Raw genomic sequence first — 230,686 nt, 5'->3', positions numbered from 1 at the left:
CGCGGCCGACGGCTTCAAGGCGCTCGGCAAGCTCGAGGAGTTCGCGCCCGACGTGGTCCTGACCGATCTGAAGATGCCTGGGCTCGACGGCATCCGGATGATGGAGAAGGCGCAGCTCGCGCTGCCGGACGCGACCTTCGTGGTGATGACGGCGTTCGGCACCATCTCGAGCGCGGTCGAGGCCGTGAAGAAGGGCGCGTACAACTACCTGACGAAGCCGCTCGATTTCTCGGTGCTCGCGGTCGTGGTCGAGCGCGCGGTGGAGCGGGCGCGGCTCCTCCAGGAGAACTCGCGGCTGCGCGAGCGGCTGCGCGAGCGCAACGCGTTCGGGCACGTGATCGCGAGCCACCCGAGCATGGCGAAGGTTCTCCGGCTGGTCGAGCAGGTGGCGCCGAGCCGCGCGAGCGTGCTGATCGTGGGCGAGACGGGCACGGGCAAGGAGCTCATCGCCGAGATGATCCACCGCGCCAGCCCGCGGGCGAAGGCGCCGCTCGTCCGGCTGAACTGCGCCGCGCTGAGCGAGTCGCTCCTCGAGAGCGAGCTGTTCGGCCACGAGCGCGGCGCCTTCACCGGCGCCGTCGGCCGCCGCGAGGGCCGCTTCGAGCAGGCGAGCGGCGGCACCCTGTTCCTGGACGAGGTGAGCGAGATCCCGCTGGCCACGCAGGTGAAGCTCCTGCGCTTCCTGCAGGAGCGGACGTTCGAGCGGGTGGGCGGCAACGAGACGCTCAAGGTCGACGTGCGGATCCTCGCCGCGTCGAACCGCGATCTGCGCCAGCGCATCGCCGAGGGGGTGTTCCGCGAGGACCTCTATTACCGGCTCAACGTCGTCACCCTGGAGATCCCGCCGCTCCGCGAGCGCCGGAGCGACATCCCCGAGCTCGCGACGTTCTTCCTCGGCCGCTATGCGCAGGAGAACGGCAAGCGCATCGAGGGCTTCACCGACGAGGCGCTGTCGGCGCTGACGTCCTACTCGTTCCCCGGCAACGTGCGCGAGCTGGAGAACGCGATCGAGCGGGCCGCGGTGCTCTGCGACGGCGCGCGCATCGAGCTCCGGCACCTGCCGGCGCAGATGTCGTCCGAGCCGGCCGAGTCCGTCGACGCGATGCCGCGCGTCCCGGGGAGCACCATCTACGACCTGGAGCGCTACGCGATCCTGCGCACGCTCGAGGCGTGCAAGGGCTCGACCTCGAAGGCCGCGACGATCCTCGGGATCAGCCCGCGCAAGATCCAGTACAAGCTGCACGAGTACAGCGCGGCCAACGCGCGCGGCCGGGCGCGGCCGGCAGACGGCGCGCCGGGCGAGAGCCCCGAGGGGGAGGAGGGCGCATGAGCAACGCAGCCGAGCGCATCGTCGAGCCGCGCGACCGGGGTGCCGCGCCGGCCAGCTCCGTCGAGGAAGGGGCGCCGGAGGGCGAGCTGCTGATCGACGTCCGCGGCCTCCTGAAGACGTTCCGGGTGGGTTTCTTGCGCCGGAGGGCGGTCGAGGCGGTCAAGGGGGTGAGCTTCGGCGTACGGCGCGGCGAGATCTTCGGCTTCCTCGGGCCGAACGGGGCCGGCAAGACGACGACGATCAAGATGCTGACGGGCCTCATCGCCCCGACCGGCGGCGAGGCGTACCTGTTCGGCGCGCGCGTGCCGTCGCCCGAGGCGCGCCGGAAGATCGGCTTTCTGCCGGAGAACCCGTACGTCTACCCCTACCTCACCCCGCGCGAGTTCGTGGAGCTCTGCGGCCGCCTCTCCGGGATGCGCGGCGCGGCGCTGCGTAGGCGGGCGATGGAGGTGCTCGATCAGGTGAAGATCGCGTACGCGGCGGATCGGCAGGTGCGCCGGCTGTCGAAGGGGATGCTGCAGCGCACGGGGCTGGCGGCCGCGCTGGTGGCCGATCCGGAGATGCTGATCCTCGACGAGCCGATGAGCGGCCTCGATCCGGTCGGCCGCAAGGAGGTGCGCGATCTCATCTTCGCGGAGCGCGATCAGGGCCGGACGATCTTCTTCTCGACGCACATCCTGAGCGACGTCGAGGCGATGTGCGATCGCGTGGCGATCCTGCGCGAGGGCCAGGTGGTGGTGAGCGGCGCGATCCGCCAGCTGCTGCGGGGCGACGTGCTGCGCACCGAGGTCACGCTGGCGGGCGCGAGCGAAGGCCTCCTTGCGGATCTCGGCGCGAAGGGCTTCGCGACCACGCGCCGGGGCGACGTCGTCGTGGTCGATGTGGAGGGCGAGGCGCGCGTGCGCGAGGTGCTGCGGGCGTCGCTCGCGGCGGGCGCGCAGGTCGTCGAGGTGGCGCCGCGCCGCGAGACGCTGGAAGACCTCTTCATGCGCCGCGCGCTGTAGCCAGCGTCGGCGTCCCTCAGACAGCGGTAGGCCCCCGCAGAGGACACCCTCTCCGGGGGCCGGGCAGCCCTGGCTACGCCGATGCCCCAGCGACGTCCTGCTTGGCCGCTTCGATGATCTCGAGCGCGTACGCGCCGATGGTCGACGCGTCCTCGCCCTCGACCATGACGCGGAGCTTCGGCTCCGTCCCGCTCCAGCGCACGAGGATGCGCCCCTTGTCGCCCAGCGTCTTCTCGATGCGATCCACGGTGACCCGCGTACGCTGCATGCTGTCGAGCGGCAGCCGCGTCGCGAACGTCGCGTTCTCGAGGACCTGCGGCACCCGCTGCATCGCCTTCGAGGCGAGCTCGCTCAGCGGCTTGTCCTCCTCCATCATGATGGCGAGCACCTGCAGCGCCGCCACGATGCCGTCGCCCGTCGTCGCGTGGTCCAGGAAGATGAGGTGCCCCGACTGCTCGCCGCCGAACGAGTAGCCGCCGTTCCGCATCGCCTCGACGACGTAGCGATCCCCGACCGCCGTGCGGACGACGTGCCCGCTATGGGCCTTGAGCGCCCGCTCGAGCCCGAGGTTCGACATCACCGTCGTCACGATCGTGTTCCGCGGCAGCTTGCCGGTGCGCAGCATCCGGAGCGCGCAGAGCGCCATGATCGCGTCGCCGTCCACGACCTCGCCGCGCTCGTCGACCATGATCACCCGGTCCGCGTCGCCGTCGAGCGCGATGCCGATGGCCGCGCCGCGCTTGAGCACCTCGGCCTTCACGTGCTCCGGGTGCAGGGCGCCGGTCTCGCGGTTGATGTTGCGGCCGTTCGGCTTCACGCCGAGCGCCGTCACGTTCGCGCCGAGCTCGGTGAACACCGAGGGGGCCACGCGGTACGCCGCCCCGTGCGCCGCGTCGACGACGATCTTCACACCGTCCAGCGAGAGCGCCGTGGGGAACGTGTTCTTGCAGAACACGACGTACCTGCCGCGCGCGTCGTCGAGCTTCACCGCGCTGCCGATCGCCGCCCCGACCACCCGCGCCTCGTCGAGCTCGTGGCTCTCCATCAGCCGCTCGATCTCCTCCTCCGCGGTGTCGGGCAGCTTGTAGCCGTCGGGCCCGAAGATCTTGATGCCGTTGTCCTGATACGGGTTATGGCTCGCGCTGATCACGACCCCGGCGTCGGCCCGCATGCTCTGCGTGAGCTGCGCGACCGCCGGCGTGGGGATCGGCCCGCTCAGCATCACGCGCCCGCCCATGGCGCACACGCCGGACGCGATCGCGGTCTCGAGCATGTAGCCGGACAGGCGCGTGTCCTTCCCGATCACCACCCGCACCTGCCGCGACTTCCCGTGGCTCGCGACGAACGCGATCGCGCGCCCGAGCCGCAGCGCCATCTCGGGGGTCATCGGCGGCTGGTTCGCCACGCCGCGCACCCCGTCGGTGCCGAAGAGCTTGCGGCCTGCGGCCTGCTTCTGCGGTTCGCCCGTCGCCGACGGAGCGCCCTCCCTAGGATCCTTCTTGGTGTGCTTCGGCACGGTCCCTCTCTGTGGTGTGGGGCTGAGGAGACCACCCTTAGCAACCTTTGCCAAGACGGCCTACGGCCAATCGCCGCCGCGGCGACATTGGCGCGGCCTACATCGCGCGGCTTTGTGGCGTGGCCGCTATCGTGCCGCGTCTGCGCCGTTTTGCAGCTCGGTAGCGACGCGCCGTGTTTACAGCGCGGTCGCTACGGCGCCGTGTTTACAGCGAGGTCGCTACGGGGCCGCTTTTGCAGCGCGGTCGCTACTGCGCTGCTTTTGCAGCGCGGTCGTTATCGCGCCGCTGCCGGCGGCGCCTCGTTGTTGCGCCGAGCTGCCTCGTTGCTCAGGCGCAGCAAGACGGACCCCTGCGCCGGCGTGCGCAGGTCCCGGCCCTTCGTCGTGCCCTCGCCGCCGCCGGGTGCTGGCAGGAGCGCGTTGATGAGGCCCATCAGCCTCACCGTCGCCTGGGGCGCGATGCCGTGCGCCCAGCTCAGCAGGTACGACGACAGCCCGAGCTTCACCTCCGCGCGCCCCTCGCGCGCCGCCGCCACCACCCGCCGCGCCGCGCGCCGCGCGTCGATCGTCGCGATCGGGAGCGACGAGGCCAGGCCGAACCAGCCGAACTCGTGCTGCGGGCTGCCGCCGAACGCGGCGTTGTAGATCGACCCCGTGCGCATCGGCCCCGGGATCACGGTCGTGACGCGCGGGCCCCTCGCGCCGCCGTGCGTGAGCTCCGCCTGCACGCTCTCCGAGAAGCCCATCATCGCGAACTTCGACGCGTTGTACCCGAGCAGGTGCGGCACGGCGACGCGCCCGCCGATGGACACCACGTTCACGATGCGCGCCGCGCGCCCATGCCGCCTCAGGTGCGGCAGCGCGCGCAGCGTCGCGTGGACCGCGCTCCAGAAGTTCGAGCGCATCGCCTCGTCGAGCTCCTCCACCCGGAGGTCCTGCATCGGCGCGACCTGGATCACGCCGGCGTTGTTGACGAGCACGTCGATCCGGCCGAACGCCCTCGCCACGCCGTCGATGAACGCCTCGGCCGCGGCGCGGTCGCCGAGATCGCACGCCGCCGCGTGCACCTCGACGCCGAGCGCCTGCAGCCGCTGCTCCGCCCGGTAGAGCGCCTCCGCGTCGCGGCCGGCGATCGCCACCCGGGCGCCGTGCCGGCCGAACTCCTCGGCCAGCAGCAACCCCAGGCCGCGAGAGCCGCCCGTGATGACCACGACCCGGCCGCGAAGATCGAGCTGCCGCAGGGCGCGGAACGCCGTCCGCGCGAGCGCGGCCGCCACGAGGGCCGCCGCAGAGAAGAGCACCGGAGAACGCCGCTTTCTGAACGCCATGCCGCGGAGGACGGCATCGCCCGTGCCACCCGCCGCGCGCGGGCGGGCAGCGACGCGCCTGCACAGCGCGCTGCTCGCGCCCGCTTCAGAGCGTGACGACCGGATCCGCCACGATGCCGAGCAGCGCCGAGCGCACCTCGCCGACCAGGTAGATCGAGCCGGCCACGACCACGAGCCCGCCCGGCGCGGTGGCCTCGATCGCGCGCGCCACCGCGGCGCGCGGATCGCCGATCGCCTCGCCCGGCGCGACCCCGCGCAGCGCGTCGAGCGGCGCGGCCGCGCGGCCCTTCGGCGTCACATAGAGCCGACGGTGCGCTCGTGGCGCGAGCACCTGTAGCATTTCGCCCCACCCCTTGTCGGCCATCGCCCCGAACACGAGCGTGGTGAGCGCCGCCCCCGGACCCCCCTCGTCGAGCCACGCCGCGAGCGCCTGCGCGCCGTGCGGGTTGTGCGCACAGTCGAGCAGGACATGGGCGCCGCCCGCGTCGATCCGCTCCAGGCGACCGGGCCAGCGGGCCGCGGCGAGCCCACCCGCGAGCGCCCGCTCGACCTCGGGCCACCGCCCGGCGAGCTGCCACGCGACGCCGCACGCCACGCCCGCGTTCTCGGCCTGGTGCGCGCCGCGGAGGCCGAGCTCCACCTCGATCTCGCGGCGCCCCGGCCCGGCGACGCGCGCCGCGCCCGCCCCGCGCCCGCCGCGCCCCACCGCGATCTCGCCCGCGCTCCCGCCGCGCTCCGCCGGCGCGACGCGGAGGCGAGGCCCGGCGCCGATCGCCTGCGCGGCGGCCTCGATCGCGGCGTCGGCCTCCGGATCGAGGGGGCCGAGCACCGCGGGCGCGCCCGCCTTGAGGATGCCCGCCTTCTCCCGGGCGATGTCCGTCAGCGTCGGGCCGAGCACGGCCTGGTGGTCGAGCGCGATCGACGTGATCGCCGTGCAGAGCGGCGCCGAGATCACGTTCGTGGCGTCGAGCCGCCCGCCGAGGCCCACCTCGAGGATCGCGAGGTCGACGTCCGCCTCGCGGAAGGCCACGAACGCGGCGACCGTCAGCGCCTCGAAGAACGTGAGCGGCGAGGGGACACGCTCGAGCGCGGCGGCGAGCGCGCGCTCGAGCGCCGCGTCGCCGATCATCTCTCCCCCGACGCGGATGCGCTCGGCGAAGCGAGACAGGTGCGGCGACGTGTACAGGCCGGTCCGGAGCCCGGCCTCGCGCGCGATCGACTCGACCATCGCGCACACGCTGCCCTTGCCGTTCGTGCCGGCGACGTGCACCGCCGGGAGGCCTTCGTGGGGATCGCCGAGCGCGGAGAGCGCCTCGCGGACCCGGCCGAGGCCGAGCTCCATCCCCCGCGGCGCCCGCTGCCCGAGCGCCTCGAGCAGCGCGGGCAGCCGCGGCGCCGCCGAGGTCATCGCCGCGCCCGGCGGCTGGCCGTGAGGTGCTGGAGCAGCGTCCCGATGTACGCCTTCATCTCGGGGCGCGGGACGATGGCGTCGACCATCCCGTGGTCGAGCAGGAACTCGGACCGCTGGAAGCCCGCCGGCAGCGTCTGCCGGATCGTGTTCTCGATGACCCGCGGGCCGGCGAAGCCGATGAGCGCCTTGGGCTCGGCGATGTTCGCGTCGCCCAGGAAGGCGAAGCTCGCCGCGACGCCGCCCGTCGTCGGGTGGAGCAGCACCGACAGGAACGGCAGCCGCGCCTTGCGGTACCGCTCGAGCGCGGACACGCTCTTCGCCATCTGCATCAGCGAGAGGATGCCCTCCTGCATCCGCGCGCCGCCCGACGCCTGGAGGAGCACCACGGGGAGCTCCTCGCGCGTCGCGCGCTCGAACAGGCGGGTGATCTTCTCGCCGACGACCGAGCCCATGCTCCCGCCCATGAAGGCGAAGACGAACGCGCCGTAAGCGATGTCGCGGCCGCCCAGCCTGCCGCGGCCGATCTCGATCGCCTCCTTCGCGCGGCCCTTCTTGTGGAGCGCCGCGACGCGGTCCCGGTAGCTCTTGCCGTCGCTGAACCGGAGCGGGTCGTTCGGGACGAGGTGCTCGTCCCACGCGGCGAGCTCGCCGTCGTCGAGCAGGAGCCTCCGCCACCCGTCGGCGTCGAGCTTGTGGTGGTGGCCGCACTGCGAGCACACCTCGAAGGTACGCGCGAGCTCGGCGGCGTCGTGCGTGTGCGAGCAGCCGTCGCAGCGACGGAACACGCCCGCTCCCAGCGAGCGCTTCTCGCTCGCGTCGGTCGTCGGCAGGGTCTTTTCAGGCCAGGTCATCGGCGAGCCCTCAGGCGCTCCGCAGGTCCATCTCGTTCACGTCGGAGGGGACCCGGAGCGTTGGTTGTGTCTTCTCCTGCACCTCTCGGGCGCTCACGCCGGGCGCGAGCTCGCGCAGCACGAGCCCCTCGGGCGTCACATCGAGCACGGCGAGATCGGTGATGATCCGGTGGACGACGCCCCGCCCGGTGAGGGGCAGCGCGCACTCGTTCAGGATCTTCGGCGCGCCGTTCTTCGCCGCGTGATCCATGATCACGACGACGCGCTTCGCGCTCACCACGAGATCCATCGCCCCGCCCATCCCCTTCACCATCTTGCCGGGGATCATCCAGTTGGCGAGATCGCCCTTCTCGGAGACCTCCATGGCCCCGAGGATCGCGAGATCGATGTGGCCGCCCCGGATCTGCGCGAACGACTCGGCGCTCGAGAAGATCGCGGAGCCGGCGAGCATCGTCACGGTCTCCTTGCCGGCGTTGATGAGATCCGGGTCCTCCGCGCCCTCGATCGGGTAGGGGCCGATGCCGAGCAGCCCGTTCTCGCTCTGGAGCACCACCTCGATCCCCGCGGGGATGTAGTTGGCGACGAGCGTCGGCATCCCGATGCCGAGGTTGACGTAGTAGCCGTCCTTGAGCTCCAGCGCGGCGCGCTGCGCGATCTGTTCCCGCGTAAGTCCCATCGTGTCCCCTGTCCCCGCGCCGCCTAGGCGGCCGACGCCTTGCGCACCGTCCGCCGCTCGATCCGCTTCTCGAAGCGCTCGCCCTGGAAGATCCGGTGCACGAAGATCCCGGGCGTGTGGATGTGGTCCGGGTCGAGCGAGCCGACGTCGACGAGCTCCTCCACCTCGGCGATCGTCACCTTCGCGGCCATCGCCATCATCGGGTTGAAGTTCATGGCGGTGTGGCGGTAGACGAGGTTGCCGAACCGGTCGCCCTTCCAGGCCTTCACGAGCGCGTAGTCGCCGCGGATGGCGGGCTCGAGCACGTAGTCGCGGCCGTCGAACTGGCGCACCTCCTTCTTCTCGGAGTACCTCTTCACCGCGCCGTCCGGGCCATAGAGCACGGGCAGCCCGCCCTCGCTGATGGCCGTGCCCGCCCCGGTCGGGGTGTAGAACGCAGGGATCCCGGCGCCTCCGGCGCGGATGCGCTCGGCCAGCGTGCCCTGCGGCGTGAGCTCGACCTCGAGCTCGCCGCTCAGGTACTGGCGCTCGAACTCCTTGTTCTCGCCGACGTACGACGAGATCATCTTCCGGATCTGCCGGTTCTGAAGGAGGATCCCGAGGCCGAAGGCGTCGACTCCGCAGTTGTTGGACACGACCACGAGATCCTTCGTGCCGAGCTCCCGGAGCGCCGCGATGCAGTTCTCCGGGATGCCGCAGAGGCCGAAGCCGCCCGAGAGGATCGTGGCGCCGCCCGGGATGTCCCTCACGGCATCCAGCGCGCTCTTGTAGACCTTGTCCATGGCCGACCGAGAGGTAGCCCAACTGGCCGCGAGGCAAAAGCCTCCGCTGCCGCTGCGACATGCCGTGGCGCCGGCGCCGCAGCGCGGCACAGGGGCCGGGCGGCGCCGGCCGCGGCGCGGCGCCGCGAGGTGATCCGCGCTTCTCGGCCACGCTTCCGGCGGGCGACGGGAACCTCGCGTGTGTCCGGGGTGCATGAGGCGCTCGTCGCGTCCGCCTGCGCTCGTTCACCGCACCTGCCAGCGCACATTCGGCGCACGCTCTCGGCGCAGGTCTCGGGAGCGGCCCTCGGAGGGCGCGGCCAGGCGGCGCCGGCTTCTTGGCCCGGCCCGCGGAAACCCCGTAACGCACCGGTGTGCCTCGACCGCTCTCCGTGCTGTTCACGATCCTGGCGCTCTCCCTGTCCGGCTCCCGGGCGGCCGCCGCGGCGCCGGATGCGCCGGCGCGCTCGCACGCGCGCTCCACCGCGGAAGCAAAGCCGCGGGACGCCGCCGCTGCCGCCAGGGCGCGCGGGACGACGAAGCGCGCGCCGCGCGCGCGGCTCGCGAAGGACGACAGCAAGGGCCACCGCCCCCGCGCCGGCGACGCGGGCCCGCGATCGTCCGAGCCGGCCAGAGAGAAGGCCGCGCCCCAGGCGCCCGCCTCGTCGGTCGGCCATCCCAACGAAGGGCGCCTCGATGGCGGCGTGCGGCTCGACACCTCGCGCAAGGACGTGCGCGTCGTGCCCGCCTATGCCGGCGCCGACGTCCGCTGGGGGCTACCGGCGCTCGTGGGCATGATCGAGCGCGCGGCGCGCGGCGTGGCCAAGCGCTTCCCGGGCGCCGTGCTCGACGTCGGCGACCTGTCGCGCCAGCGCGGCGGCGAGGTCCACCGCCACAACTCCCACGAGAGCGGCCGCGACGTCGACCTCGGCTTCTACGCGCTCGACGCGCGCGGCAAGCAGGTCCACGCGCCGATCTTCCTCCGGTTCGACGCCCGGCTCGCCTCGACCAACGTGCCCGGGGCGCGCTTCGACCTGCCGCGCAACTGGCTGCTCGTCCAGCACCTGCTCACCGATCCTCGCGCCCGCGTGAGCCACATCTTCATCGCCGATCCGCTCCGGTCCGCGCTGATCGCGCACGCCAAGCGGATCGGCGTCTCCCGCGCGCTGCTCGTCCGCGCGCAGCTCGCGATGATGCAGCCCACGGGCGCCGAGGCGCACGACGACCACATGCACGTGCGCATCTCCTGCCCGGCGGCCATGCGCGGCAGCTGCATCGAGCTCGCGAAGAACGCCCCCTCCCGCGCCCGCGCGCGCATGGCGAGGAAGACGGACAGGGCGCTCCGGACACCGCCGCCGTCCGCGCGCGCGGAGGCCGCGCGCCCGCCGAAGGCCGCCGCGGCGCCAGCGCCGGAGCGGCCCCGCGAGCCCGGCGCCGGCCGGCGCGACCCAGCGCAGCCCTCGCGCCGCGACGACAAGCGACCTGAGCGGGAAGCGCGCCGCGCCGCCCCGCACGCCGCTGCTGACGCCGAGGCGCTGCCGCTCGCTGCCACGCGCGCGGCGGCGCAGCAGCCCATGGGCGGCCTCGATCTGTCGTTCCTGCGTCCCGCTGCGTCCGAGGCGGAGATCGAGGCAGATTCGGACGGCGCCGACGCGAGCGGCGCGCTCGACGACAGCGGAGTGCTCAAGATCACGGACTGAGATCCGTTGCGCGCCGTTCACTACAAAAGCGGCAAAGAGCCGGTAACGCGACGCATTGCAGGAAGTTCCGCAATCTCCGACCGGGGCGCCATCACGCCTGGACCCCGAGAGAAGACCTCGGGCAGACTGGGGCAGAGCAAAGGGGTGTTCATGCCGCAAGAGGACTCCCACACCTCGATTCCCACGCTGCCGTCCGCGGTATCGCTCGTCGCCAGCGATCACGAGCGCCGCGCGCTGCTCGCGGCGCTCACGTTCGTCGGCAGGCCTCCCCGGAGCGCGGCGGCGCTCGGGATCTGGTTCGAGAAGCACCTCGTGGCCGCCGGGAGGATGCAGCGACCGGGCTACGTGACCGAGGGCTTCTCCAAGCAGGTGGCGCTCGGCCATCAGGCCCCGGCGGCCCCGGATGCGTCCGAGATCGAGCAGCTCGTCGACGCGGCGCGGCTCCGGGTGCTCGCCTCGCTTCGCGCCTTCATGCCGCCCGCCGCGGACGATCGCTTCCTCGCAGCGGCCATCGACAGCGGGCGCGTGCGCCGCGCCGGAGGCCTCGGGCCGTGGGAGCCGTGCCCGCGCGAGGAAGACCTGCTCAGCGACATCGTCCTCAGCCTCTTCGCCGCGGACATCCTCAACTTCCGCGAGTTCCACGACGCCTATCTCTGCGTCTGCAAGACCTGCTTTCGCATCGACTTCGACCCGAGCCAGGCCGGTCGCACCGGCTGCCCCGAGCACGAGCCGACCGTCACGGTCAACGTGATGCGCCGCAGCCGGCCGTCGCCCTGACGCGTCGCCCTGAGGCTCAGAGGCAGCCGAGGCGGCACTTGGACGCCTGCTCCAGACAATCCGACAGGCAGCCCTGGTAACGCTGGTACTGCGTGCTCTGCGTGGGCTCTTTACCGCACTGCGTCGCCCTGCACGCCTGGTGTCGCCGCTCGCACGCCCCGACGCACCCGGCATTGCCGCCGGCGGGCGCAAGGCCGGTCGCGGCCGCCGCACGCGGCCCCGCCCCTGGAGACGCCGGCAGCGCGCCCGGCGCCTGTGTGGCAGGCGGATCGCTCCGCTGCGCCGGCGTCGTCCGGTGCCCCGCCGAGGCGGGCGGCGGCCCGCAGCGCTCGAAGGCGCGGCGCATCACGTCCTCCGCCGAGCCAGGCGGGATCTCGCACGCCCGCGCCAGGCTCTCGAGCCTGCGGTCGATCGCGGCGGCAGCGCGTGACGCGACCCCGTCCGGCCGCGCCGCTGGCGGTGGGGCGCCCTTCTGCGCGGCGCTCGCGGACGCGGCGCTCCCGCGCGCCGCGTCGTCGCCCGGCGCGCTCGACGCCCTGCCGATGAGGAAGGCCACGATGAGGCTTACCGCCACGAGCCCCAGGGCGGCGAGCGCGAGCCGCGAGTCGATGCGGCGCGGCCGGCGCGCCGGCGCGCCGGCGCGCGGGGAGCCGGCCGGGAGCTGCGCCGGCCCCGCGGCGCCGGGCGGCCGCGCATTCGCGGGCTGCGGCCCGGTGACGTTCGGTGTCCGCGGGGTAGGCGAGATCGCCGGCGGCGCCAGCGTCGCGATCTCCAGGGGAGGTGATGGGGCCACCATCGGCGAGAGGTTCGGCAGCGGCGCCGGCCTGGGGATGTCGGTGTGCGCCGGTTCGCTCGACGCGGCGGACGGCACCGTCGGCGTGTCGGGCCACTCCACGAGCGGCCTCGCCGCGCGGAGGCGCTCGACGAGCGGCCCGAGCTCGCGCCGCTGCTCGAAGCGGCGGACGAGCTCGTACGCCGCTCCCTGGATCCCCCGCTCCCAGGGGATGTCCGGCACGCCGAGCTCCTCCGCGAAGCGGCGCAGCTCGGCCATGCTGAAGCAAGCCGTGATGCGCCCGCGGATCTCCGCGGCGCTGCGCGCCGTGCTCCCCGACGTCCCCGTGCCCTCGCCGTCCACGCCCGGCAGCTTACCGCACACGCCACCGAAGCCGAACCTGGTATAGGCTCCGGACATCGTGTCCGGCGCTGCGGCACCCGGGGACGTGGAGGCCAGGAGATGAGCCGAGAGGACAGTGCAATTGGCGCGGCGCCGCCCGCGCTCGCGCCGCTGATCGGGCGCGAGGCGGAGCTGTCGGCCCTGGCCCGCGCGCTCGACGCGGTGGAGCGGGAGCGCTCCACGCGGACCGTGACGCTCGTCGGCCCGCCGGGCATCGGCAAGAGCAGGCTCGTGCGCGAGTTCCTCGAGCGGCGGCGCCAGGGCTCCGCCGCGCTGCGCGTCACCTCGGGCAGCACCGGCGACATGGCGTCCGCGTACGGCGTCTTCACGCGGCTCCTGCGCGCCCGCTTCGGCCTCTCCGACGGCATGGACAAGGACGCGGCCCGCGCCGAGGTCCGCTCGCAGGTCGCGCACGTGATGGGCGACCGCAAGGTCGGCGACGTCATCTACTTCCTCGGCCAGTTCATCGGGCTCGCGTTCGGCGACAGCCCGCTCACCCGCGCGGTGCAGGACGACCCCGCGCAGGCCGACCTCATCCGCCGCGCTGTCCTGAAGGCGTTCCTCGAGGCGGACGCCGTCCACGGCCCCCTGTGCCTCATCTTCGAGGACCTCCACGCGGCCCACGACGATTCCCTCGCGCTCCTGCGCTACCTCATCGAGTACCTCACGGGCCCGGTCCTGATCGTCTGCGCCGCCCGCCCGGAGCTGCTCACCCGCCAGGACGACTGGGGCAAGGTCGGCGACCGGCGCCACGTGCTCCTGGAGCTCACGCCGCTCGGCGAGGCCGCCGCGGCCGAGATGGCGAGGGCGCTGCTCGCGCCCTGCGCGCCGCGCGGGAGCGACGATGTCGTCATCATCGACGTCGTCGACGTCGTCGATGGCGTCGATGGCGTCGACGTTAAGCGCCCCGAGTCGCAGTCCCAGCCGGGCGTGCCGGCGGAGCTCGTCGAGGCGGCCTGCTCCTTCGCGAACGGCAACCCGGCGCTGCTCGAGCAGATGGTCCGCATCTGCCACGAGCAGGGCGTGATCGAGGAGCTCTCGCCCGACTCCGCGGGCGGGCCGCGCTGGCGCGTGCACCTCGGGAAGCTGTCGACGGCGCGCCTGCCGATGACGGTCGAGGACGCCGTGAACGTCCGCCTCGCCGCGCTCGATCACGACGGCCGGCAGCTGCTCGAGCAGGCCGCGACGATCGGCCCGGTGTTCTGGAGCGGCGCGCTGTTCGTCCTCGGCAGGGCCGGCAGCCAGGCCCCCGACCTGTGGGGGGAGGAGCAGAGCGACAAGGATCTCGACCGGATCAACGCCGCGCTGCGCTCGCTGTGCGACCGCGGCTACCTGCGCAAGCAGAGCGAGTCGAGCTTCGCGGGCTCGGACGAGTACGTGTTCGTGCACGCCAAGGAGCGCGAGGCGCTCCAGAAGCGGATGAGCGCCGCGGCCCAGCGGCGGTACCACCACGCGATCGCCGAGTGGCTGGAGCAGCAGGTGGCGGTGCGCGCGAGCGAGGAGCTCCTCGCCGAGCTCGCGACGCACCGCGAGCGCATCGGCGACGCGGTGCGGGCGGGGCTCTCGCTGCTCGACGCCGGGGACGTGGCGCGCGGGCGCTACTCGAACGCGAAGGCGGCGGAGTACTACGCGCGCGGGCTCTCGCTGCTCGGCGACGCGCACGTCGCGCGGCGCATCGACGCGCTCCACGACTACGGCGACGTCCTCCAGCTCGCCGGGCGCATCGACGACGCGCTCGCCGCGTTCCGCGAGATGCTGACGCTCGCCTACCGGCTCGACAACCGGCGCAAGGGCGGGGCCGCGCACAACCGCATCGGGCGGCTCTACCGCGACAGCGGCTCGCTCGACGAGGCCGGCAAGCACCTCACGACCGCGCTCCGCCTCTTCGAGGGCGCGCGGGACGAGCGGGGGATCGCCTCGACGATCGACGACATCGGCAAGCTGCACTGGCTCCGGGGCGAGTACCAGGAGGCGCTGAAATGGCTGCGCGACGCGCTCGCCCGCCGCGAGCGGATGGGGGATCGCCGCTCGATCGCGCTGTCGCTGAACAACCTCGGCCTCGCCCTGCAGGACTCGGGCGAGTTCAAGCAGGCGCTCAACACGTTCGAGCGGTCGCTCGCGATCCGGCGCGAGATCTCGGACCTGCTCGGCGTCGTGATGAGCCTGAACAACCTCGGCATGATCGCGCAGGACCAGCGCGATCACCGCCACGCCCTCGAGCTCTTCGAGGAGGCGCTGGAGGTGGCGCGGCAGGTCGGCGATCGCAACCGGACGGCGCTGATCCTGACGAACATCGGCGGGACGCTCTACCGGAGCGGCGATCCCGACGAGGCGGTGCGCGTGCTGCAGCAGGCCGAGGAGCTCTGCGACGAGCTCGGCGACCGGCTCGGCCTGGCCGAGGCGCGGCGCGCCCTCGGGAAGGCCTACATGCTCCGGGGCGATCTGGAGAAGGCGCGCGACTCGATCAGCCGGGCGGTGGACCTGTTCGCCTCGGTCCGGAGCAAGGTGCACCTCGGCATCGCGCTACGGACGCTCGGCGAGATCACGGCGGCGGGCGGCTGGGGCAGCGCGCACACGAAGAGCGCGCGCGCATATTTCGCGCGCTCGGTGAGCATCTTCGAGGAGACGGGGAACGAGCTCGAGCTCGCGCGCACGTTCCAGGCCTACGCGCGGTTCCTGACGACCGATCGCAGCTTCGTGGCGAACATGGCGGCGCGGCGCGAGGCGGTGGCGATGAACGAGAAGGCCGAGGCGATCTTCGCGCGGCTGAAGGTCACGTCGGTGCGCCTGGAGGACGAGCCCACGCTCCCGACGGGCCCGCCGGGCCAGTCGGTCCCCACGAAGTCGTCGGTCAGCGCGAGCCCTGGCCGCTCGCCGGCCCCCGAAGAGCCGTCGTTCCCGAACCCGGGCAGGGCCTCGACCTCCAGCTGACGCCGGGCGACCCGGCGTGCTCTGGCGCGGGGGGGCGCCCGTGATACGCATGCCGGGTGAAGGCCCCGCACGAGAAGCGCGTCTCCGAGTCGGTCACGACGATGACCGAGTACGTCCTGCCGACGCACGCGAACGCGCTCGGCTCGATCTTCGGCGGGCAGGTGCTCGCGTGGATCGACCTGTGCGCTGCCATCTGCGCGCAGCGGCACACCGGCAGCGCGGTCGTCACCGCGGGCATCGACGACCTCTCGTTCGATCATGGGATCAAGGTCGGTCAGGTCGTCCGTCTGGCCGCGCGGGTGACGGCGACCTTCCGCACGTCGCTCGAGATCCTGGTGTCGGTCGAGGGGGAGGACGCGATGACGGGCGCCATCTGGCCCATGGTCACGGCCTTCGTGACGTTCGTGGCCGTCGACGCGTCGCTCAGGCCGACCTCGGTGCCGCCGATCCTCCTCGAGACGGACGACGATCGCCGCCTCGCCGAGGCCGCGGCGGAGCGGCGCGCGCGGCGGCTCTCGCGGCGCGGGGGCGGCCGCGGCGCGTGATCGTGATCGCCGCGCGCTACTTCTTCTTGATCCGGTCGGGATCCCCGAGGAATTCGAAGTGCATCGTGTCCTCGAGGTCGTCGTGGCCGAGCCAGTCGAAGCCGTAGCGCTCGAACGCCTTGATCCAGCAGCGGGACAGGGCCGTGCGCTCGTAGGCAGAGCGCTTCTTCTCCTGGCACAGCGGGCTCGTGGGCCACGGGTCGACGCAGCCGCAGCACGGGTTCCGGTCGGGATCGATGTCGATGGCGATGCCGAAGAGGTGGTTCGAGATCTCGGCGCCGCGGTAGCTGTTCGCCGTGCGGAACCCGCCGACCGCGCGCGGCGTGTAGCGGCGGGACTTGCGGGTGCACGTCGAGCGGATCCGCTTCTCGACGCAGTGGAGCGCGGGCGCGATCTTCTCGTGGACGGAGAGCGGGAGGCCCATGAACTGCACGGCCGTCGCCTGGGAGTGGGCGCTCTCGGAGTTGTGGCGCCGCGTCTCCTCGGTCTCGACGTGGCCGTAGTGCTCGGCCAGGTAGCGGACCGCTTTGGCGTGCTTCTTCGGGTTGAGCATCCCCTTCTGGACGAAGGTGCGCCGCTTCAGGAACTTCTGCGGGCTCTGGACGCGGCACTCGTAGCTCTTCGCCTTCTTTCCCCGGGCCGGCTCCTTGGCCTCCGCGACGGGCCCGCCGCCGAGCCCCGAGGGGCCGGCCGCGAGCAGGGCGATCGCTGCTGCCACGAGCAGGTGCACCCGTGTCCGTCCGTTCGCGTTCACGGCCGGAGGTTAAGCAGGCCGCGTCAGGCGCGGCAAGGACTTGCCGTAAAAGCCTGTCAGGAGAAGCACCGTCAGGGGCACGAGCGCATTCTCGCGGCGGGCGGCGCGCCGCATCGCGCGCGATCGCACGGTCGGTGTCAGCTCATGGGGTGAGCTGCGGCGAGCTCATGAGGTGAGCTGCGGTGAGCTCATGGAGAGGTCCACGGCGAGCAGATCTCCACGAGGACGCCGTTCAGGTCGCGCACGTAGGAGACGCGCTGGCCCCACGGCTTGTCGTGGGGTTCCGACACGGGGGCTGCGCCGGCCTTCACGGCGCGCGCGAACGCCGCGTCGACGTCCTCGCTGGTGACGATGATCTCGAACCCGGCGGGGCGCTCGCCTGGCCTGTTCTTCGCGAGCTCCGGGAGGCCCTTCTGGGCGAAGTCCTCCTGCACGAACCCGAGCGGCACCCTGCCCTTCAGCTCGCAGTATTCGTTGTCGCTGGAGACGAAGCTGCGCTCGAAGCCGAACGCGCTCTCGTAGAACGCCGCGGCTTCCACCGCGTCGGGCACATAGACGATCACGCCACCCAGTCCTGTGTTCATGAGGTCCTCCTCGGGGGTCCTGCCCCACGCGCCGGCATCCTAGGGCGGCGCTGCTGACAGCGTCCGGTCAGCAGCCTCGCTCGATGGACGGCGCGAGCGAGGCGCGGAGCTCTCGCGCATGAACCCCCATCACCACGTTTCGATCGATGGCAGAGCGCGACGCCTGGTCGAACCAGAGGCTGCCCACGCTCGACGCCGAAGTGCGGCTTCTGCGCGGCGAAGTGCGGCTTCTGCGCGGCGAAGTGCGGCTTCTGCACGCGTCCCACGTCCAGGTCGAGCGCGTGGGGAACGCGCAGGTCCACCTCGTCGCCCACCCGATTCATCGTGGGCAGGCGCACGCGATGCTCGCCGCCGCTCGACGGTTCTTCTGGGCCGAGGAGCGTCCGTGGTGAGAACGGAGCTCTCCGCGAGCTCGGCACTCCCGGTGCGTCAAGGCGAGCCTCACGGCCCGTCGAGGCGAGTCTCGGGGCGTATCGATGCGAACCTCAAGGCACATCGAGGCGAGCCGCGAGGCATATTGACGCGGGCCTCACGGCGCGTTGACGCGGTGTTCCTTCGGCTCGGGACGCTGGCGGGTGTGTGCCGCCGCAGACGCGTGGACCGGCCTGAGCGGAGATGAACACCGTCCCGGTCGTCTCCGCGCGGTTGCACCGCTGAACCAGCGTTTCATCCATGCAAGGGAAATCTGGCATGAACCCCGTGTTCACGCGGTGACTCGTTCAGTGAGCGGTCGGCATGGCCGTTGCTAGGTGGGTCGTGTGCCCTTCGCTGCGGTGGTTGCCGCAAGCGGCCTTTGTGTTGAGTCTTTTTTTGCGGCGAGCTCCCTATGAAAGAGGTCCGTAGCGACCAGCGCCGGCAAGCGAACGAGACGCCCATCCCCAAGAGCGGTGTCATGCGCGCCGTGCCCCGAAGCGTCGCGCCGCCGAGCGCACCGTCCACAGAGGGGCTGCTTGTCGGGCCGAACGGAGCTTCGTTCGAGGTGCGTCCTTCCGATCCGCTCCTCGGCAACATCGACATCGACGCCGTTGTGGCGGGGGTCCCCGAGTCCTACGCGATGAAGGGGATGTTCTTCAACGCGCTGGCGGCGACGCTCGGGGAGCGTTTCGCGCAGGTGGTGTCGACGTTGTCGAGCCCGCCGAGGGGTGGGCTCTACCTGCCGTTCTCGGACTATCCGACGCGCGACTTCTTGCGCCTCTACGACGCGGCTGCGCGGCTCTCACACCCGAACCGGAGCTCGCGGGAAGGCTACCGTCGCCTCGCGCGGCAGCAGGTCGGGGCCTTCAGGGAAAGCGCGCTCGGCCGGATCACGATGCACCTGGCGACCGACCCGGGCGCCGCGCTGATGCGCTACACGGGCAGCCTGGGCGCGCTCGTGAAGGGGCCGTTGGCCAGGGCGCGGCAGCTGGGGCCGTCGGAGGTGCAGATCGACATCAGCAGCCACCGCGGTACCCTGGAGTACCCGCTGGGGAACTTCGAGGCGCTCGTCATGGGGTACGGCGCCAAGCCGACCATCTCGGTCGAGGTGCGAGGGGCGGAGACGCTTCAGTTCCTGGTGAGCTGGTAGCCCGCGAGAGGCCCGCGCCGGCGGGAGGGTCCACGCGGCGGGGGCGGGTGGGCGCTCGGCCATCCGCCAAGACGGGGACCGAGGCGCTTGCGCTGAGAACACCACCCGGCATGTCTCCCTTCGGGCCATGCCTGCTGGGACGTTATGTTGCGCGCCACACAAGGCGCGCCTGAGACGTAGAGCCCCCTGCGACCTTATGGCACCTCGGTCGGTGCTCGCCGCGCCCACCCGCCCCCGCCGCGTGGACCCTCCCGCCGGCGCTACGGTGGTGGGGGAGGGGGGGAGCGAGGGGGGCCGACGTCGATGCGCGTTTTCCGTGCGCGGTTGCGGTAAGGCGAGTGCAGGATCAAGGCGGGCAATTCGAGACCCATGGAAGTGCGGTGATTTGAGTCGGCTTGCGGCCTTCTGAGCGAACCTGGCGACCATAGAGATCATCGTTTCAACACGAGTTGATCGAGAATCGCTGTTGATGGATCGAGGTCGCCTTCCGAGAAGGTGAATGCTCGGTTGGATGAAAGCCGCACTCGCGCCGGGCAGGAGAACATCGGCCTGCTGCGCAAAATTGCGCTCGAACTTTTATCGAGCGCGGGCGTCAAGCGAGCATGAGGCACTGTGGGCACTGGTGGACGTGCCTTGGAGTTGGCGAGCCCTCCGCAAGAACGGCGGCTTACCATGGGCGCGCAGGTGCAATATTCCTCTGGGGCTACAGCTCTCCACGGCTTCGCTGACGTCGCTCCGACCAGCCTTGCGCTCGCGCCCTCCCTTTGCGAGCGTCTGAGCCGGGCCGCAGAGGCCGTCCCGAGGACCACGCCAATGACTACCCACGAGATCGTCCTCTTCGTCTACGACAACCTCATGAAGGGCGAGGACCAACACGAATGGCTCGCGTCAGCCCGCTCGCTCGGTGTGGCGACCACGACACCGCAGTACGCGCTCGTCGACCTCGGCACCAGCGGCGCCCTCGTCCAGGGAGGGCTCATCGCCGTGACCGGCGAGCTCTATGCCATCGCTCCGGCTGCGCTGGCCGCGCTCGACGTGCACCGCGGACACCCGGTCTTGCACCGGAGAGCAGCCATCCGCCTCGCCGACGGCCGCGAAGCCCAGGCCTATCTCCTCTCCATGGAGCAGGCCGCTGGCTGCCGGCGCGTCCGCGAGGGCGACTGGCGGAAACGCCGCGGCGCGCCCGGCGCCGTGCGGACCCGGGACAACAGCCCGCTCGTGAGCTGGGCGAAGCGCCGCTTCGACACCTCCCGCTGACCAGTCTGCGCGCTCCTCTCTACCCCGATGGCGCTCAGCGCGCGCCGCGCCGTGCGAGCCGTCGCTGCGCAGGCGCACAAGCCTTCCCTCGGCACACAGCGCATACTGTACCCTTGGAGCAGGCATGCGCGTCGCTCGTGGAACGGCGCGTGCCAGCGCAGGTGCTATGGGCATGGCTGCAGGGGAAAGCGTGGCGGAAATCTCGGCGCACGACCAACTCGGCCACGACGACGGCGAGCCTGAATCCGCCACTGCCCAGCTCGCCGAGGTCGTCGTCGAGGCGGCCGCCGCGCTTTCTGGGAAATTTCAACCGCAAGCGCTCCGCGAGGTTGTCGCCGAGCAAGCCGCCCGGTTGCTCAGCGCAGACCTCTCGCTCCTGTACGGCGCCGCAGTGGAAGAGCACGCGCGCCCGATCCGGCTGGTCGCCTCCTCCAACCTGCCGAGCGCGTTCGCCGCGCAGCTCACGGACCTCACGGGCACGTCGTCCCTTGTGCTGCGCGCCGCGGAGAGCCGCCGCATCGAGCATGCCTTGGTCGACCAGGCCGCCTGCGAGCGTTTCTCCGACCTCGGCGCGCTCGCGGCCAGCATGAGGCCCCACTGGGCTCTGTCTGCGCCCCTGCTCAGCGCAGACCGGCTCTTCGGCGTCCTCTTTTGCGCGTTCGGGAGCCGCAGCGCATCTTTCCAGGAGATCCTCCCGCGCGTGCGGGCCCTCTGCGCGCTGTTCGCGCTCGCGCTCGCGAGCGCTGAGCCCACCGCGAGCGCGCGAACGCGCCCCGGGGGCGCCGACTACGTACGGGGCCGGGGCGCGGACGCGCTGGAGCCCACCGAAGCTGCGTTCCGTGAGGTTGAGTGGGGCCTCGCGGAGGAGCGGCGATGGCTGCGGAGCGTGATCGAAGACTTCCCCGTCGCCATCGCCGTCTTGGACGAGCGCGGCGGCCCCTCGCTCCTCGCGAGCCGCCGCTGCCAGGAGCTCTGCGGCGGGCCGCACCCGCTCGAGGCGCTGGATGTGGGGCGAGGCGCGCTTCTGTGCGAGCCAGGGGGACGGCCGCTCCTGCTGCCTGAAATGCCCCTCGTTCGCGCGGCGCGTGGCGAGGGGACGGCGTGTAAAGAGCTGTGGTTTCGAAGGACGGACGGGAGCTACGTCCCCGTTGTGGTGAGCGCTGGCCCCATCCGGGGCGAGGACGGCGCGATCCACGGGGCCATCGCGAGCTACGAGGACGTCACCAATTTCAGGGAGATCCAGCGGCTCCGCGAGGAGTGGACCTCCCTCGTGGCGCACGACCTCAAGCAACCGCTCTCCGCCATCTCCGCCTACGCGGGCATGCTGTCGCGGCTGCCCGAGTCCGCCGGTGCGGCGGCGTGGGGCCAGAAGATCCTGTCGAACGTCCAGCGCCTCGATCGGATGGCCGAAGAGCTGCTCGACGCCTCCAAGATCGAGGCGAGGCATCTCTCCCTCGAGCCGCAGCCGACGGACATGCGCGCCCTGCTCCACGCGATCGTCGAGCTCGCTGCCGCTGAGAGGCCGGATCACGCGATCGTGCTGACGGCGGACGAGGACGTGCCGCCCGTCCTCGTGGACGCGGCGCGCATGGACCAGGTGCTCGGGAACCTCCTTCTCAACGCCGCCAAGTACGGCGATCCCGACGCGCCGACCCGCGTGACGCTCTCTCTCCGCGACGCCGAGGTCGAGGTCGCGATCGAGAACCGCGGGCCGGGCATCCCCCCGGACGAGCTGCCGAGGCTGTTCCAGCGCTTCCAGCGGCTCTCGTCAAACCCGTCCCGGGGCCGACCGCCCGGCACTGGCCTCGGGCTCTACATCTGCAAGGGCATCATCGAGGCGCACGGCGGCCGGATCTGGGCGCAGAGCGAGCTAGGCAAGACGACGTCCTTCCACTTCGCGCTCCCGCTCTCGCGCGGCGGCTGACCCCGCGGACCCCCGTGGCCGCGCCCCGGCGAAAGCGCGGGATCCGCCGCACCGACGGCGCCCCGCTCAGCCGTTCTTGATGCGCGCCACGATGGCGTCGGTGAGCGTCTTCGTGTCCGCCTTGCCGCCGAGATCGCGGGTGCGGACCCCGTCCAGGTTCAGCGCCCCGTCGATGCCGGCGCGCAGGCGGACGGCGAGCTCCCGGTGGCCCACGTGGTCGAGCATCATCGCGGCGGCGAGCATGAGCGCGATCGGGTTCGCCACGCCCTTGCCGGCGATGTCCGGCGCCGAGCCGTGCACCGCCTCGAAGATCGCGGCGTGCTGGCCGATGTTCGCCCCCGGCGCCATGCCGAGGCCGCCGATGAGGCCCGCGATCTCGTCCGAGAGGATGTCCCCGAAGAGGTTCGTCGTGACGATGACGTCGAACTGCCACGGGTTCAGCACGAGCTGCATCGCGCACGCGTCCACGATCCGCTCGTCGGTCGCCACGCGGCCCTCGTAGCCCTTGCTCACCTCGCGCGACGTCTCCAGGAAGATGCCCGTGAGCGCCTTCATGATGTTCGCCTTGTGGACGATGGTGACCTTCTTGCGGCCGTTCTTCTCGGCGTAGTCGTAGGCGAACTCGGCGATGCGGCGCGAGCCGACCCGGGTGTTCACGCCGGAGCCGATCGCCACCGCGTGCTCGTCGCTGCCGATCGGGATGTAGTGCTCGAAGCCCACGTAGAGGCCCTCGAGGTTCTCCCGCACGAGCACGATGTCGATGTTCTCGAAGCGGCCGCCCGGGATGAGCGTCTTCGCGGGGCGCACGTTGGCGAAGAGCTTGAACTCCTGCCGTAGGCGCACGTTCGACGAGCGGTACCCGCCGCCGATCGGCGTCTCGAGCGGCCCCTTGAGCGCGAGCTGCGTGCGGTGGATGCTGTCGAGCGTGGCCCGCGGCAGCGGGTCGCCCGCGTCCTTGACGCCGGCCATGCCGGCCACGCACGTCTCCCATTCAAAAGGCGCGCCGAGCGCGTCGAGGGCGCGCAGCGTCGCGTCCACGATCTCGGGGCCGATGCCGTCGCCGGGGATGAGGGTCGCAGGGTGCTTCTGTGAGGTCACGGGCTGTCTCTCGATCTCGGGGTGAATCGTCGCGTCGACGAGGAAAGGCGCACGCATAGCCGAGGTGCGCGCCGCGATCCACCTCGCCGGGAGCGGCGCCGCGCGCCGCCCGCCCGCAAGTCCCTTGAGGATCCCCGCCCCCGCCGCCATCATGACCCGGGTCCCATGATTTGCCCGCGCTGCCACCGCGCGTACACCGATCGCTCGTACGGCTTCTGCCCCGACGACGGCGCGCGCCTCGTCCAGTCGCTGTCGGCCGCGCCGCCGCCGGCGCAGCCGACGCGGCAGTTCGGCGCCATCCTCGAGGATCGCTATGTGATCCAGGGCTTCATCGGCGCCGGCGGCATGTCGCGCGTGTACCTCGCGGCGGACAGCCGCACGAAGGAGCAGGTCGCGATCAAGATCCTGAACCGCAGCTTCGCAGCCGATCGGGCCCAGCGCGAGCGGTTCCTCCGCGAGCTCGAGGCGGCGGCCGAGCTCGGGCACCCCAACATCATCCGGGTCCTCGACGCGGGCGAGCGCAAGGACGGGTCCCCGTTCATCGTGCTCGAGCTGCTCACCGGCGAGTCGCTCGGCGTCCTGCTCCGCCGCGAGGTGGCCATGAGCGAGGCCGTCGCGCTTCCGCTGATACGGCAGGCGGCGTCGGCGCTCGCTTCGGCGCACGCGGCCGGCGTCATCCACCGCGACGTGAAGCCGGACAACCTGTTCCTCGTCCGCTCCCAAGGCGGCCCGCGCGTGCTCAAGATGATGGATTTCGGCTTCGCGAAGCTGAAGACGGGCCCCACCACCGCCGCCGGTCTCGTGCTGGGCACGGTCCCCTACATGGCCCCGGAGCAGGCCCTCGCCGATCCCATCGACGGCCGCACCGACATTTATGCCCTCGGTGTCACCATGTTCCGCATGCTCGCAGGCCAGCTGCCGTTCTCCTCGCCAGACGACGTGGTGGTCGTCGCCCAGCACGCCTGCACCCCGGCCCCCCGGCTCAGCTCGATCCGGCCCGGCATCGATCGGCGGATCGAGGCGCTGGTCGCCACCGCGCTCCGCAAGGCCCCCGGGAACCGCTACGACTCGATGCAATCGCTCCTGGAGGACGTCGAGCGCATCCTCGGCGTCCGCCCGGGCGAGCCGATCGGCGCGCCGCTCAGGACGACCCCGGACGTCTACGAGCCGGTGAACCGCGCTGCCCGGGAGGCGCTCAAGTTCCTGCGGCGCCAGCTGCCTTGAGCCGGCAGGCAGCCTTGAGCCGGCAGGCAGCCTTGAGCCGGCGGGCAGCCTTGAGCCGGAAGGCAGCCTTGAGCCGGAAGGCAGCCGCTCGCCCGGCGCGGCGGCTGGGCTCGCCGGCCCGTGGAGCTGCGCCGGTCACCGCGCGCCGAGATCCTCGATACGGTAGCCGTCCGGGTACGTGCGGTTCCTCAGCTGAGTGAGCAGGCGCGGCGAGCGCCGGCGCGGCATGGCCCGCAAGACCGGGCCGCGCGCGCGGAGCGCCGCCTGCACGAGGCCGCGCAGCCCGGGCGGAGGCCGCGGCAGCCCGACGGCGTCGAGCATGCGATCATCGATCATCGCGTGGAGGACCGGCGCCCCGAGCGGCCATAGCGCTCTCGGCAGCGCCCAGCCCAGCACGAGGTCCCGCGTCGCCACGGCGAGCTTCCGGTTGTCCTCCGAGAACCGCAGGTGCTCCGCCTCGTAATCGAGGTTGAAACGCTCGAACGCCTCGTAGCTCGGCGGGATATCCTTGATGTTCATCAGCGTCCCGACCTGCTTCCAGTAGTGGTAAGCCGCGAGCTTCTCCTTTTCGAGCAGCGCGCGCCAGGCGAAGCGCTCGTTCCAGCGGATGGGCTCGAAGATGAACGTCGACAGCGTGTACAGGTACTCGTCGTTCGGGATGGCGTAACGCCCGTGCTGCCGGTTCATGCGCCGCAGCGCCGCCCGGCCGCGCTCGCTGTCGTATCCGTTCTCCAGCATCTCGGAGAGGATGAGGACGGTGTCGTCGTAGCGCTTCTGGGTGCGCTGGAGGAACTCCCCTGTCTGCACCAGGAGAGGTGTGCCCTTGGCGATCCCGAAGACACGGAACAGCGCGAGCTCGAGGGCGTGCTGCGTGTCCCACGGGAAATCATAGCACGTCGAGAGAAATGCGATCTCCTGATGATCCTTGACCGGATCCAGGTTTGCTTCGATATGGTCGCGGATCGCATAGCGCGATCGCGATTCGGGAGGGGCCCAGCGCATGGAAGATCTCCTGATGTGTATCCGCCCGATGACGCGTCCATTTCTATCATGCCTCGCGCAGCCTGGCGGAAACATCGCTGAACAGATGAAGACGTCGATCGTGGCCATCGTGGCGAGGCGAGGTGAGGTGCGGTTCACCGTGGCGCGCCGTGAATGAGGAGCTGTGATGCGGCGGCGGGCTCGCGCCGGGCGAGCCGGCTGGCCAGGCTCCGCGCGGCGAGGCCGCGGGGAGGGCCGGGGAGCGCGGCGCCGAGACGCTCGATCAGCTCGGTCTCGCGCTCGGCTTTCGGGCCCGCTTTCGCCCGCGCAAGCGCGTGCGCGGCCTGCGCGAAGGTGGCACGCTAGCGCCGTGCCGCCTGTCATCGACGACATGATCCAGGAGCTCCTTACACGCCATCGGTCGACCGGTCGGGTGGACCTCAACGACATCGCCGAAGTCGTCGACCGCCGGGCGGTCTCGTACGAGGAGGTCGAGTACATCATCGACCGGCTCGAGTCCGAGGGCCTCCGCGTCGCCGAGCCGCTCGATCGGGGCGATGTCGAGGTGCTCCGCGCCGTCGTCGCGAGCGCGAGGCGGCTCGCGGCCGAGCTCGGACGCACACCCACGATCGGCGAGATCGCGCTGGCATCGGGCCATGCCCCGCACACGGTGCGCCGGGCGCTGGAACAAGCGGGGCGTGCCAAGGCTTGTTGAAGAGGAGGTGCGCTGGCCGCGCAGGACGCAGCGCGGCAAGCCACGGTGACGCGCGGGCACGACGAGGTGCGCGAGAGGTGGCAAGCTGCGGCAGGCTGGCGCAAGACGCGGCAACCCGCGGCAAGAAACGCAGAAGCGGAACGACGCCAAACAAAACGAAAGCGCTGCGCCGTTGAGTGCAGACCAGAGCTCTACATCAGTGTTACGATGGAGATGGAGGGGTGCTCTGTAGCCGTAGTCGATTGTTTCATCTACGCATCAGGGAAGGAAGGCTGGACCCGATGAACATCACGATCACGTTCCGCCATATGGTGGGTACCGACGCCGTGAAGAATTACGCCCATGAGAAGGTGGCCAAGCTTCAGAAGTTCCTTAGGCAGGCGATGTCGGCGCAGGTCACCCTCTCCGTCGAGGGTCTGACGCACGTTGCCGACGTTCGCCTCTCCTCCGGCAGTCTAGCCTTCCATGCGACCGAGCGGGGTGAGGACATGTACGCGTCGATCGACATGGTCCACGACAAGCTCGAGCGGCAGATCCGGGATGGGAAGGGTCACACCATAGCGCGGAAGCGCGGCGGCACGAGCGCCGGCGAGTACGCCGTCGAGGTGGAGCGCGAAGCGGTGGCCGCGACGGGACGCTCCCGATCGTGAGCCGCCGCGCGCGTCGCCGAGGCGCGACGCGCGAGCCGGAGCGAGGGCAGCCGCGCCCGCCGGCGCGGCGCGCTCCCATCCTGTGAGCCGCCGCTCGCGGGCGAGGCGGCGCGCTCCCTCCGCGTGAGCCGCCGCGCGCGTCGCCGCGGCGAGCGCGGCGGCGAAGAGCGCTCGTCTCCATCAGCTCACCCCTGCGCATGGCCAACCTGCCGGGGGGCCTGCCTGGAGCGGCGCGGCGGTCGCCCAGCGATCGCGACGCGAAGAACGCGAAGAACGCTCCCTCCGGGGCCGCTCGCCGCGATAGCGTCCTTGAGTCGCGCACCCGAAGTCCCCAGGGTACGATGGCCACATCGGCTCGCTTGGCCCTGGCCGAGCGCCGCGCCGACCGTGCCACGTGCGCCGTTCCAGAGCCCTCTCACCTCGCCCGAGCGCCGAAATCAGCATGCAAGTCCGCGACATCTTGACCGCGCACCAGGTATCCGTCGCCAGCGAGCAGGAGGGGGTCGTCCGCTCCAAGACGGACGCGCTCCGCCGGCTCGCCGCCCTGCTCGCGGCAGGACAGCCGGGGGTCAAGGCGGATGACATCGAGCGGGTGCTCGGCGAGCGCGAGCGCCTGCAGTCCACCGGCGTCGGGAGCGGCGTGGCCATCCCCCACGGCGCGATGGAGGGCGTCGATCGGCTGATCGGCGCGGTCCTGATCTGCCCGAAGCCGATCGACTTCGACGCGATCGACGGGGCGCCGGTGGCCATCCTCGTCGCCGTGATCGGGCCGAAGCGCGCCACGGGCGAGCACCTCAAGACGCTGGCGCGCATCTCCCGCCTGCTGCGGGACGAGACGTTCAGGCGGCGGCTGCTCGGCGCCTCGACCGGGCGCGCGGCGTTCGAGCTCATCGCGGCCGAGGAAGGGAGGTCGGTGTCATGAGCGGCCCGCGCAGCGGCGGACACGAAGGGGAAGGAGGCGGCCGGATGCCCCCCTCGACCCGCGGTGGGCGGGCGGACCGCCCCGCCATCGCGGTGCGGAGCCTGATGGCCGACGAGGGGCTCGGCATCGACCTCACGCTCATCGCCGGCGCCGCGGGCCTCGACCGGCCCATCATGAACACCCGCATCCAGAAGTCCGGGCTCGCGCTCGTCGGCCACTTCCACGGCATCGTCCCGACGCGGGTGCAGATCCTCGGGCAGACCGAGCTCTCGTTCCTCCACAAGCTCTCCCGCGAGGACCGGCTCCTGTCGCTGCGCGGCTTCTTCGAGCTCGGCCTGTGCTGCGTCATCCTCACGCAGGGCGACCAGCCGTTCGAGGCGAACGGCTCCGGCATCGGGTTCGTCCCTGTGCCGGAGCTCGCGCAGTGCGCCGAGGAGAGCGGGACGCCGCTCCTCGTCTCGGCGGTGCGGTCGAGCGCCACGATCACCGCGCTGCACGCGCTGCTCGACGATCGCCTGGCGCCGCGCCTGCGGCTGCACGGCGTGCTCGTCGACGTCTTCGGCGTGGGCCTCCTTCTCATGGGGTCGAGCGCGATCGGCAAGAGCGAGTGCGCGCTCGATCTCGTGATGCGCGGCCACCGGCTCGTGGCCGACGACGCCGTGGAGTGCGATTACCGCCCTCCCGGCATGGTCTTCGGGGCCCCGGCGGAGCTCCTCCGGTACCACCTCGAGGTGCGTGGCCTCGGCATCCTCAACGTGAAGGACCTCTTCGGCGTCACGTCGATCCGCGAGCGCAAGCGGATCGACGTCGTGGTGAAGCTTGTCGAGTGGTCGAAGGACACCGAGTACGATCGGCTCGGGCTGGACGAGCGGTACCACACCATCCTCGGCGTGAAGATCCGGGAGCTCGTCATCCCGGTGCGCCCGGGCCGCGACATGGCGTCGATCCTCGAGGTCGCCGCCCGCAACGAGCTCCTGAAGAACGCCGGGTTCCACGCGGCCCGCGAGTTCTTCGGCAATGTCGAGGGCGAGCTGCTCCGCGAGCGCTCGCCGGAGGAGTCGTCGATCCCGCCGCCGGCGAGGCTCGCCGAGGAAGGCGCCTCGCGGATCGCCGCGCCGCCCGGCCCGCCCCGGCCGCCGCCGCCGCCGCCCGGCCGCGGCGTGGACGCGCCGAACCCCCCGAGCAGCGCCTTCCGGCCGCCCGTGGATCGGGGCAGGCCGCCCCCTGATCGCCCGAGCTCCGGGTTCAGCCCCACGGAGTCGTCCGTGAGCCTGCCGCGGCCGAGGAGGCGAGGGTGAGCAACGGGGGCGATCAGCAGCAGCACGGCCTGCACGGGCCCGACGGCGCGCCGGGGCGCGTCGTCGTCGTCACGGGCCTCTCCGGCGCGGGCAAGTCGACGGCGCTCCACGCCCTGGAGGACCTCGGCTTCTTCTGCGTGGACAACCTGCCCACGTCGCTCGTGCAGCCGGCGGTCGAGGCGTGCGAGTCGGGCGGGATCACCCGGATCGGGCTCGGCATCGACGTCCGGGTGGGCTCCTTCCTGGCGGGCGCCACGGCGGCGCTCGACTCGATACGGACCGGACGGGACGTGGTGATCCTCTTCCTCGACGCCTCGGACGAGACGCTGCTCCGGCGCTTCAGCGAGACGCGGCGCCCGCACCCGCTGACGACCGGCGGCAGCGGCGCCATCGCGATGCTCGACGGCGTCCTCCTGGAGCGCGAGCGGCTCGCGTCGCTGCGGGCCAGGGCGACGATCGAGCTCGACACGACCCGGCTGTCGACGCACGACCTGCGCCGCGTCGTCATCGAGCGGCTGCGCCCCGCGAAGGTCGAGGTGCCCCGGATGTCCACCCGGTTCATCTCGTTCGGTTACAAGTACGGCATCCCGCTCGACGCCGATCTGCTCTTCGACGTCCGCTTCCTCGACAACCCGTATTTCGTCCACGGCCTCCGCGAGCTCACGGGGAACGACGAGCCCGTGCGGGAGTACATCCTGAAGAACCCGGATGCCCTCGAGTTCATCTGCAGGACAGAGCAGCTCCTCTCGTTCTGCATGCCGCGCTACGCCAGCGAAGGAAAGAGCTACCTCACCGTCGGCATCGGGTGCACCGGCGGCCGGCACCGCTCCGTCGTGCTCACCAACGCGCTCAGCGACAGCCTGCGGCGGAAGACGGGGCTCCCGATCACGGTCGTGCACCGGGACGTCGCCCGGGCGAGCACGAGTGGTGTACCCTCGGGGGTGGGAGAGGGCATGGCCGGGGCGCCCGGCGTGGATCTCCGGCTGGCGCAGCCGGGAGCGCCCCCGTCGGAGCCTCGCCCGGCGTCGGACACGAGCGTGACGGGGGGCGAGCGGTGACGACCGAGGCGGTAACGAGGCGATTCACCATCATCAATGTGCGCGGGCTCCACGCGCGCGCCGCGACGAAGCTCGTGCAGCTCGCGGGGCGTTACGACTGCGAGATCTCGCTGACCGGGCCGGACGGGCAGTCGGCCAACGCGAAGAGCGTGATGGGCGTGCTCCTGCTCTGCGGGTCGATGGGCACCCAGATCGAGGTGAGCGCGACGGGCGATCAGGCCGCCGACGCCGTCTCCGCCATCGGCGAGCTGATCGCCGCGCGCTTCGGAGAGCACGAGTGACGCGCGGCCCGAGCGCGCTCTCGTCGGACGCCCCGGACGAGCATCCCGCCCCGGCGGACGCCGTCCGGAGCGGCTCGGCGGCGCCCGGCGCCCGGGTCGACTCGATGCCGCCCGGCGCCCGGACGGAGACGCTGCGGGGCATCGCTGGGTCCCCCGGGGTCGCCATCGGCGCGGCCGTCGTGATGGGCGGGCACCGGACGAACCACCCGCGCCGCCGCGTCGGCTCCAGCGAGATCGCGGCGGAGCTCGAGCGCTTCGAGGCCGCGGTCGAGCGCGCGCAGGACGAGCTGCGCGACATGGCGAAGCGCATCGGCGACCACCGCGCCGAGGCGTCGATCCTCGAAGCCTACCTGCTGATGCTCGGCGACGAGGCCCTCGCCGACGCCGTGAAGCGCCAGGTCACCGAGGAGCGCCGCTGCGCCGAGTGGGCGGTGGTGATCGCGTGCGAGGCGATCGCCGGCCGCTTCGCCGCGCTGGACGACCCGTACCTGCGCGAGCGCAGCCACGACGTCCTGTTCGTCGGCGAGCGCCTCCTGCGCGCGTTCAGCCTCCCGCCCCAGGAGCCGCCGTCCTCGCGCGACACCTCGCCCCTCTCCACGCGCAGCCTGATCGAGCTGCAGAACTCGATCGCCATGCCGGCGACGTTCGGCGCGGCGCTCCCGCGCTTCTCCGGGCCGACGATCCTCATCGCGCACGACCTGTCGCCGGCCGACACCGCGGCGATGGTCGACGAGCCGGTCGTCGGCTTCGTCACCGAGGTCGGCACCCGCACGAGCCACACCTCCATCATGGCGCGCGCGCTGGAGATCCCGGCCGTGGTCGGCGTCAGCGACGTGCTGCAGCGCGTGATCACGGGCGACGTCGTGGTGATCGACGGGCTGCGCGGCACGGTCGTCGTTCGCCCCGGCCCGGCCGAGCTCGCGGATGCGCGCGCCCGCGCCGAGCGCTACGTCGCGCTCGGCAAGGAGCTCTCGGAGTCCAGGCACCGTGCCGCCCAGTCGAAGGACGGCGTCAAGGTGTCGCTCCGGGCGAACGTCGAGCTCCCGGCCGAGGCGATCCTCGCGCGCGACCAGGGCGCCGACGGCATCGGCCTCTACCGGACCGAGTTCCTCTACATCGACCGCACGTCCCCGCCCTCGGAGGACCAGCAGTTCGAGATCTTCCGCGCCGTCGTCGAGGCGCTCCGCCCGAAGCCGGTCACGCTGCGCACGTTCGACATCGGCGGCGACAAGTTCGTCTCCACGTTCCAGGTGCCGCCCGAGATGAACCCGATGCTCGGCCTCCGCGCGGTCCGGCTCGCGCTCTCGCGCCCCGACGTCTTCCTCGAGCACCTCCGCGCCATGGTGCGCGCCTCCGCCTACGGCGACGTGCGGATCATGATCCCCATGGTCGCGGGCCTCGGCGAGCTCCGGCAGGTGCGCGCGCTGCTGCACCGCGCGCAGGAGCAGGTGCGCGCCCGCGGCCAGGCGTGCGCCGACGAGATCCCGCTCGGCGTGATGATCGAGGTGCCCTCGGCGGCGATCATGGTCGACCATTTCGCGCGCGAGGCCGCGTTCCTGAGCCTCGGGACGAACGATCTGATCCAGTACGCGCTCGCGGTCGACCGGACCAGCCGCTCGCTCGCCTACCTGGCCTCGCCGTTCGACCCGTCGATCCTGCGGCTGATCACGAAGGTGATCCAGGCAGGCCAGGATTTCGGCAGGCCGGTCTCCCTCTGCGGCGCGATGGCGAGCGATCCGCTCGCCGCCCTGCTGCTGCTCGGCCTCGGCCTCCGCGACTTCTCGATGGAGGCGGCGGCGATCCCGGAGATCAAGGAGACGCTCCGGCGCGTGACGGTCGCCGAGGCCGAGGCGGTCGCGGCGGAGGCGCTCGCCTGCGCGACGGCGGAGGAGGTCGAGTGCTGCGTCGCCGCCTCGTTCGCGCCGGACCTCTACGACCTGCTCACGGGAGAGCGCGCCACGCGGTGAGCGGCGCGCTGGGTGCGGTGGGGCCGACGCCTGCGGTGCCGGTCGCGTCCGGGGTGGCGCGCGCGCTGGCCGCCTGCGCGGTGGCGCTCGGCCTGTGCGCGGCGGGCTGCGAGGAGGAGGCGCCGCCGACGCGGCTCGTCGGGCAGGTGCACCTGACGCTGCTCCACACGTCGGACATCCACTCGCGGCTCTTCCCGTACAACCTGCAGCTCGGCCAGGTGGACGCGGGGCTCGGCCTCGGCGCGGCGGCCTCGATCGCGAACGTCGGCGGCGCCGCGCGCATGTCCCATCTCCTCGGGCGCGAGCGCGCCCGGTCGTCGCGCGCGCTTCACCTCGACGGCGGCGACTGCTTCCAGGGGGCGCCGATCTTCAATTTCTACTCGGGAGAGGCGGAGATCCGCGCCCTCGGCGCCATGGGCGTCGACGCCATGATCGTCGCCAACCACGAGTTCGACCGCGGCGCGCTGAACCTCGGTATCCAGCTCCAGCAGCACGCCGGCTTCCCCGTCCTCGCGGCGAACTACCAGCTCGAGGACCCCGCGCAGCCCGGCGCCTCTCCGCTCGGCGCCATCCTGCAGCCGTTCACGGTCTTCGACCTCGAGGGCCTCAAGGTCGGCGTCGTCGGGATGGGCAACCTCTCCAGCCTGACGTCGATCTTCGAGGCGCCGAACCGGCTCGGCGTCACCCCGCTGAACACGACCGAGGTCGCCCAGTTTTACGTCGACCTGCTCCGCCCCACGGTGGACGTCATCGTCTTCGTGACGCACCTCGGCCTCGACGGCGACGAGCGGATGATCGAGACCACGACGGGCATCGACGTCGTGCTCGGCGGGCACAACCACATCGTCCTCCAGCCGCCGAAGCGCGTCCGCGACTGCTCGCGGTACTACGACGAGGAGGAGCAGCGGCACTACATCCTCCTGAACGACGAGCGCTCGCCCGGGGAAGGCGCGAAGCGCCGGCGTTACTGCACGCCGCGCGACGTGCTGCTCGCGCACTCCGGCGCGTTCGCGAAGTTCGTCGGGCGGCTCGACCTCGTGCTGTCCAGGGACGCCTCCGAGCTCGGGGGCGGCTACGACCCGCTGAACGGCTTCGAGGTGCTCTCGGACCGGTACGAGCTCTTCCCGGTGACCGAGGGCGTGCCCGCCGATCCGATCGTCGCCTCGGCGCTCGAGCCGTACGCGCAGGGGCTCGACGCGCTCGCGAACCTCGATCTCCTGGTCGGCTACGCGCCGGGCGGCTCCCGCCGCGCCTCGGCGAGCGGCGGCGACTCGCCGCTAGGCAACCTCATCGCCGGGGCGATGTGGCTGCGCCTCGGCGTCCAGACCGATTTCGCGCTCACGAACACGACGGGCATCCGCGCCGACCTCGTGCCCGGCCCGGTGACGGTCGAGCAGATGTTCAACGTCTTCCCCTTCGACAACTCGATCTCGAAGATGCAGCTCTCCGGCCTCGAGGTGCAGGAGCTCTTCGACTTCGTGGCGCGCCGATCGAGCGGCCGCGGGTGCGTCTCGCAGGCGCAGATCGCGGGCGCGCGGGTCGTCATCGACTGCGCCGCGCGCTCGGCCGACGGCGCCGCGTCCGGCGTCGCGACCCACGTGTACATCGGCGCGCGCCAGCCGGCGATCGCGTGCCCGAACGGCGACGCCGACTGTCCGGGCGGCGAGGTGGGCAGCTGCGACGTCGAGGCGAGCCGCTGCTGGCAGCCGCTCGATCCGATCGCGACCTACGAGCTGGCGACGTCGAGCTACCTCGCCCAGGGCGGCAGCGGGTTCCGCGTGCTCCAGCGCAACACGACGCAGCTCGACACCCAGGTGCAGCAGCGCGACGCGCTGATCGACGCCATCCGCGCGGGCAGCCCGTGCGGCGCGGACGAGCGCGGCGAGCTCGCGTCGTGCCGGCGGGACGCCGATTGCGCGGGCGTGGGCGAGGGCTTCGTCTGCGCGTGCCCCGAGTCGGTGGTCGAGGGGCGGGCGTGCAAGACCGGCGAGGCGCCGTGCTCCCGGGGCGCGTGTGTGCTCGCGCGCTGCCGCGATGACGTCGCCGCCTACCAGCGCGACGTCTGCGCCGAGGCGCCGACCGACTGGGTGCGGGAGCAGTGCGAGAGCGCGCTCGCCCCGTGCAGCGCCGCGGGCGAGCAGTGCAAGCACCTGGCGTGCGTCGACCGGCGGCTCGGCAACTTCTCCGACGGCCGCTTGCGGATGGTGGGCCAGTGACGCCGCGGGCGAGGCGCCGAGCGGCGCTCGCGGCCGCCGCGCTCGCCGGGTGCGGCAGCGACGGCGGGCCGCCCCGGGGCGTCTCGAGCTTCTGGGTCCAGGTCGTGCAGGTGAACGGGGAAGCGCCCCCCTCCGCCGAGGCGCCGCTGCCGGCCAACCGCGGCGACACGGTGGACACCTGGTCGTTCAGGATCGAGGCGCGCGACGCTGCCGGCCGCCGGACGCCCTTCGACGGCATGGTCAGGCTGAGCGTCGATCCCGGGGCGGTGCTCGACGTCGAGGCGGACGACGAGGGCATCGCGGTCGGCCGCAACATCCGCCTGCGGGACGGCGTCGCCGAGGGGATCGCCCACGTGACGGCCGTCTACGGGCCCATCCGGCTGTGGGTCGAGGACCTCGGCTACCGGCCCGCGTCCCGGGGCGACCGCCCCGCGTGCGCCAACGGCGTCAACGACGACGCGCCGGGCGACATGCTCGTCGATTTCCCCGCCGATCCCGGGTGCGCCTTCGCGGACGACGACACCGAGGAGGGCGGCTCCTTCAGCGCCGGCGTCTCCAAGCCGGTCGCCTACGCCTCGCCGCGCATCGCCGACGTGCAGGGCGGCGGCTCGGCGACGCCCTACCCGTCCGAAGCGATGCGGATCGACACCGCGGCTCCCCAGCAGGTCGTTGTCACGCGTGTCTCGAGCGACGGCTTCTACGTCACCGATCTGGCCGGCCAGGGCAGCGGCTTCAACCACCTCTTCGCGTACAATTTCAACACACCTGCCAACCTGCGTGTCTGCGATCGGCTCGAGTACCTCGCGGGCACCGTCGACGAGTTCTTCGGCTTCACCCAGCTCTCGTTCCCTTCGTACGAGATCGCGCGCGCGCAGGAAGGAGCGGAGTGCCTGGTCCCGGAGCCGACGGTGCTCGACGGGCCGACGATCGCTGGCGCCTTGGCCATGGAGCGCCTCGAGAGCGGGCTCGTGCGCGTCGAGGGGTTCCACATCGGCGAGCGCTTCGGTCCGAGGCCCGCGAGGGACAACGTCTTCGCCGCGGAGCAGTCGAACTGCGATCTGAACGGCGACGGGCAGGTCGATTTCGACAGCCAGGCCGAGCGGAGCTGCGCGAACGCGTGCTCGGACGACCCCGAGTGCAGCGAGTGGACGAGCTACTCCGCGCGCGGCAACTACAAGATCACGGACGGGTCGAGCAGGATCCAGATCCAGACGGGCACGGTGAGCGCCTTCGATCCGACGTCCCACCGGGGCGAGGTGATCGACGCGGTGACTGGCACGCTCCGGAGCTTCTCGGGCGGCTCGCTGAACTGGACGATCGAAGCCCGCTGTCCGGACGACCTCGTCTGCCGGGCGCCCGGCTGCGCGCCCGCCACGAAGCCCTCGAAGGAGGCCTGCGTCCGGACGCGCAGCCTCGACGACGACGACGACGCGGAGAGCAACTAGCCGCCTCCTCGCCTTCGCCGCGGCCGCGCCGCGCCCGCCGGTTCACCCAGGCCCAGGAAAGCCACCGCCCGCCATGCACCGAAGCGCGCTCCTCGCCCCTGCTGCCTCCGCGGCCTTGCTGTTCACGCTCGCGCCGCCGGCGCTAGGCCAGCCGCAGCCGCCGCCAGCGCCTGACGCGCCAGCCTCGGACCAGGCCGCGCCGGCCCCGGCGGCCGCCGCGCCGCCTCCGATCTCGCAGCCCGCCCCCGCCCCCGTTGTCCCGACCCTCCCGCGGATCGAACCCTACCTCCCGCCAGCGGCCACCGAGCCTCTCGTCCGCGTGGGGGACGCGATGGACACGCGCCTCACGTGGACGCTCGGCGACGACGACCTGCTCCACGACACGGGTCAGGCGCAGCCGCTCTCGCCCAACCTCAGCGTCGGCGATCGAAAGCAATACCGGCTCTTCTTCGACAACCTCAACTCCCGCTTCAGCGGGCGCGAGAACCTGACGCACCTCGCGCTCTACAAGAGGATGCCGGGGTTCATCGAGCGGCTGGACACCGAGGCTTCGCTCGTCCTGCGCATCGATCTCGCCGCGCTGTCCAGGAACAACAACAACGTCAATCAGGCGTTTTACGACGCCGGATCGTTCATTCGCGCCTTCTATCACATAGGCGGCAGGGCAGAGGGGAAGACCGGCGTCGGTGTCACGCTCTGGCCCATCGACACGGACCGGTTTCGTCTCGGCTATCTCTACGAGATCTCGTGGGGCGGGACGAACGCCTCCGCCAACCAGTCCATCTTCCCGCGCATCATCGGACCCGCGCCTGGTGCGAAGGTCCAGCTCGATGCCGACCGGTTCAGCGTGTACGCGGGGTTCAAGATCGCGAGCCTCACCCAGGTCCAGAAGGTGCTCACCCCCGGCACGAGCGAGACCGAGGAGATCCGAATCGCTCAGACCAACTACGGCTTTCTCCTTGGCGGGGAAGCCGATCTCCACCCCCACGTTCACGTCGACCTCGGCGCCGGCTACTTCCAGCAGGGCCGCTTCGACTTGCCCGACGTCGCCGGCGACCCGGTCTACACCTACGGCGCCTCGGCCCGGATCGTCGCGCACGCCAGGAACGAGCCCATCCCGCAGTCGGTCGACTTCCTCCTCTATCGCAACGATCCCAGCAAGCCGCAGATCCTCTTCAAGCCCGAGACGTACGCGCCGGGCAAGACGACATGGGCGGTGATCCTCGAGGCGACGAACCTCTTCCAGAACCTCAAGGACTTCGAATCTGCGGGCGCCACCACCCACCAGCCGGCACGCGCCGGCGCCCTCCAGGCGGTCGTCAAGTCCGGGTATGCGCGCGCGAGCGTCACGGGCGTCTACCGCGACCTGCCGTTCGTGCTGCGCAACCAGCCGAGCTTCATCCCCTTCCAGACGATCCCGAAGACCGCCCAGACCTCGACGGCCGACGAGCTGTTCTTCGCGCTCGCGGCCGATTACCACCTCGCGTCCGCGCGGCTCACGCCCGGCCTCGGCGTGGGCCTGCAGTTCCCCGCCGCGTTCAGGACGATGTCCATCGACGCCATGAGCGCGGTGATCGCGCGCACGTCCGTCGTCCGAGAGCAGGGCAATGTGTCGATCCTCCCCTTCAACGCCTCCGCCGTCCCGATCTTCCAGCTCCGCGCGAGCCTCAAGTGGGATATCAGCAAGATCCTCTCCGCGGTGGCGTGGGCTCAATATGTGCGTGACAACAACGGCACCTTCATGGAGCGAGATCCCTCCGAGGGCACCGTGGCCCTCCGCACCTTCGTGAACCCCGACTTCTTCGGCCTCGGCACGAGCTTCCAGGCCCGCTTCTGATCCGGCGACCGCGCCGCGCGCTCACCGCGCGCCCGCGTCGCGCGCTCGTCGCGCTCCGCTTCCCGCGCTCGCCGCGCCTGCCCGCGCTCATCGCGGCTGGAAGTCCTTGAACGCCGCCACAGCCCGCGGCGACGTGCTCACGGTCTCCACGATGCGGAAGCCGCCGCGCAGGTAGAAGCCCTCGAAGTGCAGCACGCTCTCGCCCTCGGCGGGCTCGATCTCCCAGTAGCGCGAGCGGTCCTTCGACGTGCCGAGCACCGCGATCCGCCGCCACCCCGCCGGGATCATCCCCGTCCACTCGGGGCCGCGCTTCTCCGACAGCTCGAAGTCGTCGCGGCTGTGCTTCACGCGGAAGCTCGCGTCTGGCCCCGAGCCGATGCGCGCGTCGAGCGTGGCCCCGGGCGGCCCCTTCGCCATCTGGTCCTGGCGCCGCGGCCCCCGCTTGCTCACGCGGTAGCCCGCTACCGACTGCGGATCGAGGTAGTAGGTGCCCCCTTCCTTGCTCGCGCGCAGCCGCCCCGCGTAGATCGCCTGGCGCACCGCGCTCTCCGAGATGCCGAGCTGGTGCGCGGCGTCCGGCACCGTCATCGTGAACCGCGTCCGCGGCGTGACGACCGCCGAATCGGGCGGCAGCCGCTTCCGCGCCACGCAGTCGAGCATCACGTGGAAGGCCGGGTCGCGGTACACGTCGGCGGTCGCGACGCTCCGGCCCGCGACGGCGGTCCTGTCCAGCAACGGGTTCTCCGGGCCGAGCACGAGATCGAGCAGCTCTACCTCGGACACCGACGGATCCCTGGCCGCCGCCAGGACCCGGGACAGAAAGGCGCCCAGCTCGCCCGCCGGCGTCGGGAACTCGACCGTCTCGCCGGACAGCAGCGTGTATTGCGTCTTCATCTCGCCTCTTCGCAGCTCGCAGCTCGTCGTGTGCGCTCGCCCACACCGCGCGCCGCGCGCGTGCCCGGGCCCACGCGAGCCCGATCCGTCCAGGAGGCGGACGAAGTCCCACGCACGCGCCGGAGGCGCGCGCAGGCGGATCTCACCCCACCGGGGACGCCGCGCCGGCGGAGCCCGCCTCGATGGACGGGCCCGCCCGCACGTCGCCCACGTCGGGCACGCGTTCAGCGCCGCAGCTACGCATTACTGTAAGCCCGTTCAGGTTGTCCCGTCTAGTGCCTTCGCACGACGCTAGGACAAATGCCGTCCGCTTCCAGGACGGCCGTGCGTTCGCAAACGTCCGAAATCAAACGTTAATTCTGTATGATCAGAACGTGGCGCGACCACGGAAAAATCGTCGAAGGTCGCGGACGAGGCGCGGATCGCGGCGCCACGCCCGCCTCGCGCTGTCGCCGCGCCCGGGTTGCTGGGATTTGTTCAGTGGGTAGACCCCACCTTTTGTTCAGGTATCGGGCCGCTGTCGCGTCTCGGCGAGGGCCTCGATCGTGTCGCGATCGTGGTCCCGGATGCAGTCGACGCCGTTGCGCTCGAACTGGATGGCGGCGGCCAGCGCGGTCCGGCTTCGCTCGCGGTCCATGGCCCACGCGGCGTGTCGCACGAGCAGGGCGAGCTGCAGCGCCCGGCCCAGGGTGATCGCGACCCGGCGGGCGCCTGCCTCGAGGCCGGGGCGGTCGGCGGCGGCCATCTCCTTGATCCACGCGCGGGCGTGGGACACCGCGCGCGACGCGGACGTCTCGGCCTCGGCGAGCTTGGGCTCGACGACGCCGGTCAGGAGGCGCGCCACCTCGGCCGCGAGGATGTCGAGCGAGCCGTCCTTCAGGATCACCCGCAGCGCATCGAGGGCGAGCACGTTCGTCGTGCCCTCCCAGATCGTGAGGACCTGCGCGTCCCGGAGCAGGCGCGGCAGCCCCGTGTCCTCGACGTAGCCGGCCCCGCCGAACGCCTCGAGCACCTCGCTCAGCACCGACACCGCCTGCTTGGCGGTCGTGAGCTTCGCGAGCGGGATGATCAGCCGCAGCAGCTTCGCCTCCGAATCGGTGAGCGAGCCCGTCTCCTCGCGCCCGAGCAGCTCGATCGCGCGGAAGGTCAGGTGGAAGGCGCCCTCGAACTCGGCCTGGAGCTCGGCGAGCGTGTCCATGTGCAGCGGCTTCTCCGCCAGCGTCGTGCCGAACTGGACTCGGCTCTGGGCGTACGAGCGCGCGAGCGCGAGCCCCCGGCGCATCCCGGCGATGGCGCCGATCGCGTTCCAGGTGCGCGTCACGTTGAGCATCGGCGCGATCGCCCGGACGCCGTTCGACAGGCCCGCCACCGGCGTGGCGAGGACGCCGTCGAGCGTGAGCTCGGCGGTCGGCACCTTGCGGGTGCCGAGCTTGTCCTTCAGCCGGTTGATCAGCACGCCCTCGCGGCGCCCCGCCTCGCCGGCGAGCTCCACGTAGAAGAGCGCCAGCCCGCGGCTGCCCTCCGGGTTGCCCTCGGGGCGCGCGAGCGTGAGCGCCATCTCCGACGTGGTCGACGAGGCGAACCACTTCGTCCCGTGGAGCCGGTAGGCCCCGTCGGGGCCGAGGCGCGCCGCCGTCTCGCTCCGCCCCACGTCCGAGCCGCCGGTGCGCTCGGTCATCCACTGGCCCGAGGTCCACGCGGCGGCGGGGTCGCGGCTTGTGAGCCGGGGCACCGCGCGGTCGATGAGCGCGCGGTTGTCGCTCGCGAGGAGCGTCCGCGCGGCGCCGTCGGTCATCGCGAGCGGGCACGTGTACACGTCGCTCGACGCGTCGAAGAGGTACGCCAGCGCGAACTGATGGACGCGCGAGAACGCGCCGTGCGCCCGCTCGTAGGCCGTCGCGACGACCCCCCGCTCGCACGCAATGCGGGCCGCCTCCTTCCAGAGCTGGGTCACCTCGACGTGGTCGATGCGCCTTCCCCAGGCGTCCCATGACGTGAGCTTCGGCTCGTTCGCGCGATCGGCGAGCTGCAGCTCGTACAGGCGGCCGCCGGCGAGCTCGCCCATCTCCCGCAGCGAAGGCGTTATCGACGCGGCCACCTCGCGCGGCAGGGCCCGCGCGAGATAGGACCGCAGCACGCGGTCGTCGTCGTACTGGTTCCCGAGTGTGGGGGGGTCTTGATAGAAAGCCACCGGCCGACTCCTAGGTTGGTGCGCCGCAACCCGAACCGTGCGACGCCCGCGCGCCGATCACGTTCCGCGCGCCCCTCCGTGCACGCGCGGCGACTCGCAGCCTCGATAGAGCTCGAAGCTACTGAACCCGTCCCACCCGGTTCAACAGGAAGCCGGAGGCTGCGTCGCGCCGACGCGGCGAACGGTGAACCTCTGCTGGTAATTTCCCCGCGACGCCCGGTTTTTGTGGGCTGTTCGGGTGCTGTGTCGCACGGAAAGAAGCGGAAGTCGCTGAATGTGCAGTTCTTGACTTCTCCGATGCACCAATGCATATGGCTGGCGGTGAAGCTCTCGAACAAGGGTCGCTACGGTGTGCGCGCATTGTTCGATATCGCATTCCACAACGACGGGCGGCCGACCCAGATCCGCGAGATCTCCGAGCGGGAGCTCATCCCCGCGCGTTTCCTGGAGCAGATCTTCCAGGACCTGAAGAAGGCCGGGCTCATCAGCTCGAAGCGGGGGCCGCGCGGCGGCTACCACCTCGCGCGGCCCGCGAGCGAGATCAGCCTGGGCGATGTGGTCCGCGCCCTGGAGGGGCCGGTCGCCGTGATCGCTCCGGATGACGACGGCAGGCCGGAGGGCTCGCCGCTCGACCCGCCCACGGCCGTGTTCCAGGATCTGGCGCTCGCCATCGAGCGCTGCTTCGACTCGGTGTCGATCGCCGACGTCTGCGAGCGCGGCGTCGAGCTCGGCGTGCACCGCAAGGGGCGGCCGGAGCGCTCGACCTACGTGATCTGAGCCGACACCATGAGCAGCCCCGAACGATCCGCACAGTCCACCGGCGCCCCCCGCACACCCGCGGAACCCGCGAAGGGCGCAGCGCAGCTCCCGCCGCTCCCGTCGCACCCGCGCGTCGTCGACAGCCTCCTCGATCTCGTGGGCGACACGCCGCTCTTCGAGATCCGCCGCGTCGACGCGGCGACGCCCCGGGGGCGCGTCTTCGGGAAGGCCGAGCAGCAGAACCCGGGCGGCTCGCTGAAGGACCGGATCTGCCTGGCGATGATCGAGGGCGCCGAGGCGCGCGGGCTGCTCGGCGCGGGCGGCGTCGTCATCGAGCCCACGTCGGGGAACACCGGGATCGGGCTCGCGATCGTGTGCGCGGCGAAGGGCTACCGCTGCATCCTGACGATGCCGGCGAGCATGAGCCTGGAGCGGCGCCAGCTGCTCGAGGCCTACGGCGCGGAGGTCGTCCTGACCGAGCCCGAGCTGCAGATGGAGGGGGCCATCGCGCGGGCGCGCGAGCTCGCGGCGGACATCCCGGGGGCGCTCATCCTCAGCCAGTTCGACAACCCCGACAACCCGCGCGTCCACGCGGAGACGACCGCGCGGGAGATCCTGCACGCGATGGCCGGCCTCGACGCGCCGGGGCGGCCCGGTCCCCGGCAGTCGCTGACGATCGACGCGTTCGTCGCCGGCGTGGGGACGGGCGGGTCGGTGAGCGGCGTCGGGCGGGTGCTCAAGCGGATGCGCGCGGCGACGCGCGTCATCGCGGTCGAGCCCGAGTCGTGCGCGACGATCTCGCGCGGCGAGCGCGGGCCCACCAAGATCCAGGGGCTCGCCGCCGGGTTCGTCCCCGCGAACTACGATCCGGGCGTGGTGGACGAGGTGCGGACGGTCAGCGATCGCGCCGCGTACGACACGAAGGTGGCGCTGGCCCGGCAGGAGGGGCTGCTCGTCGGCATCAGCGCTGGCGCGGCGGTGCGCGTCGCGCTCGACGTCGCCCGCGAGCTCGGCCCCGACGCCAACGTGGTGACCGTCCTCTGCGACACCGGCGAGCGCTACTTCAGCCTGGACGAGTATTTCCGATGAGCGGCGGCGAGGCGATCCGGGGGTGCGTCCTCGTCGTCGGGGCGGGGGGGATCGCCGCGCCCGCCGCGCTCGCGCTCGCCGCTGGCGGGGTGCGGGAGCTCCGGGTCGCGGACGACGACGAGGTCGAGCTGACGAACCTGCATCGTCAGATCCTGTTCGACGACGACGACGTCGGGCGGCCGAAGCTCGATGCGTTCGCGGAGGCGCTGCGCCGCCGCTTCCCCGGGCTCCGCGTCGATCGCCGTTACGGCCGCTTCACGCCGAGCGCGGCGGCGGGGCTGATGCCGGGCGTCTCCGTGGTGGTCGACGCGACCGACAACTTCGCGTCGCGGTTCCTGATCGCCGACGTGTGCCGCCTCACGAGGACGCCGGTGGTCCATGCCGCCGCGATCCGCTGGCGCGCGACGGTGATGGCGGTCGCGGGGGAGGGGGCGCCCTGCTACCGCTGCCTGTTCGAGGACCTGCCGACCGGGGACGCGCCGGATTGCGCCACGGCCGGGGTGGCTGGCCCGGTGTGCGGCGTGGCCGGCGCGATCGCGGCGGATCGCGCGCTGGCGATCCTCGCGGGCGACGCGTCGATCTTCGGCCGGATCGCGACGTACGACGGCCGCACGGACACGCTGCGCAGCGTCCCTGTCTCCGCGCGGCCCACCTGCGACCTGTGCGGAGCGCGCGCCGCGATCGCGACGATCGACGCGTCCCGCTACGTCGTCGCGTGCGCGGCCGAGAGCGGATCCCCGACCCACGTTGAAGGGGACCGCGAGAGCGGATCCCCGACCCACGTTGAAGGGGACCGCGAGAGCGGATCCCCGACCCACGTTGAAGGGGACCGCGAGAGCGGATCCCCGACCCACGTTGAAGGGGACCGCGAGAGCGGATCCCCGACCCACGTTGAAATTGAAAACGACCGCGAGAGCGGATCCTCGACCCACCTCAAGACTGGAGAGCAAGACCATGGCTGACACCGCGACCGTCCGCATCCCGACCCCGCTCCGCACGCTCACCGGCGGGCAGGACGAGGTCAAAGCCGCCGGCGGCACCGTCGGCGAGCTGATCGAGAACCTCGAGAAGAGCTACCCCGGCATCCGCGACCGACTCCTCGACGAGAAGGGCGTGCGGCGCTTCGTGAACATCTTCGTGGGCGACGAGGACATCCGCTTCCTCGACGGGCTGAAGACGCCCGTGAAGGGCGGTGACCAGGTGGCGATCGTGCCCGCGATCGCCGGGGGCTGAGGTGGACGACCCGCGCTATCTCCGCCAGGTGTTGCTCGCGGAGATCGGTCCAGAGGGACAGGCGAGGCTCGGGGCGGCGACGGCGCGCGTGCTCGGCGGCGGCAGCGACGCGCCGCCGCTCGCGCACGAGGTGGCGGAGCGCTACGCGCGCGGCGCCGGCTTCGGCGCGCTCGCGGACGGCGCGATCGACCTCGCCGCGCTCGCGCCCGCGGACCTCGTCACCTCGCCCGCCGCGCGCGCCGTGCTCGCCGGCGCGCGCGCGGCGCTCGCCGAGATGCGCGCCGCGCTGGCTCTGAGCAGCGCCGCGGGGAGCGCGGGGCAGGGGAGCGCGGGGGAGGTCGACCCGTCATGAGGCACTCGCTCGCCCGCTCCCGCCGCCTGGGATCGGTCGTCGACGCGGTGGGCGACACGCCGCTCTTGCGCCTCTCGCGCGTCGGCCGCGACACGCCGTCGGTCGAGGTCTACGCCAAGCTCGAGTTCGCGAACCCCGGCGGCTCGGTGAAGGATCGCGCCGCGCTGCGGATGATGACCCGCGCCGCCGCGGACGGCCGCCTCACCAGCCAGAAGACGCTCATCGACTCGACGAGCGGCAACACCGGGGTCGCCTACTCGCTCTTCGGCGCGGCGATGGGCTTCAAGGTGGCGCTCGTCATGCCGTCGAACGTGTCGAAGGCGCGCAAGGACATCGCGCGCGCGTTCGGCACGGAGCTCATCTTCAGCGACCCGATGGAGGGCTCCGACGGCGCGATCCGCCTCGTGCGCTCGCTGGTCGAGAAGGATCCGGAGCGGTACTTCTACCCGGATCAGTACTCGAACGAGGACAACCCGCTCGCCCACTACCACGGCACGGCGCGCGAGATCCTGGAGGCGGTCGGCGACAGGATCACGCACTTCGTGGCCGGCATCGGCACGAGCGGCACCATCGTCGGGACGAGCCGGCGGCTGCGCGAGCACCACCGCCCGATCCGCTGCATCGCCGTCGAGCCCACGGAGGCGCTCCACGGGCTGGAGGGGCTCAAGCACCTGCCGAGCTCGCTCGTGCCCGCCATCCACGACGAGGGCGCGTACCACGAGACGATGCGCATCGCGACGGAGGACGGCTGGGACATGTCCGATCGCCTCGCGCGCGAGGAGGCGCTGCACGTGGGGCACTCGGGCGGCGCGGCCGTCTTCGCGGCCTTCGAGGTGGCGAAGCGCCTGCACCGCGAACAGCAAGGAGGGTGCGTCGTGGCGATTGTCCCGGACCGGGGCGACCGCTATTTTGCGCCCATGAAATGGGAGAAGCGTTACTTATGGTGATGTCTCCACAGCCGTGGACCGCCGGTGGGGTCGTCCTCAAGGCGAGCGTGCTCAAGGCGGTCGAGGACGAGGCGCTCGCGGGCTACGCGCGCGACGAGGAGGCCTGCGGGTACCTGAAGGGGCCCGCGGCCGAGCCGCTGCTCTGCGACGAGCACGTCCGGATGGACAACATCGCGAACAAGCTTCACGCCATCGATCCGGAGCGGTACTTCCGGACGGCGCGGACGTTCTTCGATTTCAACGGCAAGCGCTTCTCCGACGCTGTCGAGAAGGGCGCCTCGGCGGGGCGCCCGGTGAAGGTGCTCTATCACTCGCACCTCGACGCCGGCGCTTACTTCAGCCCGACGGACGCCGCCATGATGAGCGGCGGCGAGCCGCCGGCCGAGGAAGGGGGCCAGATCGTGCTGGGGCCCGGGCCGGCGTTCCCGCTCGCGTTCCTCGTCACCAGCGTGCGCGGCGGCTCCGGCGAAGGGCGCCCGGAGGAGGCGCCCCGCATCGCCGAGCACCGCCTCTTCGTGTGGGACGGCGCCGCGTTCGTCGCGTCGACGTTCTCCGTCGTCGATTGAGCTCATCGCGCCGGGGCGCGCGTCGACGCGCTCTCGCGCAGCCCTCATCCGCTCGTTGAGGGATCTGAATCCGAGGCCCGGAGAGGCCGAGTCCGTAGTCGTCACTTCATCATCGAAGGAGTTGCCTAAATGTCAGGTTTTGTTGTCTGGTTCACCGGTTTGAGCGGCGCCGGCAAGAGCACGCTCGCGGCGATGCTCTCGGCCGAGCTCCGCGCCCGCTCCGTCCATGTGGAGGTGCTCGACGGCGACGAGGTGCGCACCAACCTCTCGAAGGGCCTCGGGTTCTCGAAGGAGGACCGCGATACGAACATCCGGCGGATCGGATACGTGGCGAAGCTCATCGCCCGGTCGGGCGCGTGCGCGATGACGGCCGCCATCAGCCCTTACAAGGCGATCCGTGACGAGCAGCGGGCCCAGATCCCCCACTTCGTCGAGGTGTTCTGCTCCTGCGAGATCCCCGTGCTCGCCGAGCGCGACGCGAAGGGGCTCTACAAGAAGGCGCTCGCGGGCGAGATCAAGAACTTCACGGGCATCGACGATCCGTACGAGGCGCCCGAGAGCCCCGAGGTGGTCGTCGACACCGGCAAGGAGACGAAGGAGGAGAGCCTCGCCAAGATCCTCGCCAAGCTCGAGGAGCTCGGCTACGTCCCGCGCCGCGGCGCCGCGGTCGCCGTGTCCGGCGCGGCCGCCGCGGGGGCGGCCGCGGGCGGCGCGCGCGGGCTGATCGCGCCGCACGGCGGCGAGCTCGTGAACCGGTGGGTCGAGGGCGCGGCGAAGGCGTCGCTCGCGGAGCGGGCGAAGGGGCTGCCGGTCATCGAGCTCGACGAGCGGACCGAGAGCGACGTCGAGATGATCGCGATCGGGGCGTTCTCGCCGCTGCGCGGCTTCATGAACTCGAAGGACTACCTGCGCGTCGTGCGCGAGATGCGGCTCGAGAGCGGCCTTCCGTGGTCGATGCCGATCACGCTCGCCGTCTCCGAGCAGGCGGCCGAGGGGCTCCGCGTGGGCTCCGAGGCGGCGCTCCGCGCGCGCGACGGCCGCATCGTCGCGGTCATCGAGCTGAGCGACAAGTGGCGGCCGAACAAGGAGATCGAGGCGCAGGAGGTGTTCCGGACGACCGAGACGAAGCACCCGGGCGTCGCGTACCTGATGAGCACGGGCCCCGTGTACGTCGGCGGCGAGATCCGCGTGCTGGAGCGGCCCGTCGACTCGGCGTTCCCGGCGTACGACCGGAGCCCGGCGACGACGCGGGCGTACTTCGCCGAGAAGGGCTGGCGCCGCATCGTCGGGTTCCAGACGCGGAACCCGATCCACAGGGCGCACGAGTTCATCACCAAGACGGCGCTGGAGATCTGCGACGGCCTGATGATCCACCCGCTCGTCGGCGCGACCAAGTCGGACGACATCCCGGCGGACGTGCGGATGCGTTGCTACGAGGAGCTCATCGCGAAGTACTATGTGAAGGACCGCGTGCTCCTCTCGATCTACCCGGCGGCGATGCGCTACGCGGGGCCGCGCGAGGCGATCTTCCACGCGCTGGCGCGCAAGAACTACGGCTGCTCCCACTTCATCGTGGGGCGCGATCACGCCGGCGTCGGCAGCTACTACGGCACGTACGACGCGCAGGAGATCTTCAATGCCTTCAGCCCCGGAGAGCTCGGCATCACCACGCTCAACTTCGAGAACGCGTTCTACTCGACGGTGGTCGGCGCGATGGCCACGGCGAAGACGGCGCCTGGCGATGCGTCGACGCAGGTCAACCTGTCCGGGACGAAGGTGCGCGAGCTGCTCCAGCGCGGCGAGCTGCCGCCGCCGGAGTTCTCCCGTCCGGAGGTCGCGCGCATCCTCATCGAGTCGATGCGCAGCTCGTCGTAGCCCCGGTCGCCTGAGGGCCGCGGCGGGCGGCGCCGCCGAGCGGGGCCGCGCGGCATCAGACGGGGCGCGCGTGGCGCGCGTGGCGCGCGCCGCGCGCGCCGCGGCCCTCTCCCTCCTCGCCGCGCTCGCCGGCGTCTCCGCGGGGACGACGGCGCGCGCGGATCTCAGCGACGACGCCGCGCGCGTCGCGCGGATGTGGTCGCTCTCGGGCGCGCGCGTCGCGCGCCTCCCCCCCATCTTCCTCGAGCACGGCCGCGCCCGGGTCGTGGCGATCGATCCGCCCGCCGGCCCGGCCCGCGTGGCTGGCGCTGCCGGCGCGGCGGCGGACGAGTGCCTCACCGCCGCGTTCCTCGCGCCGCGCACGGCGGAGTTCACGCTCTCTCCCGAGGGGCCATCGGGCGGCGTCCCCGCCCTCGAGGGCCTCATCCAACAGCTGCGCGGCGCGGAGCCCGAGGACGACCGCCGCGTCCTGAGCGTCGCCGGGGTCGCGGCCGTCACGCGGTGCGGGGCCGAGCGCGAGGGGCTGCGCCGCGTGGCGATCGAGGTGCTGTCGACGCGCAGCGCGTTCGATGTCGTCGTCGCCGCGTCGAGCGGGCCGCTGGAGCGCGTCGAGGCCATCCTGCCGGAGCGCGCGTCCGGGCCCGTCGCGCCCCGCGGCGACCCTGGGCGGCCCTCCGAGCCGGGGCCGCTCGACGCCCGGGTCGCGCGGGCCGCGCGGCGCGCGCTCGCGGAAGGGGCGCCGCGCGTCGCTCCGACCGACATGCGCGCCTCGTCGATCGGGACGGGGCAGTTCTCGGTCAAGCTCCCCGAGGGCTGCCACCGCCTCGACCTGATGGCCGAGGTGCCGAGCGCCACGTTGCGCCGCGCGACCGACCTCGACGCCGAGGCGCGCGAGGGGACCACGGGCAGGCTGCTCGATCGCGACAGGTCCGACGCGCCCGACGCGCGGCTCGATTTCTGTCTGGGCGAGCAGGGGGTCGTCGAGGTGCCTTTCCTCGGGGCCGCGGGGCCGGTGAAGGTCGTGCTGTCCGACGCGCAGTGGCCGATGTCCGCGTTCGTGCCGGGGCACTTCGGCGCGCGCGCCCGGGGCAACCTGGCCGCCGCGCTGCGCCGCCGCCACGCGCCCGCGCCGCGCGCGCAGGCGATCGCCGAGGCGATCGGCGCGCAGGGCGACACGCTCGTCCCGGTCCAGGTCGAGCCGGGCCGCTGCTACTTCGCGGCGGCGGCGCTGGCCCGGGGCGAGCTGCGCGCGCTCCGGATCTCCGTCGAGCTCGGCGACCGCGCCGGGCGCGACGACGCCGGCGAGAACGGCGAGAGCGCCGGCGTGGCGTTCTGCTCCGAGATCGAGGAGAGCGCCGCCCTCCGCGTGTCCGCGCGCGGCGGCTCGCCGGTCTGGGTCGTCGCGGTCTGGCCGATGGACTGACCCCGCTCACTCCGCGGCGTGGGGGCGCCTCGGGCGGCGGCGCGGGGCCTGCTCCGGGCCTGGGCTGGCCGCGGCGCCGGGCTGGGCCCGCTCCGGCAGCAGCTGGCGGAGCTGCCAGGCCTGCAGGAACGCGCGTCGCTCCGCGGCGCGCAGCGCGTGCTGGTGCTGGCCCATCATGAACGCCGGCACGACAAGCATGAACAGGGTCGTCAGCGTCAGCGCCGTCATCGTCGCGATCTTCGAGTGCTCGACGGCCTGGGGCAGGATGACCATCGCGCCGCCCGCGAACTCGTACGAGCGGGGCAGGACGCCCGAGTACTCGATCCACGCGGCGGCCAGCACCGCGATGCAGCTGGTCACGACGACGGCGACGCGGTAGGCCGTCCGGTACGTGAACGAGTTGCCGTACGTGAGGATGACGAGCAGCATCGGCATGAAGAGCAGCGGGCCGAAGCCGCGCCCGATGCACAGGAAGCTGAGCACGTTGAAGACGAAGCCGGCGTAGGCGTACCACTCCGCGGACGGGCGGTGGACGACGCGCGCGGCGAGGAACTTCATCAGCGCCGCCAGGGCGGTGAAGCCCAGGATGAAGGCGAAGACCTGCCACTCCCGGATGCCGAGCCACACCGCGGCGACCAGCGTCGCGATCGCCGTCGCGAGCAGCTCGGCGCGCATGCCCGCGCGCAGCTGCAGCCGGTGCCGCGCCGCCGCGGCCGCGTCCAGCTCGGCGAGCACCTCCCCCGGCATCTCGCGCGGCGGCTCGGTCAGGACGCGCCGGAGCGTCTCCAGTGCGCGCTCGTTGGACGGATCGAAGGCGAGCGCCTGGCCGACCTCGCTGAGCAGCGCCTTCCGCGCGCCCTCGGCTTCCTTGCCGCCGGCGAGCGCCTCCGTCACGCGCTCCTCGGCCAGCCCCGCGTGCCGCGCCGCGAGGTCGCGGCGGAGCTCCACGTCCTTGTCGCCGTCGAGGAACCGCTCGACCGCCTCGTAGAGCGCGCGGGCGGACGGGTAGCGCTCGGAGGGCTCGCGCCGCGTCGCCGTCACGCAGATCGCGTCGAGCTCAGGCGGCACCTCGCGCTCCGGCGCGCGCACCGACGCCCGCGCGTCGGCGCCGTGGATGAGCGAGTCGAGCATCTCGGTGCGGTCCTTCTTCGGGTGCAGCGGCTTGAGCGTGAGGAGCTCGAAGAGGATCGCGCCGAGCGAGTAGATGTCGCTGCGCACGTCGAGCGTGTCGACGCACCCCTGCGCCTGCTCCGGCGACATGTACCCGAGGGTCCCGAGCACGTCGCCCGGGATGGTCCGCGTGCTCATGGGATCTTCGCCCATGTCGATCGTCTGGAGCGGCGTGTCGATGAGCTTCGCGACGCCCCAGTCGAGCAGGTACACCTCGCCGAAGTCGCCGAGCATGATGTTGGCGGGCTTGAGGTCGCGGTGGAGCACGCCGCGCGAGTGCGCGAAGTCGACGGCGATGCAGACCGACGAGAAGGCGGTGAGCAGCCTGCGGCGCGAGAAGCTCTGGAGCGCCGTCGGGTCGCCCTCGCGGAGCTCGTTCAGGATCCTCGCCAGCGTGAGGCCCCGGAGGCGCTTCATCGTGAAGTACGCCGAGCCCTTGTTGTCCACGCCGAGGTCGTAGACGGGCACGATCGACGGGTGCTCGAGCTGGCCCTGCACCCGGGCCTCGCGGAGGAACCGGTGGCGCAGCGTCGTGTCGCCCTGGTGCTCGGCGCGGATGACCTTCATGGCCACGTCGCGGCCGATGCGGCGGTCCCTGCAGAAGTGGACCTCGCCCATCCCCCCGACGCCGAGGAGCGACCGCATCTCGTAGCGGGGGCCGTCGCTGGACAGATCCGTGAGCTCCGCGCGGGCGCGGCCGAGGCTCACGGGGGTGGGGCTCTGGCCGTGCGAATCTCCGCCCTTCCCGCGAGATTTTCGCATCTCGGGGAGCTGCTCGAGCGTCTCGAAGTCGTCGTCGAACAGGGCCATGGCGTCCGGGAAGCCAGGCTCGGTCGCGCCGTGCCAGAAATACCCACACCGGCAGGGCTCCGCGTGGCGACCCTCGACCGCCTCGACGGACGGCAGCGAGCGGCGTTGCGGAGTGCTGGGCTTCCTCGGACGAGAAAATCTCGTATCGGGTGGTCATGTCAACGGGATGCTGCGTCCGTAGAAGACGGCCGACGCGCAATGCGACGGCCGCGCGCCGCGCACATCCCGTGCGGTCGGGGTGAAGGCGGGAGCCGCTCGCGAAATGAAGGTCGATGTCGGGTGTCCAGCGGTCCTGGCGCGCGCTGTGGTGGCGTCTCCGTCGCGCAGGGGGCGCGATGTGGGGCACGTCACGGCGCGGACGATCGCCGGCGGAGGCTCGATGTGCTCGAGGTTCTCGGCGCGCTCAACGTCCGAGGAGCGCGAGCAGCGTCTTCTTGTTCGTGAGGCCGACGTGCCGCCCGACGGGCTCGCCCTTCTGGAAGGCGACCACCGTCGGCAGGCCGCGGATGCCGAAGCGCTGCGCGGCCTCGGGCGACGCGTCGACGTCGAGCTTGACCACCTTGACCTGGCCCGCCGTCTCGGCGGCGATCTCATCGACGATCGGCGCGAGCCGCTTGCAGGGGGCGCACCAGGATGCCGAGAAGTCCACGAGCACCGGCGTGTCCGTCTGCAGGACCTCCTGCGCGAAATTCAGGTCGTTGACTTCGATGACATTGCTGCTGCCCATGGCGCTGTCCTTTCGGTCTTCGCTGGAGTGAGCGGGCCCTGGCTGCGACGCGCCGGCCCGATGCCGGCCCGATCCTCGACAGCCACGCTCGCTCCAACTGTTATATGCACGGTTTCAGTTTCTGCCAGGGGAGCGGCTCGGCCGCCCGCAGGGATGGCGGCTCGCGTGTGTCCGGGGCAGGAGGCCGGCGGCGTCGCCGCGCGGCCAGGCGCCTCCGCGATCAGCCTGCCTTGATCGGCGCAGGCGCAGGGCGGCCGAGGTGCTGCGCCCGGAGCGCGATGTCCGCGACGGTCTTCTGCGCGAGGCCGCGCAGCAGCCCTGCGTTGGCCGCCTCGGCGACCTCATCGAACGCCCGCTGGATCCCCGACCCGATCGGGCACCTCGCGTTCGGCTCGCACGGGCTCGGCGCGATGGCGCCTTCCGGCTCGACGGCGGCGTACACCTCGCTCAGCCGGATCTTCTTGGCCGGCCTCGCCAGGCGATAGCCGCCCGAGCGGCCCTCCCGCGCCTCGATGAGCCCGGCCTGCGACAGCCGCGCGAGGATGCGCCGCAGGAAGGCCGGGTTCGTGTTGATGCTCGCCGACAGCGCGTCGCTCGCGCAGCTCTCGTCGGACTGGGCGAGCAGCGCGAGGGCGTGCGTGGCGATGGCGAAGCGACCCGAGGACATCGAACGGCCCCTCGGCCGTCATCTGAGGGCTCGGGGGGTTCCGCTGTCAAGGCGCGGCGGGCGGTCGAGCGTTCTCGCCTCGGCGCCTGCTCGCTCAGCGCGACCTGGGCGAGGTGCGGATCAGCACGAGGGCGTCTCCCTTGCCGTGCGCGAGGCGCAGCTCGATCGACGCGGGGACGGCCGCCGGGCCGGCGCAGCGGCTGTCGGACACGACGTGCCGCGCCCTGGCGAGCGCGCTCTCGCCCGTCGAGGTGTCGACGAGCCGCAGATCGACGCCCGCGCCGTCGGCGTCGAGCGCCACGATCACCTCGGCGCACGTGTTGGCCGGGATCGGGAGCGGGAGGATCTTGAGGCGCGCGGCGTCGAGCCCCACCGCCTGCGCGCCGGCCGCCCCCGCGGCGTCGGCGGGGCCGGCGGCGCTCATGCGCCCGAGCAGCCTCGCGGCGGCGAGCGGATGGGCGACGAGCGCCGGCGGGGCCTCGGGCTCCTTGCGGACCTCCACGGCGAACGGGCCAGGCTGCGCCATCGACTCGACGTCGACGCGGGCGGGGCCGCCGCGCCCGCAGGTGAAGAGCGTCGCCCGGGCGCCGCCCCGGGCGCGGCCGAGGAGGGCGTGGCCCTCGCTCCAGAGCTCCGCGAGCACGTCGGCGAGCGGCTTGCCGGCCAGCACGTCGATCCGCGCGCAGCCGGCCGGCAGCTCGATCGGCAGCGTCGTCCGGCTGCCGAGCCGCGCGGCCCCGGTCGACACGCGCGGCGCGCCGTAGCCCCGGCCGGCGAGCGCGCGGGCGTGGTCCGCCCGCGCCTCGGCGAGGTCGCGGCCCTCGGTCACGCGCTCGATCGGCGTGGCGCCGGAGATCTCCGCCTCGGCGCCCGGCTGCGAGCGGCCCACGACCACGGCCACGAGGCCCTGCGTGCCGCGCGAGCGGATCGCGATCGAGAGCTCGACGGAGACCGCCGAGCAGAGGAGCAGCGAGCGATCCTGGCCCCGCTCGCGCGCGCGCGCGACGACCCTGCCGGTCTCGTCCTCCGCGACCACCTCGAGCGAGGCGACCTCGTCGCTCGGGGAGACGAGCACGTCGAGGCAGCGGCCGCCGTCGAGGGTGGCGCCGATCCGGCTCGCGGTCCTCGATCCGACGGGCAGCGCGACGCGCCGGACGTCGTCCCAGCGCGCGCCGACCGCGGCGCGGCGCGCCCTGATCTTCGCCTCCAGGCCGGGCCACGACTCGAGGCGCCCGCTCTCGTCGCCGGACCTGCCGCGCGCGCCGACGGCGCGGGCGACCGCGTCGGCCGCCTTGACCGGGACGCTCTGCACGCCGACGCTCACCGCCCCGGCGCCCGACATCACGCGCGCCATGACATAGAGCCTCCGCGGGTGCGGCGGGCAGACGAGGATGGACGCGCGCGCGTCGGCGGCCTCGTCCGTCGAGAAGGCGCTGCCGTCGTCCTCGAAGGCGAACAGGTCGACGTCGCTGATCGTCGGCGAGACCCGCGCCATCGCGAGCATGCACTCGCCGGCGGGCACCTCGACGAAGGCGCCGAGCCGATCGCCGTCGGACGCCATGTCCGCGCCGATCACCCGGAGCGCGCTCGCGCCCGCCTGCGCTGCGCGCTGCGCGTCCCCGCCGAGGAGGGTGCTGCCGTCGATGCGATCCGGCAGCGCGCGCAGCGTCTCCGGCGCTCGCGTGCCCGGCGAGGCGATCGTCCCGGCGCCGCAAGCGGGCAGGACGGCGAGCGAGGCCGCGAGCGCCCAGGCGGGGCGGGCGGGCGATGGAGCCGCAGCGCGGGCGGGCTCGGGCGGGCGGTGCGCAGGCAGGATCGGGAGCGCAGGCCGCAGCGCGGGCGTCGGCGGGGGCGCGGGCGAAGGAAGGGACGCGGGATGTCGGGGGCGCAAGGGCGTGGGCTCGTCGGGGCGGGCGCTCGATCGAGAGGGAAGGTTCTACTTCAGCGCGGGTACGGCATCCAGGGCGCGCCGGCCGCCGCCGGGGCCACGGCGGTCCACCGCGTCATCCCTCGGCGGTCTCGGCGCAGATCCGTCCGAGCGTCCGGACCGCGTGCTCGCTGAGCTCCGTGAACGGGTAGCCGCAGTTCACCCGGATGTAGTTCGAGAAGCGGTGCTTGGCCGAGAAGATCGGCCCCGGCGCGACGCTGATGCCGTGCTCGAGCGCGCGCTCGTGCACGTCGAGCGCGCTCGTGCCGGGCGGCAGCTCGACCCAGAGCACGAAGCCGCCGGCGGGGCGCGAGACGCGGGTGCCGGGCGGGAAGTGCTCGGCGATCGCCTCGCTCATGCGCGCGACCTGGGCGGCGAGCCGTCGCCGGAGCGTCCGCAGGTGGTGGTCGTACCCGCCGATCTCGAGGAACTCGGCGATCGCCATCTGCGGCAGCGTCGCGGTCGCCACGCTCTGCGCGAACTTGAGCTGCTCGACCTCGTCGAGGAAGCGGCCGGGGGCCGTCCAGCCGACCCGGTAGCCCGGCGCCACCGTCTTCGTGAACGACGAGCAGAGCATCACGAGGCCCTTCTTGTCGAACGCCTTGGCGGGGCGGGGGCGGACGTCGCCGAAGTGCAGGTCGCCGTAGATGTCGTCCTCGATGAGCGGCACCTCGCGGCGCGCGAGCATCGCGACGAGGCGCTCCTTCGCCTCGTCGGGCATGGCGCTGCCGAGGGGGTTGTTGAAGTTCGGGATCGCGAGGCACGCCTTGATGCGGTGGCGGCCCAGCATCTCCTCGAGGACGTCGAGGTCCATGCCGGTGCGGGGGTGCGACGGGACCTCGATCGCCTTGATGCCGAGGCTCTCGATGAGCTGGAGGAGCCCGTAGTACGCCGGCGACTCCAGCGCGACCGTGTCGCCCCGGCGGGCGACCGCGCGCAGGCAGAGGTGGAGCGCCTCCATGGCGCCGACCGTCGTCACGATGTCGTCGGGGGAGAGCGCGACGCCCCACTCGACCGAGCGCCGGGCGATCTGCCGCCGCAACGCCGGCAGGCCGGGCGGCGGATCGTACGAGACGCCGGCGCCGCCCGCGCTCCGCGCGATCGCGCTGAGGATCCGGTTCAGCTTGTCGGTCGGCAGGAGCTCCGGGCTCGGGCACGCCGCGCCGAACGGGACGATGTGCGGGTCCCGGCACGCCCGGTAGACCTTGGAGACGAGGCTCTTCACGCTGACCCGCGTGGCGGTGGTGCAGGGGCGCGCGGCCCGGGGCTCGGGCAGCGCCGTGCCCCGGCGGGCGCGGACGTAGTGCCCCGACTGCGGGCGCGCCTCGATGAGCCCGCGGTTCTCGAGCTGCATGTACGCCTGCAGCACCGTCGCGACGCTGACCCCCTGCTGCCGGCTGAGCCGCCGCACCGACGGGATCCGGTCGCCCGGCCGCAGCGCGCCGCGCGCGATCAGATCCGCGACGTGCGCGGCGACGCGGTCGTAGAGGTGGGCCTCGTCCTCCGCTTCGATGGGCGCCTGCACCTGCACAAGACGAAGTGTACAGCCGGGCGGGCCCTGCGGTACCGGTACAGCTGCCGGGCGTGAGGACCAGCACAGTCGCCCGTTCCGGAAACTGTACCGGCCTCAATTACCGACCGACTGCCTCTGTACCGGTCGCTCGCTTGGCCCCACCCTTCAGGGCATGAAGTTGACCTCACTTGTTTCGGAGCCGCCATCGCGCCTCCGGGAGGCGTCGCGGATCGAGCTCGGGAAGGGTCGCCTGTGGACGCACCGCCTGCGGGGCGGCCCGCTGCTCCTGAGCTGTACCGCCGGCGCGGTCTGGATCACCCGCGAGGGGGCGCCGGAGGACGTGGTGCTGGAGGCCGGCTCCAGCTATGGAGGCGAGGGGCGCGGGCTCCTCGTGGTGGAGGCGCTCGAGCCGGCGCAGATCGCGGTGGCGAGAGGCGAGGCAGGGAAGACGGCGCGCGCGGCGCTGGCGAGGGCGCGGGGGAGCTGGCTGGTGCTGCTCTCGCTCCTCGCGCTGTACGTGATCTGGGGCTCGACGTACCTGGCGGTCTCGGTCGCGCTCGAGACGATGCCGCCCTTCTTGCTGGCCGGGACGCGCTTCATGACGGCGGGCGCGCTGCTCTACGGCGTGCTCCGGCTGCGCGGCGCCCCGCGGCCGACGCTGCGGCAGTGGGGCGCGGCGGCGCGGGTCGGGGTGCTGCTGCTCGTCTTCGGCAACGGGTTCGTCGTCGTCTCGCAGCAGTGGGTGAGCTCGGGCGTCGCCGCGGTCGTGGTGTCCACGATGCCGCTCTGGCTTGCGCTCTTCGCCACCGCGCGAGGCCGGGGCGCCGCCGGCGGCGCGCCCGCCGGCGCCCCGGCGGTCTCCCGGCGCGAGTGGATCGGGCTCCTCGTCGGGTTCGCAGGCGCGGCGCTGCTCCACCTCGGCGGCGATCTCCACGCGGCGCACGCCGGGGCCTTGCTCATCTTGCTGGCCCCCGTGTCGTGGGCGCTCGGCTCGCTGTACAGCCGCTCGCTGCCGCTCCCGGAAGGGCCGATGGCGGTCGCGGCGGAGATGCTCGCGGGCGGCGCGGTGATGCTCGGGGTGAGCGCGCTCTCGGGCGAGCACCTCGCGGCGGCGCCCTCATCGCGGTCGCTCCTCGCGCTCGCCTATCTGGCGGTGTTCGGATCGATCGTGGCCCTCAGCGCGTACACGTACCTGCTCCGGAGCACGCGCCCGGCGATCGCGACGAGCTACGCGTACGTGAACCCGATCGTCGCCATCGCGCTCGGCGTCCTGCTCGGCGGCGAGCGGGCCTCCGCGACGACCTGGGCCGCGGCGGCCATCGTCGGCGCCGGCGTCGTCATCGTCTCGCGGCGCTAGGCGCGCCGCGCTCGCGGGCCACCCCGCCCCGCTCCGACGGCGCGTCGCGCCGGCCGCCTTCGCGCCCCGGGCGCGCGCCGTCGACCGTAGGCAATGCGGGAGGCGGCGTGTAGTGTGCGCGGCGAGGAGGCGAGCTAGATGAAGAGAGGGTACCGGCTGCTCGGCTGGGCGCTGCTCCTGTTCGGGGCGCCGTCGGCGTGCAGCGGCGGCCACGTCGGCGCTGCGTCGAGCAGCGGTGCGAGCGCGAGCGCCGGAGAAGGCGGCGGCGCGGCCACGGGCACCGGAGAGGGCGGCGGCGCGGCCACGGGCACCGGAGAGGGCGGCGGCGCGGCTGTGGGCGCCGGAGAAGGCGGCGGGGTGGCAGTCGGCGCGGGCGCGGGGCCGAGCGGCGAGTGTGCGGCGCTCGCGCCCGGGCCCTTCGAGCCGGCGCTGGTCACGGACGGGTTCATCGGCAGCGAGGACTTCGCGTTCGATGGCCGGGGCTACCTCGTCGCCAAGCAGGGGCCGAACCTCGTTCGCTTCGACGCCACGGGTCGGACCTCGAACTTCGCGTCTCTGCCGGGCGCCGTGCTCGGGCTCCGGTACCGGCCCGACGGGACCCTCGTGGCGGCGCGGCCGGAGCTGGGCGCCGTCGTCCAGATCTCGGCGACCGGAATGGTCGACGACTACGTGACAGGCCTCACGGACCCGAACGGCCTCGCTCCGGACGCGCTGGGCAACGTCTGGGCGACCGACCTCGCGGGCGATCGGGTGATCCGCCTCAACCCCGATGCCACGATCGATGAGATCGCGAGCGGCGCCCCCGAGGTGAGCGAGCCGAACGGAATCGTCTTCGACCCGGCGCGATGGGCGGTTTTCTACACCAACTCCTCTGCCGGCGAGATCCGCAAGATCGACCTGAACAACCCTGGCGAACCCCCCTCGCTCGTGGTCACGGTCGCCTCGTCCGTGCTCGACGGACTCGTTCTCGATACGTGTGGTCACCTCTACACGGTCGATGACGAGAATCGGACGCTCTATCGTGTGAGGCTCGACGCGGGCGGCGCCGCCCTGGGGGAGGCCGAGCTGCTGGCGCGCTTCCCCACCGGGGTGGCCAATGCGCAGTTCGGAGCGGGCCCGGGGTTCGATGCGAGGACCCTTTACGTCGGAGGTGCAGCCGGCTCGATCTATGCGGTTGCCGTCGGCATCGCCGGCGCGCCGGTCCCGGCGCCGCAAGAAGCGCCGTGATGGACGCTCCTCGGCGGCGCGCTGGAGGGGGGGCTCAGCGGGCGCCTTCCGCTGCGGCCACTTCGCCCTTCTTGAGCTTCCCTTGAAGCTCGCCGAGCTTGCCCGCCGACCGCTCGAGGGCGCGCGCGGCGCCCTCGAGCGCGATCCGCCCGTAACCGATGGCCACCCCTGCCCAGGAGGTGCCCAGCTCGCGCAGCGTCTCGACGAACGGCGGCTTGACCGCCGCCCCGGCGCTGGTGTCCGCCGCCTGCGCGGGCCCGGCGCTCCCGTTCACGCTGTTCTCGGCCTTCGGCTCCGTGATGCTCTGGGTCTCACTCATGGTCTGCCTCCCACTTCGATATGTCCCCCCGCGACGACCGCGGGCGCACAGAAATGATGAATCCAGCGTTGACCCCCGTGCCCCGCGCGTCGCCCGCTCTCGCGGGCTCGCAAAACGCGATGTGCACTGGAGCGAGGGGAGCCCCGCCGCACGGCCGTGCCCGCGAACAGAGCCACCTTGTGGCTTCGTCGGAGGCACAATCGCGACGCCTCGACACTGCGACGCGACGCGTTAACTGTCAAGGCCTCATGTCGATTTTGTTGCCGTCGTTTTTCCCTAGGTTGTTTGATGAGGACGCTGCGGCGGCCATCGCGTTCGCTCGGCAGGTCAAGGAAGGGAGTTACCCTATGTCGCTCGCGCGCTGGAACAAGGCCACGCCACCAACGCTGTTGTGGCTTCTCGTGGTGCTGTCGCTGCTCGTCGTTCCGTCGCTCTCGATGGGGCAGGCGCCCGACGCGCCGACGGCGGCGCCTGCCGCGGGCGCGGCGCCAGCGACGCCCGCGGCGAAGGGCGCCGCGGCGCAGGCGCAGGCGCACGGGCCTCCGCCGGAATCGTGGGCTGGACAGCTGGAGATGCTCTCTCGCTGGGTCGACCAGCACGGCGGCTCGGGGGGCTGCGAGGAGCGCTGTTACGCGCTCGATCGGCTGCGCATCACGGGCGCGGTGGGCGAGGGGCCGCTCCAGTTCGAGCTCTCGGGCGGCGTGCTCACGGACCGCCCCGTGGCCGTGCCGCTCTTCGGGCCGCCGGCGCACCTCCGCATCGAGGCCACGCTCGACGATGGACGGCCCGCGTCGCGCCGCGAGGCCGCGCCGATCAGCTTCGAGGACGACCACTACTACCTCTGGACGGCCGCGCGCCGCTTCGTGCTCCGGGGCACCCTGTGGCTCGAGGGCGACCTCACGCTCCTGGTCGCCGGTCCGCTCAACACGTTCGAGGCCGACATCACCGGCGGCTCCGTCGCCGAGGGCGCGCGGCTCTCGGGGCTCCACGGGGCGACGCTCCACTTCACCCCCGACGGGGGCGCGGGGTCGCAGAGCGCGGGCCCCACGGTCTTCCAGCTGTCGCGCGCGGTGCGGGTCGGCCGGGAGATCGGCTTCGAGTACCGGCTCGTCATGCGGTCGGGCAGCGACCTCGGCGTCGTGCGCCTGCCGCTCGCGTTCGGGGAGAAGGTGCTCGACGTCGCGGGCGCGAGCGGCTTCCGGGTCGAGGGTGGCGAGCTCGTGCTGCCCACCTCGGGCCGCGCCGCGGAGATGAAGATCTCGGGCACGCTCCCGAAGGTCGGGGCCTTCTCGCCCGATCCGCGCTCCGCCTACGAGTGGTGGCTGTTCGAGTCCGACGCGGAGCACCGCCTCACGGTGAAGGGCGACGCGCGCCAGGTCGACGCCGCCGAGTCGCCGATCCCGCGGACCCAGGCGACGTCGCGGCTCCTGCTCGTGCAGCGAGGGCAGCGCGTCGAGGTCGCCGTCGAGCCGCTCTCGGGGGTCGAGGTCCTCGCCGCGGTGGTGCGCGACCACCGCCGCACCCTGGTCCTGACCGAGCGCGGAGACCTCGTCGCCGACGACGCGCTCACCTACGAGAACAACGGCATCGATTACCTGACCTACGCGCCGGGCGGGCGGCCGATCTACCTCGCCACCGACGGGAAGGCGCAGCGGATCATGCACCAGGGCAAGGCCGCGGAGGAGGTCCTCGTGCCTCTGCAGACGGGGAGCCACACGATCCAGGTGCAGTCGCTGGCGCAGGCGGCGGTGCACTCGCTCGGAGGAACCCTGGAGCTGCCGATGCCGAGCTACCCGCTCACCGCGAGCGAGGTGGCGCTGACGGTCGGGCTGCCCGATCGCGTGGTGCCGCTCGCGCTGCTCGGCGGCGACCGGCCGGTGTGGTTCGCGGACGCGGGCGACGCCTTCGCGGTGGCGATCGGCTTCGTGGCCGCGTGGATCGCCGTCCGCCCCGGCGGGGCGGCGAGCCGCGGGCGCGTGCGCGCGCTGCGCGCGCTGGGCGGGCTGCTCATGGCGGGCCTGTGGTTCCTGGCGCCCGCGACGTTCGTGGCGCTTCTGGTCGGCATCGCGACGGCCGTGGCGGCGTGGCTCGCGGGGCGGCTCCTCGGAGGCCGTGGCCGCGCCGCCGCGATGGTGGTGCTGCTCGGCCTGGGCGGCCTGGCGCTCCTGGTCGGGCTCTTCGCCGTCTCGGCGAGGAGCTACAGGGCGGAGCGCTGGAACTCGACGTACAGCGAGTCGGCGGCGCCGGCGCCCGCCGCCGTGCGCAGGGCCAAGGACGACGATATGGCCAAGGGCGGCGGCGCGCTCGCCCCTGGAGGCGCGGTGCTGGAGGGGGTGACGCCGGTCGCGCTGTCGCTCCCGGACTACGAGAGGGCCGTCCAGGCGCGCCGCGAGCTCGTCACGCGCGAGCGCGCCTTCCGCCCCGTGCTCGTCTACACGACCTCCTCGGCGCTCGTGCCGCTCGTGCTCCTGTGGCTGGCCGGGGTGACGGTGCTCCTCGCCGCGCACCGCGCGCCGCTCACGGAGCTCTACCGTCGCGCGGCCGCGCGCCTCGCGCGCAGGCCCGAGGACGACGTCGCCCAGGGGGAGCCTCCGGCGCCGCTGCGCTGAGGCCGACCGACCGCCATGGCGTGGTCTCCTCGCCTCGCCGCGGCCCTCGCGCTCCTCGCGCTGGTCGCGCTCCGCATCGCACAGCTGAGCCCCCCCGACGTCGTCCCGGCGAGCGCGCCGCCCGAGGTGTTCTCGGCCGAGCGGGCCAGGGCGCACCTCGCGCAGATCGCGGCCGAGCCGCGCCCCACCGGCTCGGCGGGCCACCGGCGGGCGCGCGACTACCTGCTCGCGGAGCTCTCGAAGCTCGGCGTGCAGCCCGAGGTGCAGCGCGCCTCGGTCCTCAGCCGGCAGTGGGGCCTGCCGTACGACGCGGCGCACGTCGAGAACATCGTGGCGCGGCTGCCGGGCGCGGACAGCACCCGGGCGGTCGCGCTCGTCGCGCACTACGACTCGGTGCCCGGCAGCCCGGGCGCCGCCGACGACGGCAGCGGGGTGGCGGCGCTCCTGGAGGCGCTGCGCGCCCTGAAGAGCGGCCCTCCGCTACGTAACGACGTGCTGTTCCTGTTCACCGACGCGGAGGAGGGGGGCGTCCTCGGTGGCAAGGCGTTCATGGACGAGCACCCGCTGCGCGGCGAGGTGGGGATCGCGCTCAACTTCGACGCCCGCGGGGCCGGCGGCGTGGTCGCGATGTTCGACACCGGGCCCGGCGACGCCTTCCCCGTCCGCGAGCTCGCCAGCGCCGCGGCCTACCCGGTGGCGTCGTCGCTCTTCCCCGAGGTCGCGCGGCGCATGGGTCACAGCACCGATCTCAGCGTCTTCAAGCGGGCCGGGATCCCCGGGCTGAACTTCGCCTTCACCGACGACGCCGCGCACTACCACGCCCCGTCCGACACCGTGGGCAACCTCGACCTCCGGAGCGTGCAGCACGCCGGCGACTACGCGCTCTCGCTCGCGCGGCGCTTCGGCGCGCTCGACCTGCGCGATCCCGGGCGCGGAGATGCGGTGTACTTCAACACGTGGGGCGCCCACCTCGTCTCGCACCCGATCGGCTGGACGCTCCCGATCGCCGCGCTGGTCACCTGCCTGTTCGCGGGCGTGGTGCTCCACGCGGGGCGGCGGCGGGCCGCTTCGCCGGGCAGGATCGCCGCGGGGCTCCTCGCCTTCCTGGCGCTGCTCGCCGGCGTCGCCGCGGCCGTGGGCGGGCTCGCGTGGATCCTCCGCAGCGTGCACCCGGCCCTCCGGGTGATGCCGTTCGAGCCGTACAACGCGCCCGCGTACCGGCTCGCGCTCGCGCTCGCCGCGCTCGCGGCCTCCGCGGCGGGCTACCGGTTCTTCCGGCGGCGGCTCGGCGCGTGCGAGCTCGCCCTCGGCGCGCTGCTCCTGTGGCTGTTGCTCCTCGTCGCGGCGAGCCTGCTCATGCCGGGCGCGAGCTTCTACTTCGCCTGGCCGCTCGCGTTCGCCCTGCTCGGGCTCGCGGCGGTGACGATCCGGCGCGGCGACGCCCCGCCCACGCTCGCGGACGCCGCGGTCCTCGTCGCGACCGCGGTGCCGGCGGTCGCGCTGGCCGTGCCCGGCCCGTACCTGTTCTTCGTCGCGCTGGGCCTGCCGAAGGCGGCGGTGCCGGCCCTGGCCGTCGCGCTCGTCTTCGGGCTCTTCCTGCCGCACGCCGAGCTGCTCGGCGGCGGCCGCTCGCCGCGGCTCTCGCTCGCGTTCGGCGTCTCCGGCCTCACGGCGCTCCTCGTCGCCTGCGCCACCACGGGCTTCACCGAGGCGCGGCCCCGACCGGCGAGCCTCGCCTACGCGGTCGACACCGCCGCCGGGGAGGCCCACTGGCTCTCGGCCGACCGCGACCTCGACCCGTGGACCGCCGCGTACTTCCCGGACGATCGCGGGCAGGCGCCCTCGTTCGCCGTGCCGTTCGTTCGCGTGACGCGCCAGGGCGAGGCGCCGGCCCTCGCCCTGCCGGCGCCGTCGCTCACGGTGCTCGGCGATGTCCGGCGCGACGGAGTGCGGGCGCTCCGGCTCCGCGTCGCCTCATCCCGGGGAGCCCCCTGGCTGTTCGCCGAGGTGACGTCCCCGAACCGGGTGATCCGCGCCGAGGTGGACGGAAAGGGCGTGGAGGAGCGCGGTCGCGTGGCCGACGCGAAGCGCGATGTCCGCTGGGGGTTCACCTACATGGGTTTGCCGCCGGGAGGTATCGAGTGGTCGCTGGAGGTCGAGGACTCCGGGCCGATCGAGATCCGGCTGATGGACCAGACCTACGAGCTCCCGCGCGAGCTCGTGCGCGGGCCGCGGCCCAGGGAGATCATGGGCGCGCCGTACCGCCTCGCCGATTCGACGTTCGTCAGCGGGTCGTTCCAGCCTTAGCCCCGGCGGGCTCGCGGAAGCGGGCCCGCCGCCCTCGCTGGGCAGGAGAGGTGGAGCGGGATCAGTCGAGCGGATCAGTCGAGCGGATCAATCGAGCGGATCAATCGACAAAGATGGGTTCGCAGTTCGTGAACGCGAGCGTCGACTGGATGGTGAAGTTCGATTCGGTCGTGTGCCGCTCGGCGTGGAAGAAGTCGAGCGCGTACTCCTGCCCGGGCGTGATCCCCAGCTCGTTCGCCATCGCGTCGAGGTCGAGCCTATCGTCCTGCGGGCCGTGGAGGCCGCCCAGATCGATGGCGAGCCGGTTGTTGATGAACACCCAGAGATCGTCGTCGCCGGAGAACCTGAACTCCTCGCCGCCGTTGTACACGAACGTCATGTGGAGCTCGAACGTGAAGTGGAAGTTGTGCTGTCTCCCCTCGTTCCCGAAGCCCCGCTCGTCGATGGGGAAGAAGGCCCGGTTCTCGTAGGTGGCAATGCCGTCCGCGCCGACGACGGGCGTGATCGTGAACTGGATCGGCATGTTCACGCCGTCGACGTCGCGGTACCACTGGTTGAACTCCTCGGGCCCCGTCGTGTGCGCGGTACCGCCGTCATGCGCATAGATGGGCTTCTGATCCGGGCCCAGCTCGCGCTCGACGATGCCTTTCAGGCCCTGGCCCGTGAACGTCTCGAAGTCAGGGTGCCCCTCGCCGTCTTCGTAGGCGCGGAAGTCGCGCACGATGCCCGTGAGGCTCGCGTTGCACCCGTCGCCGCTGCCGCTGCTGCCGTTCCCGTTGCCTGCGCCCGCCGACACACCGGACCCGAAGTCGCTGCCGCCCGTGCCCGAGCCGTATCCGGCGCCGGCGCTGTTGCTGGAGTCGCTCGATCCATCGGTGCCGCCCCCACACGCGACCCCGGCCAACACCAGCATGGTTGCGAGCGGAGCACACCAGTTCGACTGTAGCGGCCTAAGCATGTGAAGACTCCTTCTGTGGGGAATATCGCGCGTGGTCTGCGCGTCCGTTGTGCGTGGTTTGCGCATGTTTTGCGCGTTGTGTGCGCGCGGGCCGCGGCGTTACGAGCGCCGGGATGGGCGGTCGCCGAGGGCGCAAGCGAGACAGCAATTCTATCGCGTCGCAATGGCGGTGCGATCCAGAAAATTGCCGCCGTGCGCTGGCAGCACGAGGCCGGCGTGGAGAAAAGTGCAGCCGAGCGACAGCGCGCGAGCGCCGGGGAGGCGCCGAGATGTAGGTCGTTTATCGAGATCCGCCGCCGCAGTGGGCGCCGAGGCGCCGCGACAGCGCGGCCGGGAGCCGCTCGCAAAAACCGTCGTGCCGGGGCAGGGGCTCGCGCCGCGCGGTTTGCCAGAACAGCACCGGGCCGAGCCGGCGCTCCCGCGCGTGCGCCATGAGCGCGGCCATGGCCTTGCCGGTGTAGACCGGCTCCAGCGAGATCCCCTCGGCGGCGAGGGCATCGCAGGCGGCGAGCGACGCGGGCGTGGGCGATCCATACCCGCGGCCCAGGTAGCCGTGCACGACGTCGATCGGCGCCGCGGGGGGCACGGGCGCGACGCCCCGCCGCGCGAGCGCGGCGCGGAGCTCGGCGGTGAGGGCGCGGAGGCGGAAGCGCGAGGCGAGGAGGCGCTCGACCACGGCGACGGCCACGACCCGCGAGCGCAGGCCGCCCAGCGCGAGCCCGACGGCGAGCCCGGCGGCGGTGCCGCCGGAGCCGAGCGGCACGTAGACGCGCGCGGGCTCGGGGAGCTCGCCGGCCCGGATCTGCGCGCCGAGCTCGAGCGCCGCGCGCGCGGCGCCCAGCATGCCGAGCGCCGACGTGGCGCCGAGCGGCACGATCGCCGCGCCGTCGTCGTCCCGGGCGCGGAGCGGCAGGAAGAGCGACGGGCGCGCGAGCGCGAGCTCGACGCGCGACGGGTAGAAGCGGATCGAGGCCGGGCCCGAGGCGGTGAACGCGAGGTTGTCGAGCACGCCCCTGGAGAGGTCGGTCCAGAAGAGGTGCGCGTGCACCCTCCGGCCGAGCCGCTGCGCCGCGGCGACGAGCGCCGCCACGTTGCCCGAGCCGATGCCGCCCGCCGCGGACCACGCCGCCGCGGTCGAGAAGGGCGGCGCGGCGAGCACGTAGTCGAGCTTCCGCATCTTCATCCCGCCGTGGAGTGGCTCGCAGAGGTCGTCTCGCTTGACGCCGAGGAACTCGACGCCGAGCGCGGAGGCGAGCCGCGGCAGCGCCGTGACCGGCGAGGGCGCGCCGACCCAGCCGAGCCGGGGAATGGGGTCGATCATCCGAAGGGCGGCTGCGTCGCGCAACGGGGGCACCTCGCGAAGGGTGTAAGGCGCTCGGGCGATCGGGCAATCGGGCGAGCGGGCAATCCGGGGGTCAGGCGAGCCAGCGATCGGGCAATCAGGGGTCGGGGGGAGCTTTCGGTCAGGCGCTCGCGCGGTCGGCGATCACCCGGGCGTGCCGGCGCGCTGCCCTGCGAGCGTCGCGTCCGGCTCCAGGACGAGGAGGCGCACGCGCCCCGAGGCGCAGAGCCGGCCCTCCTCGTCGTAGACCGAGCCCTCCCAGACCTGGGTGCGCCGCCCGCGGTCGAGCGGGCGCGCGGTGGCGCGAAGCCGCCCCGACCGGACCGCGCGCAGGAAGCTCGTGTGGTTCTCGAGCCCGACGACCGAGCGGCCGTCCGGCAGGGCATGGAGCGCGGCGCCGATCGACGCCAGCGTCTCCACGATGCCCGCGTGGACGCCGCCGTGGACGATGCCATAGGCCTGCCGGTGCTGCGGCCCGATGTCGAGCTCGGCCTCCACCTCGTCGCGCGTGGCGCGGATCAGCCGGAGACCCATGGCGCTGATCCAGCCGTCGATGGCCGCGTCGTTCAGCGCGGCGGCGAAATCCTCGGGTTCCCCTTCGGCCATGGCGGCAGCGTAGTACACGCTTTGCCGGGAGCTTCCGGCGATTTCTCCCAGGGCGCGCGGGCGCGTCAGCGCGTCATCCGGATGCCTTCTTCTCCAGGAGATCGGCGAACTCCTCGCGCAGCCTCGACTTGAGGAACTTGCCGGTCGAGGTGCGCGGGATCCGCTCGAGGAAGAGGTACTCGTCCGGGAGCCAGAACTTCGCGAAGCGCGGCTCGAGGAGGGCGTGGAGCTGCTCCTTCGAGGCGCTCTGGCCCTGCCGCAGGACGATCGCGGCGAGCGGGCGCTCGCCCCAGAGGGGGTGGCGCGCCGCGAACACCGCGGCCTCCAGGACGGCCGGGTGGCTCATGAGCGCGTTCTCCAGCGCGACCGAGCTGATCCACTCGCCGCCCGACTTGATCACGTCCTTCGTTCGATCCGTGATGCGCATGTAGCCCTCGCCGTCGATCGTCACGACGTCGCCGGTCTTGAACCAGCCGTCCTTCGTGAAGCGGTCCTCGCCCTCGCCGCCGAAGTACGATGAGGCGACCCAGGGGCCCCGCACCTCGAGCTCGCCCATCGTCCTGCCGTCCCAGGGCAGCGGCCGATCGTTCGCGTCGACGTGGCGCTGATCGATGAACGGGACCGGGTAGCCCTGCGACGCGCGCGTCTGCAGCGAGGCGGCCGGGTCCTCGTGGAGGCGGCCAAGGCTGCTCCGGACGTGGGCGACGGTGCCGAGCGGGTTGGTCTCGGTCATGCCCCAGGCGTGGAGGACCACGAGCCCGTGGCGCGCGCGGAAGCCGTCGATGAGCGCGGGGGGCGCCGCCGAGCCGCCGATCACCATGGCGCGCATCGACGAGAGATCCCAGCGCTTCGGGTGCTCGTCGAGGAGCGCGAGGATCCCGAGCCAGATCGTGGGGACGCCCGCGGCGAACGTGACGCGCTCCCTGGCCATGAGATCGAGCAGCGACGCGGCGTCGAGGTGCGGGCCGGGGAGCACGAGGCTCGCGCCGGTCGCGATCGCCGCGTACGGCAGCCCCCAGGCCATCGCGTGGAACATGGGCACGACCGGAAGGACGATGTCGCGGTCGCGGAAGCCGAGCGCGTCGTGCATGCAGGAGACCAGCGTGTGGAGCACGATCGAGCGGTGGCTGTAGGCCACGCCCTTGGGGTTGCCGGTCGTCCCCGACGTGTAACAGAGCATGGCCGCGGCGCGCTCATCCAGGCTCGGGAAGTCGAAGTGATCCGGCTCGGGCGCGAGCAGCGCCTCGTAGTCGAGCCCGTCGCCCGCCGCCGGATCCACGGGCCCGTCGTCGTCGAGGACCAGGACGCGCTGGATGCTGCGGATCTCCGGCGCGAACTTGCGGAAGAGCGGGAGGAGCGAGCGGTCGACGACGACGACCTTGTCCTCGGCGTGCGAGGCGATGTACCCGAGCTCGCTCGGGTGGAGGCGCAGGTTCAGGGTGTGGAGGACCGCGCCCATGGCCGGGACGCCGAGGTAGAACTCCAGGTGCCGGGCGTGGTTCCAGCAGAGCGTCGCGACGCGGTCGCCCGCGCGGACGCCGAGCCGCGTGAGCGCGTGCGCGAGCTTCGACGCGCGGCGGTGGAGATCGGCATACGTGGAGCGGGAGACGGTCCTGTCCGGGTTCTGGGTCACGATCTCGCAGCGCGCGTGGTACGTCCGCGCCCGGTCGAGGAAGTGGGTCAACGTGAGCGGGTAATCCATCATGCGGCCGGCGAGCATGGGCGGTGCCTCCTCGTCCCGCGCGAGGCGCGGGGATCCGTCGAGTCAGGAGGGCTCTTCAAGGGCGCCGCGAGACCGCGGCGCCGCCCCCCGAAGCGGAGGCTAGCGGCTCGCGGGCGGCGCCGCGCAGGGAATGCGGCGCACGCGGGAGATGCGGGGCGCGCGGCGCCCGGGCGAGCGGCGCCTGGCGCCGCGCCGGCGGCCTGATCCGGCGCCCCGGAGCTCCCGAGAGGGGGCGGGGGATCGCAAGATCTCCCAAGAACGGCGCGGGCCGCCCTCATTAGATTCGACAGCGAACGCCGACCCGAAGAGGTCGCCAGCGCACGAGGTCGTCCATGGCCGAGCTCATCCTGCACCACTATCCGTTATCGCTCTTCGCGGAGAAGATCCGCCGGATCCTCGCGTACAAGAAGATCTCGTGGAGATCGGTCGAGCAACCGATGATGGCGCCGAAGCCGGAGCTGACGCCGCTCACGGGGGGATATCGGCGGATCCCGGTCTTGCAGATCGGCGCGGACATCTATTGTGACACGGCCTGCATCGCGCGGCGCCTGGAGCAGATACGACCGGAGCCTTCCTGCGTCCCGCCGGGCCAGGCCGGGCTGGTCGAGCTGATCGAGGACTGGGCGGATCATCGGTTGATGTCCCAGGCCGTGCCGCCGGTGGTCGTGGAGATGTTCGCTGTCCTGCCGCCCGGCATCCTGGCCGATCGCGCGGCGATGTCGCCGGCGCTCAGCAAGGACGCGATCTTCCAGGCGGCGCCGCACGCCCTGAGCCAGGCGCTGCTGTCGCTCGATCGGCTGGAGGTCCAGCTCCGTGGCCGGCCTTTCCTGCTGGGCGACGCGTTCTCGATCGCGGACGCGGCGTGCTTCCACCCGGTCTGGTTCCTGAATCGGAGCGCCAGGCTGTCCGCCGCGATCGAGGCGCGGCCCGCGCTCGCGGCGTGGTTCGCGCGCATCGAGGCGTTCGGCCCCGGCGACGTCCGAGCGATGACCGCCGCCGAGGCGCTCGCGGCGGCCCGCGCGTCCGAGCCGGCCGACGTCGCCGGCGGGGAGAGCGCGACCGGAGAGGGCCTGTCGCCGGGAGACGCCGTGACGATCACGGCTGACGATTACGGTCCAGAGGAGACCCGGGGCGTGGTCGTGCGGCTCTCGGCCGCCGAGATCACGATACGACGCAGCGATCCGGAGGTGGGGGAGATCGCGGTGCACTTCCCGCGCGCCGGATATCGCATCAGGAAGGAGTGAGCCGCGCCGTGCGCCGGGGCCAGCGCGATCTGCGTGCCGCCGCGGTTCTCGCTAGTTCCCCGTGTCAGAAATCCCGCCAGGATTTCTGCGACGACGAGACGGACGCGGACGAAATATCAATAATTTCAATCTGTTCTGTCTGATTCGCGGCCGGGTCGCTCGCCGGCGTGGCCCAACGCGGGCCCAACGGGCCGCCTGCAGCCACCGGGGCGCCCGCTGCGGGCTGGCCGGCGTCGTCATCGACCGCGCCCGGCACTCGGTGGTGCAGCGCGCGGGCGAGGGACGCGACGTCGCTCGGCGACGGCGAGCCCGCCTCCGGTCCCGCAGACATGGGATCACTTCCTCCTAAACGGCCGCCCCTGCCGTTCAGCTCGGGGATCGCTTCGTCCAGAGGAGCGAAGTCCCCCAAGCCGAGCTCAGCGACCTTGCGCGCCGCGCGTTTGTAGTGGTGGATCTGACGACTCGACTTATGTCCGGTCCGATCGGAGATCCACGTCTCCGTGCGGCCGTGCAAGCGTAGATTCAGCCTCGACTGCGTGGTCTCAAACAGCTCGGGCCGAACGATGCCTCCGCGCTGCTCGTCCGCGCCTCGGGTCGGCGGCCCCCCCGTGTGAGGGGCCAATGCCGGCGCGAGGAGGCTCAGGAGGACAAGGACCCGCAAGACTCAATCGTCATCGTGAAATTTCCACCCGCGCGCGCGGCAGTGAGCCGGAGGCAGGTCGGCCTCAGTAGAAATCGTACCTGGCGCCCAGGACAGGCATGAACAGGGGGAAGAGGGGGGCCGTGAGGGGCCCGCCCGGAAACCAGGCGGAGGCGGCTTCGTCGAGCCCTGTCGTGGTGTCGACGAACACCTGCTGGCTCGACGCCGGCCTCGGCACGGCGATGAGCACAGGCACCTCGATACCCAGCGTGAGCTCGACCTGTCCGGCCAGCCTGACGCCGGCGCGCACCTCGGGCGCGACGTAAACGAAGTGCGCCGCCGCGCTCTGCTCGAACCGGCTGAACGACAGCACGCGGCTCGCCGACGCCTGCGCGCTCGTGCGCGCGTCCGCCACCGCGCCAAACAGCCCGCCGGCGCCCAGCCGCACGTCGAGCAGGAAGCCCTCGCCCGACGAGTATCCGACCCAGGCGCCGACGAGCACGCCGCGGAGGGCCTTCGCATCGTCGACGCTCACCGAGTACGAAGCCCCGCCGACGGCCTCGACCTTCGCGCTGCGCCCGCGGACAGCTTGCTGCACGCTCAGGTAACCCGCCGAGACGCCAAACGATAGATCGTCGATGCCGTACCCTCCGCGGACGATCAAGCTGGAGCCAACCCCGAGGGGCTTGCTGCAAGGCGCCACGCACCCCGTCGACCCGTCTCCGCCGATCGACACCACGAGCGGCACCGCGGCGCTCACCTCGGCGAGCAGGCGGGGCGGGCGGCGCGGCCCGCGTGCATCGATGGACTCGGCGTCGCGCTCCGGCCGGGTCCCGCGTGCGCTCGGCTCCTCCCTCGTCGTCCCGGCGATCTCGAGCGCGGCCGTCTCCTGAAGCGGGATCAGCCGTACCGTCACCTGGACCGCCGCCCCGCCGGCCACGTCAAGGCGCTGCTCGAACGGCTGGTACCCCGCCTTGACAACGCGGAGGGCGTGGGGGCCGCGAGGCACGCGAAGGGGCGCTTCGAGCGGGAGCTCGCCGCGCGGTACGCCGTCGAGCTGGACCGTCGCGCCCGGCTCGCCGCCCACGATCCCGATCGTCCCGACGGCGTTGTGAAGGAGCCTGACGACCAGCAGGATGTCGCGTTTCTCCTCGCCCTTGAGCCGCTCGGAGAAGTCGCGCAGCGCGCTCTCGTACAGCTCGAGAGCGTCCACGTAGCGCTCGAGCCGGATGAGGCACGCGGCGGCATTGGTCGTCCCGTTCAGCGTCATGAACAGCGAGCGCGACGCCTGGAACTCGGCGAGCGCCTCGGTCCAGCGCTCCTGATCGCGCAGCACGATCCCGCGCTCGAAGTGCGCGCGCGCGTCCTCGCGGCGCAGGGCGGCACCGGGCCCGCCGGGCTGCGCGGCGGCGAGCGAGCCGAAGGAAAGCGGCGCCAGGAGCACCGCGGCAAGGAGGAGGCCAAAAACCGCGGAACGTCGGCGCTTCGTGCCCGGCATTGCGCGCGCCCTCATTCGAAGGAGTCTCCGGCCAGCACGCCGCTGCGCTGCTTCCTGTGCTCCGCCGCCGCGGCTGCGCCGGGCGGGCACCTGGAGATGACCTGCGTCGGCGGCGGACAAACACACGCCGGGCCCTCGTTCGCCGGCGCGGCGCCTCGCACCGCGCCTGGCGCGGATCCGGGCGCCGACTCCATCGCCGCGCGTTCCGCCGGCGCGTCGTACTCGGCGGCGACACCGGGCAACATGGGCTCGGGCGCCAGCTCCGGCGTCTCGGCGAGCTCCAGCGCGGCGGAGGCGTCGGCTTCGTCGGCCCCAGGCTCGGTGGTCGCCGCGGTCGGGAGGCGGCCGCGCCCGAAGGGACGCGCGGCCCGCGCCAGCGCGGCGAGGTCCAGCGAGGGCGGCGAGACGCCGGCGTCCATGAGGGTCACGATCGTCTCGGCGTGCTGCGTGGCCCTGGAGAGGCGCACCCGATGCGTCTGCCCGACCCTCCCCGAGAGCTCGATGACGCCGTCCCGCCGCCGCGCCGGGACGCCGTCGACCTCGACAGCGGCGTCGGCGGGCAGGACGAGCAGCCTCACCCGGCGCTCGCCGGCGCCGAGCCGACGCACGCCGGGCCGCGCCATGGCGGGGGAGGGGACCTCGGCGGCGTCGCCGGCCACCGTCGCCGGCTCAGGTCTGTCGTCCTCGACGCCGGGCCGCTCGCACGCGCCCAGGGTCGACAGGAACACGAGCGCCGCCGTCGCGGCCATGTCGCGAGCCGTCATTGTCGGAAGCCCTCCAGGGGGAGCGGCGCGCGCTCGTACGAGCGCTCGCACGCGGTGTACTGATCCCGGGCGGCGGACGCGGCCTCGCCCAGGTAGGTGACGCGCACGTCCGGCGGCAGGCAGTCGGTGTGCGCGGCGAGCAGGCGCTGCTTCAGCGCGTCCACGTCGATCATCCAGGTGTGGACGCTGTTGTCCGTGGCGACGGTCATGAGCCGTTGCCCTCCGTCGAGGAAGGCCAGGGCGATGACCGGCGCCGGCGCCCCGAGCACGATGGGCGCGCCCTTGCCGTCGGCGCTCCACAGGCGGACGGTGCCGTCGGTCGACGAGGTGACCACGCGCTCGCCGCCAGGGCTGAAGAGGGCGCAGAGGACCGCGCCCTCGTGCCCGCGCAGCACGATGGGATCGCCCCTGCCGCCGGCGCTCCACACCCGCGCGGTGCCGTCGTCCGAGGCGGTGACGACACGCGTGCCGTCGGGGCTCCACGCGCCGGCGTAGACGTCGCCGCCGTGGCCCTCGAGCACGACGGGAGCGCCCTCGCCGCCGGCGCTCCACACCCGGGCCGTGTGGTCGAGGGACGTGGTCAGGACGCGCGCGCCGTCGGGGCTCCACGCCGCGGCCGTGAGCCAGTCCTCGTGCCCGCGCAGCACGACGGGCTCGCCCTTGCCGTCGGCGCTCCACACGCGCGCCGTGCCGTCGTCCGACGCCGTGACGACGCGCGCGCCGTCGGGGCTCATGACGGCGGCGCGCACCTCGGCCTCGTGGCCCCTGAGCACGACGGGCTCGCCCTCGCCGTCGACCCGGAAGACGCGCGCCGTCCGGTCGAACGAGGCCGTGACGACGCGCGCGCCGTCGGGGCTCGGCGACGCGCTCGCCACCCACCCCTCGTGGCCCCTGAGCACGACGGGCTCGCCAGCGCCGTCGACCCGGAAGACGCGCGCCGTCCGGTCCTCGTAGGCCGCGACGACGCGCGCGCCCCCCGCGGCGATGGACGCCGCATGGAAGAAGCCGAGGTGAGGGCGCCGGTGCGGCATCGATCGGAGCGGCTCGGCGCTCCACACCTTCGCCGTGCGGTCGGACGAGCGCCCCCTCGGATCGGACGCGGCGGTGACGACGCGCGCGCCGTCGGGGCTCCACGCCGCGGAGCGGAGGGGCGCGCGGTGCCCGGCCAGGACGAGCGGCGGGCCGCTCCCGTCCGCCGGCCAGAGGCGCGCCGTCCTGTCCGCGGAGGCGCTGGCGACGTACTCGCCGTCGGGGCTCCACGAGACGAAGCTCACCGAGAGCGTGTGGCCGGTCAGGACGACCGGCTCGCCCCCGCCGTCGACGCGGAAGACGCGCACGCTCCGGTCGGCCGACGCCGTGGCCACGCGCAGGCCGTCGGGGCTCAAGGCCAGGTGGGTGATGCCGTCCTCGTGCCCGGCGAGCACCACGGGCGCGCTCGCGCCGGTGAGCCTGAAGACGCGCGCCGTCCCGTCGCGTGAGCCGGTGACGACGCGCGCGCCGTCGGGGCTCACCGCCACGGCGACCACCTCGCCCGTGTGCCCGCGCAGGATGAGGCTCCTGCCCGTCGCGCCCGGCGTCCAGACGCGCGCCGTCCTGTCGCTCCCGGCGGTGACGACGCGCGCGCCGTCGGGGCTCCACACGACCGCGTTGATCGGGCCGCGGTGGCCGGTGAGGACGATCGGCTCGCCCTTGCCGTCGGCGCCCCACACGCGCGCCGTCCCGTCGTCCGATGCCGTCGCGACGCGCGCGCCGTCGGGGCTCGCAGCCACCGCCGTCACGCCGCCGCGATGGCCCGTCAGCTCCACCGGCGGGGCCGCGCCGTCGGCGCGCCACACGCGCGCGGCGCCGTCCTCCGAGCCCGTGAGCACGCGCGCGCCGTCGGGGCTCCACGCGGCCGCGAGGATGGCCCCGCCGTGGCCCTTCAGCTCCACCGGCCGGCCGGTGCCGTCGGCGCGCCACACGCGCGCCGCGCCGTCGGCGGAGGCCGTGAGCACGCGCTCGCCGTCGGGGCTCCACACGGCCGCGGCGAGGGGGCCCGCGTGCCCGTGGAGGGTCGCGCGGAGCGCGTTCGTGGCGAGGGCGTCGCTCGCCAGCTCGACCCAGCCGCGCCGCATCGCGGGCAGCTCCACCTCCGGTAGGAGCTTCATCGCCAGCGGGAGCCGGGCGCGCACCGCGAGTTCGCGGAAGCCGGCGAGGAGGCTGGCGTCGTGCGCCTCGGAGCGCTTCTTCTCGGCGAACCACCGCAGCCGGTCGGCCTCGCGCCGGGCCTCGGCCTCCTGGACGCGCAGGCGGTCCGCGCGGAGCTTCTGGTAGTACGCCACGGCGCCGAGCGACGCCGCGCCGGCCGCGACAAGGAGCGACGCCGCGGCCGCGGCGGCGAAGCGGCGCCGCCGCGCGCGCTCCCCGGCGAGCCTGGCCTCTGCCTCGGCGCGCTCGCGAAGCTGCGCCTCCTGCTGCCGGCGCTGCTGCCGCTGCTCGAAGACCTTGCGCGCCAGCCAGTCGTGGCCGATCTCGAAGTACCGGCTCCCCTGGTGCTCCGCGGCGTGGAGGATGGCCGCGCCCTCGAGCGCCCTCAGCGCCGGCTCGAGCTCGCCCGCGGGGAGGATCCGGAGCAGCTCCTTCTCGGTGCGCAGCGTGCGGCTGCCGTCCGCGGTCACGAGGTGGTCCTCGAGCAGCCGCCGCGCCCCGTCGCGCAGCGCGCCGAGGCCGGCGAGCGTCGCGTCGAGGTAGCGCTGCAGGATCGGCTCGGCCTCGGCCGCGCTGGCCGCCGCGCCGCCCTCCTCGCGCTGCTCGAAGAGCGCGCGGCACACGATCTGCGCGTACGCCGCCTGCGCCTCGGCCTCGTCGACCGCGGCCTGGCCGGGCACGCGCACCTGGAGCATGAGCGGGCGCACCTCCGCCGGCGTCCACGCCTGCGGCGGCTCGCCCGCGGCGGCCGCCTGGCAGACGGCCTCGCAGAGCTCGGCGACCGTCAGAGGACCGACGCGGAAGCCGTGATCGAGGAGCCGGTGGTGCTCGCGCAGCCGATCTCGGAAGCGGCCGAGGTAGTCCTCGCGGAGCGACAGCACGAGGCGCAGGTTGCGGGTGGGCAGCGCGGCGAGGCGGCTCACGCAGGCGAAGAACGCCTCGGCCTCGGTCGCGGCGCGCGCCGCGTAGAGCAGCTGCTCGATCTGATCGAGGTAGACGACCACGAGCCGCGGCGACCCGCGCGCCACGCGCTGCGCCGCCGCGATCAGCGCGTCCGCGGGCGAGGCGCCGGACGGCCGCTCGCCGAGGCCGAGGGCGCTGTACACCGCGTCCGCGAGCCAGCGCGTCGGGTCTTGATCCTCGGGCCAGCCGTCGACCCGCGCCACGCGGATCTCCTGCTTCTCAATGAGCGACGGGAGGACCGCCGCCTGCACCAGGGACGACTTGCCGGCGCCGGACGGCCCGAAGACGGTGACGCAGCGGTTGGCGAGGATGGATCCCTCGAGCTGGTGGGCCAGGTCGCCGCGCCCGTGGAAGCGATCACGGTCGGAGGCGCGGTAAGGTTGCGGGCCAGGGAAGGGGTTCTTCATCGTGAGGCTCCGGGCCATGTCGCGATCAACCCGGGTGGGGCGCGCCCCCGGGGGCCGCGCACTTGTCGGGTGATTCCGAGCGGGTCACCCAGCGCCGGAGGTCGATGTTCACCGTCCCCAGCCAGGCGCCCGGGAGCACGCGGACGTTGTAGGCCACGCCAGGCGCCGTCTTCTGAGCCTCTCCCCACGCACCGAGGGCGCCGCCGAGATCGAGCGCCGCGCCGCCCTCGCACGAGAGCTTCCCCGCCCAGGACGCGCCGCCTGTGTCGAGCGCCGCGACGTTGAACGAGCACGCGTCGAGGTCGCACGCGTTGCCCGGACCCACGGCCGAGCCGGCGCAGTCCTTCCTGTCGTAGACCACGCTGAAGCACTCGGGATAGTCCGCGAAGAAGAGAGAGGCCCCCTGGAGCTTCCGGCCCGACGAGCTCGACGCGCTCACGGAGGCCCCTCCGAGCGCGGAGGCGTCGATCGAGAGGGCCGCGGTGGTCGACTGCTCGGCCGCCACCTCGATCGTCCCCGCCCTGATCGCGCGCGTCAGCACCTTGACGTAGCTGGTCCCCGCCTCGGCGAACAGGCCGGTGCACGCGCCGCTCGCGTTCATGTAGACCGCCGAGAGCCTGCTCTCCACGAGGTTCGTCAGCGTGACGCTGGCGCTCCGCTCCGAGGACGCGCCGGCCGATGGGGCGACCGCGAGGACGCCGCCGAAGTCGGCGGAGAGCCTGCCGTCGAGCACGTCCCCGTAGCGCAGCGCCACCAGAGACCAGCTCGGCGCCGCGGTGTCCTGATCTCCGTCGAAGCAGGCGTTGGTCTCAGGCTGATCCCCGAGCAGGCGGCGTCCGAGGCTCGCGGCGCCGCTCGCCGGCGTGCGCGCGCGGTAGTCCGGCGCGAGCTCCTTGATCGCCTGGTCGAGCGTGACCGTCGCGACGCTCGCGCACGCCGTGAGCTGGAGCGCGGCCAGCGTCGCGATCACGAGCCGGGTCGGCGGGGGCGTCCTGTCATCATCAATGTTCACGGTGGATCCTCCTTCGGGCGCGGCATGGCGCGCTCGCGATGAACGTGCGCCGCGCGGCTACGGCGAGATGGCCAGGAGCACGTCCTCGATCTCCCCGGCGAGCCTCTCGACGTCCGCCGGCGCGTCCCGGGCGAGCCAGTCGACATCGTCCTTCCGGCGGTAGATCTCGGCGCGGATCCGCGGGACGACCACGAGCTCTTCGTCCTCGATGAGCTCGTCGGCGAGCAAGGTCACCGAGACGTCGCACACCTTGGTGCTGCCCTCCGGCTCGGGGATCCGCAGGGTCACCGTGGCGGTCGCGCTCTCGACGTCGAGGCGCGCTGTCGCGCGGCGCTCGAAGTGGGCTGACAGGGCCTTGCCCACGGACCGCAGCAAGGCCTGGATCGCGCCCCTCGGCGTGTCGCCTTCGAGGCGCGCGCGGAACGAGACGCCCACCGTCACGGACGACGAGCCGCCGAAGTCGAGAGGCTCGTCCTGGTTCGTGTGTTCTTGCATGGTCATTGTCGCGGTCCTCGGGGCGAACCCCTCTCTCGCACCCTCTCTGGCAGAGAGATGCCCCCATGAAACGCACGACGCCGAGCCCTGTCATCTTAAGAGAAATCAAGGTGAGCGCTGCGCGCGCCGAGGCGAGCGTCCCCCGCCTCGCTCACCTTGAATACGTTTAAGATCGAACAACCGTCACGAGCGCCTGCGCCGGACGTCGTTAGGGGTGAAGCAGCGCCCTCCCTGTCAGTCGATGGGCGATGGGCCGCTGCGTCGAGCCTGCACCTGTCGCGACGGCCGCCCCTCATCTGTCGGCCGGAGGGTGGAGGTCTGTCCGCAGCAACCCTTCTGGCGAGGCGCGCATGATACTCAGCGATCAGAAGATCCAGCACGTGAGCACGATCACCCACGATGGCAAGGTCGTGTGCTTTGGCACCGGTCTCGACGGCACCCTCTGGTACACCGTCAAGCGCAGCGGCTTCGAGGACACGGCCCTGAACGACGACACCGACCCGTTCGGCTTCGAGGGCCTCAAGAAGCTCCGGCTCGGCGAGTCGATCCCCGACCCGTCGGTCATCGAGAGCGAAAAGAAGACCCTCGCGGACAACGACGGCAACGTCCTCGTGAAGAGCGTGTACGGCGGCTCGGACGAGGTCGTGAAGAGCGTCGACGCGCCCGTACAGGTCGTGTCGGCCCTGAATCAGCTCTTCGTGTTCCGGCAATCGCCGGGCGGCAAGATCCTCGTGAACCGCTTCGTGCTCGACGGCATGACCAACGAGCTCGTGCCCAGGCTCGAGGTGCGGTTCCGGCGCAGCCGGCAGCGGCTCAAGCCGCAGGAGTCCGCCACATCGAAGGACGGCGGGAGCTTCGACAACCTCGACTACCGCGACATCGACGGAAATTACTTCTACGAAGGCGCCCTGGAGCTCGGCTTCGCCGGCACGGTGGTGAGCGGGTGGTTCTCGCCCGTCTTCGTGCCGACTGCCGAGAGCGATCGGAACCGCTGGCACCTGTTCGTCCACGACGCGAAGGAGAGCAAGCTGGTCCTCTACACGGTGGGCTCCGGCGACAACGGCCTCTTCGACGTCAAGGACTACCTCTACGCCCGGCGGGACCCCTCGAACGCGAAGAACACCATCTACCAGTCGGTTCCGGGCATCGTCCGCCGGACGATCGATCTGAAGGGGCTGACCGTCGCGGGCGGCCCGTCGGCGACGACGTACGATCTGCAAAAAGAGGTGATGACCGACGCGGGCCCGCAGCTCATGCGCGACACCATGCGGGTGATGCTCGCGGTGCCGGTGAAGGCGACCGACAGCGAGGTGGTGAAGACCGCGGTGCTCGATTTCGCGCTCGCCGCGGACGGCACGCTGTCGCAGATCGACCACACGCCGGACCAGAGCAAGATCCTGCGCACCAATGAGCGCGAGGTCGTCACGCCGCTCTCGCTGCTCGACGGTATCAAGGAGTTCGCGGACGAGTCGCCGCCGCCCTCCGGGACCATCGTCGCCACCGAGCGGGGCGGCGACGACAAGCTCCAGATCCGGTCCAAGGACTCGCTCCCGGCGGATCTCAAGACCGGAGCCAAGGTGAAGATCCGGGGCACCCGGAGCTACGACGGGCACTACATGGTGCTCAGCGTCGACGGCGCGACGTTTCAGGTCGAGGCCAAGTTCGAGAACGACGAGGCGGGGTTCTGGGAGGTCGCGGAGGACAAGCAGACCGGGCTCGTGTTCGACAACATGGTCGTCGGCGCGGAGAAGACCGAGGACGGCAAGCTCATGATCGTGTGCCCGTGGCACGATCTGAAGGTCGGTCACGAGGTGCAGATCTCCGGCACCCAGACGTATGACGGGATCTTCCCGATCACGTCGCTCGTGGCGAGCAAGAGAGCCTTCGTGCTGAACGCGCCGTACTTCACGGGCGAAGCGGCGAACCTGAGCAAGGTCGTCCGCCGGGGGCTGCGGATGGACGGCAATGACTGCGTGGAGACTCCGGACCTGGAGCTCGCGCCGCCGAGCCCGGAGCGGCACCTGGGTCGCACGTTCTCGGCCTGGGTGCGGGTGGACGCCGCCGGCAACCTGGAGCAGAGCCTGGTGAAGGACAGCGGCGGGATGATGAACCTCGCCCTCGGCGCCGACAACAAGGCGAAGCTCGTGGTGCGGATGAGCGACGGCGGGGCGCGGACCGTGACCGACCCGAGCGCGATGCCGGTCGGCGCGTGGGTGCACTATGCCGGCACGGTCGATTACGTCACGAAGACCGGAGGCGACACGCGGATCGCCCTCTGCCGGGACGGCGTCGAGGTCGCGCAGCAGGTCATCGCCCATGGGGTGCCATGCCACCTGAACGACAAGGTGCTGCAGTTCGACGGCGTGGACGATCAGGTCGCGATCAAGGATTCTCCCCCGGACGTCGCGAACAAGAGCTTCTCCGTGGAGTTCTGGGCCAAGCGGGACCGTATCAACAGCCTGGAGTACGTGATCGCCCAAGGCACGCCTGCCGCCAATACGTGCTTGCACGTGGGCTTTCGCCCGAACAATACGTTCACGTTCAGCTTCTGGGGAAATGGCGCAGATACAAAGTTGGCGTACACGGATCTGGAATGGCACCACTGGGCGTGCACCTACGACGCAACGACGCACACCCAGCACGTCTATCGTGATGGCGCGCTCGTCCTCGAGAACGTGACCACCGCCCACTTTCAGGGCAGCGGCACCTGGACCATCGGCCAGTTCAGCGATGGTAACTTTCACCTCAAGGGCAGCATCGCCGACGTGCGGATATGGAGTCGTGCGCGCACGAAGGTCGAGATCGCCGAGGACATGGCCCGGCGGCTCACCGGTCGCGAAGCGGGGCTCCTCGGGTACTGGCCGCTCGACGATGGCACGACCAAGGACCTGTCGCCGGCGAAGCGTCACGGCGCCTTGAAGGGCGACCTGGCGTGGACGAAGGCAGCGTATTTGCACCCGCAGAGCGTGCTTCCGGCCTCGCCCGGCACGAAGCTCGCCAAGGCCATGAAGTTCGACGGGGCGGCCGATTTTGTCGAGGTCGCCAGTGGCGCGCCGCTCTTCACCGGCAGCTTCACCGTGGCCGCGTGGGTCAAGCTGACGGGTGGAAAGGGCCGCTATCGATCCCCTCTGACGTGTCGTGGGGGCGACTGCACGGGCCTCGCGATCTACGCCACCGACAGCAACATATGGCAATGCCGCGTGGGATCTGGCTCCGCCTGGACCTACATTCAGGGACCGGCGGTGGTGGAAGGGGTCTGGACCCACATCGCGCTTACCTTCGATGGTACGAAGTGGAACTTCTACGTGAACGGGAGCGCCCCGGTATCCTCCACGGCCGCCTACAAGTCGTCAACCCAGCCCATGCGTATCGGCGCAGGCAATACCGAGGGCAATCCGGACTTCTACTTCCATGGCTGCATCGCGGACATGGAGATATGGAGCCTTGCACGCTCGAAGGCCGACATTCAAGCCGACATGTCCCGCAAGCCGACTGGTAAGGAGAGCGACCTCGCGGGCTACTGGTCGCTCGACGCCGATGCCAGCGATCTCTCGGCAAACAAGCGTGGGAGTTTGCTCAAGGGCAACCCGGCGCTGGTGAGCGCGGCTTCGACGCACACCATCGGCCAGGCCTTCAGCGGCGAGATCTCCGGCGTGCAGATCTGGGACGAGGCGCGGTCCGCGGCCGACGTCAAGGCCACGATGCACGTGAACCTGAGCGGGAAGGAAAACGGGCTCGCCGCCTATTACCGCATGGGCGCGGTCGTCTACGAAGAGCAGCCGCCGATCGTGCCGGACTTCTCGCACCACGGCAGGAACGCCGTTGTGTACGGCGATCCCTACGCCGGCGCGCGGAGCCTCGACCGCGCGACGGGCTCGGACGAGGACAAGAAGAAGGTGGTCAAGTACGGCAGCGAAGAGCTCCTGGCGGTCAGCCAGCGGGGCGTTTACGAAGAGAGCTTCGAGTTCAAGGTGAACTCGCCCGGCGCGGCGGTCGATCCGAGCGACGCCGACGGCACCGGGCGCAAGCTCTTCACCTTCTCGTACTGGGGCAAGAGCAGCCGCGGTAGCAAGGAGAGGATAGAGTTCCCGGCCGGGAGCGTGCAGCAGTTCGATTTCGAGAGCGCGGCCCCGGGCTGGTACAAGGCCAAATGCCGGGTGGTGGTGCCCGATGGGGTCAGCCTCATGCGAGCCTTCGAGATCTCGGACGTGCGCGGCAAGTGGGGAGCCGAGAGCTCGGCGCCGGCCGCGGAGTGGACGTCGATCGACGTTCGCAAGCACCGCATCCGTCTGGTCTCGGACTCGGTGACGCGCGACCAATACACGGACGCGACGGCGCTCTCGTCCTTGCCTGCGCAGGCGCAGGCGGTGCTGGACAGCCTGACCACGATGGGCCGGGCGGAGGCCAAGGTGGGCCGCGTCGAGGGGCAGATCCGCGATCTCACGGAGCGGATCGACGTGGCGAAGAACTACCAGCGCTACGTCGATGAAAAGAATGCGCTCACGACCACGGTCTCGAGCCTCTCGTCGCAGAAGACCAAGGCGCAGAATGAGTGCAAAGCGATCGAAGACAACCGGTGGAGCTACTACCAGCGGGTGCTCAACCTGAACAGCGGCAAGGACATGACCGGTGGTGACGATAAGGTCGTGCTTCAGTACGGCCCGTGGGCCACGAACGACCTGAACTATCAGCGCTGGCGGTTCGAGGAACGCGCAGACGGATACTTCCATATCCTGCACCAGCGCAGCGGGCTTTCCCTGTCAGTGCCGGGCGCCGGGGGAAAGGACGCGGATCTCAGGCTCGAACCGCTGGGCGGCGTGTCGCACATGCAGTGGAAGCTCTCGTGCCTGGATTCCAGCAAGAGCCACTATACCCTCAAGCCGAGGCACAACGAAAACGTCTACGTCGAAGTCGCCTGGGGGGATACGTGGGACAGTGCGGCGCTCCAGCTTTGGGATTGGAGCGGCGCGAATCACCAGAAGTGGCATGTGCTGAAGACCAGCGACGTGACCAAAGAGGCCAAGAGCGACCTCGATGCCAAGAACGCGACGGTAGCGAGGCTCCAGTCGGAGATCCAATCGAAGCAGGCGCGCATCGATGAGCTCAACGAGCTGCTCGCGGCCAAGGAAGACGTCACGGCGCTGCAGAACCAGCTCACGGCCGCGCGGACCGACCTGGACGCGAGCCGCAAGGATCTCGCGACAAAGAACACGGCGGTCATCGACGGGCTCGAAAAGGCGAAGCCTGCGATCATGCCGACCATCGCGACAGACGAGCGGCATCTGGTGACGGCCGGCGCGGTGCTCGATTTCGCCCAGCCCACAGGCAGGGTCCGGCTCGCCGAGAGCTGCGAAGGCAACGTGCTGCTCACCTATTTCGATCCACAGGGCCGCATGCGCGCGACCGCCTACGACGCGGCGTCGGACAGCCGCAACGCCACGTTCGAGCAGTGGCTGCCCGACGCCGTGCGCGCCTCTGCTGACATTCGCGACAGCGGCGACAAAGTGACCCTGGAAAAAGTCGTGAGCCTGCCTGCGAGCGGGTGGACGTGCGAGGCCTGGGTGCAGTACCCCCTGGCCACCAGGGGCACGAAGAGCGACGGAACGGCGGATGGAACGGCGTATGAATCGAACGTGGTGGCCAGCTCGGACACCTCGCTCGATGTACCGCTCATGGTGCGAAAGGGCAGCCGGCTGGGGCTGATGGTCAATGGCTGGTTCTTCGACAGCGGCGCCGACCTCCGGCGGACGCTCGCGGCGGGGTGGCACCACGTCGCGGTGGCGACGAGGAAAGGCACCACCTCCTTCTACGCGGACGGCGAGAAGATCGGCAGCCGCGACACCTCGCAGCCGGCCATCCGCTTGAAGGGTACGGCGGACTATGTGGAGGTGCCGGCGCACACGAACCCCACGACGGCCATCACGGTGTCGATCTGGGCGCGCAGCACGACCTCGAACTGGAACGGTGCTGGCTGCCTGGTGAGCAAGCGGGACGCGTTCATCATGAGCCCCGTGAAAGACAGCAAGATGATCCAGTTCTATGTCTATGTCACCGGCCAGGGCTGGAAAAGTGCGAGCTTCACGCCGGCCGATATCCAGGGTTGGCACCTGTACACTGGCACGTTCGACGGTAGCTACGTCTGCCTTTATGTCGACGGGGAGCTCGCCGCGACGCTCGGCGTCACCGGAGCCATCCAGGCGGCTTCGGGCGTGATGCACATCGGCTACGACAAGGACAACAACGCCTACTTCAACGGCGACATCGCGGAGGTGTCCATCTGGAAATCGGCCCGATCCTTCGTCGACGTTCGAGACGACATCTATCGGTCCTTCACCGGCGACGAGGCGGACCTCGTAGGCTACTGGCGCATGGACGACGTCGAGGAAGGAGGTGTGCTCAAGGTCAAAGACCTCACGTCGAACAAGCGCGATGGTCTCCTGAAGGGCGCGCCGGCGGACGCGACGATCACGACCATGCGTGCCATAGATAAGGATAGCGATGACGAGAACGAGAACGACATCAAGATCAAGTTCCTCGGCAACGCCTCCAAGGGAGGCAGCCCCATTGGCCGGCTCGCCGAGGTGCGCCTCTGGAACCTCGGCCTGACCGACGCCGAGGTCGCGGCCCACGCCCGGGCGTCGATTTCGGGCAACGAGCCCGGGCTCGTCGGCTACTGGCCCTTCGATGAAGCCACGGGCGCGACCGCGCGTGACCGCTCGGCCGGCGGCTTGGCGCACGGCTCGATGGTCGGCGTGGAATGGATGGGCTGCACGGCGAACCTCGGCAACCCGGGCAGCAAGGTGCTGAGCCTGCCCGATCGGGGCAAGACGTACGTGCAGTGCCCGGCGGTCACGCCGGCCACCACCAGCTTCACGTTCGAGTGCTGGGCGAGGCGCAGCGGCGCAGACGCGGGCCAGTTCCAGATCATCGCCGCCACGCCCGGCCAGAGCGGCACCGGGGCTTTCGCTTTTGGGTTCAGCAACGCCAGCAAGATCATGGTGTCGTTCAATGGCACTGCCGTGACGTCGGCTTCGGACTACAAGGATGATACGGACTGGCACCACGTTTGCTTCACGCACGACCAGCTCACGAAGACGCTGCGAATCTACTGCGACGGCGTGAAGGTCGGGGAGCAGACCGCGACGGGCGACCTCGTCGTGTCCGGCGCGCTCTCGATCGGCAAGGCCCACACTGGAGAGTATTATTTCAGGGGCGACCTGGCCGAGGTGCGGCTCTGGGACCGGGCGCGCACGGAGGCCGAGATCCGCGCGAACATGCGGCGCCGCCTCGTGGGCACCGAGCCGAACCTGCTCGCCTATTATCCGCTCGACGAGGTGAACGGAGACAAGAAGGTCAAGGACAAGAAGACGGGCGCGTTCCAGGGCCAGCTCACCGGGAGCGTCACGGTGCTCCTCACCACCTCGCTGCCCGCGGCGGGAGCGGAGAGCCTGATCACCACCGAGTACAGCTCGATCGAGGTCAGCGGCGAGGGGAAGAAGCAGGCCTTGATGAGGCGCTTTTTCGGGTTCACGACCGGAGGTTACGTGCAGCTCTTGCCCGAGCAGCGGGTCGAACAGCTGGCGTTGCAGTGGGTCGGCAACACCCAGATCAACCCGACGCTGCTCGGGTACATCGAGGGCGCGCCGCCGGTTCCCTCGGAGAACCTCACGGTGGACGAGGACTACAACGGGGCCACGGCGGTCACCCTCAGCCAGTCGGACGAGACGAGCTATAGCTGGCAGCGCAGCGAGACGACCCACGGGGGGCTCAGCATGGATGGTTTCCTCGGGGCGGCGTGGGGCGTCGAGGCGGGCCCCGCGTTCGTCACGAGCGAGGTCTCGGAGGGCCAGGCAGGCGCGGTCTTCAACTATGCCTTCGAGAAGACCGACACCAAGGACAGCTCGGTCACGGCGGCGTCCACCCTCGCCACGAGCGACAGCCTGGAGCTCTCGGGCATGGCCGAAGACACGGCCTCTTGTCCTCTTCTGGGCAAGCGCTGGGTGCCGAAGAACGTGGGGTATGCGCTGGTGATCTCGGGCATGGCCGACGTCTTCGTCACCAAGCTCAAGAGGAGCGGCCGCATGGTGAGCTACGATATCCGGCCGGTCGAGGGCGTGCCGCTCGACGTCAACACGATCACGTTCCTGATCAACCCGACCTACACGCTCAACGGGAGCCTGGATGGCATGGTCGGCTCGATGCCCGCGGATCCGACGTTTTACCCGCATGTGCCCGACATGCGCTCGCAATACGGCTCGCTCTACCCGGCGAGCTACTTCCGGCTCAAGGAGGCGTACGCGCTCAAGGACGCGATCGAGCGCCACGACAAGGAGCGAGAGAGCTTCTTCTACAACTTCAGCGCCGACCAGGTCGAAAAGCTCGACTCGTTCAGCGACCCGAGCGCTCCGAGCGTCGCCGAAGGGGGCACGCCGGTGTCGTCGAAGGCCACCGAGGCAGATCTGGACGCGATGATGGAGCAAAATGAGGAGAAGAAGAAGGAGCTCAAGAGCGAGGGCGAAAAGCGCAAGGCGGAGATCAAGGGCAAGTACAAGAACCTCGAGGGACGGGTGCGCGCGGGCGCGGCCTTCGCCGACTGGCAGCTCCGCATGGAAGGCATCCAGACCAAGGCGGGCAAGCGCAACGTCGTCAACACCTACGTGTGGGACGGCGACGGCGGGCTCCGCGCGGAGGCGCAGAGCTTCGCCAGCACGATCGAGCATTCGATCAGCACGGAGATGAGCCACAGCGGCGGCATCGGCGGCAATGCCGACGCGGCGGTCGCCGGGTTCAAGTTCTCCCTGTCGCTGGTGGGCTCGGGCGGCAAGGTGGACGCGAACAGCAAGAGGCTCAGCACGAGCAAGAGCCTCGAGCTCAGCGTGGACCTCTCGGGCGTCGAGAAGAGAGGCCTGACGGATCCGCAGGACAACCCGCTCGTGCCCGGGGAGAAGGTGGATCGTTATCGGTTCATGACGTTCTACCTGGAGGGCAGCACGGACCACTTCAGCGACTTCTTCAGCTACGTGGTGGATCCGGTGTGGCTGATGTCGAACGACGAAGAGGCGCGCGCGCTGCGCCAGGCGAGCGCTGCCAAGCCGAACAAGTGCTGGCGAGTGCTGCACCGGGTGACGTACGTGGAGCGGCCTGTGCTCATGGGCTTCGGCCGCGACATGCGCGTGCTCCCGCTGGGCGACGCGGACGAGGTGGTGACCGACTACTTCGCCGATCTGGAGCGCAAGCAGCAGGCGCTCGACGTCCGGCTCGGCGGCATCGAAGACAAGCTCGCGGAGATCATCAGCAAGCTCAGTGAGTGACGCGCTCGACGTCGCCGCGGCCGGCGGGGGGGCCGGGCCGGTCGCGGCGGCGTCACCACGGAGGAGACCATGCTCGAATTCAAATACGCCCAGGTCGCGCAGGGGAAGATCCTGGAAAAGTACGGCACGCTTTACGGCATCTCGAAGGATCTCGTGGACAGGGTCGGCAAGGGTACGGCCACCCCGGAGGAGCTCACCACCTACACCCAGAACGCGGACCGGCTCGTCGCGAAGTTCAAGGCCGACATGCGCCAAACCGAGCCGGAGGCCTACAGCGACCTCGACATCGAGATCATCACCGCCATGGCCGCAACAAACTACGCGAGCTTTCAGCGCAATGATGAACCCTTCGCGAAGGTCGTGCCCCCTGCCAGTGTCGCCGAGTCCCTGAAGGGCAACAAGCCGCCCGCGTTTTACGGTTTCGGCGCACCTCTGCGGCACTCGGAGAACCTTGCGCCGGACCAGGTCGTGAGCCAGTTCGGGCTCGATTACAAGGACACACCCTACCTGTTCAAGGACGGTGATACCGACAAGGCGGTGCCCTTTCTATTCTCCGTGGTGTCGCCGATGAACCAGGACCTCCGGGACACGCTCCGGGTGCCGCTCGACCCGCGCATCTTCGATCGCATCGCGAAGCTCGCCGATGATCCCACGCGCAGCGATGTCATCAGGGAGATGGCCTCCACGATGACCAGCAAAGACGTGGCGTACATCGCCGTGCGCGGCACCGGGTCCCAGGACGAGACGAATGCCTTGGTCCAGAAGTACAAAGATCTGGGATACGCAGTCAGGGCGAAGAGCGCGGACCCACCCTTCACCGGCAACACCATGCCGCAGTACGGCCAGACGCTCGAAAACGAGAGCTCATTCTCGGATCTGATCCAGGAGATGTGCGCAGCCCCGAGCAGCGGGAAGACGCCGCTCGGCGGCGAAGGGACGGCCATCTATCTATCGGTGCCGAAGCGGGGGGACACAGGCACGGGCGATCCCACGCTGCCGCGGGGGTCGGACAAGATCAAGATCGCCGAGTGGAAAGGCCGGCAGTGGGAGATGACGGCGAGCAAGGAGGAGCTCGACGAGCACTACGAGCACGCGCTCGCCGGGTTGTCCGACGATGCCAAGGCAACCCTCAAGTCGCAGATGATCACCCACGACACGCTGACGGCGGCCTTCGCGGAGGGCCGCGCCAGGGAGCCGGCGGGCGCGGAGCTCAAGCCGCAGGCGAAGAAAGGGCTCAAGGGTCACGAAAATCGCGTGAAGCGCAGCATCGTGGCGAAGACGCTGGGGCGCGTGGTCGCAGCGCTGCGGTTCACGGACAAGGGCAAGGACAAGGACAAGAAGAAAAAGAAGAAGAAGAACGCCGACGGCTCGGATGACCACCAAGAGAGCCAGCGCAAGCGCGCTTCGTCGGGGGATTGATCCGTGTCACGGAACGTCTCGTTCGCTGACGACGATCGTCCGGCCTGGCAGGATCATGCGCGCGACTCGGGCGCGGCGGAGGCCGGAAGCGCGCTGACCGAGGATCTCGTCGCCGAGATCGCGCAGCGCCGCGCCGCCGTGCCGGTCGAGCCGGGGCTCAAGCCCTGGGGCGCAGGGCACGTGTACACGGGCAGCGCGGACAAGGCACACATCGCTTACCTGCACGGGGTTCTCGACGCCCGGGCGGCGGAGGCGAGCCCCTCCGACCAGCGGAAGATCCTCGCCTTCCGCGCATTCCAGGCGCGCGAGGGCAGCACGGCCGCCATCAACACCTACGACAACCAGATCGTCACCTGGGGGACGGGCTGGGGCGGCCTCGGCTGGCTGGGCAAGGTGATGGAGCGGGCGACCGCCAGCGACGCCGTGCGCGAGGCGCTGGGCGCCGCTGGCGTCCGCTACCGCGGCGGCAACGTGTACGACGTGGTCGATCTCGACGCCGGGACGGTCGTCACCGGACGCAAGGAAGCGCTCGAGATCATGCGCCGCTCCGTCCCGCTCCTCCACCTGCTGATCGACCTGGCGAGGAACCCGGCCACGCGCGACGCGGTGACCGAGGCCCAGCTCTGCACGTTCATGGAGGGCTCGGGCAACATCTCCGGCGCCGACGCGATCGCCACCCAGGCGCTCTTCAACCTGATCGCGCACCTCAAGCACTGGGCACCTGGGTACGTGACGGGCTGCCTGGAGTGGGCCGTCCCCCAGGCGGGCGAAGGGCCCTCGGCAGAGCGCGACAGGCGCCTCGCGGCGCTGGTGGGCCGCTACTTCTACGGCAAGGCACGCAGGTACAAGTGGATCCCGTCCTTTCAGCAGCTCCAGCTCTACTGGAAGCACATGAAGGACGACGGGCTCGATTGCCTGGACGATCCGTTCATCAAGGCCGCGGGGCCGCCGGCTGACGACCCGTTCGCGCCCGCGAAAGGCACGCCCCGCGCGACCTGAGCGCCGGGGCGGACACATTGAATCGAAGAGAGAAGGAGCTCCGATGACCGTGAAGCAAAGCAACGAAGGCGCGCCCTCGGGGGCGGACCTGCCCGTGTGGGTGGACATGGACCCGGCGCCCGCCGAGCCGCCCGAGGAGTGGCTGGCTCGCCCGGTCGCGTTCGCCGACGACGAGCCGCCGCCCCAGCTCGTCCGCACCGTGAACCTGCTCGAGGCCCCCGAGCACGATCTCCGCGGGCCGGAGGACGCGGAGGGCCTCGCCGAATTCCTCGTCTGCCGCGCGAAGGAGGGTATCGACGACATCTTCTCGCACCCCGATTACGACACCGCCTCTGGCGACGGCGAGGACTGGGCGCGGGCCGTCGCCGAGCACCAGACCGGCATCCCCTACACGATGCCAGCGTACTTCTACGGTGCGCAAAAGAGGGTCGCCAGCGCCATCAAGGACGGCGGCCGCTACCCGATCGTGGGGCAGTGCCAGCAGTCGGTGACCACCGCGCTCTGCCTCGGCGGCTGGGACGGCGGCCCGTACGGCGACATCGGCTGCGGGACCGACGCGCAGCCGGCCGCGGCAAGGCTCGGCGACGGCTGGACCGACGTCCCCCGGGTGCTCGCCGACTGGCCCGACGATCTCTGGGAGAAGGTCACGGTCGGCTCGTGCCTCTTCTGGTCGGCGTCCGGAGCCGCCGGGGCCGGGAGCGGGCACGTGGCGATGGTGCTCCGCAAGCACCCGATCGAGCGCAAATGGCAGCTCTGGGACACCACCACCTCGTTCAACGATCCCGTCGTGCACCCCACCTCCGCCAGGGGCGCGCGCATGCTCTGGGAGTCGCACTGGTGGCCCTTCATCCCGCCAGCGCTCTCCAAGGGTCAATGGTTGTTCCGCGGCATCGCCAGGATCGACGGCGTCGGGACGGTCAAGAGCGACGTGAAGCCGCGCGGGCGCGCCCGGCTGCTCCTCCGGAGCCGCGGCGACGGCAAGCTCCTCTACCGCTCGGCGTGGATGTCGATGGAGGACGAGGGCCTCCCCATCTCGTGGCTGCTCCGCTCCCTGCGCGGGGCGCCCTTCCACGATCGGATCGAGCCCACGTGGTGCATCAACTCGAAGTCCGACGCGCCGACCCCGAACGCCCCGGACAACCGGCCGCTGCTCGACGTCTTCTGCGACCCGAAGGGCAACGCGAGGATGTCGTGGAGCCCGGCCCAGGGCCTGCACAACCGCCCGCACCAGGCGGACTGGGCGCCGCCCGCGGCGATCCGCCTGGCCGCGCTCAAAGGATCTCGATGAACCCGGGAGACAACCGCCATGCGTACCCTCATCCTCAGTGATCTGCACCTCGGCAACGGGGGTGACTACGACGTCTTCGCCGGGGGCGAGGCGCTGCCCGCGCTCCTCGACCTGATCGCGCGCGAGCCCGCGCGGGTCCTGGTCAACGGCGACGGCATCGACTTCCTCATGAACGAAGACCCGCTGGAGCTCGATCGGGCGCGCGCCGCGGCGCAGGCCCGCGCGATCGTCGCCGCGCCCGAGAGCGCCGCCGTGCTCAGGGCGCTCGGGCGCGTCCTCGCGCGAGGCGGCGAGGTCATCATCCGCCTCGGCAACCACGACGTGGAGCTCGCCGTCCCGGAGGTGCAGGAGATCCTGCGCGCGGCGATGGAGCAGCCGCCCGCGGTCGCCGCGCGCCTCGCCTTCCAGCTGGGCGACGCCCCCGCGATCCTCGACGTGGGCGGCGCCCGGATCCTCGTCACCCATGGCGAGCACAGCGACAACTGGAACAAGGTCGACTACGGACGTCTGGCCCGGCTCGACCGGTTCAGGTACGCGGCCGGCTCGGTCCTCGTGAAGCAGCTCATGAACCCGATCGCGCGCCGGCACGGCCTCCGCTTCGTGAGCCTGCTCAAGCCCGATTTCCAGGGCGCGGCGCTCGCCGCGCTCGCGGTCGCGCCCGGGATCGTGAAGCAGCTCTTCAGCGCGGCTTCGCTCGACATCGCCTGGCAGCTCTTCAAGAAGGCGGGGTCGGCGGCCTCCTTCGCCGAGGAGGAGGAGGATCTCGGGCTCGCCGAGAGGTTCGCGGAGGCCGGCCTCGGGGCCGAGGAGACGGCGGCGGTCGAGGCCACGCTCGGCGACGGGCCCGCCGCGTTCGCCGACGAAGAGGCGATGTCGACCGCGAGCCTCAAGCTCGCGCGCGCCGGCCTGAAGCTCTATGCGGGCGTGCAGAGGAGGCTCGCCGGCACCGTCGGCGACGAGTACTTCCACCTCGATCCCGACGAGGCCGAGTGGGCCGACGCCCAGCGCCTGGCGAGGAAGTTCGACGCCGGCGCGGTGGTGATCGGCCACACCCACGCGGCCCGCTGGAAGGCGGCCGACGGGCTCGTCTTCGCCAACACGGGCACGTGGATCTGGTTGATGCAGCTCCCGCGCTCCGACGCCGGCGACGAGGCCTGGGCCGAGTTCCTCGAAGAGCTGCGCCAGAACCCGAAGCTCCTGCCCGAGAAGCAGAGGGCGGCGAGGACCCTCCAGCGCTTCACCGCCGTGCTCCTCGACGCGCACGAGGACGGCGGCGCGGCGATGTGGCTCGTGCACTGGGACAACGGAGAGCTCCGCTCCCTGGGATCCGCGCGCGTGCCCCCGGGGAGCGCGGCGCGCTGAGAGGAGGAGCCATGTCCGACATCGAGCTGCTCCTCTGCCATGCCGACGATCAACGCCCCGTCCTCGAAGAGGGGCTGCCGCTCGAGTCCGCCGCGGACGAGGCGCAGCCCGGGGGTGAGGACCTGGTCCACGGTTTCGCCGACTTCTCGGACGATCCCAACGATCTCTCGCTCCAGCGCTGGTCCGTCATCGCGCCCGAGGGGCCCGCGGGCGACGCCCTGCTCGCGCTCGTCGAGCCCCTGATCCGGAAGCGGGAACAGGACCAGGGCGCGCCCGTCGTGCCCTATCGCGTCCCCGCCGGCATGGACGCGGACGCGGCGATCCGGTGGAGCAAGAGCGTCTATCATGACGAGTCGGTCGCGCTCGAGGATCTGCCGCGGTATCTCCTCGTGCTCGGCGACCTCGATGAGGTCTCGCTCGATCTCCAGCAGGCCATGGCGAGCGAGGCGCTGGTCGGTCGCCTGGTGTCCCGGTCCGCCGCGGGCTACGCGGCGTACGTGGACAAGCTCCTCTCCTCGGAGCGGGCCCCCTCGGTGGAGGCGCAGGCGCGGGCGCTGTTCTTCACCGCGCAGGACGGCACCGCGGCGACCTCCATCGGCCACAGAGCGCTCGTCGCGCCCAGCGTTCAGCGGTGCCGCGACACCCAGCGGAGGGGCGGCTTCAAGGCGAGGGACATCGAGGAGATCGGCTATGAAGGCGCCGACGCGGCGAGGAGCGCGCTCCTCGAGCAGATCGAGAGGCCGGAGCCGTCGGTGCTGTTCACCATGAGCCACGGCCTGGGCGCGCCCCGCAGGGGATGGTCGTCGGGGGACGAGCAGCGCGCCGTGCAAGGGGCGATGAGCCTGGGCTGCGGCGTGCGGATCGCGGCCGAGGACATCGGCGACAGGCCCTTTCTGCCCGGCGGCATCTGGTTCTTCCTCGCGTGCTACGGCGGCGGGACGCCGGCGGCGAGCGCCTACCACCACTGGCTCGCCAGCCTGCGCGACGCGGGCGGCTTCGGCGGGCGCGTCGACGGCGTGCTCGCCGGCCTGCCCAGGCCGGGCGATCGGCCCTTCATCGCCGCGCTGCCGCAGGCCGCGCTCGCGAACCCGCGGGGCCCGCTCGCCGTCATGGCCCACATCGATCTGGCCTGGACCTACAGCTTCCAGGACATGGGGCCCGACGGCAAGGACCGGGCGTCGCGCTTCGAGGGCGTCTTCAGCTCGCTGGTGAAGGGCGCGCGCGCGGGCAACTCGTACAACGAGCTCCTCCGTTACCTGGGGAACGCCAACCACGAGCTCGCCGCGATGTACAACCAGGAGGCCAGGGCCGAGATGGCGGGCAAGCCCCTCGCCCCCGACCAGGGCCGCGCGAAGCGGCGGGCGAACCTGTGGATGCTGCGCGAGGATCTCGCGGGGTACGTCCTCCTGGGCGATCCGGCGGCGCGGCTCGCGATCCACCGCGACAGGGGAGCCGTCAGGGCCGTGCCCGCGCCGGCGGAGGTGCCCGCGCGCCTCCCGCCGGTGCCCGCCGCTCCGCCCGCGCCGGCCCGCGCGCGGGATGGCGCGCGCATGCAGCGCGCCGTCCACGAGAAGATCGTCGGGGAGGAGGGCGACAAGAAGATCGCCGAGAGATACGGTATCACGCGCGAAGAGCTCCAGCGCTGGTACGAGGCCTACTGCAAGGCAGGGCTCGAGGCGCTCGGCGAGCTGCCCTAGCGGTGCGCATGGCCGAAGGTGAGCTCGACGCCCCGCCGGCCCGACGCCCCGCCGAGCCGCGACGCAGGGCCCGGCGGCTCCTCGGCCTGCGGCCGCGCCGCCACGGTCGCGTCGACCTCGGGAGCCGGCTCCTCAGGGACCAGCTCTGGACGCTCGCGCTGCTCGCCCTGCTCATCCTGCTCCTGCTCGTGGCGCTCACGGCCACGACGCGAGTTCCCGTCCACGAATGGCCTGCCTGGGGATACCGGACCCTCCTCGGTGTCTTCTCCTTTGGCGCCCTGGGAGCGACCTTCAGCGCTGCTCGATCGCTCAAGCGCTCCTCCCTCCGGGCCAGGATCCACGCTCAGGTTTCGGACGAGCGGGTCACTCTCTCTCGCGCCATCCTCGGGGCGATTCCGGGGCTCGCCGCCCATGCGTTCCTCCAGTCGAAGGTGCTGAACCTCGGCGACGCCGACAGCAGCAAGGCCTTCGCGATCGCGTTCATCGCTGGCTTCAGCGAGCGGCTCGTGCTCAAGGTGGCGGAGACGTTCGCCGGGCAGAAGGCGAAGTAGCGACGCCAGCGACGCGCCGCCTCCATCACGGCGCAGAGCGCGTGACCTGAGATGGCGCGCGCTCGGTCCTCGGCGAGACGAACCGGATGACGGCGCGCGGCGCGAGGCGATACCCGTGCTCGCTGCGCTGGATGACGTCCCTGAGCCCCATGCGGCGGAGCTGGGTCAGCGCCACGTAGACGCGGTTGGCCCCCGCGTCCGCCACCGGCCGCTCGCCGGGCCAGCCGGCGTCGAGCAACTCCTGGAGTGAGAGCGAGGCGTCCGGCGCCTCGTCGTGCCGGTCGACGAGGGCCGTCACGATGCGGCTGAGCGCGTGCCCGAGCGTGTGTTTCACGCCGTCCTCCGTCGCGATCCAGCGCACCTCGAAGCCGAGGAACAGCGTGGGCGGGCACGCCGGCGCCGCGTCGCTCGAGAGGAGCGGCGGCGCCCGACCTGCGAGCAGGCTGGCGACGAGCGACGCGAACCCCTCGGGATCAGGCGCCTCGCCGCAGGGCACGACGAGACGGAGAAAGTCCGACGCGGCGTCCGCGCCCTCGGCGCTCTCTCGCGCCTGCGCCGGCGCGCGGCGGACACGCCGCTCGCGCCCCCCCAGACGCTCGGAGGGATCGAGGTCCATGGCGCGGGTGTCCCGGGCGACGTCGCGCGCGCTCGCCGCGCTGCCCTGCACCGCGTGGCGGAGCGACAGCGCGAGGAGCGACAGCGCGGTGTCGTCGCCCGCCGGGGTCGGCTCGCCGCCTGCGGCCACCTCGGGCGCCTGGAACTCAAGGACCCTGTCGACCTGCTCCTGTCCGGCTCCTTCGAGCGGGGCATCCCTCCCATAGCCGATAAGGTACCAGTGCCCCTCGCGCGAGAAGAGGACGTCAGCGCACGAGACGCGACCGATGCAAACGGGCCTCCCGCGCTTCGGGTCGGTCACAGCGTGGGCCGCCTGCATCGCCTTGTGGAGGCTCGCGATGAGGCCAGCCGCGCTCCCGGGCGGCACGTTCCATCCGGCGTCGTTCAGGAGGCTGGTGAGGTCGACGCCGTCGATCACGGCGTCGCAGGCGAGCTCGATGTATGGCGTCCCGTCGGCGACCCCGCGCGCCGCGACCTTCGGGATGAGCGGATGGTCGAGGAGCGCGTGGACGCGCTCGATCTCGGCAAACGCAGCGTCCGCCCGCGCCGCGCTGGCGGCCGGGCCGGGCACGATGACGACGCAGGCTCTCGCGTCTCCGGCGCGCGTCGCCGAGACGACGTGGAAGCCGTCGCGACAACGGATGGGACGTGGGTTCATGTATCTACCGAGCCATCGTGAACGAGAATCGTTGATGAATCCCATGATCGTATCCGTTCTCCACGCGCGCACGCCTGCCGGTGGACATCCTTAATCACGTCCCATGGCCGAGCCCGCCGATGCGTCCTTAATTATTTTTCAGATGAGAATCTCGACCGCTGCGTTCTAAAAGACCAAGGAGTCAGGCACGGCAGGGAGCACAACGTAGCGAGGCTTGTCCTTCGATGTGGCTGGAGATCGAGCTCGACATCAGCGGTACTGAGGTGCGCGTCAGCGCGCGTGGCAGCCGGGGAGAGCGCCCCCCGGCGCACGCGATATCTGCCGAGCAGGGCTTCGATGCCCTGCAGACGTTCGCGAGCAAGGTCGGGAGGGCGGTCCGCGGCGGTAAATCGCTTGATCCAGCGGCGGTGAGCGACTCTCAGGTGCTCCACGAAGAGTTCTTCAAGGGGGAGCTGCGCGACGTCCTCGTGCGGCTCGGCGAGGCGTCGAAGGGTGGACCGCTCCTGGTGCGCCTCTTCGTCCGCGATCAAGCGCTCCAGACCATCCCCTGGGAGGCGCTCTGCAGGCCGGGGACGTCCGAAGGGTTTCTGGGGACCGACCCCAGGGTGCTCTTCGCGCGCGGCGTCACCTCGTCGGAGCCCTGGGAGCCGCGCGAGGTCAAGGGCGCCGTCCGGGTGCTCGGGATCGCGCCGGGCACCGGCGAGCGGGCCCTCGACGTGCTGCGCGAGGCGCTCGCCCCGGCGATCGACGCCGGCGAGGTGGAGTGGCTCGATGCGATCGCCGGGCAGGAGATCAGCGCGCGGGTGCTCTTCGACAGGCTCCGGCGCGGCAAGAGCCCGCATGTCGTGCACTGGCTCGGTCACGGCGGCGTGGATCTGTCGGGCAAGCCCGTCCTGCGCCTGGCAGACGACGAGGACGGCGAGGAGACATGGATCACGGCCGAGGCGCTGGGGCGCGAGCTCTCCGCGGCGTTCTGCGAGGAGCTGCGCCTCGTGATCCTCGAGGCCTGCGAGGGCGCCAGGGCCGGGGCGCTCGGCAGCGCGGCGGAGATCCTGGCCAGGGCGGGCGCGGATGCCGTCGTGGCGCACCTCTGGCCGGTGAGGGCCGACGTGGCGCGCGCTTGCTCGACCGAGCTCTACCGCGCGCTGACAGGCGCTTCGCTGAGCCAGGGCGATATAGGCGCGAGCGTGGCGGCGGCGCGGCGGACGCTGCTCTCCCAGAGCGCAGAGGCGTTCTCGCCGGTCCTGTACCTCCGCGGCTCGGACTCGGTGGTCTTCAACTTCCAGGGCCGCCGCGTGGCGAGGCCGGGGAAGAAGAGCAGGTCGAAGGGCCTCGCGCCCGCGCTCCAGAGCCTGCTCGAGCGGCCGTTCACGACGGTGCTCGGCGATCTCGAGGACGATCGCGCGGCGCTCCAGAGGGAGCTCGAGCAGTTCATGCAGGACAACGGTGAGCCGGCGACGCCGGGTATGTCGCTGAGCGCGCTCACGCAGCGCTGCGTGCTCCGGTTCGGGCAGGAGGTGCTGCATTCGCTCTTCCAGCAGGCGCTCACCGCTTCGCCCGGGGCGACGGCCCCGCCGCTCGTCGACGCGCTCGCGCGCTTCGTCCGGCCGGGGGTCCACATCACGCTCCTCTGGCGGCCCTGCCTCGAGCACGCGATCGCGCAGAAGCTGCCGCAGCGGACCGTCTACGCCATCCAGCCGTCGCTCCTGGGAGCCGGCGGCAAGCCGCGCATCGTCAAGCGCGCCGCGGGGGCGACCGCGTGGAAGATGGAGCCCGTCATGCCCAGGCGCTTCGATCTCGAGAGCGAGATCGTCGTGCTCCGACTCTATGGTGGCTACTCGGCGGAGCCGCGCCCCATCTTCTCGCCGCCGCTGCTCACCGAGGACGATCACATCCACGGCCCCCTCGGCGCCGACGGCGCCCGGCCGCCGCTATGGATGGAGGAGCTCCTGGCGCGGCCGCGCGTCCAGCCCGGCCTCTTCGTCGCGCTCTCGAGCCTCGACTTCCGCCACCGCATGCTGCTGCGCTGGCTCTACGATCAACGCCCGGCGCCCCCGGACAGCCTGGCAGTCCTCGCGGCCGGGGTCGAGAGCAGCGAGATCGAGATCTGGGGCAACGGCGGCGGGCTGCCCGGCACGGGCCACATCGCGGCCACCACCGGAGATCTGGAGGAGCTCGCGGCTCAGCTCGACGCCTTCGTGGTGGAGGATGCCTCGTGACACACGCCCCCTTCCCCGGACACCAGCCGCACCGCGACAGCGAGTACCGGCGTGACATCGAGTCTCCGCTTCTGGGTGGTTCCGGCGGTGACGAGGTGGTAGCGCCGTCGCCCTCCGGCCTCTCTCACGGCGCGGCCGAGCGACGGCCCGCGCTCGACCAGGCATTCCAGGCGAAGCCCCTCCGCGATCCCTCCGTCGGCGCGCTCCTGCGCTGCTGGGTCGAGCAGCGGGAGGAGCTCCTCCGCGCCTGCCGGCGCTCTCTCGGCCGAGAGGACGGTGAGGAAGCGTTCAGCCGAGCGACGGTGTCGATGCTCCGGGCCACCACCTCCGCAGAGGGCGTCCGAAGGCCGGCGGCGTGGCTTCATGAGATCGTGCGCCATGCCTGCGTGGACCTCCATCGCGAGCGGACGCGGCGCGGAAGACTCCTGCTGCTCGTGGACGAGGATCTCGCCGAGCTCGCGGCGGCCCCCCACGCCGCTGCCGGCGATCCCGAGCGGACCCTCCTTGAACGGGAGACGCTCGCCCGGCTGGAGAGGGCCGTTCGCGCCTTGGCTCCGACGCTGCGGGATCCTCTCTTGCTGCGCGTCGAGGAAGAGCTGTCGTACGCGGAGATGGCTGCGCTCCTGCTCGAATCGGAGGAGAACCTGCGCAAGCGCGTCCAGCTCGCCCGGCAGAGCGTGCGGTGTTCGGTCCTCCTCCAGCGAGAGCAGGAGCCGCGCTCCGGCCGGAACCAGCCCGCCGCTCGCGCCGCTCGCGCCGGCCGCCCCGGCCTGCGCCGGGGCAGAGCGGGCGCCGCGGCGGACACGGATCCTGTCGACCCGAGCGCCGAGCCGTCGCCATCCAGCAGCCAGCGACCATGAACGCCCACGAGGACCGGCTCGACCTCCTGCTCGTCGACGCCGACGAGCGCCGCCCCGTGCTCGACGAGGGGCTGCCTGGCGACACCGCCCAGCGCGCGCCGAGGCCCAGGAAGGGCCGCGACGCCAACCACTGGCGCCGCACCGACGCCGATCGCAACGACCTCACCCTCCAGCGATGGGCCGTGATCGCGCCCGAGGGCCGGGAGGGCGACCGGATGATGGAGGCCGTCCAGCCGCTCGTCGCGCTACGCGAAGGCGAGCAGGGCGCGCCCGCGCGCGTATATCGCGTGCCGCAAGGGATGGACGCGAAGCGATCGGCGGACTTTCGGAGAGACATCTACTGGTCCGAGGAGGTGGCGGAGGAGGACAGGCCCCTTTACCTGATGATGCTCGGCGACTTCCATCACACCTCGCTGGAGCTCCAGCACGCGCTCGCCAATGACGCGCTCGCGGGGCGCATCCATTTCGCGGACAGCGCGGGAGACACCGATCTCGCCGGCTATGCCGCCTATGCCGAGAAGGTCGTTCGCTATGCGCGGCGCGCCACGCCCGAGGCCTCGCCGGATCTGCTCTTCTACGTCACGCCCGACGGCTCGGCGGCTACGGTCACGGGCAAGGCCAGGCTCGTCGGCCCGAGCCTGGCCACATCCACCGGAGCGAGCGCCAGAGGCAAGCTCCCCGCAGCCTCGGTGCGCGAGATCTCCGCCGACAGCGTGGACGACCTTCTCGCCGGGGGCGGCGGCGCCCGGCCCTCGGTGCTGCTCTCGGTGAGCCACGGCCTGGGCGCGCCCCGGCGTGGCTGGCGCAGGGAGGAGGACTCCTGGCGGCGCCAGGGGGCGCTCGTGATCGGCCACGACGAGATCCTCGACGCCGAGCGGCTGCGGGACCAGACGTTCTTGCCGGGAGGGATGTGGTTCTACCTGGCCTGCCTGGGCGCGGGCACGCCGGCGGCGAGCGTCTATCACACGTGGCTCTCGCAGCTCGCGCAGGAGGATCGTTATGGTGGCAGCCTGAAGGCCGTGTTGCACAGCCTCCCCGCGTCCGGCCAGCGCCCCTTCGTCGCGGCCCTGCCGCAGACCGCGCTGGCTAACCCCGCGGGGCCGCTCGCGATCATCGGTCACGTCGACCTTGCGTGGACCTACAGCTTCTCGGGCACGACGAGCCTGTCGGAGAGCAAGAAGTCCCGTATCTATCGCCCCCTCGAGGTGCTGGTCCGCGGCAGTCGCGCGGGGATCGCGCTGGAGGCGCTGATGGAGCTCTACCGCGGCGCGAACGACGAGCTCGCGCAGAGCTACCAGATCGAGGCCGACGCGCGCGCGGCGGGCCGCGCCGATCCCACCGATCGCGCCGCTCGCGCCCACCTGTGGATGCTGCGCAACGATCTCCGCGGCTACGTGCTGCTCGGCGATCCGGCGGTGCGGCTGCCGCTCCAGCAGCTCGCGCTGCGAGCCGAGGCGCCTGCGCCCGTCGAAGTGCGCTCGACACAGGCGGAAGAGCCGGCCGCCGACGCTGCGTCCGCGGCCTCGGCGCCGGCGCGGGAGGCGGCCGTGCTGGCGATGATCCGCGGAGACGAGGCACCGCGCGCGATCGCGGCGCGCGTCATGGTGTCGCTGGAGACGTTGTGGACCTGGGTCGACGCCTATCGCGCGGGCGGGCGCGAGCGACTCGGTGGGTGAGGGACCTCCGCGGGGTCGTGAGATCCACACCATCGCTCCTGCGGTGCCCGCCGGCGTGTGTACATCGCACTGATCTTCGTGCCCGAGGAAGACGTCGGTCCCACCAGGCAGGTCAGGTGGCGAGATGGGGAGCAGCGCAGCGTGGATGGCCTCATCGACCAGCCCCATGATGCGCCACATCTCCGCGGCGGCCAGTGAGTCGTGTTGATGAGCACGCTCACGTTGCTGGAGCGAAGGTTGGCGACCACCAGGTCGCGCTTGTCGGCGCCGTTGAGTCCGCACCGGCGAAGCTGAGGGGGTTCGCGCCGATAGAGAAGAGGACGGCGGACTGGAAGGTGCCATCGCGTTGCCTCGACAGGCCCGTGGGGGGACGGCGCGCGCTGCTCGGCGATGCGGTGCGGGTTCTCGAAGGCCACCTCCCGGCGGCGGTGGGCATGACGCTATCGGCGCGAGCTTGCTCGCCCCTGCGGTGCTGGCGCCAGACCGAGCAAATGCACAGAATTTGTTCTTTTTTTTGCGACTTTGCGACTTTGCGTTGAAATCTCTCGCCGGATCCCTGGCCGGACCACTGGCGAGCGGAACTAGCTGCCCGTGCTCGACATCGCGCGCCGGAACGCGCGCATGTGGAACTCGCGCTGCTCGTCGGGATAGATGTGCTCCTGCCCGATCGGGCAGGCGCGGCGGGACAGGCACCCTCCGGTCATGCACGTTGCGCCAGGCCCGGCGTCGAGGTGGCCGACACACGCGGCGACATCGTAGCTGCCAGGGGAGAACGCGGACACGGGGCAGGCGCTCAGGCAGGGCTGGCCGGCGCACGAGACGCAGGGGCTCGCCAGATCCTCGTGCGGCGGGAGCGACAGCCGCTCCGCGAAGACGAGGGCGGCGCGGTACCCGTGCCAGAGGCCGAATCGCGGGTGGATGAGGATGGCGAGGGGCGACGGGGACAGCGCCTCGGCCTGCTGCGCCCAGCGCTGGAACGGCCAGTAGGGAGGGCCGGTGAAGGAAAACAGGGCCGTCGCGCCGAGCTCCGCCGCGAGCGGGGAGACGACCGCGGCGGTCCAGTCGTCGAGCGCGAGATCGGGGGTGTCCTTGCGGGCGCGCGAGAACGCGCGCCACATCGACGGACCGGCGTTGCCGAGCAGGACGAGCGTCCCCGCCGGGAGATCGCCTGCCGCCGGCACGCCGTCGCCTTCGCGCGGGTGGAAGCCGCCGCGGAGCGGGAGGCCAGCGCGCTCGCAACGCGAGGAGAGATCCGGCCAGCGGATGGGCATCGCGCCCAGCGATAGGGCGCCTGGGCCTGCGCGGCAAGCGAGCGGCGGCGCTCAGTTCACGTCGACGTAGAAGTCGAGGCTCTTCAGGTTCGTGATCGGGCCCTCCCAGATCTCGAACCCGACGGCGACCGCGTTGACCGTGTTGCCGGGCACGCTGATGCCGCGCGTCTGCGCGTCGCGCACGAAGTCCATCACGTCGAACTCGATCTCCGAGCTGTCTTGCCCCTCGGCGCGCACCCAGTTCACGATCGGCAGGCCGTTCACCATGCCGTTCCAGATGTTCCACTTGCCGGGGACGTTCGCGACCTCCACGCCCTGGTGCGCGGCGTTCGGCTGCCCGGCGGGCTGAAAGCGCGTCGGATCGCGCAGCCACACCATGAGATAGCCCTGGAGCTGCGTGCCGTTGCCCATCCAGATGTCGAACGCGGCGTTGTACTGGCCCTCGTTGCCATTCTTGGCCCAGCGCCAGCCGGTGCGCAGGCTCTTGATGGAGCTGCTCGGCGCCGGCAAGCCGCAGTCCGGCACCTCCCTCACCGAGTAGCGGCCGCAAAAGACCGTCGGGTACGAGGCGGGTTGCCCCATCGAGCCGGCCGAGCCGCTCATGCTCTCCACCGTGAACGACGTGCCTTCCCACGACACGGTGTGGTCGCCGAACCCGGGGCCCCAGCCGTTGGTGATGAGCACGTACGGCGTGCCGTCGCGCGAGACGAGGCCCGTTTCGTACCGCTCGCTCGATTTGCCGGAGCCCTCCATGGCGCCGTTGCCGAGCTCGGAGCCCGGGTTCGCGGTGCCGCCCGTTCCCGCCGCGGTGCTGCTCGCTTCGCCGCTACCTCCGGTACCTGCCGCCGCGCCGCCGCCGGTTCCCGCCGTGGTGCTGCCGGTGCTGCCCGCGCCGCCGGCGCCGCTGGTGACGCCGGCGCCGCTGGTGACGCCGGTGCTGCCCGAGGTCGAGCCGCCGCTGCTGCTCGCGGGGTCGCCCGTCGAGGCGCTCGCGCTCGGTAGCCCGCCAGAGCTCGCCGCTGCGCCGGGGTCTCCGTCGTCAGCGTCAGAAGATCCAGAGCAACCGGCGGCGAGAGCCGCCGCCAGCGTGAGAAGTGCAAAAGATTCGGTCAAGGTATGGGCGCGCATGGCGCGCAACATACACTTGCACACAGGCACACGGCGGTGCGCGGCATCGCCGTGCGCAAAAAAGCAGAGCGTGACTTGAACAATTGCAGCAACAGCGATGGCATCACCGCTCGACTCGAAAAGTGTGGCGTGCGCCGCGTCACGCGCTTCGTGGACTTGACGTCGCTCCGGCGACCTCGACGCTTGGCGTGTTCGCGTCGGAGCACCGCTCGACATATCGTCTTTGCGCCCATCGAGGGGCGGAGTCGCCAGAGAGACGATCGAACCGTGTCTCGCTGATCTTCATCGATGCTTCGAGTCGCCCGATGGCGCTACTGCAGCAGCGCGATCGGCGCGCCGGACGGAATGAGCTTCGGATGAGGCCGTTGAGCGCGGAGATGAACGCGTTGCTAGAAAGCGTGGAATTGGGTGATCGAGTGCTCGCGCTCCTCCCCGGTTCCCACGTTCTGGTCTAGAGTGCCGTCGTGCCCCGGAGGCTCCACTGTCGGCTCGGGACGGCGGCAAAGTCCCCTCTCCCCTGCGCGTTCGCTCGCGCCGGACGCGCACCCGCGGGCGCGCCATGAGCTTGCCGCGCCCGCGGGTCACGCTCCACTTCGCCCAGACGCTCGACGGCCGGATCGCGGCCCGGGACCAGCGCGTCATGCTCAGCACACCCGCCGGGATGGTGTGCGCCCACCGGGCGCGCGCGGAGCACGACGCGGTGCTCGTGGGGATCCGCACCGTCGTGATCGACGATCCGCGGCTGACCCTGCGCGGGTGCGAGGGGCGCCAGCCGATGCGCGTGGTGCTGGCGAGCGCCCTCGGCGTGCCGGAAGGGGCGCGCCTGCTGCAGCCGCCCGGCAGCGGGCAGCCGGCCGGCGGGCGCGTGGTCGTCTTCGGCGCGGCGGGGCGCGCGTCGCGCGCGGCGCAGGCGTGGATCGAGGAGCGCGGCGCAGAGGTGATCGTCGTGCCCGCGGACGACAGCGGCCTCGTCTCGCTGCCGCACGCGCTGGCCGAGCTGCACGCGCGCGGCGTGCGGCGGCTGCTCGTCGAGGGGGGCGGCGCCGTGCTCACCTCGTTCCTGCGCGCGCGCCTCGCCGACCGCGCGGAGGTCGAGATCGCGCCGCGCTTCCTCGGCGACACGGCGATCCCCGCGGTCGGCGCGCTGGGAGAGGCGCCGCTCGCGTCGGCGATCGACCTGCGCGAGCCGGCGGTCGAGCTCCTCGGGGGCAACGTGCTGTTGCGAGGGGAGGTGCGTTATCCCGACTGACGCGCCCGCGCCGCCCGGGGCCACCACGCCGAGCGATGCCGCCCCGCCCCTCGCCCGGGAGCTCTGGTTCGTCCGGCCAGGGCTCGTCGAGGTGCGTCCGGGGGCCCCGCCGCGCGCGCCCGGGCCCGGCGAGGTCGTGGCGCGCGCGCTCGCGTCGGGCGTGAGCCAGGGGACGGAGCTGCTGCTCTTCCGCGGCGAGGGGCCGACGCCGTTCGACCCGTCGCTCGACGCGCCCGACGCGGAATGCGCGCCGACCTACCCGCGCCGCTACGGCTACGCGTGGGTCGGCGAGGTCGTCGCCCGCGGCGAGGGCGCGGCCTTCGGGGCGGGCGACCGCGTCTTCGCGCTCGCGCCCCACGGCGATCTCCACCTGCTCGGGCCGGGCGCGGCGCGCGGCCTGCCCCGCTCGATCCCGGCCGAGCGCGCGGTGCTGGCCGCGAACCTCGAGACGGCGATCACGTGCGTGTGGGACGCGGGGGTGGGGCTCGGAGACGACGTGGTGGTGCTCGGCGGCGGGGTCGTCGGGCTGCTCATCGTGGCGCTCGCGCGGCGCGCCGGGGCCGTGGTCCGGCTCGTCGAGCCGAGCGAGCGGCGGCGCCAGGTCGGCCTCGCGCTCGGCGCCGCCGCGGCGCTCCGGCCCGAGGACGACCGGCCGCGCGGCGACGCGGACGCCGTGATCGCCGCGACCGGCCATCCGGAGGAGCTCGACCGCGCGATCGCGCACGCGGCGCGCGAGGCGACGGTGACGGTCGCGTCGTTCTACGGGGCGCGGACGAGCCCGGTCGCGCTCGGCGCGGAGTTCCACCGCCGGCGCCTGCGCCTGCGGGCGAGCCAGGTCTCGACCCTCCCGCCGGAGCGCGCCCCCCGCTGGGACCACGCGCGGCGCTTCGCGCTCGTCCGCGCCCTCCTCGAAGACCCGGCGCTCGACGCGCTGCTGGACCCGTCCGTCCCGCTCGACGCGGCGCCGTCCATGTACGCAGAGCTCGCGGCCGAGCCCGGGGCGCGACTGCAGACGGTCTTCCGGTACGGCGCACGATCGGCTACGCGAGAGGCAACCTAGAAGTCAGAGGCCCACCGCCATGTTCCTCCTCGGCGTCAGCGATCACGTGATGATCGCGCACAGCTTCTCCGATCCGTTCTTCGGCCCGGCGACCCGGATGCACGGCGCGACGTACTCCGTCGAGATCGAGATCCGCGCGAAGGCGCTCGGCCCGCACCACGTGGTCATGGACATCGGCGCGCTGCACGCGTCGCTGCGCCGGGTGCTCGACACGATCGACTACACGAACCTCGACGAGCACCCCGCCTTCCCCGGGCGCACCTCCACGACCGAGCGCGTGGCCGAGCACGTGGCCGGGCTCCTCGCCGAGGAGATCGCGAGGCTGCCCGCGGGAGAGGCGCCGCTCCCGGGATCGACGCTGAGGGTGCTCGTCCGAGAGTCGCCGTCGGCGTACGCGGGCTTCGAGCGCGACCTGTAGCGCCGGCCGCCGCGGCGTGCAGCGCGGGCGCGCGGCGGGGCTCGTTGCCGCGCGCCGCGAGGGAGGCTATCAGGCCGGGCCGCTCCCCTGACCCATGCGCATCGCCTGGATCGTCTACGGCGCCCTCGACCAGACAACGGGCGGCTACATCTACGATCGGCTCGTCGTCGAGCGGCTGCGCGCCCGGGGCGACGCCGTGGAGGTCGTGTCCCTCGATCCGGCGCCGCGGTCGCGGGCGCTCGCCGGCCTCGCCCTCGCGCGGCGCCTCGCCCGGATCGACCCCGCCGTGGTGGTCGGCGACGAGCTCTGCTTCCGGGAGCTCGGGCCGGCGTTCGCGGCGCTGCCGCGGCGGATCGCGCGCGCGCTCCTCGTGCACCACCTGAGCGCGTGGGAGCTCCCGCCCGGCCCGCGGCGCGCGGCGCTCTCGCTCGCGGAGGCGGCGGTGATCCGCCTGTGCGACGCGCACCTCGCGACGAGCGCGACGACCGCGGCGCGGCTCCGGCGCGAGCTCGGGCTCGCCCGGGTCGACGTGGCGACGCCGGGCGCGGACCGGCTCCCCTTGCTCCCCCGCGCCCGGCGGGACGGCGGCCCGCTGCAGCTCCTGTTCGTGGGGAGCTTCATCCCGCGCAAGCGGCTGCTGGAGCTCCTCGCGGCGTTCGAGCGGGTCGGGAGCGCGCATGCCACGCTCGTGCTCATCGGCGACGCGGCGCGCGACCCGGCCTACGCCGGGCGGGTGCGCCGCGCGATCGCCGGCTCCGCGTTCCTGCGGGCGCGCGTCTCGGCGCCCGGCGTGCTCGGGGACGAGGCGCTCGCGGCCGAGCTCGCGGCGGCGGACGCGCTCGTCCTGCCCTCGTCGCTGGAGGGCTACGGCATGGTGCTCACGGAGGCGGTCCGGGCCGGCGTTCCGGTGCTCGCCGCCCGCGCCGGCGCGATCGCGGAGGCGGTCCAGGACGGCGCGGAGGCGCTGCTCTGGGACGACGTCGAGGGCCCCGCGCCTGCGCTCGCCCGCTTCCTCGAGGACGGCGCTCTCCGGGCGAGCATGAGCCGCGCGGCGGCCGTCCGGGCCGCGACGCTGCCCACCTGGGACGGCACCGCGGCCGCGGTGCGCGCGGCGCTCGCGCACGCGGCGCGCGGATGAGCGGATGAGCGGATGACCGGCTCGGCGAAGAGCGGGCAGCATCGCGCCGCGCCGGGGCGCCGGGCCGTCACGCCCCCGCGAGCAGCGACGCCGCCTCGTCCTTCAGCCGTCGCGTGAGCGCCGCGTCGTCGCGGGCCCCGCCCGCCACCTCCGCCGCGTCCCGCGCCTCGCCCAGGCGAACCCGCACCTCGACGTCGTCGAAGCCCGGCAGCGCCGCTTGCAGGAGCGGCGCCAGCGTGGTGATCCCGCGGCGCTCGGCCCACCGCGTGATGGCCAGCCGCTTCGCCCGCGGCGAGTGCACCCCCGAGACGATCGCCACGGCGGCGCGCCCTCCCGCCGCCGCGGCCGCGCGCAGCAGCGCCCCGGCGCTCGGCTGCCACGCCGCGAGCAGCGCGTCGCCCTTGCCCGCGAACGCCGGATCCGCCTCGATGCGCCCCGCGGGGAAGTGCAGCAGCGCGCCCCCGCGGCGCAGGTGCCGCAGCGCGCGGCGCACGCCGGCCGACCGCGCGGCGAGCGCGAGCGCGCCGCCCTCGTCGATCGGCACGAAGAGCAGCCGCCGGCTCACGTGGGGCAGCGCCCGCAGGAACCGCCGATCGGCCGCGACGATCATGAGGTCTTCCCGGCCGAGCGCCGCCATGAGCGCGAGCGCGTCGTAGGCGCCGGGGTGGTTGGACACGACGAGCAGCGCCCCGCGCGACGGCGGCGCCGCGTCGGCCGTCCAGCGCGCCCCGAAGCCGGCGAGCGCCTCCCGCGCCGCGACGTGGAGCCCCGCCTCGCCGGTGCGCCGATCGAAGCGCGCGAGCACGCGCCCGAGCGGCCACGAAGGGACGGCGAAGGCCGCGCGCCCGGCCCGGCGCACCCACGCCGGCGCCCCGCCGAGGCCGAGCGCCTCCACCATCTCCGCGCCGGACAGGTTCGCGAGCTGTCGCTCCAGCGGCTCCGTCATGTCCGCGTCTTACTCCGTGTCGACGCCACCTCGCCAGCGCCGGCGCTCCGCCCGTCCGACATCGTCCAGCGCGGTGGGCGCGTCCTCCGTCGCCTGTCGGGTTTGCGTCGGGGCGCGCCGCCTCTGTATGAAGGGGGCATGAACGCCACGCTCCCTGCCATGGAGGACGCGATCGGCCGCGGCGACGCGGCTGCGCGCCCCCGGCGGACGCTCGCGGATCTCCCGGGGCCGCCGGGCTTGCCTGTGCTTGGCCATCTGCTCGCGCTCCACCCCGACCGCTGGCACCTCGAGTTCGAGCGGTGGTGGCGCGCCCATGGAGACCTCTTCGTCGTGCGGATGGGCCGACAGCCGGTCCTCGTCGTTGTGGACGGCGAGCTCGTGCGCGACGTGCTCCAGCGCCGGCCCGCGGTGTTCCGGCGGGTGCGCGCCATCGAGGCCGTGTCGCGCGAGGCGGACATGGTCGGCCTGTTCTCCGCGGACGGCGACGCGTGGCGGAAGCAGCGGCAGCTCATCCACCCGACGTTCCACCCGAGGCATGTCGAGGGCTTCTTCCCGAGCATCCGCGACATCACGGGCCGGCTGCGCGAGCTCTGGGCGCGGGCGGCCGACGAGCGCGCCGCCCGCGACGTGCTCGGCGATCTCATGCGTTACTCGGTCGACGTCACCTCGTCGGTCGCCTTCGGCCGCGATCTCAACACGCTGGAGCGCGGGGCGGACGCGCTCCAGGAGCACCTCCAGCGCGTGTTCCTCGGGCTGAACCGGCGGATGCTCGCGCCGCTGCCCTACTGGCGCTACCTGGGCCTGCCCGCCGACCGCGCCTACGACCGCGCCCTGGTCGCGGTGAAGCGGCTCATCCTCGATCTCGTGACCGCCGCGCGGCGCGAGCTCGAGGGCGGCGCGGACCGGCCCGCGCGCCCGCGGACGCTGCTGGAGCTCATGATCGCCGCGCGGGACGGCGAGGACCCGAGGGCGCGCCTCTCGGACGCCGAGGTCTACGCGAACGTGCTCACGATGCTGCTCGCGGGCGAGGACACCACAGCGAACACCCTCGCGTGGATCCTCTATTACCTGGGCTCGCGCCCCGACGTGCAGGCGCGCGCCCGCGAGGAGGTCGATCGCGTGCTCGGCGGCGGCCTGATCCCGACGCTGGAGCAGTGCAAGCGCCTCGAGTACACGGCCGCCGTCACGCAGGAGACGCTGCGCCTGCGCTCCGCCGCGCCGCTGCTCTTCCTCGAGGCGAACCACGACACCGCGGTGGGCGACGTGGCCGTGCCCGCTGGCGCCGGCGTCGTGGCGCTCACGCGCGCGACGGGGAGGAAACCCGAATATTTCGGCGATCCGGAGTCGTTTCGCCCCGAGCGCTGGCTCGGGGGCGCGCCGTCGACGCTACCCCACGAGCCGAGGATGGCGCTCGCGTTCGGCGGCGGGCCGCGCGTCTGCCCGGGGCGCGCGATGGCGCTCCTGGAGTGCGCGGTGACGGTCGGCATGGTGCTCCGGAGCTTCACGGTGCACCTCGCGGATCACACCGCGCCGGTGCGGGAGCGGATGGCGTTCGCGATGCAGCCGGAGGGGCTGCGCATCCGGTTCACGAAGCGCGCGAGCGCGTGAGATCACGAGGCGCGCCAGCGCGTGAGATCACGAGGCGCTCGCGCGCGGGGCGGCCAGGCGCCGGCGCTCCGGCTCACTGCACCTTGGCGAGGGCCGCGTCGTAATCGGGCTCCTGCGCGATCTCCGGGACGAGCTCGACGTGGAGCACCTTGTTCTGCTCGTCGAGCACGAGGACCGAGCGCGCGAGCAGGCCGGCGAGCGGCCCGTCGACGAGCGTGACGCCGTACTTCTGGCCGAAATCTCCCCGGAACGTCGACAGGCCTTCCGCGTTCGAGATTCCCTCGGACGCGCAGAAGCGGGTGTGCGCGAACGGCAGGTCCGCCGAGATGTTGAGCACCGTCACGCCCGGGAGCTTCTCGGCGCGCTCGTGGAACGTGCGCACGGATCTCGCGCAGACCGGGGTGTCGACGCTCGGGAAGATGTTGAGGATCTTCTTGCCCGAGTAAGACGAGAGCTTGCGCTCGGAGAGGTCGGTCTTCACGAGCGTGAAGTCGGGGGCGGTCGCACCGACGGACGGCAGCTCGCCGGCGGTGTGGATGGGGCTTCCCTTGAACTTGGTCTGAGCCATGGTCACATCCTCCTCTGTGCTCTGTGCAGCTGTGCGGCAGCGCCTCTCGTAGGCGCGCCGAGGGCGGACGCCAAGCAGAACCAGCCAGACCGCCTCGGTCGGAGCTCCGCTCCTCTGGCGCGCGGGCGTTGCGCTGGCCGGGTGGTCTTGCCCGGGCGAGCGTCGATCGCCCGCGCGCCGAGGAACGCGCGATCAGCGGAGGGGCGAGCGATGCACCAGCGGAAACGGCTCGATCTCGCCGTCATCGGGGTTCGTGGAGTCCCTGCTGTACCCGATCTCCTGTGCTTCCGTCGTGATGACGAAGGGGCCCCCGATCTCCTCCGGCTCCATCCTGTCTTCGTAATCTTCGGTGGTGTCGCCCCTGCCCGATGTCGCCGAGGCGACGTACTGCTCGGCGATCTGCTCGGCGAGCTCGTCGACCACCTCTGTGGGGCCGTCTCCCGGGTCGGGGATGAACGCATCTCGGCTCTCCGCGCGCCCGGCGCTCCTGCGCGCCGCCTCCATGAAATCATGGCTGTGATGCCTGCTGGTGGCCCGCAGGGAGCTGTCTCGCTTGGTCTGCATGGATGATCTCCTCGCTCAGCGGCGCGCTCTCACGCGCTCTCGGCGCCGCCGCCCTTCCGCTGTTCTGATGGCGAGAGATGCACCGCGTGTACCATGACTCTGGATGGCCGATCCGCGCGCGCCGCGGCGAGCGGATGGGACCGGCGCTCGCTGCCTGCGAGGTGTGCGCTGCGCTTGCGTGGGATGCGTGGTGCGTCGTGCCACAGCGGCCGCGATGGGCCGGTGGCACGATGCCCCGGCCCTGCGCCGCCCTCACCAGTCGAGCTCTTCGCGGATGGCCTCCGCGAGCTGCTGGGCCATGAGCGCGTTCGTCTTGACGCTCGGGTGGTAGTCGCAGCCGAGCCCGTTCGCCGCGCCGTCCTGCGCAGGGAACTCGAGGACGCGCACCTTGTCGTCGCCGCTGTCGTTCCGGTCCTCCACCACCTGGCCGATGTAGGCGCGCGCCCTGGTGAGCGCCTGGGCGCCTTCCGGGTACGAGTCGCTCAGCATGGGCCCGATGGTGCAGAAGATGAACGCGTCCGGATAGTTCGTTCTGACCGTCTCGACGAGGCCCGCGTAGGCATCGGTGAACGGCGCGCGGAACTGGGCGTCGCCCGGGACGTTGATGCTGAAGTCGTTCGTGCCCAGGTTGATCACCACGACCTGCGGCACCCAGGACGAGAAGTCCCATGCGGGCTGCTCCTCGTCGGCGATCGTCCGGCCGTAGATCTCGGGCATCGTGGGCGCGACTTCACCGTCGTAGTTCCGGTACACGCCTCTGCCGGACCAGGCGACGATCGTTGTGTCGGCCCCGACGAGCCGGCCTGTCAGGGCGCTGTAGGCGAGGTAGTTGTTCTCCGTATCGCTCGTGAACGGGCAAGTCTCGTTGGCGCCGTCGACGCCGTAGCCGGCGGAGATCGAGTCGCCGATCACCTCGATCCGGCGCGCGGGCGCCGCCGGGACCGGCAGGAGCGCCTCGCCCTGCTCCGGGACGAACTCGAGGAACTGCGACACGCCGACCAGCGGCTCCGTACGGCGGTGGAGCACGAGGTCGTGCTCGCCGTCGGGCAGCCCTTCTGCGACCGTGTAGAGATCCTCCTCGCTGTTGACCTTGAGGACGCCCTTCGCCTCGCCGTCGATCACCACCTGGAAGAAGTTGGATTGCGCCGCGGTCGACTCGTCGTTGAAGCGGACGCCGATCGACGTCCCCGAGAACCGCGTGACGATCGCGCTGCCGGCCCAGGAGAAGCGGGGGCCCTCGGCGTTCGTCGTATCGAAGCGCCCGATGAAGCGGATGGTGTCGCCGGAGGGGTCTCCGCCGCCGGCGCCGCTCGTGCTCGACGAGGACGAGGTCGTGCCGGGATCCGCGCCACCGCCGCCACCGCCGCCTTCGCCCGTGCCGCCGCCGTCGCCGCCTGTGCCGGAGGCGCTGCTCGAGGTGGATGAGCCACCGCCCGAGCCCGTCGTTCCACCCGTTGAATTCGAGTCGTCGTCACCGCACCCGGCCAGCGCCGACCAGGCGATGCAGCAGATGGAAGCGAGCCTCGGGAGATTGGAGTAAGCTTGTCGTTTCATGCGCGCGAGGATGCTCTAGGTCCGTGGCGCGGACAACTCCAATCTCCTCCTGCGCGCAGGGGCAGACACCGCAGCGCGGGCGTCGAGCTGTGGAGATCGGTTGATCTCAGTTCCAGGTCCGGTCCTGGCGCTGGTACCTGGAGCGGCCGCCGTCCTCGGCGGGGGAGCGCTCGTGGCCCTGGCCGTGCGAGGCGCGCACGTCGTCGCGCTCGTGGACGCGGGTCGAGTATCCCTGCGGGATCTCGTCGCCCATGAAGCGGCCGAACCCGGGCCGGCGCTCCGGGCGATTGTAGATGCCGCCGTATTCGCTGCGTTCCTCGCTGCGGCCGCGGCCCTCGCGCTCCTCGCCGCGGCCCTGGTATCCGCGACCGTGGTCGCCTCGAACGTCATGGTGGCCAGGGGCGTTTCTCTCGTCGCCGCCTCGATATCGATCCTGGTCCTCGCCGCGCCCGTAGCCGTGGCTGCGACGCTGATCCTCGCGGCCCAGGTGGTCGCCTCGTGTGTTGCCGCGGCCCTGGTAGCGCTCGCGGTCCTGGTAATCGTCTCGCCCGTAGTCGCGGCCCTGGTAGCGCTCGCGGCCCTGGTAGTCGTCTCGCGCATAGCCGCGGCCCTGATAGTCGTCTCGTGCATAGCCGCGGCCCTGGTAGTCGTCTCGTGCATAGCCGCGGCCCTGATAGTCGTCTCGCGCATAGCCGCGGCCCTGATGATCGTCTCGCGCATAGCCGCGGTCCCGGTCGTCGTCTCGCCCGTGGTCGTCGCCCTGGTAGCGCCGGCTCTGGCCCTCCTCGTCGCGGCCGCGGTCGTGGCGGCCGTAGGCGCCGCGGCCCTGGTCCTCGTCCGGTCCGGAGAAGCCGCGGCCCGCGTCGCGGCCGTAATAGCCGCGGTTCTCGTCGCGCCCTCGCTGCACGGAGCCGAACCCTCTTCGCTCGTCCTCGGCGCCCCGCCCGCTGAAGTGATCGTCACGCCCGCCGATCCGCTCCCACGAGGGGCTGTCCTGTCCGTAGGCGCGGCGCTGCTCGGGCTCGCGGTAGCCGTACGCGCCGGCGCCACCCTGCTCCTGCCAGCGCCTCTCGGAGCCGCCGCGGTCGTCCCGTGCGTGCTGGCCGCCCGCCCTCCACGGGTCTCTGCCGTCTCCCCGCGCTTGCTGATCGTACGGCCGCGGCAGCTGGCCCAGCTCTGCCTGCCGGCTGCCGCCGCTCTGGTTCGCGTAGTTGCCGCGGCTGTACGACCCTCGCTCGAACGCGTCGCGGTCCCCCTCGTGACCGCGGAATCCGCGCTGATCGTCGTCCCGCGGCGCGCGCCACCGCTCGTCCCGGTGACGCCAGTCGTCGCGCGGCCCCTCGTCACGGAAATCCCGGCCCTCGTAGCGATCTCGTGCCATCTCGCTCTCCCTCCTCTGGGTGCTGGTGAACGACTCTCGAGCCTCACGAAGGCGGTCACCTCCGTGAGCAGCGGGCTCACCCGTTTCCGCCCGTTCAGCAACCGACGTGCCCAGTTGAAACCCGGTCGAGGGGAGAGGAGCGCCGGCGCCCCGACAGACGGCCTCGCGGCCGGATCGCGCCGCCGCGCGACAATGCGCCACACGCTGGGGCAAGCTGTCACGCTGGCGCGGCTCGTGTCGTCGAGGACGAGCTCGCTGGGCCGGCTCAGCGGCCCAGCTCGGATCCGGGGCAGGGAAGCGGGGAACAGGGAAGCAGGGAAGATGAGCACCGCAGGCAGCGGCGCTCACCCGGCGCTCAGTAGCGCGTCTCGCAGGGGTGCTGATCGGCGAACGCCTTCACGGCGGTCTTGTTGGACGACCACGAGAAGTTCGGATCGGTGATCGACCACGAGAGCGCGCCCGCATACCCCATGTTGTAGAGGTCGCCGACGAACTTGTCGTAGCGCACGTCCATCTCGGCCATGTTGATGGGGAACTCGCCCATCACGACCGGCTTGTCCGTGAGGCCGTACTCGGAGAGGGGCTTGTTGTACGGGAAGTAATCGTTGACCCAGCCGTACATGTGGACCTGGTAGAAGTCGACGTCCGAGCGCGTCCACGCCTGACCCCACTTGATGGCGGCGCTGCCGACGCTCACGGGCGCGCCGGTCTCTCCCCTCAGCACGGCGGCCGATTCCTTGGCGAGCGCTTCCATCTGCTGGTGTGTGACGAGATCGAACTTGCTGGAGTCCCCCTCGAACGCCGGGTCGCCGCCGTAGAGGCTCGGCCCGGTCATCGCCCACTCGGGCTCGTTGATGACGTCCCAGGCCAGCATCCGGTCGCGGTGCGGGCTCGACGCCACCGTCCGAGCGATGGGGCGGACGACGTTCTCGATGAGCTTGGCGCGCCGGCCCGCGTCCGCGACGATGGGCCCCATGCTCGCGACCGACAGGCCGTTCGGCGGGTTGTGCGATGTCTTGTAGAAGCCATCGAAGGAGAACAGCGTGAACATCACGTTGACCTGCGCCTGGTCCGCGAGCTCGAGCGCCGCCAGGATGTCCTGCGTCGAGGTGCCGCCGAGCCCGGTCGGGTTGCCCTGTCCATCGAAGTTGATCTGGTCCCCGTAGAAGCGGGGGTAGATCCACCAGCGGACCACGTCCACGCCGTTGGCGCGCATGTCCTGCAGGTCGGCGAGCACCTGGCTCTTCTTGCCCGAGATGCCCGCCTGGCTCCACTTGGACTGACCGCCGAAATCGGCGCCGAAGTCGCGCCAGGCGTAGTTCACGCCGTACATGAAGCGAAGGCGGCAGGCGATCTCGACCCCTGCCTCGAACGGACATTCGTCCTCGTCGGCGCCGGCGCATTCGCTGGGCTCTCCCCCGCTGCTGGTGCTGCTGCCGGCCACGGGATCGCCGCTGCCCGTGCTCGCGGGCCCGCCGGTGGGCTCGCCGGCGCCCGCGCCGGAGCCCGTGGGTGTGCCGGCGCCCGCGCCGGAGCTCGCCGGTGTGCCGGCGCCCGCGCCAGAGCTCGCCGGTGTGCCGGCGCCCGAGGAGTTGCTCCCGGCGGGGCCGCTGTCCCCCGCTTCGCCGCCGGCGCCGCCCTCGCCGCCGCCGTCCGATCCGTCGCCACAACCGAATCCAGCCACGGAGAGCTGGAGAACCCCGACAAGAAGAAGCCAGTTGCGCATGCCCGATTATCACCAGAAACGCGCGCCGGACCAGCCCGAATTCTTAATCGGTTCAGTGACTCACTGCGCAACGTTCTGCTCTTGCTACAAGATCGTGGTCGCAGCGGCCCTGATGAAGATCACGTGAACTTCGAAGGGCACCCGCGGTATCGCCGCTTACCTGGACGGCCCGCGCGGCCTCGGGTGGATCCCCATGTACGCGGCCGCACTCTTCGCCGAGGGATCGTCCGGGTAGCGCTCGATGAGGTCTTCCGCGAGGCTGCGGGCCTGGCCGATCCGGTCCAGGCGCACGAGCGCCCGCACGCGGAGCAGGCCGCGTTCGGCGGCGCGGGGGCTGTCGCCGAAGTCGCGCGACGCCTCGTCGTCGAGCCGGAGCACCTCCTCGGGGTTGCTCGTCAAGGCGGCGCGCATGCGGTCGATGATGCTGGCCTCGGGGTCGGTGTCCGGCGCCGGCTCCGACTCCTGTGCTCCGGCGCTCACGGTGGCAGCGGCCGGCGGGGGGGCGGGGGGGACGACGGGCGCCTCGTCGCGGCGCTGCGGCTGGCGGGCTGCGCGGGACTCGGCGCTCGGCGGGCGCGCGTTCGGCGCGGGGCGCTCGTCGCGATCCACGAAGAGGAAGGCCACCGCGGCGAGCGCGGCGACGGGAAGGCCGATGAGCAGCGCGCGGCGAGCGCCGGACGGTCGGGGGGCGTCCACGGCGGCGAACGTAGCGCGGAGGAGCGGCCGGCGGTAGCGGGCGGAGCGAGCGGAGAGCAAAGGAAGTGGAGAGCCGCCGAGGTGCGATGGCCGCCGCCGTCCGCGCGACCTCGGGCCGGCCCACGTCGAGGCGTTCCTCACGCGACTGGCGACCGACCAGCACGTCGGCGCCTCGACGCAGCGCCAGGCCCTCGCCGCCATCAACTTCCTCTACACCCACGTCCTCGCCCTCCCCCTCGAACGGCACGTCGATTTCACCCGAGCGAAGCGCCCCGCGCGCCGCTGCCAACGGTGTTGGACAGGTCTACCCTGTGGCGCTGGACGGCATTTGGGCCTTGCAGCGCAGCGCCGACACGTGAGATTTCTCGTGAGGGGGGCACAAAAAGCGACGAGCTGGACAGACCTGGTCTGCCGGCTTCGGTTGGCCAGTCGATTGATAGTTAGCCGGACTTTCCCGATGGACGCTTGGTCAAGGTACGGATCTCCACTCTACCTGCTCCTTCTGCACGCGAATTTCCTCGACGAGCCGCCGGAGCGGCGGCATGCGTTCGCGCAGCAGTTCTTGGATGCGGCGACGTCTCTCCCCGATCGCGAGCTTGGCTACTGGCTCAACGGATCGTGGCGCGAGCAGCTGACGGCGGCATGGATCATCGCGGCCCGTCGGCTCCCCGCGTTTCGAGGCGTGATCGGCGAGAGACTGCTCGCCAGCGCGACCTGCTATGCGGGACAGGGCTTCTCTGTCGCGACCGCGCGCTACCAGGATCTACCTGCATCCGATGCGCTGACGCTCTACCTCCAGTCGTACTTGCCGGTCGGTGATCGCGAGTACGATCAAGAGTGGGCTGTGGGATCCTTGGTATGGCTCGACGCTCGCCTGGCCGCGAATCGCGCGGCGCCCTTTCTGAAGGCTCCTGAGCTCTGGAGAGTATCCGAGCACGGCCGGGAGTTGGGTGCCTTGGATCCAGGACGCGGCGTGGCGCGGGTAGCGCGTGCCATGGCCTTCCTGGACGACCTCGGCGCCAGCGAGGTCAGCTGATGCGCGCGCGCGTGGTCCGCTGGCCGCGCGTGCGCACGTCCCCTTCGGAGCGCCGTTGGCCTTGCGCCAGGCGTTCACGGTCTTGACGCCAGGAGTCCGCGCTGTCTACTGGGGGAGCCGGCTAACAAGCGGCTGGCGCTGACGGTCCGGGCTGCCGAGCGGAGCGAGGTTGCCCGGCCCGCAGCACACCCGCAGAATTTGATCGGGCCGCAGGATGACCCAAGTTGTTTGGCAGCCGCTACGAGGCACCCGGCAAATGAATCAGGCGGAGCTCGGCGAAGAAGACCTTTGGCTCGCTTTGGACGAGCGTCGCACCGATGCGGAGCGCGCCTTCATCACAGAGATGTCGCGTCGGGCCTTGGCGTGGCGCAGCTTGGGCGTAACCAGCGACGATCTCCTCGGCACGGCTGAACAGTTCGTTGTGCTGATGCTCGACGTCTCCGCGGACGGAAACGTCCTCCGAACGCTCCGGGTCGATTTTCACGAATCACGAGTTGTGATTGGAGAGGATGAGACAAAGCAAGCCGCTACAGACCTGGACGAGGAGAATCCACGCGTGCTCGTGGTCAAAGATGGGTCGCCCGTGGCGCTCGCGACCGCTGCTGCCGACTGGATGGAACGGGAGATTGTGCGGCCTATCGAACGTCACGAATGGGTGGGAGAAGGCTTCTGTCACCAGAGATATGTGTTGTCGGACACCGGAGAGCTCCTGTGCTGGTCGGACTCCCACAACCAGAAGAGGCCCGATTTGGGTCCACCAGCCAGGACTGTCACCGTGCGAAGCTACCATGTCAAACGTCGCGGCTGATTGCTCGCAAGGCGAACACAGCGAGCCGGCGCGTGACCGGATGATGCGCGATGCGACGACGGAATCTTGCGAGCCCGCGCGCTCGCCGATCCAGCGGGGCGCGCTGGCGGGGTCGCCTCGGCGCTCGTGGCTCCGCGCACCACGCATCGCGCGCAGGTCGAGTCGAGCGCCTCACCGGCGAAACACGCGTGACGCCCTTGACCAGCGCGTCGGTTTGCTCTTCGTCTTCCCCGGCCATGAAGCTCGTCATCCGCTCCGCTGGCGTCTGGGGGCATGCCAATCTCCGGACGTGGGCGCCCGACGATCCCGACGCGTTCGCCGAGGTCGTGATGCTGGACATCGGGCCCAGAAACGGGGCGAGGCCGAGACGTGGCCCGCATGCGTCGAGAACCTCCGGCGTTACTTCGCCTGGGAGTACGAGAGCTACCGGGAACCGTGACACGGCGCGCGCTCTCCTGTTCGCCCCCGCTCCTCGTCGCAGCGCTGGCGCTCGGCGCGTGCGGCGGCTCCTCCTGCCTGCCGCCCCGTCGGCGCTCGCGGCCGCCCGGCGGCATGCCCACCCCGCCCGGCCTGCGACGTCGCGCCGCCGGCTGCGATGCGGCCCAACAGGCTGCTGCTGCCGGCGGCGCTTCGCGACGCGGCGCACCGGCATTGCGCTCGGCAGGCTGGCGTCGTCGCGACGTGTTGAGGAAGAGATGAATATATCCATCATTGACGCATGGCGCACGCAGGAAGCGCGTGAGTTCTTCCGGAACGTTTGGCCCATGTATGTCCACGAGATCTCCGGCTTCGATACGAACTTCTACGTTCTGGACGAGACCGGTCGATGGCAACCGGACATCGTCAACGATTGGGTCTCAAGCGTGACACCGCCCGGCAACCTGCGAACTCCGCAGTCGGAGCAAGACCCGATGCAGCCGTTCCAGCGAGCGCACGTCATTGCAAGCGACACCCGACCGATCGGGTTCGTATGTGTTGGCCTACGACCGTTCAAATACATGCCGGACGACGTCGATTCCAGCATCGAGGAGTTCTTCTTGACCCACGGGAGCCGTGGCACCGGCGCGGGCCGACATGCGCTCCAGTTGCTGATCCATCGGTATCCGGGGCGGTGGCACCTCCGTGCCATACATGACAACGCTCGGGCGATCCGATTCTGGACCAAGACGCTTCCGCTCCTTGGAGTGCGAGATCTTCGAACACGGCACGAGAGCGGCGATGTAACCTGGCGGTTCGTGGCAGAGGGGTGAATCGCGCCGGGCTGCCGAACTATCGAATGAACCCGGAGACGCTTCGCGTCTCGGGTTGTTCGATCGTTGGCCGGCCGGTCCCGGCCCCGTACCGCCTGAACGTCGAGGGGGGGTCCTCGCCGAGGAGGAGAACGTCGATGGCAGATTCGCTCAACCCGTACCAGGATTTTGCCGCCTGCCACCCGAAGTTGCGGGAAGCGGTGTCTGAGGTCGTCGCCTACTGGGAGCCCGATGAGGTCCCGATGACGGTCGGCTTGCGCGCGTCGTCTCACGTCTGGGAGCCGATGCGCGAGCATACATTCGGGCCTGGGATGCATTCACTGGAACGACGACCCCGGGCGTCACGTAGTGATGCTAATGGCCATGAAGGTAGTGTCTCGATGCGCATCGCGAGGCCCGTACGGGTTCTGACGTTCGCACCTTTCAAGGCAGATATGCTGGCCTTTGCGCCGGTTTGTTCGAGGACAGAGAAATGAAATGGACGATCTTTCTGGAGGAGTACGCGAAGCACACGGCGCTCAACCTGGGGCAAGTGATGCAAGGCGTCCGATATTTCCATTCTCATCCGGACTGTGATGAGGTCGCGGCGCGAGGGACGTTGAAGCACTGTTTCTTGTCGATGTCCCTTCGCGCGAGGCGGGTTGCGAACGACCTCTTCTTTTCGGTGATCCCACCTCACTGGCATCATACGCCAGACGAGCTTCACGGGATGCGAGCGATCCGGATCAAAAAGTGGTTCTTCTGTGGATACTCTGCCTGGAGATTCGACGAGTCCGGGGAGGTCAAAACTGATATTGACGAAAGAGAGGATCGAAGATGGGATCCGCGATGCCGAAAACCACAGACTTGACGTGTGGAGCGCCTGACGCTCGGCTTCAGCGGACGTCGCTTCGCGCCGCCGCTGAAGCCGAGCGTCAGGCAGACGACTTGCCCGGAGCGCCAATGAGTGTCGGTTATATTCTGGTCAACTTTTTCGCCCGCGAGACAGTCGATTTTGTGCACGTGGGGGCGAGTTCCCTGCGCGAACTCGCGGGGTCTCCGGCTGCCGCCGCGATCACCACCTGGTACCTGCTTCACCACCTCGGCGACCAAATTGCATTTGTTTCGGACACCTACGATGACTGGCCCTTCCCGGGCTCGAAGTCAGATCTTGCATCCTTTCCGGATGCGACGGACCGAACGATCTCAGCCCTGATTCTGGCCGGAATCCTGGCCGATCGGGGGCGCGTGTTCGTGGACGAGGACGAACCCGAGCATGTCTATGTGCGAGACTTGAGGAACGTTTGGTTCGAAGCACCGGCGGACGCTGCGAGCGTGACCCGGCGCTCGCAGGAGTGACAGCTCGTGCAGCCCAACGAGCCGCTGAACCTGACACCGGGGCCGTGGTGAGGTCGTCTCGACCGGTGTGCCTACGGCACATCGGTCTGCCGGCGTCTGTCCTCTGCGGTGAGCTCGCGGTATCCTTGAGCCCGGTGCATGTTAGCGCCGCTGTTGGCCGGGCGGGGGACCGTGGGCCGCCTGAGCGGAGCCGCACCGCGGGTGAGCATTCCGCCTCACCCGAGAGGCTGGGAAGGCTGCGCGGAGAGTGATAAGGTGCGCCGTCGTGGGGCTCTTCGATCGCTGGCGAAAGCGCGCCGACGCTCCCGCGGCTTCGCCGGCGGACGATGAGCACGTGGTCGTGCCCGAGGGGCATCAGGTCGACATCCACCGCGCGAGCCCGTTGCCGGGCTTCGCTCACTCCGCTGCGGGCGTGTGGCTCGCACACGTCGGCGGCAGCAGCGACGAGCTGGAGGAGGATCTCGATCGCGTCCTCGGCGAGGTGGAGATGCTGCTCAGCGGCCCTCGGCCGCAGATCTTCCTCGCCGCGGACCACGGGCTCCTTTCTTCTCTCATGGCGCCCGCGGACCCAGCGCTCACCCCGATCTCCGGTCACCTCGTGTGGACCCTCGACGCTGCTGCCCTCGCGGGAGCGCCGCGCGCGTCCGCACTCGTGCAACGCCTGCTCCGGCGCATCTACGTCACCTCGCGCGCCGCGATCACGCAGAGCGTGTTCGCATTGAGCAACGACGCGGCGCCGGCACGCGCGGTCGTGACGCTGATCCGCGAGCTCGGTATCGGGGTGCGCGCGCCTGAGCCGAAGAAGCAGGCCGTCCTCGTCGAGGTGCACCGGCCGGAGGGCGTCATCCTCTCCGCGCTCCCCGGCACGCCGTACGAGGAGGCGCACGCCGCGGGCGCCTGGGCGCGCGAGGTCAACGTGGAGAAGGATCTCGCCGCGGGCGATCGCGAGCGGCGCGCGCGATTGGAGGAGGAGGAGCGTCGCGTGCTGGAGGAGCGCCTCGCGCCGGCCGGCGGTGCAAGGCGGGTCGCGGCGGTCGATCGGGCGCCGCGGCTCCGTCGGCTGCTCCTCGCCGTGGGGGGTGAGGGCGGCGCCGCGGTCAAGACGGCGCTCTATGATGAGCTGCTGGGCCGCGAGATCCCCCTGCTTTTCATGATCGACCCGAGAACACGCGGGATCCACCTGCGCGCCTGGCCGGGCGGCTTCGAGGCGCTGGCGGTCTACGCCGACAACGCTTCGCTTCTCACGAGCGCGCGCGATCTCGGGCTGCCGATGAGCTCCTTCGCAATCGCCGAGATGGAGCCCGCGGCCCTGTTCTCGTGGGGAGCGGGCCAGGGCTGGGCCGTGGCCATCTGCGTGTTCGCTGAGTCGGGCAAGCCTGTCTATGTGCCCATCCACGCGGAGGAGGTGCGCGCGCTCGCAGCGGGGCGCCCCGGAGCGGTCTGAGCATGACCTCACGACGGACCGGCAGCGCCCCGAAGCGCGCAGCCGGAGCCCGCCATCGCAGGAGCCGTCAGTACACGGCCGTGAGCATGGGCAGCGCCTCGTACCGCAGCCCAATGTTTGACTTGATCGCAGGATCCTCGCTCTGGAATGTACGGAGCTCGGCTTCGTCGCGGACGGCAACGATGCCGACGCCCCATCCGCCCGCCGGGTCGGCGACCGGTCCGAAGGCGATCACGTGGCCCTCGGCGAGCTTGCCACGCCAGTATTTGCCGTGCGCCTGCATGACCGCGCGCTCATCAGCCGTCATGTCCTGCATGAAGGTCGCGCGCGACGGGAGCAGCCGACAAAGAAAGAAGCGCAGCTCCGGTTGCGGCGCGACGTGGTTCGTGAGCCAACCCAGGACGCGCTCCCAACCTGTCGCATGGCTCTCGCACGATGCCACACGAGCGCCAAATCCAGCGTGTCGGACCGTGAGGCGCGTACCCGTCTCGATGGCGTCGAGGAGATAGGAGACCGTCGTCGGGGGCGCGTCCGCATCCCATGACGGTTCCCATGTCTGGACGAGCCTTCGAGGCGGATCGAATTCGAGAACCCTGCCGCCGACATGGAATGGCTTCCCGTCTGCCCCCACGCCGTCGGTCCGCCAGGCCCCTCCGGCGCGAAGGTCGATCGTGAAGGCGGTCGTGCGATACATCTCCGCAGAACCCCACCACTTCGTCAGCTCGTCGGTCGTCAGCGCGCGGAAGACGCGCTCTGGCGGCGCGGCGATCTCGATGCGAGCGAGGATCGTCCCTTGCGCGACATCGGCGATCGAACGGGCTCGGAAGCTCTTGGCTGTCATGTATCCTCCAGGTAACGCTTCAGCGACTCGAGATTGCGACCCCAGAACGCGCGGTAGCCCTCGAGCCATGCCATCGCCTTCTGCAGCGGCGCGGGTCGCAGCGTGTAGAGCCGCTCGCGCCCGACCTTCTCCTCGGTCACCAGCCGCGATGCCTTGAGCACCCGTAGGTGCTTCGAGATCGCGGGGCGGCTCTGAGAGAAGTCGGCCGCGATCTCGTTCACCGGGGCAGGACCCGCGCGCAAACGATCGAGGATCGCGCGACGGGTTGGATCGGCGATGACAAAAAACACATCGATGTCGGCTTTCGCGGGAGCCATATAGGTAACCAGTGGGTTACCAGTATCGCGCTGGCCTGAGCTTGTCAAGCGCTTCGAAAGCTCCCCGCACGCCGGTCGCCCGCCGCGCAACGTCGGCAGAGCTGCCCGCTGCTCCCGCACCAGCTCGCCTGGCGAGCTGTCATGCGTTGTGTCGATTGCCCAACAGGCGTCTGGCGCCGGCCGCGCTTCGCCCTGCGGCGGACCGCGACGGCCGGCAGGTCAGAAGTCGTCGCGGAGGCGCACGGTGTCGAGCTCGCGCCGGAGCATTCGCTGAAAGATGCCCGGCGCCACCCATGAATAGACGCATACCCCGAGCCAGGCATACCCGATGAGCTGGGCGCCCGCCGGGCGGTCGAGGTCCTCGAGGGCGAGGCGGAGGACGCGCTGCGCGACGTACGCGGCGAGGAGGACGAGCATCGCGCTCGGACCGAGCCCCGCGAGCACCGAGCTCACCCGGAACCAGAGGCCGAGGAGCAAGCTCTCGCGGGCCTTGATGGCGGCGAGGAGCCTCAGCGCGTCCGGATCGCTCACGTCGGCGCGGATCGCCCAGACCGCGTGCTCGCGCGCGCCGCTCACGTCCCCGCGCCGGAGGAGCACGTGCCCCATGAGGACGAGCGCGTCGGCGTGCTCGGGCTCGGCCTCCAGCGCGGCGCGCGCCCAGCGCTCGGCGTCGTCGACGCGGCCGCGCGCGAGGTGCGTATCGCCGAGGGCGACGAGCGTCTCGACGTCCTCCGGGTCGAGCTCGAGCGCCTGGGTCAGGAGCTCGGCGGCGCGATCGTCGCGATCATGGTACCGCTCGACGGCGGCGAGGCCGCGCAGGGGCGCGGGCTCCGACGGATCGAGGCCACGGGCCGTCTCGAAATGCTCCCGCGCCTCGCTCGGCTTCCTGTGCGCGAGCAGGACGCGGCCGAGGACCAGGTGCGCGAGCGGCGACTCGGGGGCGAGCCCGCGCGCCGTCTGCGCCTCGATGAGCGCCGCCCCGAGCCGCTTCAGCCGCAAGAGGGCCACGGCGAGCAGCGCGTGCGCGCGCGGCGCGTCCGGATCGAGCGTGAGCGCCCGGCGGAACCAGTCGATCGCGGCCGGCAGCTGCCCGCGATTCAGCGCGCTCACCCCCAGGTCGGTCGCGCGGTCGGCGTCGTCTTGCCCCTCCATCACATCACCACGATCCCGAGCCAGTTCGAGGCCTCGAACGCGGCGCGAACGACGTGATCCCGGGCGATGGCGGCCGCGACGGCGACCGCGGCGCCCTGGCGGACGCGCCCGCCGAAATACTCGTAGATCCCGAAGCTCCGGTGCTGCGACATATAGAGCCAGTACGCTGCGCCGAGCTTCGCCGCGGTGATGATCACGAACGCATAGGCGAGCGAGCGATCGGGCAGGTGGAGCGCCGAGATGACCAAGGCGCTCACCTGGGCGAGCACGACCGCCGCCGCCGGCGTGAGCGCGGCGATGAGCGCTTCTCGCCGGAAGCCCGCGCTGCCCATGGCCTTGCCGTTGAAGATGAACCACGGCAGCCCGGCCCAGCTCCCCGCGAGCATCGTCGTGAGCAGCGGCCAGAACGGGTTCACCGTGTACTCAGCGAGCCGGCCCGGGCGGGGCTCGTCGGCGATGGTGTAGGCGGCGCCCACGTCAGCCCTTCCCGTGGCGCTTGAGGAAGTCGAGCACCTCGTCGTATTGCCCGGCCTCGTTTGCATAACGCGCGTAGTTGCGCGCCGTCGTGAGCCACTCCAGGGTGGTCGGCTTCACGTCGCGCAGCGCGGCCACGAGGTGAGCCTCCGCGATGGGCACCTCGGCCTTCTCGCCGAGCGAGGCCTCGATGGCCTCGTCGCTTGCCGTCTCGACGAGGTGCTCGAGGTCTGCGCCCGAGAAGCCGGACGTCCTCGCGGCGAGCGCCGCCACGTCGATATCGCGCGCTGCAGGGCGGACGTCGAGGAGGCGGCGGAGGATCGCCTCGCGCCCCTCTCGATCGGGCGGCGGCACGAAGAGCACGCGGTCGAAGCGACCGGGGCGGCGGAACGCGGCGTCGACGGCCCAGGGGACGTTCGTCGCGCCGAGGATGAGGACGCCCGCGTTGTTCTGGGCGAAGCCGTCCATCTCGGCGAGGAACTGGCTCACCAGCTTGGCGCTCGTCGCCTCGCGCGTGTGCTGGCGCTTGCCGGCGAGGGCCTCGAGCTCGTCGAAGAAGAGCACGGCCGGCGCGCTCGATCGGGCCTTCTCGAAGATGGCGTGGAGCTTTCGCTCCGACTCGCCGATGTACATGTCGAGGATGTCGTGGATGGCGACGTTGAAGAACCCGGCCTTGCACTCGCCGGCCGTCGCGCGCGCGAGGAGGGTCTTGCCGCAGCCCGGCGGGCCATAAAGGAGGATGCCGCCGCCCACGCGCTTCTTGAAGCGCTGGAAGAGTGACGGCTTCTGGAAGGGCATGATGATGCGGCGCTCGATCTGCTTCTTGACGTCCGCGAGGCCGCCGACGTCGGCGAACGTGACCGCCTTCGCCTCCGGGTGGAGCAGGCGCGCCATGACCGGCGCGTCGGTGTCATCGTTCGAAATGACGCGCATGCGCGGGCGCTCGCCGGCCGGAACTATCTCGCGTATGCGCGCCCCGAGCAGCGCCTTGAGGTCGACGTCCTCGAGCGTCGGGTTCTCGGCGACGGCATCCTGGTATGCCTGAACCGCCTCTTTCGGGCGGCCGAGCGCGTGGAGGACGCGCGCCCGGAGCATCTGCGTCTCGCCGTCCTTCGCGTCCGCGAGCTCGAGGGACCGCTCGAGATCTCCCGCCTCGAACAGCGCGCGGGCCGCGGCGCGCCGCTGCTCGGGGCGCTCGAAGAGTGATGCTCCGGCTTCGCGTACGAGCCGAGCCGCCTCGGCGGCCTCGCCGCGCTCGACGAGGGCCGCCACGACGACCGTGAGGAGATCCACGTTGCGAGGGGAGGCGGCGAGCGCCGCCCGGAGCGAGGCCAGAGTCGCGTTGTCCACCCGGCTATGACCCATACCGCAGCGCGTTCGAGATTGCTATGGGCGCCGCCTTCGCTCCCTCGCGCGTGCGCGCCGCGGCGTCGGGGGCGGTGGAATCATCCGCACGAGACGGTGCTCCAGCGCGCGGTGCGAGAGGTCGCCTTCGCCGCCGGTCTATCGAGGTGCGCGAGCTGCCACACCCCTGCGTCACTCCTTCGCCGCGCATCTGCTGGAAACCTCCCGATCAGGCGGCCGCGCCGCGTCATCCAGGCGCGACGCCGCGCGACGCCGCGCGACGCCTCCGGCTGCGCGTCCGCCGCGCCCCCTCCAGGCGCCCGCGGCCTCCAGAAAAGGCGGCTGGCGCCGTTGTTCGACGGATCTTTATATCCCCTCCGAACCGAAGTTCCTACCCTGCGGCGCTGGACAGCATTTGGGCCTTGTGACGCAGCGCCGATCCGTGAGACTTTTCGTGGGGGAGGGCACGAAAGGCGACGATCTCTACAGACCTGGTCCGGCGGCTCCGGTTGACCAATCGACGGATGGTTCGGCCGACAGAGGCGCGACGACCAGGTGGAGCGTATCGAATGGCCACGCGTGCCACGTTGAACCGGAATCGCTCTGCGCAGGTGAGAGACATTTGACTGGCCGACGAGTGCTCGCGGTATCCCTTGCGGTCGGATGCGTCGGCTTTGCCGGACTGGCCTTCCTGGCCCGCTCGGGCCGCCTGCCCTCACTCGCGCCTGGCTCGCGCCCGTACCGCCCGGTGTCGGACCAAGAAGCCGCGGTCTTCGATCGAGCAACGAGGGATATTCATCCGGACGACGTCCGCGGCAGTCCTGACCGATACGGCAAGACACTGGTTGCCTGGGCGGGCGTCTTGCGATCGTACAAGGTGTCGAAGGAGAACGACGCCACGGTGCTGCGGTTCGACATCGAGCATCGGTACTTTGACTGGATCGAAGACTCTGGCCTTCAGCGGGCTCGTTACTTCCTCTCCCCGAGAGGGGAGGGGACCATCAGGGCAGCATGGCCCATGCCCCTTGAAGCGTTTGAGTCCATTCCCGAGAAGATCCATGAGGGTGACATGTTCGTCGTGTACGGCTATCCTGCCGATGTGCGGGGGCAGATCGTAGGAATATTCCCCACGGAATACGTGCGGTTGATCCAAGCGGATCTCTACACTGATCGGCAGCTCGACTACGGCCGAACGGACGCGGCGCCATGAGGGGTCACCAGGCGCGTACGTGGACGCCGCGCGCTTCGAGGGCGCGCTGTACGACGAGAGCACGGTGTCTCCCCGCCGCGTCGTGCCGCCCGGCGCGGTGCGAGCGCCGGCGCTGAGCCCCCCGCTACGATGTCCGCCGCACCCGTAGACGGCCCTGGGCAGCGCCGCCGCGCACCGCCGCGCGCCGCGAGCCGAAGGCCGTTGGACGGGCGGGGACCACTTCTGTACTCTATCGATCGCAGCGACTCATGCCGGAAGACCTGGACGTTCAGTACCTGGAGGGATTCGTCGCGGATCCCTCGACCATGTTCGACATGGCGGAGCGGAATCTCTCGTGGGACGACCGGATGCATTCACGTCGAACCGCCTCGTGCGGGGTGGCGTACAACTACTCAGGCATCTCTTACCCGGACTGCGAGATGCCGCCCTTCGTGCAGGACCTCGCGGCCCGCCTCGCCGGCGTGGTGGGGCATCCGATCAACAACTGCCTCGCCAACTTCTATGCCGATGGGACAGCGAAGATGGGCTTTCACTCGGACTCCAGCGTCGGCGTCGTCGCTGGAACGACGACCTCGATCCTGTCGCTGGGTGCGCCTCGCGTCCTCACCTTCCGCCGGAGCCTTCGCCGGGACGAGACGCACGCCATGGCCCTGGCGCCCGGCTCGCTCCTGATCATGCGCGCCAGCGTTCAAGAGGGGTGGCAACATGCGGTCCTGGCCATCGAAGCCGCGGGCCCGCGGATCAGCCTCACATTCCGATTCCTATCTCGTTGAAATGGCGGTAGCCGCCGGGGCGCGCCCCCGAAGGAGGAAGACGTGGCGAGAGGACGAACGCAGCGAACCGCGACCGTCGGCGTCGCCGAGCACGGCAACTCGGCGGTGCTCGTCACTGTCGCGCCCGGCGGCGAGCTCCTCGATCGCCGGCGCATCGACCTCACCGAGGGCTTGCCGACGCACCCGCATCACCACGAAGGGTCGTGGGCGGTGGGCCGTTACCTCAACACCCCGGGAGCGCGAGCGCTCTCGCTCGCCGACGCCGTGGCGCTCGTCGAGCGCGTGCGAGCGTCCGCCGCGCGCGGCGCGCGCGAGGGCCTCGAGGCGCTGGCCGCGGCGGTGCCCGTGCCGATCGCGAGCATCGCGATCCGCGTGTGGCCCGAGCTCCCGCCGACGACCGAGGAGCGGATCGCCGACAATCGCGCGCAGACCGTCGCCGACTCCGTCATGTATCGCGAGGCCCTCGCGGCCGCAGCCGAGGCGCGCGGCTGGTCCGTGCGCTGGTACGACCGCGAGCGCGTGTTTCGCGACGCTGCAACGGCGCTCGGCCGCGACGACGTGAACGATCTTCTGCACGCGATGGGCCGATCGATCGGGCCACCTTGGCAGGCCAACCACAAGCTCGCGGCAGCGGCGGCGCTCGCGGCCATACGGCATCCAGCGTCGCGGGAAGCCACCGGATGACATGCAGTTGCAGCGAACCCAGCGGCAGGCCGGCCAGCCGTCGGCGAGACCTACGTCGCCCACCTGGAGCCAGGCTGCCCCTTATACCGCCCTCGAAGCCATACTCCATCGCGCGCGCCGAGCTCATCGCAGAGCAGATCGGCCGGTTCGCGACCCAGCACGTTCACCAGCTGGCGGGACATCATGCAAATCTTGCGTTCTGGATCGCTGAAGCGGCGGCGGTCCGAGCCATTGACGACTATCTCGGCCCGGCGCGGGTGAACCCCGACCCGTCAGGTCCGCGGAGTGCGAGGGATGCTCGTCGTCGCGTCGGAGAAGATGCTGGACGGAGGTTGCCAGATGACCGAGACGGAATGGCTGGTGTGTACTCGGACCAACCCCATGCTCCGCTTCATGCTCGGACTCGGTCCGAAAGAGCTGCGGGTCGTGGACATCAAGACGTTTCCGGCGTGCAGGGGGAGTGACCGCAAGATGCGGCTGTTCGCCTGTGAATGTTATTACCGCGTGCGCGCCCTGCTCCCCGATGAGCTCGCAGAAGCGGCAGTGGAAACAGCGAGCCGTCACGCCGATGGCCTGGCCACGCTGGAGGAACTTCAGGCAGCCGAGGCTCTGGTCCGGCAGGCGCTCGACTCTCTGGAGGGTAGGTGGCGGGCGTCCCATGGGGCCGAACGTATCTCGCTCCAGCCGACGCACGACGCGCTGGCCCTGAGCTTTCAGGTAGTTCGGCCACAGGCTCCGAAGGCGGCGTACTACGCCTCGTCCAACGCTCATCTGGCAGCGGCTGCCATTGCCAATCCTGGCGCCGCGTCTGGGGATACTTCCTACGCTGCCAGCAGCGCCGCGGAAGAGCGCGCTCAGGCCGGCGTACTCCGTGACATCTTTGGCAACCCGTTCCGCTCGGTGGCATTCGACCCGGATTGGCGGACCTCGACGGCCGTCGGACTGGCCCGGCAGATGTACGAGAGCCGCGTTTTCGGGCTGATGCCGATCCTGGCCGACGCCCTGCTGGAGGCCGGGTGCGAGGACGCCGACGTGCTCGGCCACTGCCGTGCCGACGGGCGGCACGTCCGCGGCTGCTGGGTGATCGATCTGCTGCTCGGGAAGGACTAGGCTGAGCCGGACTCACGGCTGCTGCCGATGGTCGGGCTCCGCCCGTCCGGGGCTGGCCTGCAGTTGGGCGGGCCGAGTGCGGGGCGTTGCGCGGCGGCGAGGATCTGCGTACCGTTGCGCGAAGGAGGAGCATGACGGTCTCGCTGGGCATCAAGCACCACGACAGCGGCGCCTACGACGTCGTGCCCATCGCCACGAGCGACTACTTCAAGCGTCGCTGGCTGCCCGCGTGCGCTCATCTCGGCCTGCGATACGTCTCGCACTTCCACGACGGGGCGCTCTCCACGGTTGTCCCCGACGATCTCCCGGACATCGTCGCGGAGCTCGAGATTTTGAGGACGTGGGCGGCGGCGAACGACGCTTTCATGGTCGAGAGGATCGACGGCGTGCTTCGGGCGCTGCGGGCGTTGGACCCAACGTCCTGTGACGTTGACTTCGGCTGATGAGACGACGCGCGCCATCGTCGTCGACGAAGGGGAGCTGGCGATGGAACACGATTCCTCCGTGTAGCCCGATGACAAGCCCGAATTCTACGTGAGCTGTGGCCGATCGCAGGGACCGGCGCGGGGCGAACGTAGAAGCTCCGCCTGATTCCATCGTGTTAGGCCGCCAACAATCAGAAACCAGGAGAGAGTACGTCATGCAGGATGAACAAGCCGCGGCGCCAGACGACACGGCGGTTCGGGTCGCCTTGTGGCGTGCGCTGCACGTGGAAGCCGATGCGCCGCCGCGCGTGTTCGAAGACGACGTCGGGTTGAAGCTGGCGGCTCCAGACGACGGCTGGCGCGGCCGTCCGGACATGAGCCCGTTCACGCGGCCCTTCCGCGCCTCCATCCTGGCCCGCGCCCGCTTCGTCGAAGATCTCGTCGCGGAGCAAGCCGCCCGTGGCGTCGGGCAGTATGTCATCCTCGGAGCGGGCCTGGACACCTTCGCCCAGCGTCGGCCGGAGCTTGCCTCCCGCCTGCTCGTGTTCGAGATCGATCGGCCCAGCCCTCAGGCGTGGAAGCGCCAGCGCCTCGTCGACCTCGGCCTCGGCGTTCCATCGTTCCTGCGGTTCGTGCCGGTCGACTTCGAGGCAGGCGACGCGTGGTGGGAGCGGCTGGCGGCCTCGGGCTTCGACTCGGGGCGGTCAGCGGTCGTGGCGTCGACCGGTGTCAGCATGTACCTGACCAGGGACGCCATCGCGGCGACGCTGCGCCAGGTCGCGGCGCTCGCCCCGGGCTCCACGCTCGCCATGTCGTTCATGCTTCCGATCGAGCTGGCGGATCCGGCGGTGCGTCCCGGGATCGAGCGAGCGGCAGCGGGGGCCAGAGCCAACGGCACGCCGTTCATCAGCTTCTTCACGCCGGCAGAGATGCTGGCGCTGGCCCGAGATGCCGGCTTCGGAGAGGTCCAGCACGTATCGGCCGCTGCGCTTGCAGAGCGCTACTTCGCGGGCAGGACGGATGGCCTTCGGCCGCCGAACAATTCAGAGGAGCTGCTGGTGGCGACGACCTGAATCAAGCGGTCTAACCAGTCGTTGGACCGATCCGAGTTGCATCTACTTCACCATGCGGAAGCTCGCGTGCCGTAGCCAGGAGCGCGCGAGCGCCGCGTCTCCGTAGTGGGAGCGCGCCGTCGCGAACAGCACGCCCGTGACGCCACCTGGATTCTCGATCCTGACGGGCTTGTCGTCTTGAAGGCCGTCCAGCTGTGGTCCGATCGCCAGCTGCCCACCGTAGTCGATAACTCCACCTTCCGCCTCGGCCAGGTCGATGCACAACCTGGCGAGCAACCGATGATCTTCGTCGTCGTTGCACATCGCGGCGAATGAAACGACGTCTTCTGGCGACCATCCGAGCACCTCCGGGAGGCCCGCCTCGAGGACCTCGGATATCGCCTCGGGATATTCGGGCCCAACGGTCAGAATGAACGGGCGTTGGTCAACCCAGAAGTCGTCCCCCCGAACCTCGTCGGCGATGCGCGAGATCGCACTTCGAAGCGCGGTGACTCGCTCCGCGCTCATCTTCGACGGCAGCAACACGGACGCCACTGGACCGGCCATTCCTCGAGCGTACGCTCTCGATCCATGGCGGTCCACCGAGGCGTCGCATCCGCCGAGCTTCGAAGCTTCGTCCGTCGTCCTGAGGAGTGCTATCCTGAACGAACATGGGCAGGTGGCGTCGGACGGCCTCCGGTGAACGGAGGACACCTCGTATCGCGGGTGCCGCCGTCATGGCGCTCGCCGCGCTGCTGTTCGCGCCCGCGGCCGGCGTGCGCGGCGATCCGCTGCCGCCGCTGCCGGGACCGGCGCCGCAGGGGAGACCGCAGGGCTTCTCCGCGCGCATCGAGAACCAGCGTTGCGAGGCGTGCCACGAGGACATCGCGGCCGAATGGCGCGCCTCGCTGCACCGGCAGGCGTTCACGGATCGCGTCTTCCAGAGGTCCTACGCGATCGAGCCGCTGCCCTTCTGCCGTGGCTGCCATGCGCCCGAGGCCGATCCGGCCCACCACCCCGGCGCGGACGCGCAAGCGGTGGGCGTCGGGTGCGTCACCTGCCACCTCGTGGCCGGCGAGGTCGTCTCCGCGCGCGGCCGGGACGCGCGCGGCGGCGCGCACGCGGTCCGTGGCGACGCGCGGCTCTCGACCGATGAGGGCTGCGCCCGCTGCCATCAGTTCGATTTTCCGCGAGCGCCCGGCGTCGCCATGCAGGACACCGTGGCCGAGCACCGCTCCGGGCGCTTCGCGGAGCGACCCTGCCGCGATTGCCACATGCAGCTCGTTCAGGGCATCGCCGGGAGACCGCACCGCGATCATCGCTTCTCCGTGGTCGGGGATCCGGCCGTGCTGCGCTCCGCGATCGACGCCAGCGCGTCGCGGAGCGGCGCGAACGCCATCGAGGTGAGCGCGCGCGTGGTCGCGGCGGGGCACGCCGTCCCCACGGGCGATATGTTCCGCCGGCTCGAGGTCCGCGCCTCGGCCGTCGATGCGGAGGGCGCGATCGTGGCCATCGCCGCGCCTGTGATCCTCGAGCGGAGGTTCTCCGTGCGCCCGGTCGAAGGAGGCATCGAGCGCGTCCCGGCCGGCGATACGCGCCTTCCCGCCTCGGGGGCGCCGCGCGTCCTGCGGCTCGTGTTCCCGGCCGCCATCGACGGGCTCGCGGTGCGCTGGGAGGTGGTCTATCAGCGCATGGGCGCCGCGATGGGCGCGGCCTTCGGCGTCGATCCGGCCGCGGACGAGGTGGTCCTCGCCGCGGGCACGCTGGGCGCGCGCCCGGTTGTCATCCGCCGACAAGCGCTCGCTCCGGTACCATGAGCGCCGCCATGCGAACCCGTCGCCTTCCCGCCCTCCTGCTGCTTGCGCCTTTCTTCGCTGCTGCTTGCCGGCCCGCGCCGCCTCCCGCGACGGCGCGCGCCGAGATCGCCACGCTGCCGAAGCCCCCCGTCGTGGCCGCGCCCCCGGCGGCCGCGCCCGGGCCTTCGCCGCTCGTCAGCGTGAAGACCCTGGCGCGCGTGCCTGAAGCGTTCGTGCTCGACGGCGACGTGGCGGAGTGGGGCTCGCTGGTCCCGCCGCCGCCGCCACGTCCTCCGCGGCCCGCGCGTGGGGAGAGCGCGCCTCCGCCGCCCTCGACCAGCGCGATGGATGCGCCTTCGCACGTCGCCCTGGTGCTCTCCAGCGCGGGCGTCACCCTCGCGGCGGAGCTCGACGAGGGATCACAGGACGGGATCTGGCTGGGCCTCGGCTTCGGCGCGCCGGAGCTGCCGCCCATCGGCTACTTCCAGCGCGGGGGCGGGGTGATGCCGCTCAACTGCGAGACCGACATGGGCGGCGAGCCGCTCCCGGCCGACGTGCAGAAGGCCTGCCATGAAACGCTGGCCCAGCATGACGCGTTCACCGCCGGCTACGAGGCGCGCTTCGTGCGGTTCTTCCGGCTGGATCGCGGCGGCCTCTCGGGGATCGGCGAGGACGGGAAGGGACGCCTGATCGAAGGTGCGAAGGCGGCGGTGAAGGGCGGCGAGGGGAGGTTCACCATCGAGGCCACGCTGCCGACCTCGGCGCTGCCCCGCGCCTCGTCGGCGCCCATCGACAGCATCCGGCTCTTCGCGCGGGCGGCGGACGCGCCGCGCCCGCCGGCGCCGGCGGACGAAGAGTGGGTCTGGCGGGAGATCCCGGAGCCGGTGAGCTACGAGCCCTTCGCAAACCTCCGCGCCCTGGCGTTCCAGGCGCCGGAGCCGATCGGCGGCGCCCCCATGTCGTACCAGCCGGGAGATCCGCTCGAGCTCGAGGTCATCGGCTATGCGCGGGGCTCGGACGGTACCGCCCTGGAGCCCATGCGCCAGGGACTCTACAGCCCGATATCCACGATAGGGGACGTCGAGATCGGCGAGCTCTTCCTGCGGCGGCCTGCCCTCGCCATCCTGCGCAAAGGCGAGATCGTCGACACCATCGAGACCTCCGGTGCGCCGACGGGCATCGAGAGGCGCAACAAGGAGCTTCACATGTTCTTCTACGATCAGTACACGTCGACGGACATCTGGGCCGAGAGCGCGGACTGGCGGGTCATCGGCATCAAGCCGAGCGGCGAGTACACCGAGCTCCTGGAGGGGGCCGTGAACAACGGTCCCTGGGAGAAGGACGTCGAGGAGTTCCATTCGACGCGCTTCGACCGCTTCGGGATCCGCGGTACGCCGTGGCGCCACGACGCCGAGGGTGAAGCGCCGCGCCCCGTGGAGATCACGTGGCGCTACGACGCGACGACGCGGATGTATCGGCCGAGCACGCGCGTGCTGCCCGCGACGAAGGCGAAGAAGGCGCGGTGAGGCGGAGAGCGCGTGACGCGCGCTCGACCGGCTGGAGCAGGGTACCCGGAGCGATCGACGGCGCGCGGTGGGAGCGTGGGTGCGATCCTCGCCCCGATGGATCGACGCCGCGTCGCGGCGTTGGCACACAAGGACGAAGCTCCCGGGCAGTGTGCCAGCCTCTGACCCTCGTGTCATGAGGGGGCTCCGGCGGCGCGTCCACGCACCGCGGCACGGACGGCACGAGCTCCTCGACAAACTCGCCGGACCCGCAAGGGCCGACCTGTCTCCAGGGCACCGACACCGACGCGTTACAATTTCGCCGTGAACGGTACGTTATTTGCAATGAGCGTGAAGCGGAAAGGTTGCGCTTCATGTCCAATCAGCTGCCGTCGTCTTCCTCTGCTCGATCATGGTCGTCCCGCACGCGAGCCATCTCGCTGTTCGCCCTGCTTGCCCTCCCGTCTGCCGTCTTCTCGGCGGGGTGCGCTGACAAGCCGGACAACATCTACAACTACTATTACACGAACGGGGAGGGCGGCGCCGGGGGCGCCGGTGGTGCCGGGGGCGCCGGCGGCGCGCCCGAGCCGTACCCGGGGGCGCCTGTCGCGGACACCGAGGTCGCCGAGCTCGCGCTCGACGTCTTCGGCACTGTCGGCAACCGCTACTGGTTCGCCGTCTCGGAAGAGCAGCTCGAGACCATGAACGAAGGGCTCGGCGGCATCGGGGGCCCCATCAAGAGGGACGCATTCGGGGACATCTACTCACCGACCGGGGAGGACACGACCTTCGCGGATCATCTGTGGGTGACGACGGCCGGCGCCGAGGGCAAGACGGCCGACTACGGCAAGGTCCAGGTGGGGGTCGCCGGCCAGTCGACGCAGCGGCCCTGGACGAAGCGAACCATCCCCAACCTCAACATCGACGCCGACGAGTTCGTCGAGAAGCAACGGCTCGGCGGCTTCGAGCACGTGCGCTTCAACAACGGCCAGGTCGGGAGCATCTTCCGCGAGCGCCTCACGCTCGATCTCTATGCTCGCCTCGATTATCCGGCCCCCCTCGCCAACTACGCCTGGCTGTCGAGCAACGTCTGGGGCGCGGAGGTGGCCATCCCCTACATCGTGGTCGAGCGCTACAAGAAGGCGTTCTGCGCCCGCCTCGAGGGCGAGCTCGGCGGCGGCTGCGCCAACATATGGGAGTTCGCCGGAGACTTCGCCGTCGAGGTCCCGGGGGGCGGCGGGATCCCGCTCCCCATCGACATGGTGCCGTTCGGCGGGAGCGTCTTCGACGATTCAGAGAACTGCCAGCTCAAGGAGTGTGACAACACCCGCGCGAAGGAGCTCGAGGAGCTGATCGCCGAGACGCCGCCTGGCGAGGGCTTCAAGGCCGCGCTCGAGGGCTGGATCGACTGGCCGGCGTTCCACCGGTTCCAGTGCCTGTCGTGGGTGCTCGCCACCGGCGACGACGCGATCCACAACAGCAACAACGTCGTGCTGGTCGAGCGGGCCGATGGTCTGTTCCAGTACCTGCCGTACTCGGTCGACATCAGCCTGGGGCAGAGCTGGTATCCGGTGGTGCCCCTGGCCGGCACGAACACGCTGGCGCGCGGGTGCCAGAGCGAGCCGGCCTGCTGGGCCGACACGATCGCGGCGTGCGAGGAGGTGATCGAGGAGTTCGCGGCGCTGGACCCGAACGCGGTGCTGAAGGGTCTCTACGAGCAGCTGTCGGACGAGGGCATGCTCCGCTCGGGCGACGAGCAGCGATACGAGGAGCTGGACGCCTGGCTCACCCAGCAGATCGAGGTCCTGCCGGTGGAGCTGGAGAGGAACCGCGAGCAGCCGCAGCTCTGCATGCCTCCCCAGATCGATTGCGGCGGCTACTGCGGCTTTCCCCAGAACTGCGGCCTCTGCGTTCCTCCCCTGGTCGACTGCGGCGGTTACTGCGCCTATCCCAAGGAGTGCGGCGGCGGCGGAGCGGGCGGCGAAGACCCGGGTGCTGGAGGCGCGGGCGGAGCCGGAGGGGGCGGCGGCGACGCGGGCGCCGGAGCAGGCGGCGGCGACGCGGGTGCGGGCGGCGTTGGCGGTAAAGCAGCGGACTGACGCCGGCTGAACCCAGAGGGAGGGGGCCCCGCCGTGGAGCTCCCTCTCAGGGCGAAGCCTCGAACAGGCACCGCGTGATCGGGATGGCGACGTCTTCCCAGACATACAGGTAGTATTTCGTGCCCGGAACGAGCTCCTCGGGGCTCCCCTCGGCGGGATAGCCCTGCTTCGTGCCCGGTGGGACCTCGCCGTAGGTGATACCGCTCTTGACGGGCTCGGCGCTCGAGGGCACGTCGAGCCGCCAGATCGTCCCCTCGGGCAGGTCGAGGTTGGGCGGAGCGCCCGGGTTCTCGGCGTTCGCCGACAGGACGTAAACGTAGCGGGCGTCGCCGCCGCTCCACGTGATCTTGCCTGCGGCGTCCACGCCTTCCCCTGCCGCGCAGTCGCCTGGCACGTAGAGGCTCTGTTCATGGAGCGGCCCGCCAAACGGGGTCTCGTCCGCGAAATCCTCCTTCGTGAATCCGCGGCGCAGGAGCTCGCCCTCGAAGAACGCGACCATGCGCGCCGGGTCCGTGGAGGGCAGCCCGCTGACGTCACGGGAGAAGCCGTTGTTCTGGTCCGGCGGATACGCGCCGAGCGCCGCCGAGGAGACCCAGCCGGCGGCCAGCGCGAGGCCCGTTGGATAGAAGCTGTCGGTCCAGACCGGGCCGGCCTCGATGTACCAGTTCGACGGCCCCGCGGCCGGCGCGGCCTTCTCCGAGTGACAGCACACGCACCCGCACGCCTCGGTCTGCTCCGTGACCCAGGCGAGCTCGCCGAGCCATTGCGGATCGGAGAGGCGTGGATCGTCGCTCGGCGTCTTGTAATCGGAGGGAGGCGCCGGCCAGTACGGGCGCTGCGTGAGGACCGGCTCGCACGACGCGTAGTCGGTGAACAGGCGGCCCGGCTCGGTGCAGCCCGAGATCGCGCCGAACGTGCAGACCTTCCCGCCGCTCTGCCCTGCCGGCTCGCCGGCCATCGGGTCGACGCAGACCTGCTCGGGCCACTGGAAGACGGCGCCGCCCGTGCCCACGCCGCCGCCGGGCTCCTCGGCCGCGCCCTCGCAGGCGTCGGGCTCGAACCGGCCGCCGCCGAACATCTCGCAGCCGCGCTGGGTCGAGGCGCACTGGCTCGTGTCGCTGCCGGGGAAGATGAGGGTGTACGCGTCGTCGGTCCCGCCGCCGAGCACGCATCGGCCGAGCGTCTCTGGATAGGCGCAGCTCTCGCCCCCGGTGAAGGTGGAGCCCTGGAGCGCCTTGCAGTCGGCCTCCGCGGCCTCGGCGGTCCAGCCCGCGCCTGTGTACTCACGACACTCCTCGGCCTGGCTGAAGGGGCTCGTATAGACGCAACGACCCGGCGACCCGGAGGCCTCTGGAGCCCCGGATGCGGCGTCTTCCTCTGTCTGCTGGCAGGCGCCCAGCCCTCCCAAGGCCGAGACGACGAGCGCTGCGCCCAGCATCACGTGCGGTGAACGGAGGAGCTCTTGCTTCACGGTCGAATCTCCTGAACGTCGCTGTCGGACGACGTTGATTGTGACCTGACCAACATATCTTCCCGGCGAGCGTCCGTCGGTATACCGTTTGTTCATGGTTGTTCAATTGTCGTCCAATCTTTTTGTGTGAAGTATGTATGCAAGAATACGTTCTTGCGCATGGCGCCGTTCGCTTGGAGGAGGCGGGGGCGTTGGCCCGCGCCCGCGCGGGGATCAGGCGGCGACGAAGCGCCTCACCGGAGCGCGCCGAGGCCGAGCGAGATGCAGGGCTCCCCATCGCGCAGCGAGATCCCCGCCAGCTGCTTCTCGGGCGGGTACATGTACCCGAACAGCATGCACATCTCGTTGTCCCCGTAGCCGAACGTGAGATCGTGGTCCGACGTGTTCCGGAACCTGCACGCGTACCGGAGGGAGTCGCCTTCGCCGAGCGTGAGCGCCGGCCGGTAGACCTCGATGTCGCTCTCCAGATCGAACGCCCCGCCCTCGTACACGCGCGCCTCGCCCCCGTCCGCGCGGACGACGTCGACGTCGAAGGCATCGGCGTAACGGTGCGTGTGCGGCATCAGAGAGACGATGTTCCCGCCGAACGTCGAGCACGTCGTGCCGACGGTCTGCGTGGCGCGCGGCGGGACGAGGAAGTCGTTGACGCTCAAGACGAACGGCGCGAGCTCTTCCGTCCGCTCCGAGAGAGGCATGGTGAAGAAGTCGTAGGCGAGCTCGACGACCGCGGGCTCGGGCGACGTGTTGAGCAGGTGGACGCTCGTCGCGATCTCGCGGGACGGTTCGAGGGTGAAGCCCATCCCTTCCGGGAAGACGAGCGTCTCCTCGCCGACGACCTGCGTGGAGCTCGCGAAGAGGACGTCCGGGATGGCCGCCGGCAGCGTACCGAAGGGATCGTCGGCGCCAGGATGGCAGCCCGGGTAGGGGTTCGGCCCGAACGATGGATTGACCGGCTTGGCGATCACGTTGCTGTGATGTAGCCCGGCCGTCGCGTAGACGCGCGCCGCGTGGACGGTCGTGCTCTCGATCGCGGGGAAAGGCCATGACACGCAGAAGGTCGCCTCCTCGCCGGGCGCCATGAGCCGCGGCGGCGCGATGATCCTGAAGCCGCTGCGCGGCGGCTCCGGCAGCGCGAGCCGGGTGAGCTCGGCGCCGAAGGCGACGACGTTGTCCCGGTCGACGCGCTCCTCGGGCTCGTAGCGGGCGGCGGGCTGGACGCACCGCCCGCGAAAGCGCTCCTCGCCAGGAGCGCACGCTTCCGGCGGCGACGGCTCGACGCCCGCGCAGGCAGGGAGAAGAAGAATCCACAGGAGACCCGTCGAACGTGCGATGTCCCTCGGGACATAGCGAGTTTGGAGATGTTGCATCACGAATCATTTGCGGCCGACAGCCTCTCACGGGAAGCCTCGACTGCGGATCTCGCCTTCAGAGGGAGGGCGCCCTCGCGCGGCCAGGGCGGAGCCCGGGGCGAAGGGGACGCTCCCGGCACAACCGAGGACGGCTCGGGCTGACGCGGTCCATCCGCGGCGGCCGCCGTCGCCGGGCGGCGTCGGAGCGGCGGCTGGTCCGCCAGCACCGGCGCTCGCTCCGCCCGCGGCAGCGGCCGCTCGCCGGCCCGCGACCGCGTCGCCTATCGCAGAGCCGACCGGAGCGTCCCGCCCACCTGTCCTCCGGCCGTGGCCGAAGGGCCGCCTACGTGGACACCCTGTTCACCCGGCTCGACGCTGTGCGCAACATGGGGGTGACGTGGTCGTCGCGGATCGTCTAGCATCCCCGTGCCGAGGGGCAGCGCGCCCCACGATCCCCCGCATCGCCCGACCACCACGCAGCGTGGTCCCAGCTCGTGGAGAAGACAGCATTGAGCGAGCAAGCAATCGAGCCGGCCCTCCCCGTCACCGCTTTCGAGAGGCGCTTCAAGCACCCGCCGGGGCTCGTGATCCTCTTCTTCGCGGAGATGTGGGAGCGCTTTTCCTATTACGGCATGCGCGGCCTCCTCAAGCTGTATATGGCGAACTACCTGTTCGTCACCGCGCGAGAGGCCTACCAGGGGTGCCGGCAGCACGCGCAGCCATGCGATCTCGTCGCCGGTGATCCGACCACGGTGTTCGCCTGGCAGTTCATCAAGGGCCTCCTCCCGAGCGCGCCCGGCGAGCAGGCGTCGATGCTCTACGGGCTCTACACGGGCCTCGTGTACCTCACGCCGTTCTTCGGCGGCATCCTCGCCGACAAGGTGTGGGGGCAGCGCAAGACGGTGGTGATCGGCGGCGTCTTGATGGCCATCGGACACTTCGTGATGGCGTTCGAGAACTCGTTCTTCATCGCGCTGCTCCTGCTCATCCTCGGCAACGGCGCGTTCAAGCCCAACATCTCGACCCAGGTCGGCAGCCTGTACCCGAAGGGTGATCCGCGCCGCGACGGCGCCTTCACCATCTTCTACATGGGCATCAACCTCGGCGCCTTCATCTGCAACTTCGTGTGCGGCACCCTGGCCGCCGTCTACGGCTGGCACTACGGCTTCGCCGCCGCGGGCGTCGGGATGTGCCTTGGGCTCGTCGTCTACCTGGCGGGGCAGAAGTACCTCGCCAAGGACAACCTGATGAAGACGGCGGAGGGCGTCGGCGAGCAGAAGCAGCCGCTCTCCGGCGACGAGTGGCAGCGCGTCGGCGCGCTCGTGGCGCTCTGCGCCCTCAACGTCGTCTTCTGGGCGGTCTACGAGCAGCAGGGCAACACGATGCAGAGCTGGGCCGACGAGAAGACGGTGTGGCCCACCGTCCTCGGCTTCCAGATCCCGTCGACGTGGTTCCAGTCGGTGAACCCGCTCTGCATCATCCTGTTCGCCCCCCTGCTCGACGTCTTCTGGCGCTGGCAGGCGAAGCGGGGCTCCGAGCCGACGAGCGTCTCGAAGATGGCCCTGGGCTGCACCATCCTCGGGCTGTCGTTCATCGTGATGATCGTCGGCGCGCAGGCCGTCGGCGACGGCAAGGGCAGCCTGTTCTGGCCGGTCTTCTGCACGCTGCTGCTCACGATCGGCGAGCTCTACCTGTCGCCCATCGGCCTGTCGCTCGTGACCAAGGTCTCGCCGGTGCGGATCGTGTCGATGATGATGGGCATGTGGTTCGTCTCGAGCTTCCTCGGCAACACGCTGAGCGGCTACATCGGCATCTTCTACGAGCGCTGGTCGAAGGACATGTTCTTCCTGATGCTCACCCTCCTCGGCCTCGGCGCCGGCGCCGCGATGTTCGCGTTCAACAAGCCGCTCCGCCGCGTGCTCGGCCAGCACTGATCCGCACCGCGCCCGGCGCGGCCGCGCGCCCTCTCCGCGAGGGCGCGGCGCGGCGTCAGGGCGCCCGCGCGCTCTCCACGGGGGCGCGGCGCGGCGTCAGGGCGCCCGCGCGCCGGCGGGGTCGACGATCCGCTCGTCGAGGGTCGCGAGCCGCCCCTCGGGCAGCGCGCTCCCGATGGCGGCGACGGCGCGGCGGACGCTCTCCAGCGTGCTGCACGAGGCGACGTCGACGAAGAGCCGCCCCGACTCGGGCCAGGAGTGCAGGGCGACGTGCGATTCGCCGACGACGGCGCACGCGGTGATGCCCTGCGGAGAGAACGGAACGACCACCATCTCGAGCAGGGTGAACGAGCCCGCGGCGACGGCCGCCTCCAGCGCCCCGCGGAGCGCGGCCGGGCTGTTCAGGAAGTCGGAGGGACAGCCCTCGAACAGGGCAAGAGCGACGAAGAGCTGCATCGGTGAGCGGGCGCGCGCGACGGCCCGCGCCGGCCGCCCAGGGTAGCCGAGCCCGGGCACCGCGGAACCTGAATCGGTTTCACGAAGGGGGCAGGCCCTCCTCGGGCTGGGCCGCTCGGCACGCCCTTCCCCCCGCCGCGCTAGGGCCGCCGCGCGACCTGGACGACCTCCCGCACGCGCTGCCCACCCAGGTCGAAGCGCCCCTCGAGCCCCGCGAACACGAAGCTGTTCACGCGCCTGCCCGGGACCTCCCAGCCGCGGATCGACCCCGCGGTGTTCTCCCAGAGGAACAGGTTGAGCCCGCCGCCGATCGTGGGCCCCAGCGCGACGCTCTCGGACATGCGGACGTCGATCACCACCTGGAGTCGCCCGAGCTCGATCCCGTGGGTCACCGTGTCGCCCCACACCCCCGCCGGCGCCGCGGCCCACACCCCCGCCGGCGCCGCGGCCCACACCCCCGGCCGCGCCGCGGTCCACAGCGCCCGGTAGCCGGTACCCAGCGAGATCACCGGATCGACGCGCTCGAACGGCGCCAGGTGAAAGCTCGCCTCCGCGCCCAGCGTCACGCCGCGCACGTCGGCCCCGCCCTGCTCCCCGCCCTGCGCCATGTACTGCTCGTATCTCGACGTCAGCCCGAGGCCGACCTTCGGCACCGCGCGGTAGACGAGCTTCACGCCCACGCCCGCCCCCGGCCCCGCCACGTCGCGCAGGCGCCGCTCGCTCCCGATGTCGCCGAACCCCTGCGCGTATCCGAGGTTGAGGCCGAGCTCGAGCGCGTTGGCAGGCGCCCCCAGCGGAGAGCGCAGGTAGCTCGGCGGGACGTCGCCCCCGAAGTCCTGCGCAGCGGCGACGCTCCCGCAGAGCACGGCGACCGCTCCCGCGGCGATCGCGACCCCGGTGTTTGCCTTCATTGCGGATCCTCCTCGCTGCGCGGCGCCGTGAGGACGGCGGATCCGATCCGCGCGCCACGCCGGGAACGCCGCGCGCCGAGGCGCGAGCATCGCGTGTGCCACGGAGGCGGCGAGCAACGCCTTCCCGGTCGCGGACGGGCCGCCCGCGCCGCGCGTCAGCCGGCGTGTGCGTGTGTCGACGAGCGGCGGCAGCCGCCCGCGCCGCGCGTCAGCCCGCGCCTACCAGCGGTGGAAGGCCGGGTGCCCTTCCTTCACCGCCACGAACGTCCCGCGGCACGTCGCCGTGACCCGCCCGCCCGCCTCCAGGGTCGCCTCGACCACGACGCGGTCGCCCTCCGCCTCGGCGACCTGCGCCCGCAGGTGCACCGGGCCGCCGAGCGGCGTCGGCTTCTTCAGCTTCACGTGGAAGTCCGCCGTCACCGTGCACGGCGGCGCGTCGGCCCCCCGCGCCTTCATCAGGTGGTAAGCCGCGGTCCAGTTGGAGTGGCAGTCGAGCAGCGCCCCGATGATGCCGCCGTTGAGCATCCCGGGGAACGCCTCGTGGTGCGGCTCCGGCGTGAAGTCGCAGACCACCGCGTCGCCCTCGACGCGGCTCTTCAGCCGGAGCCCCCTGTCGTTCGCCGGCCCGCAGCCGAAGCAGCGGCCCTGCGGCGAGTACCTGTCCTGCAGGCTCGCCGCGTCGCCGCTCACCGGGTGCCCCCGACGAACGCCTCGTCCATCAGCATCTTCTGCTCGAGGAGGTGGCTCGCGCGCGAGCCGGTCGCCGGGCTCGCGCTCGGCGCGCGGCTCACGCACGAGAGCGGCAGCCGGTCGCCGATGCGCTGCCGGAGCACCGCGAGGATGTAGTACCAGGCGCCGTAGTTGCGCGGCTCCTCCTGCACCCACACGAGCGGCGTGCCGTCCTTGTAGGGCGCGAGCGCGTTCACGATCTCCTCGTTCAGCGGGAACAGCTGCTCCAGCCGCAGGATCGCCACGTCCTTGAGCCCGCGCGTCTCCCGCGCCAGCGCGAGGTCGTAGTAGACCTTGCCCGAGCAGAGCAGCACCCGCTTCACGTCCGCCGGATCGACCCCGCTCGTGTCGGGCAGCACGCGGTGGAACTTGCCCTCGGAGAGATCCTTGATCGTCGACACGGGCCGGTGCGGGCCCTTCGACGTCGCCGGGACGCGCAGCAGGCTCTTCGGCGTCGCGATGATGAGCGGCTTGCGCCACGGCCTGTGCACCTGCCGCCGCAGCACGTGGAACAGCTGCGCCGGCGTCGTCAGGTTGCACACCTGGATGTTGTCCTCGGCGCTGTTCTGCAGGCAGCGCTCGATGCGCGCGCTCGAGTGCTCCGGCCCCTGGCCCTCGTAGCCGTGCGGCAGGAAGAGCACGATGCCGCTCAGCCGGTGCCACTTGTCCTCGCTCGACGTGAGGAACTGATCGACGATGACCTGCGCGCCGTTCAGGAAGTCGCCGAACTGCGCCTCCCAGATGACGAGCCCGTCCGGGTAGTCGAGGCTGTAGCCGAAGTCGAAGCCGAGCACGCCCGCCTCGCTGAGCGGGCTGTTGAACGCCTCGAAGCGCGCCGGCCCCTCGGCCACGCGCGACAGGGGCGCGTAGCGCGCGCTCGTCTCGACGTCGCGAAGCACCGCGTGCCGGTGGCTGAAGGTGCCGCGCTGCACGTCCTGACCGGAGAGCCGCACCGGCGTCTTCTCGGCGAGCAGCGACGCGTAGGCGAGCATCTCGCCCGTGCCCCAGTCGAACGGCTCGCCGGCGACGAGCTTGTCGTGCCGCTGCTGGAGCGTCGGCAGCACCTTCGGGTGCGCCTTGAAGCCCTCGGGCAGCTCGAGGAGCTTCTCCGACAGCGCGATGAGCTTCTCGGCCGGCACGCTCGTCGGCACCTCCGGCGTCGCGTGGTCGGCGCCGCCGCGGTAGTGCGACCACACGCCGCCCATCGAGTACAGCACCGGCGCGAAGCCCTTCTGCTTCACCTCGTCGAGCGCGGCGGCGAGCGCCTCGCGGCGCCGCACGACGATCTCGTCGGCCTTCTCCTCGGTGACCTGCCCGAGCTCCATGAGGCGCCGGACGTACACCTGCCGGACCGTGGGCTTCTTGTCGATCGCGGCGTACATCCGCGGCTGCGTGTAGCGCGGCTCGTCGCCCTCGTTGTGGCCGTACCGCCGGTAGCAGTACATGTCGATGATCACGTCGGAGCCGAAGCGCGTGCGGTAGTCGATCGCGAGCTGCGCGACGTGCGCGACCGCCTCCGGGTCCTCGCCGTTCACGTGGAACACCGGGACCTTGAGCATCCGCGTGATGTCGGACGCGTAGCGGGTCGAGCGCCCTTCCATCGGATCGGTCGTGAACCCGACCTGGTTGTTCACGATGACGTGGACCGTGCCGGCCGTCGTGTAGCCCTTCAGGTTCATCATGTTGAGCGTCTCGGCGACGACGCCCTGCCCGATGAACGCCGCGTCGCCGTGGATGAGCAGCGGCATCACGCGGCGGCGCGCGTCGGCGGCGCCGTCGGCGAGCCGGCGGTCCTGCTTCGCGCGGACGCGCCCCTGCACGACGGGGTTCACGAACTCGAGGTGGCTCGGGTTGAACGTGAGCGTGAGGTGGACGTTGCGCCCGTTCTCGAGCGTGCGATCGGTCGAGTAGCCGAGGTGGTACTTGACGTCGCCGCTGCCGAGGTGGCGCTCCGCGTTCTTGTCCTCGAAGGCCGCGAAGATCTCGCGCAGGCTCTTGTCCATGATGTTCGCGAGGACGTTCAGCCGGCCGCGGTGCGCCATGCCGACCACGATCTCGTCGACCTCGTGCGCCCCCGCGCGCTCGATGATGAGGTCGAGCAGCGGGATGAGGCTCTCGGCGCCCTCGAGCGAGAAGCGCTTCGTCCCCGCCTCGTAGGACTTGTGGATGAACTGCTCGAAGATCTCGGCGTCGGAGAGCTTCGTGAGGATCCGGAGCTGCTTCTGGCGGTCGAGCGTGAGCCGGTTGCGCGTCGACTCCATCTGCTGCTGGAGCCACTGGCGCGCCTCGGGCTCCTCGATGAACGTGAACTCCACGCCGATCGAGCGGCAGTACGTCTCCTCGAGCCGGCGGATGATCTCGCGCAGCGTGAGGACGGGCGGCACGCCGGCGAGGTCGGTCGTCGGGAAGGGCAGCTCGAGGTCCTCGACCCGGAGCCCGAAGTTCGTGAGGTCGAGCTCGGGCGGCGTGGCGGGCGGCAGGCCGAGCGGGTCGACGTGCGCGAAGAGGTGGCCGCGCACGCGGTAGGCGTTCACGAGGGCGTAGACGCGCGCCTTGATCGCGGCCTCCGCGAGCACCTTGAGATCGCGCGAGGACTCGGGCGAGCTCGGGTGCTCGCTGAGCGTCCGCGCGAACGCGGCCTCCAGCGTCTTCGCGGCCTCGCCGTTCGTGTTCGTCTTGCCATTCCCGTTCCCGTAGCCGTGCCCGTTCCCGGGCCGCAGCACCTGGTGCGGGATGGTCGGCGTAGCCGCCGGAGCGGGCAGCCTGCTCGGCGTCGCTCCGCCGTTCTTTCCCTCGAAGAACGAGCGCCAGCCGGGGTCTACCGACTCCGGGTTCTCGAGGTACTGGGCATAGAGCTCCTCGACGAGCCCTGCATTGATTCCGAAATCAAGCTGCATCGTGGTCGGCGTGCAAATAACGCGTGTCGGGCCGGCACGCTAGAGTCGTTTTCCGATGACTTCGCCTCGTGGGGCGGAACATCGTCCGGGCAAGGGGTTCGACCGCCTGGAGAAACGGTAGGGAGAAGCGGTAGAAGGGGGCCATGGATCAAGACCGCAGAACCCCGGGTCGAGGACCGGCGCCCGCCGTCCTCCCCTTCGATCGCTTCCGGGACCACCTCTTCCACGAGCCCAGCCTCGGCCTCTGGCTGGACGTGAGCCGGATCCGCTTCGGGAGCGACTTTTTTACCACGATGGAACCGCGAATTCAGGCGGCGCTCGCGGAGATGGCGGCGCTCGAGGGCGGGAGCATCGCGAATCCCGACGAGGGTCGCCGGGTCGGTCACTACTGGCTGCGCGCGCCGGAGCTCGCGCCCGAGGCGGCGCTGCGCGCGGCGATCGAGGAGACGAACGCGCGGATCCTGAGCTTCGCCGCGGACGTGCACGCGGCGCGGGTCCGGCCGGAGCGGGCGGCCCGCTTCAGCAGGGTGCTCGTCGTCGGGATCGGCGGCTCGGCGCTCGGGCCTCAGTTCGTCGCCTCGGCGCTGGGGACGCCGGCCGATCGGATGCAGATCCATTTCTTCGACAACACGGATCCTGACGGGATCGATCGCACGCTGGACGCCATCGGGGACGATCTCGGCGCGACGCTCGCGGTGATCATCTCGAAGTCGGGCGGGACGAAGGAGACGCGCAACGGGATGCTCGAGCTCGAGGCGGCGTACCGTCGGCTCGGCCTCTCGCTCGGCGCGCACGCGGTCGCGGTGACGGGGGAGGGCAGCGAGCTCGACCGGTATGCGACGAAGCACGGCTTCCTGGCCCGCTTCCCGATGTGGGACTGGGTCGGCGGGCGCACGAGCGAGCTGTCGGCGGTCGGCCTGCTGCCCGCGGCGCTCCAGGGGCTGTCGATCGTCGAGATGCTGCAGGGTGCGCGCGAGACGGACGAGGTCACGCGCTCGAAGGAGGTTCCCCGGAACCCCGCGGCGCTGCTCGCGCTCGCCTGGTACTCGGCGACGGGCGGCGCGGGCCGGAAGGACATGGTGCTCTTGCCGTACAAGGACAGGCTCGAGCTCTTCTCGCGCTACCTCCAGCAGCTCGTGATGGAGTCGCTCGGCAAGCGGCTCGATCGGCAGGGCAAGGAGGTCTTCCAGGGCATCGCGGTGTACGGCAACAAGGGCTCGACGGATCAGCACGCGTACGTGCAGCAGCTCCGTGACGGGCTCGACAACTTCTTCGTCACGTTCATCGAGGTGCTGCGGGATCGCGCCCCGTCGCGCGGCGTGCTCGAGGTCGACCCCGGCGTCACGACCGGCGACTACCTCGACGGCTTCCTCCAGGGGACGCGCAAGGCGCTGACCGAGAGCGGGCGCGAGTCGATCACGCTCACGATCGACACGGTCGACGCGCGCGCCGTCGGCATGCTGATCGCGCTCTACGAGCGCGCGGTGGGCCTGTACGCGTCGCTCGTGGGCATCAACGCGTACCACCAGCCCGGCGTCGAGGCCGGCAAGAAGGCCGCGCAGGAGGTGCTCGACCTGCAGGCCAAGGTGCTCGCGGCGCTCGGCGCGAGCGCGGGCCGCGCGCTGTCGCTCGCCGAGGTCGCGAAGGCGGCCGGCGCGGACGACGTCGAGACGGTCTTCTGGATCCTGCGCCATCTCGCGGCGAACCCGGAGCGCGGCGTCGCGCGGGAGGTTCCGCAGGGCGGCTCGCCGTTCGACGCGACGTACCGTCTGGCGCGCTGAGGGGGCGCCCGCGCGGCGCGGAGCGACGCCGGCGAGGCGCGCTCCGCGCCGCGCGGGTGCGACATAGGCGAGGGCCTCGTGGATGAGGCGGCGGGATGTCGGACATGGGCAGGTGCGTGGCCGAGCAGGCCTGCGGGGATGTCGGACATGGGCGTGTGCCTCGCGGAGCAGGCCCGCGGGGATGTCGGACATGGGCGTGTGCCTCGCGGAGCAGGCCCGCGGGGATGTCGGACATGGGCGTGTGCCTCGCGGAGCAGGCGTCGGGCATGTCGTGACATGGTAGGGCAGCCGGCCGGTCAGCTCGACCTGATCTCGTCGAGGCGGAAGCTGCGAGCACCGGTGCAGCCGTCGCTGTTCGGGGATCGGCCAACCGACACCGAGTGATCGCCTGGGCCCGGCTGCCTGCAACGTCCGATGGTTTCACGGAACTGGACTCCTGAAGAGGCTCATGACCAAGAAGTCGCTGTCTGATGCGTGGAATATGATGCCGGCCAAGGCAAACCCTCCCTTCGCCAGGCGATCAAAGGCTCAGAGCACGAAACCCGCCCCCCACCATCGGTCACCGTCGTGGTCGTGGTCGTGGTCGTGGTCGTCGACGACACGACCGTGGACGTGAACGTTCTGCCGAGCCCTTGGTCGACGATTGTCGCCTTCTCCGTTCGATTTTGCGCAACCGAGTTCCGGATTGCGTCGAAATTGCCCACGAAGATGGCGCTGAGCGAGGTGAATCGTGGGAGATGAGAGAGGCACTTCCGGGGGACGTTCACGTTCACGAACGAGCCGTTGACGACCACGACCACGTTCACGCCCACGTTGGGGACCAATGGTGGGGCAGGGGGGCAATCTGTCGCGACGAGCGCGGCTGGGGAACAGCAGAGCGCCCGTTTCGCTAGCTCACGCGAGCGCGATCCTCAGAAGCTCATGCGCAGGGTCGCGCCCGTCGGGCCGACGGTGAGCTCGGGGGCCTGGACCGACACCTTGCGCGGGATGTCGTCGCGCACCCAGACCCGCTGGTTGCCGACGAGGCCCGCGACGAGCAGCACGAAGCCGGTTACCTGCGTGGCCCCGTCGAAGAGGAGGAGGGCGGCGGCGAGCCGGCCGTCGTCGCGGTCGACATCGACCTCCTCGCCCGTGCCGAGCGTGATGAACGGGCCGCCCACGGGCACGAGCATCGGCGAGTAGCTGACGGCGTCGCTGCCTCCCTCGCTGAGGATGCTCCCTGCCGTCAGCGCCGAGAGCGCCCACGCGCTGGCGAGGACGATCGACCCCGCGACCACCAGCCGGCGGTTCATCTGCGTCTCGACGCGATAGCCCGCCGGCCGGATCCCGCCTTCCGTGAAGGTCAACGTTCGCGGCATGCCGAGGATGACGGACGGCGCATACGGCACGTAGCCGGGCGGCACGTGGTCAGGCGGCGCCGCGTATCCAGGCGGCAGCGCGTAGCCGGGCGGCGCATAGCCGGGCGGCGCGTAGCCGGGTGGCGCATAGCCGGGTGGCGCGCCGGCAGGGGACGGCGCGTAGCCAGACGGCGCCGCGCTCTGCGCGGACGGGGGGGCGTCGCTCTCCGCCGTGGCCGGCGCTGCGAGCGCGAGCGGGCCAAACAGCGCGGCCATCGAGAGGGCGGTGCGGATCGCGGTCACGTGCGTCTCCCTTCGGGGTGAGGGCTGTCGGCGCAGGGGCACCAGCTCAGAATCTCCATCGGAGGCTAGCGGAGGACCCGCCGATCGAGACCTCAGGCCAGCGGGACGCCGCGAGCCCAGGGTCGCGTGAGCTCACCGTGAACTGGCGCTCGAGGTAGACGTCCTCGTTCGCGAGACCGGCGGCGTACAGGATGAGCCCGCCCACCTGGGTCACGGCGTCCATCGTGAGCCAGAAGATGCCCGCGCCCTCCGCTTCCAGGGTCCCGATCGCGATCATCGGGCCGGCGAACGGGATGAGCAGCGGCCCGAACTCGTCGAAATCGTCGTCGTCGAACGACGCGATGCCTGCGACCGTGAACGTGAGCGCGTACGGGATGCCGAACGTGAGCAGCCCCGCCGTGGCGAGCTTGCGGTCCGCCCTGGTCCGGAGCGCGTAGCCGCGCGGGATCGGGTCCCCCTCTTCGTACTCGATGGTCCGTGGGTTGGCCCACGGCGGGAGCGGCGGCGCCGGCAGGTAGTAACCCTGCGGGATGGGCACCAGCGCGCCGCCCGCCGGAGCGATCGGGGCGGGCGCCGGAGCGATCGGGGCGGGCGCCGGAGCGACAGGGGCGGGCGCCGAAGCGACAGGGGCGGGCGCTGGAGCGACATGGGCGGGCGCTGGAGCGATCGGGGCCCCCGCTGCCGCGGGCGTCGTGCCTGGCGCGGCGGGCCTCGCCGCGTCGCCGCGCGCCGGTTTCGGCGGCGCGGCCTGCGCCTGCGCGGCCGCCGGCGCGGCGAGCCCGAGCAGCGCCGCGAGCACCGCGGCGGCCTGCACGCCGCGAACGCGCGGCGCTGCGTCGCGGCGCAGCGGTACGATACTCCCTTTCGTTTGCCCGATCGGCATGCTGGCTCCCGTCGCGCTCGCGCGACGACTCCAAGGACTGCGGGTGGCTTCGGTGCAGCGAGGCCAGGATACGCAGACTGTTCACGAACTCAATCCGCCCGCACAGTGCGGGCGGGCGCCCCGCTGGGAGCCCCGACGCTGGCGAGCCGGCCACCCGCTCCGGCCGACGATGGGCCACCCCTCGGCCATGCGCTGCACGCCGGAGGAGGCGCTCGTCGTCGCGAAGCCCGCGAGGCCCCGCCCCTCGGCGCATGCTGGGCTGCCGCTCTCCGGGCGCCGACGGTGCCCTCGCGCCCCTCGCTCGCCAGCGCGATACCCGCCATCGCCGAGCGTGGTCTGCACGCCCGCGCGGCGCCGTCGCCCCGCCGCCACGAGTCATGAGCCGCCGGCGACGCGCGGTCGAGCCGTGCACCTGGGACAACCCTGACAGGTAAGGACTGTAGCGAGTGGACCCCTGGGACAACCACGATGCGTAAGGGTTATGGCAAGTGGACGCCTGGGATAACCCTGACAGGTAAAGACTGTATGTCTCTCACCTGCTCTGGCTCAGCTCGCCACCGCCCCATCGGGCGCTACGCTGTTGTCTGATCAAGGGTGATGTCGCAGCCGCCCCCGTGGCGAGCTCGGCAGAACCATGGCCTTCCATGACATGGCGGCGACGACCGCCCGCGGAGGAGCGAAACGATGACAAGGACCTTATTCGTGGTGTTGGCGTGCGCGGCTGCCGCGCTGAGCAGCGCGTCGTGCGGAGGGACGGACAAGGGCAATCGGGCCACGGGCGGCGGCGATACGGGCAGCGGCACCACCGGCAGCGGCGATGCGAGCGGCGGCGATACCGGCGGCGGCGCCACGTCAGGGACCGGCGCGCAGCCAGGGGCCGGCGAGCAGTTCTCCGTCGACGCGCAGGGCGGGACCTTCACAGCGGACGACGGCTTCACCATCGAGGTGCCGCCGGGCGCGGTGAACGAGAACACGGTGATCACCATCCAGCGCATCGACGAGGCCCCCGAGGGCGCGGTGGGGCCCATGTACGTCCTCGGCCCGGAGGGCCTGACGTTCGAGAGGCCGATCACGCTCACGCTGCCGATCACCGTCGAGCTCAGGGCGGAGCTGGGCGAAAGCGCGGTCCTCGGCGCCTATGGCTTCACCGCGCAGGAGGGCTCGGACGATTTCGCGCCGCTCGCGCGGCACGACGTCTCGAGGGACAGCGTCGTCACGGAGACCGACCGCCTCTCGAGGATCTATCCAGGCATGATCCTGGCGACCCCGATGGCGAGCCTGCACCGCTACCCGAGCGCGCTGGCCGCCGACGAGTCCTTCCTCTACTTCGCGAGCGGCGGCACCGAGGACGTCGCGACCGGGGACAACAACGACGGATTCATCTACCGGGTGAGGCTGGGCACCGCCGAGGCAGAGGCGATGATCCCCGCCGATCCCGATCCCAAGGCGCTGTGGGTCAACGACTCCCACGTGTACTGGGCGAGCGGCGGCGATGATGACCCGGTGATCCCCTCGGCGCTCCGGCGCGTCGACAAGGCGACCCTGGAGGTGGAGACGCTGGCCCAGATCGGCTATGTCGTGAGCGTCATCGGCGACGCGTCGGCCATCTACTTCGGCGACGGCGATGGAGAGAACCTCTTCACGATGCCGCTCGACGGCGGCGAGCCGGCCGTCCTCGCGTCCGGCGCCGGGAGGCCCGCGTACCTCGCGCAGGACGCGGAGAACCTCTACTGGACCGGCGGCGCGGCGACCAACAAGGTCTACAAGGTGGCGAAGGCGGGCGGGGGGATGACCGTCATCGCCGACAACGAGGCCGAGCCGGCCGGGATCGCGGTGGACGCGGAGTTCGTCTACTGGGCCAACGCCGGCGACGGCGGCGTGTTCAAGGCGCCCATCGCCGGAGGACAGAAGACCTTGATCCACAGGGGGGACTCGATGGCGGGGCTGGCCCTCCGGGGCTCGACGCTGTTCTCCACGGACACGCGCGGGAACCGCAGCGTCAACGCGCACGATCTCGAGAGCAACAGGACCGTCCTGCTGGCGTTCGAACAGCCCGTCCCCTGGCGTGTCATCGCCCCGGAGGGGCAGGGCGTGTTCTGGTCCAACGCCGGCGACTACCGCTACCAGGGGCAAGTCGCGTCCTACCACGCTCCTTGATCCTCCGTGGCCCGGCTGTGACCGCGAGGGCGCGCCCGCGTGGCTCGCCCTCGTGGTCGCCGTGGGTCAGGGGCCGAACGCCGCGACGAAGACGTCCTCGTCCCCTGTCAGCGGGCCAGAGCCGAGGTCGAGGGTGCCCGTGAACGTCGCTGTGGCCAGCACGCGATCGAGCGGATCGACGACGATGCTGAAGGGTCGCTCCGTGTCGAACCCCTCGACCCACAGCACGTGCCCGCCGGCGTCGAACTTCACCAGGAAGGTGCGCGCGCTGTAGCTCGACGGGTTGTGCCCTGACGGGAAGGGGATCCCATCGAAATCGAGCGTCGCCGAGACGTCGGCGACGAGCACCCCGGAGGCGACCACGTTCGCCTGGCTGTCGACGTCGATCGAGGTGATGACGACAAGGCTCTCCGGCGCGCTGAAGCCCCTGCTCCAGACGGTGTTCCCGGCCGCGTCGAGCTTCGCGAGGAACGCGGCCTGGTAGCCCTCGTTGATGATCGGCCCCGTGCCGAGGTCGATGGTGGTGCCCGTCTGCCCGGCCACGACCACGTTGCCCGCCGGGTCCGCCTCGACGTCCTGGATGAAGCCGGACGTGTCTCCGAACGTCCTGCTCCAGAGGTGGTTGCCCGCGGGATCCAGCTTCGCGACGAAGAGTCGAGGGTCCGGGAGCGGCCCGCCGCCCAGATCCGCGCCGGGGCCCACGGATCCTCCGAAGAGCACGTTGCCCATCGGGTCCGTCGTGAGGGCGACCGACCCGTCGCTGGAGTCGCTCCCGACGCCCTTGCTCCAGAGGGTGTTGCCCGCCGGGTCCAGCTTGAACAGGAAGATGTCCTGCGCGCCCGCGCTGCTCACCGGCCCCGCGCCGAAGTCGACAGTCCCCTCGAACGAGCCGAGGACGACCACGTTGTCCTCGCCGTCGACCGACAGGCCATAGACGTCTTGATAGGCCGGATCGCCGAAATGGCGGACCCACGCGGGGTCCCCTGCCGGGTCCGTCCTCATGACGTAGATGTCGCTCAGCCCGGCGCTGGGGATCGGCCCGGCGCCGACATCCAGCGAGTCGACATAGCCTCCCGCGTTCACCAGGCTCCCGTCGGAGAGCGCGGCGATCTTCGCGCCGAACTCGTCCCCAGGGCCGCCGTAGCGCCTCGCCCAGGCGAGCCCGCCGTCCGGATCGAGCTTCGCGATCAGCACGTCGCGCTGCCCCGCGCTCGTGAGCGGGCCTCCGCCGAGATCGGCCGTACCGCTGAGCTGGCCAGTGAGGAGGACATTGCTGGCCCCGTCGGCGTTGATGCTCGCGAACGACGCTTCGCCGGGAAAGCTCACGCTCCAGAGCGGCGCGCCCGGCTCCACGCAGGCGCCGTGTCCGTCGCACACCTCGCCCTCGCCGCAGCGATTTCGCCCCCGCGACGGCGGCGGTCCATACGGCGCGGGCGCATGGACGCATGCCCACCTGACGCGTGCGTCCAGGGTGCATGGGTTGTGATCATTGCAGCTCGCTGCGCCGTGACCGTGGCCGTGGCCGTGACCGCGCCGTGGGTGCCTGTCATTCGTCCGGAGCGCGCTCGCGGACGCCGCTGCGCCGTCGGGCTCGGGGCTCCCCTGGTTGCTTTCAGGGGGCGCGGCGCAACCGACCATGGCGGATGTCATCACCATGGCGGCATGCATCCTGCTGTTCATGAGGATCGTCGAGACGTGAGGCATGAGCTCCTCCAGCGCGCCTCGAAATGCGCGCTCTCTGCTCGACCATGGCGACCTGCGAGCCATGGGGCGCGCGGGCCATGGTCTCCCGTGTAGGGATCGATGTTGCCATCATCTCGATCATTTCAACTCCATGGTTGCCTGGCATTGCGAGTCCGCCGTCGACCTGAACGCGCGCCGGTCCAGGGAGAGGCGCCACGGGCGCTGAGCGGTTGCAGACGTAGGTGGCTAAGAATCCGCCCGACGCGGTCCGCGCGCGGCGAAGGGCCACGGCCGCGCTCGCCGAGCGCGGCGGCGCTCACGTCGTGACGCCGCCGCCGCGCCTGCGCCTCGCTGCGACGATCGCGGCCCCGGCGCTCACCAGCCGGGATCGAGCGCCGGCTCGACGGGCACGAACGGACCGACCTCACCAAGGTTCCAGCCGCCGTGGCGGAAGCAGGCGCCCGAGCCGTCGGTGCGCACGCCGCAAAGGAGGTCGTACCCGCCTTCGATGAACGTGAAGCGCCCGGCGTCGATCGGCATCTCGGCGCCGTCGTAGCGCCTGCACGTGAGAGCCCCCTCGGCGTCGATCGCGCACACCGCTCCGGCCGTGGCGGTGATGGAACGGTACGGCCCGCCCGAAAACTCGGGATACTCGGGCCCGGCGCAGTGCGTGCTGGGGGTGTTGCCGCAAGAGATGGTCGGCTCGAAGCACTGGATGCCGCCCGCCTTCGTGAGCCCGCAGACGATGCGGTTGCTGAACGCCACCTGGGTGAACTCACCGGGGATCGTCTCCATGCCATGGAACTGCCACAGGCTGCCATCCGGGCGCACGCCGGCGACGAGCCCCTCCCAGGCGCAGAGCGCTTGCGTGAATGGGCCCTCGAACTCCACCACCTTGTCCGGGTGCTCCGGGAGGTTCTCTTGCAGGCGATCCAGCAGCACCGCGAACGACCCGTCCACGAACAGCGGGCACACGCCCTGTTCGCCCCACATGTTCGTCGCCCGAAAGGAGGCGACAGCTGGCAGCCCGTCTGGCAGGAGCGTCTCGGCGGCGAGCAGCCGACCGTCCTCGGTGAGCCCGATCAGCCCCTGTCGCGTGAGCTGGACACGCCGGTAGCGCTCGGCGGGCAGCGCGCCGCCCGGATCGTCGCCCCAGCAACGATAGCTGCCGTCGGTCTTCGTCACACAATAGCTGCCGACGTCATCGTCGACCGCGACGTTTCGCGCGCACACGAAATCGGAGACGCGCCAGCCGCCGTCGCTCGTGCACGTCTCGCGCAGGCCGCTCGCGTTGCAGCGCGCCTCCCCCGCCGCGCAGGCCGCGGCGCTCCCCGGATCGCCGCCCTGCGCCGTGCCGGCGCTCCCTCCCGCGCCGCCTTCTATTTCTGCGTCGCTCTCCTGCGTCGTCCACTTCCCGCTGCAGCCCATGGCGAGCATCGTGGCGCCCACTGCCACGAGCCGCGCCGCCCTCCGTTCAAGCGCCATGACACAAAGGATACCCAGGTGCTCCGTGCTCCGCATGCACGATCGATCGTCGAGCGCTGGCCCCGATTCAAGGAGTGAGCATCTTCACGTCTGGCGTCTGCGCAAGCGGCCAGCCCGCGGGCCACGCTTCCTCGCTTCGCGCTCGAAATTTGCGCGCCAGGTGGACCCCACGAAGGCCGCGTCGCGAGCTCTGGCGGGCGGCTTCAGCTCGCGGGCCTCAAGCAGCTCGCGGGTCGAGGTGGAGGCGCGAGCCTCCATCGCCCTGCCGTATGGAGGAGGCTGCCGCCTCCATCGCCGGGTCGAGCGGCGGTCTGCCCCACGACCTGCATCGCGATCCTGCGCTGCGAGATCATTGAGGGCACAGGAGCGCTCAGGGGATCGTCGCAGGCACGCTCCCTGCTCTCTGGTTTGGTGCGGGGGCGGGCGCGGGCACGGCCTGAGTGGCCGTCATACCAAGGGGAGTCACACCATGAAGATGGCTGCGTATCATCTCGGTCTCGGTCTCATCACCTTCTCGATGGTCACGGGCTGCGTGGCGGCGGACGCCGGCAGCTTCGACGAGGAAGACACGGCGGAGAGCGCCGAAGAGCTCGGAGGAAACCCTGACCCCTGCGCGATGGGGACCGACCCGAACTTCACCAGCCCGCAGCTCACCGCGGTCGGAGCAAGCGAGACCTACGTCCGCGCCTACCAGTGGATCGACGGCATCTGTCCGGACATCGGGCAGGATCGAGCGACGACGATCGTGGATTTCCCCGTGCCCGGCTATTACCAGCACCAGACCCCGGAGACATACCGCTTCGACGTACAGCCTACCTTCTGGGGGGCCTCCTCCACCTCGTGGAGCGACGCGTCGCAGGCGATGAGCGACTGCGCGAACACCAAGATGGCCACGCGCGTGCAGCGCTGGGACGCGGCCACGAGCCAGTTCGTGCAGCTCACGTACAAGGAGCAAGCGGGCACGTGGCTCTGGGACAACCCGCTGACCGGCCGCGGGCACTGCTCGACGCCGACGTTCGTCTACTACCACGAGAACTACGGGACCGCGCAGCAGGTCGCCACGAGCAAGTACCGTGTCCGCACCTGGGCGACGCAGCCCGACGGCTCCCACGCGACCGTCTGGATCACGGGGACGCACACGGGCCTGTAACCCGCGCGCGACGCTCAGCTGTTCGCGCGAAGCGCCTTGAATTCCCCCGGGTCCTTGATGACCGCTGGATTGTCCGCGTCGGCGAAGAGCGTGGTGTCGTCGTACTTGCCGAAGTGGGTCACCTCGTGCGTGCCACCCACCGCCGGGAAGCCGTCCGGACCGGCCTTCACCCCGATGGCGTTCATCAAGCCGCAGAAGTACTTGTTGATCGGCTGCGTGGCGATGTCCGGCGGGGTCCCGGTGGAATCCACTTCGTTGAAGGCGAGCTCCGTCTGACCGGGGCCGCAAGCTCCCTCGCTGTTGCCGCGGGTCAGGTCCGCCTTGGCGCCTTCGACGTTCACGGCCTGACCCACCTTGAAGTAGCCTCCGCAGCTCCCCGCCTGGAGGATCGGAAGGTTGTTGAGGTTGTGGCTGTTGCCGTCCGAACATTCCTGGAACCAGACGGTCGCGGTGTTGTCGAGGAGCTTCACGTCGCCCTCTTCCAGGCTGTCGAGCCGACCGACGAGGTAAGCGAACTTCTTCGCATACCAGTCGTCGATCTCATGGATCATCTCGAGCACCCCAGGGACGCACGTCCCGCCCATGCTGGCGTTGCCGATCCGGTGGGAGATGCCATGGGATTCTATCGTGTGATCGATGCCGTCCCACGTGAAGACCGTGGTCCCGGGGAACTTCATGAAGATGACGCGGTTCTGGTCGCAGAGGGCCGAGAGGACGGCGAGATCCATCATGACGTTCGTCACCTTCGACAGGTCGCGGGCGGCGCCATCTTGCGACGCCTGCACGGATTGGCTCGTCAAGCCGAGCGCCGTCGCGGTGGCTTCGCTGCATTGGGCCGTGACCGTGCCCGACGTCTCGTGGAGGAGATCCATCCAATCGGAGAGCTTTCGTCTGTCCGACTGGCTCATGTCGAACCGCTGGAGGGTCGCCAGGTCGTCTCGCACGACGTCGATGACGCTCTTGCCGCGGGCCACCTTGTACGTGTCCGGCGACATGGACCCGCGATCGAAGAGGTTCGTCAGGTTGTTGAAGATCGCCGCCGGAGACCCGATGCCCGGAAACATCTGCTGGGGCGCGGAGTACGAGAAATTCGATTTGGCGTCTGATCTCACCCCGCCGATCTGCATCACGAGGGGAGCCGCGCCGCCGGGGTTGACTTGATCCGCGCAGATGTGGTCGAGCGATCGACCGGTTGGTTTGGCGTCGAACCTGGGGCTCTGGGGCGTCACCGGGTGACAGGTGAAATACGATCCCATGACCTGGCCGTGGGGATCTTCGTCCTGGCCGTGGGTTCGCCCGAAGCTCCACTCGTTCATCGCCCGGATGCCACGGGGCACCAGGAGCTTGGCCGCGAAGGGGGCGAGATGCTTGAGCGTCGTCGCCTCGTAATCGGCGGCGGTCAGCGGCCCATGGGCCTTCTCCGGGAACCACCGGTTCGTCAGGCAGCCATAGTGCGTGAAGAGGACGATCAGCCGCTTCGGCGCCCCGGCGCCCGCCGGCTGCGCCTTCGCGGTGCGCCCTACGATGGAGCTCAAGAACGGCGCAGCGACGACAGCTCCACCCAGGCCTCGGAGGAACAATCTTCGGGTCAGGTTCTTCGCCATGGGCGGGCTTCCTTGTCGGGTGCTGAACGCAGGGGGACCGCGGGTCGCCTCATGGTGACGAACGTCGTCGTCCCGATGTGCGAGCGCTGTCGGGATGCTCGCATGCTCCTCACGCCCAGTAGAGCTCCATCCGCGAGGACCATCCAACGGAGAATTCGCCCGCGCGGCACAGCCATGCGGGATGGTGGCAACAGGAGTGGAACACCGGTGTCGAGCGGCCCGAGCGAATGCTACTCTCGGGTCGAGGAGCGCCCATGCCCGATCCGTACAACCTGCAACGATTCGTGGACGCGCAGGCTCCGGTCTATGACAGCGTCCTGGCCGAATTGCGCCGAGGAGAGAAGACCAGCCACTGGATGTGGTTCATTTTTCCGCAGCTGAAGGGCCTGGGCCACAGCGCCATGGCTCAGAGGTTCGGCATCGCTTCGAAGGGCGAAGCCGACGCGTATCTGCAGCACCCGACGCTCGGTCCGAGACTGCTGGAGTGCACTCGCCTCGTGAACCAGATCGAGGGGCGCTCGCTCTATGACATCTTCGATAGCCCCGATGACATGAAGTTTTGCTCGTCGATGACCCTGTTCTCCCGCGCGGCCCCCGGCGAGGGGGCGTTCCTCGCGGCGCTCGACAAGTACTGCGGCGGCGAGCCCGATCCGCGAACGCTCGCGCTGCTCGGGTAGCGCCGGCCGTCGCCGGACGCGCCGCTGGATCGCCCCCCGTGGGTGGATCGTCGACGCGCTCGCGTCGCGTCGGGTGCGCCGTCCTTGCCTGTAACATTCCGATGCCACGGTTGCTGTCGGCTCGCGCGGGAACCAGCACGACCGACGTTGCGGACGCCACGTCCCAGGGCGCCAGTTCCAGATTTCGCCCTGGGCGGCCGCCTGGAACCGAGGCAACGCAATTTCCCACTTGATCCGCCGTCGTGGACGGACGAGTGAGCCGGCGCTCGCTCCGGCCGGGGGCGGGCGAGAGGACCATCACCCGTGGATGCATTGTCGTACCAGTCGCTCGTAACGGGCGCCGTCGCGCTCATGGTCGCACGCACCTTCTACGTGCGTGTCAAGAAGGCCCCTGAAGGCAACGAGACGATGGCGCGCATCGCGCGCTACGTCCGCGAGGGGGCGATGGCCTTCCTCGCGCGCGAGTACAAGGTGCTCGCCGTCTACGCCGCCGCCGTCTTTGCGCTCCTGGCCGCGACGCTCGGGCTCCTGTCCGCGGTCGCCTTCGCCGCCGGCGCGTTCCTGTCGCTCATCGCCGGCTTCTTCGGCATGAAGGCCGCGACGTACGCCAACGTTCGCACGGCCGAGGCCGCGCGCGCGCACGGCAAGCCCACCGCGCTCGTCACCGCGCTCGACGGCGGCGCCGTCATGGGCCTCTGCGTCGCGGGGCTCGGCCTCATCGGCCTGGGCGGCATCTATGCCCTGTTCCGCAACGACGAGCACCTCGCGACGATCGTCCACTCGTTCGCCGTCGGCGCGAGCTCGATCGCGCTCTTCGCCCGCATCGGCGGCGGCATCTACACGAAGGCCGCCGACGTCGGCGCCGATATCGTCGGCAAGGTCGAGGCGAACATCCCCGAGGACGACCCCCGCAACCCGGGCGTCATCGCCGATAACGTCGGGGACAACGTCGGCGACATCGCGGGCATGGGCGCCGACATCTACGAGAGCTACGTGGCCGCGGTCGTCGCCGCGATCGCGCTCGGCCTCACGCTGCCGATCGCCAAGCTGCAGCAGCTCGCGCCGTCGGTGAGCGAGCAGGAGCTCCGCGCGATGGCCGTGTCGCTGCCGCTGCTGCTCGCGACGATCGGCCTCGCGGTCTCGGTCGTCGGCATCTTCATCACGCGCGCGCTCAAGAACCTGCCGCCGGCCCGGGTGCTGCGCCTCGCGCTCATCGTCCCGCCGTTCCTCGTCGTGCTCGCGGCGGCCGGCATCCTCCCCGGGCTCGGCTTCAGCTTCGGCGCCGTCATCACCCTCGCGGCCGGCGCCGCGGGCGGCGCCATCGTCGGCCTCGTGACCGACTACTACACGTCGATGGGCCCCATCCACAAGGTGGCCCAGAGCTCGCTCACCGGCCCCGGCACCAACGTCATCCGCGGCATCGCGGTCGGCCTCGAGAGCGTCGCGATCCCCCTCATGACCCTCGTCGCCGTGGGCTGGATCTCGAACCACTACCTCGGCCTCTACGGCATCGCGCTCGCCGCGGTCGGCATGCTCGCTGGCACCGCGATCGTCATGACCGTCGACGCGTACGGCCCGATCGCCGACAACGGCGGCGGCATCTCCGAGATGGCCGGCCTCGGCAAGGAGGTCCGCGCGATCACCGACGAGCTCGACGCGGTCGGCAACACCACCGCGGCCGTCGGCAAGGGCTTCGCGATCGGCTCGGCGGTGCTCACCGTCGTCGCGCTGTTCGCCGCCTTCAACATGGAGGTCGACGCGGTCCGCCGCGCGAAGGGCCTCCCGGAGCTCGTGCTGTATCTGACAGACGCCAAGGTCCTCATGGGACTGCTCTTCGGCGCCCTCCTCCCGTGCCTCGTCGGCGCGCTCACGATGACCGCCGTCGGCCGCGCGGCCGGCTCGATCGTCGAGGAGATCCGCCGTCAGTTCCGCGAGATCCCCGGCCTGCTCGAGGGCAAGCCGGGCGTCGAGCCGCAGCCGAAGGTCATCGTCGACATCGCCACGTCGGCCGCCATCCGCGAGATGATCGCGCCCGGCGCCATCGCGGTGCTCGCGCCGGTCGTCGTCGGCTTCGTGGCCGGCCCCGAGGTCCTCGCGGGCACGCTGGCCGGCGCGCTCGTCGTCGGCGCGGTGCTCTCGCTGATGATGGCGAACGGCGGCGGCGCCTGGGACAACGCCAAGAAGCACATCGAGAAGGGCGGCCTCGACGGCCACGCGAAGGGCTCCGACGCCCACAAGGCCGCCGTCGTCGGCGACACCGTCGGCGATCCCTTCAAGGACACGTCGGGCCCCGGCATCTCGATCCTCATCAAGGTGATGGGCGTCGTGTCGCTCCTCATCGCCCCGCTCATCGCCTGAGCGGACGCGCCGTCGCAGCGAGCAACCCAGAGAGCGCGGCCCTCACCGGCCGCGTTCTCGCTTTTGTGGCTTCACGCACGGCTCTCGTCCTGCCTCAGCCATCGAATTTCCTCGGCTGACAGCGGAGCTTCTGTGCTGTAAATGGCCTGTCTTCGGCGGGGGAGAAGGATGTCCGGGTGAGGATCAGCCGCCGCTCGCAGGTGCCGCCGTTCGCGGTCATGGAGGTGCTCGCCGCCGCCAACGCGCGGCGCGCGGCGGGTGAGCCGGTCATCAGCCTGTGCGCGGGCCAGCCGGGCTCAGGGGCGCCCGCCGCCGTGCGCGCGCGGGCGGCCGCGCTCCTCGCGGAGGGCGACCTCGGGTACACCGAGGCGCTCGGCATCCCGGCGCTGCGCCGCGCGCTCGCGGAGCACTACGGCCGCTGGTACGGCGTGGACCTCGACCCGTCGCGCGTCGCCCTCACCACGGGGTCGTCGGGCGGGTTCCTGCTCGCGTTCCTTGCGGCGTTCGAGGCGGGTGACCGCGTGGCGCTCGCTCGCCCGGGCTACCCGGCGTACCGGAACATCCTTCGCTCCCTCGGGGTGGAGGTGGTCGAGCTGCCGTGCGGCCCGGAGAGCCGCTTCCAGCTGACAACGTCGCAGCTCAGGGCCGCGTGCGACGGTGCAAAGCTCGATGGCGTGGTCCTGGCGAGCCCGGCGAACCCGACGGGCACGATGGTCGACGCCGCGGAGCTCGACGCGATGGCGCGCTGGTGCGCGGAGCATGGCGTCCGGCTGGTGAGCGACGAGATCTATCACGGCCTCACGTACGGCCCGTGGGCCGGGCGCCAGGCGACGGCGGCGCGCCACGTCGACGCGGGCGCGGTCGTCGTGTCGAGCTTCTCGAAGTACTGGGCCATGACGGGCTGGCGCCTGGGGTGGCTCGTGCTGCCGCCGGAGCTCGTCCCGACGGTCGACGCGCTGGCGGGGAACCTCGCGCTGTGCCCGCCCGCCCTGGCGCAGCACGCGGCGCTCGCGGCCCTGACCCCGGAGGTGTACGCCGAGGCGGACCGGCTGGTGGAGGGCTACGCGGCCGCGCGCGACCTGCTGCTGCGGCGGCTGCCCGAGCTCGGCTGGAAGGTCGCCCCGCCCGACGGCGCCTTCTACCTGTATGCCGACGTCGGCACGGACGACTCGGTCGCGTGGTGCGAGCGGCTGCTCGCCGACACGGGCGTGGCGCTCACGCCGGGCACGGACTTCGATGGCGTCGGCGGCGCGCGGTACGTCCGGCTGTCCTTCGCGGCCCCGGTCGAGCAGGTCGACGAGGCGGTGACGCGGATCGTCGCCTGGCAGCGCGCGCGGTGACCGCCGGGGGGTCGCCGGGGGGGCCCGGGGAGCTCACGAGGCGGCGCGCGTCTCCTTCGGCTTCCGTCGGCCCTCTGGCATGAGCACGGTGAGCGCCGTGTCGATGAACGCGCGCAGCTTCGCCTGCGTCTGCGCGCGGGCGGGGAAGTAGAGGAAGAACCCGGGCCCCGTCGGCGCATGGCGCTCGAGCGCCGTCGCGAGCGCCCCGCTGGCCAGATCCTCGGCGACGGCCAGATCGAACATGTACGCGAGCCCGAGCCCATCGCGCGCGAGGGACACCGCCAGATCGGCGTCGTTCACCGTGAGCGTGCCAGGGGCGTGCACGGTGATCTCGCGGTGATCGCGCACGAATTCCCAGCGATAGAGCGCGGCGCTCTGGAATCGGTACTGGATGCACGTGTGGGCGAGCAGATCCTCGGGCTCCTCCGGGCGGCCGTGGGCGGCGAAGTACGCCGGCGCGCCGACCACGAGCCAGCGGAGATCCGGCGTGAGGCGCACGGCGGTCATGTCCTGGGCGAGGTCCTCGCCGAGCCGCACGCCGGCGTCGAAGCCGGTCTCGGCGAGATCGACCAGGGCGTCGTCCACCGAGATCTCGACGGCCACGTCGGGGTAAGCGCGGCGGAAGCGCGGGAGCACCGGCTCGATCACGAAGGGCACGGCCGTCCGGGCGACGGTGAGGCGGAGCAGCCCCGCGGGCTGGCCGCGGAGCTCGTCGAGCGCCTCGAGCGCGGCGCTGATCTCACCGGCCGCGGGCGCGAGGCGCTCGTGGAGCCGCTCGCCGGCCTCGGTGAGCCCCACGCGGCGCGTCGTGCGCGAGAGGAGCGGGAGGCCGACGCGGCGTTCGAGGGCGCGGATCGCCTGGCTCACGGCGCCCGTGGTCACGCCGAGCTCCGCGGCGGCGGCGCGGAAGCTCCGGTGCCTCGCCACGGTGAGGAAGACGGTCAGACCCTCGAAGCGGTCCGTCGCGCGGTTCATGGCGCGATTGTATAGCAGCGCTGATCGGCTCGTTTCGCGCCGTGGGTCTACCGGTCGCGGCGGGGAGGGCGCATCTAACCAGCGCGCGGCCGGGCATGCCGCCCTGCGCGCAGGGAGAGGACGAAGGAGGCAGCATGGCCATCACCCTGGTGAACCCCAGCGGGTTGCCGAAGATCGAGGCGTACCGACAGGTGTCGATCGCCACCGGGTCGAAGCTCGTGTTCATCGCAGGTCAGGTCGCCTGGGATGCTGATGGGAGGACGATCGGCAGGGGCGACTTCGCCGCTCAGGTCGAGCAGTGTTACCTCAACGTCGCCACCGCCCTGGCCGGGGTTGGCGGCTCCTTCAACGACGTTGCGAAGCTGACCATCTATGCCGTGGGCTGGACTCCGGACAAGATGCCCCTGCTGCTGGAGGGGATCCATCGGGCGGCCGCGAAGCTGGGAGTCACCCCGGTCCCGCCAGGGACGCTGCTGGGCGTGAGCGGGCTCTCCGACCCCGAGCACCTGGTCGAGGTCGAGGCCACCGCGGTCATCGACTGAGCGCAGCAGAGTAGCCCTCGAGCTTCACGCCGCTTCCGCCGTTGCCGGTGAGCTGGGTCTGGTACAACGCGTGGTAAGCGCCACCTGCGGCGAGGAGCTCCGCGTGCGTGCCGCGCTCGACGATGCGGCCCGCGTTCATCACGAGGAGCATGTCAGCGTCGCGGATCGTCGAGAGGCGATGCGCGATGACGAAGCTCGTGCGCTGGGCCCGCAAGGCGGCCATCGCGCGCTGGACGAGCACCTCGGTCCGGGTGTCGACCGAGGAGGTCGCCTCGTCGAGGATCAGGAACGCCGGGTTCGCGAGGAACGCGCGGGCGATCGTGATGAGCTGCTTCTCGCCGGCGCTCAGGTTGCCCGAGTCCTCGTCGATCACCGTATCGTAACCAGCGGGCAGGGCGCGCACGAAGCGGTCGACGTGCGCCGCGCGCGCTGCCTCCTGGATGTCGGCCTCGGTCGCGGCCGCGTTGCCGAACGCGATGTTGTCACGGATCGTGCCCGAGAACAGCCATGTATCCTGCAGCACGATACCGAGCCTCGCGCGCAGCTCGTGGCGAGGCAAGCGCGCGATGTCGACGCCGTCGATCAGGATCCGACCGCCGTCGAGCTCGTAAAACCGCATCAAGAGGTTCACGAGCGTGGTCTTGCCGGCGCCCGTCGGGCCGACGATCGCGACCGTCTGGCCTGGCAGGATCGTGAGGTCGAGGTCCTCGATGAGGGGCTCGTCGGGCTTGTAGCGGAACGTGACGTGCTCGAACCGGACCTCGCCGCTCACCTTCGGCAGGGCCGCGGGCGGGGTGGCGTCGGGTGACTGGCCCTGTTCGTCGAGCAGCTCGAACACCCGCTCTGCAGAGGCAACACCCGATTGCAGGACGTTCGTGACGGACGCGAGCTGGCCGAGCTGCTGAGAGAACTGGCGCGAGTACTGGATGAACGCTTGCACGCTGCCGAGCAGCATCGCGCCCGACGCGACGCGCAGGCCGCCGACGACGGCGATCGCGACGTAGGTCAGGTTCCCGACGAAGTTGACCGCCGGCATGATGATGCTGGACATGAACTGCGCGCGGAAGCTGGTCTCGAACAGCTCCTGGTTCGTGGACTGGAAGCGCGCCTCGACGTCGCGGCGTCGCCCGAGCACGTTGACGAGCGAGTGGCCGGTGAACGCCTCCTCGATCTGGCCGTTGAGCACGCCGACCTGCGCCCACTGCGCCACGAATTTCGCCTGCGCGCGCTTCGCGACCGCCGCGGTCGTGAGCACCGAGAGCGGCACGGTGAAGAGCGTGATCACCGCGAGCACCGGCGAGATCACGACGAGCATGACGATGATGCCGAGGAGCGTCAGCGCGCCGTTCATGATCTGCGTCAGCGTCTGCTGCAGGCCCTGCGCGACGTTGTCGATGTCGTTCGTGACGCGGCTCAAGAGCTCGCCGTGCGGGCGGCCGTCGAAGTAGGCGAGCGGCAAGCGGGCGAGCTTGTCCTGCGCCTCGGTGCGGAGCTGTCGCACGGTGTTCTGCACGACGTCGTTGAGCAGGTAGCCCTGCAGCCAGGCGAACAGCGACGCGCCGGCGTAGAGCGCCATCACGAGCAGGAGCAGCTCGGCGAGCTCGCGGAGCTGGATGCCGCGGCCGGGAACGACGTCCATGTGGCCCACGAGCTCGGCGAGCCGCGCCTGGCCGGAGCGCTGGAGCTCCGCGACGGCCTCGGCCTTCGTGGCGGCCGCCGGGAGGCGAGCGCCTATCACGCCGGAGAAGATGATGTCCGTCGCGCGGCCGAGCAGCTTCGGACCGGCCAGGCCGAGCCCCACGCTGAGCAGCGAGCAAGCGAGCACGACCACGAGGCGCGCGCGCTCGGGGGCGAGGCGGCCGAGGAGGCGCCGCGCGGAGGGGGCGAACTGCTTCGCCTTCTGCGGCGGCGCGGCGCCCATGCCGAAGGGGCCGCGCGGCAGGATCGGGGAGCGCGCCCCCGCGGGGGCGGCGGGCGGGGGACCCGCGTGACGCGCGCTCATGCGGCCACCGCCGTATCGCGCTGCGAGGCCACGATCTCGGCGTAGGTCGGGCACGACGCGAGCAGCTCGCCGTGCTTGCCCTGGCCGACGATCTCGCCGTTGTCGAGCACGAGGATCTGGTCCGCGTCGACGATGCTCGACACGCGCTGCGCGACGAGGATCACCGTGGCGGCGCGCGTGCGCTCGGCGAGCGCGGCCCGCAGCCGGGCCTCGGTCGCGACGTCGAGCGCGGAGAAGGCGTCGTCGAACAGGAACACGCGCGGCCGGCGCAGCAGGGCGCGGGCGATCGACAGCCGCTGGCGCTGGCCGCCGGAGACGTTCGTGCCGCCCTGCCCGATCGGCGTGTCGAGCTCTCGCGGCATCGCCTCGACGAAGTCGCGCGCTTGCGCGGCGGCGAGCGCCGCCCAGAGCTGCTCGTCGGTCGCCGCGGGGTCGCCGTAGCGCAGGTTCGAGGCCACCGTGCCGGAGAACAGGAAGGCTCGCTGCTGGACGAGCCCGATGCACGACCACACCGCCTCGAGGGCGAGCATGCGCGCGTCGACGCCGTCGAGCCGGACCTCGCCCCTCGTCGGATCGATGAGCCGCGCGATCAGGTCGAGCAGCGTGGTCTTCCCCGAGCCGGTGCTGCCGATGATCGCGGTGACCTGCCCGGGGCGCGCGACGAACGAGATGCCGCGCAGGACGGGCAGCTCGGCGCCCGGATAGCGGTACTCGACGTCTCGCAGCTCGACGATGCCGGTCGGCTCGACGAGCGTCACGGGCTGGTCGGGAGCGCGCACGGACGGCTCGGTGTCCAGCACCTCGACGATGCGCTCCGAGCACGCGGCCGCGCGCGGCAGCATGACGGCCATGAACGTCACCATCATCACGGCCATCAGGATCTGCACCAGGTAGGCGAGGAACGCCGTCATCGAGCCGATCGCGAGCGTGCCGTCCGCGATCTGGTGCGCGCCGAACCACAGGACGGCGACGCTCGAAGCGTTGAAGACGAACATCACGGTCGGGAACATCAGCGCTTGCAGGCGGCCGATGCGCAGCGCGGTGTCGGTGAGGTCGCCGTTCGCGTGCTCGAAGCGCGCCGCCTCGGCGCGCTCGCGCACGAAGGCGCGGATCACGCGCACGCCGGTGATCTGCTCGCGCAGCACGCGGTTCACGGTGTCGATGAGGGGCTGCATCCTCCGGAACTGCGGCACCATCCGCGACATGATCGCGACGACGGCGCCCGCGAGCAGCGGCACCGCGATCGCGAGCAGCCAGGCGAGCGACCCGTCCTCGCGCAGCGCCATCACGATGCCGCCGACGCACATGATCGGCGCGAGGACGAGCATCGTACAGCCCATCATCACCACCGTCTGCACCTGCTGGACGTCGTTGGTCGTGCGCGTGATGAGCGACGGCGCTCCGAACCGCGACAGCTCGCGCGCGGAGAACTCGCCGACGCGGTGGAACACCGCCGCGCGCAGGTCGCGACCGAAGCTCATCGCGACGCGCGCCCCGGCGTAGTTCGCGGCGACCGAACACACGATCTGGACGCCGGTGATCGCGAGCATGATCGCGCCGAGCTCCAGGATCCGCGACGTATCACCGAGCGCGATGCCCTGATCGATGATGTCGGCGTTCAGGCTCGGCAGGTACAGCGAAGCGAGCGTCGCCACGAGCTGGAGCGCGACGACGAGCGCCAGCAAGCGCGCCTGTGGGCGCAGGAAGCGGCGCAACAGCTGCCTCAGCAAGGCTCCTCCTCTTCGGAGCGGCGGCGGATACCGTCGAGCAGGACCGCCACGACCTCCGCGGCGGTCAGGGGCATGCCGTCGGTGATCCGCGGGTGTGTGCCCGCGAACGTCATCATGCGTACGAGCCGCGCTGCATACGCCGGATCGCAGCGCAGCTCGTCGCGCGACGTCTCGAACAGGCGCTCGAGCTGCACGTGAAGCTGCTCATCCTGGCGCGGCGCCTGAGCGCACCCGGACCCGGGGCGCATGGGTGGCGGCATCGTCATGCCGAGCATCGAGATGAGCTGCCAGATGCCCTCGACGCGGCGCTGCAGGACCTCGACCGCCTGGATCAAGCGCTCGCGCAGCGGCGCCGCGAGATCGATGCGCTCCAGCTCTCGCAGCGTCGGCGCCGGATCGAACAGGGTCGCGATCGCGGCCTGGATCAGCGACTCCTTGTCGGGGAACACGCGGAACAGCGTCCCTTCCGCGGTGCCGGCGGCCATCGCGATCTGCGCCGTCGTCACGTCGCGGCCGTACAAGCGCAGCAGCGGGATGGTCGCCGCGATGATGCTCGCGCGACGCTCCTCCGGACGCAGGGGAGGAGCTCGCCGGCTTGGTGGTGCCATGCGTCCCGTGTAGCGGAGTGAGCGCTCACTCGTCAAGAGTGAGCGCTCACTCACTCGGTGTGAAGGCGGCCGGTGGGGCCCGCGTCGGGACACAACGGAAGGAGGACCCAGCCGCCATTCTCAGGTGAAACTATTGAAATCGTTTCGCTTTCGTCCGTGCGCTCCTCCGCACGGACGACGAGGCCCAGGGTCGTCCGTGGTTGTGCGCTTCCGGTAGGCCCCCGGATCAGCGCGCGCCGGAGAGCCTCGCGATGAACCCGCGGGACTCGTTATCGCTCTCGCTCCCGAGCGGCGCGGCGAGCCCGTCGAGGCGGAGCGCGCCCGTCACGGCGCCCGCGACGTAGACCGGCCCGCCGAGCGCCCCGTCCACCGCGACGACGCGGAGGGCGACGGTGCCGGCTCCTTCGACCTTGGCCGCCGAGATCAAGTTGCCTTGCGCGTCGAGCCGCATCAGGAACCCCGCCCGCTTCTGGGACGTCGTGAGGCTCCCGGCGCTCCCCAACGGGATCGCGCCCGTGAACTCCCCCGTGACGTAGATCGCGCCAGCGCCGTCCACCGCGACGCCGGCCGCGACCTGGCTCTCCTTGTCGTCGCCGAACCCGCGGCTCCACACGACGCCCTTCCTCGAGACGCGCGCGACGAAGAAGTTCTCCGTGTCCCCCGCGTCGGGCAACGCCGGGCAGCCGCCGCCGAGGTCGACGACCCCGCGGTACGAGCCGGCGATCACGACGTCGCCGCCCGGGAGCAGCGCGGCGCCGTGCTGCGCCACCTGCTGATCTCCCTCGAGGTTCAGCGTGGTCAAGTCCACCAGCGCGCCGTCGATCGCCGTGTAGCGCGCGACGAAGACGTCGCGCTGCTCCGAGGCGAAGGGGGTCTGCCCACCGAACGTGACCGCTCCGCCGAGCGACTCGTAGTCGCCCACGACGGTCACGAGGTTGCCGCCCGCCTTCGGGTTGACGGGGAGCGCCTTGACGGTCACGGCCGCCCGCGGCCCGAGGCGGTGTTGCCACTTGCACGCGCCGTCCGCCGGGTAGAGCGCGGCGAGCAACGCCGACTCCGCCGGGACGCTCTTCAGCTCGCACGGGCCGAAGCTCCGGCCGGCGTCCGTCACGTCGACGGCGAAGACGACCGCCTCGGAGCTCGCCGCCATGGCGCGCGCCGTGGTGTTGTGCTGCGCGTCGACGCTCCACGCCCACCCGCAACGGCCGTTCGCGTCGAGCGCCGCGACGAAGCTCGTCGTGTAGCTGGTGGCGACCAGCGCAGGGCCGACGCGGCACGCGTCGAGCAGCCCACCGGGGAGATTGGTCGCCCCCGCGGCCTCCCCGGCAACATAGGTGGCGCCGTCGCCCGCAGCCAGGTGCAAGCCCCAGACATCGTTCGCCGACAGCCCGTACCGGGAATCGTTTTCCCCGCTGGAGGTCCACTTCGCGACCGAGAAGCGAAACGCCCCGCTGTCGAGGACTTCCGTGATGACCGCCGTCAGCGCGCCGTCCGACGCCGCGAGGTCGCCGACGTCGAAGCCGAGCGTCTCTCCCCAGCTGGCCGACGGCTCGACGAGGGTCCCCTCGGCGTCGCTGCACAGCGGACCCCCGCCGCCGCTGCCCCCGCCGCCGCCCCCGCCGCCCCCGCCGCTGCCCCCGCTGCCTCCACCGCCGCCGCCGCTGTCGCCGCCGCCTGCACCACCGGTGCCCGCACCACCGGCGCCCGAGCCTCCCGTGCCAGGGCCTCCCGAGGAGGAGGCCGAGGCCGCGCCCGCGCCGGACTGCGACGGAGCCAGCTCACCGACCTCCAGCCCGATGATCGCGTTGCAGCCCCCCGCCGCCGCAGCGAGCAGGCAGGCGCAGGACACGACGGATCGGAGGGCACCAGGTTCGGGTCTCATCGGGTCGGCTCTCCGTTGCGTGGCACCCTCGATGCCGCCACCGAGCCAGCGCGGGCTCAGTGGCATGCCCTGGCGTACTCCTCATAGATGTAGGTGGACATGCAGAGCAGGCTGCAGGAGCCGAACGGGCCCTTGCGCCCGCACCGGGGGTCCGTCAGAAACACGTTGCTCGCCGCGGTGCAAGCGAGGCCGCTGCAGCTGACCGCGCGGAACTCCTTCTCCTCCTCGCCGCTGCAGTCGTAATCAAAGCCGCCTCCCGTAGGGATCGGGGTGTCATAGAAGGTGCTGGGCTGGTCGGGGTGGACCAGGGCGTTGTTGTCGTTGCAATCATCGCCACCCTCGCACGCGGTCGATCGATAGTGGTCGCCGTCGGCATCGCAATCGACGGCGCCGCCGCCGGAGCCGGAGGTCGCCGAGCTGGCGCTCGCGCTGGAGGTCGCCGCGCCGCCGCCGGAGCCGGAGGTCGCCGAGCTGGCGCTCGCGCTGGAGGTCGCCGAGCCGCCGCCGGAGCCGGAGGTCGCCGGGCCGGCGCTCGCGCTGGAGGTCGCCGAGCCGCCGCCGGAGCCCGCGGAGCCGCCGCCGGCGCCCGGTGCACCGCCGCCGGAGCCCGTCGGGCCGTCGCCGTTCCCGCCGGCGCTGGAGGCCTCCGCGCCGCCGCCGGGGCCCGCCGCGCCCGAGGACGCGACGGCGGAGCTCGCCGCGTCCGTCGCGCCGCTCGCGCCGCCCGCGCTCGTGCTGGAGCGTTCCGTGAAGGTGGCGTCGGGGAATCCACAGCTGAGTCCGGCAGGGAGGGCCAGGCAGAAACAGAAGAGGCGGTGAAGCGAGCGCATCCTCTCATGGAAGCTGCCAGTCCCCGCTTCGTCAACCCGGGCTGGAATGCGCACCGCTGCGGTCCGGTCGCAGGCTCCGTGTCGTCGTGCGGAAATGTCATGGACTGCTCGCGTGGTGCGCTGACGTCCGCGCGTGGCGCTCACGGCAACCCCTTCACCCGGGCGATGAACCCTTCGCCCGGCGCAGCGCTGGAATGGTCGCTGGGGACGAGAGAGAACGTCTCCGTCAGCTCACCGCCGATGGTGAAGGGATCGCCGATCGTCGCGCCCGGCGCGACCGCCCACACGCCCACGGTGCCTGTGCCCGCGAACGCGGTCGCCGAGAGGACGTTGCCGCTGGGATTGAGCACGATCAGAAAGCTCTGCAATTCGTCCGTCCCGGCCGTGAGGCTCTCGCCGTTCCCCAGGGCGATCTCGCCCTCGAGCGTCCCGGCCATGTAGATCGCGCCTGCTCCGTCCACCGCCAGACTGACGACCATCTGATCTCGCTTCTCGTCGCCGAACCCGCGGCTCCAGACCACTCCCTCCTTCGAGACGCGCGCGACGAACGAGTTCTCCGTGTCTCCTGTGGGAGGCAGGAGCGGACAGTCGTCCTCGAAGCTGAAGGACGGCCCGGTGTAGGTCCCGGCGACCACGATGTCGCCGTCCGGGAGCAGCGCGGACCCGTGCCGCGCCGCCGCCTGGCTCCCAGCGGCGGTGAGCGGGATGAGGCCCGTCAGGGCGCCGTCATCGAGCCGGAAGCGCGCCACGAACAGGTCGCGATCCGGCGCGCGGGGGAGCTTTCTTCCCTGGATGTCGATGGGCTCATCCGGCGCGTCGTAGTCGCCCACGACGAGCACCTCGCCGGTCTCCGGCGCGGCGACGACCTCCGCGACGTGCACGGCCGCGGAGGATCCGAGCGCGCGGCTCCACCGGCACTTGCCGCCTGCGTTGAAGGTCACGAGATCCGTGACCCCGCGCTGATCGGCGGCCCCGAGGACGCACTCGTCGGTCTTCGCGCTCGTCGCCCCGGAGCGTGAGACGGCGAAGGCGACCCGGTCGGCCGTCGCCGCGAGCCCGAGCGGGTAGGCGTTGACCTCGGCGTCCACGCTCCAGGCCCACCTGCACTTGCCCAGCTCGTCGAGCGCCAGCAGGAAGCTCGGCTTGCGACCGGTGTCCGCGCTCGCGCTGGCCGTGCACCTGCCGCCCGACGCGAGCAAGGTGAGGGGAGCTTCCGACCAGCCGGCCACATAAGCGAGGTCCGAGGCGACGGCCAGGTGCTCGGCCGAGACGCTGGCGAGCATGTCGCCGGTCGTCATCCCGTACGCGCTCTCGCGGACCCCGGACGCGCTCCACCTCGCGACCGAGAACCCCGTCCTGGTCTTGGTGGGCTCGCTGGCGAGCACCCGGCTCTCCTTGACCAGGGCCGTCACCTCGCCGTCTCGCGCCGCGAGGCCGACGACCGCCAGGCCGGACAGCGCGCCCCACTCTCCCGACGGTGTCCGGACGGCTCCCTCGCGGGCGTAGCTGCAGAGCGCCTCGTTCCCGCCGCCGGTGCCGCCCTCGCCGGCGCCGCCCTCGCCGCGACCGCCCTCGCCAGTGCCGCCCTCGCCGCGACCGCCTTCGCCTCCTGCGCCGCCGGCCGACACGCTCGAAGCGGTGGCGCCCGCGCCGCCCGCCGAGGAGTCGAGCTCGCCGACCTCGAGCCCGATGAGCGCGTTGCAGCCCCCCGCGGCCGCGGTGATGAGCAGCCCGGCGCAGAACATGGGTCGAGTGCTCCTGAGATCGCGCTTCATCTCCCGTCTCCTGGTGGCGCGGTGCCGCCGCGGCCGCCAGCGAGAGCTCTCGCCTCGCTCGCCACCATCGACTTCATGGCGAGCGTCGCTCCAGGAGTCGAGAGGGTTCCGGCGCGCCCCTCACCGAAAGGCGCGCTCTCCGCCGTCCGCCGTCGGCCCGAGCGCGGGCCGCGGCGATCCGGTCGCAGAGGCCGATGCGGGGGGCGGGGCGTCGAGCGCTCACGGCCCGGCGCGCCGGACAGCGGGGATCACCGCACGCCCGGGAGCTCGGCGACGAAGCCGTGCCCCATCGCGTCGGTGAGCGGCGGGTCGCGCCCGATATCGAGGGTGCTGCCCAGCTCCCCGCCGAGATAGAGGGCGTCGCCAGGCGCCGGGCCGGGCGCGGCGGCCCACACGTAAGCGTCGCCCGTCCCCTTCAGCTCGGAGGCGGAGACGACGTTGCCGCGGGCGTCGAGCACGATCAGAAACCCGACCATCGGATCGGCGTCCGTCGCGGGAGCGACGAGCTTCCCGCCGTTCCCGAGGTCGATCTCGCCCTGGTAGTTCCCCGTCACGTAGATCAGTCCATCGGGCGCCGCCGCCACGCTGGTGACCCACTGCCGGTGCCCCGCGTCGCCGAACCCGCGGCCCCAGACCACGGACGGGCCGGAGACGCGCATGACGAAGAAGTTCTCCATGTCCGGCGCGTCCTCTTCGGGCGCCGGCGGGCAGCCCTCGCCGAAATCGAGCGAGCCGGCATAGGAGCCGACGATCACGACGTCGCCGTCCGGGAGCAGCGCGGCCCCGCGCTGGTCCACCTCCTGACGCCCGGGGAGGGGGAACGCGTCGATGCCCTTGAGCGACCCCTCGGTCAGCGCGAAGCGCGCCACGAACACATCGCGATCCTGCGAGGGAGGGAGCAGCGCTCCCCCGACGACGTAGCCCTCCTCGCCCTCGTAGCGGCCGACCGCCAGCACCTCGCCGCGCGCCTCGTCGACGAGGAGCTCTCCGACGGTCACGGCCGGCGACGGGCCGATGGGCATCCCCCACAGGCAACCGCCTGCCGCCGGATCGAGCGCGGCCAGGCCCACGGACGTCTCCGCGCCGCCCATGGCGAGGGTGCACGTGCCGTCGTTCACGCTCGGCCCCTTCACCGAGGCGGCGATCACCACGGCGCCGGGCGCCGCCGCGAGGCCGAGCGGGGTGGAGGTGGCGCCGCCGTCCGGCGACCACGCCCACCGGCACTGGCCCTTCTCGTCGAGCGCAGCGAGGAAGCTCGGGTGAGAGCGCGCGAGCTCGCTGATGACGCACCCGGTGGTGGACGCGCTGGGCAGCTGGGGGCCGCTGTCCGACCACCCGGCCACATAGGCGAGCCCCTGGCCGATGGAGAGGTGCGTGGCCTTGATGTCGCCTTCCAGCAGATCGGTCGCCGTCAGCCCATACCCGGCATCGCGGGTGCCGCCGCGCGCCCACCGCGCGACGGAGATCGTGCCCTTCTCGTTGACGATGGCCGTCACCCCGTCGCCGTGCGCCGCGACGTCGGTGACGTCGAGCCCGATGGTCGTGCCCCAGCGTGCCTGCGGCCCGCGGATGGCGTCCTTGCGATCCTCGCCGCAGAACGGCGCCTCGCCGCCGCCGCCGCCGCCGCCGCCGCCGCCCGCGCCAGCGCCGCCGCCGCCGCCACTGCCGCCCGTGCCGGCGCCGCCGCTGCCACCGCCGCCCTCGGCCCCTCCGCCCGTGCCCGTGCCCGCGCCGCCCGTCGATGCGTCCAGCTGGCCGACCTCGAGGCCGATGAGCGCGTTGCAGCCTCCCACGCCCGCGGCGACGAGCAGGACGGCGGAGACCACGGCTCGGATGCTCCTCTGATCGCGCTTCACCACCAGGGCCCCTCCCTCGCGGCGACGCCGCGCAGCTCCCGTCAAAAGACGATAGTCGCCACGGCGCCTCCCGGCACCACGCCGATGGTGGCCCGGGGCGCCGGCGACCCTTGCCCCGAGGAGGGCGCCGTGAAGACGAGCACCGCGCCCGTGCCCAGCGCCGCCGCCCCGACGAGGAACGCGACCGTCGAGATCGTCCCCGCGGTCACGCCCTGCTTTTGCAGCTTGATCCCCTGATCCAGGCAGACGTTGTCCTCGTCGCAGTACGCCTCGGCGTCGCCCTTCTTCCCGATCGCGCGCGCGCCGAACACGGCGCCGACGCCGATCCCGACCGCGCCGACGCCGGCGCTGATCCAGCCGGCCGTCCGCCGGGGCGAGCCCCCCGCCTCCTGCGGGGCGGTCTTCGGGGGGAGCGCAGGCCCCGCGCCCGCGGCGGCCGCGGCCTCCTCCGGCGCCACGACCAGCTCGACCTGCGCGCCCTCCGCGAGCTGCACCGTGAAGATCTTCTGCTTCCGGCCCGGCGCCGCCGCCGTCACCTGGACCTCGCCCGGGTCCACCGGCAACGACGAGCCCAGCGAGCCCGCGCCGACCGGGACCCCCGCGCGCTGCACCGCCGTGTCCGCGGGCGCCCCCGGCGCGAGCCGGATCGTGAGCCTCGGCACGCGGGCCTCGAGCGCCGCCGCGCGCGACTGGGCGATGGGGCGGCGGTCGTCGTTCGCGGGCAGATCGCGCGCGAGCTGCCGGAAGATCGACCACGCGGTCGCGACCCTGCCGCGCTTCTCCTCGCAGTCGCCGAGGTTGAGCAGCGCCCCGGGCGCCGGATCGAGCTCGTAGCTCTCCCGGAATTTCGGGCACGCGGCGTCGTAGTCCTTCGCCTGCAGCGCCGCCCTGCCAGCGTCGAACAGCGCCTCCGCGGCCGCAGGATCGCGCCCCTGCGCGGAGGCGTCGGAGCAGGCGAGGAGCACGGCTCCTCCCAGGGCGAGCACCTCCGCCGGGAATCGTCTACGCGAGCTCGATCTACGCATCCGTGCGGCCTCAACGTCTCCGGTTGTACGGGTCCTCCGCCGGCGTCGGCGCGGGGGCCGGCGTCGTGGCGGCGGGCGCCTTCGTCGCGGTCGCGGGGGATCGCGCCCTGCCCCCGGCGGCGGGCCTCGGCGCGGCCGCGCTCGCGCTCGCCGGCGCGGCGGACGCGCTTGCGGCCGTCGCGGGCGTGGCCTCGGGCGCCGGCGTGGTCGCGGGCGCGGACGGCGCGATCGCGGGGACCGCATCGCCGGACGGCGCCGGCTGCACGCCGGCCCCGGGCGAGCCTGCGCTGTCGGGCGGCGCCGTCGTCGCCCCGGCGCCCGCGGTGGGGTGCGGCTCGGCCTCCACCGTGGAGCCGTGCGATGGATCCTCCGCGCCCCTTTCGCCCGCGCGCTGCCACCACACGAGCGCGACCAGGACACCCACGGCCAGCACGCCGGCGCCGGCGAGGAGCGCGCCCGTGGCCGCCGCGCGCGGCGCGGAGCGCTCCGCGCTGGCCGAGCGCTCCACGACCGGCGAGACCGTGCCGGTGCTGGCCGCGCCGCCGCCGGCCGCGACGCCGCTGGCCGTGCCCGCCGCGGCGAACTCCGTGCCGCGCGGCCCGCTCCCGGGACCTCGCGCCTGCGCCGACGGGCGCCCTGGATCCGAGTGCAGGAGCCCGCGCCCGTGCTCCGAGTGCAGCGGCGCGCGCCCGGGATCCGGGGGCGCGCCCGGGGCCAGCTCGAGCGCCGCGCCGCCCCGCGCCTGGTGGAGCGCGCGCTGCATCGCGCGGGCGTTCGGCCAGCGGCGGTCGGGGTCGAACGCGAGCGCCACGTCCATCACGCCGGCGATCGGCGGGGGCAGGGCCGGCAGGACGCTGCCCACGGGCGGCGCCGGCTGCGTCATCGCCGCGAGGAGCAGCAGCGGGAGCGTCTCGGCCTCGTGCACGTACCGCCCCGAGAGGAGCTGGTACATCGTGCTCCCGACGGCCCACAGATCACTGCGCGGGTCGACCCTGTCCCACTGCCCCCGCGCCTGCTCCGGCGGCATGAACTGCGGCGTCCCCATCAGGGTGCCGGCGCGCGTGGAGGCGTTCGCCGGGGAGGAGAGCTCGCGCAGCCGCGCGATGCCGAAGTCGAGCACCTTCAGCTGCCCGTGGCGCGTGAGGAACAGGTTGTCCGGCTTGAGGTCGCGGTGCACGATCCCGCGCTCGTGCGCGACGGCGAGCACGTCGAGCAGGTCGTCGGCGATGCCGAGCACCTCGTTCACGCCGAGCACGCCGCCCGGCTCGCGCGCGCGGCGCGCCTCGACGGTCTCGCCCTCGAGCAGCTCCATCACCAGGAACACGGAGCCGTCGTCGGTGACGTCGTCGTCGAGCACCCGGACGATGCCCGGGTGCTCGACGCGGTTGGCGACGTAGCCCTCGCGCAGGAAGCGCGAGCGCGCCTCCTCGTCCTCGGACAGCTCGCGGCGGAGGATCTTCACCGCGCCGCGCATCCCGTTGCGGTGCGTGGCGGCGTAGACCATGGCCATCCCGCCGAAGCCCAGCAGGCGCTCCAGCCGCCACTTGCCGCGCAGGACCTGGCCTACGAGCGCTTCGGGCCGGAAGCCTTCAGGGTGGACGCGGGTCATCGGCGAGCATCACCCCCGGCGCGGGCCACGTGGGTCGTCGCGTCGCCGGCGAGGCCAGCGAGGCCGGCGCGGCTGGAGCGACGGGGACGGCTGGCGGGCGCGCGAGGCATGACGGGCGCATGTTACCCCGGTCTGACGCCGCGGTGCGTGAAACCGTCCAGGGTACGCCTGCGCGCTCGCCGGATCGCGCGGATCCCGGGCGTCGCGGGCAGCGGCGCGGGGCCCGACGCCCTTGACGTCGCGCGCGAACGGGGACACTTCGCCGCCCTCACGGGGGATCGAGCGAGCATGCGCAAGACGATGAGCCAAGCGGCGTTGATCCTCCTCGCCGCCATTTCCTCGATCCGGTGCGGCGGCGCGGGCGCCCATCCCCCTGAGGGCCCTGCGCAGGAGCCCGCCGGCCGGCCGGCCGCGGAGGCCCCGGACGACGAGCTCCGCGCCGTCGCCGCGATCCACGGCGGGGCGGGGCCGTGGGCCGTCGCCGGCTACCGCATGGGGCGCTTTGCGCTCGCGAGGCTCGGGCTGCCCGCGAGGAGCTTCGACCTCGAGGTGATCCACCACAGCCCGCGGAACGTGCAGTTCTCCTGCATCGCCGACGGCGCCGCCGCGGCGACGGGGGCCAGCCTCGGGAAGCTGAATCTCAGCCTGATCGAGGCGAGCGAGGACGGCGTGGAGACCACGTACAGGCGCAGGTCGACCGGGCAGGCCGTGACCCTCCGCCCGTCTGCGGCCTTCCGCGCGCGCTTCCGCGACGTGCCGAGAGAGAAGCTGGAATCGGCCGGCAGGGAGGTCCTCTCCTTGCCAGACGCCGAGGTGTTCGAGGAAGCGCCGGCGCGCGTCGCCAGCCCGCCGCCCGGCGCGCCGAGGTGACGCGCCTGCCCCGGGGGGCGCGCTGCCTCCGGAATTCACCGGAACCGCAGGCGCACACGTGCTACTCCCGGCGCCGCTGAGATGATCACGCTCGAAAAGCTCACCAAGCGGTACGGTCCCAAAATTCTCTTCGAGAACGTCACGATGCGCTTCGACCCCGGCAAGCGCTACGTGCTCGTCGGCGCGAACGGAGCGGGGAAATCGACGCTCCTCAAGGTCATCTCCGGCGAGGAGGAGTCGGATCAGGGCTCGGTCGAGATCCCGAGGCAGCTCCGCGTCGGGGTGCTCAAGCAGGACCATTTCGCCTACGAGTCCTGCAGGATCGTCGACACGGTCCTGATGGGGAACCGGGCGCTCTGGGACGCGATGCAGGAGCGCGATCGGCTGTACGAGGTCGAGATGACCGATGAGGTCGGCATGCGGCTGGCCGAGCTCGAGGGGACGATCGGCGAGGAGGACGGCTACACCGCCGAGTCGCGCGCCGCCGAGATCCTCGAGGGGCTCGGGATCGCGACCGCCCGGCACACGAGCACGGTGAGCACGCTCGCGGGCGGGTACAAACTCCGCGTCCTCATCGCCCAGACGCTCTTCGGGGGCGCGGACGTCCTGCTCCTCGACGAGCCGACGAACCACCTCGACCTCGACTCGATCCGCTGGCTCGAGTCGTACCTGACCGACACCTTCCGCGGCACGCTCCTCGTCGTCAGCCACGACCGGCACTTCATGAACGCGATCGCGACGCACGTCGCCGACGTCGACTACCAGACGGTCACGCTCTACACGGGCGACTACGACGACTTCATCGAGCAGAAGACGACCGGCAAGCGCCAGTCGGAGGCCGACGCCGCGCAGAAGAAGAAGAAGATCGCCGAGCTCAAGGACTTCGTGGCCCGCTTCGGCGCGAGCGCGAGCCGGTCGAGCCAGGCGCAGTCGCGCGTGAAGGAGATCGAGAAGCTCGAGGCGGGCATCCAGGTGCGGCGCTCGAGCGTCGTGCGCCCGTACATCAAGTTCGAGATCGAGAAGCCCTCTGGCCGCGACGTGCTGCGCGTCGAGGGCCTCTCCAAGAGCTTCGGCGATCGGCGCGTGATCCAGAAGCTCGATTTCAACCTGAACCGCGGCGACAAGCTCGCGGTCATCGGGCCGAGCGGCATCGGCAAGTCGACGCTGCTCAAGCTCCTCGTCGGCGAGTACACGCCCGACGCCGGGGCCGTCACGTGGGGCCACGACACGAACGTCGGCTACTTCGCGCAGGATCACCACGAGGCGATCGAGGCGGGGTTCACGGCCTACGACTGGCTGTACCGCTTCGACCCGTCCGCCCCGAAGGAGCACGTGCGCTCGGTGCTCGGGAAGCTGCTCTTCAGCGGCGAGGCCGGGCTCAAGAAGACGGAGAACCTCTCCGGCGGCGAGGCGGCGCGCCTGTTCCTCGCGAAGCTCATCCTGGTGAAGAACAACATCGTCGTGCTCGACGAGCCGACGAACCACCTCGACGTCGAGAGCATCGACGCGCTCCTCCAGGCGCTCGTCGAGTACAAGGGGACGGTCGTCGTGACGAGCCACGACCGGCACTTCGTGGGCAAGCTCGGCACCCGCGTGCTCGATCTGTCGTCGAAGGATCCGCGCGTCTTCAACGGCACGTACGACGAGTACCTCGAGGGGCCGGGGAACCCGGACGCGCTGAAGAACGCCAGGGCCTCGTAGCGCGCCCGCCGGAGCCCTGGGGCGCGCTCCGGGGCGCACGCGGATCCGTTCGTCCGCTCGAGGCACGGCCACGGTGGCTATCACCGTGGCTCGACCTCCCTCTCAACCTCTCTCCAGAACGAGCTCCGACCGGCGCAGACGCAACGATCGCTGGGAGACGCTCACGTACCAGTGCGGGGCGTGGTCGTCCGACGAGAACGGCAGATGCAGTCGGCGGACCAGGGGGAGCCGCTGCTTGATCCAGGCCAGGACGTCCACCGTGGAGCCGAAGGGCGCCGCGTCGGCACGCCGCGCGGGCTGCTCCGAGAACACCCAGCCCGCCGCGCTCGATCGGAGCTCGTGACCGAACTGCTCGAACCTCCCGATCGACGGCGGAGGGAACATCGGCACGACGTCGTTGGCATGGATATGGCGGAAGAGCAGGCGTCCGTAAGCGTCCTGACATCTCCGGGCGAAGATCTCGTTTCCGATGCGCGGCTGCCCGTACGTGTAGACGCCGCGCACCACGTCCCTGATGCCCTCGTGCTCCTTGTCCTGGAAGATCATGGCCGCGGCGAGGGCCGCCAGCGCGCCACCCAGGCCGTGTCCTGTGATGTAGAGCGCCTTCAGGCGGTGCTTGAGGGGCTCGCCGGTCGCGTCGGAGCATGCGGGGGCGTCCACCGATACGAGCTCGCTCTTCTGGTCGACGACCGATTGCCCCTTCATGGCCCTCTTCAGACGGCACGCGATGTAGCGCGTCATCGGCATGCGGCTGCGGTAGAGGCCGCCCTGCACGGCCTCCCACGCGTGGAAGCGATCCGGCTCGACGCTGGCGTCGGTCAGCCGGTTGATGGGGGTCGCGCGCTCCGTTCCGCGGAAACACAGGATCGCCGCCGAGCCATCGACGTGCTGGAGGAGCGATGCGCTCGTGCGCACCGAGACGGAATCGTTGCTCAGCGTGACGGCGTAGCACCGGTTCTCGAACCCGAGGCTGTTCATGACGTCGTGGAGCGTTTGCGGGTCCGCGTAGGACCACGCCGACGCGAGCGAGAGGGCATAGGCGATCGTCTCGTCGTACTCTCGCTGGTTCCGCTCCATCTTGCCCAGCAGGTCGAGGGCGCTCCCGTTGGCAGGGGTCCCTTTGCGCTCCTCTTGGCGCTCAACGTTGGTGACGAACATGCTGTGCTGCCGCTTTCTGCGCTCGGTGGGTGCGGCGCCACGCTGCCATTGGCTCCGGACGACCCGAGCCGGCCTCGCCGCGCGAGCCCGCGATGTGTTGAATCCCGAGGCGATCCTTTCGATGACGGAGGATGCGTTTCTGTGCGCGTTCAGCCGACGCAATTCGGGGTCGTTGATGGTGAACGCGGGCGCGTGAGCTACATCACGGCTGCTGGCTGTCGCTTGCAGGGTAAGGAATCGCACGCTGCATCAGGATCACGTCGAGCCAGCGGTCGAACTTGTGCCCGACGTCGCGTAGCAGCCCGGCGTCCTCGAACCCGAGCGCGCGGTGCAGCGCGACGCTCGCCGCCTGGTCTCCGGCGATCTGCGCGATGATCGTGCGGTGGCCGAGCGAGATCGCGCGGCTCACGAGATCGGCGAGGATGCGGCGCCCGAGCCCCCGCCGGTGGAGGCCGTCGCGCACGTAGACCGAGTTCTCGACGGAGCGGGCGTAGGCCTCGCGCGGGTTCCACAGGGAGAGCGAGCCCCAGCCGACCACGGTCCCATCGCCCTCGACGGCCACGATGGCGGGGTGCAAAGGGCCGTGCGCCGCGAGCCAGGCGCGGCGCTCCGCCGGGGTCGGGACGGTGGTGGCGAAGGTGCAGGTCGAGCGCTCCACGTAGAACGCATAGATGTCCTCGATCGCCGCGAGATCGGCCTCGGTCGCCAGGCGGATGCGCACGCCGTCGCCTGGCGCCGGGAGCGGCGCGAGGTCGGGCGCGACGAACGCGGCGCGGGCGTCGTCCGAGAGCAGCCGCGCGCGAGAGTAATGGGCGAAGAGCGCCTTGCTGCTGCGGTGGCGGTCGAGGAGGCCCTCCGCGAGGTCGTGGACGGCGGCGCCTCCGTGCTCGGCGGCGTGGCGGGCGACGAGCGTGAGCCAGGCGACCGTGATCGTCTCGTGGTAACCGTTGGTCGGCGGGTGCCGGGCGTTGAAGGCCTGCAGGGCGGAGCGCATGCGCGCGAGCGCCCCCTCGGGCCCGTGAGCGCGCACGTAGTGCAGGGCGAGGAGCAGGTGGCGCGCGTGCGAGAAGTCGCGCTGCGCGATCGCGGCGTCCTCGATGGCGGCGGCGAGCGCCGCGAGGTCGCGCTCGTCGATCTGGCGTTCGCGACGCTCGCGGCGCTCGCCACGATCGCCGAAAGGCGGCAGTCCGTCGGCGCCGCTCACGGCGCCTCCTTCCGGGCGGCTCCGCGGCCGGGCGCCTTGCGGGGGCGCGCTTCGCCGTCGCGCGCCTCTTCGGACGGCAGCGGCAGGGGCGGGAGCGCGGTCTCCTTGGCGGTGGACAGGACGATCGTCGTGCGCGTGCGCACCACGCCGTCGTGGGCCTTGAGCTCCTGCGTGAGCAGGCGCTCGAGCGCCTCGGTGTCGCGGCAGCGCACCTTGAGCAGGTAGTCCTCGTCGCCGGCGACGTGGTGGCACTCCTGGATCTCGGCCGCGCGCTCGACGGCGCGCAGGAACTCGCCGCGACCGCGCCGGTTCGCGATCGAGACCGAGATGAAGGCCGTGAGCCCGGCGCCCACGGCCCGGGCGTCGAGACGCGCCTCCCACCCCGTGATGACGCCGCGCTCCTCGAGCCGCCGCACCCGCTCGGCCACGGCGGGCGCGGAGAGGCCGACCGCCTCGCCGAGGTCCGCCCACGACCGGCGGGCGTCGCGGGCGAGGAGGTGGATCGCTTTCAGATCGATGGCATCCATGGTTGCTGTCATTGGAAGTGAATGAATTGTTGATAAAATTGTTTCGAAATTCAAGTCGTGGGTCTCCATGCGCCGGCGTGTCGTGCGCTGCGGTCGCTGCCCGCCGCCTTTCGCCGCGCGGCCACGCTGCTCGCGGCGCAGCACCAGAGCAGCATCGCTGCTGGCCCGCGGGCAGCGGCGAGCGCGATCTGCCGCGCCCGGGCCTCGCCGGCGGCGCGGCGCTCCCGCGCGCGGGCCCTGCCAGCGCGGCGCCGGGCGCCGGCACGGGCCCTGCTCGGGCGGCCTGCATGACGACCATCAGCCTTTCTCTCGACACCCCGGAGCTCGCCCAGGCCTACGAGCACGGCAGCGACCGGCAGTTCAACCACGGCAAGCTCCTCATCGAAACGCTGGGCGTGCGGCGCGGCCAGCGTGTGCTCGACGTCGGCGCGGGCACCGGCCGGCTCGCCGCTCACGTGGCAGAGATCGTCGGCCCCGAGGGCAGCGTGACGGCCATCGACCCCCTGCCGCTCCGCGTCGACATCGCCCGGCAGAAGGCCCGCGTGAACCTCGCGACCGCGGTCGGCCGCGCCGAGGACCTCTCCGCCTTCGCCTCGAAGAGCTTTGACGTCGTGTACCTGAACAGCGTCCTTCACTGGCTGAACGAAGCCCAGAAGGAGCGCGCCATCGCCGAGGCGGCGCGCGTGTTGAAGCCCGGCGGCAAGCTCGGATTCAGCACGGGATCGCGGGAGAAGCCGCACCAACTCGAGCCGATCCAGCGCAAGGTGCTGGCCGAGCTCGGGAGAGACGCGGAGGGCAATCGCCCGCACAAGCTGACGGTCGACGAGGTTCGAGCGCTGCTCGAGCGCGCCGGCTTCATCGCCGACACGGTGGAGATCCTCACCTTCGTCGACCACGCCGCCGACGTCGACGAGATCTTGAGGCACAGCGGGTCGAGCTCGTTCGGCAACCACCTCTCGCACCTGAGCCCCGAGGAGAAGCGCGAGGTGCGAGCGCGGCTCGCGAAGGAGATCGAGGCGTTCCGCACGCCGAAGGGCATCCGGCTCGAGCGCAACCTCATCTTCGCGATCGCCCACACGGCAGGCAACTAGCCCGCCCGCCGGCGCCGCTTCAGTCCAGCGTGCCTCGCGCGTGAGAGCTCTGCTAGAATCGAGCGATCATGCGAGGGGAAGCGGTGGAAAGGCACATGCTGCGGCGCCGGCTGAGCGGTACGGCGGGATTGCTGCTCCTCGGTGCTGCGGCCTGTGGCACCACCCCCGACCGCCCGAGCGGAGCGACAGGCGGCGCTTCCACGGGAGCTTCGAGCGCCGGCGCGGGCGGCGGAGGAGGCGCGACAGCTGGCAGCGGCGGATCCGGGGCCGCCGAGCCATCCGGGGGCGGGCAAGCGGGAGCTCCCGAGGGGCGTGACTGCGGGACGGCGGGGGAGGTGATCGCGGTGGGCGCGAACGTCCTTCAAGAGGCGACCGGGCCCGCGCCCGAGCTGGAGCGCTTGCGTGGCTGTACGCGCTTCCTCGGCACGCTTCATTTGCTGAGCATGGACGGGCCCGAGGCGATCGACGCGCTCACGGATCTCAGGGAAATAGCGGGGTCCTTGCTGCTCTATTCGCCTCCTGAGGATCTCGGACCCCTGTCCAACCTGACGCGGATCGAAGGTCGGTTGCTGGTCGTGGCGGCGCCGGAGGCCTTGCGCGGCCTGGAGTCGATCCAGTACGTCTCCGGGCTGTGGCTCTACCAGAGCGGCTTTGCCGACTTCTCGTGGCTTCCTGCTCTCGCGGAGATCGGCGCCTCCATGATCGCTCGGCGCAACGCGCAGCTGACCGCTGAAGCATTGGAGTCCTTCGCGACGTCGCACGTGCGCAGCGGCGCGCTGGTGTCCCTCACGAACGCCGTTCCCAAGGAGCCGCCGGACCCCGATGCCGAGGCGGTCGTGTGTGGCCAGCCAGACGATCTGGTGATCGTGCCCTACACGAGCGTGGCTGGATGCACCCGCTTCCGGGGCTCGATCCACCTGAGCGATACGACGCCGGGCGCCTTGGAGCCGCTCTCCTCCCTCGTCCACATCGACGGCTCGCTGACCCTCTTCCGCAACCACACGGACGACTTCACCGCGCTGCGCAACCTGCGCCGCGTCGGCGCGAATTTTCAGATGCATCTGCTGGAAGGCCCGGGCCTCGACGGGTTCGACGCCCTCGCGGAGGTGGGTGAGCTCAGACTCCAGAGCTCGGGTGAGCTCACGAGCTTCGACTGGCTTCCAGCGCTCACCAGCGTTCGTGAATCCGCCTTGGCGGTGAGGGGGCTCCCCCTGTCCATGGAGGCCTTGGAATCTTTTCTTTCGCGCCTGGACATCGGGGGCGAGACCGCGGTGATGAGCCTCGACTGACGCGTCCTCGTTGCGTTCAAATTCACCGCGCCGCCCGCGCGCGGCTGACGAGCGCCGCTGCGCCCGCGAGCCCGGCGAGGCCAGCCACCCAGGGCCAAGGGGACGTCTTCGTCGCCGAAGGGACGGTGACCTTGCCGAGGTCCGTCTCTTCGACCACCTCCTTGATGTGCGGGTACACGCGGATGAAGGCGAGCGCTCCAGCGACCATCCCGAGCAGCCCGAACATCGCGTCGCGCCGGCCTTCGCCGACGGCGGCGAGGGTCGTGCCGGGGCAATAACCGAGGATCGCCATACCAGCGCCGAAGGCCACACCGCCCAGGATCACCGAACGTACCTGGAACGGCTTCACGTCGAGCTCGGTCGCGCCGGCCGCGCGCAGGCCGTGCGTCCCGATCGAGCCGGCGGCCGCCGCGGTCGACATGATCCGCGCAATGCTGCTGTCGCGCAGCAGGAGCTGCTGGATGATGAGGTCGGCATCCGAGGCCCCTCCTCGCTGGAGGAGGGCGCCGAACGCGGTCCCGGTCGCGAGGCCGAGCACAAGTCGTCCGAGCGGATCCCGCTTCATCGCGCGCCTCCTCGAAACAGGAGCTTCGCCGCCAAGACGGCGCTCACGCTCATCGCGACGTCGAACGCGAGGCTGGCCGCGGCGAGCTGCATCGTGCCGCTGATGCCGTGCCCGCTGGTGCATCCTTTGCCGAGCCGCGCGCCGAACATCATCAGGGCGCCCCCGCAAAACGCGGCCGCGTAGCGCTTTCCGCGGCTCTCCCCGAACCGCGCCCGCCATGCGTCCGGCAGCGTGGATCCTCGCGTACCCGAGGCGCGCGAGGCCAGGAACGCGCCAAGGACGATGCCCGGGGCGAGCAGCACCTCCCAGTCGATCTTCGGCGTCGTCTCCCGCTTGGCCACGAACTCGTTCACCCGGCTGGCCTGCGGCGCGAGCCGGCGCGCCAGCGCGCTCGCCCCCGTCTCGAACGCGGACGTCACGCCGAGAGGCCGCTTCGCGGTCCCCATCGCGAACGACTCCAGCGCTCCGATCGCGAGCCCGGCGATCTCCGGCGCCCAGCGCGTGCCTCCCGGCGAGCTCATCGTCGCGCTCCTTCGATATCCATGGTGGTGATCGTGCGCTCGGAGCCCTGCTTCTTCGGCAAACCGAGCTTCTCCCACGCCGTCATCCCGCCGAGGATGTTGGCGACCTCGGTGAAGCCGCGGCGACGGAGGATGCTCGTCGCGAGCCCAGCGCGATGCCCGACGCTGCAGACGAGCGCGATGCGGCCATGACGCGGCAGCGCGGGCTGGACCTTCTCGAAGTGCTCGTCGAGATATCCCACGTACATGTGCCGCGCGCCTTCGATGTGCCCCTCCGCCTCGAACTCCTGATCATCGCGGACGTCGAGCACGGCGACGGCGTCGCCGGCGTCGTGGAGCTCGCGCGGGGTCATCGTGCCCGTCTTCTCGATGGGCATGCCCGCGTCCCGCCATGCGTCGAACCCTCCGGCGAGCACGCCGGACACGTGATCGACGCCGACGCGCGCGAGGTGCAGGACCGCCGCCTCCACGTCCGCGGCGCGCGAGACGACCAGGTACACCCGGGTCGTCTCGTCCGCGACCCACCCGCCGAACACCGGGAGCCCAGCGAACCAGAGGTTCAGCGAGCCGGGCAGGTGGCCCGACGCGAACGCCTCGGGGTCGCGCGCGTCGAGCACCAGCCCCTGCTTGGATTCCGACGCGAACTTTTGGGGTGGCAGGGAGGGTACTTCGCCGGGCTTCGCGGCGAGCGGCTTGCCCCCTTCGAGGTTCAGCCTCTCCATCAAGCTGAAATAGGGTGGGCGCGGGATGCGCTCCGCGACCTTGGCGCGGGCGAAGTCGTCGGCCGACCTCACGAAGACGGGATTGTAGGCGCGCTCGAGGCCGAGCGTGGAATCATCCCGCTCCGCGATGTTGCCCCCGCAGACCGAGCCGGAGCCGTGGGCGGGCCAGACGAGCGCCTGATCCCCGAGCGGGAGGAGCTTCTCGTGCACCGAGGCGAAGAGGAGGCGCGCGTTGTCGCTGGTCTTCTCGCGGTCGGGCAGGTCGGTCCGGCCCGTCTCCCCGATGAACAGCGTATCGCCGGTGAAGACGCCAAAGGCGCGCCCGGGCGCGTCCGGGAGGAACACGGCATAGCAAGTGCTCTCCGGCGTGTGTCCCGGCGTATGGAGCGCGCGGATGCGCAGCCCGATCAGATCGAGCTCCTCGCCATCCCGCATCCGGATGTCGCTCTGTCCGAAGAGCGGATGATCTCCGCTCACGATCTTCGCGCCCGTCGCCTTCGCGAGGGCGCCAGATCCGATGACGAAGTCCTCGTGGCGGTGCGTCTCGAGGATGAACTTGATCACGAGGTCCCACTCTCGGGCCGCCGCGAGGACCTCGTCGATGTCCCTCCGCGGGTCCACCACGATCGCCTCGCCCTTGTTGCCGAGCAGGTAGGCGATGTGAGCGAGACCTGGAGTCTTCATCCGGTGTAGATGCATGCACGGGAGTGGATGCAAGCGAGGCGCCAGACCGACCGCTGCGAGCGATCGGCGCGACGCGCGAGCTCAAGGGATCACCCGTCGCGCGCAGGACCGCCACGCCTCGACCTGTCCGCTGTGGCGAGATGGTGCGTCACGAGGCGCGAGCGACAGCGCCGGCGTCCTGCCCGCCTCGTCCGCGACGTCTGCTTCCCATCGCCGGAAGAAGCCAGAGCCGCCCTGACGCGGCGCTCACGCCGCGCGGATATCGCTCTGGAACGGGGAGACGTTCTCCCGGAACATGAGCCAGACGAAGAGGCATCGCATCTCGAAGTACTCGTCGGCCGCGATGCCCGCGAGCGTGGGGTCGAGCTCGCCGATGTCGTGCCCTTCCCAGAGGAAGCCCGGCACGCCGCGCGCCCGGCTGACGAGCCCGCCGCTCTGCAGCTGGTCGCGCGCGCGGAACCAGCGGGTGAGCGACATGTTGACCGCCGCCGTGAAGTCGGGCCGGTGCGCGATGCGCTCCGGCAACGCGACCTGGTCGAGGCCGGCCGACCAGCAAAGCCAGCAGAGGGCGGCCCACTCGGCTCGGGCCCTCCGCATCAGGAGAGAGACCGGCAGGGCTCCTGGGTCGAGCGCCTCGTCCACGGTGAGCTCGACGGTCTCGACGCCGTTCTCGGTCTCCTCGGTCAAGGTCGCCTCCGTCCGCGCGAGCTCCACCGGCCCGTCCGGCAAGAGGTGCGACAGGTCGGGCGGGAGCCACGGACAGGGCTCCGTGCCCGGCAGGCCGCGCTGCACGGCCTCGCGCAGGCGCAGCAAGCGGGTGGCGTAGAGCCGGATCTTCTGCCGAACCTGCTCGATCGGCTGATCGAGCTCGACCGTGGCCGATGCGTCGCCGGGCACCGGATCGATGGCCTGGCGCGCCGGCCAGAAAGCAAACTCCGGGTACAGCAGCCGCACGAAGGTCCTGAGGTGCTCGGCCACGGCGGGGGCCTCGGCCTCGACGCGGTCGGCGTCCTCGAGCACCCCGCGCGTGTCGCCGAGCTCCAGCCGCAGGAGCGCGCGCGTGATGCAGGTCGAGCGGCGCTCGGGCACGAGCAGCAGTGCCGCCTCGACGAGCGAGAGCGCAACGCGACGCGAGCCCCGGAAGACGGCGGCGAGCGTGCGGTAAGCTGCGCTCGGTTCGGCGCCGAGCAAGAGCTCGTCCAGGACGCCGAGCGCGGTCGTGTCGGACGCCTCGAGCAGCGCTCGCCCGCGTTGCTCCACGACCTCGGGTTTCGGCTGCAGCGTCGCGCCGCGCAGGAACTCGGCGAGCCTCTCTCGCTCGCCCCCGCGGGCCGCCGCGCGGGCCGCGGCGCAGCAGGCCTCGCGCGCGCGGCCCTGCTGCAAGAGCTCTCGCGCGAGGGCCCAGACGCGCTCGGCGTCCCACGCCGCGATCTCTTCGGCGAGCGCGGGCGACGCGCCGAGGCTCGCCTCGTCGAGGGCCGCGCCGAGCTCGCGTCGAACCACCGGCGCCCCGTCCGCGTCGAGCCCCGTGAACGCTCCGACCGGGTGACCGTGCGTGTACTGTCCGCGCTCCTCGCGCACGCGCCGGTCGAGGTAAGGGCTCGTGTCCGGATCGGGAAACCAGCGGACGGACGGGCCGTGGAAGCGTCCCTGGGGATCGAGGTGCCGCTCCTCGGAAGGGCGGCCCAGCGCGTCGTACCGGAGCTCGCGATGACGCGCGCCAGCGCGAATCTCGATCTCCTGAGAGGGCTTGCCCTCGCGCGTGAAGTAACGGTCGATGAGCGAGGCCGAGGCTTCGTCCTCCTCGCGGACCAGCCATCGTTGCGAGCCGTGGTCGTAGTCGGCCTCTCCGGCGACGCCGGCGGGTCGGTCGGGCCAGCGGGAGCCGTCCGCGGAGATCGGGTACCCGTCGCGGTCGTGAAAGACCTGGCGCAGGATGCTCCCTTGTCGATAGCGCGTTCGCAGCTCCCAGGCGCCGGGCGGCACACAGCACGGTCGTAGCCTGAGCTCCGTCGGGGCGTCGCTGCCGTACACCACCACCTCGCCGTCGAGCTCGCCGCCCCGGTAGCGCCCGCGCTGCGCGGGTTGACCGTTCGGGTGGAACAAGGTGAACGGCCCGTCCTTCACCCCGCCCGCGTAGCAGCACCGCGAGAGCAACGAGCCGTCGCTCGCGCGGTAGACGTGGCACTCGCCCGAGCGACGGCCGTCGGCGTCGGTCTCCACGAGCTCGAACGTGCCGTGCTCGGGGTTGTATCTGGCTGAAGGAGGAATCGACGGAGGCCGCTCCGCGCCGTGGTGTGCCGTGGAGTCCACGCATCGCAGTCTATCGGCTTTCGCGCCGAGAAGGCGGCCCTTCACGCTGATTGCAAAGATCCACGAAGCGCGGGTTCGGGGCGAGCGGCGCCTGCCCGAGCGCCGCTCCGGACCACCGAAGCTCGACCCTCTCGACGACCGCGGCCAGCGCAGCGGATCGCTGCTGTTGGCGCCGCGCTACTGGTTGGCGGTGTCGCCGGTGCAGATGACGAACTGCGTCGCGCCGTCCAGGGCTGCGCCGTCGCCGGTGAACCGGACCTGGCGGCGCTCTGTGGACGGGCACTTGGCGACGACTTCGTCTCGGCCGAAGCCGAGCCGCGGGTCGACATAACACCACCCGTGCACCTTCTCGCCGCCGACCTCGACCGGCGCAGGAGGCACCGTGTTCTGGCACGCCGCGAGCTCGTCCGGCGTTTTCAGCTGCTCGACCTCGCAGACGCAGTTCCAGCCGTTCGCCGCCGCCACCGGATCCTCGAGCACCATCCGCTTCGCGGCGAGGTTCTCGCGGAGCACCTCCCGCCGCGCCGTGAGCCCGTCGCAGCCGCACTTCCCCTCGGCTGTGCTCCGCGCCTCGAGGACGAGGCAGCTGACCTGTCCGCTCTCGTTCGGCTGGAGCGCGCGGGGCAGGCACTGCCCGCCGAGCTTCGTCTTCAGGCGATCGACGATCGCGCCGATCGCCGGCCGATAGCCGAAGTCGAGCCGGTCCTCTGCCGGGAACTCGAGCTGCGCCGGGCACACGGAGCCGACGATGCCCTGCTCCCCGAGGTCTCGGATGAGCTCGAGCTGCCGCAGGCCCGGGTAGGCCTTGGCGCTGACCTGGACGTTGCTGTCGGTGCCGTCGGGGTTGTCCCTGCACAGGGGGCTGTTCCGGTCCGCAGGGTCCTCCATCTTGTCGCAGTCCCCGCCCGTCACGGGCGCGGGCAACGGGAACACGCAGGCGTACTGGAGGTCGCCGAAGTTCGGGCGGGGCTCCCACTCGTGGCCGTTGATGTCGTTCATGTTGTCCGGCGAGCCCGGCCCGGCGATGCGCGTCCCGGTGATCGGGTTCTCGCCCTCGCGGGGGACCGGCGACTCGATCATGTGGGGATCGCCGGGGCTCCGGCGCGACTTCGGATCTCCGAGGATGATGTCCCAGGTGCTCGCGAAGCCCGCGTTCGGGGCGCTCAGCTCCTTGGCGCTCTTGAAGCCGCCGACGCGGTTGCCGTCCTGGTCCCTGCCTTCCCGGAGATTGGGCTGACCCGCGTCGTCCTGGCGCGCGATGTCCTGCCACGGGACGCCCACGAGGCCCGCGAAGAACACGAGCTCCGGTGGCCGGACCGTGCTGTTCTCGTCGTCCGGGTCGAGATCCGAGAAGATCGGGTTGTCGACGAGATTCCCCTGGTGATCCTGGATGCGCGCCTGCGTGAGCGCGTCCGTGTAGCGGTCGATCGGGTAGAGCAGGTCGATCCCGAACCGGCGCTTGTGGTCGAAGCAGCGCAGGTTGGGCGGGTCGTCGATCGGGAGGAGCGTATTGGGCCGTCCATCCGGGCCGCAGGTCTCCTCGTCCAGCGGGCACTCGCCCCTGGGTGCGCCGCACGACTTGCAGCACGGGTCGTCCAGGCCCTTCTCCGAGCACTCCTTGCGCGGCCGAAACATGCGCCACGGTTCCGGCTTCGCGACCCAGAAGGCAGTCCCGCCCTCCCTGATGGAACAGTCGTTCTCGTCCGACAGCATGATGATCGCGAGGAGCGAGTCAGGCCGCAGGAACGCCTTGCGTTGCGCCAGGAGATCCGTGTCCACGTCAACCCGCTGCGCATTGTCGTCCACCACCTCGAGGGTCTTGTAGGGCGCGGGGTCCACGAGGAACCGGTACCAGCTCTCCAGCTGCGACTCGTAGCCGCAGCCGTTGTCGGCCACCCCTCTGACCATGTTCGTCAGCGTCGGCACGAGGCCTTGTCCCGCGTTGTTGTCGAGGATCGCCTCGCCCGCGGGGCTGAGCTTCTGCTCCGGATCCCAGGCGAGGAACCCTTTGTTCTGGTAGGTCGGCGGGTCGTTGTCTGTGTCGTCGCGGTCGTCCCTGTCGCTCCGGGCGATGAGGTGCCCCTTGTCGTTGTTGAAGAACTGTTCTCCCTCGGGGCACGAGCCCGCGCCGTGGTCGCCGAGGCTCGTGCTGAGGATGCCGATGTGGATGTCGACGACGGGCTCGAACTCGCGCTCCTTGCCGCTCGGACAGCTGCCGTCCTCCCGCGGCGGGGACGAATCCAGGGGGTTCAGCGGATCGATGCACCGGGGGTCGACCAGGCGCCTCACGAGGTCGGGCACGGCGAGCGCGAGGATGTCCTGCTTGTCCTTCATCGACTTCGAGTTGTCGATGGTCAGGAGGAGATCGATCTTGTCGACGCGCCGCGGGAGCCGCTCGACGACGGTGCCAGTCGTGCGCGTGTCCTGATGGGCTATCGGGCGGCTCAGGCACCCCGGGAGGAGCGATGTGCCGCCGACGACGAGGGAGCACAAAAGCGATGCTGCCGCGCGGGCAGCGCGGGACGGAGGACGAGCGGGCATGGATCCTTCCTTGCGCGAGAGATGGAGTGGGCCCTTCGCGCGCCATGCGCGCGGAGCCGGCGGGCCCGTCTCGCGCGGAGTGGGTGACAGGCCGCCTGGCGATCGCGTATCAGACGCCGAGAGGGGGTGTTCTCTTGGCTACGTGGCGAGATGAGCGCGACCCCATCACGAAATCCACGAACCATGGAGAGACCGCGGTGCGGTGGCCGCGTCGCACAGTGGCGGCACATCCGTCGTAGCGGCTCGCGGCACGGCCGGCACAGCCGCCATCGCGGGCGGAGGCGCCGCCGCCTCGTCGGAAGCGGAGGCGGCCTGCGCCGGCATGCGATGTTGCTGAAAAATTATGTATGGAAAGGAATCGTGAAGGCCGGGCGCCAGGGCGTCCTCGGCCGGCGGCGGGAGCTCAGCTCTCGGCGGAGGCGGCCGTCTCGGCGCCAGCGACGAGCGGCGCGTACTGCGCGAGGGACTTGCTCCAGCGCTTGTGCTTGCGGCCGGGCTTCCGGGAGCTCTGGGTGCTCCGCTCCTGCTTCTGGGTGACCTTGAGGGTGAGGTGCTGGTGCTGGCGCGTAGGGCGATTCATGGCGGCGGATGCTGGTCGAACGCGCCCCGCTCTGCAAGCCTCAACGCGACGGAGCCCGCGCCTGCTCGCTCCGTCCGTCCCGCTCCGTCCCCAGCCGGCCGAAGCTGTGGATCCCGTAGATGAGCACCAGGAGCGCGAGCACCGTGAGCCCCATGCCCGCGTCCGACGGCCCGACGCCGACCAGCGCGAGCCCGGCGACGAGGAGCAACCCACCGCCGCCGAGCGCGCGTCGCGCGCGCTCCTCGGCGTCTCGCTCTCTCCGGTGCCCCCGGCGGCGCGCCGGCCCGTCCTCCTCGAGCGCGCTCACTGGAACTTCTGCGTCCGCGCGTAGGTGATGAAGTCCTGCACGTCGCGCGTCAGCTCGCGCTCGGCGGTGATCGTCGTGCGCTCGTGCGACTCGCCGACGAGGTCGTCATAGAGGTAGTTCTGCTGGTAGAGGAGCACGAGGCGAATGGCCCCGTCCGGCCCGCCGCGGACGACGCGCAGCTTCTCGTCCCGGCCGTTCGGCGGCGGGATCGCGGCGCCGAGCGCCTGGGCGTCCTCCTCGGTCACGTAGACGACGCCGTACGAGCGGCTCTGCACGCCGACATCGACGCGCACCTTCTGCCCGCTGGTCAGCTCGACCTCGCGCCCGCGCGCCGGCTGCGCGCCCTCGTGCGCCATCGCCCGGCGGATCACCTCGATCGCCCTGCGCTCGTCGAGGGCGCGCATCGGGTTCGGCGCGCGCGCCTCGCCGCCGCTGCACGCCGCCAGCGCGAGCGCCGCGGTCGCGATCCCCAGCGCGAGGCGCGCCGCCCCTCGCGCGCCGCCGAGGAGACGGCGCGCGTCCCGAGCCTGCCCGGGCGCGAGCGTGCGCGCTGAAGGCCGATGCTGAAGGGGGCCGAGATGGGGAGCCCCCGAGCCTTGATGAAGCTTCCTCGACATGAGCGGCATGAGAGTAGCCAACGGCCCGGAGCTTCGCTACTTCTCCCGACATGGCGCGGCTCGCTGCGATCGACATCGGATCCAACGCCATCCGGCTTCGCATCGTCGACGTCGATCCTCCGGCGCTCGGGGCGTTCGGGGCCGGCTGGGATCCGGCGCTCGCCGGGGCCGCGACCGGCGCGCCCGACGCGCCGCGCTTCCACCCGTTCCGCGATGTCCATGCGGATCGCGCGTCGGTGCGTCTCGGGCACGACGTGTTCACGAAGGGCCGGCTCGAGTCGGGGGTCATCGGCGCCGCCTGCGAGGCGCTCCGGCGCTTCCGCGCGGCGATGGATGCGGCCAAGGTCGACCGCTACCGCGCGGTGGCGACGAGCGCCGCGCGCGAGGCCCAGAACGGCGACCTCTTCGTCGAGCGCGCCGCGCGCGAGGCCGGCGTCCACATCGAGGTCATCGAGGGGGTCGAGGAGGCGCGCCTCGTCCAGCTCGCCGTCCGCGAGCGCGTCGCGCTCGGCGAGCGGACCGCGCTCCTCGTCGACATCGGCGGCGGCTCCACCGAGCTCACGCTGCTCCGCGGCCGCGGGGCCGTCTTCTCGCGCTCGCTCCCCGTGGGGACGGTGCGGATGGTCGAGGCCTTCCTCGAGGATCGCCGCCCGGTCGACGCGGGGCACCGGCGGCTCGTCGAGGAGTACGTCGATCGCGTCATGGTCGAGGCCACGCGCGAGATCGTGGAGCTGCTCGGCGAGGGGTCGGGCTCGGGGATCGATCTGCTCGTCGGCACGGGCGGCAACATCGAGACGCTCGCGGAGCTCTGCCCCGCGCCGGCCGGGTCCGCGGAGGGGCGGGCGATCGACGTGGCCGCGATGTCCCGCCTGCTCGACGAGATGGCGTCGAAGACGCCCGAGGAGCGCGCGCAGATCTACGGCCTGCGCCCGGACCGCGCCGACACCATCGTCCCCGCGGCGACGATCCTGGGCCGCATCGCCCGGGCGTTCGTGCAGCGGGTCATCGTCGCTCCCGGGGTCGGGCTCAAGGAGGGCGTGCTCGTCGATCTCGCCCACGCCCACTTCCTCGGCCCCGACTTCCGCGGAGAGGCCGCCGCGGTCAGCGACGCCTGCGTCCGGCTCGGCCGCCGCTACCACTTCGACGAGAAGCACGGCGCGCTCGTGGCCCGCTTCGCCGAGCGGCTGTTCGACGACCTCGCGCCGCGCCATCGCCTCGGCCAGCGCGACCGGATCCTCCTGCGCGCGGCGGCCCTGCTCCACGACATCGGCGACTTCGTCCGCTACGAGGGGCACCACAAGCACAGCTATTACGTCATCGCCCACAGCGACCTCATGGGCCTGACCCCGGAGGAGCGCGCGATCGTCGCGAACATCGCGCGCTACCACAGGAAGTCGCCGCCCAGCATGGACCACGACAACTTCCGCGCGCTCTCGCGCGACGCGCGCGCCAAGGTGAAGTCCATGGCGTCGATCCTCCGCATCGCCGACGCGCTCGATCGCGAGCACCGGGCCAAGGTCGCGGAGGTGAGCGGCCGCATCGAGGGCGACACGCTGGTGATCGAGGTGCAGGGCGCGGAGGACCGGGCGCTCGAGGAGTGGACGGTCGTCGCGAAGGCGGGGATGCTGCGCGACGCGCTCGGCCTGGAGGTGCGGATGGTCGACGCCACGCCGAGATCGCGCCCGCCTCCGGCCGCGAGCGCGGGCGGATGACGCGAGGCACCGCCGCGCTCGCGGCGGCTGACGCGAGGCTCCGCTGCGAGCGCTGGCGGGGTCGACGCCCGAAAAAGGCGCCGTGGCCTTTGCGTGGAGCCCTGCGGGCCACCATGAAGCTCGGCACGGGGGAGGTTCTGCCCCCGTGGACGAGCGCGGCGATGCCGTACCGACGGGCGCGGCTGCGCCGCCGTGGAACAGGGGCGAGCGACCGTTGACGCTGAAATCTCCGAAGCTGATGGAGGCCCGCCGCGCCGCCGGCATCCTGAGGTCCGCCCTGCGCGGGCACACGGGCGATCTGACGCTCGCCGACGCGTCGGCGAAGAGCGGCCTGCCGCTGCGCGACGCGGAGAGCGGCCTGCACCTGCTCGTCAGCGAGCACCGCGGCCACCTCAAGGCGACGTCCGAAGGTGAGCTGCTCTTCCGCTTCCCGCACGGCTTCACCAAGCCGTGGGAGACTCGCACGCGCCTCACGCGCGCGCTCCAGGCCGTCCTCCGGGCCGCCGCCGGCGTGGCTCGCTTCGTCGTGCGGGCGTGGATCGCGATCGTGCTGATCGCGTACGTCGTGATCTTCGTCGGGATCCTGATCGCCCAGCTGTTCGCCCGCTCGAGCAGCGACTCGCGCAATCACGACGGCGTCCCCGGATCGTTCGCCGGCTACTTCCTCTTTCGGCTGGTCCTCGACGCGATCTTCTGGACGTTCCACCCGTTCTCGCCGTTCGTGTGGACGGCCGAGCCGGCGTGGTCCTCGTCGCATGGCCACCGCGGGGCGCTCGGGCAGCGACGCGACGAGACGCCCTTCTACGAGAAGGTGAACCGGTTCTTCTTCGGCCCGACGCCGGCGCCGCGCGATCCGCTCGAGGCCGAGAAGCTCATCCTGGCCGAGATCCGCGCGCAGCGGGGCCGGATCGGGCTCGCCGACGTGATGCGCGTGACGGGGCTCTCGCGCGACGAGGCGGATCCGCTGATGGCGCGGCTGATGCTCGACTACGACGGCACGGTCGACGTGTCGGAGGAGGGGGGCATCGTCTACCGGTTCGAGGCGATCCGGCGGACGGCGGCGGAGGCGCCGGCGCGGGCGCCCGCGCCGGTCTGGGCGGAGCGCGAGGAGCTGCCTCCGCTGACCGGGAACGGGCCAGGGATGAACGCGCTCATCGTGGCGCTCAACGGGTTCAACCTGCTGATGAGCCTCTACGCGCTCGGGGCCCACCTTACGCTGGACAACCTCGGGCTCCTGGCGCGGGGCGTCCCGATGGCGGAGCTGCCCGCCACGGGGACGGCGGTCGTGCTCGGGGTGGTGCCGCTCGTCTTCTCGCTCGCGCTCTTCGCGCTGCCGCTCGGCCGGGCGCTCCTGCGCCCGCTGAAGCAGCGGAGGCTCGCCCGGCGGAACGGCCGGCGGGCCGTGCTACGGGCGATCCTTACCCGCGTCGGCGCGAGGCAGGGCCGGGAGCCGATCACGGAGGCGGTGCTCCAGCGGGCGTGGCAGGAGGCGGCGGGGGAGCCGCCGCGCTCAGAGGAGATCACCCGCGAGGTGGTCGCCCTCGGGGGCGACGTCGACCTCGAGGCAGGCGAGGGGATCCGGTACCGCTTTCCCGATCTGGAGACCGAGGCGAAGGCCCTCGAGGCCGAGCGGGAGGCGGCCTCCGAGGAAGAGGCGCGCGCCGGGAAGGTGATCTTCTCGTCCGACGCGTGAACGCCGTCGCAGACGGTTTTTTCTGTGGTGCTTGATGAGGGCGCTGACAAAAACCGTCGATGACGTGTGCGCGCGTACGGAGCCGCACCGCATGGAACCGCCGTTCATTGACGCGCTCTGGTCTGGACGTCTACGTTAGGGTGAATTTCGCTCATGTACTCCGTTGACAACAGGGCCGGTCGTCTCATCGAGGTGAGGCTCGCATCACCGCTCCCGGCTGGCGAGGTCGACGCGTGCATCGCCCGGATCCAGGGCGTCGTGACCCAGAACCGGCACGGCGCTGTCGTCTGCATCGAGCTGCTCCAGGTCGACGTGCTCGCGCCCGAGAGCGCGGAGAAGTTCCTGGAGATGATGCGGGTCCAGAACGCCACGGTGCACCGGACGGCCTACCTGCTGCCGGTGTCGAACGCGATCCTGGGGCTCCAGGTCGAGCGCCTCATCCGGGACGCGCACAACTCGAGCCGAAAGGCGTTTCGCGACACCACCTCGCTCGAGGCCTGGCTCGTCCCGGTGATGACGATGGTGGAGGCGCAGCAGCTCCGGAAGTTCCTGTCCCAGCTCGGCTGAGGTGGAGCGCGCCGCCCGCGGCGCGCGCCGCGGGCAGGCGCTAGCCGCGGACAGGCGCTAGCCGCGGACAGGCGCTAGCCGCGGACGAACGGCAGGTACTTCGGCTGCCAGAACCGCGCCTTCACATAGGCCTCGACATTCCCGGGATCGACCTTCTTGCTCCTCGCGACGCCGTCCTCGAACGCCGCGCGGATGACCGCGATGGCGACGCGCGTGGAGACCTCCTGGAGCTCCTCCACGGGCGGGTAGATGAGCCCCTTGTCGAGGTGCTTCTCCGCCGTGTAGTCGACGAGCGCATACGCCGCCGCGAGCACCATGCCGTCCGTGATCTCGCGCGCGTCGGACAGGATGGAGCCGAACCCGAGCCCCGGGAAGATGAAGGCGTTGTTCCCCTGGCCGATGGGGATGGTCTTGCCGTCGCGCTCCACGGGCGGGAACGGGCTGCCGGTCGCGACGAGCGCGCGGCCCTCGGTCAGGGCGAGGATCTCCTCGGGGAGCGCCTCGCAGGCGCTCGTCGGGTTGGAGAGGGCGAAGATGACCGGCCGCGGGGTGTTGGCGGCCATGGCCTTGATCACGGGCTCGCTGAACGAGCGCGGCTGCCCGGACAGCCCGAGGAGCACGGTCGCGCGCGTGTTCTCGAGGGTCTCGAGCAGCGTCGGCACGGCCCCGGCCTTCTTCCACGCGGCGATCTTCCCCGGATCCTGCGCGAACTTGCGCTTGTACTCCTCCATCGGGCGGTCCTTCGCGAGCAGGCCCTTGGAGTCGAGGACGAAGATGCGGGCGAGCGCCTCGTCCTCGGTGAGCCCCTCGCGGAGCATCCCCTGGCAGATGGCCCAGGCGACGCCGACGCCGCCCGCGCCCGCGCCGTGGATGACCACCGATTGGTCCCTGAGCCGCTCGCCGCGCAGCCTGCACGCGGCGACCACGCCCGCGAGGGTGACTGCCCCTGTCCCCTGGATATCGTCGTTGAAGGAGGGGATCACCTTCCGGTACCGATCCAGCACGGAGAAGGCGGCCTCCTTGGAGAGGTCCTCCCACTGGATGACGGCGCGGGGGCAGCTGCTCTTCACGGCGTCGACGAACCTGTCGAAGAAGTCGAAGTAGGCGTCGCCGCGCAGGCGGCGCTGGCGAACACCGAGGTAGAACGGGTCCTCGATGAGATCGGCCCGGTCGGTCCCCACGTCGAGGACCACGGGCATCGTGTGGAACGGGCTCACGCCGCCGCCCGCCGTGTAGAGCGCGAGCTTGCCGATCGGGATGGCGAGCCCGCCGTAACCCTGGTCGCCGATGCCGAGGATCGCGGAGGAGTCGGTCGCCACGATCATGCGCACGTCCTCCCACGGGAAGCTCGCGAGCACGCGCTGGGCGCGATCGATGTTCACGGGAGAGAACGAGACGCCGCGCGCGCTCTGATAGAGGAAGTTGAACTGCTGCACGGCCTCGCCCACGGTCGGTGTGTAGACGATGGGCAGCATCTCGCCGAGGTGGCGATTGAGCAGCGCATAGTAGAGGATCTCGTTGCGCTCCTGGAGCGCCCGAAGATACTGATACTTGGCGATCGGCGTCGGCTCGCGGCGAAACCCGCCATAGACGCGGGCGAGCTGCTGTTCCATGGTGTTGACCTGCGGCGGGAGCAGCCCGTCGAGCCCGAGGTTCACGCGCTCTTCCGGCGTGAAGGCCGTCCCCTTGTTGGTCATGACGAGCCTGAGGAGGGCGATCCCGTCGAAGTACACCTCCATGTACTCGCGGCCATAGGCGTCTTTCTTGACGTCGAAATACTTTGATATCCTCACCATGGAGGCATTCTAAACCGATGCGCGCGCGCCGGCGAGCGTTCCTTGAGCGCTTGAGCGGGCGAGCGGGCGAACTCGGGTTGTTCCCGGTCGGTGAATGGAGTGTTTCTCACAGTGGTATCGCCGGCGGGCGAACCCGGGCGGATCCTGCTCGCCGGATGCAGTGCTTCTCACATTGTTATCGCCTCGTGGTATAGAGGCGCGATGCGACGCATTGCCGTCATTGGAGGCGGTCTGGCCGGGTGCATCGTTGCGTTCCGGCGAGCGATGGCGGGCGACCAGGTGACGCTCGTCGAGGCGGCTCCGCGGGTCGGCGGGCAGCTCTGGACGGTGCGGGCCTCGGGCTTCGTCGTCGAGCTCGGCGCCGAGGGGTTCATCGCGCGGAGCGAGGCCGTCCCTGGGCTGGCGAGCGCGCTCGGCATCGCCGGCGATCTCGTCGGTCAGGAGACGCACCGGTCGTTCGGCTTCGACGGCGTCGCGCTGCGGGAGCTCGCGCCGGGCGAGGCGGCGGAGTTCCTCGGCTTCCAGGTGCCGCGCGACGAGCTCGGCAAGGGGATCCGGACCTTCCGCCTCGGGATGGCGCAGCTGACCGAGACGCTCGCGCTCGCGATCGCGGGGCGCGTCGAGGTGCGCACTTCCGCAGCGGTCGCCTCGCTCGCGAAGGTGGCCGGCGGCTTCCGCCTCGCGCTCGCCGGAGGGGCCGAGATCGACGCCGACGCGGTCGTCCTCGCCACCCACGCCGCCGGCGCGGCCGCGCTGCTCGGCGAGGCGGGGCGGGCGCTCCGCGACGCCGAGACGCTCTCCAGCGTGACCGTCTCGCTGGCGTACCCGCGCGCCGCGATCGAGCACCCGCTCGACGGCACCGGCTTCGTCGTCGCCGCGGGGCACCAGGCGCACGGCTTCCGCGCGTGCACGTTCACGACCTCGAAGTTCGCCGAGCGCGCCCCCGCCGGCCACGTCACGCTTCGCCTCTTCTTCCGCCCGGATCCGGCGGACCTCGAGCAGATGGGCGACGACGCCTGGACGGCGCGCGCCGAGGCCTCGCTCGCGCGCGTGCTGCGCGTGCACGGGCCCTCCGAGCGCGCGTGGGTCTCGCGCTGGTCGAGCGCGCTCCCGGTCTCCACTCCTGCGCACGCGGCGCGGGTCCGAGAGGCCGAGCAGGCGCTCGCCGGCAGCGGCGTGCTCCTTGCCGGATCGGCGTTCCACGGCTCCGGGATCGACGCCGCCGTGCGCTCCGCCGAGGTGGCCGCGGAGCGCGTCGGCGCCCTGTAGCGCGCTGTCGCGCTCCGGTGCGACCACGCACGAGAGGCGACCCGTCCTCCCGAAAGCTCGCAGGCTGCGCTGATGCGGCGCGCGAGGAGCGCGGCCTGCCAGCGTCGATCTGCGGTGACAGGCTCGACCCGGACGGGCGAGGATGCGCACCATGACCACCGACATCACCGGCTGTCACGGCACGCGCGAAATCGAGAGGCGCTTCGCGCTCGGCTTCATCGCGGCGTGCGTGGCCGCGGGCTGCCGTGACCAGCCGCCGCGGCCGACCGCCGAGAGCGCGCCGCCCGTCGCGGCGAGCTCACCTGCCGCCGTCGCGTCGGCGAGCAGCGCAGCGCCGCCCGCGTCGCCGGCGTCACCGGCCCTGCCCGCGCCGAGCGCGCGCCCGCTCACCGAGAAGGAGAAGCAGGCCCTCGCCACGTACAAGGCCGCGCTGGCGAGAGGCCGGCTCGCGACCAAGAAGCAGGACTTCAACGCGGCCATCCAGGCGTTCACCGAGGCGATCGCCGCGGACCCGAGCGACGCGCGGGCGCTCGCGGAGCGAGGCTTCGCGCACCTGACCGCGGGCGACAGCGGCGCGGCGGACAGCGATTTCGACGCGGCGCTCGCGGGGGCGGGCGATCCCGAGCTGCGCTCCCAGATCTGGTTCAACCTTGGGCTCCTGCGCGATAGGGCGGGCGACGCCGAGGCGGCCCGGGTCGCTTATGCCAACGCGCACCTGCTCAAGCCCTCGGCGGCCACGCGCGGCAAGCTCGCCGGCAGATCGACGTGCACCGTGGAGGTCCGCAAGGCCGACCTCGAGGGCGCCGATCTCGTGAAGGGGTGGACCGAGCTCCTCGCGCGGATCGGCGCCGCCGAGGGGGCGCCCGGCGAGGCGACGAGCGAGGCCGCGGCGCGAGAGCGCCTGTGCAGGCCCGACTCGAGGTGGGCGGACAGCCCGTGCGCCGGCGATGCGCCGTGGGTCTTCCCTCGCGACTACATGATGTACGTGCACCACAGCAACCATGTGGTCTTCCCCCGCAAGCCGGACGGGTTCCTGGTGGTGAACGGCGGTCATTCGGGGGGCTGGCCCGCGCACTGCCATGGGATACGCAGCGTGAGCGGCTCGGTCGAGGGGGGGCTGCTCGTGGTCGAGAGCACCTTCGACGGCGCTGGCGCGGTCTACGACGGAGAGCTTAACGACGAGATGCGCTGCCGGGACGGCGCGAGCTACCGCGAGCGGACGTTCTATGACGCGCGCACCGGCCGGGCGATCGTGGCGCTGCGCTGGCCGGCTGGGGGCGAGGCCGACGTGAAAGTGCAGGGCGGTGAGCTGGTCGTCTCTGGCGGCGGCTGCGACGAGCGACTCCGGCTCAACGTCAGCGCCAGCGCCAGCGCCAGCGTCAGCGCCAGCACGAAATAGGCCACGAGGTGCGCTGCGCGCGGTTGCCTGCTGTCGTCGCCCCTGGCTCAGGGTGCCTGAGCGCCGTCGTGGGTCGTGCGTGACGCCCTCGGCATATGCAGGCCCAGGGCGGGTGCCTGGAAAAAGAAAATGGCGCGGCTCGTCGATTGCATTGAGGACTGCACCGACCGCGCTCGGACCGGCGAGCGCCGAGGGAGCGTGCCAATGTTGAAGGCGTTGAAGGCGGCGAAAAAAGAATCGACTCGAGGAACTTTTCTGTTGCGCAGCCCGTCCAAGGGGAGTACTTAATCGGAATACGAGGGTTCGCCATGTTCAGCCGCCGCCACAACCTGCAGATCGTTACCATCCTGTCCAAGTCGGGAACGCCCGATGCGGCCATGGCATGGGATCGTCTGCTGGGCGATGAACATTTGGCGCATAATCCAGGCTACCCTTGCAGCCTCCGTCCGTCGCGGAAGCTCGGTAACCCGGAGAATAGCGCCTAGAGGCAGCTAAGCACGCGTCGATCGACGACGTTCGCGAAGGCCGCCTCGGGAAACCCAGGCGGCCTTCGGCGTTCTGGGGGCTTGTGGGCTGTCGGCTCGCTCGTGGGCTGGAGATCTGCCGTGGGCTGTCGGCCTGCCGGTGGGCTGGAGAGCTGCTGTGGGCTTTCGGCCTGCTGTGGATCGCAGGCTGCCGGCGGGTCGAGGAGATGAGTTGTCTTGCGCGCGGCGCGCTACGTCGTCGCGCGCTGCGGTGGGGGAGTTGCGCCCGGAGAAAGGAGGCGCGGCAGAGAATGCGTTGGGAGCATTCGATTCGAGAATGAGCGCCGCGGCGCGCGTTCGCGGCGCCGGGTAATGCTTTCGCGGAATGGTCGACGTGCATTGGCTTGCCGACACAGCAGGCCAGGCGGAGGTGCGCCCTCCGCGCGGACCCGTAGCTCAAGTGGATAGAGCAGCCGCCTCTTAAGCGGACGGTTGGAGGTTCGATTCCTCTCGGGTCCACCTGTCCTCGCCGGCGCAGCCGCGCCGGCGATGGGGGACACCTGATCTGTGACAATTTAGGATGACGTAGATGGAGGCGCGCTGCGCCTCCATGTTCCGGTGTAGCTCAATGGTAGAGCGCCCGCCTGTTAAGCGGGTGGTTGGAGGTTCGATTCCTCCCGCCGGAGCCGCGCCCCCATCGCGGGAGGCAGGCCCGTTTCGCTCACGCGAGGCGCCGGCTCGCCGCCAGCCGGGGGCGCGTCGGCGCCTCGTTCGAGCAGGCGCTGCGGGATGTAGCCTAGTGGAAAGGCGCCTCATCTGGGGTGAGGAGATCCGCCGGTTCGATTCCGGCCATCCCGACGATGGTTTGCGTGGGTGTTTCTCTTCTGGTGAAGAGGGCAGGTTGTGACCCTGCGTAGGCGGGTTCGATCCCCGTACGCCCACCCAGGACGGGTCGAACGGGCTCGGTTATCTTTGGGAGATCAACCCGAGCACGCTCTTTTATCCGTCCTCTTTTGCCCGGGGGCCCGGGCCGGAGGTGGTGTGATGGCCGATTATCTGAAGCACTTCGCCGCGCTGGTCACCCCGCAGCGGCAGAAGGCCCGCGCCGATCAGGTGAAGAACAGCGCCGGCGGCTTCGCCTTCGCCCTCGACGAGTGGGCGAGGCTCGACCGCTGGCTGATCCTCGGCGCTGAGGGGGGGACCTACTACGCGACCGAGCGGAAGCTCACGGTGGAGAACGCCCGCGCCGTCGAGGCGTGCCTCGCCGCGGACGGGCCCCGCGCCGTGCAGCGCATCGTCGACATCAGCAGCTCGGGGCGAGCGCCGAAGAACGCGCCCGCGATCTTCGCGCTCGCGATCGCCGCCGCCGACGCGAAGCTCGAGACCCGTCAGGCCGCCCTCGCGGCCTTGCCCGAGGTGTGCCGCACGGGGACGGATCTCTTCCACTTCACCCGCGATGTGCAGGGGTTTCGCAAGTGGGGGCGCGGGCTCCGGTCCGCCGTCGCCGCCTGGTACAACGACAAGCCCGTCGACAGGGTCGCGTACCAGGCGATGAAGTACCAGCAACGCGACGGCTTCAGCCACCGCGATCTCCTGCGGCTCGCGCACCCGGTCGCGCCGACCCCGCAGCACGACGCCCTTTACCGCTGGATCGTCGGCGGCATCGAGGCGCTCGGGAAGGAGTCGGCGCGCGGCAAGGCGTTGCCCATGACCGATCTGCCGGACGCGGTGCGCGCGTTCGAGTCGCTCCGCGCGGCGACGAACCGCAAGCAGGTCACCGCGCTGATCAGGCAGCATCGCTTCACGCACGAGATGCTCCTGACCGAGTGGAAGAGCGACCCCGCGGTCTGGGAGGCGCTGCTCGAGCACATGCCTCAGACAGCGCTCCTCCGGAACCTGGGGAAGATGACCGCGATCGGCCTCCTCTCGCCGATGAGCGACGCGTCCCGCAGGGTGGCGCGACAGCTCACCGACGCCGGGCGCCTGCGCGCGGCCCGGGTCCACCCCATCGCCGTGCTCTCGGCCCTCAAGGTCTATGAGCAGGGCCACGGCGAGCGCGCTCGCCGGCGCGCCAACGCGCTCTCGTGGACCCCGGTCCGCGAGATCGTCGACGCGCTGAACGAGGCGTTTTACCTCGCGTTCCGGGCGGTCGAGCCGACGGGGAAGAAGCACCTCCTGGCGCTCGACATCTCCGGGTCCATGACCAGCGGCTCCATCGCCGGCGTCCCTGGCTTGACGCCGCGCGTGGCGAGCGCAGCCATGGCCATGGCGACGGCGAGGATCGAGCGCGAGTACGGCGTCGTCGGCTTCTCGGCGGCGTCGGGCGGTTACGGCGGCAAGTGGGGCGGGGGCGTCTCCGGCCTCATGCCGCTGTCGATATCGCCGGAGCAGCGCCTCGACGACGTGCTGCGCGCGGTGGGCGGCCTCCCCTTCGGCGGCACCGACTGCGCGTTGCCGATGGTCTGGGCGAAGCGGAACCGGGTAGAGGTCGACGCGTTCGTCATCTACACGGACAACGAGACCTGGGCGGGCGGCGTTCACCCGTTCCAGGCGCTCAGGGAATACCGGCAGGCGATGGGCCGACCGGCCCGGCTGATCGTCGTCGGCATGACGTCGACCGGCTTCTCGATCGCCGATCCCACGGACCCCGGCATGCTCGATGTCGTGGGGTTCGACGGGGCGGCCCCCCAGGTGATGGCGGATTTCACCCGGGGTGTCTCGTGACAGGCAGCGTGACGGACGGGCTCCGCCGGCCCGTCCGTCCGACGAGGGCGCCTCACGAGCGCCCTCCTTTTGCGGGGCGCCGCCATGATGGATGGCGCCTGTCCTTCACCCTTTGCCCGGGGTCTCCCGGGCCTCAGAGGGACAGTTCTCGTGGTTCGACTCCAGCGTCCTGCTCTCAGCAACAGCCCCCGAGCCCGAATGGATAGGGGCCGGCCTACGAAGCCGGTCGATGCGGGTCCGAGTCCCGCCGGGGGCGCCGGGATCCCCTCTCCGTCGCCCGCTCTCTCGCCCGATCCGGGCCGGAGGACGACGGTTCTCGGATCCCGACCTTGCCGCCGTAGCTCAGCCTGGTAGAGCACCTGACATTCCGCTCTCCACCATTTGCCCGATCCGGGCCGAAGGAGGACGGTTACCCGTTAATCTGGATGACGCGGGTTCGAATCCCGTCGGCGGCGCTGGTTTGCCCTCGTATGCATCTGGTGAGGCAGCCTGATTGTCGATCAGGTGAGGGGAGTTCGATCCTCCTCGGGGGCGCCTAGGGGTGTGCGTCATGGAGACGGCGGAGCCTCCAAAACTCCTGCGAGAAGGTTCGATTCCTTTACGCCCCGCCGCAAAAAAAGGAGCGCGATGATCCCAATAAGAACGATGAGTGATCGTCCAATGGGCGAGGAGGTAAAGGAGGTAACGGACGTGGGGAGAGAAGGAGATGGATGTTCGATGATGAAGATCTGACGCCAGAGCCGCTGGCTCGGGGTGATAGTTCAACCGGGAGAACACTGCCTTCGCACGGCAGGGATCGAGGTTCGACCCCTCGTCGCTCCACCGGACGGGCCAATGCTCGTGGGTTACCATGCCGCTTGGCAGTTCCCCCTTGGGGCCTCCCCACGGCGCCCTTTGCCCGTTCGTTCGTCTCGTTGCCGAGGCGGGCCGCCGTCCGGCGGCCGCACACGATGTGCGGGCGCGCGGCGCCCGGCGGCCCGCCTCTTTTTTCGATGAACCCGCGGTGGTAGCTCAACGGTAGAGTGCGAGCGTGCCAGGCTCGCGACGGGAGTTCGATTCTCCTCCACCGCTCCTGTCAGGGGCCGCCCCTCGCGGCGCTCTGCGCCCGCGACATCGCGGCGCCGGGGCCGCAGGTCGGCTCTCCTGTTCATGTGCTTGTCATGTGTCCCTGTCCCCATCTCGCTAGAGGCTCAGGCGGCCGGATTTTCGCTCCGGAGGCGCGGGTTCGAATCCCGCTGGGGACACCGGGCCGCTCCGCTCGCCAGCGTGCTCCTTCGGTTCGGGCGCCCGCGCCCGAGCGAGCGAGCCTGCCAATTCCATCTTGATGATAGATTTCTGGGTGTGGCTCAACCTGGTAGAGCACCGGCTTCGGGAGCCGGGGACTGGGGGTTCGAATCCCCCCACCCAGACCGCGGAGGGGCGACAGCTCCGCCGCGACGCACGACGAAGACCCTCTGGGTGTGGCTCAACCTGGTAGAGCACCGGCTCGGGGAGCCGGGGGCTGGAGGTTCGAATCCTCCCACTCAGACCGCGTCGCGCGGACGTCACCGTGACGGAACGGCATACGTGGCAGGCTGAGATCCTGCGCCCTTCGGGGTATGTGGGTTCGAGTCCCACCGGTGACACCCTGCCCGGGTGGCGAAACGGCAAACGCTGCTGGCTTAGACCCAGCCATCTGGGGGTTCGACTCCCTCCCCGGGCACCGATTGCGTCTAACCTGGAGTGACGTCATGAAGAGAAAGAGACGATAGAGAGGTGGGCCATGACCGCGCAGACGCTGCTTTTGACGCCATGGATGGTGCCCCATAAGGTCATCCCCTGGCAGACCGCCGTCACGATGAGCTTCCTGGGCAAGGTGGAGGTCATCGAGGTGTACGACGATGTCATCCGGTCGCCGTCGCTCTCCATCAACGCGCCTGCGGTGGTGCGGCTGAAGCGGCCGACGCTGGGGATGAAGCGCGGCGTGAAGTTCTCGAGGCTCAACGTCCTCCTGCGCGACGGATTTTGCTGCCAGTACTGCGGCGTGAAGAAGGTGGCCCGTGAGCTCAACTACGATCACGTCATCCCGCGTGTGCAGGGTGGCAAGACCGTCTGGGACAACATCGTCGCTTCCTGCTACGCGTGCAACTCGGCGAAGCGGGGGCGCACGCCGGAGCAGGCCGGCATGAAGCTGCTCCGCGCCCCGGTAAAGCCGAAGTGGCTGCCGCCTGCGCCCGTCATGGGCCTGAGCGAGCGGCGCATCCCGGAGGTGTGGGCAGGCTACTGCGCGAGCTCGGGGTGAGCTGAGCCCCTCGCGCCGGCGCGCCCGCGGCCCGTCGTGCAGACGGCGGGTCGGGCGCGCCGGCGCGCGTCGGGGCTTCCGCCGGCGGCCGCGCGGGTGCAGGATGGGCAGGCATGGAGACGCGTCAGGCCGACGGCCGCGCGGAGGACGAGGACGCGCCGTTCCCCGCGATCCTGCGGGGCTGGCTCATCGAGGGAGAGCTCGGCCGCGGCGGGATGGGGCGCGTCTTCCGGGCGCGGCACCCGAAGACGCGGGCGCGGGCGGCGATCAAGGTGCTGCTCGGCGACTACGCCCGCCGGCCGGACGTCGTGGCTCGCTTCCGGCAGGAGGCGATCGCCGTCAACATCATCAACCACCCCGGCATCGTCCGTGTCTTCGACTCCGGTGAGGTCGAGGACGGCTCTCCCTACATCGTGATGGAGTACCTGGATGGGCGGGGGCTGCGCGACTGGGTGCAGGCCGTGCCGGCCGCGGATCGGCCGCGGCAGGTCGTGCGGCTCGGCTACCAGATCGCGTCGGCCATGGCCGCGGCCCACGCGTCCAAGGTCGTCCACCGCGATCTGAAGCCGGAGAACATCATGGTGATCGACGACGAGCTCGCCCCCGGGGGCAGCCGCGTCAAGATCCTCGATTTCGGCATCGCGAAGGTCCTCTGGGGCGGCCTCCCCGAGGTGCTGGAGCTGGACGCGAGGGGCTCCCTCGCGCCAGCGTCCGTGCCCCCGCTCCGCACCGAGCTCTCTGCGCCGACGGCGCCGACGGTGGGGATGGCGCCCGACCCCGAGAGCGCCGCCGGCTGGGCGGGGATCGCGAGCGGCCCTGCGAGCGACGCGCGCACGACGGCGGAGCGCGAAGAGAGCTCGACGGCGGAGAGCGACCCGCGCGAGGACGACGCGCTCCGGAGCCTTCCTCGCGTGAGCCTCGAGAGGCCTGCGATCCAGGTCTTCCCCGCGCCGGTCGAGATCCCGCCCGGGGTGGTCTCTTCTGCTGCAGGGCGCGTGTCCATCGAGCCCGCCGGGCCCGCGTCGAGCGGCGGGGGCGCGGGACAGCCCACGATGCCGTTCACGCAGGAAGGCGCGTGGGGCCTCGGGACGAGGAGCTACATGGCGCCGGAGCAGGAGCGCCACTCCGGGAGCGTCGACGTCAAGGCGGACGTCTACTCCCTCGGCGTCATCCTCTACGAGCTGCTCGAGGGGCAGACGCCCGACGCGCCGCGCGGCGCGTGGCCGCCCCCGATGAGCGCCGCCACGCCGCCCGATCTCGTCGCCCTCGTCCACCGGGTGCTGTCGTTCGACCCCGATGCGCGGCCGCGCATGGCGGAGGTGGCGACGGCGCTGCACCGGCTCGGCCGGGCGAAGAAGGAGCTCGACGAGGCGCTCTCGAGGTGGGTCGCGAGCGGCAGGGCGCCGAGGCTCCTGCCGCGCGGAAAGGCGCTGCACGAGCTGTCCGCGTGGGCCCGGGACATCGACGACCTCTCGGGCCTGGAGCGCAGCTTCCTCGACGCGGCCCTCGGCGCGGAGGCCCGCCGCGAGCGGCTCACGCGGGTGCTCCTTGCGCTCGGCGTGGTCTTCCTGATGGGCATGGTCGCGACGACCACGGTGTTCTGGGTGCACGCGACGCGGGCGCGGGCGACGGCCGAGGCTGCCGAGCGCGCCGCGCGGGAGCACAGCCGCCTCGAGGCGGCCGCGAACTCCTCCGCGCAGGAGGCCCTCGCGAAGATGACCGAGGCGCAGCGCGCCACCGAGGAGGCGCTCGCGCTCGCGATGAAGGCGAGCGACGACGCGAAGAGCGCCAATTCCGCCAGGGACTCGATGACCGAGGCGAAGCGCCTGGCCGAGAGCGCCGAGCTCCGCGCGAGGCGCGCGGCGCAAGCCGCGGCCGCCGCGAAGGCAGAGGCGGACGAGCGCTACGAGCAGTCGAGGAGCGCCATGGAGCGCGAGATCGCCGGGCTCGAGGGCGACCGCGAGCGCCTGTCGGCGCGGCTCGGACAGGCCGAGGACGAGCGCGAGAGGGTGAGGGCCGCCCTCGGCTCGAGAGAGCACGAGCTCAGGGCGGCCCTGTCGGAGCTGAGGCGCGAGTCCACGCGCGTGGGCTTGCTCGAGCGCAGGCTCGACGAGGCCTCCGAGCAGATCGACGCGCTGGAGAGGCAGAACGAGGAATGCGCCCTGCGGCAACGCAGGGCGCAGCCGCAGCCAGAGCCTCCCGCCGACGGGGACATGCCCCCTGCGAAGGAGGAGAGAGAGGAGATCGCGACGCCGCCGGCCGAGCCTCCGGCGGACTCGAGGCCTCGGCCGGCGCCCCGCTGGCGGTGGCGACGCGATACGACGATATAGCCGCCGCCTCTGCGGACAGCGGGAGGCGGGGCTCGCGCCGTGCGCCCGAGCCCCGCGCGTTCGGGCTAGCTGAGCGTAGGTGTCTCCTCGCGGCCACGGTTGCCGCCGCGCGCGTCCACGACGCGCACGCTGCTCGCCTGAGGCCCCTCGTTGCCGTCCTCCTCGGTGTAGGCGACGCCCATGCCGACCCTCAGATCGGAGAACGGAGCCGATACGATGCTTCGCTCGTGGAAATAGATCTCCCGACCATCGATCGTCGTGATGAACCCGTAGTCGTTGAACAGCTTCGCGATGACGCCGGCCGTGTCCTGCGCCGGGTGTGCCTTCACCTCGCTCCGGTGCTCGTCCGCGAGCTTCTTGAGCTGGCGACCGGCGCGCTGGAACACGTCGCGCACCGCCGCCGGCAGCAGGTTCCTCGCGGCCCGCTCCTCGCTCACGATCTCGTGCTTGCCAGCCACATGGAGGTCGACGCGCACGCGGTACTCTCCGCCCGTGCCCATGCTCGCGTGGTCGCGCTCGACCACCACCGCGCAGCTGTTGATGTGGTCGTTGAAGCGCTCGATCTTGTTCGCTTGCTCCCGGATCAGCTCCTCGAGCGAGGGGCTTTTGCCGATGTGTCGGAAGGTGAGCTCCACTTGCATGCTCTCTCCTTTCATCCTGCGTCGCTGGGACGCCTCACTGCAGTCGCTGTGGGTCGCTGATCCGTATCAGCCGATTTCAGCACGTGGGTGGGAGTTCCGGTCCAGGCGCCGGGCGCTGCCCCGGCCTCGCGGCTCTCTGCGCGATCGCTCGGAGCGCGCGCCGCTCCGGGGCTGCCCGATCGACGGCGTCGCGCGGCAGCCGGGCCTCCTCAGGCAAGACCGGGATCTCCCGGAGATCGGCCGAGGCGACGCCCCGCAGCCGACGCGTCGGCTCCTCGATGTCCGGCGCGCGCTTCACACCGGGATCCAGGGGGGAGGGCCTGCCCCCGATGTCCTGCCCGCCCACGTGGCTCGGCTTCATATCACGCTGTAGCATCGTCGGTATGCGTCTGCTTCGCCGGAGGCGCAGGCTCGGAGGGATTGGCCCTGCGACCGTGAACACCTCGCGCGTGCTCGGCGTGATCAGGTAGCAAGTTCGCTGCCATGGCCGCTCAACCGAGCAACAGCCGCGCGGCGCGCTCCTTCACGGTCGAGCGCGCCAGCCGCGCGCGCGGAGGCGCAGGCTCTGCGCGGAGGGAGCCAGTTCTTGCGTCCCTCGTGCATCTCCAGGGTGGCAAGGGGGTGTGGCATGAAGCGACGGGGCGCCCTCTCCTGGGGCAGTTTGCGACGTGCGGCGCGCTTCACGTCGTTCCATGGCGTCTCGTCGGCGCTCCACGCGTGTCGGGTCCGGGAGCGGTGCCGCCCGCTCCTGACGAGCTCTGCCATCAGGGGGCGCCGCGAGGGGCGGCGGCCACGACGGGCCCTCACGGAGCGCGGAGCGACGCGAAGGCCCGCCCGCCGTGCCGATCGGGAGCACGTGCGCACGGCGCGTCGTTGTGTCGTCGTGCGGCGCAGGAGCAGCGACAGGACGGCGTGCACGAGGGCGAGCGCCCGCGCCGCGAACGTCGCCGCGCCGCCGGCTCGCGCTCCTCCGCTCGCCCTGTCACGTGCGCCCGAGCTCGCCCTCGTGCTCGCCGTTGGCTCGATCTCGCTCCTCGGCGTGCCGGGGCGCCGCTTCAGCGGATCTCGAAGACGTAATCCGTGTCGTAGGTGCGGACGAAGAGCTTGCCGTCCTTCTCGACGAGGAACTCGGGGCCGCTCTTCAGCGGCAGCTTCGAGACGACCTTGCCGGTGGCGCGCTCGAGGACATAGAGGAAATCCGGCTCGGCCGTGAAGCCGTATCCGCAGAGGAGGTGATCTCCATGCAAGACGAAATTCTCGGCGTTGCAGACGAGCGGCGCGCTCTGCCAGAGGAGCTGTCCCGAGGCGAGCTCGATGGCCGACAGGTAGGCGTTTTTGCCCTTCGATGAGGCCGCATACGTCCTGTGCCCCGACGAGACGTAGAGGACGCCGTCCTCGACCGCGGCCCAGCCGATGCTGCCCTTCACGAAGTCGGCTTCCTTGGGATCGAACTCAGGCGGCATGAGGAAGCTCTCGAAGTCGAAGAAGGCGACGATCGTGTGCGCCGCGTCGAGGATCGCGGCAAAGCGCGCCTCGGCGAAGTTCGGGCCGTAGAGCAGCGCGCTGTGGTCCCCGTGGCCGATCGCCTTGACGAGCGCTTGATCGCGGTAGCGCTCGGGAGCGAAGGAGGGGAAGGTGTCGCTCGCCCCGCCAGCGTCCGCGCTCGGCGCCGGCGTGATCATCGGCAGCGCGAGGCCGTTCGTGGTGAACCATGCCGCCTCGTCCGTGATCTGGTTCTTCTTCTCGGCGACCTTCACGAGGCGCGGCGCGGCGGAGCTTCCGGCCGGCGCGCGCCGGAAGAGCGCCGCGCCGAACGGCGGCGGCGGGAGCCTCACCGGCGACCGGCTATCGAGCGACGCGCCGTCGCCCGCGGCCACCAGCGCCGGCTGCCCGTTGCCGCCGCGGGGGGGTGGCGCGGGCCGCGGCGGCGGGGCGCCGTCGTGAGGCGTCGGCGTCGCGGCGCTGGCGCTGGCCGCGCCGGGGGGCGTCGCGGCGTCCTGGGAGGCGCGGGCGGGGGGCGCCGAGGCCGGCTGACACGCGCCTACGGCGAGCAACGCGGCGGCGAGCCAGCGCGCGGGGCGAGGTGGCTGAGGCGGAGGCGGGGCGGCGAGCACGCGGGCAGCGTACCGCATCCGCCCCGGCGAGAGGGCGCTCCCAGGCGCGGGAGCTCAGCCGGCGGGCGTGAAGGAGAGGTTGAGCGTGTAGGGGCCGGCGTCCCGCGAGTTGTACGGCTCGACGAAGATGAACAGCGGCACGCCGCCGTCGACAGCGATATCGGTCCTCTCGTCGCGGCCTTGGATCTGCTCCTCGATGCACGCCAGCTGGCGGCCCGTGCAGCCGGCCCGCACGTAGAAGCCCTGGTCGGTCTCGGAGGACAGCACCACCCTGAGCCTGCCAGCGCTCTGCGGCGTGACCGCGTGGATCCCCTCCCGCATCCCGGGCCTGGTGCAGGTGCCGTCGAACACCATCGTCCCGCTCGTCGTGTCGCCCCGGTTCTCGCCCAGGACGGCCACGGGCGCGTCCGCGCAGATGTCGTCGAGCTCCCAGGTGCACTCGGCGGAGCAGCCGTCGCTGCTGACGGTATTGCCGTCGTCGCACTCCTCGGGCCGGCTGACGGTGCCGTCCCCGCAGGTGGCCGGAGAGAACGAGAGCTCCAGCGTGTACGGCCCTGCGCCAGCGGACGTGACGGCGTCGACGAAGATCGGCACCTCCTGGTCCTTGCTCACGACGAACGCGATTTCAGGCCCGGCACCCGAGGGGGCGGTCTTGTCCTGGCAGGCGAGCTCGGTGGATCCGTCCGCGCACGCCGTGCGGGCGTAGAGGACGTGATCCCCCGCTCCTGACTGGAGCACGACGCGGAGCGTGCCCGACTGCCCAGCGGGGGGCGTGAACAGGTGGACCTCCTCGGGCCCCACGCCCCCGCAGGTGCCTTCGAACACGCGCGTGCCCAGCGACGTATCGCCCTCGATCGTCGCCGTCGTCGCCGGCGCCGCGTCCGCGCAGGCTGCGTCGACGAGCGGGCGGCAGGTCGCGGTGCAGTCGCTGTCCGCGCAGTCGACGCGCTCGTCGCCCTCGTCGTCCTCGCCGTCGGAGCAGTCCGTCTCGCCGAGCTTGCAGAGGCCGTCGAGCGTGTCGCACACGCCGAGCGTCCGGCACTGCGAGTTCTCGGTGCACCCAGGGATGCACGCGGTGAGCTCGCCCCTGATCTCGCTGCACCGGTAGCCGTCGCGGCAATCGTCCGGCCCGCTGCACAGAAGGAGGCACAACCCCAGACCCTCGCCGAAATCTTCACAGAAGCCGCCGTTGGGACAGTCTCCCACGGCGGGATCGCACTGGCCCGCGCAGGCTCCGGACGGCCATCCCCACTCGCGCTCGGTGATGCAGTAGTCCTCGGGGCAGGCCGCATCGGAGGTGCACGCCGCTCCATAGGGCGTGGGGCTCGCTCCGCCGGAGCCGCCGGTGCCCGTGGGCTCGGCGCCACCCGCGCCGCCGGTGCCCGTGGGCTCGGCGCCACCCGATCCGCCGGTGCCCGTGGGCTCGGCGCCGCCGCTGCCGCCCGAGCCCGCGGGCTCGGCGCCACCGCTGCCGCCCGTGCCGGTCGCGCCCGACGCACCGGCGCCGCTGCCCGTGGGCTCGGCGCCGCCGGAGCCGCCGGCGCCACCGGCGCCGCCTTCGCCACGTTCGCCGTCATCGCCGCCGCACCCAGCGGTCGTCGAGAGCGCGAGCACAAATAGACCTGCAACGAGTCGTACGTTCATCCACCCGCTCCAACAGAAGAGAGATTGTCGAGACGTGAGGTGCACTCCACCCCACGGCGCAGCGCCGCACCATCTTCAGTGCAACGGCTTCGCCTGCCAACCCCTGGTTCACGGCATCTGTGTTCGTTGGCGCGCTGCGTTTGCCGCGGGCTCTTCATGCGCGATCCGCGCCGGACAGCAGGCCGTTTCGCGGAAAGAGGGCGTACCGAGGCGGCGCGCGTAGCATGCGAGCCCACCGGCCCGCCGCCGGAACACGTGCGTTCGGCGGCACCCTCGCGTACGGTCGCGTCCGATGAAGCCCGAAAAGACACTGCTCCTCTCCCAGTCCGATGTGGCCTCTCTCCTCGCCATGGAGGCGGCCGTCGCCGCGGTGGAGGCGGCGTTTGCGGCGCATGGCCGCGGCGAGGCTGCGATGCCGCCGAAGGTCTATCTGGGGCTCCCGGCCCACGACGGCGATCTCCGTGCGATGCCGGCCTACGCCGACGGCGCGGCTGGTGTGAAGTGGGTCAACTCGCACCCGAAGAATCCTGCGCGCTTCGGCTTACCGTCCGTGATGGGGCTCTACATCCTGAGCGATCCGGCCACAGCGGTGCCCCTCGCCGTGATGGATGCGACGCGCCTCACGGCGGTGCGGACGGGCGCGGCGGCGGCGATCGCGTCGAAGCACCTTGCGGGGCCGAACCCGAGGACGCTCGGCTTCATCGGTTGCGGCGTGCAGGCGCGCTTCCTGCTCGACGCCCACCGCGCCGTCTACGGCGATCGGCTCGAGGTGCTCACCGCGGACGTGTCGCGCGAGGCGAGCGAGCGGTTCGCGGCCGAGTCGGGCGGGCGCGCGGTCTCGGTGGAGGAGGCCTCCGGCTGCGACATCCTCTGCACGTCCACGCCCGCCCGCGCGCCGGTCGTGCAGCGCGCGTGGGTCCTTCCGGGGGCGCACATCAACGCGATGGGCGCCGACGCGCCCGGCAAGCAGGAGCTCGATCCGGGCATCCTCCGGGACGCGCGCGTGATCATCGACGACTGGCACCAGGCGACGGAGAGCGGCGAGATCAACGTGCCGCTGCGCGCGGGCGCCCTGCGCCGCGAGCACATCCAGGGCACGCTCGGCGAGGTCGTCGCGGGCAAGCTGAACGGGCGCGGCGATGCGGCCATCACCGTGTTCGACTCGACCGGGCTCGCCATCCAGGACGTCGCGCTCGCGCGGATCATCTACGCCGCCGCGCGCGAACGGGGCGCCGGGACGGCGTTCGACTTCTTCGGCTGAGCGCGGCCGCTACGGCGTCCTCGCGCACCGCACGCCGAGGCTGTAATAGGGCGCCGACGGCGCGACGCTGACCCGCTCCGACGTCAGCAGATAGCTCGGCGTGCCGAAGCTGCTCCCGCCGCGGACCACCCGCTTCGAGGTGTCCGTCAGGCTGGCGCAGTCGACGCATTCTGCCGGATAGGTCCCGTACCCATCCAGCACCCACTCCCGCATGCTCCCGCCGAGATCCGCCTGCGTCCACCGCCCGTCGCCCTTCGGCGAGCGGGACCCGACGTGCGCGATGTCGCTGAAGTCGCTCTGGAATGTGCAGCCGGGCGCCGCGCTCTCCCTGCAATCGTAGGAGGCGTAGCTCGCGTCGATGGTCGTCGACTCCGGCGGATTCGACCACGGATACTGCCGCTGCTCGTCCCCGCCGGCCGCCGCGTAGTTCCACTCGGCTTCTGTCGGGAACCGGCCCCCGTCCCACGCGCAGAACGCGAAGGCGACATACCAGCTCACGCAGTTCATCGGCAGGTGCTCCTGGGCGCCCGCCTCCTCCGTCCACGTCCGCATGTCCGCGTTGTCCGGATTGCACATCACCGCTGCTCGCAGCGCCGCCGCGTCCGGGGGCAGCTCGCTGTTCCAGGCCGGGTTCCACCCGCTCCCCTGGATGCCCGGGCGCGCTCCCGCGTCGGCCTCGGGCTGGCTGCCGGGGTACGCCTCGACGAACTTCCGGAACCTCCCCACCGTCACCTCGAAGCGATCCAGCCGGAAGTCGCTCACCGTCGCTGGATATGCAGCATCGTTGCCGCGGTCGAATGTCCCCCCGGGCACCACCGCGCTCGCGCAGCAGCTCTCGCTTTCGCCCGGCCCGCACGTCGATGGCAGCCCTTCGCAGCTCGGGGGCGTCGTGCACGCCCCTCCGCTGCACACGGGCGCCTCCGCAGGACACGGCTCCGGGGCGTCCCACTGACCGCGGTCGTTGCACCGCTCTAGCCGGTTGTCCGAGCACCGCGCGTCGCCGCGCGTGCACTCGCCGGCGCCGCCGCCGCTGCCATTGCCGGCGCCGCCGCGGCCCGAGCTTGCGTCGCCTCCGCCGGAGACGGTGTCGCCGCCTGCGCCTTCGAACGGGTGATAGTCCTTGTCCAGCCCCAGTATCGCCGTGCAGCCGCTTGCCATGAAGGCCGATGCCGCCCACCACCACCGACGCGTGCGCTTGCTCTTCATATCTCCTCTTTGGCCACTCTCCCCGCGCTGTCCACCGCGGCGCGCGCCCGCGATCTTACCCGGCGACGCGCGCGGCTGCGCGGCCTCCAGCGGTATGGCCGCGCTCGACGCTCTTCACTCTTTTGGAACGAGCGGGTCGGCGTGACGACGGCCGCCCCTTGCGGCAGACCTGCAGCCTCCCCGCTGAGGGATCCCTCACATTTGTGGCGGAGTTTAACGGTTGGGCGTCACGGAGATCGAGATCTTGAGCTTCAAGTAGGCTCGAAGCGAGAAATTATGCCTGTCGAGTGAGAGGTCGTCGTCGCTGACCGGAGTTGTCTCGGTAGGAGGCGACCAGCGAGCCTAGCGCGTTTCCCGTCGGTCGGAGCGACATCATGACGACTCGCGCGACGAATTCGATCAAGCTTGCCCCTCACGAGAGCCAGCCCCTGCGCTGTCGACGCAGACCGAAGGATCTGCGTTTCGGTATGGGGCTTTCGGCCACGCACATCCATGATGCCCAGCGGCGTGATCGCTTGCTGCTCGCTGCCATCGCGAACGCACTTCCGACGTTGCTTGGGGCTGCTGCCGAGGAGGCGGATCTCGACCGGTTTCTCAGGGTGAACACGGTGAAGCGTCGCACCATTCACGCTTCCGCCAGGGGGCCTACGGGTACGGCTGCATCCCGACGATGCGAGAAGAGTGGCTGCGTCCACTCCTGATCGGCGCCAGGAGCCTGCTGGCGGTAGCGTTTCCCAGCTCCGTTCACGTTCGCCAGCGTCAGCAGCTCCCTTGCGCGCCGAGGACTGCCCCCGCCGGCCCTGCCCCCAGCACGCCTGCGCTGATCCACCGCGGGCTCGCGCCGGCTGCCGGGCCGGCTCCGGGGCGGCGTGGGTTCAGACGGGCGCTGGGCCGCCGCCTTCCTGCGCCGAAGCCGCCGGCGGCGCCGCGGCGGGCGCGGGTGCAGGCGCGCAGCACGAGCCAGCCGCCGCCCAGCAGCACGAGGAGCCCCAGTCCCGAGAGCCCTGCAACGAGCGGGGCGCGGCTCGGTGTCAACGACCTGGACAGCATGCCGGACACCGCGGCGCCGGTCGAGCTCCCCACGTGCGCCGGACCGGACGAGCGCGCGTCGCGCACCGGGCCCGCGCTCGTCCTCGTCGCCGCCACCGGCTCGGCCGTGAAGAGGGCGGGGGCCACCGCCGCGGTGGCGGGGGCGGTTCCGGGCCAGGACGGCGCGCTCGGGAACGTTGCCCGGCTGCCGCCCGCCGGGACGCCGAGCACGTCGCCGAGGGCCCGCACCGCCTCCGTGGCCCGCTGGAACCGCGTCGCGGGATCGACCGCCGTGGCCCGGGCGAACCACGCGTCGAAGGCCGGCGGCAGCGCCACGCCCATCGCGCGCGCCCGCTGGACCGGCGGCTCCTGCGGGCCGCGGACGGCCATCATCGCGAACGCGAACACGCCGTCGACGCTGCTCGCCTCGGGATCCCAGTACGAGGCGCCCACGAGCAGCGTATAGGCCATCATGCCGAGCGCGAAGACGTCCGCGGCGCCTGTGAGCCTCGCGCGGCCGTGGAACTGCTCGGGGGGCATGTAGAGCGGCGTGCCGAGGCTGCTCGTGGTGCCCGCCGCGGTCGCGCCCTCGGCGACGAGCTTGGCGATGCCGAAGTCGAGGATCTTCACGCGGACCGAGCCGTCCTCGCGCTGCGACAGGAAGAGGTTCGCGGGCTTGAGGTCGCGGTGCACGATGCTCGCCGCGTGGGTACGGTCGAGGGCCAGCGCGGTCTGGTAGAGATAGGTGACGGCCTCGGCGGGCGGCAGGCGGCCGGCGCGCTTGATGCGCTCGCCGAGCTCCTCGCCGCGGAGCAGCTCCATGACCAGGAACGGCATGCCGGTCGCCTCGTCGACGCCCGCGTCGAAGACATCGACGATGTGCTCGCTCTCGACCTTGGCCGCGATGCGCGCCTCTTGCTTGAAGCGGGCGCGCATCTGCTCGCTCTGGAAGAGGTGAGCGTGCATGACCTTGAGCGCGCGGCGGCGCTCGGTCTCGAGGTGAATCACCTCGTGCACGGCCCCCATCGCGCCGGCGGCGATGAGGCGCTCGACGCGGTAGCGGCGCGCGAAGACCGTCCCCTCCGCAAGGATGACCGACACGAGAGGAGGCCCACGCGCCGGGCGGGCGGCGTCAAGGGGACGGGAGCCGGTACGAGGCCTCGACGAGGTGCTCGGTGACGTCGAGGCAGGCATGGAGGAGGCGGTCGCCGACCGTGAAGCGGTGATCGCGGGGGAACTTGGCGACCCGCTCGGCCATCCAGGCGAGGAGCGATTCCATCCGGGCCGCGATCACCGGCGCTGCTGCCGGGCCGGGGCTCCGCCCCCGGACCCCCGGCTTCCCGCGCTACGGCTGCCATCGCCCGACATCGGCGGGGATCCGTGCTCGAACAAGGGTTCAAGGATCAAATTTCAATGGAAGTGATACATTAAGCAATATCTGTGTCATTGTCCTACGGTGTCTTCGCGCACCGGGCCCCGGTGCCTTCGCCGCGGTCCGACGGGAGGCGGTTGTTGCGGCTGGAAGAGAGCGGGTGCGATGGGGGGTCGCTCCAGCTCCCGCCCCGGATCACCCGGACCGAGGCTGTGGTGAGATTCGCGCAATCGTTGCATTCGCCTGGTGGGTACGGACTCGCGAACCCATCCAAGGCCCACTCCCACAGGTTCCCGGACAGGTCTGCCTGACCCCACTTCCCATCCCCCTTCGGCGACCGCGAGCCGACCAGCTGGAAGTCGCTGAACGCGCATGACCGCGGCATGACCCCATCTCCCATGCAGTCAACTACCGCGTGGCTCGCATCGATGGTGGTGTCGCTGGCTGACGTCGACCACGGATACGGCCTCTGCTCGCCTCCTCCCGCCGCCGCGTAGTTCCATTCCGCCTCCGTCGGCAGCCGACCCCCATCCCACGCGCAGAACGCGAACGCCACGTACAAGCTCAGGCAGCTCATCGGGAGGTGCTCGTTCGCTCCGGAGTCATCCGTCCATGTCTGGTAGGTCGACTGGCACTTCACCGCGGCCTTCAACGCCGCCGTATCCGCGGGCAGGCTGCTGTCCCACGCTGCGTCCCACCCGCTCGCCGCGATCTTCGGGTGCTCTCCTGCTCCTGCTGCCGGCTTGCTCCCGGGATATGCTTCCACGAACTTGCGGAACCGGCCCACCGTCACCTCGTACCTATCCAGCAAGAACCCGCTCACCGTCGCTGGATACCTCGTATCGTTGCCACGGTTGAACGTCCCTCCTTCGACCGCCGCTCCCGTCGCGCAGCAGCTCTCGTCGCCCCCAGGACCGCACGTCTCCGGCAGACCGACGCAGCTCCGTGGTACGCACTTCCCTTGGTCGCACGCTGGCGCTGCCGCTCCACACGGCGCCGCATCCTCCCATTCCCCGCGCTCATCGCAGCGCTGTGGCCGGTTCTCCGAGCAGCGCACGTCCTCCGGGCCGCACTCCCCGACGCACTTCCCGTCGACGCAGGTCTGCCTGACGCACTCCTTCCCGGCCGGCGTACACTCGTCCCCGCCTCCAGCTCCCCCGGCGCCTCCCATCCCGCCTCCAGCCGCCCCTCCGGCGCCGGCTTTTCCGCCAGCTCCGCTCCCGCCACTGCCTTCTTTTTGCACGTAATACCGTCCTCCAGCCCCGCCACCAGCGCACAGCCGCCCGCCGTCGCCGCCCACGCCGCCCATAGCCATTTCGCGCCCGTCCTCTTCGCCATGGCTCGTCGTACCGCCGCCGCGCGCCTGATGTCCACCGCTACGCGTGATCGGCCTCACGCCCTGCTGCGCGAGCCGCACGCTTGACCCGCGCACGCCCGTGATGGGGCGGAAGGCGGCTCCGAGCATGACGGACACCGCAGTCGCGGCACGACGCCCCGAGCTGGCCCTCCGCCCTCTCGCGCGCAGCGCTGGCGAGCAGGGCGCCGCGATCGCCGCAGCCGTGCCGCCCGCCCTCCGCGGCCTCGATGAGAGGGGGCAGCAGGGCGCGCAGACTCACGGCATTACGCGCAGGTCGCCATCATGATGTCTCTATTTCTGCTGCTCAACGTCGATATTTCGAGTGCGCTCCTCCCGGAGCGCTGATATCAACTCCTCCGCGCGCCATCGGGATGCGGTTTGCGAAGCGAGACCTTCGCCGGCGAGACCCCGCGCACTCCCGGAACTCAAGCACCTGCGAGCCACCGCACGATGCCGTCCATGGACCACGAGATCCTCGTCGATCTCTTCAAGAACCGCCCGTCGCTCGCTGCTGAGCTCCTCGTCGAGGTGCTGGGCGTCCCGCTTCCGCCACATTCCGGAGCGTGCACCACCTCGATCGATCTCACGCAGATCCAGCCTGCCGAGTACCGCGCCGACGTCGTCGTCCTCTTGCTCGGCGACGACCTCCCCGTCTCGGTGCTCATCGTCGAGGTCCAGCTCGCCATCGATCCTCGAAAGCGCTTCACCTGGCCCGAGTACACCATGGGCGCGCGCGCCATTCATCGATGCCCGGCCGGCCTGCTCGTCGTCGCTCCCGACCCCGACGTCGCTGCCTGGTGCGCACAGCCCATCGAGACCGGCATTCCTGGCCTCGTCCTGCGCCCGCCTGTGCTGGGGCATGAGGAGGTTCCGATCGTGACGGACACGGCCGAGGCGGCCCGGCGCCCCGAGCTGGGCGTGCTCTCCGCCCTCGCGCACGGCGCGGGCGAGCAGGGCGCGAACATCGCCGCCGCCGTGCTGCCAGCCGTCCGCGAGCTCGATGAGGACAGGGCCAGGTTCTACGGCGATCTCGTGCTAAATTCCCTGGACGATACGGCCCGGCGGGCCCTGGAGGCGATGGTGAAGGGCTACGAATACCAGAGCGATTTCGCCAAAAAGTACGTCGCGCAGGGACGCCACGAAGGAGAGCGTGCCATCCTGCTGCGGCAGCTGCGAGCTCGCTTCGGTGAGCTGCCGGAAGCCGCCGTCGCCCGGGTCGAGGGGGCCGAGATCGCCGTGCTCGAGCAGTGGGCCGAGCGGGTGCTCAGCGCGAAGACCCTCGCCGAAGTGCTCGACGAGCCGAGCTGAGGACCGCTGCTGGGGATATCGCCCAATAAGGCGATACCGCCGGCGCGCCGGCTCGGTCCAGGGAAGCGTGCAGCGCACCGCGAGGGCGGAACGTGTCACGCGCCGCGATCGCCCTGTCGGCTGGTGACGGCGTCCTCGCGCACCGGACCCCGACGCCGTTTGCATGATCCGATGGGATCCCGTAGCTGAGAACGGACGAGAGCAGGGACGGCACACCCAGGCTGCTGCGCAGTGCCTTGGCCGGCTCGACGGCGTGCGCCTCATCGAGGCCTACCGTCGCGCTGCTCTCGGGCGCTGTCGCTCCGCGGCCGCTCGGACCGAGCGTGACGTGTCGCCCGCGGCGCCGGAGTCGGGTCACCCGCTCTCACGCTCTTGCGCACAGGGTTGCGAATTCATCTCTCTTTATCTGCCGTGCAGATCGCTTATTTGAAGTGCGTCGCCGCCGGTGAGTTGATATCAAGACCGCCGTGGGCAAGCTTGACGGGTTCGCGAAGCTGACCTTCGCCGAGGACACCCCGCGCGTCACCGACGGCTCCGCCGCATGGCACCGGCCGCCCGAGGTGCGACTCGAGCGCGTTCAGGCCGACGGTTACCTCCGTGTGCTGCGGCCTGACGGCCTCGCTCGTCTTGCCGCGCCCTGGCCGGCGGCGTGCGACCATGACGAGGTGCTCGTCGAGATCAAGATGGCCGGCGACCACGTCGACATCGGGGAGATCAAGCGCGCGACGCTGCGCAGGCTGGCGCGCGAGATCGAGCGCATCTACGCGTGCGAGCCGCTCTGGATGGGCGAAGAGCCCCTCTGGGTCGTCGCTCCCCGCTTGCCGTCGTGGCTGTACGTTGCGCGGGCGCCGGAGCGGTTCTCTCCTGGCTGCTACCGCGTCGGGCCGTCGCCGTTTCAGTTTCTCTGGATCGCCGCCAACGAGCTACCGCTGCGCGATGAGCTCGTGCCGTTCCTGGTGGCTCGCTCCGGACAGGCCCTTGACGAGTTCGCCCGGTGGGTGGCACCGCGGCGGGAGGTGGAATGGGTGATCTCTATGCTAGAGTACCTGCCGATGTCACCGCAGACCCGTGAGGACTTGCTGCGACGCTTCGCTCGCTCCGACGACCCGGAGATCGAGGCGCGCAGGCAGTGGATCCTTCGCGCCTTGCTCGCCGATAGCCCGGAGGTCAAGGCACAGCTCATCCAGGAGGGGATCGAGCAAGGGATCGAGCAAGGGCTCGAGAAGGGGCTCGAGAAGGGCCAGGAGCAAGGCCGGCTGACGGAAGCGCGCGCGGCGCTCCGCAGGGTCCTGGCGCGGCGTGGGCTTGCGCTCAGCGCGGCGCTAGAGGCCCAGATCGACGCCTGCTCGGAGCCGGCCGCGCTGGAGCGGTGGCTTGACCAGGCGGTGACCGCGACGAGCGCCGAGCAAGCGCTGGCGTAGCCTCGTGCTCGCGGCTGGCTCCGCATCGACCGCCCCTGGCGAGCACCTCCACGCCGCCTCGGTGCCGCTGTGCCCGACCTCGACGATGCGCAGTTTCATCCCGTTCAGACCGTGCGGATCTATGGCGTCCTGCCACCGGGCGCGGATCTGCTTGCGGATCGCCCCCGCGTCTCGTTCGGCGTGCGCCCGATCTCGTCGTCGAACTCCGCCACGCCCTCGGCTGCACCCTCTCTCCATGTCGCCTCCGCTCGTGGAATTACGAGCATGCTGCCGGATCAGTGTCTTTATATCCGCCAGGAAGAGCGGTTATTGGACGTGCATCGCGGTGTGCGAGCTGATAGCCGAGCGGCATGGGAAAGCTGGATAGGTTCGCGAAGCAGACGTTCGCGGCGGGGGCGGTGCGCTTTGCCGTCGGCCCTGCCGCGCGGTGGGTAGCGCCGGAGGTGCGGCGTGAGCCCGCGCCGGCGACTGGCCTTCTTCGGGTGTTGCGGCCCGAGGGCCTGGTCAGGCTGGCAGCGCCCTGGCCGGAGGCTCGGGATCATGAGGAAGTGTGGATCGAGCTGAAGCTCGCCGGCGATCGCGTCGACGCGGCGGAGGTCAAACGCGCCCAGCTGCGGCGGCAGGTGCGCGAGATCGAGCGCATCGAAGCGAGCTCGCCGCCCTGGATGGGCGAGGAGCCTCTGTGGATCGTCGCTCCCGACGTGCCGTCGTGGCTGCCCGGCGTGTGGGTGCTGGAGCGCTTCGCGCCCGGCTGTTACCGCATCGGGCCCTCGCCGTTTCAGTTTCTGTGGATCGCTGCGAACGAGCTGCCCTTGCTGGACGACCTGGTGCCGTTCATGATGGCGCGCTCGGGACGCGCCCTCGACGACTTCGCCCAGTGGGTCGCATTTCGGCGGGATGCGGAATGGGTGCTCACCATGATACAGCACATGCCGGTATCACCGGAGACGCGTGAGGACTTGCAGCGCAAGCTCGGCCGCTCCGGCGCGTCCGAGATCGAAGAGCGCAAACAGTGAATCAGCAGGCCGCCCTCGAAGGGGCCCTCACACCGCCAGAAACTCCCTCGCGATCTCGTCGTCGAACTCCGCCACGCTCCCCCGCCGCACGATCCCGCCGTTATCCATGATGAAGTACTCGCTCGCCGTCGAGAGCGCGAAGTCCAGGAACTGCTCCACGAGCAGGATCGCCATATCCCCCTTCTGTCCGAGCCCCTTTATCACCTCCCCGATCTCCTGCATGATCGACGGCTGGATCCCCTCCGTCGGCTCGTCGAGCAAGAGCAGCTTCGGCTTCCTCAGCAGCACGCGCGCGAGGGAGAGCTGCTGTTGCTGCCCGCCGCTCAGCGTCCCTGCCGCCCGCGCGTGAAACTTCCTGAGGATGGGGAACATCTCCATCATCTCTTCCAGCGCCGCCGGGCTAGGCGTCGGATCGCTCTTCGCCTCGAAGCCCATGAGCAGGTTCTCTCGCACCGTCAGGTAGGGGAAGATCCCTCGCCCCTGCGGCACATAGCCTATCCCCGCGCGAGCCCTGTCGCTCGGCGACCTCGCCGTGAGGTCCGCCCCGTCGAGCGTCACCTTGCCGCGCCTTGGCTTCAGCACGCCCATGATCGCCTTGAGCAACGTCGTCTTGCCGACCCCGTTGCGGCCCAGCAGGCACGACACCCGCCCTGGCGCGACGTCCAGGCTGACCTGCGACAGGATGCAGCTCTCCTCGTAATAGACCGCGAGATCCTCGACAACCAGCATGCTCGCTACCGCTCCTCCGCCTGAGCCTCGGCCGGCTCCTTGGCCCCGCCCCGCGCGCGCCCCGCGTCGTGCGCCCGCCCGAGGTAGACCTCGATCACCTGCGCGTTGCCCTGGACCTCCTCGACCGGCCCCTCGCACAGCCGCCTGCCGGCGTGCAGCACCGTCACCGTGCTCGCGTAGCGCCGCACGAACTCCATGTCGTGCTCCACCACCAGCACCGACCGCTGCTTCGCGATCTCCTGGACGAGCTCCCCCGTGCGGTCACGCTCGCGCCGGGTCATCCCCGCCACCGGCTCGTCGAGCAGGAGCAGCTTCGGCTGCTGCACGAGCAGCATGCCGATCTCCAGCCATTGCCGCTCTCCGTGCGCGAGCACCGCGGCCCGCACGTCCGCGCGCCGCCGGAGCCCGACGCGATCGAGCGTCTCGGCGATCTCCCTCTCTTGCGGCGCTGACAGCCCGCGGAGCAGCCCCGGCGCGCTCTCCCGGAAGCCCATCGCCGCCTCCAGGTTCTCGAGCACCGTGAGGCTCCCGAACACCGCCGGCGTCTGGAACTTCCGGCCGATCCCGAGCCGCACAAGGGCGTGCTCCGGCAGGCGATTCACCTCCACGGCCTCCTGTCCGGACTCCCCACCTCCGTGGAACACCACACGTCCGCTCGACGGCTTCGTCTTGCCGGTCAGGATGTCGAGCAGCGTCGTCTTCCCCGCGCCGTTCGGCCCGATCAGGAACCGGAGCTCCCCGCGCTGGATGGAAAAGTCGAGCTCGTCCAGCACCTTGAAGCCGTCGAAGCTCACCGTCACCCGCTGGACCTCGACGATGTTGCCGCGGCTCATCGCGCTGCTCCTCTCCTCGTCTCTGCGTTCGATTCCGCGCTCGTTTCCGTGCTCGCTTCCGCTCATCTCCGCGCCTCCCCCTCAGCGACCGGTCGTCGCCGGCGCCTCTGGGCCCGCCGCCGAATCGACCTCATCCCCGCTCGCCGGCCCCGCCGCGCCGCCCGTGTCGCGGCGCGAGAGCTTCGCGGCGTGCCGCTGCAGGAAGCCCGAGACGCCCTTCGGGAGCAGCATGACCGACGCCGCGAAGAGCGCGCCGAAGCCGAGCTGCCACACCTCGGGGTACGACTCGCTCAGCGCGCTCTTGCCCAGGCTGACCAGGATCGCCCCGACGACCGCGCCGATCAGCGTGCCGCGCCCGCCGACAGCCACCCAGGTCACCATCTCGACCGACGGGATCACGCCCATCGAGGAGGGCGAGATGAGGCCGACCTGGCAGACGAACAGCGCGCCCGCGATGCCCGCCATGCCCGCCGACAGCGCGAACACCAGCGTCTTCAGCGTGACCGGGTTGTAGCCGAGGAAGCGCACCCGGTTCTCGTCGTCCCGCATCGCCACGAGCAGGCGCCCGAAGCGCGACTGGGTGAGCTTCCGGCACAGGAGATAGAGCGCCCCGAGGCAGAAGAGCGTCACGAAATAGAGCACCGTCTGCGTCCCGGCTGCCCCCCGCGCGAAGCCGAAGATCGTCTTCAGGTTCGTGATCCCGTTCGTGCCGCCCGTCACCGCCTGCTGGCCGATGAAGAGGATCGACGCGATCAGCGTGAGCCCCTGGGTGATCAGCGAGAAATATACCCCCTGGACGCGGCTCCGGAAGACGAGATAACCCACCGCGGACGCGACCGCCATCGGCAGGAGGACGACGGCGCAGAGGGCCACGACCGGCGAGCGGAACGGCTCCCAGAAGATCGGCAGCGCCTCGAGGCCGCTCCAGCTCATGAAATCGGGCAGGCGCGAGCCGGACGTCTCCAGCTTCAGGTACATCGCCATCGCGTAGCCGCCGAGGCCGAAGAAGAGCCCCTGCCCGAGGCTCAGCATCCCGCCATAGCCCCAGATGAGATCGAGCCCCAGGGCGACGATGGCGTACGTGAGGAACTTGCCGAGCAGGTTCAGGCGGAAATCGGAGAGCACGAGCGGCGCGAAGAGGAGCGGCAGCGCCACGGCGAGCGGCGCTCCCCAGGTCCAGACGAAATTGCGAAGGGCGGAGTCTCGAGGGGCCATGTCCGTGTCCTCTCCTATCGTGTGCGCAGGGCGAGCAGGCCTGTCGGACGCCACTGCAGGAAGGCGATCACCAGCGCGAACACGAGCGCCTTGCCGAGCGACGCCGTCGTCGAGAGCTCGAGCAGCGTGTTCGCGACGCCGATCACGAGCGCGGCCACCACCGTGCCAGGCAGCCGCCCGAGGCCCCCGAGGATGACCACCATGAAGGCGTCGACGATGTAGTTCGTCCCGAGCGACGGCCCGATCGAGCCGAGCTGCGTCAGCGCGCACCCGGCGATCCCGGCGAGCCCGGCGCCGAGCGCGAACGTCGCGGCGTCGACCCGGCGCGCGCGGACGCCGAGGCACGAGGCCATCTCGCGGTTCTGCATGACGGCCCGCAGCCGCCTGCCGCCCGCGGAGCGGTGCAGGTACGTGTAGACCGCGGCGATGCACGCGATCACGAGCGCGATGAGGAAGACCCGCTTGTAAGGCAGCTGCGCGCCGCCCGAGAGCGCCACGCCGCCGCTCAGCCACGACGGGCTCGAGACCTGCACGTTGGACGCGCCGAACAGGCTCCGCGCGGCCTGCTGCAGCACGAGCCCGACACCCCACGTGGCGAGGAGCGTGTCGAGCGGCCTGCCGTACAGGAAGCGAACGATCGAGAGCTCGAGCACGAGCCCGAGCACGCCGGCCACGAGGAACGAGGCCGGCAGCGCGAGCAGGAACCAGAGCCCGGCCTCGGTCCCCCCGACGAGCGGCGCGACGTGGTGCCCGATGACGTACGTCGTGTAGGCCCCCGCCATGATGAACTCGCCGTGGGCCATGTTGATCACGTTCATGAGCCCGAAGGAGAACGCGAGGCCCATCGAGATGAGCAGGAGGATCGAGCCCAGGCTCAGGCCATTGAAGGCGTGGAGGAGAACTTCGTTCATTCTAGAGTACCCAACCGATCGAGACGCCGCGCACAGTGAGGTTCGGGCCGCGGAGGCGCGGAGGGCATCCTGACGAGGCCCCGCGCCCTCCGCGGCTCCGTGGTCCGGGCTTCAGGCTTCGCGCTCGCGCCCCGCTACTTCGCGGCCAGCTCCTTCGCCCAGGGATACGCGCTCAGGTACGGATCCGGCTGGACCGGCTTGCCCGAGCTCCACACCTCGTCGATGAGGCCGTCCTTCCGGACCGCGCCGATGCGGACCGTCTTCCAGGTGTGCTGGTTCTTCCCGTCGAGCCGGACCAGGCCCTCGGGCGCGTTGTACTCGATGCCTCCGGCCTTCACGGCCTCCTTCACCTTGGCGACCTCGGTCGACTTCGCCTTCTCGACGGCCATCTTCCACAGGTAGACCCCGAAGTAGCCCGCCTCGATGGGGTCGTCCGTGACGCGCGTGGCGCCGTATTTGGCCTTGTACGCGTCGACGAACTTCTTGTTCTCGGGGGTGTCCGTGGTCTGGTAGTAGTTCCACGAGACGAGGTGTCCGGCGATGTTCTCGGCGCCGATGCCGCGCACCTCCTCCTCGGCGACGCTCACCGAGAGGACCGGCAGCTTGTCGGCGGTGTAGCCGGCGTCCTTGAACTGCTTGAAGAACGCCACGTTGCTGTCGCCGTTCAGCGTGTTGAAGATCGCGTCCGGCTTGGCCGCGCTGATCTTGGTGATGATCGTGCTGACCTCGGTCCCGCCGAGCGGCAGGTACTCCTCGCCGGCGAGCTCACCGCCCTTCGCCGCGAGCTGCGCCTTGATGATCTTGTTGGCCGTGCGCGGAAAGACGTAGTCGGAGCCGAGCAGGTAAATGCGCTTCTTGCCCTTCTCGAGCAGGTAGTCGACCGCGGGGACGATCTGCTGGCTCGGCTCGGCGCCGGTGTAGAAGATGTTGGGCGACTGCTCCAGCCCCTCGTACTGGACCGGGTAGAAGAGCAGGCCGTTCAGCTCCTCGAACGAGGGCAGCATCGCCTTGCGGCTGGCGCTGGTCCAGCCGCCGAACACGACCGCCACGGCGTCCTGCTGCACGAGCTTCCTGGCCTTCTCGTTGAACGTGGGCCAGTCGCTGGCGCCGTCCTCGACCACGGGCACGAGCTGCTTGCCGAGCACGCCGCCCGCCTTGTTGATCTCCTCGATGGCGAGCAGCGTCGCGTCCTTCACGGCCACCTCGCTGATCGACATGGTGCCGCTCAGCGAGTGGAGCACGCCGACCTTGATGGAGCCGCTGTCCGAGGCGGGCGCCACGGGCGCCGTCCCGGGCGCCGGAGCCTCGTCGTTCGCCTTGCCGCAGGCAGAGAGCAGGGCCGCGCCGGCGAGCGCCGCCATCGCGACGCAGAGCGTACGACGCCGAGAGGTGCCCGCCGCCGGCCGATCCTCAACGTCCAACCCAGACGTGTACATATTCAACGCATCCTCCTTCGGTGCCGAGGGCGCGTCCAATGCCCTGCATCGACGCGGCGCGGCGATTCGACTGCACAAGAGCCGTTGGGAGTTCGGGAGCCGGCCAGTGAAGACTCCCGGCTGGACACACCCGATGGCCGCCCTGCACAGCAGAACGCGGTCCCCGGACAAGGGCCAGCCACACGACGTCGTGGTGAAAGGCCTTATGCCGAGTGGCATGTTTCGTCGAGGTTTCGTCGACGTGAAATGTCGCCCGGCCGGCAGGCGCCGTGCGTTTTCCGCAGGCCGTTTGGATTTCTGGCCACAAAGCGCGTCGAGCGATCCATCGTTGTTCTCGTTCCGCTCGAGTTTTCGCCCCGGTTACGGCTCCGCTGTGATGCACCGCACGCGAGGGCGAGGGCGAGGCGCGCGGGGCGTCGAGCGTGGGGTCGTTGGGCGCGCACGCGCGGCCTCGCCCGGGGTCGTCACGCCCGATGTCGCTTGAGCCGACACGGTGTGGGGGGCTCTGGCCGCTGCGCGCACGAGCGCTGCGAGCTCCGGCGCTGTGGCGAGCTGTTGCGATGAGGTGTGCTCTCCAGTGCAGTAAAAAACTTGTATCAAGAGCGGTAGATGGCGAGTACACTGATAGATGCTGTCTGCGCCCTGTGCTCGGTCGACACGGAGGGCAGGCGGGGTGGAGCCTATGAGAAGCACGGATCATTTGCCCGGCGAGACGGATGGCCGATCCAC

At 71.3% G+C, this 230,686-nt stretch carries 182 protein-coding genes, 15 tRNA genes and 1 pseudogene (2 of these 198 running past the window's edge); 107 read left to right on the top strand and 91 right to left on the bottom strand.

What is annotated here, in order from left to right; translation table 11 throughout:
* Together WMF12_RS30560 and WMF12_RS30555 are read left to right on the top strand one after the other, a co-directional pair.
* Window positions 1-1,330, top strand: partial view of a sigma-54-dependent transcriptional regulator gene (locus WMF12_RS30560; RefSeq protein ID WP_437293693.1) — the 3' portion only. 98 nt of this gene lie to the left of the window's left edge; 1,330 of the gene's 1,428 nt are visible here — the last part of the coding sequence; its start codon lies off the left edge, out of view; its stop codon occupies window positions 1,328-1,330.
* Window positions 1,327-2,334: an ABC transporter ATP-binding protein gene (locus WMF12_RS30555; protein WP_437851064.1), complete on the top strand. Its 1,008-nt coding sequence runs from the start codon at window positions 1,327-1,329 to the stop codon at window positions 2,332-2,334. The genes WMF12_RS30560 and WMF12_RS30555 overlap by 4 nt, the downstream gene beginning before the upstream one ends.
* A gap of 73 nt (window positions 2,335-2,407) precedes the next feature.
* Here WMF12_RS30555 and glmM read toward each other — a convergent pair whose 3' ends face one another.
* The 6 genes from glmM to WMF12_RS30525 form a co-directional block, all read right to left on the bottom strand.
* Complete coding sequence (gene glmM, locus WMF12_RS30550) at window positions 2,408-3,850, bottom strand: phosphoglucosamine mutase (protein ID WP_437851062.1); 1,443 nt, start codon at window positions 3,848-3,850, stop codon at window positions 2,408-2,410.
* 275 nt (window positions 3,851-4,125) lie between these two features.
* On the bottom strand, window positions 4,126-5,178 hold the full coding sequence (locus WMF12_RS30545) for an SDR family NAD(P)-dependent oxidoreductase (RefSeq protein WP_437851060.1): 1,053 nt from the start codon (window positions 5,176-5,178) through the stop codon (window positions 4,126-4,128).
* An 85-nt stretch (window positions 5,179-5,263) separates the two neighbouring features.
* The gene (locus WMF12_RS30540; protein WP_437851058.1) at window positions 5,264-6,586 is read right to left on the bottom strand and encodes a bifunctional folylpolyglutamate synthase/dihydrofolate synthase; all 1,323 of its coding nucleotides are present in this window, start codon (window positions 6,584-6,586) and stop codon (window positions 5,264-5,266) included.
* Window positions 6,583-7,440, bottom strand: coding sequence for an acetyl-CoA carboxylase, carboxyltransferase subunit beta (gene accD / locus WMF12_RS30535; RefSeq protein ID WP_437740180.1), 858 nt, complete (start codon window positions 7,438-7,440; stop codon window positions 6,583-6,585). The genes WMF12_RS30540 and accD overlap by 4 nt, the downstream gene beginning before the upstream one ends.
* 10 nt (window positions 7,441-7,450) lie before the next feature.
* The gene (locus WMF12_RS30530) at window positions 7,451-8,116 is read right to left on the bottom strand and encodes a CoA transferase subunit B (RefSeq protein WP_012238413.1); all 666 of its coding nucleotides are present in this window, start codon (window positions 8,114-8,116) and stop codon (window positions 7,451-7,453) included.
* A 23-nt stretch (window positions 8,117-8,139) separates the two neighbouring features.
* Window positions 8,140-8,898 carry a CoA transferase subunit A gene (locus WMF12_RS30525; protein WP_437740179.1) on the bottom strand — a complete coding sequence of 253 codons (759 nt, stop codon included), beginning with the start codon at window positions 8,896-8,898 and terminating at the stop codon, window positions 8,140-8,142.
* Between the two features lie 353 nt (window positions 8,899-9,251).
* Here WMF12_RS30525 and WMF12_RS30520 point away from each other — a divergent pair, with 353 nt between their 5' ends.
* Window positions 9,252-10,577 carry a penicillin-insensitive murein endopeptidase gene (locus tag WMF12_RS30520; RefSeq protein ID WP_437851056.1) on the top strand — a complete coding sequence of 442 codons (1,326 nt, stop codon included), beginning with the start codon at window positions 9,252-9,254 and terminating at the stop codon, window positions 10,575-10,577.
* A gap of 150 nt (window positions 10,578-10,727) precedes the next feature.
* Window positions 10,728-11,354: a hypothetical protein gene (locus tag WMF12_RS30515; protein WP_437851055.1), complete on the top strand. Its 627-nt coding sequence runs from the start codon at window positions 10,728-10,730 to the stop codon at window positions 11,352-11,354.
* 16 nt (window positions 11,355-11,370) lie between these two features.
* Here WMF12_RS30515 and WMF12_RS30510 read toward each other — a convergent pair whose 3' ends face one another.
* Entirely contained in the window at window positions 11,371-12,546 is a 1,176-nt protein-coding gene (locus tag WMF12_RS30510; RefSeq protein ID WP_437851053.1) for a hypothetical protein, read from the bottom strand.
* A 42-nt stretch (window positions 12,547-12,588) separates the two neighbouring features.
* On the opposite strand from WMF12_RS30510, the gene WMF12_RS30505 reads away from it, so the two are divergent.
* Both WMF12_RS30505 and WMF12_RS30500 read left to right on the top strand, forming a co-directional pair.
* On the top strand, window positions 12,589-15,459 hold the full coding sequence (locus tag WMF12_RS30505) for an ATP-binding protein (protein WP_437851051.1): 2,871 nt from the start codon (window positions 12,589-12,591) through the stop codon (window positions 15,457-15,459).
* A 56-nt stretch (window positions 15,460-15,515) separates the two neighbouring features.
* Window positions 15,516-16,004 (top strand): acyl-CoA thioesterase, encoded by a 489-nt coding sequence (locus WMF12_RS30500; protein ID WP_437293682.1) that lies wholly within the window; start codon window positions 15,516-15,518, stop codon window positions 16,002-16,004.
* A gap of 16 nt (window positions 16,005-16,020) precedes the next feature.
* Here WMF12_RS30500 and WMF12_RS30495 read toward each other — a convergent pair whose 3' ends face one another.
* Both WMF12_RS30495 and WMF12_RS30490 read right to left on the bottom strand, forming a co-directional pair.
* On the bottom strand, window positions 16,021-16,758 hold the full coding sequence (locus WMF12_RS30495) for a M15 family metallopeptidase (RefSeq protein ID WP_437740174.1): 738 nt from the start codon (window positions 16,756-16,758) through the stop codon (window positions 16,021-16,023).
* Between the two features lie 188 nt (window positions 16,759-16,946).
* Window positions 16,947-17,342, bottom strand: a complete 396-nt coding sequence (locus WMF12_RS30490; protein WP_437851049.1) for a VOC family protein — start codon at window positions 17,340-17,342, stop codon at window positions 16,947-16,949.
* Window positions 17,343-17,488: 146 nt separating this feature from the next.
* Between WMF12_RS30490 and WMF12_RS30485 the strand changes: the two genes are divergently transcribed.
* The 4 genes from WMF12_RS30485 to WMF12_RS30470 all read left to right on the top strand — a co-directional run bounded on the left by WMF12_RS30485 (window position 17,489) and on the right by WMF12_RS30470 (window position 22,087).
* Complete coding sequence (locus WMF12_RS30485; protein WP_437851047.1) at window positions 17,489-17,734, top strand: hypothetical protein; 246 nt, start codon at window positions 17,489-17,491, stop codon at window positions 17,732-17,734.
* Window positions 17,735-18,321: 587 nt separating this feature from the next.
* The gene (locus WMF12_RS30480; RefSeq protein ID WP_231864307.1) at window positions 18,322-18,906 is read left to right on the top strand and encodes a DUF2378 family protein; all 585 of its coding nucleotides are present in this window, start codon (window positions 18,322-18,324) and stop codon (window positions 18,904-18,906) included.
* A gap of 813 nt (window positions 18,907-19,719) precedes the next feature.
* On the top strand, window positions 19,720-20,163 hold the full coding sequence (locus WMF12_RS30475) for a gamma-glutamylcyclotransferase family protein (protein WP_437740171.1): 444 nt from the start codon (window positions 19,720-19,722) through the stop codon (window positions 20,161-20,163).
* A gap of 172 nt (window positions 20,164-20,335) precedes the next feature.
* Complete coding sequence (locus WMF12_RS30470) at window positions 20,336-22,087, top strand: ATP-binding protein (RefSeq protein ID WP_437851045.1); 1,752 nt, start codon at window positions 20,336-20,338, stop codon at window positions 22,085-22,087.
* Window positions 22,088-22,153: 66 nt separating this feature from the next.
* Here WMF12_RS30470 and WMF12_RS30465 read toward each other — a convergent pair whose 3' ends face one another.
* Entirely contained in the window at window positions 22,154-23,185 is a 1,032-nt protein-coding gene (locus WMF12_RS30465; RefSeq protein WP_437740169.1) for an isocitrate/isopropylmalate dehydrogenase family protein, read from the bottom strand.
* Window positions 23,186-23,350: 165 nt separating this feature from the next.
* Here WMF12_RS30465 and WMF12_RS30460 point away from each other — a divergent pair, with 165 nt between their 5' ends.
* The gene (locus WMF12_RS30460; RefSeq protein ID WP_437740168.1) at window positions 23,351-24,409 is read left to right on the top strand and encodes a serine/threonine-protein kinase; all 1,059 of its coding nucleotides are present in this window, start codon (window positions 23,351-23,353) and stop codon (window positions 24,407-24,409) included.
* 135 nt (window positions 24,410-24,544) lie between these two features.
* Here WMF12_RS30460 and WMF12_RS30455 read toward each other — a convergent pair whose 3' ends face one another.
* Complete coding sequence (locus WMF12_RS30455) at window positions 24,545-25,411, bottom strand: oxygenase MpaB family protein (RefSeq protein WP_437851043.1); 867 nt, start codon at window positions 25,409-25,411, stop codon at window positions 24,545-24,547.
* A 349-nt stretch (window positions 25,412-25,760) separates the two neighbouring features.
* Here WMF12_RS30455 and WMF12_RS30450 point away from each other — a divergent pair, with 349 nt between their 5' ends.
* The 10 genes from WMF12_RS30450 to WMF12_RS30405 all read left to right on the top strand — a co-directional run bounded on the left by WMF12_RS30450 (window position 25,761) and on the right by WMF12_RS30405 (window position 37,779).
* Entirely contained in the window at window positions 25,761-26,105 is a 345-nt protein-coding gene (locus tag WMF12_RS30450; protein WP_437708868.1) for a sigma-70 domain-containing protein, read from the top strand.
* Between the two features lie 281 nt (window positions 26,106-26,386).
* The gene (gene hpf, locus WMF12_RS30445) at window positions 26,387-26,755 is read left to right on the top strand and encodes a ribosome hibernation-promoting factor, HPF/YfiA family (protein WP_437851041.1); all 369 of its coding nucleotides are present in this window, start codon (window positions 26,387-26,389) and stop codon (window positions 26,753-26,755) included.
* Between the two features lie 442 nt (window positions 26,756-27,197).
* Entirely contained in the window at window positions 27,198-27,677 is a 480-nt protein-coding gene (locus WMF12_RS30440; RefSeq protein WP_437740165.1) for a PTS sugar transporter subunit IIA, read from the top strand.
* Between the two features lie 44 nt (window positions 27,678-27,721).
* Entirely contained in the window at window positions 27,722-28,975 is a 1,254-nt protein-coding gene (gene hprK / locus WMF12_RS30435; RefSeq protein WP_437851039.1) for an HPr(Ser) kinase/phosphatase, read from the top strand.
* Window positions 28,972-30,033: an RNase adapter RapZ gene (gene rapZ / locus WMF12_RS30430; protein WP_437740163.1), complete on the top strand. Its 1,062-nt coding sequence runs from the start codon at window positions 28,972-28,974 to the stop codon at window positions 30,031-30,033. Before hprK ends, rapZ begins: the two co-directional genes overlap by 4 nt.
* Window positions 30,030-30,314: an HPr family phosphocarrier protein gene (locus WMF12_RS30425; protein ID WP_272094687.1), complete on the top strand. Its 285-nt coding sequence runs from the start codon at window positions 30,030-30,032 to the stop codon at window positions 30,312-30,314. The genes rapZ and WMF12_RS30425 overlap by 4 nt, the downstream gene beginning before the upstream one ends.
* Window positions 30,311-32,281, top strand: coding sequence for a phosphoenolpyruvate--protein phosphotransferase (ptsP, locus tag WMF12_RS30420; protein ID WP_437851038.1), 1,971 nt, complete (start codon window positions 30,311-30,313; stop codon window positions 32,279-32,281). Before WMF12_RS30425 ends, ptsP begins: the two co-directional genes overlap by 4 nt.
* The gene (locus tag WMF12_RS30415) at window positions 32,278-34,497 is read left to right on the top strand and encodes a bifunctional metallophosphatase/5'-nucleotidase (protein WP_437851036.1); all 2,220 of its coding nucleotides are present in this window, start codon (window positions 32,278-32,280) and stop codon (window positions 34,495-34,497) included. Before ptsP ends, WMF12_RS30415 begins: the two co-directional genes overlap by 4 nt.
* Window positions 34,494-35,942, top strand: a complete 1,449-nt coding sequence (locus WMF12_RS30410; RefSeq protein ID WP_437851034.1) for a hypothetical protein — start codon at window positions 34,494-34,496, stop codon at window positions 35,940-35,942. The genes WMF12_RS30415 and WMF12_RS30410 overlap by 4 nt, the downstream gene beginning before the upstream one ends.
* 73 nt (window positions 35,943-36,015) lie before the next feature.
* On the top strand, window positions 36,016-37,779 hold the full coding sequence (locus tag WMF12_RS30405) for a hypothetical protein (protein ID WP_437851032.1): 1,764 nt from the start codon (window positions 36,016-36,018) through the stop codon (window positions 37,777-37,779).
* Between the two features lie 87 nt (window positions 37,780-37,866).
* Here WMF12_RS30405 and WMF12_RS30400 read toward each other — a convergent pair whose 3' ends face one another.
* Window positions 37,867-38,673 carry a helix-turn-helix domain-containing protein gene (locus WMF12_RS30400; protein WP_437851030.1) on the bottom strand — a complete coding sequence of 269 codons (807 nt, stop codon included), beginning with the start codon at window positions 38,671-38,673 and terminating at the stop codon, window positions 37,867-37,869.
* Between the two features lie 502 nt (window positions 38,674-39,175).
* Window positions 39,176-40,864: an acyl-CoA dehydrogenase family protein gene (locus WMF12_RS30395; protein ID WP_437851028.1), complete on the bottom strand. Its 1,689-nt coding sequence runs from the start codon at window positions 40,862-40,864 to the stop codon at window positions 39,176-39,178.
* Window positions 40,865-41,161: 297 nt separating this feature from the next.
* On the opposite strand from WMF12_RS30395, the gene WMF12_RS30390 reads away from it, so the two are divergent.
* The 9 genes from WMF12_RS30390 (at window position 41,162) to WMF12_RS30350 (ending at window position 49,108) form a co-directional block, all read left to right on the top strand.
* Window positions 41,162-41,641 carry an RrF2 family transcriptional regulator gene (locus tag WMF12_RS30390; RefSeq protein WP_437740156.1) on the top strand — a complete coding sequence of 160 codons (480 nt, stop codon included), beginning with the start codon at window positions 41,162-41,164 and terminating at the stop codon, window positions 41,639-41,641.
* Between the two features lie 9 nt (window positions 41,642-41,650).
* Complete coding sequence (cysK, locus tag WMF12_RS30385; protein WP_437740155.1) at window positions 41,651-42,712, top strand: cysteine synthase A; 1,062 nt, start codon at window positions 41,651-41,653, stop codon at window positions 42,710-42,712.
* A complete protein-coding gene (locus WMF12_RS30380; RefSeq protein ID WP_437851026.1) occupies window positions 42,709-43,674 on the top strand; it encodes a HesA/MoeB/ThiF family protein in 966 nt (321 codons plus the stop codon). Before cysK ends, WMF12_RS30380 begins: the two co-directional genes overlap by 4 nt.
* Window positions 43,667-43,945, top strand: a complete 279-nt coding sequence (locus WMF12_RS30375) for a MoaD/ThiS family protein (RefSeq protein ID WP_012238383.1) — start codon at window positions 43,667-43,669, stop codon at window positions 43,943-43,945. Before WMF12_RS30380 ends, WMF12_RS30375 begins: the two co-directional genes overlap by 8 nt.
* A 1-nt stretch (window position 43,946) precedes the next feature.
* The gene (locus WMF12_RS30370; RefSeq protein ID WP_437851025.1) at window positions 43,947-44,297 is read left to right on the top strand and encodes a hypothetical protein; all 351 of its coding nucleotides are present in this window, start codon (window positions 43,947-43,949) and stop codon (window positions 44,295-44,297) included.
* On the top strand, window positions 44,294-45,244 hold the full coding sequence (locus WMF12_RS30365; protein ID WP_437851023.1) for a PLP-dependent cysteine synthase family protein: 951 nt from the start codon (window positions 44,294-44,296) through the stop codon (window positions 45,242-45,244). The genes WMF12_RS30370 and WMF12_RS30365 overlap by 4 nt, the downstream gene beginning before the upstream one ends.
* Window positions 45,244-45,810, top strand: a complete 567-nt coding sequence (locus WMF12_RS30360) for a Mov34/MPN/PAD-1 family protein (protein ID WP_437851021.1) — start codon at window positions 45,244-45,246, stop codon at window positions 45,808-45,810. Before WMF12_RS30365 ends, WMF12_RS30360 begins: the two co-directional genes overlap by 1 nt.
* A gap of 129 nt (window positions 45,811-45,939) precedes the next feature.
* The gene (gene sat / locus WMF12_RS30355; protein WP_437851019.1) at window positions 45,940-47,685 is read left to right on the top strand and encodes a sulfate adenylyltransferase; all 1,746 of its coding nucleotides are present in this window, start codon (window positions 45,940-45,942) and stop codon (window positions 47,683-47,685) included.
* A gap of 70 nt (window positions 47,686-47,755) precedes the next feature.
* Window positions 47,756-49,108 carry a hypothetical protein gene (locus WMF12_RS30350; RefSeq protein WP_437851017.1) on the top strand — a complete coding sequence of 451 codons (1,353 nt, stop codon included), beginning with the start codon at window positions 47,756-47,758 and terminating at the stop codon, window positions 49,106-49,108.
* Window positions 49,109-49,114: 6 nt separating this feature from the next.
* On the opposite strand, the gene WMF12_RS30345 is transcribed toward WMF12_RS30350, so the two are convergent.
* From WMF12_RS30345 to WMF12_RS30325, 5 genes are all read right to left on the bottom strand, one after another.
* On the bottom strand, window positions 49,115-51,088 hold the full coding sequence (locus tag WMF12_RS30345) for a serine/threonine protein kinase (protein ID WP_437851015.1): 1,974 nt from the start codon (window positions 51,086-51,088) through the stop codon (window positions 49,115-49,117).
* A gap of 403 nt (window positions 51,089-51,491) precedes the next feature.
* Window positions 51,492-51,815, bottom strand: coding sequence for a thioredoxin (gene trxA, locus WMF12_RS30340; protein WP_437522675.1), 324 nt, complete (start codon window positions 51,813-51,815; stop codon window positions 51,492-51,494).
* A gap of 220 nt (window positions 51,816-52,035) precedes the next feature.
* Window positions 52,036-52,482 carry an Rrf2 family transcriptional regulator gene (locus WMF12_RS30335; protein WP_437740148.1) on the bottom strand — a complete coding sequence of 149 codons (447 nt, stop codon included), beginning with the start codon at window positions 52,480-52,482 and terminating at the stop codon, window positions 52,036-52,038.
* Window positions 52,483-52,576: 94 nt separating this feature from the next.
* Complete coding sequence (locus tag WMF12_RS30330) at window positions 52,577-54,373, bottom strand: hypothetical protein (protein ID WP_437851013.1); 1,797 nt, start codon at window positions 54,371-54,373, stop codon at window positions 52,577-52,579.
* 112 nt (window positions 54,374-54,485) lie between these two features.
* The gene (locus WMF12_RS30325; protein WP_437851011.1) at window positions 54,486-55,940 is read right to left on the bottom strand and encodes a PLP-dependent aminotransferase family protein; all 1,455 of its coding nucleotides are present in this window, start codon (window positions 55,938-55,940) and stop codon (window positions 54,486-54,488) included.
* Between the two features lie 160 nt (window positions 55,941-56,100).
* On the opposite strand from WMF12_RS30325, the gene yedA reads away from it, so the two are divergent.
* Entirely contained in the window at window positions 56,101-57,279 is a 1,179-nt protein-coding gene (yedA, locus tag WMF12_RS30320) for a drug/metabolite exporter YedA (RefSeq protein WP_437851010.1), read from the top strand.
* A gap of 138 nt (window positions 57,280-57,417) precedes the next feature.
* On the top strand, window positions 57,418-58,506 hold the full coding sequence (locus tag WMF12_RS30315) for an SMP-30/gluconolactonase/LRE family protein (protein ID WP_437851008.1): 1,089 nt from the start codon (window positions 57,418-57,420) through the stop codon (window positions 58,504-58,506).
* Between the two features lie 34 nt (window positions 58,507-58,540).
* On the opposite strand, the gene WMF12_RS30310 is transcribed toward WMF12_RS30315, so the two are convergent.
* Window positions 58,541-58,825, bottom strand: a complete 285-nt coding sequence (locus tag WMF12_RS30310) for a hypothetical protein (protein ID WP_437851007.1) — start codon at window positions 58,823-58,825, stop codon at window positions 58,541-58,543.
* A 347-nt stretch (window positions 58,826-59,172) separates the two neighbouring features.
* Between WMF12_RS30310 and WMF12_RS30305 the strand changes: the two genes are divergently transcribed.
* Both WMF12_RS30305 and WMF12_RS30300 read left to right on the top strand, forming a co-directional pair.
* Window positions 59,173-61,434 (top strand): hypothetical protein, encoded by a 2,262-nt coding sequence (locus WMF12_RS30305; protein ID WP_437851005.1) that lies wholly within the window; start codon window positions 59,173-59,175, stop codon window positions 61,432-61,434.
* A 15-nt stretch (window positions 61,435-61,449) separates the two neighbouring features.
* Entirely contained in the window at window positions 61,450-63,741 is a 2,292-nt protein-coding gene (locus WMF12_RS30300; protein WP_437851003.1) for a M20/M25/M40 family metallo-hydrolase, read from the top strand.
* Between the two features lie 100 nt (window positions 63,742-63,841).
* On the opposite strand, the gene WMF12_RS30295 is transcribed toward WMF12_RS30300, so the two are convergent.
* The 4 genes from WMF12_RS30295 to WMF12_RS30280 all read right to left on the bottom strand — a co-directional run bounded on the left by WMF12_RS30295 (window position 63,842) and on the right by WMF12_RS30280 (window position 68,367).
* Window positions 63,842-64,654: a fibro-slime domain-containing protein gene (locus WMF12_RS30295; RefSeq protein WP_437851001.1), complete on the bottom strand. Its 813-nt coding sequence runs from the start codon at window positions 64,652-64,654 to the stop codon at window positions 63,842-63,844.
* A gap of 325 nt (window positions 64,655-64,979) precedes the next feature.
* On the bottom strand, window positions 64,980-66,053 hold the full coding sequence (locus tag WMF12_RS30290) for a 1-aminocyclopropane-1-carboxylate deaminase/D-cysteine desulfhydrase (protein ID WP_437850999.1): 1,074 nt from the start codon (window positions 66,051-66,053) through the stop codon (window positions 64,980-64,982).
* A 132-nt stretch (window positions 66,054-66,185) separates the two neighbouring features.
* Window positions 66,186-66,647, bottom strand: a complete 462-nt coding sequence (locus WMF12_RS30285) for a PaaI family thioesterase (RefSeq protein WP_437740138.1) — start codon at window positions 66,645-66,647, stop codon at window positions 66,186-66,188.
* A 73-nt stretch (window positions 66,648-66,720) separates the two neighbouring features.
* Window positions 66,721-68,367, bottom strand: coding sequence for a long-chain fatty acid--CoA ligase (locus tag WMF12_RS30280; RefSeq protein WP_437850997.1), 1,647 nt, complete (start codon window positions 68,365-68,367; stop codon window positions 66,721-66,723).
* Window positions 68,368-68,702: 335 nt separating this feature from the next.
* Between WMF12_RS30280 and WMF12_RS30275 the strand changes: the two genes are divergently transcribed.
* Window positions 68,703-69,614: a glutathione S-transferase family protein gene (locus tag WMF12_RS30275; protein ID WP_437850995.1), complete on the top strand. Its 912-nt coding sequence runs from the start codon at window positions 68,703-68,705 to the stop codon at window positions 69,612-69,614.
* Between the two features lie 64 nt (window positions 69,615-69,678).
* On the opposite strand, the gene WMF12_RS30270 is transcribed toward WMF12_RS30275, so the two are convergent.
* From WMF12_RS30270 to WMF12_RS30245, 6 genes are all read right to left on the bottom strand, one after another.
* Window positions 69,679-70,128 (bottom strand): hypothetical protein, encoded by a 450-nt coding sequence (locus WMF12_RS30270; protein WP_437850993.1) that lies wholly within the window; start codon window positions 70,126-70,128, stop codon window positions 69,679-69,681.
* 211 nt (window positions 70,129-70,339) lie between these two features.
* Entirely contained in the window at window positions 70,340-71,698 is a 1,359-nt protein-coding gene (locus WMF12_RS30265) for a PEGA domain-containing protein (protein ID WP_437850991.1), read from the bottom strand.
* 65 nt (window positions 71,699-71,763) lie between these two features.
* On the bottom strand, window positions 71,764-72,516 hold the full coding sequence (locus tag WMF12_RS30260; RefSeq protein ID WP_437850990.1) for a hypothetical protein: 753 nt from the start codon (window positions 72,514-72,516) through the stop codon (window positions 71,764-71,766).
* On the bottom strand, window positions 72,513-76,073 hold the full coding sequence (locus tag WMF12_RS30255; protein WP_437850988.1) for an nSTAND1 domain-containing NTPase: 3,561 nt from the start codon (window positions 76,071-76,073) through the stop codon (window positions 72,513-72,515). Before WMF12_RS30255 ends, WMF12_RS30260 begins: the two co-directional genes overlap by 4 nt.
* Before the next feature lie 25 nt (window positions 76,074-76,098).
* Window positions 76,099-77,085 carry a hypothetical protein gene (locus WMF12_RS30250; protein WP_437850987.1) on the bottom strand — a complete coding sequence of 329 codons (987 nt, stop codon included), beginning with the start codon at window positions 77,083-77,085 and terminating at the stop codon, window positions 76,099-76,101.
* 57 nt (window positions 77,086-77,142) lie between these two features.
* Window positions 77,143-77,586, bottom strand: a complete 444-nt coding sequence (locus WMF12_RS30245) for a hypothetical protein (RefSeq protein ID WP_437850985.1) — start codon at window positions 77,584-77,586, stop codon at window positions 77,143-77,145.
* A 344-nt stretch (window positions 77,587-77,930) separates the two neighbouring features.
* On the opposite strand from WMF12_RS30245, the gene WMF12_RS30240 reads away from it, so the two are divergent.
* From WMF12_RS30240 to WMF12_RS30210, 7 genes are all read left to right on the top strand, one after another.
* Window positions 77,931-86,891 (top strand): LamG-like jellyroll fold domain-containing protein, encoded by an 8,961-nt coding sequence (locus tag WMF12_RS30240; RefSeq protein ID WP_437850983.1) that lies wholly within the window; start codon window positions 77,931-77,933, stop codon window positions 86,889-86,891.
* A 153-nt stretch (window positions 86,892-87,044) separates the two neighbouring features.
* Window positions 87,045-88,310, top strand: a complete 1,266-nt coding sequence (locus tag WMF12_RS30235; RefSeq protein ID WP_437850981.1) for a hypothetical protein — start codon at window positions 87,045-87,047, stop codon at window positions 88,308-88,310.
* A gap of 3 nt (window positions 88,311-88,313) precedes the next feature.
* Complete coding sequence (locus WMF12_RS30230) at window positions 88,314-89,309, top strand: hypothetical protein (protein ID WP_437850979.1); 996 nt, start codon at window positions 88,314-88,316, stop codon at window positions 89,307-89,309.
* A gap of 43 nt (window positions 89,310-89,352) precedes the next feature.
* Window positions 89,353-90,597, top strand: coding sequence for a hypothetical protein (locus WMF12_RS30225; protein ID WP_437850977.1), 1,245 nt, complete (start codon window positions 89,353-89,355; stop codon window positions 90,595-90,597).
* Window positions 90,598-90,615: 18 nt separating this feature from the next.
* Entirely contained in the window at window positions 90,616-91,959 is a 1,344-nt protein-coding gene (locus WMF12_RS30220; RefSeq protein WP_437850975.1) for a metallophosphoesterase, read from the top strand.
* A gap of 11 nt (window positions 91,960-91,970) precedes the next feature.
* On the top strand, window positions 91,971-93,656 hold the full coding sequence (locus WMF12_RS30215; protein WP_437850973.1) for a hypothetical protein: 1,686 nt from the start codon (window positions 91,971-91,973) through the stop codon (window positions 93,654-93,656).
* Window positions 93,657-93,664: 8 nt separating this feature from the next.
* A complete protein-coding gene (locus WMF12_RS30210; RefSeq protein WP_437850972.1) occupies window positions 93,665-94,207 on the top strand; it encodes a hypothetical protein in 543 nt (180 codons plus the stop codon).
* A 25-nt stretch (window positions 94,208-94,232) separates the two neighbouring features.
* On the opposite strand, the gene WMF12_RS30205 is transcribed toward WMF12_RS30210, so the two are convergent.
* On the bottom strand, window positions 94,233-95,480 hold the full coding sequence (locus WMF12_RS30205; protein ID WP_437850970.1) for a hypothetical protein: 1,248 nt from the start codon (window positions 95,478-95,480) through the stop codon (window positions 94,233-94,235).
* A gap of 224 nt (window positions 95,481-95,704) precedes the next feature.
* Between WMF12_RS30205 and WMF12_RS30200 the strand changes: the two genes are divergently transcribed.
* From WMF12_RS30200 to WMF12_RS30190, 3 genes are read left to right on the top strand one after another with little or no spacing between them, the layout of a single operon-like run.
* On the top strand, window positions 95,705-97,699 hold the full coding sequence (locus tag WMF12_RS30200; protein WP_437850968.1) for a CHAT domain-containing protein: 1,995 nt from the start codon (window positions 95,705-95,707) through the stop codon (window positions 97,697-97,699).
* Window positions 97,696-98,559 (top strand): RNA polymerase sigma factor, encoded by an 864-nt coding sequence (locus tag WMF12_RS30195; RefSeq protein ID WP_437850966.1) that lies wholly within the window; start codon window positions 97,696-97,698, stop codon window positions 98,557-98,559. The genes WMF12_RS30200 and WMF12_RS30195 overlap by 4 nt, the downstream gene beginning before the upstream one ends.
* Window positions 98,556-100,235 carry a hypothetical protein gene (locus WMF12_RS30190; RefSeq protein ID WP_437850964.1) on the top strand — a complete coding sequence of 560 codons (1,680 nt, stop codon included), beginning with the start codon at window positions 98,556-98,558 and terminating at the stop codon, window positions 100,233-100,235. The genes WMF12_RS30195 and WMF12_RS30190 overlap by 4 nt, the downstream gene beginning before the upstream one ends.
* 581 nt (window positions 100,236-100,816) lie before the next feature.
* Here the strand turns inward: WMF12_RS30190 and WMF12_RS30185 are convergent.
* A complete protein-coding gene (locus tag WMF12_RS30185) occupies window positions 100,817-101,506 on the bottom strand; it encodes a hypothetical protein (protein WP_437850962.1) in 690 nt (229 codons plus the stop codon).
* Between the two features lie 51 nt (window positions 101,507-101,557).
* Window positions 101,558-102,634: a GH12 family glycosyl hydrolase domain-containing protein gene (locus WMF12_RS30180; protein WP_437850960.1), complete on the bottom strand. Its 1,077-nt coding sequence runs from the start codon at window positions 102,632-102,634 to the stop codon at window positions 101,558-101,560.
* A gap of 559 nt (window positions 102,635-103,193) precedes the next feature.
* On the opposite strand from WMF12_RS30180, the gene WMF12_RS30175 reads away from it, so the two are divergent.
* The 4 genes from WMF12_RS30175 to WMF12_RS30160 all read left to right on the top strand — a co-directional run bounded on the left by WMF12_RS30175 (window position 103,194) and on the right by WMF12_RS30160 (window position 106,499).
* A complete protein-coding gene (locus WMF12_RS30175; protein WP_437850958.1) occupies window positions 103,194-103,883 on the top strand; it encodes a RibD family protein in 690 nt (229 codons plus the stop codon).
* A gap of 91 nt (window positions 103,884-103,974) precedes the next feature.
* Complete coding sequence (locus WMF12_RS30170; protein WP_437850956.1) at window positions 103,975-104,943, top strand: zinc-dependent alcohol dehydrogenase; 969 nt, start codon at window positions 103,975-103,977, stop codon at window positions 104,941-104,943.
* Between the two features lie 19 nt (window positions 104,944-104,962).
* Entirely contained in the window at window positions 104,963-105,361 is a 399-nt protein-coding gene (locus WMF12_RS30165) for a 6-pyruvoyl trahydropterin synthase family protein (protein WP_437293635.1), read from the top strand.
* A 94-nt stretch (window positions 105,362-105,455) separates the two neighbouring features.
* Window positions 105,456-106,499 (top strand): glycosyltransferase family 4 protein, encoded by a 1,044-nt coding sequence (locus tag WMF12_RS30160; protein ID WP_437850954.1) that lies wholly within the window; start codon window positions 105,456-105,458, stop codon window positions 106,497-106,499.
* A 67-nt stretch (window positions 106,500-106,566) separates the two neighbouring features.
* Here WMF12_RS30160 and WMF12_RS30155 read toward each other — a convergent pair whose 3' ends face one another.
* On the bottom strand, window positions 106,567-107,445 hold the full coding sequence (locus WMF12_RS30155; RefSeq protein WP_437850953.1) for a 1-acyl-sn-glycerol-3-phosphate acyltransferase: 879 nt from the start codon (window positions 107,443-107,445) through the stop codon (window positions 106,567-106,569).
* Between the two features lie 138 nt (window positions 107,446-107,583).
* On the opposite strand from WMF12_RS30155, the gene WMF12_RS30150 reads away from it, so the two are divergent.
* On the top strand, window positions 107,584-109,053 hold the full coding sequence (locus WMF12_RS30150; protein ID WP_437850951.1) for a cytochrome P450: 1,470 nt from the start codon (window positions 107,584-107,586) through the stop codon (window positions 109,051-109,053).
* Between the two features lie 73 nt (window positions 109,054-109,126).
* On the opposite strand, the gene tpx is transcribed toward WMF12_RS30150, so the two are convergent.
* From tpx to WMF12_RS30120, 6 genes are all read right to left on the bottom strand, one after another.
* The gene (gene tpx, locus WMF12_RS30145) at window positions 109,127-109,621 is read right to left on the bottom strand and encodes a thiol peroxidase (RefSeq protein WP_437323736.1); all 495 of its coding nucleotides are present in this window, start codon (window positions 109,619-109,621) and stop codon (window positions 109,127-109,129) included.
* Between the two features lie 192 nt (window positions 109,622-109,813).
* Window positions 109,814-110,185 (bottom strand): hypothetical protein, encoded by a 372-nt coding sequence (locus tag WMF12_RS30140; RefSeq protein WP_437740128.1) that lies wholly within the window; start codon window positions 110,183-110,185, stop codon window positions 109,814-109,816.
* A gap of 252 nt (window positions 110,186-110,437) precedes the next feature.
* Window positions 110,438-111,739, bottom strand: a complete 1,302-nt coding sequence (locus WMF12_RS30135) for an SGNH/GDSL hydrolase family protein (RefSeq protein WP_437850949.1) — start codon at window positions 111,737-111,739, stop codon at window positions 110,438-110,440.
* Window positions 111,740-111,845: 106 nt separating this feature from the next.
* On the bottom strand, window positions 111,846-113,120 hold the full coding sequence (locus WMF12_RS30130) for a hypothetical protein (RefSeq protein ID WP_437850947.1): 1,275 nt from the start codon (window positions 113,118-113,120) through the stop codon (window positions 111,846-111,848).
* Between the two features lie 355 nt (window positions 113,121-113,475).
* Window positions 113,476-114,846 (bottom strand): endo-1,4-beta-glucanase, encoded by a 1,371-nt coding sequence (locus WMF12_RS30125; protein WP_437850945.1) that lies wholly within the window; start codon window positions 114,844-114,846, stop codon window positions 113,476-113,478.
* A gap of 156 nt (window positions 114,847-115,002) precedes the next feature.
* On the bottom strand, window positions 115,003-115,542 hold the full coding sequence (locus tag WMF12_RS30120) for a tetratricopeptide repeat protein (RefSeq protein WP_437850943.1): 540 nt from the start codon (window positions 115,540-115,542) through the stop codon (window positions 115,003-115,005).
* Window positions 115,543-115,645: 103 nt separating this feature from the next.
* On the opposite strand from WMF12_RS30120, the pseudogene WMF12_RS30115 reads away from it, so the two are divergent.
* From WMF12_RS30115 to WMF12_RS30085, 7 genes and pseudogenes are all read left to right on the top strand, one after another.
* Window positions 115,646-115,768 (top strand): annotated as a pseudogene (locus tag WMF12_RS30115) (phage integrase N-terminal SAM-like domain-containing protein); the annotation flags it as partial.
* A gap of 231 nt (window positions 115,769-115,999) precedes the next feature.
* Window positions 116,000-116,578: a DUF6000 family protein gene (locus tag WMF12_RS30110; RefSeq protein WP_437850941.1), complete on the top strand. Its 579-nt coding sequence runs from the start codon at window positions 116,000-116,002 to the stop codon at window positions 116,576-116,578.
* 256 nt (window positions 116,579-116,834) lie between these two features.
* Window positions 116,835-117,386, top strand: a complete 552-nt coding sequence (locus tag WMF12_RS30105; protein WP_437850939.1) for a hypothetical protein — start codon at window positions 116,835-116,837, stop codon at window positions 117,384-117,386.
* A 695-nt stretch (window positions 117,387-118,081) separates the two neighbouring features.
* A complete protein-coding gene (locus WMF12_RS30100) occupies window positions 118,082-118,636 on the top strand; it encodes a GNAT family N-acetyltransferase (RefSeq protein ID WP_437850938.1) in 555 nt (184 codons plus the stop codon).
* 137 nt (window positions 118,637-118,773) lie between these two features.
* The gene (locus WMF12_RS30095; protein WP_437850936.1) at window positions 118,774-119,112 is read left to right on the top strand and encodes a hypothetical protein; all 339 of its coding nucleotides are present in this window, start codon (window positions 118,774-118,776) and stop codon (window positions 119,110-119,112) included.
* Between the two features lie 466 nt (window positions 119,113-119,578).
* Entirely contained in the window at window positions 119,579-119,974 is a 396-nt protein-coding gene (locus WMF12_RS30090; RefSeq protein WP_437850934.1) for a hypothetical protein, read from the top strand.
* A 265-nt stretch (window positions 119,975-120,239) separates the two neighbouring features.
* Window positions 120,240-121,418 (top strand): hypothetical protein, encoded by a 1,179-nt coding sequence (locus WMF12_RS30085; protein WP_437850932.1) that lies wholly within the window; start codon window positions 120,240-120,242, stop codon window positions 121,416-121,418.
* 67 nt (window positions 121,419-121,485) lie between these two features.
* Here WMF12_RS30085 and WMF12_RS30080 read toward each other — a convergent pair whose 3' ends face one another.
* The 5 genes from WMF12_RS30080 to WMF12_RS30060 form a co-directional block, all read right to left on the bottom strand.
* Window positions 121,486-122,259 carry an SRPBCC domain-containing protein gene (locus tag WMF12_RS30080; protein ID WP_437850930.1) on the bottom strand — a complete coding sequence of 258 codons (774 nt, stop codon included), beginning with the start codon at window positions 122,257-122,259 and terminating at the stop codon, window positions 121,486-121,488.
* Entirely contained in the window at window positions 122,256-122,624 is a 369-nt protein-coding gene (locus tag WMF12_RS30075; protein WP_437850927.1) for an ArsR/SmtB family transcription factor, read from the bottom strand. The genes WMF12_RS30080 and WMF12_RS30075 overlap by 4 nt, the downstream gene beginning before the upstream one ends.
* A gap of 171 nt (window positions 122,625-122,795) precedes the next feature.
* Entirely contained in the window at window positions 122,796-123,728 is a 933-nt protein-coding gene (locus WMF12_RS30070; RefSeq protein WP_437850925.1) for a tetratricopeptide repeat protein, read from the bottom strand.
* Complete coding sequence (locus tag WMF12_RS30065; protein ID WP_437850923.1) at window positions 123,728-124,204, bottom strand: hypothetical protein; 477 nt, start codon at window positions 124,202-124,204, stop codon at window positions 123,728-123,730. The genes WMF12_RS30070 and WMF12_RS30065 overlap by 1 nt, the downstream gene beginning before the upstream one ends.
* A gap of 1 nt (window position 124,205) precedes the next feature.
* Window positions 124,206-125,552 (bottom strand): AAA family ATPase, encoded by a 1,347-nt coding sequence (locus tag WMF12_RS30060; RefSeq protein ID WP_437850921.1) that lies wholly within the window; start codon window positions 125,550-125,552, stop codon window positions 124,206-124,208.
* A gap of 631 nt (window positions 125,553-126,183) precedes the next feature.
* On the opposite strand from WMF12_RS30060, the gene WMF12_RS30055 reads away from it, so the two are divergent.
* From WMF12_RS30055 to WMF12_RS30030, 6 genes are all read left to right on the top strand, one after another.
* Window positions 126,184-126,756, top strand: coding sequence for a hypothetical protein (locus WMF12_RS30055; protein WP_437850919.1), 573 nt, complete (start codon window positions 126,184-126,186; stop codon window positions 126,754-126,756).
* A gap of 248 nt (window positions 126,757-127,004) precedes the next feature.
* Complete coding sequence (locus WMF12_RS30050; protein WP_437850917.1) at window positions 127,005-127,529, top strand: alpha-ketoglutarate-dependent dioxygenase AlkB; 525 nt, start codon at window positions 127,005-127,007, stop codon at window positions 127,527-127,529.
* Between the two features lie 42 nt (window positions 127,530-127,571).
* A complete protein-coding gene (locus WMF12_RS30045) occupies window positions 127,572-128,213 on the top strand; it encodes a hypothetical protein (protein WP_437850915.1) in 642 nt (213 codons plus the stop codon).
* Between the two features lie 294 nt (window positions 128,214-128,507).
* Window positions 128,508-129,323 carry a hypothetical protein gene (locus tag WMF12_RS30040; RefSeq protein WP_437850913.1) on the top strand — a complete coding sequence of 272 codons (816 nt, stop codon included), beginning with the start codon at window positions 128,508-128,510 and terminating at the stop codon, window positions 129,321-129,323.
* Between the two features lie 131 nt (window positions 129,324-129,454).
* Window positions 129,455-129,766 carry a hypothetical protein gene (locus tag WMF12_RS30035; RefSeq protein WP_437850911.1) on the top strand — a complete coding sequence of 104 codons (312 nt, stop codon included), beginning with the start codon at window positions 129,455-129,457 and terminating at the stop codon, window positions 129,764-129,766.
* A 197-nt stretch (window positions 129,767-129,963) separates the two neighbouring features.
* A complete protein-coding gene (locus WMF12_RS30030; RefSeq protein WP_437873907.1) occupies window positions 129,964-130,821 on the top strand; it encodes a class I SAM-dependent methyltransferase in 858 nt (285 codons plus the stop codon).
* Between the two features lie 42 nt (window positions 130,822-130,863).
* Here WMF12_RS30030 and WMF12_RS30025 read toward each other — a convergent pair whose 3' ends face one another.
* A complete protein-coding gene (locus WMF12_RS30025) occupies window positions 130,864-131,367 on the bottom strand; it encodes a DUF6368 family protein (RefSeq protein ID WP_437850909.1) in 504 nt (167 codons plus the stop codon).
* A gap of 170 nt (window positions 131,368-131,537) precedes the next feature.
* Between WMF12_RS30025 and WMF12_RS30020 the strand changes: the two genes are divergently transcribed.
* The 3 genes from WMF12_RS30020 to WMF12_RS30010 all read left to right on the top strand — a co-directional run bounded on the left by WMF12_RS30020 (window position 131,538) and on the right by WMF12_RS30010 (window position 136,200).
* Window positions 131,538-132,617 carry a multiheme c-type cytochrome gene (locus WMF12_RS30020; RefSeq protein ID WP_437850907.1) on the top strand — a complete coding sequence of 360 codons (1,080 nt, stop codon included), beginning with the start codon at window positions 131,538-131,540 and terminating at the stop codon, window positions 132,615-132,617.
* Window positions 132,618-132,625: 8 nt separating this feature from the next.
* The gene (locus WMF12_RS30015; RefSeq protein ID WP_437850905.1) at window positions 132,626-134,122 is read left to right on the top strand and encodes a hypothetical protein; all 1,497 of its coding nucleotides are present in this window, start codon (window positions 132,626-132,628) and stop codon (window positions 134,120-134,122) included.
* A gap of 353 nt (window positions 134,123-134,475) precedes the next feature.
* Complete coding sequence (locus WMF12_RS30010; RefSeq protein WP_437850903.1) at window positions 134,476-136,200, top strand: CotH kinase family protein; 1,725 nt, start codon at window positions 134,476-134,478, stop codon at window positions 136,198-136,200.
* 46 nt (window positions 136,201-136,246) lie between these two features.
* Here the strand turns inward: WMF12_RS30010 and WMF12_RS30005 are convergent, their stop codons facing one another.
* Together WMF12_RS30005 and WMF12_RS30000 are read right to left on the bottom strand one after the other, a co-directional pair.
* On the bottom strand, window positions 136,247-137,671 hold the full coding sequence (locus tag WMF12_RS30005; protein WP_437850901.1) for a proteinase inhibitor: 1,425 nt from the start codon (window positions 137,669-137,671) through the stop codon (window positions 136,247-136,249).
* 233 nt (window positions 137,672-137,904) lie between these two features.
* Window positions 137,905-139,038 carry a hypothetical protein gene (locus WMF12_RS30000; RefSeq protein ID WP_437850899.1) on the bottom strand — a complete coding sequence of 378 codons (1,134 nt, stop codon included), beginning with the start codon at window positions 139,036-139,038 and terminating at the stop codon, window positions 137,905-137,907.
* Window positions 139,039-139,529: 491 nt separating this feature from the next.
* Between WMF12_RS30000 and WMF12_RS29995 the strand changes: the two genes are divergently transcribed.
* Window positions 139,530-140,954: a peptide MFS transporter gene (locus WMF12_RS29995; protein ID WP_437542572.1), complete on the top strand. Its 1,425-nt coding sequence runs from the start codon at window positions 139,530-139,532 to the stop codon at window positions 140,952-140,954.
* Between the two features lie 96 nt (window positions 140,955-141,050).
* Here the strand turns inward: WMF12_RS29995 and speD are convergent, their stop codons facing one another.
* The 4 genes from speD to WMF12_RS29975 form a co-directional block, all read right to left on the bottom strand.
* A complete protein-coding gene (gene speD, locus WMF12_RS29990; RefSeq protein WP_437850897.1) occupies window positions 141,051-141,470 on the bottom strand; it encodes an S-adenosylmethionine decarboxylase in 420 nt (139 codons plus the stop codon).
* An 80-nt stretch (window positions 141,471-141,550) separates the two neighbouring features.
* Window positions 141,551-142,321 carry a hypothetical protein gene (locus WMF12_RS29985; protein WP_437850895.1) on the bottom strand — a complete coding sequence of 257 codons (771 nt, stop codon included), beginning with the start codon at window positions 142,319-142,321 and terminating at the stop codon, window positions 141,551-141,553.
* 219 nt (window positions 142,322-142,540) lie between these two features.
* Window positions 142,541-143,011, bottom strand: a complete 471-nt coding sequence (locus WMF12_RS29980; RefSeq protein WP_012238299.1) for a PaaI family thioesterase — start codon at window positions 143,009-143,011, stop codon at window positions 142,541-142,543.
* The gene (locus tag WMF12_RS29975) at window positions 143,008-145,947 is read right to left on the bottom strand and encodes a 2-oxoglutarate dehydrogenase E1 component (RefSeq protein ID WP_437740099.1); all 2,940 of its coding nucleotides are present in this window, start codon (window positions 145,945-145,947) and stop codon (window positions 143,008-143,010) included. The genes WMF12_RS29980 and WMF12_RS29975 overlap by 4 nt, the downstream gene beginning before the upstream one ends.
* A gap of 143 nt (window positions 145,948-146,090) precedes the next feature.
* Between WMF12_RS29975 and WMF12_RS29970 the strand changes: the two genes are divergently transcribed.
* Together WMF12_RS29970 and WMF12_RS29965 are read left to right on the top strand one after the other, a co-directional pair.
* Window positions 146,091-147,728, top strand: a complete 1,638-nt coding sequence (locus WMF12_RS29970) for a glucose-6-phosphate isomerase (protein ID WP_437740098.1) — start codon at window positions 146,091-146,093, stop codon at window positions 147,726-147,728.
* A gap of 474 nt (window positions 147,729-148,202) precedes the next feature.
* Window positions 148,203-148,469: a hypothetical protein gene (locus WMF12_RS29965; RefSeq protein ID WP_437850893.1), complete on the top strand. Its 267-nt coding sequence runs from the start codon at window positions 148,203-148,205 to the stop codon at window positions 148,467-148,469.
* 170 nt (window positions 148,470-148,639) lie between these two features.
* Here WMF12_RS29965 and WMF12_RS29960 read toward each other — a convergent pair whose 3' ends face one another.
* Together WMF12_RS29960 and WMF12_RS29955 are read right to left on the bottom strand one after the other, a co-directional pair.
* Window positions 148,640-149,368: a hypothetical protein gene (locus tag WMF12_RS29960; protein WP_437850891.1), complete on the bottom strand. Its 729-nt coding sequence runs from the start codon at window positions 149,366-149,368 to the stop codon at window positions 148,640-148,642.
* Between the two features lie 46 nt (window positions 149,369-149,414).
* On the bottom strand, window positions 149,415-150,251 hold the full coding sequence (locus tag WMF12_RS29955) for a hypothetical protein (RefSeq protein WP_437850889.1): 837 nt from the start codon (window positions 150,249-150,251) through the stop codon (window positions 149,415-149,417).
* Between the two features lie 684 nt (window positions 150,252-150,935).
* Between WMF12_RS29955 and WMF12_RS29950 the strand changes: the two genes are divergently transcribed.
* On the top strand, window positions 150,936-152,408 hold the full coding sequence (locus tag WMF12_RS29950) for a DUF5050 domain-containing protein (protein WP_437850887.1): 1,473 nt from the start codon (window positions 150,936-150,938) through the stop codon (window positions 152,406-152,408).
* 66 nt (window positions 152,409-152,474) lie between these two features.
* Here the strand turns inward: WMF12_RS29950 and WMF12_RS29945 are convergent, their stop codons facing one another.
* Both WMF12_RS29945 and WMF12_RS29940 read right to left on the bottom strand, forming a co-directional pair.
* The gene (locus WMF12_RS29945; protein ID WP_437850886.1) at window positions 152,475-153,785 is read right to left on the bottom strand and encodes a hypothetical protein; all 1,311 of its coding nucleotides are present in this window, start codon (window positions 153,783-153,785) and stop codon (window positions 152,475-152,477) included.
* A gap of 681 nt (window positions 153,786-154,466) precedes the next feature.
* Window positions 154,467-155,576 (bottom strand): hypothetical protein, encoded by a 1,110-nt coding sequence (locus WMF12_RS29940; RefSeq protein WP_437850884.1) that lies wholly within the window; start codon window positions 155,574-155,576, stop codon window positions 154,467-154,469.
* A gap of 469 nt (window positions 155,577-156,045) precedes the next feature.
* Here WMF12_RS29940 and WMF12_RS29935 point away from each other — a divergent pair, with 469 nt between their 5' ends.
* Entirely contained in the window at window positions 156,046-156,726 is a 681-nt protein-coding gene (locus tag WMF12_RS29935) for a hypothetical protein (RefSeq protein WP_437850882.1), read from the top strand.
* A 14-nt stretch (window positions 156,727-156,740) separates the two neighbouring features.
* Here the strand turns inward: WMF12_RS29935 and WMF12_RS29930 are convergent, their stop codons facing one another.
* Complete coding sequence (locus tag WMF12_RS29930) at window positions 156,741-158,330, bottom strand: DUF1552 domain-containing protein (protein WP_437850880.1); 1,590 nt, start codon at window positions 158,328-158,330, stop codon at window positions 156,741-156,743.
* 254 nt (window positions 158,331-158,584) lie between these two features.
* Between WMF12_RS29930 and WMF12_RS29925 the strand changes: the two genes are divergently transcribed.
* From WMF12_RS29925 to WMF12_RS29915, 3 genes are all read left to right on the top strand, one after another.
* Window positions 158,585-159,007, top strand: coding sequence for a DUF1810 domain-containing protein (locus WMF12_RS29925; RefSeq protein WP_437850878.1), 423 nt, complete (start codon window positions 158,585-158,587; stop codon window positions 159,005-159,007).
* A 303-nt stretch (window positions 159,008-159,310) separates the two neighbouring features.
* Window positions 159,311-161,365 carry a sodium-translocating pyrophosphatase gene (locus tag WMF12_RS29920; RefSeq protein ID WP_437850876.1) on the top strand — a complete coding sequence of 685 codons (2,055 nt, stop codon included), beginning with the start codon at window positions 159,311-159,313 and terminating at the stop codon, window positions 161,363-161,365.
* Between the two features lie 176 nt (window positions 161,366-161,541).
* Window positions 161,542-162,705 (top strand): pyridoxal phosphate-dependent aminotransferase, encoded by a 1,164-nt coding sequence (locus WMF12_RS29915; protein WP_437850875.1) that lies wholly within the window; start codon window positions 161,542-161,544, stop codon window positions 162,703-162,705.
* Between the two features lie 33 nt (window positions 162,706-162,738).
* Here the strand turns inward: WMF12_RS29915 and WMF12_RS29910 are convergent, their stop codons facing one another.
* A complete protein-coding gene (locus WMF12_RS29910) occupies window positions 162,739-163,680 on the bottom strand; it encodes a LysR family transcriptional regulator (RefSeq protein WP_437850873.1) in 942 nt (313 codons plus the stop codon).
* 134 nt (window positions 163,681-163,814) lie between these two features.
* Between WMF12_RS29910 and WMF12_RS29905 the strand changes: the two genes are divergently transcribed.
* Window positions 163,815-164,222 carry a RidA family protein gene (locus WMF12_RS29905; protein WP_437850871.1) on the top strand — a complete coding sequence of 136 codons (408 nt, stop codon included), beginning with the start codon at window positions 163,815-163,817 and terminating at the stop codon, window positions 164,220-164,222.
* On the opposite strand, the gene WMF12_RS29900 is transcribed toward WMF12_RS29905, so the two are convergent.
* From WMF12_RS29900 to WMF12_RS29860, 9 genes are all read right to left on the bottom strand, one after another.
* A complete protein-coding gene (locus WMF12_RS29900) occupies window positions 164,212-166,224 on the bottom strand; it encodes an ABC transporter ATP-binding protein (RefSeq protein ID WP_437850869.1) in 2,013 nt (670 codons plus the stop codon). The genes WMF12_RS29905 and WMF12_RS29900 overlap by 11 nt on opposite strands.
* Window positions 166,221-167,954, bottom strand: a complete 1,734-nt coding sequence (locus WMF12_RS29895) for an ABC transporter ATP-binding protein (RefSeq protein ID WP_437850867.1) — start codon at window positions 167,952-167,954, stop codon at window positions 166,221-166,223. Before WMF12_RS29895 ends, WMF12_RS29900 begins: the two co-directional genes overlap by 4 nt.
* Window positions 167,948-168,562 (bottom strand): TetR/AcrR family transcriptional regulator, encoded by a 615-nt coding sequence (locus WMF12_RS29890; protein WP_437850865.1) that lies wholly within the window; start codon window positions 168,560-168,562, stop codon window positions 167,948-167,950. Before WMF12_RS29890 ends, WMF12_RS29895 begins: the two co-directional genes overlap by 7 nt.
* A gap of 226 nt (window positions 168,563-168,788) precedes the next feature.
* Window positions 168,789-170,444, bottom strand: a complete 1,656-nt coding sequence (locus tag WMF12_RS29885) for a hypothetical protein (RefSeq protein ID WP_437850863.1) — start codon at window positions 170,442-170,444, stop codon at window positions 168,789-168,791.
* 56 nt (window positions 170,445-170,500) lie between these two features.
* Window positions 170,501-171,274, bottom strand: a complete 774-nt coding sequence (locus WMF12_RS29880; protein ID WP_437850861.1) for a hypothetical protein — start codon at window positions 171,272-171,274, stop codon at window positions 170,501-170,503.
* Between the two features lie 140 nt (window positions 171,275-171,414).
* Window positions 171,415-173,049 carry a hypothetical protein gene (locus tag WMF12_RS29875; protein WP_437850859.1) on the bottom strand — a complete coding sequence of 545 codons (1,635 nt, stop codon included), beginning with the start codon at window positions 173,047-173,049 and terminating at the stop codon, window positions 171,415-171,417.
* 248 nt (window positions 173,050-173,297) lie between these two features.
* Window positions 173,298-174,875, bottom strand: coding sequence for a hypothetical protein (locus WMF12_RS29870; protein WP_437850857.1), 1,578 nt, complete (start codon window positions 174,873-174,875; stop codon window positions 173,298-173,300).
* Window positions 174,876-174,946: 71 nt separating this feature from the next.
* Window positions 174,947-175,870, bottom strand: coding sequence for a tetratricopeptide repeat protein (locus WMF12_RS29865; RefSeq protein ID WP_437850856.1), 924 nt, complete (start codon window positions 175,868-175,870; stop codon window positions 174,947-174,949).
* Between the two features lie 70 nt (window positions 175,871-175,940).
* The gene (locus WMF12_RS29860; RefSeq protein ID WP_437850854.1) at window positions 175,941-177,539 is read right to left on the bottom strand and encodes a serine/threonine-protein kinase; all 1,599 of its coding nucleotides are present in this window, start codon (window positions 177,537-177,539) and stop codon (window positions 175,941-175,943) included.
* A gap of 288 nt (window positions 177,540-177,827) precedes the next feature.
* Here WMF12_RS29860 and WMF12_RS29855 point away from each other — a divergent pair, with 288 nt between their 5' ends.
* Complete coding sequence (locus WMF12_RS29855) at window positions 177,828-178,409, top strand: FmdE family protein (protein WP_437850852.1); 582 nt, start codon at window positions 177,828-177,830, stop codon at window positions 178,407-178,409.
* Between the two features lie 81 nt (window positions 178,410-178,490).
* Window positions 178,491-180,110 carry an ABC-F family ATP-binding cassette domain-containing protein gene (locus WMF12_RS29850; RefSeq protein ID WP_437740076.1) on the top strand — a complete coding sequence of 540 codons (1,620 nt, stop codon included), beginning with the start codon at window positions 178,491-178,493 and terminating at the stop codon, window positions 180,108-180,110.
* A 102-nt stretch (window positions 180,111-180,212) separates the two neighbouring features.
* On the opposite strand, the gene WMF12_RS29845 is transcribed toward WMF12_RS29850, so the two are convergent.
* From WMF12_RS29845 to WMF12_RS29835, 3 genes are all read right to left on the bottom strand, one after another.
* Window positions 180,213-181,268 carry a lipase family protein gene (locus WMF12_RS29845; RefSeq protein WP_437850850.1) on the bottom strand — a complete coding sequence of 352 codons (1,056 nt, stop codon included), beginning with the start codon at window positions 181,266-181,268 and terminating at the stop codon, window positions 180,213-180,215.
* Between the two features lie 202 nt (window positions 181,269-181,470).
* The gene (locus WMF12_RS29840) at window positions 181,471-182,472 is read right to left on the bottom strand and encodes an N-acetyltransferase family protein (RefSeq protein ID WP_437850848.1); all 1,002 of its coding nucleotides are present in this window, start codon (window positions 182,470-182,472) and stop codon (window positions 181,471-181,473) included.
* Complete coding sequence (locus WMF12_RS29835) at window positions 182,469-182,999, bottom strand: Lrp/AsnC family transcriptional regulator (protein ID WP_437740074.1); 531 nt, start codon at window positions 182,997-182,999, stop codon at window positions 182,469-182,471. Before WMF12_RS29835 ends, WMF12_RS29840 begins: the two co-directional genes overlap by 4 nt.
* A 287-nt stretch (window positions 183,000-183,286) precedes the next feature.
* Here WMF12_RS29835 and WMF12_RS29830 point away from each other — a divergent pair, with 287 nt between their 5' ends.
* Both WMF12_RS29830 and WMF12_RS29825 read left to right on the top strand, forming a co-directional pair.
* A complete protein-coding gene (locus WMF12_RS29830; protein WP_437850846.1) occupies window positions 183,287-184,090 on the top strand; it encodes a class I SAM-dependent methyltransferase in 804 nt (267 codons plus the stop codon).
* Between the two features lie 344 nt (window positions 184,091-184,434).
* Window positions 184,435-185,379: a hypothetical protein gene (locus WMF12_RS29825; protein ID WP_437850844.1), complete on the top strand. Its 945-nt coding sequence runs from the start codon at window positions 184,435-184,437 to the stop codon at window positions 185,377-185,379.
* A gap of 22 nt (window positions 185,380-185,401) precedes the next feature.
* Here the strand turns inward: WMF12_RS29825 and WMF12_RS29820 are convergent, their stop codons facing one another.
* The 8 genes from WMF12_RS29820 to WMF12_RS29785 form a co-directional block, all read right to left on the bottom strand.
* Window positions 185,402-185,944: a DUF6691 family protein gene (locus WMF12_RS29820; RefSeq protein ID WP_437850842.1), complete on the bottom strand. Its 543-nt coding sequence runs from the start codon at window positions 185,942-185,944 to the stop codon at window positions 185,402-185,404.
* The gene (locus WMF12_RS29815) at window positions 185,941-186,465 is read right to left on the bottom strand and encodes a YeeE/YedE thiosulfate transporter family protein (RefSeq protein WP_437740070.1); all 525 of its coding nucleotides are present in this window, start codon (window positions 186,463-186,465) and stop codon (window positions 185,941-185,943) included. The genes WMF12_RS29820 and WMF12_RS29815 overlap by 4 nt, the downstream gene beginning before the upstream one ends.
* On the bottom strand, window positions 186,462-187,871 hold the full coding sequence (locus tag WMF12_RS29810; RefSeq protein WP_437850840.1) for an MBL fold metallo-hydrolase: 1,410 nt from the start codon (window positions 187,869-187,871) through the stop codon (window positions 186,462-186,464). Before WMF12_RS29810 ends, WMF12_RS29815 begins: the two co-directional genes overlap by 4 nt.
* 246 nt (window positions 187,872-188,117) lie before the next feature.
* On the bottom strand, window positions 188,118-190,184 hold the full coding sequence (locus WMF12_RS29805; RefSeq protein ID WP_437850838.1) for a toxin-antitoxin system YwqK family antitoxin: 2,067 nt from the start codon (window positions 190,182-190,184) through the stop codon (window positions 188,118-188,120).
* 177 nt (window positions 190,185-190,361) lie between these two features.
* Window positions 190,362-192,725, bottom strand: coding sequence for a hypothetical protein (locus WMF12_RS29800; protein ID WP_437850836.1), 2,364 nt, complete (start codon window positions 192,723-192,725; stop codon window positions 190,362-190,364).
* A 403-nt stretch (window positions 192,726-193,128) separates the two neighbouring features.
* Window positions 193,129-193,305, bottom strand: a complete 177-nt coding sequence (locus tag WMF12_RS29795; protein ID WP_437740066.1) for a hypothetical protein — start codon at window positions 193,303-193,305, stop codon at window positions 193,129-193,131.
* Window positions 193,306-193,345: 40 nt separating this feature from the next.
* A complete protein-coding gene (locus WMF12_RS29790; RefSeq protein ID WP_437740065.1) occupies window positions 193,346-193,612 on the bottom strand; it encodes a hypothetical protein in 267 nt (88 codons plus the stop codon).
* Window positions 193,609-194,229, bottom strand: a complete 621-nt coding sequence (locus WMF12_RS29785) for a hypothetical protein (RefSeq protein ID WP_437740064.1) — start codon at window positions 194,227-194,229, stop codon at window positions 193,609-193,611. The genes WMF12_RS29790 and WMF12_RS29785 overlap by 4 nt, the downstream gene beginning before the upstream one ends.
* A 50-nt stretch (window positions 194,230-194,279) precedes the next feature.
* Between WMF12_RS29785 and WMF12_RS29780 the strand changes: the two genes are divergently transcribed.
* The 3 genes from WMF12_RS29780 (at window position 194,280) to WMF12_RS29770 (ending at window position 198,201) form a co-directional block, all read left to right on the top strand.
* The gene (locus tag WMF12_RS29780; RefSeq protein WP_437740063.1) at window positions 194,280-195,941 is read left to right on the top strand and encodes a Ppx/GppA phosphatase family protein; all 1,662 of its coding nucleotides are present in this window, start codon (window positions 194,280-194,282) and stop codon (window positions 195,939-195,941) included.
* 214 nt (window positions 195,942-196,155) lie between these two features.
* Window positions 196,156-197,634 carry a hypothetical protein gene (locus WMF12_RS29775; RefSeq protein WP_437850834.1) on the top strand — a complete coding sequence of 493 codons (1,479 nt, stop codon included), beginning with the start codon at window positions 196,156-196,158 and terminating at the stop codon, window positions 197,632-197,634.
* Between the two features lie 153 nt (window positions 197,635-197,787).
* Window positions 197,788-198,201: a hypothetical protein gene (locus WMF12_RS29770; RefSeq protein WP_437708746.1), complete on the top strand. Its 414-nt coding sequence runs from the start codon at window positions 197,788-197,790 to the stop codon at window positions 198,199-198,201.
* 74 nt (window positions 198,202-198,275) lie between these two features.
* On the opposite strand, the gene WMF12_RS29765 is transcribed toward WMF12_RS29770, so the two are convergent.
* On the bottom strand, window positions 198,276-199,994 hold the full coding sequence (locus WMF12_RS29765) for an NAD-dependent malic enzyme (protein ID WP_437873906.1): 1,719 nt from the start codon (window positions 199,992-199,994) through the stop codon (window positions 198,276-198,278).
* Between the two features lie 204 nt (window positions 199,995-200,198).
* Here WMF12_RS29765 and WMF12_RS29760 point away from each other — a divergent pair, with 204 nt between their 5' ends.
* From WMF12_RS29760 to WMF12_RS29665, 20 genes are all read left to right on the top strand, one after another.
* The gene (locus WMF12_RS29760) at window positions 200,199-201,266 is read left to right on the top strand and encodes a protoporphyrinogen/coproporphyrinogen oxidase (protein WP_437850832.1); all 1,068 of its coding nucleotides are present in this window, start codon (window positions 200,199-200,201) and stop codon (window positions 201,264-201,266) included.
* A 151-nt stretch (window positions 201,267-201,417) separates the two neighbouring features.
* Window positions 201,418-202,665 carry a tetratricopeptide repeat protein gene (locus WMF12_RS29755; RefSeq protein WP_437850830.1) on the top strand — a complete coding sequence of 416 codons (1,248 nt, stop codon included), beginning with the start codon at window positions 201,418-201,420 and terminating at the stop codon, window positions 202,663-202,665.
* Between the two features lie 909 nt (window positions 202,666-203,574).
* Window positions 203,575-203,648: transfer RNA gene (locus WMF12_RS29750), tRNA-Lys, on the top strand.
* Between the two features lie 95 nt (window positions 203,649-203,743).
* Window positions 203,744-203,815, top strand: a tRNA-Asn gene (locus tag WMF12_RS29745).
* Between the two features lie 99 nt (window positions 203,816-203,914).
* Window positions 203,915-203,987 (top strand) — tRNA-Pro (locus tag WMF12_RS29740).
* A 12-nt stretch (window positions 203,988-203,999) separates the two neighbouring features.
* Window positions 204,000-204,074, top strand: a tRNA-His gene (locus tag WMF12_RS29735).
* 99 nt (window positions 204,075-204,173) lie between these two features.
* Window positions 204,174-205,853, top strand: coding sequence for a TROVE domain-containing protein (locus WMF12_RS29730; RefSeq protein ID WP_437850828.1), 1,680 nt, complete (start codon window positions 204,174-204,176; stop codon window positions 205,851-205,853).
* A gap of 184 nt (window positions 205,854-206,037) precedes the next feature.
* A tRNA-Arg gene (locus WMF12_RS29725) sits at window positions 206,038-206,109 on the top strand.
* A 75-nt stretch (window positions 206,110-206,184) separates the two neighbouring features.
* Window positions 206,185-206,308, top strand: a tRNA-OTHER gene (locus WMF12_RS29720).
* Window positions 206,309-206,315: 7 nt separating this feature from the next.
* A tRNA-Asp gene (locus WMF12_RS29715) sits at window positions 206,316-206,387 on the top strand.
* Window positions 206,388-206,391: 4 nt separating this feature from the next.
* Window positions 206,392-206,461 (top strand) — tRNA-Trp (locus tag WMF12_RS29710).
* 142 nt (window positions 206,462-206,603) lie between these two features.
* Window positions 206,604-206,675: transfer RNA gene (locus tag WMF12_RS29705), tRNA-Ala, on the top strand.
* A 178-nt stretch (window positions 206,676-206,853) separates the two neighbouring features.
* Window positions 206,854-206,924: transfer RNA gene (locus WMF12_RS29700), tRNA-Gly, on the top strand.
* A 99-nt stretch (window positions 206,925-207,023) separates the two neighbouring features.
* Window positions 207,024-207,097, top strand: a tRNA-Glu gene (locus WMF12_RS29695).
* 91 nt (window positions 207,098-207,188) lie between these two features.
* Window positions 207,189-207,262, top strand: a tRNA-Pro gene (locus WMF12_RS29690).
* A gap of 45 nt (window positions 207,263-207,307) precedes the next feature.
* Window positions 207,308-207,381, top strand: a tRNA-Pro gene (locus WMF12_RS29685).
* A 15-nt stretch (window positions 207,382-207,396) separates the two neighbouring features.
* Window positions 207,397-207,478, top strand: a tRNA-Leu gene (locus WMF12_RS29680).
* Between the two features lie 4 nt (window positions 207,479-207,482).
* Window positions 207,483-207,555, top strand: a tRNA-Leu gene (locus WMF12_RS29675).
* A 60-nt stretch (window positions 207,556-207,615) separates the two neighbouring features.
* Window positions 207,616-208,134 carry an HNH endonuclease gene (locus WMF12_RS29670; RefSeq protein WP_437740057.1) on the top strand — a complete coding sequence of 173 codons (519 nt, stop codon included), beginning with the start codon at window positions 207,616-207,618 and terminating at the stop codon, window positions 208,132-208,134.
* 113 nt (window positions 208,135-208,247) lie between these two features.
* Window positions 208,248-210,464 (top strand): protein kinase domain-containing protein, encoded by a 2,217-nt coding sequence (locus WMF12_RS29665; protein ID WP_437850826.1) that lies wholly within the window; start codon window positions 208,248-208,250, stop codon window positions 210,462-210,464.
* Window positions 210,465-210,529: 65 nt separating this feature from the next.
* Here WMF12_RS29665 and WMF12_RS29660 read toward each other — a convergent pair whose 3' ends face one another.
* The 4 genes from WMF12_RS29660 to WMF12_RS29645 all read right to left on the bottom strand — a co-directional run bounded on the left by WMF12_RS29660 (window position 210,530) and on the right by WMF12_RS29645 (window position 214,863).
* On the bottom strand, window positions 210,530-211,105 hold the full coding sequence (locus WMF12_RS29660; protein WP_437850824.1) for an HPF/RaiA family ribosome-associated protein: 576 nt from the start codon (window positions 211,103-211,105) through the stop codon (window positions 210,530-210,532).
* 76 nt (window positions 211,106-211,181) lie between these two features.
* Entirely contained in the window at window positions 211,182-211,481 is a 300-nt protein-coding gene (locus WMF12_RS29655; RefSeq protein WP_437850822.1) for a hypothetical protein, read from the bottom strand.
* Window positions 211,482-212,160: 679 nt separating this feature from the next.
* The gene (locus WMF12_RS29650; RefSeq protein WP_437850820.1) at window positions 212,161-213,219 is read right to left on the bottom strand and encodes a hypothetical protein; all 1,059 of its coding nucleotides are present in this window, start codon (window positions 213,217-213,219) and stop codon (window positions 212,161-212,163) included.
* Window positions 213,220-213,273: 54 nt separating this feature from the next.
* Window positions 213,274-214,863 carry a DUF4215 domain-containing protein gene (locus WMF12_RS29645; RefSeq protein WP_437850818.1) on the bottom strand — a complete coding sequence of 530 codons (1,590 nt, stop codon included), beginning with the start codon at window positions 214,861-214,863 and terminating at the stop codon, window positions 213,274-213,276.
* Window positions 214,864-215,155: 292 nt separating this feature from the next.
* On the opposite strand from WMF12_RS29645, the gene WMF12_RS29640 reads away from it, so the two are divergent.
* Window positions 215,156-216,124 carry an ornithine cyclodeaminase family protein gene (locus WMF12_RS29640; protein ID WP_437850816.1) on the top strand — a complete coding sequence of 323 codons (969 nt, stop codon included), beginning with the start codon at window positions 215,156-215,158 and terminating at the stop codon, window positions 216,122-216,124.
* A gap of 9 nt (window positions 216,125-216,133) precedes the next feature.
* On the opposite strand, the gene WMF12_RS29635 is transcribed toward WMF12_RS29640, so the two are convergent.
* The 4 genes from WMF12_RS29635 to WMF12_RS29620 all read right to left on the bottom strand — a co-directional run bounded on the left by WMF12_RS29635 (window position 216,134) and on the right by WMF12_RS29620 (window position 220,554).
* Window positions 216,134-217,330 carry a formylglycine-generating enzyme family protein gene (locus WMF12_RS29635; RefSeq protein WP_437850814.1) on the bottom strand — a complete coding sequence of 399 codons (1,197 nt, stop codon included), beginning with the start codon at window positions 217,328-217,330 and terminating at the stop codon, window positions 216,134-216,136.
* 759 nt (window positions 217,331-218,089) lie between these two features.
* Window positions 218,090-219,460: a serine/threonine-protein kinase gene (locus WMF12_RS29630; protein WP_437850812.1), complete on the bottom strand. Its 1,371-nt coding sequence runs from the start codon at window positions 219,458-219,460 to the stop codon at window positions 218,090-218,092.
* Between the two features lie 31 nt (window positions 219,461-219,491).
* Window positions 219,492-219,638, bottom strand: a complete 147-nt coding sequence (locus tag WMF12_RS29625; RefSeq protein ID WP_437740046.1) for a hypothetical protein — start codon at window positions 219,636-219,638, stop codon at window positions 219,492-219,494.
* A 172-nt stretch (window positions 219,639-219,810) separates the two neighbouring features.
* Complete coding sequence (locus WMF12_RS29620; protein ID WP_437850810.1) at window positions 219,811-220,554, bottom strand: formylglycine-generating enzyme family protein; 744 nt, start codon at window positions 220,552-220,554, stop codon at window positions 219,811-219,813.
* A gap of 993 nt (window positions 220,555-221,547) precedes the next feature.
* Here WMF12_RS29620 and WMF12_RS29615 point away from each other — a divergent pair.
* From WMF12_RS29615 to WMF12_RS29605, 3 genes are all read left to right on the top strand, one after another.
* On the top strand, window positions 221,548-222,396 hold the full coding sequence (locus WMF12_RS29615; protein WP_437850808.1) for a DUF4351 domain-containing protein: 849 nt from the start codon (window positions 221,548-221,550) through the stop codon (window positions 222,394-222,396).
* Between the two features lie 467 nt (window positions 222,397-222,863).
* Window positions 222,864-223,817 carry a hypothetical protein gene (locus tag WMF12_RS29610; protein WP_437850806.1) on the top strand — a complete coding sequence of 318 codons (954 nt, stop codon included), beginning with the start codon at window positions 222,864-222,866 and terminating at the stop codon, window positions 223,815-223,817.
* Between the two features lie 350 nt (window positions 223,818-224,167).
* The gene (locus WMF12_RS29605; protein ID WP_437850804.1) at window positions 224,168-224,833 is read left to right on the top strand and encodes a hypothetical protein; all 666 of its coding nucleotides are present in this window, start codon (window positions 224,168-224,170) and stop codon (window positions 224,831-224,833) included.
* A 27-nt stretch (window positions 224,834-224,860) separates the two neighbouring features.
* Here the strand turns inward: WMF12_RS29605 and urtE are convergent, their stop codons facing one another.
* From urtE to urtA, 5 genes are all read right to left on the bottom strand, one after another.
* Entirely contained in the window at window positions 224,861-225,562 is a 702-nt protein-coding gene (gene urtE / locus WMF12_RS29600; RefSeq protein ID WP_437740043.1) for an urea ABC transporter ATP-binding subunit UrtE, read from the bottom strand.
* Between the two features lie 5 nt (window positions 225,563-225,567).
* Entirely contained in the window at window positions 225,568-226,395 is an 828-nt protein-coding gene (urtD, locus tag WMF12_RS29595) for an urea ABC transporter ATP-binding protein UrtD (protein ID WP_437740042.1), read from the bottom strand.
* Window positions 226,396-226,476: 81 nt separating this feature from the next.
* Complete coding sequence (urtC, locus tag WMF12_RS29590) at window positions 226,477-227,610, bottom strand: urea ABC transporter permease subunit UrtC (protein ID WP_437850802.1); 1,134 nt, start codon at window positions 227,608-227,610, stop codon at window positions 226,477-226,479.
* A gap of 14 nt (window positions 227,611-227,624) precedes the next feature.
* Window positions 227,625-228,521, bottom strand: a complete 897-nt coding sequence (gene urtB / locus WMF12_RS29585; RefSeq protein WP_437740040.1) for an urea ABC transporter permease subunit UrtB — start codon at window positions 228,519-228,521, stop codon at window positions 227,625-227,627.
* Between the two features lie 134 nt (window positions 228,522-228,655).
* Complete coding sequence (urtA, locus tag WMF12_RS29580; protein ID WP_437850800.1) at window positions 228,656-229,882, bottom strand: urea ABC transporter substrate-binding protein; 1,227 nt, start codon at window positions 229,880-229,882, stop codon at window positions 228,656-228,658.
* 757 nt (window positions 229,883-230,639) lie between these two features.
* Between urtA and WMF12_RS29575 the strand changes: the two genes are divergently transcribed.
* Window positions 230,640-230,686: the start of a hypothetical protein gene (locus tag WMF12_RS29575; RefSeq protein ID WP_437850798.1), read on the top strand. It continues 724 nt past the right edge of the window; only the first 47 of its 771 coding nucleotides appear in the window; the start codon lies at window positions 230,640-230,642; its stop codon lies beyond the right edge, outside the window.

Origin of the sequence: Sorangium sp. So ce363, assembly GCF_051520435.1 — a bacterium.
GTDB lineage: Bacteria > Myxococcota_A > Polyangia > Polyangiales > Polyangiaceae > Sorangium > Sorangium cellulosum_B.
The sequence above is the reverse complement of the archived record's forward strand: the minus strand, read 5'-3'. Positions and strand labels throughout refer to the sequence as shown.

Coding starts and splice junctions, on each gene's coding strand:
- WMF12_RS29785 (WP_437740064.1), bottom strand. CDS start 194,229: ATGTCGAGGAAGCTTCATCAAGGCTCGGGGGCTCCCCATCTCGGCCCC.
- WMF12_RS30300 (WP_437851003.1), top strand. CDS start 61,450: ATGGCGTGGTCTCCTCGCCTCGCCGCGGCCCTCGCGCTCCTCGCGCTG.
- WMF12_RS30030 (WP_437873907.1), top strand. CDS start 129,964: ATGCAGGATGAACAAGCCGCGGCGCCAGACGACACGGCGGTTCGGGTC.
- WMF12_RS30345 (WP_437851015.1), bottom strand. CDS start 51,088: ATGGCCCTGTTCGACGACGACTTCGAGACGCTCGAGCAGCTCCCCGAG.
- WMF12_RS30360 (WP_437851021.1), top strand. CDS start 45,244: ATGTCTCCACAGCCGTGGACCGCCGGTGGGGTCGTCCTCAAGGCGAGC.
- WMF12_RS30020 (WP_437850907.1), top strand. CDS start 131,538: ATGGCGCTCGCCGCGCTGCTGTTCGCGCCCGCGGCCGGCGTGCGCGGC.
- WMF12_RS29860 (WP_437850854.1), bottom strand. CDS start 177,539: ATGACCCGCGTCCACCCTGAAGGCTTCCGGCCCGAAGCGCTCGTAGGC.
- WMF12_RS30545 (WP_437851060.1), bottom strand. CDS start 5,178: ATGGCGTTCAGAAAGCGGCGTTCTCCGGTGCTCTTCTCTGCGGCGGCC.
- WMF12_RS30200 (WP_437850968.1), top strand. CDS start 95,705: ATGTGGCTGGAGATCGAGCTCGACATCAGCGGTACTGAGGTGCGCGTC.
- WMF12_RS30105 (WP_437850939.1), top strand. CDS start 116,835: ATGAATCAGGCGGAGCTCGGCGAAGAAGACCTTTGGCTCGCTTTGGAC.
- WMF12_RS29900 (WP_437850869.1), bottom strand. CDS start 166,224: ATGAGCGCGCGTCACGCGGGTCCCCCGCCCGCCGCCCCCGCGGGGGCG.
- WMF12_RS29855 (WP_437850852.1), top strand. CDS start 177,828: ATGCGCAAGACGATGAGCCAAGCGGCGTTGATCCTCCTCGCCGCCATT.
- tpx (WP_437323736.1), bottom strand. CDS start 109,621: ATGGCTCAGACCAAGTTCAAGGGAAGCCCCATCCACACCGCCGGCGAG.
- WMF12_RS30260 (WP_437850990.1), bottom strand. CDS start 72,516: ATGACGGCTCGCGACATGGCCGCGACGGCGGCGCTCGTGTTCCTGTCG.
- WMF12_RS29830 (WP_437850846.1), top strand. CDS start 183,287: ATGACGACCATCAGCCTTTCTCTCGACACCCCGGAGCTCGCCCAGGCC.
- WMF12_RS30015 (WP_437850905.1), top strand. CDS start 132,626: ATGCGAACCCGTCGCCTTCCCGCCCTCCTGCTGCTTGCGCCTTTCTTC.
- WMF12_RS30335 (WP_437740148.1), bottom strand. CDS start 52,482: ATGTCCTCGGGTCGCTTCGCCATCGCCACGCACGCCCTCGCGCTGCTC.
- hprK (WP_437851039.1), top strand. CDS start 27,722: ATGCCCCCCTCGACCCGCGGTGGGCGGGCGGACCGCCCCGCCATCGCG.
- WMF12_RS29660 (WP_437850824.1), bottom strand. CDS start 211,105: ATGCAAGTGGAGCTCACCTTCCGACACATCGGCAAAAGCCCCTCGCTC.
- WMF12_RS29835 (WP_437740074.1), bottom strand. CDS start 182,999: ATGGATGCCATCGATCTGAAAGCGATCCACCTCCTCGCCCGCGACGCC.
- WMF12_RS29730 (WP_437850828.1), top strand. CDS start 204,174: ATGGCCGATTATCTGAAGCACTTCGCCGCGCTGGTCACCCCGCAGCGG.
- WMF12_RS29885 (WP_437850863.1), bottom strand. CDS start 170,444: ATGAGACCCGAACCTGGTGCCCTCCGATCCGTCGTGTCCTGCGCCTGC.
- urtD (WP_437740042.1), bottom strand. CDS start 226,395: ATGAGCCGCGGCAACATCGTCGAGGTCCAGCGGGTGACGGTGAGCTTC.
- WMF12_RS30510 (WP_437851053.1), bottom strand. CDS start 12,546: ATGTCCGGAGCCTATACCAGGTTCGGCTTCGGTGGCGTGTGCGGTAAG.
- WMF12_RS30220 (WP_437850975.1), top strand. CDS start 90,616: ATGCGTACCCTCATCCTCAGTGATCTGCACCTCGGCAACGGGGGTGAC.
- WMF12_RS29815 (WP_437740070.1), bottom strand. CDS start 186,465: ATGAGCTCGCCGGGAGGCACGCGCTGGGCGCCGGAGATCGCCGGGCTC.
- WMF12_RS30245 (WP_437850985.1), bottom strand. CDS start 77,586: ATGACCATGCAAGAACACACGAACCAGGACGAGCCTCTCGACTTCGGC.
- WMF12_RS30185 (WP_437850962.1), bottom strand. CDS start 101,506: ATGCCCATCCGCTGGCCGGATCTCTCCTCGCGTTGCGAGCGCGCTGGC.
- WMF12_RS30240 (WP_437850983.1), top strand. CDS start 77,931: ATGATACTCAGCGATCAGAAGATCCAGCACGTGAGCACGATCACCCAC.
- WMF12_RS30455 (WP_437851043.1), bottom strand. CDS start 25,411: ATGCGCTGGGCCCCTCCCGAATCGCGATCGCGCTATGCGATCCGCGAC.
- WMF12_RS30515 (WP_437851055.1), top strand. CDS start 10,728: ATGCCGCAAGAGGACTCCCACACCTCGATTCCCACGCTGCCGTCCGCG.
- WMF12_RS30175 (WP_437850958.1), top strand. CDS start 103,194: ATGAGCTTGCCGCGCCCGCGGGTCACGCTCCACTTCGCCCAGACGCTC.
- WMF12_RS30050 (WP_437850917.1), top strand. CDS start 127,005: ATGCCGGAAGACCTGGACGTTCAGTACCTGGAGGGATTCGTCGCGGAT.
- WMF12_RS30155 (WP_437850953.1), bottom strand. CDS start 107,445: ATGACGGAGCCGCTGGAGCGACAGCTCGCGAACCTGTCCGGCGCGGAG.
- WMF12_RS30460 (WP_437740168.1), top strand. CDS start 23,351: ATGATTTGCCCGCGCTGCCACCGCGCGTACACCGATCGCTCGTACGGC.
- WMF12_RS29905 (WP_437850871.1), top strand. CDS start 163,815: ATGGCCATCACCCTGGTGAACCCCAGCGGGTTGCCGAAGATCGAGGCG.
- WMF12_RS29845 (WP_437850850.1), bottom strand. CDS start 181,268: ATGTTCGTCACCAACGTTGAGCGCCAAGAGGAGCGCAAAGGGACCCCT.
- WMF12_RS29935 (WP_437850882.1), top strand. CDS start 156,046: ATGAAGATGGCTGCGTATCATCTCGGTCTCGGTCTCATCACCTTCTCG.
- WMF12_RS30555 (WP_437851064.1), top strand. CDS start 1,327: ATGAGCAACGCAGCCGAGCGCATCGTCGAGCCGCGCGACCGGGGTGCC.
- WMF12_RS30025 (WP_437850909.1), bottom strand. CDS start 131,367: ATGGCCGGTCCAGTGGCGTCCGTGTTGCTGCCGTCGAAGATGAGCGCG.
- WMF12_RS30490 (WP_437851049.1), bottom strand. CDS start 17,342: ATGAACACAGGACTGGGTGGCGTGATCGTCTATGTGCCCGACGCGGTG.
- WMF12_RS30090 (WP_437850934.1), top strand. CDS start 119,579: ATGAGTGTCGGTTATATTCTGGTCAACTTTTTCGCCCGCGAGACAGTC.
- WMF12_RS29910 (WP_437850873.1), bottom strand. CDS start 163,680: ATGAACCGCGCGACGGACCGCTTCGAGGGTCTGACCGTCTTCCTCACC.
- WMF12_RS29755 (WP_437850830.1), top strand. CDS start 201,418: ATGACCACCGACATCACCGGCTGTCACGGCACGCGCGAAATCGAGAGG.
- WMF12_RS29800 (WP_437850836.1), bottom strand. CDS start 192,725: ATGCCCGCTCGTCCTCCGTCCCGCGCTGCCCGCGCGGCAGCATCGCTT.
- WMF12_RS30000 (WP_437850899.1), bottom strand. CDS start 139,038: ATGCAACATCTCCAAACTCGCTATGTCCCGAGGGACATCGCACGTTCG.
- WMF12_RS30010 (WP_437850903.1), top strand. CDS start 134,476: ATGTCCAATCAGCTGCCGTCGTCTTCCTCTGCTCGATCATGGTCGTCC.
- WMF12_RS30405 (WP_437851032.1), top strand. CDS start 36,016: ATGCACCGAAGCGCGCTCCTCGCCCCTGCTGCCTCCGCGGCCTTGCTG.
- WMF12_RS30280 (WP_437850997.1), bottom strand. CDS start 68,367: ATGCTCGCCGGCCGCATGATGGATTACCCGCTCACGTTGACCCACTTC.
- WMF12_RS30255 (WP_437850988.1), bottom strand. CDS start 76,073: ATGAAGAACCCCTTCCCTGGCCCGCAACCTTACCGCGCCTCCGACCGT.
- WMF12_RS30505 (WP_437851051.1), top strand. CDS start 12,589: ATGAGCCGAGAGGACAGTGCAATTGGCGCGGCGCCGCCCGCGCTCGCG.
- WMF12_RS30525 (WP_437740179.1), bottom strand. CDS start 8,898: ATGGACAAGGTCTACAAGAGCGCGCTGGATGCCGTGAGGGACATCCCG.
- accD (WP_437740180.1), bottom strand. CDS start 7,440: ATGACCTGGCCTGAAAAGACCCTGCCGACGACCGACGCGAGCGAGAAG.
- WMF12_RS30160 (WP_437850954.1), top strand. CDS start 105,456: ATGCGCATCGCCTGGATCGTCTACGGCGCCCTCGACCAGACAACGGGC.
- WMF12_RS29925 (WP_437850878.1), top strand. CDS start 158,585: ATGCCCGATCCGTACAACCTGCAACGATTCGTGGACGCGCAGGCTCCG.
- WMF12_RS30165 (WP_437293635.1), top strand. CDS start 104,963: ATGTTCCTCCTCGGCGTCAGCGATCACGTGATGATCGCGCACAGCTTC.
- WMF12_RS29645 (WP_437850818.1), bottom strand. CDS start 214,863: ATGAACGTACGACTCGTTGCAGGTCTATTTGTGCTCGCGCTCTCGACG.
- WMF12_RS30390 (WP_437740156.1), top strand. CDS start 41,162: ATGCACCAATGCATATGGCTGGCGGTGAAGCTCTCGAACAAGGGTCGC.
- cysK (WP_437740155.1), top strand. CDS start 41,651: ATGAGCAGCCCCGAACGATCCGCACAGTCCACCGGCGCCCCCCGCACA.
- WMF12_RS30470 (WP_437851045.1), top strand. CDS start 20,336: ATGGCTGCAGGGGAAAGCGTGGCGGAAATCTCGGCGCACGACCAACTC.
- WMF12_RS30285 (WP_437740138.1), bottom strand. CDS start 66,647: ATGGCCGAAGGGGAACCCGAGGATTTCGCCGCCGCGCTGAACGACGCG.
- urtB (WP_437740040.1), bottom strand. CDS start 228,521: ATGAACGAAGTTCTCCTCCACGCCTTCAATGGCCTGAGCCTGGGCTCG.
- WMF12_RS30380 (WP_437851026.1), top strand. CDS start 42,709: ATGAGCGGCGGCGAGGCGATCCGGGGGTGCGTCCTCGTCGTCGGGGCG.
- WMF12_RS30275 (WP_437850995.1), top strand. CDS start 68,703: ATGGCCGAGCTCATCCTGCACCACTATCCGTTATCGCTCTTCGCGGAG.
- WMF12_RS29760 (WP_437850832.1), top strand. CDS start 200,199: ATGCGACGCATTGCCGTCATTGGAGGCGGTCTGGCCGGGTGCATCGTT.
- WMF12_RS30040 (WP_437850913.1), top strand. CDS start 128,508: ATGCTCGTCGTCGCGTCGGAGAAGATGCTGGACGGAGGTTGCCAGATG.
- WMF12_RS30440 (WP_437740165.1), top strand. CDS start 27,198: ATGCAAGTCCGCGACATCTTGACCGCGCACCAGGTATCCGTCGCCAGC.
- WMF12_RS30530 (WP_012238413.1), bottom strand. CDS start 8,116: ATGGGACTTACGCGGGAACAGATCGCGCAGCGCGCCGCGCTGGAGCTC.
- WMF12_RS30310 (WP_437851007.1), bottom strand. CDS start 58,825: ATGAGTGAGACCCAGAGCATCACGGAGCCGAAGGCCGAGAACAGCGTG.
- WMF12_RS29985 (WP_437850895.1), bottom strand. CDS start 142,321: ATGAAGGCAAACACCGGGGTCGCGATCGCCGCGGGAGCGGTCGCCGTG.
- trxA (WP_437522675.1), bottom strand. CDS start 51,815: ATGGGCAGCAGCAATGTCATCGAAGTCAACGACCTGAATTTCGCGCAG.
- WMF12_RS29780 (WP_437740063.1), top strand. CDS start 194,280: ATGGCGCGGCTCGCTGCGATCGACATCGGATCCAACGCCATCCGGCTT.
- WMF12_RS30125 (WP_437850945.1), bottom strand. CDS start 114,846: ATGCGCAACTGGCTTCTTCTTGTCGGGGTTCTCCAGCTCTCCGTGGCT.
- WMF12_RS29655 (WP_437850822.1), bottom strand. CDS start 211,481: ATGCTACAGCGTGATATGAAGCCGAGCCACGTGGGCGGGCAGGACATC.
- WMF12_RS29665 (WP_437850826.1), top strand. CDS start 208,248: ATGGAGACGCGTCAGGCCGACGGCCGCGCGGAGGACGAGGACGCGCCG.
- WMF12_RS30485 (WP_437851047.1), top strand. CDS start 17,489: ATGGCAGAGCGCGACGCCTGGTCGAACCAGAGGCTGCCCACGCTCGAC.
- WMF12_RS29810 (WP_437850840.1), bottom strand. CDS start 187,871: ATGAAGACTCCAGGTCTCGCTCACATCGCCTACCTGCTCGGCAACAAG.
- WMF12_RS30205 (WP_437850970.1), bottom strand. CDS start 95,480: ATGAACCCACGTCCCATCCGTTGTCGCGACGGCTTCCACGTCGTCTCG.
- WMF12_RS30150 (WP_437850951.1), top strand. CDS start 107,584: ATGAACGCCACGCTCCCTGCCATGGAGGACGCGATCGGCCGCGGCGAC.
- WMF12_RS30305 (WP_437851005.1), top strand. CDS start 59,173: ATGTCGCTCGCGCGCTGGAACAAGGCCACGCCACCAACGCTGTTGTGG.
- WMF12_RS29930 (WP_437850880.1), bottom strand. CDS start 158,330: ATGGCGAAGAACCTGACCCGAAGATTGTTCCTCCGAGGCCTGGGTGGA.
- WMF12_RS29875 (WP_437850859.1), bottom strand. CDS start 173,049: ATGAAGCGCGATCTCAGGAGCACTCGACCCATGTTCTGCGCCGGGCTG.
- WMF12_RS30210 (WP_437850972.1), top strand. CDS start 93,665: ATGGCCGAAGGTGAGCTCGACGCCCCGCCGGCCCGACGCCCCGCCGAG.
- WMF12_RS30095 (WP_437850936.1), top strand. CDS start 118,774: ATGGCAGATTCGCTCAACCCGTACCAGGATTTTGCCGCCTGCCACCCG.
- WMF12_RS30375 (WP_012238383.1), top strand. CDS start 43,667: ATGGCTGACACCGCGACCGTCCGCATCCCGACCCCGCTCCGCACGCTC.
- WMF12_RS29975 (WP_437740099.1), bottom strand. CDS start 145,947: ATGCAGCTTGATTTCGGAATCAATGCAGGGCTCGTCGAGGAGCTCTAT.
- WMF12_RS29940 (WP_437850884.1), bottom strand. CDS start 155,576: ATGGCGCTTGAACGGAGGGCGGCGCGGCTCGTGGCAGTGGGCGCCACG.
- WMF12_RS29970 (WP_437740098.1), top strand. CDS start 146,091: ATGGATCAAGACCGCAGAACCCCGGGTCGAGGACCGGCGCCCGCCGTC.
- WMF12_RS29605 (WP_437850804.1), top strand. CDS start 224,168: ATGGGAAAGCTGGATAGGTTCGCGAAGCAGACGTTCGCGGCGGGGGCG.
- WMF12_RS29850 (WP_437740076.1), top strand. CDS start 178,491: ATGATCACGCTCGAAAAGCTCACCAAGCGGTACGGTCCCAAAATTCTC.
- WMF12_RS30215 (WP_437850973.1), top strand. CDS start 91,971: ATGTCCGACATCGAGCTGCTCCTCTGCCATGCCGACGATCAACGCCCC.
- WMF12_RS29670 (WP_437740057.1), top strand. CDS start 207,616: ATGACCGCGCAGACGCTGCTTTTGACGCCATGGATGGTGCCCCATAAG.
- WMF12_RS30365 (WP_437851023.1), top strand. CDS start 44,294: ATGAGGCACTCGCTCGCCCGCTCCCGCCGCCTGGGATCGGTCGTCGAC.
- urtE (WP_437740043.1), bottom strand. CDS start 225,562: ATGCTGGTTGTCGAGGATCTCGCGGTCTATTACGAGGAGAGCTGCATC.
- WMF12_RS29770 (WP_437708746.1), top strand. CDS start 197,788: ATGTACTCCGTTGACAACAGGGCCGGTCGTCTCATCGAGGTGAGGCTC.
- WMF12_RS30070 (WP_437850925.1), bottom strand. CDS start 123,728: ATGGAGGGGCAAGACGACGCCGACCGCGCGACCGACCTGGGGGTGAGC.
- WMF12_RS30315 (WP_437851008.1), top strand. CDS start 57,418: ATGAAGAGAGGGTACCGGCTGCTCGGCTGGGCGCTGCTCCTGTTCGGG.
- urtA (WP_437850800.1), bottom strand. CDS start 229,882: ATGGCGGCGCTCGCCGGCGCGGCCCTGCTCTCTGCCTGCGGCAAGGCG.
- WMF12_RS29635 (WP_437850814.1), bottom strand. CDS start 217,330: ATGAAGAGCAAGCGCACGCGTCGGTGGTGGTGGGCGGCATCGGCCTTC.
- WMF12_RS30110 (WP_437850941.1), top strand. CDS start 116,000: ATGGACGCTTGGTCAAGGTACGGATCTCCACTCTACCTGCTCCTTCTG.
- WMF12_RS30540 (WP_437851058.1), bottom strand. CDS start 6,586: ATGACCTCGGCGGCGCCGCGGCTGCCCGCGCTGCTCGAGGCGCTCGGG.
- WMF12_RS30295 (WP_437851001.1), bottom strand. CDS start 64,654: ATGCTGGTGTTGGCCGGGGTCGCGTGTGGGGGCGGCACCGATGGATCG.
- WMF12_RS30035 (WP_437850911.1), top strand. CDS start 129,455: ATGACGGTCTCGCTGGGCATCAAGCACCACGACAGCGGCGCCTACGAC.
- urtC (WP_437850802.1), bottom strand. CDS start 227,610: ATGGCCCCTCGAGACTCCGCCCTTCGCAATTTCGTCTGGACCTGGGGA.
- WMF12_RS30080 (WP_437850930.1), bottom strand. CDS start 122,259: ATGACAGCCAAGAGCTTCCGAGCCCGTTCGATCGCCGATGTCGCGCAA.
- WMF12_RS29880 (WP_437850861.1), bottom strand. CDS start 171,274: ATGCGCTCGCTTCACCGCCTCTTCTGTTTCTGCCTGGCCCTCCCTGCC.
- WMF12_RS29820 (WP_437850842.1), bottom strand. CDS start 185,944: ATGAAGCGGGATCCGCTCGGACGACTTGTGCTCGGCCTCGCGACCGGG.
- WMF12_RS30100 (WP_437850938.1), top strand. CDS start 118,082: ATGAATATATCCATCATTGACGCATGGCGCACGCAGGAAGCGCGTGAG.
- hpf (WP_437851041.1), top strand. CDS start 26,387: ATGAACATCACGATCACGTTCCGCCATATGGTGGGTACCGACGCCGTG.
- WMF12_RS30135 (WP_437850949.1), bottom strand. CDS start 111,739: ATGAAACGACAAGCTTACTCCAATCTCCCGAGGCTCGCTTCCATCTGC.
- WMF12_RS29615 (WP_437850808.1), top strand. CDS start 221,548: ATGGACCACGAGATCCTCGTCGATCTCTTCAAGAACCGCCCGTCGCTC.
- WMF12_RS29795 (WP_437740066.1), bottom strand. CDS start 193,305: ATGAATCGCCCTACGCGCCAGCACCAGCACCTCACCCTCAAGGTCACC.
- WMF12_RS29640 (WP_437850816.1), top strand. CDS start 215,156: ATGAAGCCCGAAAAGACACTGCTCCTCTCCCAGTCCGATGTGGCCTCT.
- WMF12_RS30475 (WP_437740171.1), top strand. CDS start 19,720: ATGACTACCCACGAGATCGTCCTCTTCGTCTACGACAACCTCATGAAG.
- WMF12_RS29950 (WP_437850887.1), top strand. CDS start 150,936: ATGACAAGGACCTTATTCGTGGTGTTGGCGTGCGCGGCTGCCGCGCTG.
- WMF12_RS30130 (WP_437850947.1), bottom strand. CDS start 113,120: ATGGCACGAGATCGCTACGAGGGCCGGGATTTCCGTGACGAGGGGCCG.
- WMF12_RS29625 (WP_437740046.1), bottom strand. CDS start 219,638: ATGGAATCGCTCCTCGCCTGGATGGCCGAGCGGGTCGCCAAGTTCCCC.
- WMF12_RS29955 (WP_437850889.1), bottom strand. CDS start 150,251: ATGCCGATCGGGCAAACGAAAGGGAGTATCGTACCGCTGCGCCGCGAC.
- WMF12_RS30400 (WP_437851030.1), bottom strand. CDS start 38,673: ATGAAGACGCAATACACGCTGCTGTCCGGCGAGACGGTCGAGTTCCCG.
- WMF12_RS30190 (WP_437850964.1), top strand. CDS start 98,556: ATGAACGCCCACGAGGACCGGCTCGACCTCCTGCTCGTCGACGCCGAC.
- WMF12_RS30180 (WP_437850960.1), bottom strand. CDS start 102,634: ATGCGCGCCCATACCTTGACCGAATCTTTTGCACTTCTCACGCTGGCG.
- WMF12_RS30140 (WP_437740128.1), bottom strand. CDS start 110,185: ATGCAGACCAAGCGAGACAGCTCCCTGCGGGCCACCAGCAGGCATCAC.
- WMF12_RS29890 (WP_437850865.1), bottom strand. CDS start 168,562: ATGGCACCACCAAGCCGGCGAGCTCCTCCCCTGCGTCCGGAGGAGCGT.
- WMF12_RS30225 (WP_437850977.1), top strand. CDS start 89,353: ATGACCGTGAAGCAAAGCAACGAAGGCGCGCCCTCGGGGGCGGACCTG.
- sat (WP_437851019.1), top strand. CDS start 45,940: ATGTCAGGTTTTGTTGTCTGGTTCACCGGTTTGAGCGGCGCCGGCAAG.